Annotated in this window: 217 protein-coding genes, 4 tRNA genes, 2 pseudogenes and 1 riboswitch (1 of these 224 cut by a window edge); of the genes and pseudogenes, 119 read left to right on the forward strand and 104 right to left on the reverse strand. The window is 68.8% G+C overall.

Translation table 11 applies throughout. From position 1 onward, the window contains the following. From ACQ66R_RS22290 to ACQ66R_RS22305, 4 genes are all read right to left on the reverse strand, one after another. Positions 1-20: the 5' end (the start) of a methyltransferase family protein gene (locus tag ACQ66R_RS22290; protein WP_430425669.1), read on the reverse strand. The gene continues 682 nt to the left of window position 1, outside the view; 20 of the gene's 702 nt are visible here — the first part of the coding sequence; the start codon lies at positions 18-20; its stop codon lies beyond the left edge, outside the window. 31 nt (positions 21-51) lie between these two features. Then, positions 52-1686, reverse strand: a complete 1635-nt coding sequence (locus ACQ66R_RS22295) for an AMP-binding protein (RefSeq protein ID WP_430425671.1) — start codon at positions 1684-1686, stop codon at positions 52-54. Between the two features lie 97 nt (positions 1687-1783). Further along, positions 1784-2245 carry an Lrp/AsnC family transcriptional regulator gene (locus ACQ66R_RS22300; RefSeq protein WP_430425672.1) on the reverse strand — a complete coding sequence of 154 codons (462 nt, stop codon included), beginning with the start codon at positions 2243-2245 and terminating at the stop codon, positions 1784-1786. A gap of 57 nt (positions 2246-2302) precedes the next feature. Further along, the gene (locus tag ACQ66R_RS22305) at positions 2303-3139 is read right to left on the reverse strand and encodes an enoyl-CoA hydratase (RefSeq protein ID WP_430425674.1); all 837 of its coding nucleotides are present in this window, start codon (positions 3137-3139) and stop codon (positions 2303-2305) included. A gap of 166 nt (positions 3140-3305) precedes the next feature. Between ACQ66R_RS22305 and ACQ66R_RS22310 the strand changes: the two genes are divergently transcribed. From ACQ66R_RS22310 to ACQ66R_RS22320, 3 genes are all read left to right on the forward strand, one after another. Next, positions 3306-3953, forward strand: coding sequence for a dienelactone hydrolase family protein (locus ACQ66R_RS22310; RefSeq protein WP_430425676.1), 648 nt, complete (start codon positions 3306-3308; stop codon positions 3951-3953). Between the two features lie 113 nt (positions 3954-4066). Next, the gene (locus ACQ66R_RS22315) at positions 4067-4327 is read left to right on the forward strand and encodes an SWIB/MDM2 domain-containing protein (RefSeq protein ID WP_293363592.1); all 261 of its coding nucleotides are present in this window, start codon (positions 4067-4069) and stop codon (positions 4325-4327) included. 243 nt (positions 4328-4570) lie between these two features. Then, positions 4571-5308 (forward strand): sugar phosphate nucleotidyltransferase, encoded by a 738-nt coding sequence (locus tag ACQ66R_RS22320; protein ID WP_430425678.1) that lies wholly within the window; start codon positions 4571-4573, stop codon positions 5306-5308. A gap of 4 nt (positions 5309-5312) precedes the next feature. On the opposite strand, the gene ACQ66R_RS22325 is transcribed toward ACQ66R_RS22320, so the two are convergent. The 9 genes from ACQ66R_RS22325 to ACQ66R_RS22365 form a co-directional block, all read right to left on the reverse strand. Then, a complete protein-coding gene (locus ACQ66R_RS22325) occupies positions 5313-6065 on the reverse strand; it encodes a nucleotidyltransferase family protein (RefSeq protein WP_430425680.1) in 753 nt (250 codons plus the stop codon). After that, entirely contained in the window at positions 6062-7195 is a 1134-nt protein-coding gene (locus ACQ66R_RS22330; RefSeq protein ID WP_430425682.1) for a dATP pyrophosphohydrolase, read from the reverse strand. Before ACQ66R_RS22330 ends, ACQ66R_RS22325 begins: the two co-directional genes overlap by 4 nt. 2 nt (positions 7196-7197) lie before the next feature. Next, the gene (locus ACQ66R_RS22335) at positions 7198-8256 is read right to left on the reverse strand and encodes an LptF/LptG family permease (RefSeq protein ID WP_430425684.1); all 1059 of its coding nucleotides are present in this window, start codon (positions 8254-8256) and stop codon (positions 7198-7200) included. Next, the gene (locus ACQ66R_RS22340) at positions 8253-9440 is read right to left on the reverse strand and encodes an LptF/LptG family permease (RefSeq protein ID WP_430425686.1); all 1188 of its coding nucleotides are present in this window, start codon (positions 9438-9440) and stop codon (positions 8253-8255) included. Before ACQ66R_RS22340 ends, ACQ66R_RS22335 begins: the two co-directional genes overlap by 4 nt. A gap of 37 nt (positions 9441-9477) precedes the next feature. Beyond that, positions 9478-9912: an HIT family protein gene (locus ACQ66R_RS22345; RefSeq protein WP_430425688.1), complete on the reverse strand. Its 435-nt coding sequence runs from the start codon at positions 9910-9912 to the stop codon at positions 9478-9480. Between the two features lie 364 nt (positions 9913-10276). Continuing rightward, entirely contained in the window at positions 10277-10900 is a 624-nt protein-coding gene (locus ACQ66R_RS22350) for a hypothetical protein (protein WP_430425689.1), read from the reverse strand. A gap of 253 nt (positions 10901-11153) precedes the next feature. Beyond that, positions 11154-11582 (reverse strand): BLUF domain-containing protein, encoded by a 429-nt coding sequence (locus ACQ66R_RS22355; RefSeq protein WP_430425691.1) that lies wholly within the window; start codon positions 11580-11582, stop codon positions 11154-11156. Beyond that, positions 11582-12283, reverse strand: a complete 702-nt coding sequence (folE, locus tag ACQ66R_RS22360; protein ID WP_430425694.1) for a GTP cyclohydrolase I — start codon at positions 12281-12283, stop codon at positions 11582-11584. The genes ACQ66R_RS22355 and folE overlap by 1 nt, the downstream gene beginning before the upstream one ends. 228 nt (positions 12284-12511) lie before the next feature. Then, a complete protein-coding gene (locus ACQ66R_RS22365) occupies positions 12512-13393 on the reverse strand; it encodes a metallophosphoesterase family protein (protein WP_430425696.1) in 882 nt (293 codons plus the stop codon). A 92-nt stretch (positions 13394-13485) separates the two neighbouring features. Here ACQ66R_RS22365 and ACQ66R_RS22370 point away from each other — a divergent pair, with 92 nt between their 5' ends. Genes ACQ66R_RS22370 through ACQ66R_RS22380 form a run of 3 tightly spaced genes read left to right on the forward strand, consistent with a single transcriptional unit; the run spans position 13486 to position 16411 of the window. Beyond that, on the forward strand, positions 13486-14580 hold the full coding sequence (locus ACQ66R_RS22370; protein ID WP_430425698.1) for a CDP-alcohol phosphatidyltransferase family protein: 1095 nt from the start codon (positions 13486-13488) through the stop codon (positions 14578-14580). Next, positions 14577-15491, forward strand: a complete 915-nt coding sequence (locus ACQ66R_RS22375; RefSeq protein ID WP_430425700.1) for a diacylglycerol/lipid kinase family protein — start codon at positions 14577-14579, stop codon at positions 15489-15491. The genes ACQ66R_RS22370 and ACQ66R_RS22375 overlap by 4 nt, the downstream gene beginning before the upstream one ends. Next, positions 15488-16411, forward strand: a complete 924-nt coding sequence (locus ACQ66R_RS22380; RefSeq protein ID WP_430425702.1) for a hypothetical protein — start codon at positions 15488-15490, stop codon at positions 16409-16411. Before ACQ66R_RS22375 ends, ACQ66R_RS22380 begins: the two co-directional genes overlap by 4 nt. Before the next feature lie 45 nt (positions 16412-16456). On the opposite strand, the gene ACQ66R_RS22385 is transcribed toward ACQ66R_RS22380, so the two are convergent. The 6 genes from ACQ66R_RS22385 to ACQ66R_RS22410 all read right to left on the reverse strand — a co-directional run bounded on the left by ACQ66R_RS22385 (position 16457) and on the right by ACQ66R_RS22410 (position 22734). Beyond that, on the reverse strand, positions 16457-17062 hold the full coding sequence (locus tag ACQ66R_RS22385; RefSeq protein WP_430425704.1) for a hypothetical protein: 606 nt from the start codon (positions 17060-17062) through the stop codon (positions 16457-16459). A 55-nt stretch (positions 17063-17117) separates the two neighbouring features. Continuing rightward, positions 17118-18332: a serine palmitoyltransferase gene (gene spt / locus ACQ66R_RS22390; RefSeq protein ID WP_430425705.1), complete on the reverse strand. Its 1215-nt coding sequence runs from the start codon at positions 18330-18332 to the stop codon at positions 17118-17120. Between the two features lie 2 nt (positions 18333-18334). Next, complete coding sequence (locus ACQ66R_RS22395; protein ID WP_293363790.1) at positions 18335-18586, reverse strand: acyl carrier protein; 252 nt, start codon at positions 18584-18586, stop codon at positions 18335-18337. A gap of 109 nt (positions 18587-18695) precedes the next feature. Continuing rightward, on the reverse strand, positions 18696-19646 hold the full coding sequence (locus ACQ66R_RS22400) for an NAD-dependent epimerase/dehydratase family protein (RefSeq protein WP_430426387.1): 951 nt from the start codon (positions 19644-19646) through the stop codon (positions 18696-18698). Then, a complete protein-coding gene (locus tag ACQ66R_RS22405) occupies positions 19643-21361 on the reverse strand; it encodes a fatty acyl-AMP ligase (RefSeq protein WP_430425707.1) in 1719 nt (572 codons plus the stop codon). Before ACQ66R_RS22405 ends, ACQ66R_RS22400 begins: the two co-directional genes overlap by 4 nt. Next, entirely contained in the window at positions 21358-22734 is a 1377-nt protein-coding gene (locus tag ACQ66R_RS22410; RefSeq protein ID WP_430425709.1) for a lipopolysaccharide biosynthesis protein, read from the reverse strand. Before ACQ66R_RS22410 ends, ACQ66R_RS22405 begins: the two co-directional genes overlap by 4 nt. Before the next feature lie 264 nt (positions 22735-22998). Between ACQ66R_RS22410 and ACQ66R_RS22415 the strand changes: the two genes are divergently transcribed. Next, positions 22999-24582, forward strand: coding sequence for a caspase family protein (locus ACQ66R_RS22415; RefSeq protein ID WP_430425711.1), 1584 nt, complete (start codon positions 22999-23001; stop codon positions 24580-24582). Positions 24583-24587: 5 nt separating this feature from the next. Here the strand turns inward: ACQ66R_RS22415 and ACQ66R_RS22420 are convergent, their stop codons facing one another. Both ACQ66R_RS22420 and ACQ66R_RS22425 read right to left on the reverse strand, forming a co-directional pair. After that, the gene (locus ACQ66R_RS22420; RefSeq protein WP_430425713.1) at positions 24588-25025 is read right to left on the reverse strand and encodes a hypothetical protein; all 438 of its coding nucleotides are present in this window, start codon (positions 25023-25025) and stop codon (positions 24588-24590) included. Positions 25026-25149: 124 nt separating this feature from the next. Beyond that, positions 25150-25225: transfer RNA gene (locus ACQ66R_RS22425), tRNA-Lys, on the reverse strand. 250 nt (positions 25226-25475) lie between these two features. Here ACQ66R_RS22425 and ACQ66R_RS22430 point away from each other — a divergent pair. After that, positions 25476-25790, forward strand: coding sequence for an Hpt domain-containing protein (locus ACQ66R_RS22430; RefSeq protein WP_430425715.1), 315 nt, complete (start codon positions 25476-25478; stop codon positions 25788-25790). 77 nt (positions 25791-25867) lie between these two features. After that, entirely contained in the window at positions 25868-26632 is a 765-nt protein-coding gene (gene lepB, locus ACQ66R_RS22435) for a signal peptidase I (RefSeq protein WP_430425717.1), read from the forward strand. On the opposite strand, the gene ACQ66R_RS22440 is transcribed toward lepB, so the two are convergent. Next, positions 26629-26964: a hypothetical protein gene (locus tag ACQ66R_RS22440; protein WP_430425719.1), complete on the reverse strand. Its 336-nt coding sequence runs from the start codon at positions 26962-26964 to the stop codon at positions 26629-26631. The genes lepB and ACQ66R_RS22440 overlap by 4 nt on opposite strands. Positions 26965-27035: 71 nt before the next feature. Next, a complete protein-coding gene (locus ACQ66R_RS22445) occupies positions 27036-27653 on the reverse strand; it encodes a hypothetical protein (protein WP_430425721.1) in 618 nt (205 codons plus the stop codon). A gap of 151 nt (positions 27654-27804) precedes the next feature. Between ACQ66R_RS22445 and ACQ66R_RS22450 the strand changes: the two genes are divergently transcribed. Further along, a complete protein-coding gene (locus ACQ66R_RS22450; protein ID WP_430425723.1) occupies positions 27805-28116 on the forward strand; it encodes a type II toxin-antitoxin system Phd/YefM family antitoxin in 312 nt (103 codons plus the stop codon). A 419-nt stretch (positions 28117-28535) separates the two neighbouring features. Here the strand turns inward: ACQ66R_RS22450 and gcvA are convergent, their stop codons facing one another. After that, positions 28536-29495 carry a transcriptional regulator GcvA gene (gene gcvA, locus ACQ66R_RS22455; RefSeq protein ID WP_293363648.1) on the reverse strand — a complete coding sequence of 320 codons (960 nt, stop codon included), beginning with the start codon at positions 29493-29495 and terminating at the stop codon, positions 28536-28538. 188 nt (positions 29496-29683) lie between these two features. On the opposite strand from gcvA, the gene cobA reads away from it, so the two are divergent. Genes cobA through ACQ66R_RS22485 form a run of 6 tightly spaced genes read left to right on the forward strand, consistent with a single transcriptional unit; the run spans position 29684 to position 34623 of the window. Continuing rightward, on the forward strand, positions 29684-30538 hold the full coding sequence (gene cobA / locus ACQ66R_RS22460) for a uroporphyrinogen-III C-methyltransferase (RefSeq protein ID WP_430425725.1): 855 nt from the start codon (positions 29684-29686) through the stop codon (positions 30536-30538). After that, the gene (locus tag ACQ66R_RS22465) at positions 30535-30897 is read left to right on the forward strand and encodes a DUF2849 domain-containing protein (RefSeq protein ID WP_430425727.1); all 363 of its coding nucleotides are present in this window, start codon (positions 30535-30537) and stop codon (positions 30895-30897) included. The genes cobA and ACQ66R_RS22465 overlap by 4 nt, the downstream gene beginning before the upstream one ends. Positions 30898-30903: 6 nt before the next feature. After that, entirely contained in the window at positions 30904-32559 is a 1656-nt protein-coding gene (locus tag ACQ66R_RS22470; protein ID WP_430425729.1) for a nitrite/sulfite reductase, read from the forward strand. Further along, a complete protein-coding gene (locus ACQ66R_RS22475; protein ID WP_430425731.1) occupies positions 32543-33043 on the forward strand; it encodes a DUF934 domain-containing protein in 501 nt (166 codons plus the stop codon). Before ACQ66R_RS22470 ends, ACQ66R_RS22475 begins: the two co-directional genes overlap by 17 nt. Positions 33044-33045: 2 nt before the next feature. Then, positions 33046-33786: a phosphoadenylyl-sulfate reductase gene (locus ACQ66R_RS22480; RefSeq protein ID WP_430426389.1), complete on the forward strand. Its 741-nt coding sequence runs from the start codon at positions 33046-33048 to the stop codon at positions 33784-33786. A 12-nt stretch (positions 33787-33798) separates the two neighbouring features. Continuing rightward, a complete protein-coding gene (locus ACQ66R_RS22485; protein WP_430425733.1) occupies positions 33799-34623 on the forward strand; it encodes a ferredoxin--NADP reductase in 825 nt (274 codons plus the stop codon). Here the strand turns inward: ACQ66R_RS22485 and ACQ66R_RS22490 are convergent. The 4 genes from ACQ66R_RS22490 to ACQ66R_RS22505 all read right to left on the reverse strand — a co-directional run bounded on the left by ACQ66R_RS22490 (position 34620) and on the right by ACQ66R_RS22505 (position 39934). Then, on the reverse strand, positions 34620-36743 hold the full coding sequence (locus ACQ66R_RS22490) for a M48 family metalloprotease (RefSeq protein ID WP_430425734.1): 2124 nt from the start codon (positions 36741-36743) through the stop codon (positions 34620-34622). The two genes, ACQ66R_RS22485 and ACQ66R_RS22490, sit on opposite strands and share 4 nt — an antisense overlap. Continuing rightward, a complete protein-coding gene (locus tag ACQ66R_RS22495) occupies positions 36740-38059 on the reverse strand; it encodes a CHASE2 domain-containing protein (RefSeq protein WP_430425736.1) in 1320 nt (439 codons plus the stop codon). Before ACQ66R_RS22495 ends, ACQ66R_RS22490 begins: the two co-directional genes overlap by 4 nt. Before the next feature lie 719 nt (positions 38060-38778). Beyond that, positions 38779-39309 carry an AAA family ATPase gene (locus ACQ66R_RS22500; protein ID WP_430425738.1) on the reverse strand — a complete coding sequence of 177 codons (531 nt, stop codon included), beginning with the start codon at positions 39307-39309 and terminating at the stop codon, positions 38779-38781. A gap of 145 nt (positions 39310-39454) precedes the next feature. Further along, a complete protein-coding gene (locus tag ACQ66R_RS22505) occupies positions 39455-39934 on the reverse strand; it encodes a 3D domain-containing protein (protein WP_430425740.1) in 480 nt (159 codons plus the stop codon). A gap of 186 nt (positions 39935-40120) precedes the next feature. On the opposite strand from ACQ66R_RS22505, the pseudogene ACQ66R_RS22510 reads away from it, so the two are divergent. The 5 genes and pseudogenes from ACQ66R_RS22510 to folD form a co-directional block, all read left to right on the forward strand. Further along, positions 40121-40285: pseudogene (locus tag ACQ66R_RS22510) on the forward strand (glutathione S-transferase N-terminal domain-containing protein); the annotation flags it as partial. A gap of 145 nt (positions 40286-40430) precedes the next feature. Continuing rightward, positions 40431-40703, forward strand: coding sequence for a glutathione binding-like protein (locus tag ACQ66R_RS22515; RefSeq protein WP_430425742.1), 273 nt, complete (start codon positions 40431-40433; stop codon positions 40701-40703). Positions 40704-40745: 42 nt separating this feature from the next. Continuing rightward, a complete protein-coding gene (locus ACQ66R_RS22520) occupies positions 40746-41771 on the forward strand; it encodes a S1/P1 Nuclease (protein WP_430425744.1) in 1026 nt (341 codons plus the stop codon). Beyond that, complete coding sequence (locus tag ACQ66R_RS22525; RefSeq protein WP_430425746.1) at positions 41771-42229, forward strand: NUDIX domain-containing protein; 459 nt, start codon at positions 41771-41773, stop codon at positions 42227-42229. The genes ACQ66R_RS22520 and ACQ66R_RS22525 overlap by 1 nt, the downstream gene beginning before the upstream one ends. A gap of 19 nt (positions 42230-42248) precedes the next feature. Continuing rightward, positions 42249-43139 (forward strand): bifunctional methylenetetrahydrofolate dehydrogenase/methenyltetrahydrofolate cyclohydrolase FolD, encoded by an 891-nt coding sequence (folD, locus tag ACQ66R_RS22530; protein ID WP_430425748.1) that lies wholly within the window; start codon positions 42249-42251, stop codon positions 43137-43139. Positions 43140-43158: 19 nt separating this feature from the next. Here the strand turns inward: folD and ACQ66R_RS22535 are convergent, their stop codons facing one another. The 4 genes from ACQ66R_RS22535 to ACQ66R_RS22550 are packed head-to-tail and all read right to left on the reverse strand — an operon-like array spanning position 43159 to position 46686. Next, the gene (locus tag ACQ66R_RS22535) at positions 43159-43782 is read right to left on the reverse strand and encodes an ABC-type transport auxiliary lipoprotein family protein (protein WP_430425750.1); all 624 of its coding nucleotides are present in this window, start codon (positions 43780-43782) and stop codon (positions 43159-43161) included. After that, complete coding sequence (locus tag ACQ66R_RS22540) at positions 43782-44735, reverse strand: MlaD family protein (protein WP_430425752.1); 954 nt, start codon at positions 44733-44735, stop codon at positions 43782-43784. Before ACQ66R_RS22540 ends, ACQ66R_RS22535 begins: the two co-directional genes overlap by 1 nt. After that, entirely contained in the window at positions 44735-45562 is an 828-nt protein-coding gene (locus ACQ66R_RS22545) for an ABC transporter ATP-binding protein (protein WP_430425754.1), read from the reverse strand. The genes ACQ66R_RS22540 and ACQ66R_RS22545 overlap by 1 nt, the downstream gene beginning before the upstream one ends. Beyond that, a complete protein-coding gene (locus ACQ66R_RS22550) occupies positions 45559-46686 on the reverse strand; it encodes an ABC transporter permease (protein ID WP_430425756.1) in 1128 nt (375 codons plus the stop codon). The genes ACQ66R_RS22545 and ACQ66R_RS22550 overlap by 4 nt, the downstream gene beginning before the upstream one ends. Positions 46687-46925: 239 nt before the next feature. Here ACQ66R_RS22550 and ACQ66R_RS22555 point away from each other — a divergent pair, with 239 nt between their 5' ends. From ACQ66R_RS22555 to ACQ66R_RS22565, 3 genes are read left to right on the forward strand one after another with little or no spacing between them, the layout of a single operon-like run. Next, positions 46926-47240, forward strand: coding sequence for a hypothetical protein (locus ACQ66R_RS22555; protein WP_430425758.1), 315 nt, complete (start codon positions 46926-46928; stop codon positions 47238-47240). A gap of 42 nt (positions 47241-47282) precedes the next feature. Then, positions 47283-47786: a YdcF family protein gene (locus ACQ66R_RS22560; protein WP_430425760.1), complete on the forward strand. Its 504-nt coding sequence runs from the start codon at positions 47283-47285 to the stop codon at positions 47784-47786. Positions 47787-47817: 31 nt separating this feature from the next. Beyond that, positions 47818-48714: a hypothetical protein gene (locus tag ACQ66R_RS22565; RefSeq protein WP_430425762.1), complete on the forward strand. Its 897-nt coding sequence runs from the start codon at positions 47818-47820 to the stop codon at positions 48712-48714. Between the two features lie 15 nt (positions 48715-48729). On the opposite strand, the gene ACQ66R_RS22570 is transcribed toward ACQ66R_RS22565, so the two are convergent. Next, the gene (locus ACQ66R_RS22570; RefSeq protein ID WP_430425764.1) at positions 48730-49362 is read right to left on the reverse strand and encodes a glutathione S-transferase family protein; all 633 of its coding nucleotides are present in this window, start codon (positions 49360-49362) and stop codon (positions 48730-48732) included. A 126-nt stretch (positions 49363-49488) separates the two neighbouring features. Between ACQ66R_RS22570 and ACQ66R_RS22575 the strand changes: the two genes are divergently transcribed. After that, positions 49489-50823, forward strand: a complete 1335-nt coding sequence (locus ACQ66R_RS22575; protein WP_430425766.1) for a CitMHS family transporter — start codon at positions 49489-49491, stop codon at positions 50821-50823. A gap of 190 nt (positions 50824-51013) precedes the next feature. Then, a protein-coding gene (locus tag ACQ66R_RS22580) for an IS630 family transposase (protein ID WP_430419033.1) occupies positions 51014-51956 on the forward strand; the annotation gives its coding sequence in 2 pieces (ribosomal slippage) (positions 51014-51349 and positions 51351-51956; 942 coding nt in all). 12 nt (positions 51957-51968) lie between these two features. Here ACQ66R_RS22580 and ACQ66R_RS22585 read toward each other — a convergent pair. From ACQ66R_RS22585 to ACQ66R_RS22600, 4 genes are all read right to left on the reverse strand, one after another. After that, positions 51969-52811 (reverse strand): universal stress protein, encoded by an 843-nt coding sequence (locus tag ACQ66R_RS22585; RefSeq protein ID WP_430425768.1) that lies wholly within the window; start codon positions 52809-52811, stop codon positions 51969-51971. A 352-nt stretch (positions 52812-53163) separates the two neighbouring features. After that, positions 53164-53238 (reverse strand) — tRNA-Val (locus ACQ66R_RS22590). Between the two features lie 18 nt (positions 53239-53256). Then, positions 53257-53967 (reverse strand): phosphoglycolate phosphatase, encoded by a 711-nt coding sequence (gene gph, locus ACQ66R_RS22595; protein WP_430425770.1) that lies wholly within the window; start codon positions 53965-53967, stop codon positions 53257-53259. Further along, a complete protein-coding gene (locus ACQ66R_RS22600) occupies positions 53957-56212 on the reverse strand; it encodes a transferrin receptor-like dimerization domain-containing protein (protein ID WP_430425772.1) in 2256 nt (751 codons plus the stop codon). The genes gph and ACQ66R_RS22600 overlap by 11 nt, the downstream gene beginning before the upstream one ends. A 110-nt stretch (positions 56213-56322) precedes the next feature. Here ACQ66R_RS22600 and glmU point away from each other — a divergent pair, with 110 nt between their 5' ends. The 8 genes from glmU to ACQ66R_RS22640 all read left to right on the forward strand — a co-directional run bounded on the left by glmU (position 56323) and on the right by ACQ66R_RS22640 (position 66236). Next, the gene (gene glmU / locus ACQ66R_RS22605; RefSeq protein WP_430425774.1) at positions 56323-57675 is read left to right on the forward strand and encodes a bifunctional UDP-N-acetylglucosamine diphosphorylase/glucosamine-1-phosphate N-acetyltransferase GlmU; all 1353 of its coding nucleotides are present in this window, start codon (positions 56323-56325) and stop codon (positions 57673-57675) included. 160 nt (positions 57676-57835) lie between these two features. Then, positions 57836-58516 (forward strand): ribose-5-phosphate isomerase RpiA, encoded by a 681-nt coding sequence (rpiA, locus tag ACQ66R_RS22610; RefSeq protein ID WP_430425776.1) that lies wholly within the window; start codon positions 57836-57838, stop codon positions 58514-58516. Between the two features lie 11 nt (positions 58517-58527). Continuing rightward, positions 58528-59907 (forward strand): glutathione-disulfide reductase, encoded by a 1380-nt coding sequence (gor, locus tag ACQ66R_RS22615; RefSeq protein ID WP_430425778.1) that lies wholly within the window; start codon positions 58528-58530, stop codon positions 59905-59907. Between the two features lie 28 nt (positions 59908-59935). Continuing rightward, the gene (locus ACQ66R_RS22620) at positions 59936-61123 is read left to right on the forward strand and encodes an O-antigen ligase family protein (RefSeq protein ID WP_430425780.1); all 1188 of its coding nucleotides are present in this window, start codon (positions 59936-59938) and stop codon (positions 61121-61123) included. A 67-nt stretch (positions 61124-61190) separates the two neighbouring features. Further along, positions 61191-62570 (forward strand): class II 3-deoxy-7-phosphoheptulonate synthase, encoded by a 1380-nt coding sequence (locus tag ACQ66R_RS22625; protein WP_430425782.1) that lies wholly within the window; start codon positions 61191-61193, stop codon positions 62568-62570. A 750-nt stretch (positions 62571-63320) separates the two neighbouring features. Further along, on the forward strand, positions 63321-63860 hold the full coding sequence (locus tag ACQ66R_RS22630) for a hypothetical protein (RefSeq protein ID WP_430425784.1): 540 nt from the start codon (positions 63321-63323) through the stop codon (positions 63858-63860). Positions 63861-63997: 137 nt separating this feature from the next. Continuing rightward, entirely contained in the window at positions 63998-64741 is a 744-nt protein-coding gene (locus tag ACQ66R_RS22635; protein ID WP_430425785.1) for a hypothetical protein, read from the forward strand. Between the two features lie 139 nt (positions 64742-64880). After that, a complete protein-coding gene (locus tag ACQ66R_RS22640) occupies positions 64881-66236 on the forward strand; it encodes an MATE family efflux transporter (RefSeq protein WP_430425787.1) in 1356 nt (451 codons plus the stop codon). 26 nt (positions 66237-66262) lie between these two features. On the opposite strand, the gene ACQ66R_RS22645 is transcribed toward ACQ66R_RS22640, so the two are convergent. Next, entirely contained in the window at positions 66263-67165 is a 903-nt protein-coding gene (locus tag ACQ66R_RS22645; RefSeq protein ID WP_430425788.1) for a cobalamin biosynthesis protein CbiG, read from the reverse strand. 99 nt (positions 67166-67264) lie between these two features. Next, complete coding sequence (locus tag ACQ66R_RS22650) at positions 67265-68266, reverse strand: NADP-dependent oxidoreductase (RefSeq protein WP_430425790.1); 1002 nt, start codon at positions 68264-68266, stop codon at positions 67265-67267. A 93-nt stretch (positions 68267-68359) separates the two neighbouring features. Between ACQ66R_RS22650 and ACQ66R_RS22655 the strand changes: the two genes are divergently transcribed. Both ACQ66R_RS22655 and ACQ66R_RS22660 read left to right on the forward strand, forming a co-directional pair. Continuing rightward, positions 68360-69283 carry a Gfo/Idh/MocA family protein gene (locus ACQ66R_RS22655; RefSeq protein WP_430425792.1) on the forward strand — a complete coding sequence of 308 codons (924 nt, stop codon included), beginning with the start codon at positions 68360-68362 and terminating at the stop codon, positions 69281-69283. Between the two features lie 39 nt (positions 69284-69322). Next, positions 69323-69799, forward strand: a complete 477-nt coding sequence (locus ACQ66R_RS22660; RefSeq protein ID WP_430425794.1) for a glutathione peroxidase — start codon at positions 69323-69325, stop codon at positions 69797-69799. Positions 69800-69958: 159 nt separating this feature from the next. On the opposite strand, the gene ACQ66R_RS22665 is transcribed toward ACQ66R_RS22660, so the two are convergent. Both ACQ66R_RS22665 and ACQ66R_RS22670 read right to left on the reverse strand, forming a co-directional pair. Next, positions 69959-70954, reverse strand: coding sequence for an MDR family oxidoreductase (locus tag ACQ66R_RS22665; protein ID WP_430425796.1), 996 nt, complete (start codon positions 70952-70954; stop codon positions 69959-69961). Then, positions 70951-71787, reverse strand: a complete 837-nt coding sequence (locus tag ACQ66R_RS22670) for an enoyl-CoA hydratase-related protein (RefSeq protein ID WP_430425798.1) — start codon at positions 71785-71787, stop codon at positions 70951-70953. Before ACQ66R_RS22670 ends, ACQ66R_RS22665 begins: the two co-directional genes overlap by 4 nt. A gap of 68 nt (positions 71788-71855) precedes the next feature. Between ACQ66R_RS22670 and ACQ66R_RS22675 the strand changes: the two genes are divergently transcribed. Continuing rightward, the gene (locus tag ACQ66R_RS22675) at positions 71856-72248 is read left to right on the forward strand and encodes a globin (protein ID WP_430425800.1); all 393 of its coding nucleotides are present in this window, start codon (positions 71856-71858) and stop codon (positions 72246-72248) included. A gap of 54 nt (positions 72249-72302) precedes the next feature. Here the strand turns inward: ACQ66R_RS22675 and ACQ66R_RS22680 are convergent, their stop codons facing one another. Beyond that, complete coding sequence (locus ACQ66R_RS22680) at positions 72303-75131, reverse strand: TonB-dependent receptor (RefSeq protein WP_430425802.1); 2829 nt, start codon at positions 75129-75131, stop codon at positions 72303-72305. 504 nt (positions 75132-75635) lie between these two features. On the opposite strand from ACQ66R_RS22680, the gene ilvD reads away from it, so the two are divergent. Further along, positions 75636-77366 (forward strand): dihydroxy-acid dehydratase, encoded by a 1731-nt coding sequence (ilvD, locus tag ACQ66R_RS22685; protein WP_430425804.1) that lies wholly within the window; start codon positions 75636-75638, stop codon positions 77364-77366. A gap of 4 nt (positions 77367-77370) precedes the next feature. Further along, on the forward strand, positions 77371-78060 hold the full coding sequence (locus ACQ66R_RS22690; RefSeq protein ID WP_430425806.1) for an aspartate/glutamate racemase family protein: 690 nt from the start codon (positions 77371-77373) through the stop codon (positions 78058-78060). A gap of 3 nt (positions 78061-78063) precedes the next feature. Here the strand turns inward: ACQ66R_RS22690 and ACQ66R_RS22695 are convergent, their stop codons facing one another. The 4 genes from ACQ66R_RS22695 to xth are packed head-to-tail and all read right to left on the reverse strand — an operon-like array spanning position 78064 to position 80875. Continuing rightward, a complete protein-coding gene (locus ACQ66R_RS22695) occupies positions 78064-78753 on the reverse strand; it encodes an NnrU family protein (RefSeq protein ID WP_430425808.1) in 690 nt (229 codons plus the stop codon). A 27-nt stretch (positions 78754-78780) separates the two neighbouring features. Continuing rightward, positions 78781-79461 (reverse strand): hypothetical protein, encoded by a 681-nt coding sequence (locus tag ACQ66R_RS22700; protein WP_430425810.1) that lies wholly within the window; start codon positions 79459-79461, stop codon positions 78781-78783. A 31-nt stretch (positions 79462-79492) separates the two neighbouring features. Then, a complete protein-coding gene (locus ACQ66R_RS22705) occupies positions 79493-80092 on the reverse strand; it encodes a GNAT family N-acetyltransferase (protein WP_430425812.1) in 600 nt (199 codons plus the stop codon). A gap of 3 nt (positions 80093-80095) precedes the next feature. Next, complete coding sequence (xth, locus tag ACQ66R_RS22710) at positions 80096-80875, reverse strand: exodeoxyribonuclease III (RefSeq protein ID WP_430425814.1); 780 nt, start codon at positions 80873-80875, stop codon at positions 80096-80098. Between the two features lie 129 nt (positions 80876-81004). Between xth and ACQ66R_RS22715 the strand changes: the two genes are divergently transcribed. Further along, on the forward strand, positions 81005-81760 hold the full coding sequence (locus tag ACQ66R_RS22715; protein WP_430425816.1) for a hypothetical protein: 756 nt from the start codon (positions 81005-81007) through the stop codon (positions 81758-81760). On the opposite strand, the gene erpA is transcribed toward ACQ66R_RS22715, so the two are convergent. Further along, positions 81757-82089, reverse strand: a complete 333-nt coding sequence (gene erpA, locus ACQ66R_RS22720) for an iron-sulfur cluster insertion protein ErpA (RefSeq protein WP_293363740.1) — start codon at positions 82087-82089, stop codon at positions 81757-81759. The two genes, ACQ66R_RS22715 and erpA, sit on opposite strands and share 4 nt — an antisense overlap. An 84-nt stretch (positions 82090-82173) precedes the next feature. On the opposite strand from erpA, the gene ACQ66R_RS22725 reads away from it, so the two are divergent. The 13 genes from ACQ66R_RS22725 to ACQ66R_RS22785 all read left to right on the forward strand — a co-directional run bounded on the left by ACQ66R_RS22725 (position 82174) and on the right by ACQ66R_RS22785 (position 93774). Then, on the forward strand, positions 82174-83352 hold the full coding sequence (locus ACQ66R_RS22725; protein ID WP_430425818.1) for a deoxyguanosinetriphosphate triphosphohydrolase: 1179 nt from the start codon (positions 82174-82176) through the stop codon (positions 83350-83352). Between the two features lie 11 nt (positions 83353-83363). Then, positions 83364-83591, forward strand: coding sequence for a hypothetical protein (locus ACQ66R_RS22730; RefSeq protein WP_430425820.1), 228 nt, complete (start codon positions 83364-83366; stop codon positions 83589-83591). Positions 83592-83782: 191 nt separating this feature from the next. Continuing rightward, the gene (locus ACQ66R_RS22735) at positions 83783-84622 is read left to right on the forward strand and encodes an SPOR domain-containing protein (protein WP_430425822.1); all 840 of its coding nucleotides are present in this window, start codon (positions 83783-83785) and stop codon (positions 84620-84622) included. Continuing rightward, a complete protein-coding gene (gene nagZ / locus ACQ66R_RS22740; RefSeq protein WP_430425824.1) occupies positions 84619-85644 on the forward strand; it encodes a beta-N-acetylhexosaminidase in 1026 nt (341 codons plus the stop codon). The genes ACQ66R_RS22735 and nagZ overlap by 4 nt, the downstream gene beginning before the upstream one ends. Next, complete coding sequence (locus ACQ66R_RS22745) at positions 85641-86450, forward strand: segregation and condensation protein A (protein WP_430425826.1); 810 nt, start codon at positions 85641-85643, stop codon at positions 86448-86450. The genes nagZ and ACQ66R_RS22745 overlap by 4 nt, the downstream gene beginning before the upstream one ends. Beyond that, entirely contained in the window at positions 86447-87091 is a 645-nt protein-coding gene (gene scpB, locus ACQ66R_RS22750; protein ID WP_430425828.1) for an SMC-Scp complex subunit ScpB, read from the forward strand. Before ACQ66R_RS22745 ends, scpB begins: the two co-directional genes overlap by 4 nt. A 97-nt stretch (positions 87092-87188) precedes the next feature. After that, complete coding sequence (locus tag ACQ66R_RS22755) at positions 87189-87392, forward strand: twin-arginine translocase TatA/TatE family subunit (RefSeq protein ID WP_430425830.1); 204 nt, start codon at positions 87189-87191, stop codon at positions 87390-87392. 70 nt (positions 87393-87462) lie between these two features. Then, on the forward strand, positions 87463-88017 hold the full coding sequence (gene tatB / locus ACQ66R_RS22760) for a Sec-independent protein translocase protein TatB (protein ID WP_430425832.1): 555 nt from the start codon (positions 87463-87465) through the stop codon (positions 88015-88017). Then, complete coding sequence (gene tatC, locus ACQ66R_RS22765; protein WP_430425834.1) at positions 88014-88907, forward strand: twin-arginine translocase subunit TatC; 894 nt, start codon at positions 88014-88016, stop codon at positions 88905-88907. Before tatB ends, tatC begins: the two co-directional genes overlap by 4 nt. A 191-nt stretch (positions 88908-89098) precedes the next feature. Beyond that, positions 89099-90379 (forward strand): serine--tRNA ligase, encoded by a 1281-nt coding sequence (gene serS, locus ACQ66R_RS22770; protein WP_430425836.1) that lies wholly within the window; start codon positions 89099-89101, stop codon positions 90377-90379. Positions 90380-90524: 145 nt separating this feature from the next. Next, a complete protein-coding gene (gene surE, locus ACQ66R_RS22775) occupies positions 90525-91298 on the forward strand; it encodes a 5'/3'-nucleotidase SurE (protein ID WP_430426391.1) in 774 nt (257 codons plus the stop codon). 1 nt (position 91299) lies between these two features. Further along, positions 91300-91956: a protein-L-isoaspartate(D-aspartate) O-methyltransferase gene (locus ACQ66R_RS22780; protein ID WP_430425838.1), complete on the forward strand. Its 657-nt coding sequence runs from the start codon at positions 91300-91302 to the stop codon at positions 91954-91956. A gap of 108 nt (positions 91957-92064) precedes the next feature. Next, positions 92065-93774 (forward strand): LysM peptidoglycan-binding domain-containing protein, encoded by a 1710-nt coding sequence (locus tag ACQ66R_RS22785; RefSeq protein WP_430425840.1) that lies wholly within the window; start codon positions 92065-92067, stop codon positions 93772-93774. On the opposite strand, the gene ACQ66R_RS22790 is transcribed toward ACQ66R_RS22785, so the two are convergent. Then, positions 93771-94028, reverse strand: coding sequence for a hypothetical protein (locus tag ACQ66R_RS22790; protein ID WP_430425842.1), 258 nt, complete (start codon positions 94026-94028; stop codon positions 93771-93773). The genes ACQ66R_RS22785 and ACQ66R_RS22790 overlap by 4 nt on opposite strands. Positions 94029-94032: 4 nt before the next feature. Further along, entirely contained in the window at positions 94033-94242 is a 210-nt protein-coding gene (locus ACQ66R_RS22795) for a hypothetical protein (protein ID WP_430425844.1), read from the reverse strand. 290 nt (positions 94243-94532) lie between these two features. Here ACQ66R_RS22795 and ACQ66R_RS22800 point away from each other — a divergent pair, with 290 nt between their 5' ends. After that, positions 94533-94742 carry a cold-shock protein gene (locus ACQ66R_RS22800; RefSeq protein WP_293363756.1) on the forward strand — a complete coding sequence of 70 codons (210 nt, stop codon included), beginning with the start codon at positions 94533-94535 and terminating at the stop codon, positions 94740-94742. 64 nt (positions 94743-94806) lie between these two features. Here the strand turns inward: ACQ66R_RS22800 and ACQ66R_RS22805 are convergent, their stop codons facing one another. Then, complete coding sequence (locus ACQ66R_RS22805; protein ID WP_430425846.1) at positions 94807-95640, reverse strand: ATP-binding protein; 834 nt, start codon at positions 95638-95640, stop codon at positions 94807-94809. Between the two features lie 121 nt (positions 95641-95761). Here ACQ66R_RS22805 and yajC point away from each other — a divergent pair, with 121 nt between their 5' ends. The 6 genes from yajC (at position 95762) to ACQ66R_RS22835 (ending at position 100488) form a co-directional block, all read left to right on the forward strand. Next, positions 95762-96109 carry a preprotein translocase subunit YajC gene (gene yajC, locus ACQ66R_RS22810; protein ID WP_430425848.1) on the forward strand — a complete coding sequence of 116 codons (348 nt, stop codon included), beginning with the start codon at positions 95762-95764 and terminating at the stop codon, positions 96107-96109. Between the two features lie 12 nt (positions 96110-96121). After that, positions 96122-97738, forward strand: a complete 1617-nt coding sequence (gene secD / locus ACQ66R_RS22815) for a protein translocase subunit SecD (RefSeq protein WP_430425850.1) — start codon at positions 96122-96124, stop codon at positions 97736-97738. Then, entirely contained in the window at positions 97735-98712 is a 978-nt protein-coding gene (gene secF, locus ACQ66R_RS22820) for a protein translocase subunit SecF (protein WP_430425852.1), read from the forward strand. Before secD ends, secF begins: the two co-directional genes overlap by 4 nt. A 3-nt stretch (positions 98713-98715) precedes the next feature. After that, positions 98716-99075 carry an Mth938-like domain-containing protein gene (locus ACQ66R_RS22825; RefSeq protein WP_430425854.1) on the forward strand — a complete coding sequence of 120 codons (360 nt, stop codon included), beginning with the start codon at positions 98716-98718 and terminating at the stop codon, positions 99073-99075. 94 nt (positions 99076-99169) lie between these two features. Next, positions 99170-99775, forward strand: a complete 606-nt coding sequence (locus ACQ66R_RS22830; protein WP_293363762.1) for a urate hydroxylase PuuD — start codon at positions 99170-99172, stop codon at positions 99773-99775. Between the two features lie 65 nt (positions 99776-99840). Next, positions 99841-100488, forward strand: a complete 648-nt coding sequence (locus ACQ66R_RS22835; RefSeq protein WP_430425856.1) for a squalene/phytoene synthase family protein — start codon at positions 99841-99843, stop codon at positions 100486-100488. A 28-nt stretch (positions 100489-100516) separates the two neighbouring features. On the opposite strand, the gene trmFO is transcribed toward ACQ66R_RS22835, so the two are convergent. After that, a complete protein-coding gene (trmFO, locus tag ACQ66R_RS22840) occupies positions 100517-101947 on the reverse strand; it encodes a methylenetetrahydrofolate--tRNA-(uracil(54)-C(5))-methyltransferase (FADH(2)-oxidizing) TrmFO (protein ID WP_430425858.1) in 1431 nt (476 codons plus the stop codon). A gap of 118 nt (positions 101948-102065) precedes the next feature. Between trmFO and ACQ66R_RS22845 the strand changes: the two genes are divergently transcribed. Then, positions 102066-102995 carry a hypothetical protein gene (locus ACQ66R_RS22845; protein WP_430425860.1) on the forward strand — a complete coding sequence of 310 codons (930 nt, stop codon included), beginning with the start codon at positions 102066-102068 and terminating at the stop codon, positions 102993-102995. Here ACQ66R_RS22845 and ACQ66R_RS22850 read toward each other — a convergent pair. From ACQ66R_RS22850 to ACQ66R_RS22895, 10 genes are all read right to left on the reverse strand, one after another. Further along, positions 102992-103603 (reverse strand): glutathione S-transferase family protein, encoded by a 612-nt coding sequence (locus ACQ66R_RS22850; protein WP_430425862.1) that lies wholly within the window; start codon positions 103601-103603, stop codon positions 102992-102994. The genes ACQ66R_RS22845 and ACQ66R_RS22850 overlap by 4 nt on opposite strands. A gap of 61 nt (positions 103604-103664) precedes the next feature. Next, on the reverse strand, positions 103665-104051 hold the full coding sequence (locus tag ACQ66R_RS22855; protein WP_430425864.1) for a DUF3597 domain-containing protein: 387 nt from the start codon (positions 104049-104051) through the stop codon (positions 103665-103667). A 58-nt stretch (positions 104052-104109) separates the two neighbouring features. Next, on the reverse strand, positions 104110-107010 hold the full coding sequence (gene uvrA / locus ACQ66R_RS22860; RefSeq protein WP_430425866.1) for an excinuclease ABC subunit UvrA: 2901 nt from the start codon (positions 107008-107010) through the stop codon (positions 104110-104112). Between the two features lie 175 nt (positions 107011-107185). After that, positions 107186-109162, reverse strand: coding sequence for an OPT family oligopeptide transporter (locus ACQ66R_RS22865; RefSeq protein WP_430425868.1), 1977 nt, complete (start codon positions 109160-109162; stop codon positions 107186-107188). Positions 109163-109218: 56 nt separating this feature from the next. After that, a complete protein-coding gene (locus ACQ66R_RS22870) occupies positions 109219-109809 on the reverse strand; it encodes a DUF4893 domain-containing protein (protein WP_430425870.1) in 591 nt (196 codons plus the stop codon). A gap of 12 nt (positions 109810-109821) precedes the next feature. Further along, a complete protein-coding gene (locus ACQ66R_RS22875) occupies positions 109822-110151 on the reverse strand; it encodes a hypothetical protein (protein WP_430425872.1) in 330 nt (109 codons plus the stop codon). Between the two features lie 78 nt (positions 110152-110229). Beyond that, entirely contained in the window at positions 110230-110697 is a 468-nt protein-coding gene (locus ACQ66R_RS22880) for a DUF1203 domain-containing protein (RefSeq protein WP_430425874.1), read from the reverse strand. A gap of 33 nt (positions 110698-110730) precedes the next feature. Then, entirely contained in the window at positions 110731-111198 is a 468-nt protein-coding gene (locus ACQ66R_RS22885) for a DUF1203 domain-containing protein (protein WP_430425875.1), read from the reverse strand. 80 nt (positions 111199-111278) lie between these two features. Next, the gene (locus ACQ66R_RS22890; RefSeq protein WP_430425877.1) at positions 111279-111965 is read right to left on the reverse strand and encodes a 2OG-Fe(II) oxygenase; all 687 of its coding nucleotides are present in this window, start codon (positions 111963-111965) and stop codon (positions 111279-111281) included. Positions 111966-112031: 66 nt separating this feature from the next. Beyond that, positions 112032-113243: an alpha-hydroxy acid oxidase gene (locus ACQ66R_RS22895; RefSeq protein ID WP_430425879.1), complete on the reverse strand. Its 1212-nt coding sequence runs from the start codon at positions 113241-113243 to the stop codon at positions 112032-112034. A 181-nt stretch (positions 113244-113424) separates the two neighbouring features. On the opposite strand from ACQ66R_RS22895, the gene ACQ66R_RS22900 reads away from it, so the two are divergent. Beyond that, positions 113425-115035 (forward strand): ABC-F family ATP-binding cassette domain-containing protein, encoded by a 1611-nt coding sequence (locus tag ACQ66R_RS22900; protein WP_430425881.1) that lies wholly within the window; start codon positions 113425-113427, stop codon positions 115033-115035. On the opposite strand, the gene ACQ66R_RS22905 is transcribed toward ACQ66R_RS22900, so the two are convergent. From ACQ66R_RS22905 to ACQ66R_RS22920, 4 genes are all read right to left on the reverse strand, one after another. Next, entirely contained in the window at positions 115007-115306 is a 300-nt protein-coding gene (locus tag ACQ66R_RS22905; RefSeq protein ID WP_430425883.1) for a DUF1330 domain-containing protein, read from the reverse strand. The genes ACQ66R_RS22900 and ACQ66R_RS22905 overlap by 29 nt on opposite strands. After that, a complete protein-coding gene (locus ACQ66R_RS22910; protein WP_421935317.1) occupies positions 115303-115728 on the reverse strand; it encodes a PaaI family thioesterase in 426 nt (141 codons plus the stop codon). Before ACQ66R_RS22910 ends, ACQ66R_RS22905 begins: the two co-directional genes overlap by 4 nt. Next, entirely contained in the window at positions 115728-116243 is a 516-nt protein-coding gene (locus tag ACQ66R_RS22915; protein WP_430425886.1) for a 6,7-dimethyl-8-ribityllumazine synthase, read from the reverse strand. Before ACQ66R_RS22915 ends, ACQ66R_RS22910 begins: the two co-directional genes overlap by 1 nt. A gap of 86 nt (positions 116244-116329) precedes the next feature. Next, positions 116330-116486, reverse strand: a riboswitch (FMN riboswitch). A 122-nt stretch (positions 116487-116608) separates the two neighbouring features. Continuing rightward, on the reverse strand, positions 116609-119626 hold the full coding sequence (locus ACQ66R_RS22920; RefSeq protein ID WP_430425888.1) for a LamG-like jellyroll fold domain-containing protein: 3018 nt from the start codon (positions 119624-119626) through the stop codon (positions 116609-116611). Between the two features lie 229 nt (positions 119627-119855). Between ACQ66R_RS22920 and ACQ66R_RS22925 the strand changes: the two genes are divergently transcribed. After that, complete coding sequence (locus ACQ66R_RS22925) at positions 119856-120233, forward strand: VOC family protein (RefSeq protein WP_430425890.1); 378 nt, start codon at positions 119856-119858, stop codon at positions 120231-120233. 15 nt (positions 120234-120248) lie between these two features. Here ACQ66R_RS22925 and ACQ66R_RS22930 read toward each other — a convergent pair whose 3' ends face one another. Genes ACQ66R_RS22930 through ACQ66R_RS22940 form a run of 3 tightly spaced genes read right to left on the reverse strand, consistent with a single transcriptional unit; the run spans position 120249 to position 122160 of the window. Beyond that, a complete protein-coding gene (locus ACQ66R_RS22930; protein WP_430425892.1) occupies positions 120249-120698 on the reverse strand; it encodes a flagellar basal body protein in 450 nt (149 codons plus the stop codon). Beyond that, positions 120698-121048 carry a rod-binding protein gene (locus ACQ66R_RS22935; RefSeq protein WP_430425894.1) on the reverse strand — a complete coding sequence of 117 codons (351 nt, stop codon included), beginning with the start codon at positions 121046-121048 and terminating at the stop codon, positions 120698-120700. Before ACQ66R_RS22935 ends, ACQ66R_RS22930 begins: the two co-directional genes overlap by 1 nt. After that, entirely contained in the window at positions 121048-122160 is a 1113-nt protein-coding gene (locus tag ACQ66R_RS22940) for a flagellar basal body P-ring protein FlgI (protein ID WP_430425896.1), read from the reverse strand. Before ACQ66R_RS22940 ends, ACQ66R_RS22935 begins: the two co-directional genes overlap by 1 nt. Before the next feature lie 190 nt (positions 122161-122350). On the opposite strand from ACQ66R_RS22940, the gene ACQ66R_RS22945 reads away from it, so the two are divergent. The 4 genes from ACQ66R_RS22945 to ACQ66R_RS22960 all read left to right on the forward strand — a co-directional run bounded on the left by ACQ66R_RS22945 (position 122351) and on the right by ACQ66R_RS22960 (position 126445). Next, the gene (locus ACQ66R_RS22945) at positions 122351-122785 is read left to right on the forward strand and encodes a flagellar assembly protein FliX (protein ID WP_430425898.1); all 435 of its coding nucleotides are present in this window, start codon (positions 122351-122353) and stop codon (positions 122783-122785) included. A 93-nt stretch (positions 122786-122878) separates the two neighbouring features. Next, positions 122879-123307 carry an RNA polymerase-binding protein DksA gene (dksA, locus tag ACQ66R_RS22950; RefSeq protein WP_430425900.1) on the forward strand — a complete coding sequence of 143 codons (429 nt, stop codon included), beginning with the start codon at positions 122879-122881 and terminating at the stop codon, positions 123305-123307. 145 nt (positions 123308-123452) lie between these two features. Then, positions 123453-125498, forward strand: coding sequence for an NAD(+) synthase (locus tag ACQ66R_RS22955; protein ID WP_430425902.1), 2046 nt, complete (start codon positions 123453-123455; stop codon positions 125496-125498). A 77-nt stretch (positions 125499-125575) separates the two neighbouring features. Then, positions 125576-126445, forward strand: a complete 870-nt coding sequence (locus ACQ66R_RS22960; protein ID WP_430426393.1) for a carbon-nitrogen hydrolase family protein — start codon at positions 125576-125578, stop codon at positions 126443-126445. Positions 126446-126871: 426 nt separating this feature from the next. Here the strand turns inward: ACQ66R_RS22960 and ACQ66R_RS22965 are convergent, their stop codons facing one another. The 3 genes from ACQ66R_RS22965 to ACQ66R_RS22975 form a co-directional block, all read right to left on the reverse strand. Then, positions 126872-127381: a hypothetical protein gene (locus ACQ66R_RS22965; RefSeq protein ID WP_430425903.1), complete on the reverse strand. Its 510-nt coding sequence runs from the start codon at positions 127379-127381 to the stop codon at positions 126872-126874. 280 nt (positions 127382-127661) lie between these two features. Beyond that, positions 127662-129578, reverse strand: a complete 1917-nt coding sequence (locus ACQ66R_RS22970) for a CocE/NonD family hydrolase (protein ID WP_430425905.1) — start codon at positions 129576-129578, stop codon at positions 127662-127664. A 43-nt stretch (positions 129579-129621) separates the two neighbouring features. Beyond that, a complete protein-coding gene (locus ACQ66R_RS22975) occupies positions 129622-129771 on the reverse strand; it encodes a hypothetical protein (RefSeq protein WP_430425907.1) in 150 nt (49 codons plus the stop codon). A 99-nt stretch (positions 129772-129870) separates the two neighbouring features. On the opposite strand from ACQ66R_RS22975, the gene ACQ66R_RS22980 reads away from it, so the two are divergent. Next, positions 129871-130818: a LysR substrate-binding domain-containing protein gene (locus tag ACQ66R_RS22980; protein WP_430425909.1), complete on the forward strand. Its 948-nt coding sequence runs from the start codon at positions 129871-129873 to the stop codon at positions 130816-130818. Between the two features lie 69 nt (positions 130819-130887). On the opposite strand, the gene ACQ66R_RS22985 is transcribed toward ACQ66R_RS22980, so the two are convergent. Together ACQ66R_RS22985 and ACQ66R_RS22990 are read right to left on the reverse strand one after the other, a co-directional pair. Next, the gene (locus ACQ66R_RS22985) at positions 130888-131718 is read right to left on the reverse strand and encodes an outer membrane protein (protein WP_430425910.1); all 831 of its coding nucleotides are present in this window, start codon (positions 131716-131718) and stop codon (positions 130888-130890) included. 319 nt (positions 131719-132037) lie between these two features. Further along, positions 132038-132640: a TIGR00730 family Rossman fold protein gene (locus ACQ66R_RS22990; RefSeq protein ID WP_430425912.1), complete on the reverse strand. Its 603-nt coding sequence runs from the start codon at positions 132638-132640 to the stop codon at positions 132038-132040. A 118-nt stretch (positions 132641-132758) separates the two neighbouring features. Between ACQ66R_RS22990 and ACQ66R_RS22995 the strand changes: the two are divergent. Beyond that, positions 132759-134601: pseudogene (locus ACQ66R_RS22995) on the forward strand (ABCB family ABC transporter ATP-binding protein/permease). Between the two features lie 119 nt (positions 134602-134720). Here the strand turns inward: ACQ66R_RS22995 and ACQ66R_RS23000 are convergent. The 5 genes from ACQ66R_RS23000 to ACQ66R_RS23020 all read right to left on the reverse strand — a co-directional run bounded on the left by ACQ66R_RS23000 (position 134721) and on the right by ACQ66R_RS23020 (position 140835). Further along, the gene (locus tag ACQ66R_RS23000) at positions 134721-135137 is read right to left on the reverse strand and encodes a group III truncated hemoglobin (RefSeq protein WP_430425914.1); all 417 of its coding nucleotides are present in this window, start codon (positions 135135-135137) and stop codon (positions 134721-134723) included. Further along, positions 135137-135829, reverse strand: a complete 693-nt coding sequence (locus ACQ66R_RS23005) for an alternative oxidase (RefSeq protein ID WP_430425916.1) — start codon at positions 135827-135829, stop codon at positions 135137-135139. The genes ACQ66R_RS23000 and ACQ66R_RS23005 overlap by 1 nt, the downstream gene beginning before the upstream one ends. A gap of 127 nt (positions 135830-135956) precedes the next feature. After that, positions 135957-136430, reverse strand: a complete 474-nt coding sequence (locus ACQ66R_RS23010; protein ID WP_430426395.1) for a GNAT family N-acetyltransferase — start codon at positions 136428-136430, stop codon at positions 135957-135959. A 63-nt stretch (positions 136431-136493) separates the two neighbouring features. Next, positions 136494-139739 carry an efflux RND transporter permease subunit gene (locus tag ACQ66R_RS23015; RefSeq protein ID WP_430425918.1) on the reverse strand — a complete coding sequence of 1082 codons (3246 nt, stop codon included), beginning with the start codon at positions 139737-139739 and terminating at the stop codon, positions 136494-136496. A gap of 25 nt (positions 139740-139764) precedes the next feature. Further along, entirely contained in the window at positions 139765-140835 is a 1071-nt protein-coding gene (locus ACQ66R_RS23020) for an efflux RND transporter periplasmic adaptor subunit (protein WP_430425920.1), read from the reverse strand. Between the two features lie 267 nt (positions 140836-141102). Between ACQ66R_RS23020 and ACQ66R_RS23025 the strand changes: the two genes are divergently transcribed. After that, on the forward strand, positions 141103-141543 hold the full coding sequence (locus tag ACQ66R_RS23025) for a VOC family protein (protein ID WP_430425921.1): 441 nt from the start codon (positions 141103-141105) through the stop codon (positions 141541-141543). A gap of 149 nt (positions 141544-141692) precedes the next feature. Next, complete coding sequence (locus tag ACQ66R_RS23030; RefSeq protein WP_430425923.1) at positions 141693-142352, forward strand: glutathione S-transferase family protein; 660 nt, start codon at positions 141693-141695, stop codon at positions 142350-142352. Positions 142353-142385: 33 nt separating this feature from the next. Here ACQ66R_RS23030 and ACQ66R_RS23035 read toward each other — a convergent pair. After that, positions 142386-142461: transfer RNA gene (locus ACQ66R_RS23035), tRNA-Asn, on the reverse strand. Between the two features lie 346 nt (positions 142462-142807). Between ACQ66R_RS23035 and ACQ66R_RS23040 the strand changes: the two genes are divergently transcribed. Continuing rightward, positions 142808-144223 carry a Mur ligase family protein gene (locus ACQ66R_RS23040; protein ID WP_430425925.1) on the forward strand — a complete coding sequence of 472 codons (1416 nt, stop codon included), beginning with the start codon at positions 142808-142810 and terminating at the stop codon, positions 144221-144223. On the opposite strand, the gene ACQ66R_RS23045 is transcribed toward ACQ66R_RS23040, so the two are convergent. Further along, positions 144220-144597 carry a gamma-glutamylcyclotransferase family protein gene (locus ACQ66R_RS23045; protein ID WP_430425927.1) on the reverse strand — a complete coding sequence of 126 codons (378 nt, stop codon included), beginning with the start codon at positions 144595-144597 and terminating at the stop codon, positions 144220-144222. The two genes, ACQ66R_RS23040 and ACQ66R_RS23045, sit on opposite strands and share 4 nt — an antisense overlap. Then, positions 144557-145924, reverse strand: a complete 1368-nt coding sequence (locus ACQ66R_RS23050) for an acyl-CoA dehydrogenase family protein (protein ID WP_430425929.1) — start codon at positions 145922-145924, stop codon at positions 144557-144559. Before ACQ66R_RS23050 ends, ACQ66R_RS23045 begins: the two co-directional genes overlap by 41 nt. Before the next feature lie 127 nt (positions 145925-146051). Here ACQ66R_RS23050 and ACQ66R_RS23055 point away from each other — a divergent pair, with 127 nt between their 5' ends. From ACQ66R_RS23055 to ACQ66R_RS23070, 4 genes are all read left to right on the forward strand, one after another. Beyond that, complete coding sequence (locus ACQ66R_RS23055; RefSeq protein WP_430425931.1) at positions 146052-147047, forward strand: phosphotransferase family protein; 996 nt, start codon at positions 146052-146054, stop codon at positions 147045-147047. Further along, positions 147044-147415 carry a DUF6285 domain-containing protein gene (locus ACQ66R_RS23060; protein WP_430425933.1) on the forward strand — a complete coding sequence of 124 codons (372 nt, stop codon included), beginning with the start codon at positions 147044-147046 and terminating at the stop codon, positions 147413-147415. The genes ACQ66R_RS23055 and ACQ66R_RS23060 overlap by 4 nt, the downstream gene beginning before the upstream one ends. 108 nt (positions 147416-147523) lie before the next feature. Beyond that, positions 147524-148228, forward strand: a complete 705-nt coding sequence (locus ACQ66R_RS23065; RefSeq protein WP_430425935.1) for a PEPxxWA-CTERM sorting domain-containing protein — start codon at positions 147524-147526, stop codon at positions 148226-148228. A gap of 25 nt (positions 148229-148253) precedes the next feature. Next, positions 148254-148577: a DUF6285 domain-containing protein gene (locus ACQ66R_RS23070; protein ID WP_430425937.1), complete on the forward strand. Its 324-nt coding sequence runs from the start codon at positions 148254-148256 to the stop codon at positions 148575-148577. Here the strand turns inward: ACQ66R_RS23070 and ACQ66R_RS23075 are convergent. Together ACQ66R_RS23075 and ACQ66R_RS23080 are read right to left on the reverse strand one after the other, a co-directional pair. Continuing rightward, positions 148574-149068, reverse strand: coding sequence for an SRPBCC family protein (locus tag ACQ66R_RS23075; RefSeq protein WP_430425939.1), 495 nt, complete (start codon positions 149066-149068; stop codon positions 148574-148576). The two genes, ACQ66R_RS23070 and ACQ66R_RS23075, sit on opposite strands and share 4 nt — an antisense overlap. Continuing rightward, positions 149065-149442: an ArsR/SmtB family transcription factor gene (locus ACQ66R_RS23080; RefSeq protein ID WP_430425941.1), complete on the reverse strand. Its 378-nt coding sequence runs from the start codon at positions 149440-149442 to the stop codon at positions 149065-149067. The genes ACQ66R_RS23075 and ACQ66R_RS23080 overlap by 4 nt, the downstream gene beginning before the upstream one ends. Before the next feature lie 90 nt (positions 149443-149532). On the opposite strand from ACQ66R_RS23080, the gene ACQ66R_RS23085 reads away from it, so the two are divergent. Further along, complete coding sequence (locus ACQ66R_RS23085) at positions 149533-150234, forward strand: hypothetical protein (RefSeq protein WP_430425943.1); 702 nt, start codon at positions 149533-149535, stop codon at positions 150232-150234. Positions 150235-150371: 137 nt separating this feature from the next. Here ACQ66R_RS23085 and ACQ66R_RS23090 read toward each other — a convergent pair whose 3' ends face one another. Then, positions 150372-150650, reverse strand: coding sequence for a hypothetical protein (locus ACQ66R_RS23090; RefSeq protein WP_430425945.1), 279 nt, complete (start codon positions 150648-150650; stop codon positions 150372-150374). Positions 150651-150726: 76 nt separating this feature from the next. On the opposite strand from ACQ66R_RS23090, the gene ACQ66R_RS23095 reads away from it, so the two are divergent. The 4 genes from ACQ66R_RS23095 to ACQ66R_RS23110 all read left to right on the forward strand — a co-directional run bounded on the left by ACQ66R_RS23095 (position 150727) and on the right by ACQ66R_RS23110 (position 154885). Next, positions 150727-151713 (forward strand): helix-turn-helix transcriptional regulator, encoded by a 987-nt coding sequence (locus ACQ66R_RS23095; protein WP_430425947.1) that lies wholly within the window; start codon positions 150727-150729, stop codon positions 151711-151713. A 42-nt stretch (positions 151714-151755) separates the two neighbouring features. After that, the gene (locus ACQ66R_RS23100; RefSeq protein ID WP_430425949.1) at positions 151756-151917 is read left to right on the forward strand and encodes a hypothetical protein; all 162 of its coding nucleotides are present in this window, start codon (positions 151756-151758) and stop codon (positions 151915-151917) included. Positions 151918-152113: 196 nt separating this feature from the next. Next, complete coding sequence (locus tag ACQ66R_RS23105; RefSeq protein WP_430425951.1) at positions 152114-154162, forward strand: prolyl oligopeptidase family serine peptidase; 2049 nt, start codon at positions 152114-152116, stop codon at positions 154160-154162. A 54-nt stretch (positions 154163-154216) separates the two neighbouring features. After that, positions 154217-154885, forward strand: coding sequence for a Fe2+-dependent dioxygenase (locus ACQ66R_RS23110; protein ID WP_430425953.1), 669 nt, complete (start codon positions 154217-154219; stop codon positions 154883-154885). Between the two features lie 20 nt (positions 154886-154905). Here the strand turns inward: ACQ66R_RS23110 and ACQ66R_RS23115 are convergent, their stop codons facing one another. Both ACQ66R_RS23115 and ACQ66R_RS23120 read right to left on the reverse strand, forming a co-directional pair. Next, positions 154906-156741, reverse strand: a complete 1836-nt coding sequence (locus ACQ66R_RS23115; protein WP_430425955.1) for a vWA domain-containing protein — start codon at positions 156739-156741, stop codon at positions 154906-154908. A 290-nt stretch (positions 156742-157031) separates the two neighbouring features. After that, a complete protein-coding gene (locus ACQ66R_RS23120; RefSeq protein ID WP_430425957.1) occupies positions 157032-157763 on the reverse strand; it encodes an SDR family NAD(P)-dependent oxidoreductase in 732 nt (243 codons plus the stop codon). 51 nt (positions 157764-157814) lie between these two features. Here ACQ66R_RS23120 and ACQ66R_RS23125 point away from each other — a divergent pair, with 51 nt between their 5' ends. The 3 genes from ACQ66R_RS23125 (at position 157815) to ACQ66R_RS23135 (ending at position 160154) form a co-directional block, all read left to right on the forward strand. Continuing rightward, positions 157815-158279 carry a DUF4126 domain-containing protein gene (locus ACQ66R_RS23125; protein WP_430425959.1) on the forward strand — a complete coding sequence of 155 codons (465 nt, stop codon included), beginning with the start codon at positions 157815-157817 and terminating at the stop codon, positions 158277-158279. After that, positions 158276-159643 carry an FAD-containing oxidoreductase gene (locus ACQ66R_RS23130; RefSeq protein ID WP_430425961.1) on the forward strand — a complete coding sequence of 456 codons (1368 nt, stop codon included), beginning with the start codon at positions 158276-158278 and terminating at the stop codon, positions 159641-159643. The genes ACQ66R_RS23125 and ACQ66R_RS23130 overlap by 4 nt, the downstream gene beginning before the upstream one ends. 193 nt (positions 159644-159836) lie before the next feature. Next, positions 159837-160154, forward strand: coding sequence for a cupin (locus ACQ66R_RS23135; protein ID WP_430425963.1), 318 nt, complete (start codon positions 159837-159839; stop codon positions 160152-160154). 15 nt (positions 160155-160169) lie between these two features. Here ACQ66R_RS23135 and ACQ66R_RS23140 read toward each other — a convergent pair whose 3' ends face one another. Together ACQ66R_RS23140 and ACQ66R_RS23145 are read right to left on the reverse strand one after the other, a co-directional pair. Continuing rightward, positions 160170-162209 carry a TonB-dependent receptor plug domain-containing protein gene (locus tag ACQ66R_RS23140; protein ID WP_430425965.1) on the reverse strand — a complete coding sequence of 680 codons (2040 nt, stop codon included), beginning with the start codon at positions 162207-162209 and terminating at the stop codon, positions 160170-160172. 181 nt (positions 162210-162390) lie between these two features. Further along, entirely contained in the window at positions 162391-163092 is a 702-nt protein-coding gene (locus ACQ66R_RS23145; protein ID WP_430425967.1) for a PEPxxWA-CTERM sorting domain-containing protein, read from the reverse strand. 252 nt (positions 163093-163344) lie between these two features. On the opposite strand from ACQ66R_RS23145, the gene ACQ66R_RS23150 reads away from it, so the two are divergent. Further along, entirely contained in the window at positions 163345-164352 is a 1008-nt protein-coding gene (locus ACQ66R_RS23150) for a helix-turn-helix transcriptional regulator (protein ID WP_430425969.1), read from the forward strand. Positions 164353-164396: 44 nt separating this feature from the next. Here ACQ66R_RS23150 and ACQ66R_RS23155 read toward each other — a convergent pair. Continuing rightward, positions 164397-164470 (reverse strand) — tRNA-Cys (locus ACQ66R_RS23155). A gap of 172 nt (positions 164471-164642) precedes the next feature. Here ACQ66R_RS23155 and ACQ66R_RS23160 point away from each other — a divergent pair. From ACQ66R_RS23160 to ACQ66R_RS23195, 8 genes are all read left to right on the forward strand, one after another. After that, positions 164643-165206 (forward strand): protein-L-isoaspartate O-methyltransferase family protein, encoded by a 564-nt coding sequence (locus ACQ66R_RS23160; protein WP_430425971.1) that lies wholly within the window; start codon positions 164643-164645, stop codon positions 165204-165206. A 119-nt stretch (positions 165207-165325) separates the two neighbouring features. Further along, the gene (locus tag ACQ66R_RS23165) at positions 165326-166873 is read left to right on the forward strand and encodes a TolC family outer membrane protein (RefSeq protein WP_430425973.1); all 1548 of its coding nucleotides are present in this window, start codon (positions 165326-165328) and stop codon (positions 166871-166873) included. A gap of 112 nt (positions 166874-166985) precedes the next feature. Beyond that, a complete protein-coding gene (locus tag ACQ66R_RS23170; protein WP_430425975.1) occupies positions 166986-167534 on the forward strand; it encodes a DUF2497 domain-containing protein in 549 nt (182 codons plus the stop codon). Positions 167535-167741: 207 nt separating this feature from the next. Continuing rightward, positions 167742-170402, forward strand: a complete 2661-nt coding sequence (locus ACQ66R_RS23175) for a valine--tRNA ligase (RefSeq protein ID WP_430425977.1) — start codon at positions 167742-167744, stop codon at positions 170400-170402. Between the two features lie 184 nt (positions 170403-170586). Beyond that, positions 170587-173289 (forward strand): TonB-dependent receptor, encoded by a 2703-nt coding sequence (locus ACQ66R_RS23180; protein WP_430425979.1) that lies wholly within the window; start codon positions 170587-170589, stop codon positions 173287-173289. Positions 173290-173460: 171 nt separating this feature from the next. Beyond that, entirely contained in the window at positions 173461-173907 is a 447-nt protein-coding gene (locus ACQ66R_RS23185) for a hypothetical protein (protein WP_430425981.1), read from the forward strand. Positions 173908-174215: 308 nt separating this feature from the next. After that, a complete protein-coding gene (locus ACQ66R_RS23190) occupies positions 174216-175973 on the forward strand; it encodes a class I adenylate-forming enzyme family protein (protein ID WP_430425983.1) in 1758 nt (585 codons plus the stop codon). Beyond that, positions 175970-176746 (forward strand): TlyA family RNA methyltransferase, encoded by a 777-nt coding sequence (locus tag ACQ66R_RS23195; protein ID WP_430426397.1) that lies wholly within the window; start codon positions 175970-175972, stop codon positions 176744-176746. The genes ACQ66R_RS23190 and ACQ66R_RS23195 overlap by 4 nt, the downstream gene beginning before the upstream one ends. Positions 176747-176765: 19 nt before the next feature. Here the strand turns inward: ACQ66R_RS23195 and ACQ66R_RS23200 are convergent, their stop codons facing one another. Next, positions 176766-177371: a glycine zipper 2TM domain-containing protein gene (locus tag ACQ66R_RS23200; RefSeq protein ID WP_430425985.1), complete on the reverse strand. Its 606-nt coding sequence runs from the start codon at positions 177369-177371 to the stop codon at positions 176766-176768. A gap of 144 nt (positions 177372-177515) precedes the next feature. Here ACQ66R_RS23200 and ACQ66R_RS23205 point away from each other — a divergent pair, with 144 nt between their 5' ends. Then, positions 177516-178814 (forward strand): class I SAM-dependent RNA methyltransferase, encoded by a 1299-nt coding sequence (locus ACQ66R_RS23205; protein WP_430425987.1) that lies wholly within the window; start codon positions 177516-177518, stop codon positions 178812-178814. Here the strand turns inward: ACQ66R_RS23205 and ACQ66R_RS23210 are convergent. Both ACQ66R_RS23210 and ACQ66R_RS23215 read right to left on the reverse strand, forming a co-directional pair. Further along, on the reverse strand, positions 178804-179220 hold the full coding sequence (locus ACQ66R_RS23210) for an endonuclease domain-containing protein (RefSeq protein ID WP_430425989.1): 417 nt from the start codon (positions 179218-179220) through the stop codon (positions 178804-178806). The two genes, ACQ66R_RS23205 and ACQ66R_RS23210, sit on opposite strands and share 11 nt — an antisense overlap. Before the next feature lie 64 nt (positions 179221-179284). Further along, entirely contained in the window at positions 179285-180379 is a 1095-nt protein-coding gene (locus ACQ66R_RS23215) for a PA0069 family radical SAM protein (protein ID WP_430425991.1), read from the reverse strand. A 76-nt stretch (positions 180380-180455) separates the two neighbouring features. On the opposite strand from ACQ66R_RS23215, the gene ACQ66R_RS23220 reads away from it, so the two are divergent. Then, on the forward strand, positions 180456-180902 hold the full coding sequence (locus tag ACQ66R_RS23220; protein ID WP_430425993.1) for a cell wall biosynthesis glycosyltransferase: 447 nt from the start codon (positions 180456-180458) through the stop codon (positions 180900-180902). On the opposite strand, the gene ACQ66R_RS23225 is transcribed toward ACQ66R_RS23220, so the two are convergent. Both ACQ66R_RS23225 and ACQ66R_RS23230 read right to left on the reverse strand, forming a co-directional pair. Then, complete coding sequence (locus ACQ66R_RS23225) at positions 180810-182411, reverse strand: transglycosylase SLT domain-containing protein (RefSeq protein WP_430425995.1); 1602 nt, start codon at positions 182409-182411, stop codon at positions 180810-180812. The genes ACQ66R_RS23220 and ACQ66R_RS23225 overlap by 93 nt on opposite strands. A gap of 74 nt (positions 182412-182485) precedes the next feature. Continuing rightward, complete coding sequence (locus tag ACQ66R_RS23230; protein ID WP_430425997.1) at positions 182486-183319, reverse strand: uracil-DNA glycosylase; 834 nt, start codon at positions 183317-183319, stop codon at positions 182486-182488. Positions 183320-183404: 85 nt separating this feature from the next. Here ACQ66R_RS23230 and ACQ66R_RS23235 point away from each other — a divergent pair, with 85 nt between their 5' ends. The 4 genes from ACQ66R_RS23235 (at position 183405) to ACQ66R_RS23250 (ending at position 189336) form a co-directional block, all read left to right on the forward strand. Beyond that, on the forward strand, positions 183405-184808 hold the full coding sequence (locus ACQ66R_RS23235; protein ID WP_430425999.1) for a M48 family metalloprotease: 1404 nt from the start codon (positions 183405-183407) through the stop codon (positions 184806-184808). Positions 184809-184936: 128 nt separating this feature from the next. Beyond that, positions 184937-186598: an electron transfer flavoprotein-ubiquinone oxidoreductase gene (locus ACQ66R_RS23240; RefSeq protein ID WP_430426001.1), complete on the forward strand. Its 1662-nt coding sequence runs from the start codon at positions 184937-184939 to the stop codon at positions 186596-186598. Positions 186599-186777: 179 nt separating this feature from the next. Next, on the forward strand, positions 186778-188457 hold the full coding sequence (locus ACQ66R_RS23245) for a tetratricopeptide repeat protein (RefSeq protein WP_430426003.1): 1680 nt from the start codon (positions 186778-186780) through the stop codon (positions 188455-188457). A gap of 3 nt (positions 188458-188460) precedes the next feature. Then, on the forward strand, positions 188461-189336 hold the full coding sequence (locus ACQ66R_RS23250) for a 4-(cytidine 5'-diphospho)-2-C-methyl-D-erythritol kinase (protein WP_430426005.1): 876 nt from the start codon (positions 188461-188463) through the stop codon (positions 189334-189336). Between the two features lie 90 nt (positions 189337-189426). On the opposite strand, the gene ACQ66R_RS23255 is transcribed toward ACQ66R_RS23250, so the two are convergent. After that, positions 189427-190725: an ammonium transporter gene (locus ACQ66R_RS23255; protein ID WP_430426007.1), complete on the reverse strand. Its 1299-nt coding sequence runs from the start codon at positions 190723-190725 to the stop codon at positions 189427-189429. Positions 190726-190997: 272 nt separating this feature from the next. After that, the gene (locus ACQ66R_RS23260; RefSeq protein WP_111273997.1) at positions 190998-191336 is read right to left on the reverse strand and encodes a P-II family nitrogen regulator; all 339 of its coding nucleotides are present in this window, start codon (positions 191334-191336) and stop codon (positions 190998-191000) included. 384 nt (positions 191337-191720) lie between these two features. Here ACQ66R_RS23260 and ACQ66R_RS23265 point away from each other — a divergent pair, with 384 nt between their 5' ends. The 5 genes from ACQ66R_RS23265 to ppdK all read left to right on the forward strand — a co-directional run bounded on the left by ACQ66R_RS23265 (position 191721) and on the right by ppdK (position 198840). Then, complete coding sequence (locus ACQ66R_RS23265) at positions 191721-192311, forward strand: fasciclin domain-containing protein (RefSeq protein ID WP_430426009.1); 591 nt, start codon at positions 191721-191723, stop codon at positions 192309-192311. 93 nt (positions 192312-192404) lie between these two features. Then, positions 192405-192824, forward strand: a complete 420-nt coding sequence (locus tag ACQ66R_RS23270; protein ID WP_430426011.1) for a hypothetical protein — start codon at positions 192405-192407, stop codon at positions 192822-192824. A gap of 109 nt (positions 192825-192933) precedes the next feature. Further along, positions 192934-193854 carry a glycine--tRNA ligase subunit alpha gene (locus tag ACQ66R_RS23275; protein WP_430426013.1) on the forward strand — a complete coding sequence of 307 codons (921 nt, stop codon included), beginning with the start codon at positions 192934-192936 and terminating at the stop codon, positions 193852-193854. A gap of 3 nt (positions 193855-193857) precedes the next feature. Then, positions 193858-196128, forward strand: coding sequence for a glycine--tRNA ligase subunit beta (gene glyS / locus ACQ66R_RS23280; protein ID WP_430426015.1), 2271 nt, complete (start codon positions 193858-193860; stop codon positions 196126-196128). Between the two features lie 18 nt (positions 196129-196146). Beyond that, positions 196147-198840, forward strand: a complete 2694-nt coding sequence (gene ppdK / locus ACQ66R_RS23285; RefSeq protein ID WP_430426017.1) for a pyruvate, phosphate dikinase — start codon at positions 196147-196149, stop codon at positions 198838-198840. A 140-nt stretch (positions 198841-198980) separates the two neighbouring features. On the opposite strand, the gene ACQ66R_RS23290 is transcribed toward ppdK, so the two are convergent. Beyond that, a complete protein-coding gene (locus ACQ66R_RS23290) occupies positions 198981-200705 on the reverse strand; it encodes an N-acyl-D-amino-acid deacylase family protein (RefSeq protein WP_430426019.1) in 1725 nt (574 codons plus the stop codon). Positions 200706-200739: 34 nt separating this feature from the next. Further along, on the reverse strand, positions 200740-201855 hold the full coding sequence (locus ACQ66R_RS23295) for a beta-ketoacyl-ACP synthase III (protein ID WP_430426021.1): 1116 nt from the start codon (positions 201853-201855) through the stop codon (positions 200740-200742). Between the two features lie 194 nt (positions 201856-202049). Here ACQ66R_RS23295 and ACQ66R_RS23300 point away from each other — a divergent pair, with 194 nt between their 5' ends. The 3 genes from ACQ66R_RS23300 (at position 202050) to ACQ66R_RS23310 (ending at position 204086) form a co-directional block, all read left to right on the forward strand. Beyond that, positions 202050-202598: a porin family protein gene (locus ACQ66R_RS23300; protein ID WP_430426023.1), complete on the forward strand. Its 549-nt coding sequence runs from the start codon at positions 202050-202052 to the stop codon at positions 202596-202598. A 145-nt stretch (positions 202599-202743) separates the two neighbouring features. Next, positions 202744-203133 (forward strand): hypothetical protein, encoded by a 390-nt coding sequence (locus ACQ66R_RS23305; protein ID WP_430426025.1) that lies wholly within the window; start codon positions 202744-202746, stop codon positions 203131-203133. Continuing rightward, positions 203130-204086, forward strand: coding sequence for a sterol desaturase family protein (locus tag ACQ66R_RS23310; RefSeq protein WP_430426027.1), 957 nt, complete (start codon positions 203130-203132; stop codon positions 204084-204086). The genes ACQ66R_RS23305 and ACQ66R_RS23310 overlap by 4 nt, the downstream gene beginning before the upstream one ends. Here ACQ66R_RS23310 and ACQ66R_RS23315 read toward each other — a convergent pair. Together ACQ66R_RS23315 and ACQ66R_RS23320 are read right to left on the reverse strand one after the other, a co-directional pair. Further along, complete coding sequence (locus tag ACQ66R_RS23315; RefSeq protein WP_430426029.1) at positions 204022-204996, reverse strand: NUDIX hydrolase; 975 nt, start codon at positions 204994-204996, stop codon at positions 204022-204024. The two genes, ACQ66R_RS23310 and ACQ66R_RS23315, sit on opposite strands and share 65 nt — an antisense overlap. Next, entirely contained in the window at positions 204993-205637 is a 645-nt protein-coding gene (locus ACQ66R_RS23320; protein ID WP_430426031.1) for a YfbR-like 5'-deoxynucleotidase, read from the reverse strand. Before ACQ66R_RS23320 ends, ACQ66R_RS23315 begins: the two co-directional genes overlap by 4 nt. 106 nt (positions 205638-205743) lie before the next feature. Between ACQ66R_RS23320 and ACQ66R_RS23325 the strand changes: the two genes are divergently transcribed. Together ACQ66R_RS23325 and ACQ66R_RS23330 are read left to right on the forward strand one after the other, a co-directional pair. Further along, a complete protein-coding gene (locus tag ACQ66R_RS23325) occupies positions 205744-206553 on the forward strand; it encodes a universal stress protein (RefSeq protein WP_430426033.1) in 810 nt (269 codons plus the stop codon). A 31-nt stretch (positions 206554-206584) separates the two neighbouring features. Beyond that, the gene (locus ACQ66R_RS23330; RefSeq protein ID WP_430426035.1) at positions 206585-206959 is read left to right on the forward strand and encodes a hypothetical protein; all 375 of its coding nucleotides are present in this window, start codon (positions 206585-206587) and stop codon (positions 206957-206959) included. Positions 206960-207029: 70 nt separating this feature from the next. Here ACQ66R_RS23330 and ACQ66R_RS23335 read toward each other — a convergent pair whose 3' ends face one another. The 4 genes from ACQ66R_RS23335 to ACQ66R_RS23350 form a co-directional block, all read right to left on the reverse strand. Next, entirely contained in the window at positions 207030-207890 is an 861-nt protein-coding gene (locus ACQ66R_RS23335; protein WP_430426037.1) for a hypothetical protein, read from the reverse strand. A gap of 86 nt (positions 207891-207976) precedes the next feature. Further along, complete coding sequence (locus tag ACQ66R_RS23340) at positions 207977-208849, reverse strand: AAA family ATPase (RefSeq protein ID WP_293361315.1); 873 nt, start codon at positions 208847-208849, stop codon at positions 207977-207979. 128 nt (positions 208850-208977) lie between these two features. After that, positions 208978-209490, reverse strand: coding sequence for a hypothetical protein (locus ACQ66R_RS23345; RefSeq protein WP_430426039.1), 513 nt, complete (start codon positions 209488-209490; stop codon positions 208978-208980). A 58-nt stretch (positions 209491-209548) separates the two neighbouring features. Then, positions 209549-211351 carry a tetratricopeptide repeat protein gene (locus ACQ66R_RS23350; RefSeq protein WP_430426041.1) on the reverse strand — a complete coding sequence of 601 codons (1803 nt, stop codon included), beginning with the start codon at positions 211349-211351 and terminating at the stop codon, positions 209549-209551. A gap of 221 nt (positions 211352-211572) precedes the next feature. On the opposite strand from ACQ66R_RS23350, the gene flbT reads away from it, so the two are divergent. The 10 genes from flbT to ssb all read left to right on the forward strand — a co-directional run bounded on the left by flbT (position 211573) and on the right by ssb (position 220747). Then, positions 211573-211998, forward strand: a complete 426-nt coding sequence (gene flbT / locus ACQ66R_RS23355; RefSeq protein WP_430426043.1) for a flagellar biosynthesis repressor FlbT — start codon at positions 211573-211575, stop codon at positions 211996-211998. Then, on the forward strand, positions 211958-212329 hold the full coding sequence (gene flaF / locus ACQ66R_RS23360; RefSeq protein WP_430426045.1) for a flagellar biosynthesis regulator FlaF: 372 nt from the start codon (positions 211958-211960) through the stop codon (positions 212327-212329). Before flbT ends, flaF begins: the two co-directional genes overlap by 41 nt. A gap of 299 nt (positions 212330-212628) precedes the next feature. After that, a complete protein-coding gene (locus ACQ66R_RS23365; protein WP_430426047.1) occupies positions 212629-213450 on the forward strand; it encodes a flagellin in 822 nt (273 codons plus the stop codon). A 317-nt stretch (positions 213451-213767) separates the two neighbouring features. Then, complete coding sequence (locus ACQ66R_RS23370; protein WP_430426048.1) at positions 213768-214553, forward strand: flagellin; 786 nt, start codon at positions 213768-213770, stop codon at positions 214551-214553. 122 nt (positions 214554-214675) lie between these two features. Beyond that, positions 214676-215002, forward strand: a complete 327-nt coding sequence (locus tag ACQ66R_RS23375; RefSeq protein WP_430426050.1) for a hypothetical protein — start codon at positions 214676-214678, stop codon at positions 215000-215002. A 185-nt stretch (positions 215003-215187) separates the two neighbouring features. Continuing rightward, on the forward strand, positions 215188-216021 hold the full coding sequence (locus ACQ66R_RS23380) for a flagellin (protein WP_430426052.1): 834 nt from the start codon (positions 215188-215190) through the stop codon (positions 216019-216021). 169 nt (positions 216022-216190) lie between these two features. Then, a complete protein-coding gene (locus ACQ66R_RS23385; RefSeq protein ID WP_430426054.1) occupies positions 216191-218947 on the forward strand; it encodes a hypothetical protein in 2757 nt (918 codons plus the stop codon). Positions 218948-218999: 52 nt separating this feature from the next. Beyond that, a complete protein-coding gene (locus ACQ66R_RS23390) occupies positions 219000-219704 on the forward strand; it encodes a hypothetical protein (RefSeq protein ID WP_430426056.1) in 705 nt (234 codons plus the stop codon). Positions 219705-219722: 18 nt separating this feature from the next. After that, positions 219723-220106: a hypothetical protein gene (locus ACQ66R_RS23395; protein ID WP_430426058.1), complete on the forward strand. Its 384-nt coding sequence runs from the start codon at positions 219723-219725 to the stop codon at positions 220104-220106. 137 nt (positions 220107-220243) lie between these two features. Continuing rightward, positions 220244-220747, forward strand: a complete 504-nt coding sequence (gene ssb / locus ACQ66R_RS23400) for a single-stranded DNA-binding protein (RefSeq protein WP_430426060.1) — start codon at positions 220244-220246, stop codon at positions 220745-220747. Positions 220748-220868: the final 121 nt, after the last annotated feature.

Raw genomic sequence — 220868 nt, forward strand, 5'->3', positions numbered from 1 at the left:
AAGCCTCTCAGAGCACGCATCCGCGACCCCATCGCCACGTCGGCGACGAAACTACGCCGCGACTCCCAGCGCCGCCAGAGCGCGCTCCTTGATGGCCTTGTAGTCCACCTTGCCGTTGGGGGCGCGGCCGATGCTGTCCACCAGCACCAGCTCGCGGGGCGCCTTGTAGCCGGCCAGCTGCGACTGGACGAAGGCCGAGAGCTCGGCCAGCGTCGGTTGGGCGTCGGCTTCGGGCTCCACCACGGCGCAGATGCGCTCGCCGAAGCGGGGATCGGCCACGCCCACGACCACCGCATCGCGGACCGAGGCGTGGCGCTTGAGCGCTTCCTCGACTTCTTCGGGGAAGACCTTCTCGCCGCCGGTGTTGATGCAGACTGAGCCGCGACCCAGCAGCTTCAGCGTGCCGTCGGTGTTCACCTCGGCCCAGTCGCCGGGCACGCTCCAGCGCACGCCTTCCATGACCTTGAAGGTCTTGGCCGACTTCTCCTCGTCCTTGTAGTAGCCCATGGGCAGGAAGCCGCTGACGGCCACCAGCCCGCGCTCGCCCGAGCCGGGTTCGACGCGCTTGCCGTCCTCGGTGAAGACCGCGGTGTTCGGGCCCAGCATGAAGGCCGCGGTCTGCGCCTCGGCGCCCGCCGCCGAGGCCGAGGCGCCCAGTCCCACCGCCTCGGACGAGCCGAAGCTGTCGGCGATCATGGCCTGCGGGATGTGGCGGAGCAGGCCCTTCTTGTTCTCGTAGCTCCACATCGAGCCCGACGAGCTCATCGAGCGGACACTGGAAAGGTCCCAGCCGCCCGGGTTGGCGTCCAACGCTTCCAGCATGGGCGTCGAGAAGGCCAGGCCCACGATGACGATGTTGGTGATCTTCAGCCGCTGGACCTCGTTCCAGAGCTCGATCGCATTGAACTTGCGGGACGGCAGGACGCAGACCGTGCCGCCGCCGTTCAGCGAGATGAAGGACGAGAACTGCCCGGTGCCGTGCATCAGCGGCGCGCACGTCATCATGGTGGCGCGCAGGTGCTCGGGCCCGTGGATCCTCTCGATCAGCTCGGGGATCGAGGTGGCCGGGGGGATGCCCAGCGCCGCGTTGCCGCCGGCGCCCAGCACCTGGAACAGGTCGTCCTGGCGCCACATCACGCCCTTGGGCATGCCGGTAGTGCCGCCGGTATAGAGCAGCAGCAGGTCGTCGCCCGACCGGCCCCATGGCGCGCGCACGGGACGCTGGGCGGGGACCTTCGCCACGACGGCGTCGTAGTCGTCGGCCCAGGCGGGGACCGGGTGGCCCGGCTCGGCGACGGCCACCCAGGCCTTCACCTTGGGCAGCTGGGGCCGGATCTTCTCAAGCAGCTCGGTGAAGCCGGCGTGGAAGACCACCGCCTCGGCATCGGCGTTGTCGAAGAGGTAGCGCACCTCCTCAGGGCCATAGCGATAGTTGGTGTTGACCGGCGCGAACCCGCCTTTGAACGCGGCGAAGTAGCTCTCGAGGTACTCGGGACCGTTGTAGAGATAGCCCGCCACCTTGGCCTGATGGCCCATGCCCCTGGCGATGAAGTGGGCGGCGAGCGCGTCGGAGCGGGCGTCGAACTCGGCCCAGCTGATCACTCGGTCGGCCTGGATCAGGGCCGGCCTCTCGGGCTGACTCGCCGCGATGGCCTCCCACACGTTCGCCAGGGTCCAAGCCATCATCACGCCTCCCACTCAAGTCTTGTCGTTTGGACGAAAGTGGAGGCCTGCCGCGGGGGTAAGTCAAACGGCGGCTGGTTTCAGGCCCGCAATGCGCGGATCAGACGGGCAGGGCGGTGGTATATTTGATCTGCTCCATCGCGAACGCCGACGAGACATCCGACAGCGGCACAGCCGCGATCAGGCGCTTGTAGAAGGCGTCGTAGGCGGCGATGTCCTTCACCAGCACCTTCAGCAGATAGTCGGTGTCGCCCGACAGCCGGTAGAACTCGACCACCTCGGGCATCGACGCGGCCCCCTTGGCGAAGGCGTCCAGCCATTCGGCGTCGTGGCGGCTGGTGCGCACGGAAACGAACACGACCAGGCCCAGGTCCAGCTTCTCTCGCGCCAGCAGGGCGACGCGCCGCGTGATGACCCCGGCGTCGGTCAGCCGCTTCACCCGCTTCCAGCAGGGGGTCTGCGACAGGCCCACGTGCAGAGCCAGGTCGGCGATCGGCACGGTCGCGTCGCGCTGCAGCTCGCGCAGGATGCGGCGATCGATGGGGTCCAGAACGATTTCCATAGGTGAGCCCCTCCGTGGAGAATGGAATTCTACAGAGCGGCAGGGCCGTGACCAGACCTATGTCTTGCGGCGCACCTGCAGGCCACTGGGGTCCACGGGCACGCCGTGCACCACCACGTTGTGGGTGTGGGCCAGTTGATGCAGCGCGAACGCGGTGGTCATGGCGCCCACGCGCCCCTGAGCGTCCTCGGCGGCGTTCACCGCTTCCTTTGCCAGTTTCAGGGCGAACAGGGGCTTGGCGGCGATCCGGATCGCCAGCGCCAGCGTGAACGCAGCCAGCTCATCGGCTGGCACGAGATGGTTCACCATGCCCAGGGCCTTGGCATCCTGCGCGGTCAGCCAGTCGGCGGTGAACAGCAGCTCCTTCGCCTTGCGCGGCCCCAGTTCCCAAGGGTGGGCGAAGTACTCTACGCCGCCCACGCCCATTCCGACGGTGTTGTCGCAGAAGGCGGCGTCATCGCTGGCCACGATCAGGTCGCAGGGCCAGGCCAGCATCAGTCCGCCCGAGATGCACTTGCCCTGCACCTGGGCGATGGTGGGCTTGGGGATGTTGCGCCACCGCTCCGACAGGCCGAGGTAGATCTCCTTCTCCCGCGCCATCCGGCCCTCGGCGCCCGCGCATCCGAACCCGCACCAGGTTCCAACCACGTCAAACGGCGACATCTGCTCGGCGATCGAGCCGCCCTCGCGCAGGTCGTGGCCGGACGAGAAATGCGGCCCGGCGGCGGCCAGGATGATCACCTTCACCTCGTCGTCCCGCGCGGCGCGGTCGAAAGCGTCGTTCAGTGCATAGAGCAGGCTTGTGTCCTGGGCGTTGCGGCTCTCGGGCCGGTTCAGGACGATGCGGACGATGTGGTCGGCGGGCGTCTCGTACAGGATCGGTGTGTCGGACATGGTCGCGGCCCTCCCTTTTGCCCCGACGCTAGGCCCTTGCCTCTAGGGAGCGCTAGTGCCCGGCGACGCGGCCAAGAAGGCGGCTGAGCCGCGGGGCCAGCAAATCTGAAACCGATGCCAGACTTTGCCGTTATTCCTATAAAATAAGTAGGAATAAGATGTGGGCATGCTTGAAGCCCGCATCGAGATCGAGCTGGAAGACGGCGCCGTTGACGCCTTCGTCGCCTGTCCCGCCACCCCTGGCCGCAAGGCGCCGATTCTGCTGCTGCCAGACCGCCGCGGCCTGTCGGCGGACGTGGAGACGACCGCCCGACGGCTATCCGCCCACAGCTATTTTGTGCTCGCGCCCGATTTGTCGCAGCGGCCGGCGGAGGATCGGCGGGACGCCGCATCGGCATGTCTCGACCATCTGGCGGACGAGCGGCGGGTCGATGACGCCCGGGTCGGCCTGCTGGGGTTCGGGTCGGGCGCAAACCTTGCGGTCAGCCTCGCGGCGGCCCGGGCCGAGCGGATCGCCGCTGTCGGCGCCTATGGCGGGCGGGGCCTTGGACCGCGGACGGCCCGCGAAATCGCTAACCGAATCAATGGAGTGGTGCGGATCGGCTATGCCGTGGGACAATCGCCGCCGCGACTGGGCATCCTTGAGGGTGCGCTCTGCGAAGCCGGCGTCGACTTCGACATCGAAGTCTATCGCGAACAGCCGGACTGGCCGGGACTGCTGGACTTCTTCGCCCGAACGCTGGCCGCGCCGACTGCCGCGACGGCGCCCCGGGATGGAGCGAAGCGGCGCGGCTTACAACCCTTAGGCGCCTGAGATGACTTATCTTCAGTAGCGCGAGGCGTGCGCCGCGTTAGGATGCGTCAAGCGACTCAGCCCTGGCGACCCCCGCCAGGAAGTCGCGCCAACATCACTAGCTGGGGGAGCCCATGGCCACTGGTAAGAACACGAACGCCCTGCAGAAGCCGCTGACGCCCTCAGCCGAACTGGCCGCTGTCGTCGGCGCGGGCCAGCTTTCGCGCGGCGAAACCGTGTCGAAGATCTGGGAATACATCAAGAAGAACAACCTGCAGAATCCCGCCAACAAGCGCGAGATCCTGGCCGACGCCAAGCTGAAGCCGGTCTTCGACGGCAAGGACAAGGTCAGCATGTTCGAAATGAACAAGCATCTGGCGAAGCATCTGAAGTAGGACTTAAGCCTTGGCGCCTCGGGCGCCAGGCGCCGGTTCTTGGTTGAGAACGGAAGACCCCGCGGGCCGCTCGCCTCGCGGGGTCTTTTCGTAGTCGGGTCTATCGCAATTCGTCACCGTTCGTGACCCGCGCGCGTCTTCACTTTCGGGTCAGAGCCGGAGATAAGGGCCGACCCGCGCGACCCGGCAAAGAAGCCTTCAGCCCGAACGCCTTCACCCAGAACGCCTTCCACGGACGCCTTCGTGACCCCTCCCACCCGAGCCATCATCCTCGCCGCCGGCCAGGGCAAGCGCCTGCTGCCGCTGACCGAGGCCCGGCCGAAATGCCTGATCGAGCTGTCGGGCCGCTCGCTGCTGGCCTGGCAGCTGCTGCGCTTGCAGGCCGCCGGGGTCGAGGAGGCGGTGATCGTCACCGGCTTCCGGGCCGACGCGGTCGAAGCCGAGGTCGCCGCGCTGCAGCTGACGATGCCCGTGCGGCTCGAGTTCAACCCATTCTACACCGTCTCGGACAACACCGCCTCGTGCTGGATCGTGCGCCGCGAGTTCGACCGCCAGGTGCTGGTGCTGAACGGCGACACCCTGTTCGGCCCCGGCGTGGCCGAAAAGCTGATCGCCGCGCCGCCGGCCGAGATCACCGTCACGATCGACCGCAAGCCCGCCTACGACGCCGACGACATGAAGGTGTTGACCGAGAACGGCCGCCTGGTCGCCATCGGCAAGACCATCGACGCCTACGACGCCGAGAGCATCGGCTTCCTGCGCTTCTCGGCAGAGGGCGCCGCCAAGTTCCGGGACGGCGTCGAGAAGGTGCTGCAGACGCCCGAGGGCCTGCGGCGCTGGTACCTGTCGGTCATCGACGAACTGGCCCGCTCGGGCGTCGATGTGAAGGTCGCCTCGATTGAGGGGCTGGAGTGGGGCGAGATGGACTTCCCCCAGGATGTCGACAACCTGACCCGGCTCTCCTCGGGCTGGAGCCTGTAGCGGACTAGGGCCGCCTGACGATCTCGCGCACCAGGTCCAGGTCGGCGGGCTTGTCGACGTCGACCGAGGCCAGGCCGTAGGGCGTCACCACGATCGCGGCGCGGACGCCGGCCACTTCGCCCAGGCGCTGGGCGGCCGCGCGCAGGGCCAGCTGGCGCGTTATGAACCGCAGCAGCATTCGGGGGCCCAGGATCCAGGCCATCCGCCAGGGCCGCTTGCGCTCGGCCTCGACGCGTTTCCAGAGGTCGAGGATGCCGAGCGCGCGCTCGTTGGCGAGCCAGAACAGGTTGCAGCCCGACCAGTGGCCGTCGGCCAGCTTCAGCCAGGTGCGCTTGGTGTTGGGCGCGGCGGCTTCGACCGTGTTGCGCTTGGCCACCAGCACGGCCACGTCGGCGTCGCCGGGAAGCTCGGAGATGAAGCGCTGGATCCAGACCGATTGGAGCAGGGCGTGGTCGGCGGTGGTGACGAGCAGGGGCGTGCCCAACTGCTGCGCGGCGCGCTCGACGCTGAGGCTGGGGCCGGCGGCCTCGTCCAGGGCCTGGGCGCCCAGGCGGGCGATCTCGGCGCGGACCTCGGGATGGCTGGAGATCACGGCGACCTCGCTCGCGCCGGCGGCCCGGACGGCGGTCACCACACGGGCCAGCAATGTCTCGCCGTCAAGCTGGATCAACGCCTTGTGGGCGACGCCGGCGTACTCCGCGACGGGATCGGCGCCGCCCCGCGATCCCGCGAGGACCAGCGCCTTGAACCCCGTCACAGCGCCTTCTCGTAGACGCGATAGGTCTTGTAGACCTTGGCCCCGCCGGCGTCGCAGATGCGGCGCATGGCCGTGTTGTCCTCGAGGATCCACGACAGCTCGTAGCGTTCGTAGCCCTGCTTGCGGGCGGCCTGGGCCACCGCGTCGATCAGCTGGAAGGGCAGGAGCTGGCCGCGCATCGTTCCGGCGAACTTTCGCTTCACGCCCATGAGCGGCACGCGCCCTGTCTTGGGCCCTTTCACCTTCAGGCGCCAGAGCAGCTTGGCCCAGCCGAACGGGAAGAGCTTGCCGCCCAGGTCGGCGATCGCCTCGTTGATGTTGGGCAACAGGATCATGAAGCCCGCCGCCTCGCCGTCGATCTCGGCGAAGTAGGCCAGCCGCGGATCGAGCAGCAGCTTCATGTTGTTGGCCAGCGCCTGGGTCTCGGCGGCGGTGGTGGGCGTGAACCCCCAGTTGTTGGACCAGGCGTCGTTGAGGATGCCGGTGAGGGTGCGGACCTCCTCGTCCAGCCGCTTCATCTCCAGAGTCCGCAGGACCACGCCGTCGGGCGCAGGCTTGCGCACCCGGCGCAGGATGGGGCCGGGCAGGTCGTCGGCGACGCTGCAGGTGTAGGCGAAGATGTCCTTGGCCTTGGCGTAGCCCTGGCCCTCGATCCGCGCCGGTATGTGGCGCGCGTCGTGGCCCATCATGAACATCGGCGGGGTGTCGTGCCCGTCGACCAGCAGGCCCACTTCCTCATTGGTGGAAAGGTTCACCGGGCCCTGGACGATCTTGCATCCGCGGTCCTTCAGCCACGCCTCGGCCGTGGCGAAGAGGGCGGCGAACACCTCGGGATCGTCCTCGGCGGCGATCATGCCGAAGTGGCCGACGCCGTCGTTAGCGGTGGGGTTCAGGTGATCGATCTGGGCGCTGATGCGGCCCACGTCGCGGCCGTCCTTCACCGCCAGCCAGAACTGGACGTCGGCGTGCTCGAAGAACGGGTTGCCCTTGGCGGTCAGCGCTTCGCCGCGTTCGAACATCAGCGGCGCGACGTAGTTGGGCTCGCGCGCACCGACCCGCATGGCGACGCGGATAAAGCGATCTAGGCCCGCCTTGCCCTCGACCGGCACGATGGAGACGCCCCCCGGCATCGTCAGCCTTCCAGATAGAGCAGGACGGTCACCGCCATGGCGGCGAACATGGCGGGCGCGGCCCAGGCGGCCAGGATCGGCGGCGCGGCCCCGTTCTCGCCCAGGGCGGTGAACGCGCCGTCGAAGACCAGGAACAGCAGTCCGGCGGCCAGGCACTGGACGATCAGAGTGGCGCCTCCGCCCCGGAAGTTGGCCATCGCCGCGGGCGCCGTCAGCAGCAGCATGACGATGCATGCGACGGGCGCGGCCCAGGCCCGTTGCAGCTGGGTGTCGTAGAAGGTGCGGGGCCTGACCGACAGCCCGCCCGCCAGCGCCCGGCTGGCCTCGGCCGGCGTGACCGAGGTCTCGCCCATGGCCAGGGTGCGGATATCGGTGGGCGTCAGCTTCGCGGTCCAGTCCTGGGAACGGGCGGCGCCCTCGGCGATGCTGTCACCGCCCAGGCTTTCAAAGCGGGGCTCGATAAGCCGCCAGCGCTCGTTCTCGAACACGGCCGCCTGGGCCGTGGTGCGCTGGGTCAGGCGGCCGGCCTGGTCGCGGCGATAGATCGTCACCTTCTCCAGGCTGCGGCCGTCAGGGTCGCGGGGCACGGCGACCACGATCTCATCGCCGACGCGGAAGGTGACCGGGTCGACGATCATGGCGGGATCCTTGGGCGTGGACGCCTGCCACCATTCGCCAAGCCGCGCGTCGGTCCTGGGCGCGATGACGATGACGATAGCGAGCTGGGCCAGGGCGATGAGCACGGCGGCCGGGAGCGCCATCAGAGTGAGCCGATAGGCCGAGATGCCGGTCGAACGCATGGCGGTGACCGCGCTTTCGCCGGCCAGCTTGCCGAAGGCGAAGAGGCCGCCGGCCAGCACGGCCAGCGGCGCGGCCTGTTCGATCAGCCGGGGCAGGCGCAGCAGGGCATAGTAACCCACGCCGGCGGCGCCCAGGTCGCGTTCGAGGATGTCGGTGGTGACGTCCAGGAGGTCGAGGATCTGCAGGATGCCGACCAGGACCAGCAGCGCGGTCAGGATCCGAGTCGCCATCAGCTTGAGGAGATAGCTCGAAAGGGTCATGCGGCGGCGCCGGTGGCGGCCTTGCGCGGGCGCATGCGGGCCATGACGGCCGAGATATGCTCCATGGCCAGCCCGATGGGTGTCTCGCCCGGCCGCTTGCGGCTGGTGAAGAAGACCAGGAAGCAGATGGCGGCGAAGCCCAGGAAGGGCGCACCAACCGCCAGGCTCGCGGGCACGCGGCCGGTCTCGGCCAGGCCCTGGCCCAGCTGGACCAGATGGTGGAACGCCAGCAGCAGGATGCCGCCCACTATGGCCCCGGGCGCGCGGCCACTGCGCTTGGCGGCCATCCCCAGCGGCACCGCCAGCAGGGGCAGCAGCATCAGACCGAACGCGCGCGCCAGGCGGCCGTAGAGTTCGCCCTTCAGCGTCTCCTTGGGCAGGGTCGAGCGGTTGGAGCTGGCCTGGTTCCAGAGCTCGAACAGCGTAAGCTCGCGCTCATCGCCGCCGCGGGCCCGCAGGAGCTTGGCGGGGCCGGTCATCGGCAGCTGCATCGTGAACGAGTCGAACCGCAGCACCTGGGGATGACCCTCGGCGTTGAAGCGCAGTTGCTGGCCGTTCTGCAGCTCGAGCCTGACGTTGGCGTTGTCGGCGGTCCGGCGGATCTCGGCCATGCTGGCGGTGGTGACCTCCTCGCGGCCTTTCTCGTCGATCCGGCGGATGAATATACGCTCCAGCCGCTGGCCGGCGGGGTCGGCCGCGTCAGTGGTGACGGTAAGGTCTTTCGAGGGGATCAGGATCGTCTCGGCGGGCACCAGGCCGTTCCAGCCGGCGTTCTGGGCGGTGTGCAGGACGGCGCGGTAGGCGTAGCGGCTGTAGGGCTGCAGGAAGCCGAAGACCAGCAGGCTGACGGCCGTGAGCGCCGCGGCCAGGCATAGGTAGGGCGCGGCCAGCCGGGTCAGCGAGACGCCGGCGGCCAGCAGGGCGTCCACCTCGGACGACTGGTTCATCCGGTTCACCACCACCACAAGCGCCAGGAAGAAGGCGGCGGGCAGGGTGAGGCCGACGTAGTGCGGCACGAGGTTTACGGCCAGCTGGGCCACGAAGCCGAAGCGGTCGGACGAGGCGGCCAGCATGTCGAGCAGACGCAGGGTGCGCTCCAGCAGGAGCGCGATGAGGGTCACCCCGGTCGCGCCCACCATGGGCCAGAAGGCCAGGCGGAGCAGGTAGCGATCGATGAGACTCAAGCGGTCCCCCCAAGGACGCCCGGGATGGACGGGGCGGTCATGCCCGCCAGCGGGCGGCGAATTCGGCGGCCATCGCCTTGGCCTCCTCCTCGCTCAGTGCGACGTGAGACGCAAGCTGCGGCTGGCCCGGCCAGCCCGCATCCGCGAAGGTGTGGCCGCCATGCCGCCGTTCGCCCTCGTAACGGGGCAGCACATGGAAGTGCACGTCGGGGTCGACCATCATCAGCATCAGGTAGTTGATGCGCTCGTAGGCGACAGTGTGGCGGAGCAGGGCCTCGATGCCGTCGACGGCGGTCTTCAGGTCGGCGAAGGCGCCGGCCGACAGGTCGGAGAAGGCCTTCGCGTCCTCCTTGCAGACCAGCACCAGCGATCCGTAAGTCGGCTGCTGGGGCCGCACGAGCACGAGCCAGTGGGGCGTTTCCGCCACCAGGGTGTCAGGGAAGCCAAACTTGCGGGCCGTCGGGTTGGTCACGGGTTGTCCATGGGAATCCGCGGCCGCGCCGCGCTGCCATCATAGGGAGGCGGCCCCCGGCGTGAAAGGGCGAAGGGGCGGCACGCGGTCAGGTCTCTCGCGCCGCAGGCGCCGTTGGATTGAACCACGGCTTTCACGGATTTCACGGATGGGCGGCCGTGCCGGGTGCAGCCGCCGGGCTTGGTCTGACAATCCGTGAAATCGGTGCAATCCGTGGTTTGAAGACGGCTTCGCCAGAACCACGAAATACACGAAATACACGAACGGGCATGGGGCGGCCCGCGGGCGGCGGGAGCCGGCTCGCTTTCGTGTATTTCGTGTATTTCGTGGTTTGAATTGAGGGCGCTTCGCGCAGGCTCGGCCGTCAGCCGGAGTTGGGCCAGGGGGGCGGGGCGCGGGGGCCGGGTCTTGGCGGCGCGGCGGAGCCCAGGAGCTTGTGGCGGGTCGCGGTTTGCGGCGGGCGGGCCAGGACGGCGACGCCGGTTGGTCTTGAGGGGCTTGGTTCGGGCGATAGCGGCTCGCTCTTTGCCTCCGCCAGGAGGCCCTCGAGGGTCGGCAGGAGGCGGGCGGCGTCGGGGGGCAGGCGATCTTCGAGGCGGGCCGCGTCCCGGGCGACGACGCCCAGGGTGCTCAGGAACTTCGGCAGGCTGACGGGCTCGTAGTCGCGGTCGCGCTCCCGCTCCAGTTCCGGGCGCTCGCCGCGTTCGACAGGCTCATGCTCCGCCGGCTCCCGCTCGGGAGTCTCGGCGCGCTCCTGGACGAGGGCAGGCGCCGCCTTCGGCGGGGCGCGCAGGGTCCGGCAGAGGCGGATGCCCATGCGCAGCGCGAACGTGCACTTGGTGAACCCCTCGACAAGCTGGAGGCTGTGTCGGGTATCCGGTTCGGCCTGCCCCGCAGCGGCGAGCGTCTTCGCGAGCCCATAGGCGCAGTCGACCAGCCCCTCCAGCATCTGGAGCTCACGCGCGTTGCGGGCGGCCTCGGTCGACATGAGAACAAAAATAGAACATAAAGATTGGAAGGTCAAGACGTCCCGGCGCATCCCCCTTCGAACGTCATCCCGCGACTTGTTCGCGGGACCCATGGTTCAGCGGCTTCCGCGCCTAGCGGCGGGCAGCCCCACGGCGCCTCCTCCCACCGCCTCGCGGCGGATGGATGGGTCCCGTAAACATGGGCCCGGAACCGACCCCCTCAACCTGACAAACTTGTCGACCGAACCGGCGTCGCAACCCTTGAACCGGACACTACTCCGGCCGGTTGAGGATCGAGGCGGTCGCCACCAGTTCCCCAAGCAGCGCCATGGTCGCCGCGCCCGAGCATTCGAAGGGGTTGAGCTCGACCCGTCTGAAGTACTTCAGCAGCTGGCTGGGGTTGAGCTTGTTGATGCTCACATGGCCCATCGACCAGCTTCCGAAGCGCCGCTCCGTAATCTCCTCGTAGGCAAGCAGTCGAACCTGCTGGTGACGGTCGTCCCGGACGATGGCGTTGAACAGGTCGCAGACTTCGTCGCGACCGCCCTCGATGACCTGGATGAACAGGTTGTCCGAGACGCACAGCAACCCGGTGATGCCCAGCGCCGGGTTGTTCTTACGCGACTGGGCGAGGATCGTGTCGAGGACGGTTCCTTGCAGAACGGCGACAGGACGGCTGGCGTACAGGCAGCGTACCAGCATCATGAACTCCGTTGCTTCAGCAGCGAGAGGAACTCGCTGCGCAGGTGGTGATCCTTGAGGAAGGAGCCGCGCATGACGCTGTTGATCATCATGGTCTCGTTGTCCTTCACCCCGCGCCAGTGCATGCAGAAGTGATCGGCTTCCATGACAACGGCCAAGCCGTCGGGCCGCACCTTCTCCATCAAGAGATCGGCCATCTGGCTGATGGCTTCCTCCTGGATCTGGGGGCGTGACATCACCCATTCTGCGAGACGGGAGTATTTGGACAGGCCGATCAGATTGGAATGCTCGTTGGGCATCAGCCCGACCCAGAGCTTCCCCATGATCGGACAGAAATGATGGCTGCACGCGCTGCGGATCGTGATGGGACCCACGATCATGAGCTCGTTCAACGCGGCGGCGTTCGGAAACTCCGTAACCGGAGGCGGGCTGGTGTAACGGCCCCGGAAAACCTCGGTCAGATACATCTTGGCCACACGCCGGGCCGTTTCCTGCGTGTTGTGATCGCTCTCGGTATCGATCACCAGGCTTTCCAGCACGCTCTTGAACTTGCCCTCCACCTCGGCGAGGAGCGCTTCGAGATCCCCGGGCTCCAGGAAGGCGGAGATGTTGTCGTTGGCATGGAAGCGTTTCCGGGAGGCTTTCAGTCGACCGCGGATCCTGTCGGAGACCGTCTCATTGGGGTTGTCGGGCTTGCTCACCGGGCCTCCATTCGAAAGACGCCAGCCGCCCGTCCCAGGCGGTTGGCGAGACAGTTCAGCGGGGCTGTCTGCAAGCCTTCCTTAGGCTCGAGTTTCGTCGCACGCCATTTCTATCGAGCGCCATCGCCGCTCGGGCATTGACCGCCCGCGGAGCGAGGGGAGCTCAAGTCCGCAATCCATCCCTCGCAGACGTTGATGAAGTCCGATGTGGAGCCGACACGCGCCGCCTCAGCCCAGCACGAAGCTGCCCTTGTGCTCGACAGTCAGCTCCGGGGTGATGCCGCGCGCCGTGACGGTGGTGCGGAAGCCTGCTCCCTCGCGGAGGATCTCGAGTTCGTTCCAGCGGGCGGGTTGGCCGCGGCCGCCGGCGGGGGTGGAGGCGGCGGGGACGGCCAGGACGGGGATGGCGCCTGCGGGCCCTGGAACGGTGGTCAGCAGAGCCTCGTGGGCGTGGCCGTGCAGGATGAGCTCGGCGCCGGCCTCGGCCAGCATGGCGCGCAGGGCCTCGGCGTCGATCAGCTCCTTGCGGCCGGACACCACGTCGGGCGCCACCGGGTGGTGGACCAGCACCACGCGATAGAGGCCGCGATCGGCGGTCTCGCGCAGCAGGGCCCGCGCGGCGGCGATCTGGGGCGCGCCCAACTCGCCCTGGGCCAGGTGCAGCGCCGTGGGCACGGCCGACGACAGGTTGATCAGGGCCACGGGGCCGCGGACGCGCAGGTAGGGGAAATCCGCGCCCTCGTCGCCCAGCCAGGGTCGCCAGGGGGCGAACGCCTCGGGCGCGCCGCGCGCCGACAGGGCGTCGTGATTGCCGGGACTGACCGTGACCCCGGCCGGGTCGCCCAAGGTGGCCAGCCAGGCGCGGGCGGCCGCGAACTCCTCCGGCGTGGAGAAATTGATGATGTCGCCCGTGATCGCTACGTGGTCGGGCCGACGCGCGGCGATATCGGCGGCGATTGCGTCCAGGACGACCTGGTCGTGGCGATGCTGCTTGCGCCGCCACGCAAACCGGCTCAGCGAGCGTTTGGAGGCCACGTCGCGCCAGCGGAAGGGCAGGGGCGGCGGCGGCAGCTGCAGGTCTGACAGATGGGCGAGGCGGAAGGCGGTCACGAGCTTTCCTAACGGAACGGCCCCCGGTATCAGGTTCCACCGATTTGCGTGAGGCGTAAGGCTAGCTTTTGCAGACGTTGGATGACGCGGCGGTGACGCCGGCAGGAATGATCCTCGGCGCGGGCGACGTCCGCATATGGGGCATGACCGCGCGCGAGCGGTTGCGCCGGACCTTTGCGCGCGCCAAGCTGGCGGTGGTCGAGGCCGCGCCGGCCTCGGGCGGCGTGGTGCTGGCGCTGGGCGGCTGGGTCTATGCCGAAAGCCTGCTGGCGACTCTGGCCAAGCGCCCGGGCGCGGTGCTGGTCACCGACGACGGCGAGGCGGTGGCGGCCCATGTGCCCGCCGCGCAGGTCGCCGAGGCGTCGGCGGCGCTGGAGGCCGGGCGCGAGCCGGCGGGCCTGCAGCGCCTGTCGCTGGCCGAGCTGTCGTACAACGAGGCCCTGCGCAAGCGCGAGACGCCGGTGCTGGTGCGCCTGACGCCCGAGAACGTCCGCGCCGTCGAGGCCCGCACCTTCGCCGGCTCGTACAAGGGCGTCACCGATGTGGTGACCAAGTACTGGTGGCCCGTGCCGGCGCGCATCGTCACCCGCTGGTGCGCCGTCGCGGGATTGCGACCCAATCATGTGACCTTCATCGGGTTTCTGCTGGTGCTGGCGGCCTTCTACCTGTTCTGGCAGGGCCAGTTCGGGTGGGGTCTGGTCTGCGCCTGGATCATGACCTTCCTCGACACTGTCGACGGCAAGCTGGCCCGGGTGACGCTGACCTCGTCGGCGATCGGCAACGTCTTCGACCACGGCATCGACCTGATCCACCCGCCGTTCTGGTGGTGGGCCTGGTACGCGGGCTGCTTCGGGATCTGGGCGATCGGAACCGACGCGGCGGGGATCGCGCTGTGGGTGATCCTGGTCGGCTATGTGGTCCAGCGGGTCATCGAAGGCGTCTTCATGCGCCGCTTCGGCTTCCACGTGCACTCGTGGCGATCGTTCGACAGCTTTTTCCGGCTGATTACGGCGCGGCGGAACCCCAATCTGTTGATCCTGACGCCGGCCTGGCTGATCGGCCAGCCGGTGGCGGGTTTCTATCTCGTGGCGATCTGGACGGGCCTGTCGCTGATCGTCCACGCCGTCCAGCTGGTCCAGGCCATGGCTATGCCGCGCGAGCGGGTGGTCTCCTGGCTGTCGCGTTGATCCGCGCCGGCCTCATCTGGAACCAGCACAGCCACCGCAATCGCGGCTCGGGCGGCCCTGCGCCGCTGCCCGAGGACGTCATCGACATCGTCCCCGAACAGCCCAGCCACCTGATGGCCGGGCTCAAGCGCCTGGCCGGCGACGGCGTGGAGCTGGTGGTCATCGACGGCGGAGACGGCACGATCCGCGAGGTGCTGACGCGCCTGCCCGAGGCCTATGGCGGCGGCAAACTGCCCCGGTTGGCCGTCCTGCCCAACGGCAAGACCAACGCGCTGGCGCTCGACATCGAGACGCCGCTGGGGACCACGCTCGAAGACATCCTGGCCTCGGTCGAGACGGGCAAGCCTACCAAGCGGCGCCAGTGCCTCGAGGTGCTGCGGGCGGGCGAGACGACGCCCGAGCGGCGGGGCTTCCTGTTCGGGGTCGGCGCCTTCGTGCGCGCCACCAAGCTGGCGCAGAAGAACCACGGCCGGGGATTTTTCGACAACGCGGCGGTGGGCGTCACCATCGCCGGCGGGCTGTTCCGGACGCTGCTGGGCGGGGCGGGCGATCGCTGGCGGCGCGGCGAGCCGATGGCGCTGTCGTATGACGGTCCCGAAGCCGCGCGGCGGTTCATCGTCATGGCCTCGACGTTCAAGCGCTTCCCGATGGGCTTCAAGCCGTACGGCGAGCCGCGCGAGGGCCTGAAAGTGCTGACCGTCGACGCGCCGCCGCGCAACCTGCTGCAGGCGCTGCCGCGCATCATCCGGGGCGACGAGACGTCGTGGCTGGCGGACCACGGCTATCGGCGCGACGACCTGACGAGCTTCGGGATCCGCTGGGAGGGCGACTTTGTGCTGGACGGCGAGCCATACCCGGGCGGGGACCTGACCGTGCGCCAGGGGCCGTCGCTGGAGTTCGTGATCCCGTGAGCGACCTTGCGGCCGTGATCGAGGCCGAGCTGGCCTCGCCGGCGCCGGCGGCGGTGGTCGAACTGGCGGCGGCGCTGGCCGATCCGGCCCGGGACGCGGCGATCCTCTACTATGGCTCGACCCTGCGCACGGGCGACCTGACCGGGATTCTGGACTTTTACCGCCTGACCCGCGGGCCCCACCGCCGGGGCTTCCACGGTCTGGTGGAGCGGCTGCTATGGCCCGAGGTGAGCTACCACGAGGTCGAGACCTCGGCGGGGCGGCTGCGGGCCAAGGTGGCGACGCTGCCGATGGCGACCTTCCGGCGGGCCGCGGCGGGCCAGACCCTGGACACCACCATCTGGGCGCGGTTCGTCCAGCCGGTGCAGCGGGTGTGGAGCGCGGACGCTGCGGAGGCCCAGGACGCCGCCCAAGCGGTTTCGGCGGCTGTGATGACCGCCTCCCGCTTCGCCGCCGCCCTGGGGCCGGAGAGCGGGCCTGTCGAGGCCTACTGGCTGGCGCTGTTCCGTCAGACCTACGCCGCCGAGTTCCGGATGGAGACCACCAGCCGGGCCGACACGGTCGTCGCGCCCTTCGCTCAGCGCTATGCGGCTATCCTGCCGCTGGCCTGGCAGGCGGGCGGGGTGGTCTTCGAAGCCGTCGGGGAGGGCCTGCGGCCGGTGAAGGCGGGCCTGCCGGGCTGGACCCTGCCGAACCTCATGGGCAAGCCGCTGAACGTCGCGCGCATCCTGAAGGCCGCCTTCACCTTCGACGGCGCAGCCCGCTACGCGGCCTACAAGGTGGAACGCCACACGGGCATCGAGATCGCGGTGACGCCGTGGCGCGAGCGCCATCCGTTCCTGGCCGCGCCGGGCGCATGGCTGGAGCTGCAGAGGCGCCGGCGCGAGGTGGCCTTGAAGCCGAAGCAGGAGAAGAGCTGACCCCCAGGTCCCAGCATGGGCGCGCTGGCCTACGTCCCGCTTCCGTTACTCGAAAGGCGCGAGGCGCGCCGCAGAAAGGACGTAGGCGGCGAGGAGCGCGCTCGCCTTCTGGTCCCTCAGGCCGAGCTTCGCAGCGACCTGCGGCAACACATCTGCAAGCCGTTCCTTCTGCGTGTCCGACATGCGTGGGCCGTCGAGGGCTCCGATCGTCGCGACGTCTCTCTGGGGGATCTCTTTCATGGCGGCGGAGAGCTGATCCGGTGAGACGGAGAACTCCGTCCTCAGCCGTCCCTCCGACCATTCCTTGAGGGCTAGGTTCGTCACGATGCTGCCGAGCTGTTCACCGCCCTGCTCGGTGGCGGCGAACCCGCACTTGTCCGCAGCGCTGTCGATCGAGCGCACGTGGCGCTCAAACGAGGCAAGCGTCGCGCCGGGGTCGGGCGCCACCGCGACGGCGTCGCGCAGGACCTGTGGGTTCAAGTGTTTCCGGATGCAACTCGCGGCATGGGGAGGAAAGGTCCCCAGGTGGGACGACGGCGCGGACGCCGAAGCCGCCGGACCGGATGCTTGCAGGGCCACAGCCGCAAGGGAGCTTTGCGCCGCGGTCAAGGTGCCGACAACGAAGGTTCCGAACAGGACCCGGCTGCGCAATCGAGACCTCAATTGTGCTCCAGCCCTCTCCCGGCGCGACGCGGGGATGCAGCGCTTACGCCGAGGCGCGACGCGGACGCTGCAGCAGGCCGTACTCGAGACCCAGACGCTCGAAGATATCCAGCACCGCGTCGATCTGCTCGGCGGTGTGGGCGGCGCTAACGCTGGAGCGCAGCAGCGACTTGTTCTCGGGCGTGGCCGGCGGGATCGCCAGATTCAGGTAGACGCCGTTCTGGAGCAGGGCGTTCCACATGGTGACCGCCATGGCCTGGTCCGGCATCACCACGGCGGTGATCGGGCTGGCGTGGGGGCCCACGGCGTAGCCCATGTCGCGCAGGCCGTCGTAGAGGCGGTCGGCGTTGGCGGCCAGGCGGACGCGCAGGCTGGAGTCCTCTTCCAGGCGCTTCAGGGCCGTCAGGGTCGAGGCGATCACGGCCGGCGGCAGCGAGGCGGTGAACATGTAGGGCCGGCTGACGATGCGCAGCAGGTCGAAGTTGTCCTCGTTCGAGACCAGGAAGCCGCCGACGGCGCCCAGGCTCTTGGAGAAGGTGCCGACGATGAAATCGACGTCGTCCTCGACGCCGGCGGCCTCGGCCAGGCCGCGGCCCTTCTCGCCCAGGACGCCCATCGAGTGGGCTTCGTCCACCAGCAGGTAGGCGCCCATCTCCTTCTTGACCGCGACCATCTCCTTGAGCGGCGCGACGTCGCCGATCATCGAGTAGATGCCCTCGACCACGATCAGGCTGCCCTTGGCGGCGTCGCCCATGCGGCGCAGGCGCTTGGCCAGGTCTTCGGGATCGTTGTGGCGGAAGCGGATGACCTCGGCGCCCGACAGCTTGGCCGCGTCATAGATCGAGGCGTGGCTGTCGGCGTCCAGGATCAGGTGGTCGCCCCGGCCGACGAGGCCCGAGATGCCGCCCAGGTTGGCCTGGTAGCCGGTCGTGAAGACCATGGCGTGCTTGCGGCCGTAGAACTTGGCCAGCGCCGTCTCGAGCGCCGTGTGGCCCGCGAAGGTGCCGTTGGCGAAGCGCGAACCGGTGGTCCCCGTGCCCCACTGGCGCACCGCATTGGCCGAAGCCTCGATGCACTCCGGGTCGAAGGTCAGGCCCAGGTAGTTGTTCGTGCCGAGCAGGATGACCTGCTTGCCATCCAGCATGCCCTCGGTGGGCGAGAGGATTTCGTCGAATCGAACGGCGGACGGATCGGCGCCAGCAGCGCGGATACCGTCCAACGGGGCGCGATAGCCCAGGTGCTTGTCGAGCAGCCCCATCCTTAAGCCTTTATCCGCAGCTTGTTGATCAGGTCGGAGAGGTCGCCCACCGTCTGCACGGTAGCCAGGCGATCGAGAGGAATCGATAGGTCGAACCGATCCTCAAGCTCCATCACGATGTTCATGAGCGCAAGCGAGTCGACCGCGAGGTCGCGGGCGATGTCGGTATCCGGGGTCACCTGCACGCTACGGCCGAGGACCGTTTCGGCGGCCCGCGCGACTTCGCGGACGGTCAGGTCCGTCGCCAGTTCCACCATAAGTGAGCCCCCCATCGGCTCTTAACAGCTTACGCAAGCCGCGTACCTAACCATGTCCGACCTCTTTTTCTACCGTGGCGATCAAGGGTCGGTCACAAATCAGCTACTAATGTTTCATCCATGCCGCAGTGCGGTACCACGCCACGGTGTGTTCGAATCCCGCCCGAAGATCAAACTTGGCCATTGGCGTTCCTTCTGCCCGCTCCTCCGGCGCGACCGCCCAGTTTGGATGCAGCAGTTCCCGCACCTTCGCCGAGGTGAGCATGGGGGTCACGCCGGCGAGCACAGTGAAATCATTTGTGATTCCGACGGCGCGGATCAGGGCCTTCGGCGCGGGGGCAAAGCGCGGCGAACGGCCGCAGGCGCGCGCCGCCTCGGCCATCAGCTCGCGCCACCCGTAGCCCTCGGGCCGGTCGTCGCAGAGCGCGAACGTGCGGCCTGATGGCTGCGCTGCAGCAAGGGCCGCGGTTTGCGCCGCGGCGTCCTCGACGTGGATCATCGCCACCTTGGCCGACTCGCTGATCACCGGGAGCAGGGGGCTGAGCGCGGCGGCCTGGAACACCGGCAGCAGCTCGCGGTCGGAGGGGCCGTAGATCGCGCAGGGCCGCACGATCGTCAGGCGCTCGCCCAGCATCTCGGACATGGCGCGCTCGCCGGCGTGCTTGCTGGCGCTGTAGTGGGACAGCGCGGGCTCGCGCGCCGTCAGGCTGGAGACCAGCACCGTGTGCGGGACCGACTCGGCCGCGCGGGCCACGCGGCGCGCCCCCTCGACATTGACGGCGTCGAACGCCGCGCGGCTGGGGGCTTTCACCAGGCCGGCGGCGTGGATCACCACGTCTGCGCCCCGGCAAAGCCGGCCGAGGGCGTCGTCATCGCGAAGATCGCCGGCGACCACTTCGGGCGTGAGATGGCGCCAGAGGCTGTCGACAGGATCGCGGCGCGAGAGGATCCGCACACGCCAGCCGGCCTCGCCCAGGGCCCGGACGACCTGGCGGCCCAGGAAGCCCGTGGCCCCCGTGACCGCCGCGAGCGGGGCGGTCGAAGAAGGGGCGGTCAGGCCGGCACCTCCTGCTTGAAGGCGCCGGCCAGGAACAGGGCGCGGGCCTTCGAACGCGACAGCTTGCCTGACGAGGTCTGGGGTAGGGTGTTGTGGCCCACCAGTTCGACCCGGGCCTCGACGCCGTGGCGGGCGCGCAGCAGGGCGGCCACGTCGTCGGTCAGCGCCTGGCGCACCTCGGGGTCGCCGGACCGGGTCTGCACCAGCACCACCAGCTGTTCGCCGGCGTCGGCGTCGACCGAGAACGCGGCCACATCGCCGCTGCGCAGGCGCTCGATCTCGGATTCCGCCGTCCATTCCAGGTCTTGCGGCCACACGTTTCGGCCGTTCAGCAGGATCAGGTCCTTGGCGCGGCCCGTGGGCACGATCTGGCCGTCGGCGAGGTAGCCGAGGTCGCCGGTGTCGAGCCAGCCGTCGGCCGACATCGCCGCCGCCGTGGCCTGCGGATCGCCGAAGTACTCGCGCATCAGGCTGGGCCCGCGCACGAAGACGCGGCCCACGGTGCGCTCGCCCAGCACGCGGCCGTCCTCGTCGCGCACCTCGAGCTCGTGGCCCGGGAAGATCGCCCCGCAGCGGACGAAGGCGCGCGAGCGCGGGCCCGAGCCCGCCTGGACCACGCCGTCCTTTTCCATGCGCTCGACGTCGACCGTGTCGAAGATCAGGCCCTTGTGCAGGGGCGCCATGGTCAGGCCCAGGGTGGCCTCGGCCATGCCGTAGCTGGGGACGAAGGCGGTGGCGGCGAAGCCTGCGGCGGCATAGCGCTCGGCGAACGCCAGCAGCGGCCCGGGGCGCACCATGTCGCCGCCGCAGCCGGCCACCCGCCAGGACGACAGGTCGAGGCCCTCGCGCGTGCCGTCGCCCCGCTTGGCGCAGAGCTCGTAGCCGAACGAGGGGCTGTAGCTGATCGTGCCGCGGTTCTTCGAGATGAGGTCCAGCCACAGCAGCGGCCGGCGCACGAAGGCGCCCGTGGGCATCAGGTCGATAGACATCTGCGCCGAAAGCGGCATCAGCAGGAACCCGACCAGGCCCATGTCGTGATAGAGCGGCAGCCACGAGACGGCGCGGTCGGCCGCCGTCACCTGCAGGCCGTCGCGGGTCGAGGCCAGGGCGTTGGCCATCAGGGCGCGATGGGTGCACAGCACCCCGGTCGGGTTGCGCGTGCTGCCCGACGAGAACTGGACGTAGCTGGGATCGTCCGCCGTGGGCGCCGGCAGGTCCGCAGGCGGCGCGTCCGGCAGCTCGGAAACGGTCATCGCCAGCTCGGTCCCGGCGGTCGCGGCGGCGTCCTTCAGCCAGGGCAGCAGGGTTTCGGGTCCGAACACGGCCGCGGCGCGGGCCGAGGACAGCATGCGGCCGATCTGCTCGACATAGGCGTCCTTGCCGCCCAGAGGGGCGGGCAGGGGCAGCGGCGCGGGTGTGATCCGCGCGTACTGGCAGGCGAAGAAGGCGGTGATGAAGTCGGCGTCGGTCTCGGCGACGAGGCCCACGCGGTCATGCGGCTTCAGGCCCGCGGCCAGCAGGCGCGCAGACATCGCGCGGGCGCGGTCGCGCAGGGTGGCGTAGGGCAGGGCTTCGACAAGCTCGCCCCGCAGCCCGTAGAGCGTCAGGCCGGTCGGCCCCCGGGCGGCGAAATCCAGCGCCGCGGTCAGGGTCTCGAAGCCGCCCTCCTGGAAGCGCCTGTCCGGCGCCGTCGGAATAGGGGTCGTCGTAGTCAATCGTCGCCTTTCAGTCGTTCAACGGGGTCGGCGTCGGCGGGCGTGGTCGCCGTTTGTCGATTCCCGTTCTCTCTGAGGATGAACCACAGCATGCCCAGGGCAAGCGCGGCGGCGGCCGCAGCCAGCCCGGCGCCCGCGCCTATAAGGCCGAACTGCGTCACGAGGAAGGGCATGGCCGCCAGGAAGGCGATCCCCACCGCCAGGCGCACGCGCACCGCTGCCCCCGGCTTGCCCAGCGAAATCAGCATCGGCTCCAGCGGCAGCGCGAAGATGCCGATCACCGCGGCGCCCACCTGCCAGGTCATGACATCGGCCGCGGGCGCGAAGTCCTTGCTCATCACAAGGGTCAGCAGCTGCGGGCCGGCGAGCGCGCTGATCGTCAGCATGACGAGGCCGATGCCGCCGGCCAGCAGGCCCACGTTGCGGGCCAGCCGCCACATGGCGTGCGGCTGGTCGTCGGCGCGCAGGCGGGCCAGTTCGGGATAGAGCGCGGGTGTCAGCAGCTTGGCGGGCTTGGCCAGCGCATCGGCCACCTGGCGGCCCACCCGCCAGAACGCCGCCTGCGCGGGTCCCACCATGGCGCCTACGATCAGGGTCGCCACGTGCGTGAAAGCCACGTCCAGCGCCGCGGCCATGTTGGTGTTCCAGGCGAAACGCCAGGCGCCGGGCATCCCCTCGGTCAGCGGGCCGCGCCACGAGAAGTCCTGCGTGAGCCCGCGCTTGCGCAGCTCGGCGTAGGCAGAGCCCGCGAGGTAGAACCAGCTGCCGACCGTGCCGATGGCCCAGGCCAGCAGGAAGCCTTCCATGCCGGCGCCCAGAAGCAGGGCTGCGATGCTGCCCACGGCGCGGAACAGCGAGATCAGGCCGGACTGCCAGGCCAGCACGTCGAACCGGTCGAACAGGCGCAGCAGGCCCAGCGGCGTGGCCGAGACCATGAAGGCGATCGAGAGCATGTAGAGCGCGGCGGCCGGTGCATCGTCGCCGCCCCAGCCCAGGGGGCCTGCGAACACGAACGCGCCCGCGATGCCGACCACGATCCCGAAGGCGGTGCTGACCAGATCCAGCGCCAGGCTGAAGCGCAGCACGCGCTGGAAGTCGGCGACCCGATCCTCGGCCAGCGGTCGGGCGCCGAAATGCAGGATGGTCTGCCACGACTGGAACTTGGCCACCTCGCCCAGGAACTGGCCGAACGCCATGATCAGCACCAGCACGCCCATCTCGGCGGCGCCCAGCGCCCGGGCTGCGATCGCCACCGCGACCAGCCCCAGCACGGCGTTGACCGTGCGGCCGCCCAGCAGCAGGCCGGCGTTGGCCACCACCCGCCGCAGGATCGGCCGGACGCCGGCGATCTGTTCCGCCTGGGACGCGCTCATGCGCTCTTCAACGACTCCATCACGCCATCCCCGAACCGGCGGCGCGCCCTCAAGTACCCCCTAGCGCGGGTCGGCGCAAAGCCGGGCGCGACCGGCGGGCGCACGGCGTCTCCTCTCCCAGTCGCGGCAGCGCCGTGCGAGAGGGGAGATCCACCCCATCACGCGCCTCCGCCGGGTCGTGGCGTCCGTAGTATTCCAGAGGGCGGCTTCTCGGCCGCGGGCAGCGGCGCCATTGTGGGCGCCCCGGCGGAGTTGGAAGCGTCCATGCGAAGTGTGCTCGCAGCCATTTTGGTCTTCATCCTGGCGGCGGCGGGCAGTCCGGCCTCGGCCGAGATCCGGGCGCTGATCGTGGCGATCTCGAAGTACAGCGACCCGATTCCCTCGCTGGAGGGGCCGCCCAACGACGCCGCGGCGCTGAAGACCTTGCTGGAGCAGCAGGGCGCCAAGGACATCACCTCGCTGGCCGACGGTCAGGCCACGCGCAGCAACATCCGCGCGGCGCTGGAGGGGCTGGGCAAGCGCTCGAAGCCCGGCGACTGGGTGATCTTCTTCTATGCCGGCCACGGGGCCCAGGCGAAGTCCAACGATCCCACCGAGACCGACGGCATGGACGAGTTCATGGCGCTGGGCGGGTTCAAGGTGAGCAAGCCCGACACGAACACCTACATCCTCGACGACGACCTGCGCGGCTGGCTGGTGAACTTCTTCCCGACCAGCGTGAACGTGCTGCAGATCGCCGACGCCTGCCATTCGGGCACGCTGAACCGCTCGGCGGTCGCCAGGTCGGTGTTCAAGAAGCGCTCGGCCCTCGACAACCCCATGGCCATCAGCCTGCCGCCGCCGCCGGCCGACCCGGCGCGGCTGCCGCCCTCGGCGATCGATCCGCCCAACCTGGTCTATGTGGGCGCCGCCCAGGACAACCAGTTCGCGCTGGAGGGCCCGCTGCCGCGCGGCGACAGCCCCTCGCGCGGCCTGCTGACCTATGCGCTGGAGGGGGCGCTGAAGGAGCGGCGGCCGAACGGCAACCTGGTCTCCGACCTGGACAACAACGGCCAGCTTTCGCTCGCCGAACTGGCCTCGACGCTGGAGAGCCGCACGCGCGAGCTGTCGTCGACCCAGCAGTGGTCAAGCGCCGCGGTGCCGCCGCGCAACGAGCGCAGCGTGATCTTCCAGCCGCTGAAGGCGCCGCCCGCCGACGAGCGCCCCATCGAGGTGAAGCCGGCCGACGACGCGGCCGCCGACCTGTTGGGCGGGAAGGGGCCCTGGGCCTCGATCCCGCGCGGCACGCCCGACCTGACCTGGAACGCCCAGGAGGGCTGGGTCACCGACAACCGCGGCGACCGCGTGGCCGAGGGGTTGAAGACGCCTGAACAGCTGAGCGGCGTGATCATGAAGCGCCGGGCGATCAGCCAGCTGGCCGGGTCGGCCAATGAGCGGCAGATCAAGGTTGATATCGGGCCGCGGCCCAAGGGCCAGCTCTACAAGAAGGGCGAGGCCGTCGACCTGGCCGTCACCCACCGCGGCGGCGCGGGCTTCCTCACCGCCTTCAACCTCGCCAGCGACGGCACGGTGCAGATGCTCTACCCGCTGGACGGAGACGGGAACGGGCAGATGGTGGCCGGCCAGACCCGCGTGGTCATGGCGCGGACCAAGGTGGTCCCCCCGTTCGGCGTCGACAACGTGGTGGCGGTGGTCACCCCGGGCGAACCTACCGTGCTGCGCGCCGCGCTGAAGCGCATCGACGGCAAGCGCGATTCGATGGTGGCCGCGGGCCTGGTGCGCGACGAGCTGGACCAGGCCAAGGGCCAGGCCGCGATGGCCCTGGGCGAGCTCTACACCGGTCCCTGAGGCGGCTAGCGGGCCGCGAGGTAGGCCTCAAGGGCCTCCCGGGCCTGCGGGGCGCAGCCGGCGGCCTGTACGGCCAGGATCTGGTCCAGGCTGGTCAGCGTCGCCGGGTCGGGACAGACACCCGAGCGGCGGCCCCCGAACGTGCGGCCCTGGGGCGGCGGGTCGATGAGGACGCGCAGCTGGGCCATGCGCGTCGCGTCGATCGGCGCGCCCGGCTTCGGCGCGACCACACCGGCCGCGCTGCCACGCAAGGTGCTGACCTCGCCCGTGGCGTTCATGAGGCGCAGCGTCTGGCCGGGCTCCAGCGAAAGGCGTTGGCCCCCGTCGACTTCGGTTCCGGGTTTGAGGGCGGGATTCGTCGAGGCGACGATCACGTAGTCGCCGGCGCTGGCGGCGCCCGCGGCGCCCAACGCCAGAAGAATGCCCAGGACCACGGTCCGCATGGCGCTACCCCTCGCAACTGTCGGAAGAGTGATCTCGCCTTGCGGAGGCGGGGTCAAGGCATTGCGCTTGCCGGGGGAAAGCCTGACCCACCGGCGCTTCGGACGACACCAACTTTTGGAAAGATGGTGGGTGCTGGGGGATTCGAACCCACGACCCGCTGATTAAGAGTCAGCTGCTCTACCAACTGAGCTAAGCACCCGCTCTAGTCCGCACCTCGTGGAGGCCCGGCGGCGAGGGCGCGGAAAATACGCAAATGCGCGCCTTTGGCAAGGCAGGTCAGCAAACTATTTGCTTCGACCGATCGCCGCGCCCTCGGCCAGCGGCAAATCTCGTCATAATAGCGTAAGCCAGCAAAGCAACCTTTGCGGGTAGCGCGGCCGTTGCGCTCTGTGCCAACAACGGCGCTACGCCAGGGGTGATTCTCTCTGCGCGGTCCGGGAGGGGTGAGCATGAGCGGCGGCGCGGTCGACTTCGACTATCTGGAGGGCTTCGCGGCCGGCGACATGACGGTCGTCACCGAGGTGCTGGCGCTGTTCCAGGGCCAGGCCGAGGGGTGGCTGGCCCGCATCGACCACCCGCCCGAGGGCTGGCGCGACTTCGCCCACACCATCAAGGGCGCGGCGCGCGGCATCGGCGCCAACAAGCTGGGCGAGGTGGCCGATCGCGCCGAGCGGGGCGACGAGAGCCTGAAGCCGGAACTCAGCGGCGCGCTGCGCGACACCCTCGCCGACATCGCGGATTATCTGGCCCGCAAGGGCGGCTGACGCGTCCGGACACGTTTCGCAGGCGTCCGGACGGGACGCCGATTGCGGGGTGAGCGGGCCGCCGGCCTCTTGGGGCCATGAACACCGCACAAGACACCGCCGCCGCGTCGCCGTCCTTCGGCGCCCAGGCCCTCGACCTGATCGTCACCCTGGCCACGGCGATGGCCATCGCGCTGGTCCTGCGGGTCGCCCTGTTCGAGCCCTTCACCATCCCCTCCGAGTCCATGGAGCCCGGCCTGCAGACCGGCGACTACATCGTGGTCTCCAAGTGGGACTACGGCTGGAGCCGCTATTCCATCCCGCTGGGCCTGCCGCTGTTCTCGGGGCGGGTGCTGCAGTCCAAGGGGCCACAGCGGGGCGACGTCGTCGTCTTCAAGCTGCCCCGCGACCCCAAGGAGACCTGGATCAAGCGGGTGATCGGCCTGCCGGGCGACCGGGTGCAGGTGCGGGACGGGACGGTGTTCGTGAACGACCGGCCCATCGTCCAGAGCGACGACGGCCTGACACAGGACCCCGGGGCGCCCGACGTCACGGTCCAGCGCAAGTTCGAGCATCGCCCGGACGGCCGCGCCTACGTGACCTTCGACCGAGGCCCGTTCCACGACGGCGACGACACCGGCGTCTATCGCGTGCCCGAGGGGAACTACCTGATGATGGGCGACAACCGCGACAACTCGCTGGACGGCCGCTGGCCTGGTTCGGTGGGCGTGGGCTTCGTGCCGGCCGAGAACATCGTGGGCCAGGCGCGGATCGTGCTGCTGTCCTGGCACGGGGCTTCGATCCTGAAGCCCTGGACGTGGCTGCACGTCGATCTCGGCCGCTTCTGCCAACTGGTCCGCTAGCGGCGGAACTCGTCGAAGCTCAGCACGCCGTCATGGTTGGCGTCCTGCTGGACGAACGAGGCGCGGCGCAGGGCGTCGGCGGCCGCAGGCTGGCGGGCCAGCGAGGGCAGCGCGACGGCGCCCACGGCCGCGGCGATCAGGGCGCCCACCACCAGGCGGCTGCGGCGGGTCGTGGCGCGCGGCGGTGCGATCTGCTGGTCGATGAAGCCGCGCAGCGCTTCGCTGGCCGAGCGGCCGTCGCGCTGGCAGCGCTCCATGAACGCCAGCTTGGCGTCATAGGGGAGGCGGATCTCGAGCGACTCGCTCTTTTTGGGCGGCCGGGGCGTCTTCATGGGCGGAGCGAAACCGATTTGCGGGATCTGCGACAGGAAAATCGTGTCCGGACAGCCGTTCGGCAAGGGCGTCAGGGGACGAGAACGGCGTCCGTGTAGGTCTCGACCAGCAGGCTGAATGGCCGGCCGTCGGGGGTCTGCAGCAGAGCGCGGTGTTGCAGCACGTGAGGGGGCGGCGTGGCGGGGGCGTCGAACGCCAGCTCGCCACGAGCCTCCCAGCCGGCCGGCAGCGGGTTGAACAGCAGGCGCGACGATAGGGTCCGGCGCTGGAAGCGCAGGGGGGCGACCACCACCCCGAACGGCGCCTCGGTGGTGTTGAGCGCGGTGTTCATCTCGGTGGTCAGGCGGCCGGGCAGGTACCAGTTGTCGGCCTTCGACAGCACCACGTCGCCGCACATCAGCTCGACCCGGCGCAGGCGGATGGGCTCGTTGGCGGCGGCCCCCAGCTCGCGACGGGCGGCGGCGGCGGCCTGCGGGCTGTCGGGGGTCTCGATGCGGCGGGCGCGCACGCGGGGCGCTTCGGGATCGTGGCGGTCGCACAGCGCCTGCAGGACGGCGGTGGCGCTGTCGCGGCTGAGCAGCTCGGCGTTCAGCGTCTGCAGCTGCGCCAGTTGGCGCAGGCGTTGGACATAGGGACTTTGCGGCTCCTGCGCCGATACCGGGCGGACCGCATCAACGAAGGTCGCCACCAGGACTCCTACGAACTTCACAATTGGGCGCGGCCTCGAGAGCCTGATCGCAGATGTGTCGCTACTTATAGGGGACGTCGAAACTTGACAAAGGTCGTAAAGGACGTATTTTACGTCCAATCCATGCGGTCAGGCGCTTCGGCTAGGCGAGATGGAGGGTAACTCATTGACGACGGTAACAGAGCCAACCTCAGTTCGGACTGTCACGTCCAAGGAAGCCCTACGGAACTGGAAGTCGGTAACAGACAAGGCTTTGCGAGAACCCGTCGTCATCACGGCCCACGGGCGCCCGCGCCACGTCCTGTTGGCTTACGAAGACTATGAGCGTCTTCGCGACCAAGAGCGGCAAGTCTATCGGAGCGACAGTCTTCCAGCTGATCTCGCCGGCGCCATCCTTGCGGACCTAGACAAACTCCGGGCTCCTCGCGGAACCACGGAAGATGGCGACACTATCATCGACTGACGCACGTGCCCCTGAGCCGGGCGATGTGATCGAGTTTTCATTTCTCTGGAAGCATGAGCGTGACGCCGGTCGCCTCGAAGGCGTGAAGGACCGACGTTGCGTTGTTGTAGCTGTGCTGGCCGAAGGCCGGCGCGTCGTGGTCGCTCCAATCACGGGGACCGAACCTAAGCACAGCGATAGAATTCCGCTCCGGGGCGGGCGCCTTGGACTCGAGCGTCCGAGCTGGATCGTGGTCTCGGAGTTGAACGTCACCCTGTGGCCGGGGCATGATCTCCGGGCCGCTCGTACACCGAACGGCGCCTGGTGGCGGTATGGCCGTCTGTCAGATGCGCTGCGGCTACAGCTAGCTGATAAGATTCAGGCTCTAATTCAGGCCGGATTGGTCAATGTGGTGACGCGCAGCTGAGATTGCGCCGCCCCTAAATCCCCGCGCCGTTGTCGATGGCTCGCAGCGCCTCTTCGTGCGCCTGCGCTTCCGCCTCGATCCAGCCGATGAAGGCTTTGACCTGCGGGAGCCGTCCCTTGGCCTTGGGATGGACGAGGTAATAGGCGAAGTCGACGGCCGTGGCGATCTGCAATGGCGCCACCAGGCGTCCGGAATCGAGGTCGGCCTGCGCCAGGGTGCGCTTGGCGAGGGCCACGCCGCGGCCGTTGGCGGCGGCCTCGATCACCAGGCTGGACTGGTTGAAGCGCGGACCCCGGTGGCCGTCGATGCCGCGCAGGCCGCGGGCGGCCAGCCACATCGGCCAGTCGGGGCAGCTGTCGTCGATCTCGGGCGAGCCGTCGTGCAGCAGCACATGACCGGCCAAGTCCTCGGGCGTCGAGAGCGGCGTCTGGGCCAGCAGATCGGGGCTGATCACCGGGATCACGGCCTCGCTCACCAGGCGCTTCACTTCCAGCCCGGGATAGCGCCCGGCGCCGTAGCGCAGCGCCAGGTCGACCTCGCCGGCGCTCAGATCGACCAGCTCCATTCCGGCGTTGAGCCAGACGTCGACATTCGGGTGCGCCCGCTCGAACGCCCCCAGGCGCGGCGCCAGCCACTTGGCCGCGAACGAGGGCGGGGCGGTGATGGTCAGGCGGCGGCCGTCCACGGCGGCGGTCAGCAGGCTGGCGGCCTCGGCCAGACGGTCGAACGCCTCGCGCAGGGCGGGCAGGGCGGTCTGGGCCGCGTCGGTCAGCAGCAGGCCCTTGGGCGTGCGCTTGAACAAGGCCGCGCCGACATAGTCTTCCAGGTTCTGGATCTGCTGGCTCACAGCCCCCGGCGTCACCGACAGCTCGTCGGCGGCCCGACTGAAATTGAGGTGGCGCGCGGCCGCCTCGAACGCCCGGAGCGCGTTCAGTGGCGGCAGTCGGCGACGCTGTTGGGCGCCCCTATCCATGATCGCTCCGTTCGAGAATCTCTGAACGCCCCGGCAGAAGTCCTTGGGTTGCGAATTGGCCCCTCGCCGCCCTTATTGCAAGCGTCCGCTGGTGTATCGGCCCTTTTCGCCGGCGGACGACAGACGGGGCGGGCGCAAGTCCGCCCCGTCATGATTTCAGGGCGCGTACGTCGATAGAGAAGCTAATCATGGCCCCGAGGAACGACCTAGGAGGACGCAGCCAGCGCCTGGTGGTGCTGAGCGGACGCGGCGCTGCGCCGGGTGTCGGCCGGGTGTGGCTGGTGGGCGCCGGACCGGGCGACCCAGAGCTCCTGACGATGAAGGCGCTGAAGGTCCTGCAGACCGCCGACGTGGTCGTCCACGACGGCCTGGTGTCGGACGAAATCCTCGATCTGGCGCCGGCCTCGGCGCGGCGGATCAGCGTCGCCAAGCGCAAGTCACGCCACAGCTACAGCCAGGACGAGATCAACCGGATGCTCGCGGCCTTCGCCCTCGAAGGCCTGAACGTCGTGCGCCTGAAGGGCGGCGACCCCTTCATCTTCGGCCGCGGCGGCGAGGAGCTGGAAGCCTGCCGCGAGGCGGGCGTCGACTGCCAGATCATCCCCGGCGTGACGGCGGCCCTGGCGGCTGCGGCCTCCGCCGGCGCGCCGCTGACCCACCGCGACTCGGCTCAGGCGGTGACCTTCGTCACCGGTCATGCAAAGGCCGGCGCCGAGCCCGACCTGGACTGGGACAGCCTGGCCCGGGCCAACCAGACGGTCGTCATCTACATGGGCCTGTCGATGGCTGCGCCGATCGCCGCGCGCCTGATGGCCGCCGGCCGCGCCGGCGCCACGCCGGCCCTGATCGTCGAGAACGCCAGCCGCGCCGACGAGCGCCGCATCGTCACCACATTGAGCGGCCTGGCCGAGGCGGCCGCCTCGCTCGGCGGCCCGGCCCTATTGATCGTGGGCGAGGCGATGGCGCTGGCCCGCGCCGGTGAAGAGCCGGCCGGCAACGGCCGCGCCCAAGTCGAAACGCTTATCCGAGGGGCCCGCGCATGAAGGCGCTGACCGCCAACCGCCTGACCGATGGCGAGGTCGTGTTCTGGAAGTCCGGGCAGTGGGTCACCCGCTTCGCCGACGCCGAGCTGTGGGCCGATGACGACCCCGCCGCCGCCGAGGCCGAAGGGCAGGGCAAGACGCAACCCACGACCGTGGTCGACGCCTACCTGATCGATCTCGTGGAATCCGAAGGGCTGTGGGCCCCGCTGAGCTACCGGGAGCGCATCCGCGCCCTGGGCCCGACGAACCACCTCCACCACGGCAAGCAGGCCGAGGGCGGGGCGGTGATCGAGGCGCTGCAGCACGCCCACGGCGCGGCCCGTTCGACCGGCCGCGTCAACCTGATCAAGCGGAAGTAAGGGCCGATGTACCAGTACGACGTCATCGACAAGGAGATGCTGGCCGACCGTTCCGCGGAGTTCCGCGGGCAGGTGGCCCGGCGTCTCTCGGGCGAACTCACGGAAGACCAGTTCAAGCCGCTGCGGCTGATGAACGGCCTCTACCTGCAGCTCCACGCCTACATGCTGCGGGTGGCCATCCCGTACGGCTCGCTGAACCCCACCCAGCTGCGCAAACTGGCCTGGATCGGCCGCACCTACGACAAGGGCTACGGCCACTTCACGACGCGGACCAACCTCCAGTTCCACTGGATCAAGCTGGCCGACACGCCCGATATCCTGGACCACCTGGCCCAGGTGGACATGCACGTCATCCAGACGTCTGGGAACTGCATCCGCAACACCACGACCGATCCCTACGCCGGGGCGACGGCCGAGGAAGTGGACGATCCGCGGGTGTGGGCCGAGGCGATCCGCCAGTGGTCGACCTTCCACCCCGAGTTCTCGTTCCTGCCCCGCAAGTTCAAGATCGCCATCACCGCGGCGCCCAAGGACCGCACGGCCGCCAAGGTCCACGACATCGGGCTGGTGCTGAAGCGGGCCCGCGACGGCTCGCTGGGCTTCGAGGTCATCGTGGGCGGCGGCATGGGGCGCACGCCCTACGTCGGCCCGACGATCAAGGAGTTCCTGCCGGTCAACCGGCTGCTGAGCTACCTGGAAGCGATCCTGCGCGTCTACAACCGCCACGGCCGGCGCGACAACATCTACAAGGCCCGGATCAAGATCCTGGTCGCGGCCCTGGGGAAGGAAGAGTTCGCGAAGCAGGTCGAGGCCGAGTGGGCCAAGATCGGCGACAGCGCGGACCTGCCCGACACCGAGCTCGCTCGCATCCGCGGCGCGTTCGCGGCGGCCAACTTCGAGGTTCTGCCGGCCCAGTCGGAGGCGTTCGAGGCGGCCAAGGCCTCGAACCCGGCCTTCGCCCGCTTCGTGCGCAACAACCTGAAGCCCCACAAGAAGGCCGGCTACGGCATCGTCGAGATCAGCCTCAAGGGCATCGGCGACACGCCCGGCGACGCCAGTTCCGAGCAGATGGACGTCGTGGCCGACCTGGCCGAGCGCTACGGCCAGAACGACATCCGCGTCACCCACGAGCAGAACCTGGTGCTGCCCCACGTGAAGCTGGACGATGTGCCGGCCGTCTGGGCGGCGCTGCATGAGGCCGGCATCGCGACGCCCAACATCAACCTGGTCAGCGACATCATCGCCTGCCCGGGGCTGGACTACTGCGCGCTGGCCAACGCCCGGGCGATCCCGGTCGCCCAGAACATCGCGGCCAAGTTCAAGGATCAGGACCGCGCCGAAAAGATCGGCGAGCTGAAGATCAAGATCTCGGGCTGCATCAATGCCTGCGGCCACCACCACGTGGGCCACATCGGCATCCTGGGCGTCGATAAGAAGGGCGAGGAGTTCTACCAGCTGACGCTGGGCGGCTCGGGCGCCGAGGACGCGGCCGTGGGCTCGATGCTGGGCCCGGCGCTGCCCTACGACAAGGTGGCCGACGCGGTCGACACGCTGGTCGAGGTCTACCTGCGTGAACGCCACGACGGCGAACGCTTCCTCGACACCTTCCGCCGCACCGGCGTCACCCCCTTCAAGGAGGCTGTATATGCCGACGCTCATTGAGCTGAAGGACGGGGTCTGCAAGGCCGCCGAGGACGCGTTCACCCATGTGGCGGACGACCAGGACATCCCGGCCGGCGACGTGATCGTCTCGCTGTCGCGGTTCCAGGCCGACGGCGAGGGGCTGCTGGCCGAGGGGCGGCGTGTGGGCGTTCGCCTGCAGAGCCATGAGGAGGCCGAGGCGCTGGCCTATGACCTGCCGCGGCTGGCGGTGGTGGCGCTGGAGTTCCCGAAGTACCGCGACGGCCGCGCCTATACGAACGCCTACGTCCTCAGCGGACGTCTGAAGTTCAAGGGCCAGGTCCGCGCCGTCGGCGACGTCCTGCGCGAGCAGGCGGGCTTCATGGTCCGGGTCGGCTTCGACGCCTTCGAACCCGCCGACGACGCCAGCGCCAACGAGTGGCAGGCCGCGATCGGGCGCTATCGTCATGTCTATCAGCGGTCGGCCGACGGCCGCGCCCCGGCGTTTGCAGAGCGGCAGTCATGAGCGTGGCCTACGACAGCATCGACCCCGGAACCGCGGCGGCCCTGCGCCTCGACGCCGAGTTGCGCCGCGCGCACCCACGCACCATCCTGGAAGCCGCCGTGGAGAGCTTCGGCGACAAGCTGGCGCTGGTCTCGTCCTTCGGGGCGGAATCGGCGGTGCTCCTGCACCTCGCGGCCCAGGTGAAGGCCGACATTCCGGTGCTGTTCCTCGACACGGGCATGCTGTTCGGCCAGACCCTCGACTTCCGAAAGACCCTGGCCGAGCGCCTGGGCCTGACCGACGTGCGCGACCTGCGTCCCGCCTACCAGGACCTCGCCGTGAGCGACCCCCAGGCCAAGCTCTGGCAGACCGACACGGACGCGTGCTGCAACATCCGCAAGGTGATCCCGCTGGACCGCGCGCTCGGCGAGTTCGACGCGTGGATCACGGGCCGCAAGCGCTTCCACGGCGGCGACCGCCTGAACCTGCCGGTCGTCGAGCACGCTGACGGCCATGTGAAGTTCAATCCGCTCGCCAACTGGGGCAAGGCCGACCTCGACGCCTATGCGGCCGAGCACGACCTGCCCGCCCACCCCCTGGTCGCCCAGGGCTTTCCCTCGATCGGCTGCTGGCCCTGCACCCAACCCGCGGACGAGGGCGAGGACGCCCGCGCCGGCCGCTGGAAGGGGATGGACAAGACCGAGTGCGGCATCCATGTGGCGCGTGCGCCGGGGACGCCCAACAACGTCGGCGGCGACATCTAAGGCTTTTACGGAATGAACGACGTGTCCCTGGTCCAGCCGGCCGCCGCGGCCCCCAAGGCCTCCAACGCCTTCTTCGTCGAGACGGTGACGTGGGTCCATCACTGGACCGACACCCTGTTCTCGTTCCGCTGCACCCGCGACCCTGCCTTGCGCTTCTCCAGCGGCCAGTTCCTGATGGTCGGGCTGCAGAAGGAGGACGGCAAGCCGCTGGTGCGCGCCTATTCCGTCGCCTCGCCGTCTTGGCACGAGGAGCTCGAGTTCTATTCGATCAAGGTGCCGGACGGCCCGCTGACATCGCGCCTGCAGCACCTCAAGGTGGGCGACCAGGTGCTGATCGGCCGCAAGCCCACCGGCACGCTGGTGCTGGACGGCCTGAAGCCCGGCAAGCGCCTCTACATGCTGGGCACCGGCACGGGCCTCGCGCCCTGGCTGTCGCTGGCCCGCGACCCCGAGGTCTACGACCGTTTCGAGACGGTCGTGGTCACCCACACGGTGCGCGAGGTCCAGGACCTGAACTACGCCGACCTGTTCGAGAAGGACCTCAAGGAAGATGAGATCCTTGCCGAGATCATCGGCGACAAGCTGCGCTACTACCCCACGGTCACCCGCGAAGCGTTCCGCACCCAGGGCCGCATCACCGACCTGATCGCCTCGGGCCAGCTCTTCCGCGACCTGGACCTGCCGCCGTTCGACCCGGCCGAGGATCGCGTCATGCTGTGCGGCGGCCCCTCGGTGCTGGCCGACCTGAAGCAGCAGCTGCTCGACCTGGGCTATGTGGAAGGCTCGCTGGCCCAGCCGGGCGACTTCGTCCTGGAGCGGGCGTTCGTCGAGACCTAGCGATGGCCGGCAGACTCTCGGAACGCTGATGGGAGCATCGGGCCATTGTACTTGAACGGCGCGGCCATCAGGAGCGCTGAGATCGACGAACTAGAGAGCGCCCGTTCTCTTGTAACCTCTGGCGGCGCGGCGGGAGCGGCGTCCGGCCGCCGGGTAAGCACTACTTTTGCCGGGTTTGCCAGCGACGTGGGCGAGGCCGACGTGTCGCGAAGGGGGGTGCTGGGCTTTGGCGACGCTGCCCCAGGCAGGACGAAGCAGCCAGGGTGCGGATTCGTCCAAAGGCTGGCGGCGGAGAGTTCGGCCGTGGCCAGAACGATACGACGCAGCTTGAGGCATGTCGGTTGGGGCGGCTTCGCATCGCCGGGCTGCCCAGCGTTGTCGAGCAGCCAAGCCGCAATCTCGGACGCCGGCCCGAGCTCGAGACCTTCGGTGGCCGCCAAATGCGCATCGAGACGCTCAAGCATGAGTTTGCGAGTTCGACGGGTCGGGCCGAAGCCGTAGCGGATGGATGTCTGCTCGCGCTCCGCAGGATCGGCGCTGACCATCTCCGTACAGAACTCACCCCTATCGGCGAGGGCAATCGTCATGGTGACGGTAACGCAACGCTCCATCGCGCGTTCGGCCAGATCGAAGAAGCCTATGCCGCGCGCCCAAGTGGTGAAATCGATGTACGCTACGGCGCTCTCGCCCGCCAAGTCGGCGGCCAGGGTTGCCATCTCATACGCTTCCCCTGGCTGACCTCGAAGCCAGAGCACGGTCGCGAGCTGGCGAAGATAGCGGTAGCCGCCGTACCCAGTTGACCTAAGGGGGGCCATGGCGGCAGCGTTCCAGGTGTCGCCTGGGCAATAGAGCGCGAGGTAGCTTGCGAGGACTGCGGCTTTGCGGTCAGGACCCAGTGCCTTGACGATCAAGCTCAGGGAAGTTTCCGCGTCGTGGCATGCTGCAGTCCGTAGTTCGATCTGTTTCGCCGCCGTCGACCGGGCTACTATCGCTGCCAACTCTTGTAGTCGCTTCAGCTCCTCAAGCGCGTCGATCCAGCTGCTGCAGTCCGTCTGGCCCGGCGATCCGTAGCAAGGCGCGAACGCCTGCGGCCCAATCTTCCTCGCGCCGCCCGTCATTTCGGCAAGCTTCTGGATGCGATTGGACGATGCCGGGTGGGGAAAGGCGAAGCCGAGGAGGTCCCAGTCCTTGACCGGTGCTTCGTACGCGTCCGGTGACCCCGCATCTGGCACTTTGGACAGCGCGTAAGCGCCAGCTCCCGGGTCATACCCTGCCGTGTCGAGAAGGTCGAAGGCGAACGTGTCCGCCGCCATCTCGTCGGAGGGGGCACGGTACTTGGTCCTCGCGGCCTCGGCGATCCTGTCGTCACGCTGTCGCTGATTCGCGAATTCGGTAGCCCGCTTGTAGGCGGCCTGGCCTGCCCGGATCGTAGTCGCGAGGAGAGCTTCGACGAGATTGTCCGACAGCTCGGACGGCTCGTCGCCAGCGTCGTAGCCATACTCGAAGTCGTCACCATCGCCCTGGCGGCTGAGCCACAGAATCGGCAACAGTATCGTCGTGCCGAAGAGGAGCGCCCCGGTCGCTGCCGCGGAGCCCGCACCGATTGCGCCAGTTGTCCGATCGCGCCGCTTTTGACGCTCGCCGTGCTTCGCTTCAAGCTGTGCCAGAAGACTGGCGTGACCGAGCTTCCAGTGGCCGACCTCATGAGCGATAACGAAAGCTAGTTCATCGTCGTAATCCGTTTCTTCGAGCAGTCCCCGGCATATCCCGACTTCGCCGGCGCTGTTGACGAAGGCGGTGGGGGCGTCGCAGTCCCAGATCACAAAATCGACGTCTTCACCGAGAGTTTGCTCGATAGGCGCGGCGATGGCGGCAATGTTGTTCGACAGCGGGGTCGGAACTGGCGGTGGCGCGCCATAGACCCGTGCCTCGTCCGCGCTGAAGAACGTATGGTTCATCGCCTCTGCGGACCTTTCCGTCTCAGACGGAATCGGCGGACCGGAGTAGAGATTGGTGACCGATGGAGGGAGCAGCGCGCAGCCAGAAAGGGTGAGCCCGCCCAGACCGAGCATCAGGCGATGGCCGACGTTCCGCGTCGCGCGCAGACCTTGCCAGCTCATTCCCCCACGTCTCGCGTGTAGAATTCCCCGGAGTCCTGCAGCCGCCCAACGTGGGGTAGAAACGCGGCCACGGCGCGGGTCGCGACGAGAGCGCCGAACCAGAGGCCAGGGCTGACGTGGAGCACTTTCCACTCCAGAAGCGCGAGGATCGCGCCGCCGACCAACACCCAGCCTTCGATCTGCAGCGCCCTCCGCATGGCGGTGTGCGGAGTGAAGCCGAGGACGAGCGGGGTCATCGCCAAGCAGCTGAGCGTCAGCGCGAGTGTAACGATCGTGAGCGCCTGAATTAGACGGTAGGATTGCCGGTCACCTCCGAGCGGGGAGTCGCTGCGAACAGCCGAGTCCCGCAGAGTCAGAATGTTGTCGAGTGCCATCGCGTGCGCGAAAACGCCCGGCAGAGGCCCGTAGGGCGCCGCCTCGATGGTGTCTTGGCCGGTGAACTTGAATGCGCCCCCGTAGAACACTACAGCTCCGCGTAGAGCTTCCGCCTGTTCCGGTTCGAGCGCCGTGAGGTCAGCGGCCTCGATCGTCGGCAGCGGCGTGTTGGCGATGCGGAATGGCTCGGGGTAGTTGAGCGACGGAATGGGAGCGCGGAGAATTCCCCCGAGCAAGAGACGCGTCCCCCGTAGCCAGCTCTCGGCCGAGATGTTCTCGCAGGAGCGCGCCTCCTGCTCCACGTGGGCGCGGCAGTTCACGGGGGGCGGTGCAGACCACTGGATGTCTAAGCTACGTATCCCTCGCCGCCTCAGTTCTTGCGTGCTCCCCGGCTCGATGTACTCGGCGATAGCGATCGCGGCTGTCGGGTACTGCGCGTCGACCGGGCCATCGGTTGGATAAGTGCCCGGCTCGGCATCGGCGGCCACCGCGATGGAAACGAGCTGCACGGAGGGATTGAGGTTGGCGAGTGACACTAGCTCTGGCCAAGTGGCACTCGCGCCTTGATCGGGATTGCCCGGTGTGCCGATGAAGATCATTGCATGCTGCGACGCCCTCTCAAGGGAAGCCACGAGCGCGTCCGCGTCGGCGGGGTCTGCTGGGCTGCCGATGAACGCGAAGTCCATGAAGATCGCCTTCGGTCTGGTGGCGATGATCTGATCTATGACCTCGGCGTGGTCCCGGCCGCCGAGTGGCCAACGCTTATCCCAGAGGGTGAGATAGTCGTCGTTAGCTGTAACCATTGCGATCCGAGGGCGGGCGCGGTCGGCGTAGTCAACAGCGACTGTCGCGCCGATGAGGTTGCGCAGACCGCCATCGAAGGCGGTGAAGAGATTGAAGGGGTTCAAGGCCAGCAGGCCTACGGTGCCGCCGGCCAGCACTAGCGCTGCAAGCAAGTTCCTCCGGAACTGGAGAACCCAAACTTGCAGTCGCGCGCGCAGCGATCGCTCAACCTCAAGCTTTTGAGGAGACCCCCGAACCTCCATGCGTGCATGTTTGCATGAACATCGGTACTGTACCAGCGCGAATAGTTAAGCTGGCTTCTGCGCAGGCGACCCGAGGCCCAATGATGAACGTGTTCCTACGGAAATGGCGTGCGGCCGCGGCTGCGGCTGCGGCGGCTGCTCTGGTGCCCACATCACCCTTCGCGGACCCGCCGGAGCCTGCTCCGATTGGGGTAGTGTGCGCCTTCCGGCATGCGACCATTCCCGCTTACGCCTCTCCTGAGGCGACCGACAGTCGCCGTGTTCAGGCGAACAACGTCCAACTGCCGCTTCTGGTTAACCAGAGTGCGAACTTCCGCCTCCGTGTGGCGCCGCCACAGGGGCCCTACTGGGTCGCCGCCGCTGACGTCGAGTGGCGGAGGGTGCGGCGGTCGGTGGGTTCCGCGAAGGGGGAGAAGATCCTGGGACAGCGCGCTTGGCAGGACAGCCGAACGCGCGCGGCGTGCGCTGTGACGCCGGCGTCGCGACGCTAGTCGCAGCTGTAGCAACCCGCGGCCCCTGCTACGGACGCCGCGCTCCGAACTTCCAAGTAGCCCTCGTCGTCGTAGATCCATAACGCGAGTGAATCAGGACGTTTTCCAGTGGCGTTAAAGGCCTCAGCCTCCGTGCGAGAGCACGAAAGCCGCACGGTCCTCCAGGCTGCCTTTCGGCACGATCACCGGCTCGTAGCCCAGCTCGGGCAGCGTCCGCAGGATCTGCGCGAACACGGCTTCCATCTGCGACCAGTCCTGCCGGCGCTCGGCGTCGGTCGCATAGATCTCGCGCCACGGCGGGAAGACGAAGACCTGCCGGTTGTACCGCCGCGTCCGGATCGCCTCGACGAGGGCCGGGGAGGGCGGCACGCCGTTGGTCCCGTACATGTCCATCAGACCGCGGTCGAAGAACACGCGGCCCGGCTCGGCCTCAAGTCGGTCGAAGTCGGCGATGTCGCGGGCGGTGGTGAGATCGCAACAGGCCTTCGGATCGATCCAGGGCACCGCCGAGCCGCCGGCCTCGACCTGCTCGCGGATCACGGCGCGGATGTTCTCGTCGACGGTGAGTTCGCCCGCCGCCCGCAGGTGTTCGATCAGCGCAGTCTTGCCCGTGCCGCCGCCGCCGGTGAAGACGAAGAAGTTGGGTTTGTGCATGTTTCCCTCCTCCGGGGAGGGACAGGCGCGCGCAGCGCGCCAGGGTGGGGAAGTGTGGGTCGGAGTGTTGAGCCCGGGAAGGATCGTGACATCCCCACCCTGATCGCTTCGCGATCTGTCCCTCCTCGGAGGGGAGGGAAGGCGCTTAGTTCGGCGGGCAGCCTTTGAACTGGCCAACCTTCACGGCGGTGAGGGTCGATTGGTTGAGCTGGCGCAGGGTCTTCATCGAGGCGGCGTTGTGGCCCGTGTAGAGGTCCACGCGCTGGCCCTTGATCGCGCCGCCGATGTCGGAGGCGTACCAGTAGCCGTCGTGCGCTTGGCCGTCGGGCATCTTCAGGCCCACGGTCTCCTTGATGAAGACCACGGTGCGGCGCGGAATGATGGACTTGTCGACCGCCAGCGTGCGCATCGGCACGACCTTGCAGCCAAGGCTGTCCAGCACGCCGACACCCTTGGCGCCGGCATGATACAGGGTCGCCTTCACATTGAAGACGCCGGTCCCGGGAAGCGCCCCGGAAATCACCGAAGTGATGAGGTCGCCCACAGGGTCGTTTGGCGCGGCAGACGCGCTGGACCCGAATCCGAGGGCCGAGATTACTGCCAGGGCGGCGAGGCGGCGTCGCATTGACGGCGTCTCCTTCGTCGTTGAACTGGGTGGCCGGAGTCCTACCGGCTGAGGTCTTCGGGGGCAACCCCGGAACGGCGGTTTGTCGCAAGCTGTGAGCTTACCTAACAGCGCGCGTGAGCCAGGATCGCTTGCGCCGCAGGGGAAAACGCCGCACAGCCACGCTTCAATCCTGGAGTCCGGCGCATGAAAATCTATGGGGACAGCAAGTCCGGCAACTGCCTGAAGGTCAGCTGGACCGCCGATTTCCTGGGCCGACCCTACGACTGGATCGACGTCGACATCCTGCAGGGCGAGTCGCGCACGGCCGACTTTCTGGCGATGAATCCGGCCGGCCAGGTGCCGGTAGTCCTGCTCGAAGACGGCCGCGCGCTGGCCCAGTCGAACGCCATCATCCTGCACCTGGCCGAGGGCTCGCCGTTGATCCCTGCCGACGCCTACGACCGGGCCCGGATGCTGGAGTGGATGTTCTGGGAGCAGTACAGCCACGAGCCCTATGTGGCCGTCGCGCGCTTCCAGGTGCGCCTACCAGGGCAAGCCGGTCGAGGATCTCGAGCCCCGGCTGGTGGAGCGTGGGAACGCGGCGCTGGCGCGGCTCGAGCAGGGCCTGCAGAGCTCGCCCTTTCTGGTGGGGGACCGCGTCACGCTCGCCGACGTGGCGCTGGTGGCCTACACGCGCCTCGCGCACGAGGGCGGATTCAGCCTGGATGGCTATCCTGCAGTGAAGGCCTGGGTGACGCGGGTGGAGCAGGCGCTCAACATCCGCTGAGCCGGCTTGCCATCCGGCGGCCGGCAAGCGACACCCAGAAGCATGAAACGCCGCCCCTTTTCCTCCAGAATGGCTGTCGCCGCGCTGGCCGCCCTGGCCATCGCCACCCCCACTTCGCTGCTGGCCTGGGGTAACACCGGTCACCGGATCGTTGGCGACCTTGCGATGCGGGCGCTGCCGGCCGAGGTCCCACAGTTCCTGCGGACGCAACAGGCGGCGGCGGACGTGAGCGAGCTGTCGCGCGAGCCGGACCGTTCGAAGGGTTCGGGCAAGCTGCACGGCCACGACCGCGACGCGGGCCACTTCGTCGACCTGGACGAAGAGGGGAAGATCCTGGGCGGGCCGCCGATGCTGCCGTTGGCCGCCACCCGGGCAGACTACGAGACGGCCCTGCGCGCCGCCGGGCTCGACCAGTGGAAGGGCGGCTACCTCCCGTATACGATCATCGACCGCTATCAGCAGCTGACCACCGACCTGGCCTATTGGCGCGTGCTGAATGCCGCCGAGAAGAACCCGGCCTGGAAGAAGAACCGGGCGTGGTTCCGGCAGGATCGGATCCGCCGAGAGGCGCTGATCCTGAAGTCGATCGGCGAGCTGTCGCACTTCGTGGGCGACGGCAGCCAGCCGCTGCACGTGACCACCCACTACAACGGCTGGGGCGACTATCCGAACCCCAAGGGCTATTCGACGGCGCGCCTGCATGGCCCGTTCGAGAGCGAACTGGTGCAACAAACCGTGAAGGCCGATGCCGTGGCGGCGAAGATGATGCCGTTCAAGTCGTGCAACTGCCCCATCGAGCAGCGGGTCGGCGCCTACCTCACCGAGACCGGCACGTTCGTGATCCCGTTCTACGAAATGGAAAAGGCCGGCGGCCTCGCGCCCGGCGACCCGCGCGGCACGGCCATGGCCACCGAGCGCCTCGCCGTCGGCGCCTCCGAACTGCGCGACCTGGTCGTCGAGGCGTGGCGGGCCAGCGCCAACGTCAGGATCGGCTGGCGGCCGGTGGCGGTGCAGGACGTGCTCTCCGGCAAGGTCGATCCGTATCCGGCGCTCTACGGCGTCGACTGATGCCGCCCCAGTTCGGCGCGCCGCCGCCCGGCCAGGTCCCGCCCGATCGGCCGGCGGCGTTCTGCGTCATCGAGCGGGACGGCCTGGTCGCCCTCGTCGAGGTGCCTTGGGAGGGGCGCGGCCTGTTGCTGCACCTGCCCGGCGGCGGCCTGGACCCAGGCGAGACCGAGGCCGAAGCGGCCGTACGGGAATGCGGCGAGGAGGCCGGGCTGGTCGTCACGCTGGACGCCGAGCCGTTCATCCGCGCCGACCACTATTTCCTGCATCACGACGGGATGATCCGGAACACGCGCGGCGCCTTCTTCGCGGGCCGCGTCCTGGCGGAGGATCCGGCGCGGGTCACCGAGCCGGACCACCGGTTGGTGTGGATATCGCCGTCGGAGGCGGTCGTTCAGCTCGAGCGCGAGTCCCACGCCTGGGCGGTCGCCGCATGGCTGAGATTGCGTGCGCGCGCCTGACCGGCTAGCAGCGCTGCCCATGACGGCGCAAATCATCGAAGGACTGCCGGTCGCCGACCGCCTGCGGGCGGACGTGACCGCGGAGGTGGCGCGGCTGCGCGCCCAGCATGGGCTCCAGCCGGGGCTGGCGGTGGTGCTGGTGGGGGACGATCCCGCCAGCCAGGCCTATGTGAAGTCGAAGGGCGAGCAGTCCAAGGCGGCCGGGATGCACTCGGTGACCCACCTGTTGCCCGGGAACACGACGCAGGAGACCCTGGAGGCGCTGGTCCGCGATCTGGCGGCCGACCCTGCCATCCATGGCGTCCTGGTGCAGCTGCCGCTGCCCAAGCACCTGGACGAGAAGCCCGTCATCGAGCTCATCGGACCCGACAAGGACGTCGACGGCCTGCACGTCGTCAACGCCGGGCGTCTCGTCGCCGGGCTGCCCGCCCTGGTGGCCTGCACGCCCACGGGCTGTCTGATCCTGCTGAAGGCCACGCTGGGCGACCTGACCGGCAAGCACGCGGTCGTGGTGGGCCGCTCGCTGCTGGTGGGCAAGCCGATCGCCCAACTGCTGCTGGCCGAGAACTGCACCGTGACCATGGCTCATTCGCGCACCGTCGACCTGCCGGGGATCTGCCGCCAGGCCGACATCCTGGTGGCCGCGGTCGGCCAGCCGCGGATGATCCGCGGCGACTGGATCAAGCCCGGGGCCTGCGTGATCGACGTGGGCATCAACCGCGTGCCGTTCGACAATCCGGAACAGGCGGCGGCCGGCAAGACCAAGATCGTCGGCGACGTGAACTACAAGGAAGCCTTGCAGGTCGCGGGTTCGATCACCCCGGTGCCCAAGGGCGTCGGCCCGATGACCGTGGCGGTCCTGCTGCACAACACCGTGTTGGCGGCGAAGCGGCTGGCCGGGGTCGCCTGAGTCCCTCGGCGCGACCGCGCTAGCTGGCCTTCGCGTTCTCGCTGGTCCAGGCCACGACCTCGGCCAGCACGTCGGCCACGGCCTTGTCGTAGGCCGGGACGATCGCGCTGACGCGATTGTCGGCGGCCCGGACGCGCTTCTCGAAGATCCGCTCGGAGATGACGCCCGCGCTCGTGCCGGACGTCAGGGCGCCACGCACGCGGACCACCACCACCGGCGCCGCCTTGGGCCCGCGGTCGTACTGGGTCTCGAAGTTGCGCACGTCCAGCCGCAGGATGTAGGCGGCCGTGGCCGGTTCGCCGCGCGAGATGATCCGCACGTGGCCGGGGTCGGTATCGAAGGCGGCGAGGACGGCCGCGTCCCAAAGCGCGGCCGCCGGCGCAACCCAGCGCGTCTCGGCGATGTAGGCGGCCTTGCCCTGGCTGATCGTCAGCAGGCGATCGCCCGAAGACTCCCGCTGGAACAGGGCGTTGGCGCGAAGCACGCCCACCGTGCCCGCAGGCGCGGCGACAGCCTCGGCGGCCACCGGCTGACCGAAGCGGTAGAGGTCGGCGGGCTTGCTCTTGGGCAGCAGCGAGACGCAGCCCGAGAGCGCCAGGGCGGCGGCGCCGACAGCGGCGAGACGGAGGAGGGGGGAGCGCATCACTTGGGCACCTTCATTTCCTCGGCGGCGGGTTTGCCCAGGGCGCCGGTCGGGCTGGACTGGACGTCGTTGACCAGCCGCTCCAGCGACTCGGCGGCGGTCTGCAGCTGAACCACGGCCGCTGTGATCTGCGGCAGGCCGTTGGTGGCGAAGTCCGTGGTGGGACCCTGCAGCCGCCCGATCATGGCCCGGGCGTCTCGGGAAGCGACGCGCGCCTCTTCGGCGGCGTCGGCCAGGTTGGCGATGGCGCGCTTGCCGTCGCCGTCCACCACGTTGCGCGTCGAGGCCGACAGCTTGGCGATCCCGTCGGCGGCCGCATCGATCCGCTGCAGGGCGCTCTGGGCGTCGGCGATGATCGCCTTGCGTTCGCGCAGTTCGGCGGTGACCGCCTGGGCGTCGGAAATCGCCGCCGAGAAGGTCTTGATGTTCTCGTCCGACAGCACGCGGTTCACGCGGTCCAGCGCCTCGATGCTGCGGGTCAGCACCGTGCCGCCGCCCTCCAGCAGGTCGGACAGCGCGCTGCGCTGGCTGCGCAGGATCGGGATGCATTCGCGCAGGCCCTGGCGTTCGCATGCCGACTGCTTCAGCAGCGGCCGGGTGCCGGTGCCCGAGGTGATCTGGACGTAGTTCAGGCCGGTGATGCCCTGGGGCTCCAGCGTCGCGTAGCTGTCGATGCGGATCGGAACTTCCTCGGTCACCCGGACGCGCGCGATGACGTTGCGCGGGTTGGTCTGGTCCAGCGCGATCTTCTGCACCTCGCCCACCTTGATGCCGTTGAAGTGGACTTCGCCGCCTTCGCTCAGGCCCCGCACAGGGCCCTGGAAGACGATGTCGTACATGTCGTAGTCCCGGGCGATGCTGAGCCGGGCGAGCCAGACGACGAACACCACGAGCGCCGCCATGAGGATCAGCGTCGAGAGGCCCACCAGCGTGTAATTGGCGTTCTTTTCCATCAGTACTCCGTCGTCTCGCGGGCGGCGCGCGCGGCGCGGCCGCGGGGACCCAGGAAGTATTCTCGGATCCACGGATGTTGGGACGTCTCGAGCTCGCGCACCGGGGCGGTCGCAACCACATGCCGGTCGGCCAGGACGGCCACGCGGTCGGTGATCTCGTAGAGAGAGTCGAGGTCGTGGGTGATCATGAACACGGTCAGGCCCAGGCTGTCGGCCAGGTCGCGGGTCAGTTCGTCGAAGGCGGCTGCGCCAATGGGATCCAGGCCCGAGGTGGGCTCGTCCAGGAACAGCAGCTCGGGGTCCAGCGCCAGCGCCCGGGCCAGGCCCGCACGCTTCTTCATCCCGCCAGACAGCTCCGCCGGCTTCAGCGATCCCGCCTCGGGGCGCAGGCCCACCATGGCGATCTTCAGATCGGCCAGTTCGTCGGCCTCTTTGCGGCTCAGGTCGGTGTGTTCGTACATCGGGGCCGTAATGTTCTCGCGCACCGTCAGGTTCGAAAACAGCGCGCCGCCCTGGAACAGCACGCCCCACCGGCGCTCGATCTCGCTCCAGCGCCGCCGCGACGCGCGCTTCAGCTCCTGGCCGAAGACTTTGACGGTCCCTGACGTGGGCGAGCGCAGGCCGATGATGGTGTTGAGCAGCACCGACTTGCCGGTGCCGGAGCCGCCCACAATGCCCATCACCTCGCCACGTTGGACGGTGAGGTCGAGATCCTCGTGCACCACATGGTCGCCGAACTGGTTGCCCAGGCCGCGCACCTCGATCGCAGGCCCGCTGCCGTCCAGGCCGGACGCGTCGTCGTCGAGGGTGTCCGAGGCCACGGTCATAGGTCGAGCTGCATGTAGAGGAGAGCGAAGGCCGCATCGATCATGATGATGGCGAAGATGGCGTGGACCACCGCGGCCGTCACGCGCTGGCCCAGCGACTGGACGTCACCGCCCACCAGCAGGCCCTGACGGCAGCCTATCCCGGCGACCACGGCGGCCATCACCGGGGCCTTCGACAGCGCGATGTAGAAGTGGTTCGGCCCCACGTTGTCGATGATCCGCTGCAGGAAGAACGTCGGGCCCAGGTCGAGCACGGTCCAGGTCACCAGCAGACCCCCGGCCAGACCCGCCAGAGTGGCGACGAAGGTCAGCAGCGGGATGGTCAGCAGTAGGGCCAGGAAGCGCGGCAGCACCAGCGCGTCGTAGGGGTCCACCCCCATGACCTGCATGGCGTCGACCTCCTGCTGCATCTTCATCGAGCCGAGTTCGGCGGCGAAGGCCGAGGCCGATCGGCCGGCCAGCAGCACGGCCGTGATGACGATGTTGAACTCGCGCAGCACCGCCACGCCGATCAGCTCGACCACGAACACCTCGGCGCCGAACTGCCGCAGCATGTTGACGCCCAGCAGGGCCACGACCGCGCCGATGAAGAAGGTGGTGATGGCCACGATGGGGATGGCGTCGAGGCCGGCCCGCTCCATCTGGGTGAAGATCGGAGCCCAGCGCACGCGGCGCGGCGCGCGGACCAGGTTCCCGAACATCCGGCCGGTCACGACCAGCAGGTGGCCGAAGAAGGCCATGGTGTCGAGGAACTCGGCCAGCAGGTCGGTCATGCCGCGCCCGATGCGGATGACCATGTTGTGGAAGCCCACGGGTTCGCGGCGGACGACCCGCTCCACCTGCGTGGCGTCGCTCACCAGCTCCAGCAGACGGCGCGATTCGGGGCGGCCCGCCACGCGGTCGAGGCTGAGATCCGAACCGACCGCGCGCACGATCGCGAAGGCGCCGGCCGTGTCCATGCGGCGCACGCCGCTCAGATCCAGGCCGATCCCATTGATTCCCTTGACCGCCGCGGCCAGGCGATCGGCCGCGTCGCCGAGCTGCGCCGTCGTCCAGTCGCCGCTGAGCGCGACGGTGGGGCGATCGGTCGCGGGCTGCAACTGAAGGGCGGCCGGCTTCTCCATGCAAAAGGTTGTCCCGGTGTACGCGGCGACTGTCCAGCCTCGTCGTCCGGGACGGATGCTCCTTCGAAAGTTCGCGCCCCCGTCCGGGCGACCTGCCGCCAACGCGCGTATGGCGAAGGCTGTTCCCGTTCGAAGCGCGGTTCGTGCACAGCTACGGCCACGCTCAGCCAAGATTTAGTCCAAGTCGGGCGGGTAAGCATCCCGGCCTATACGACCCGAGTAAGAGTGGAGAGAGCCCCGTGAACCGCCAGATCGATCTCGCCGGGGCCTCCGGCGCCCGCTACCGGTACTCGCCGCTGGAGGAGAACCGCTTTCTGCCGCCTGCCGGGGCGAATTATGTGATCGCCGAGATCACCGACGACGGCGGCGCGAACGTCGTCTACGCGGGCGAGACCGACAATCTGGCCAGCCAGACTTGGCGCGCCGACCTGGAGAAGGCCCGGCGCAAGTACGCGGCCGTCACGGTGCTGACCCGCCTGAACGTGACGCGCGCGGTGCGCGAGGCCGAGCGGCGCGACCTGATCGACCACTACCATCCGCCGCTGAACGGCTGAGACCGCTTTGGCGGACGGCGCGGCGTGCGCCATGCTGGCCGCGTGGACGGGCCGCCTCTCATCGTGATCTTCGGCGCCGCGGTGCGCGCGGACGGGTCGCCGTCGGCGGCGTTGCTGCGCCGGATCGGCTATGGCCTGCAGGCCTCGCGCGCCTGGCCCGAGGCCCCGATTCTCTGCTCCGGCGGGGTGGGGCGGGTCGGACCCTCCGAGGCCTCGGTGATGCTGGACGTGCTGTCGCGTGAGGGCGTGGCGGCCCGGCGGCTCATCCCCGACGAGGCCAGCCTGGACACCCTGCAGAGCGTGGCCGTCGCGGCCCGCCTGGCGCTGGGCGGCGGCAGCCCGTTCGTCGTCGCCTGCAGCGATGGGTACCACCTGCCCAGGATCCGGCTGATGCTGACGGTGCTGGGCGTGCGCAGCGTCGCCGGCCCCCAGCGCGGGCCGCGAGGCGCGCTCAAGCATCGGCTGGGCATGGCGCTGCGCGAGATCCCGGCCATTCCGTACGACGTGGTCCTGGTCGCCGCACAGCGACGCCGGCTTCTGTCATAGTGCTGACCCACTCGCCCTGGAGGTTCGGGCCATGGCTTCCGATCCGCAGAATCCCTTCCGCAACAGCGCCTGGCCGCAGATGCCGCAGGCGCCTTTCCGCGTCGGGCCGCTGTCGCGCAGCGCGGGCCCGACCCAGACCGACGCCGAAACGCAGCCCACGCCCGAGCCGCCCGCGCCTGAGCCGCCGCCGACCCGGGTGACGCCGCTGTATGTCCGCCCCGTGGGCGCGGCGCCGTCTCAGGGCCTGGGGAGCGGCGGCGCCATCCCGACCGCGATGCCGCCCGTGACGCCGCCGCCCCGGCCGATCCGCGCCGATCCGCCGCCGATCATCGCGCGGGCTCCGCCGGCCGAACCCCCGCCACCGCCGCAGATCGTCGACCCCGAGCCCGAGGGCTTCGAGGTCGAGCCGGTGATCGTCGAGGCGCCGCGCCGTCCCGGATCGCCGGCGCCGGTCAAACCCAGGCCGAAACGTCGCCCGATCTCGCCGTCGGCATGGGCTGCGGGCGCGGTGGGTGTCGCCGGCGTCGCGGGGCTGGCCTATCTGCTGACCCGCAGCCCGCCGCCCGCGGCTCCGGCGCCAGCGCCCGCCGTGGCGGTCGCGCCCACGGTGGCCCCCGTGGTCGTCGCGGCGCCCCCGATCACGCCCCCTGCGCCGTCTCAGGTCGCGACGCCGGCCGCCACCTCATCGGCGGTCACCTCGACGCCGACGCCGGCCCGCAGGGTCGCCGCCGTGACGCCCGTGCGAACGCCCTCACGGGCGCCCGCCGCGCCCACCGCCGCCGCTGTCGAAGAGGCGGCCGCAGCGCCGGTGCTGGCCCTCCCGCCCGCGCCGCCTGTCGCCCAGCCAGGCGCTGCGCCGCAGCCGGCCTACGTGCCGCGCACGACCCCTGACCCGAACGCGCCGATCACGACTCAGCGGCCGTATTAGGGGGCCCGCACGACGTCACGACGCGGGGGGCGTGACGTGGAACGGCTGCACCACGGCCTCGAACTCCGGCCGCGCCTCGCAGGCGGCGGCGTGGGCCGCCAGCGCCGGCCAGTCCGCGGCCGCATAGACCTCGGGCAGGGCCTCGCTCACAAACCGCAGGACGCACGCCACCGCCACGTCGGCATGGCCGATGCGCTCGCCGAACCACCAGGGCCCACGCGTCGCGCGGTCGGCCTCCAGGGCCTGCAGGACGCCCGCGATCTGCGCCCGACAGCGTTCGACCCACATCGCCGTCCCGCGCTCGTGGATCACCCGCTCGTAGACGAGGCTCACGGCCTTGTCGGCGAGGCCGGTGGCCAGCGCGATCGTCTTCAGCGCATGCCGGCGCTCCGGGCCTGAGGCGGCGATCAGGGCGCGCTCGCGGCCGGCCAGTTCGTCCAGCCCGTCCAGGATCGCGCCGCTCTCGAACAGAGCCTCGCCGTCGTCGGCGATCAGGGTGGGCACGCGCCTTAGCGGGTTGTGGGCGGCGATCCGTTCGGCGTCGCCGAATACCGACCAGGGCCGGTGCTCGTAGTCGAAGCCATAGAGCCGCAGCGCCACCGCCACGCGGCGCACGAACGGGCTGTCGTACTGTCCGATCAGGATCATCGCGGCTCCCCCAGGCTGTCGCGTCCAGGGATATGGGGGCGGGCAGGGCCGGGAAAGGGCCACATGTGTGGAATCCGGCTATGGATGTTTCACCGCGTAGCCATTTCGGGGACGGAGCCCGCGCGCATGAGCCTCGCCCTCCTGGGCTTCGCGATGGTGGCTGCGTTCATGACGTTGATCATGACCGGGCGGCTCGCCCCCGTGGTCGCGCTGATTGTCACGCCCATCGTCTTCGGCCTCCTGGCCGGCTACGGCCTCGACCTCGGCCCGATGATGCTGGAGGGCGTGAAGAAGATCGCGCCCACCGGCGTGATGATCATGTTCGCCATCCTCTATTTCGGCGTGATGATCGACGCCGGCCTGTTCGACCCGGCCGTGCGCCGCTTGATCGCCATCGTCCACGGCGACCCGGTGCGGGTGGTGATCGGCACGGTGGTGCTGGCGGTGCTGGTGTCGCTGGATGGCGACGGCTCCACGACCTACATGGTGACCGTCGCCGCCATGCTGCCGCTCTATCGGCGCATGGGCCTCAATCCGCTGATCATGGCCTGCCTGATCATGCTCTCCAGCGGGGTGATGAACCTGACGCCCTGGGGCGGGCCGACGGCGCGGGCGGCCACGGCGCTGCAGCTGGACGCCGGGGCGCTGTTCCTGCCGATGGTCCCGGCCATGGCGACGGCGGTGGGCTTCCTCTTGCTGCTGGCCTGGCTCTACGGGCGCGCCGAACGCAAGCGACTGGGCAGCCTGCGGATCGTGGGCGACAATCCGCCCGGCGGCTTCGACGACCTGACCCTGACCGCGGACGGCGGCGTCACCGTCTCGTCCGACCCCGCGGCGCTGCGGCCCCGGCTGCTGATCGTCAACGCCGTGCTCACGGTGGGCCTGCTGGCGGCGCTGGTGTCGGGGCTTGTGCCGCTGCCGATCCTGTTCATGGCCGGCTTCGCGGTGGCCACCCTGATCAACTACCCCAAGCCGGCCGACCTGCGGGCCCGCATCGCCGCCCACGCCCCGAACGTCATCGCCATGACCGCGCTGATCTTCGCGGCCGGGGTGTTCACCGGCGTGCTCTCGGGAACCGGCATGGCCCAGGCGATGCCCCAGAGCCTGATCGCGATGATCCCGCCGGCCATGGGCCCCTACATGGCTCCGATCACCGCGGCCCTCAGCCTGCCGATGACCTTCTTCGTCTCCAACGACGCGTTCTACTTCGGCGTCCTGCCGGTGCTGGCCGAGGCGGGGGCGCAGTACGGCGTCTCGAAGGCCGCCATCGGCGCCGCCTCGCTGGTCGGCCAGCCCTTCCACCTGCTGAGCCCCCTGGTGCCGTCCACCTACCTGCTGGTCAGCCTCGCCGGCGTCGAGTTCGCCGCCCACCAGCGCTTCACGTTCATCTGGGCCATCGCGACCTGCGCCGTCATGGCGCTCGCGGCGATGCTGCTGGGCGTGTTTCCGTTCCGGGCGTGAGGGGAGAGCCAGGGGCAATTCGCAGCGAGGGGCGGTCGGCCTTCGACCGGGAGGCCGAAGGCCGACGCGCGGAAGGCGCCTGGAACGCAGGTGCGCCGGGCCTAGAGCGTGACCGCGCTTAGCTGAATCGGGATTCCGGGTTTGGGCGGATCATGATTCAAGATGTGGGCTGGATGGGAGGCCAGCTCGCATGGGTCGACCCTACTCGCTTGATCTGCGGGATCGAGTGGCGCGCTTCGTGGTGGCGGGCGGGACGTGCCGTGAGGCGGCGGAGCGGTTCGGGGTCGGGGTGGCGACGGCGGTGCGCTGGTCGCAGCGTCTGCGGAGCGAAGGCAGCGCCGCAGCGCGGCGGATGGGCGGTCATCGGCCGCTGGTGCTGGCGGGCGAGCGGGACTGGCTGCTGGCGCGGATCGCGGAGCAGCCGGACCTGACGCTCCGGGCGATCCAGGCCGAGCTCGCCGACCGCGGCGTGGTTGTGAGCTACGACGCGGTGTGGCGTTTCTACCTGCGCCAGGGCGTGACCTTCAAAAAAAAGCCTGCACGCCATCGAGCAGGACCGACCGGACGTGGCCAGGAAGCGGGACCGCTGGCGACGCCATCAGGGCCGGCTTGATCCGCGCCGCCTGGTCTTCATCGACGAGACTTGGGCGAAGACCAACATGACCCGCACCCACGGCCGCTGCGCGCGTGGCCAGCGGCTGGTCGGCAAGGTTCCTCACGGCCACTGGAAGACCCTGACCTTCCTGGCCGCACTGCGATGCGATCGGATCGACGCGCCCTTCGTCCTGGATGGGCCGATCAACGGCGAGTGGTTCCGGGCCTACGTCGAACAGGTCCTCGTCCCGACGCTCGCCCCCGGCGATGTGGTGATCATGGACAACCTCGGCAGCCACAAGGGCAAGGCCGTCCGCCAGGCCATCCGGCGCGCCGGCGCGCACCTGATTTTCCTGCCGCCCTACAGCCCCGACCTGAACCCCATCGAACAGGTCTTCGCCAAGCTGAAGACCCTCCTGCGCAAAGCCGCCGAGCGCACCGTCGAAGCCACCTGGCGACGCATCGGCCTCCTCCTCGACCACTTCTCAGCCGCCGAGTGTGCCAACTACCTCGTCAACTCCGGATACGCTCCATGCTGAAGCGGTCACGCTCTAGTGGGCCAGCAGAAGCGGCATTCTGGGGTTCGCCAACAAAGACTCCGTGGCGCCGCCCAGAATGAACTCCTGGATCCGCGAGCGACCGTAGGCGCCCATGACCAGAAGATCAGACCCATGCTCGGCCACGTAGTCGGACAGGACCTGGCCCACCTTTCTGTTACCCGCGTCAACTTCGTCTGCGACGGCTTCGACGCCATGGACACCCAGGTGGCGCACCACCTCGGCGCCAAGGCCCGCCCGCGCCTCGGCCTTTTCGTTGAGCACGGTCAGGACCCTGACCTGCTTGGCCTTGGGCAGAAGCGGAAGCGCCGCGGCCAGGGCGCGTGCGGCGGTCGGGCTGCCGTCCCAGGCGACCACGACAGTACTGAGGCCGCCGCCGAGCAACTCGGCCTTTCCGGGCCGGAATAGAAGAACCGGACGCCCCGAGCCGAAGACGACGGCTTCGGTGACGGCGCGCTGGCCGTCTCGTCCATCGACCATTGGAACGAGGCACAGATCTCGCGTTTGGGCATGGAGCGCCACATGGCTGCCGACCGCGTAAAGGTCTGCCTGGGTCAGAAGGCTGCCGCCGGTGACCTTGTAGGTGGCGAGCTTCTCTTCGAAGACCGCGACCGCGCTCTTGCAAGCGGCCAGACTTTTCGCTTCCTGCTCAGCACACACGGCGGTGAGATTGATGAGCCGGCTCGCGAGGTAGTTGCTGGACGCTTGCAGGTTGACCTGGACAGCTAGCGCGGTGAGGTGGCCGCCCACCGCCGCGGCAAATCGCACGGCCTGGTCGATAGCCTCGGGCGGCGTGGGGTCGGGGTAACTGTAGATGTGGAGCAGCAGGTCCTTCATGAGCGGACCTCCCGCCCGACGTCGGCGCTCTGAACAGATGCGGCCTGCGATGGCTCCGCGGGAAAGTGACGATGTTCCATGTGCTCCTCCGAGATGGAGGGTGCGCTTGGGAGCCGCCTGGACTCGTTCTGGGGAACAATCGAAACGGACCCCCGGCGCACCGGTGAGGTCCGACATCACGATCACCATTGACCGTCAGAGGGGCCCGGATCCCACAGCCGAAAAGTAGGTCTGGAGCTCCACCATTGCAAGCCAGCGGTAGGACCTCGGCCTGTCGCGGGGCTCGTCTGCGCCTGAGTAACCGTCGTCGCGGCCCCACACTCGGGGCTGACTGACTTGAGAGGGAGAAGAATGGTGGATGCGACAGGGATTGAACCTGTGACCCCCTCGGTGTGAACGAGGTGCTCTCCCGCTGAGCTACGCATCCGCCGCAGGAAGGGGCGCGCTATAGCGGACCCGATTGTTCGCCGCAAGCGCCCAACAGACGCAGGCACGCATCGGGCAGCGCATCGAAGTGGTGGATGAGCTCGTCGGCGCCCAGGTCCGCCGCCGGGATGTCGGTGTAGCCGAAGCTGACGATGATCAGGCCGGCCTTTGCGGCGCGGGCGGCGCCGGCGTCGGTGTTCGCGTCTCCCACCAGGATCGTGCGCGACATCGACCCGCCGGCGACATCGACGGCGGCTTGCAGGTGGCGCGGGTCGGGCTTGGCGAAGCCGGCTGCGTCAGGTCCGACGATGGCGGCGAAGCGCGGGGCCAGGCCCAGGGCCTTCAGCAGCGCGACCGACAGGTCGGTGGGCTTGTTGGTGCAGACCGCCAGCGTGGCGCCCTCGGCGGCCAGCACGTCCAGCGCGGCCTCGCAGCCGGGGAAAGGCCGGCTCTCCTGCGCGATCCGCCCCAGGTAGTGCGGGATGAATCGCTCGAAGAGCTGTTGCAGCTGCTCAGGCGCGATGTCCTGCCCTGCGGCGCGAAAGCCACGCTGGATCAGGTGGCGCGCGCCGTGGCCGATGAACGGACGCGCCTGGTCGAGCGGCAGGGGCGGGAGCCCCTCGGCCATCAGCAGGTGGTTCAGCGTGCCGATCAGGTCGGGGGCGGTGTCGACCAGCGTGCCGTCGAGGTCGAAGGCGATCGTGGCCCCGTCCAGTCGCTTAGCCGCCATTCATCACCGCGGTCGCCGCGTCCAGCCCGGCGGCATAGTCGATGAGCGCCTCGGCGGTCAGGCCGATGTAGGTCACCGCGTCGTCGAAGCGGCGCTCCTCGATGGCCTCGCGCACGCCCGGCAGGGTCTTGGCGCCATAGCCGGTGAAGCGGCCGGGCGCGTAGAGCATGTTCTTGTACCAGGGCCGGAACGGCAGACCCTGGTCGCGCAGCAGGCGCTGTTCCAGGGGCAGGATCGCGGCATCCAGCTTGGCCTTCTGGGACTTGGTCAGCCTCGGCCCCTTCGCAGCCAGCGTCTGGTCGAACGTGGTCGCGCTGGTCCTCAGTCGGGCCACGGCGGCCTCCAGCTTGCCGAAGTCGATCTTGGGCGACGCGGCCAGCGGCGAGGGGTCGGCGCGGCTGACCCGCGGATCGTCGGCGATCTTGTAGGCGCCCGCGGCCAGCAGCCTGGCCCGCGTCTGGGCCTCGTCGCGCCGGGAATCGGCCAGCCGCTTCACCTCGTCGACATAGCCGCCCACGACGTCGGCCAGATCGCCGTACCGCTGCACCGGCGTGTCGGCGTCGGCCAGGCGCATGACCATCCGGCCCGTCGTCTTGGCCAGCGCGCCGGCATAGGCGTGGCCGGGGTCCACGAAGCGGCTGTGGTGCTCATAGGTGTCGTAGGCGGAGTGATAGACGCCGCCCGAGTCGCCTTCGCCGCCGAAGCCGACGTTGAGGCTGGCCAGGCCCAGGTTCTGCAAGAAGGCCGAATAGTCCGATCCCGATCCCAGGGGCTCGATCGGCAGGTCGCGGCCGTGGTCGGCGGCCATCTTGCCTAGCCCGATCTGCCGTGGCGTGGCCGTTGGGGAGGCCGCGTCCACCTCCAGCCCGGCGCGCAGACGGTCGCGCACTGAGACGCCCGTCTGCGGGTCGATCACGTCGGCCGACACCTCGTTGACGAAGTGCTGCAGCGAATGGCTGCCGCCCACGCCCAGGAAGCCGCGGCTGTTGGAGTCGGAGTTGATGTAGACGAGCGCCTTCTTCTTCAGCTCGGCGGCGTGCTCCTCGGCCCACTCGGTCGAGCCCAGCAGCATCGGCTCCTCGGCGTCCCAGCTGGTGTAGATGATGGTGCGCTTGGGCTTCCAGCCGGCCTTCACCAGCGCGCCCAGGGCCTTGGCCTCGCCCATCATGGCTACGTGACCCGACAGCGGGTCAGAGGCGCCGAACACCCAGCCGTCGCGGTGGTTGCCGCGGACGATCCACTCGTCGGGCCGTTCCTTGCCCTTCAGCGTGGCGATCACGTTGTAGGCCGGTTTCAGCGACCAGTCGGACTCGACCTTGATGTGGACCTTGGCCGTATCGCCGCCCCCTACGTGATAGGTGATCGGCAGCGAGCCGCGCCAGGCGGCGGGCGCCACCGGGCCGTCGAGGGCCGACAGCAGCACCTGGGCGTCGCCGTACGACAGGGGCAGGGTGGGGATTTTCAGGATGGTCTGGGCGTCGGCGCGGTCCACGCGCTTGGCGTCCTTGGTCGAACCGTAGCCGGGGGTCGTCGGGTCGCCCGGGAAAACGGTCATGTCGGCCACCGAGCCGCGCTGGAAGCCCTGCGGCGGCCGGGCCGCGCCCTTGGGATAGACGTCGTCCACCGAATAGCCGTCGTCGCGCGGGTCGGAGTAGATGATCGCGCCCACTGCGCCGTGCTCCTGCGCCAGCTTGGGCTTCAGGCCGCGCCAGCCTGCGCCGTAGCGGGCGATGACGATCTTGCCCTTCACCGAGACGCCCAGGCGCTCCAGGGCGTCGTAGTCGGCGGGCATGCCGTAGTTCACGTAGACCAGCGGGGCGGTGACATCGCCGTCGCCCTGGAACGCCACATAGGCCGGCAGCTGGTCCCTGGTCCGGCTGGAGCTCTCGTCGCCGGGGATCGGCCGCTCGTTCAGCGTGGCCTTGAACGGCGCGCCGGCGCCGGCAGTGAGTTCGAGGGCGACCTCCTTCGGCGTCGGATAGAGCACCCAGAAGGTCTCGATCTTGGCGTCCCAGCCCCAGCTCTTGAACTGGGCCAGGGTCATCTCGGCGTTCTTCTTGTTGTGCGGCGCGCCCACGTGGATCGGCTCGGCCGACATGGTCTTCAGCCAGCCGCCCATCTCGGCGTTGTCGATCATCCCGTCGAACTTCGCCTCCAGCGCCTTGTCGGGGGCGGCCAGGCCGGCGGCGGGAAGCAGCGCCGCGACAGCGACGGCGGCGAAGAGCAGGCGCGAGCGAGATGACATGGAGATTCCCCGACTGGACGGCGCGGACGCTAGCCCGCAGTCGCATCGGCTCACAAGGCTTGCTAAGCCGAGGGACCACTTAAGACTCGCCTTGCCGCCGGAGAGCCCGAATGACCGCCAGAGCCGCCGTGATCATGGCCGCCGGCCACGGCACGCGGATGAAGTCCAAGACGCCCAAGGTGCTGCACAAGGTGGGCGGGCGCACGCTGCTGGACCGCATCATCGACACCGTCCAGGCGGCCGGCTGCGAGCGGATCCACGTGGTGGTGGGCACGATCCCCGCGGTGCGCAAGCTGGTGGTCGACCGCCTGGGCGAGGCCGCGGTGGTAGTCCAGGACCCGCCGAGGGGGACTGGCCACGCGGTGATGTGCGCCGAGGCGGCTCTGGCCGACTTCGACGGCGACGTCCTGGTCGTCAACGCCGACCCGCCGCTCCTGACCGCCCAGGACCTGGAGCCGCTTTTCACGCTGCGGCGCGGCGGCGCGGCCCTGGCGCTGCTCGGGTTCGAGCCGGTCGACCCGTTGCTCTACGGCCGCATCCTGCGCGGCGCCGACCACCACGTGATCCGCATCGTCGAGCCCAGCGTGGCCAGCGACGAGGTCAAGGCGGTCAAGCTGTGCAACGCCGGCATGTACCTGGCGGGCCGGGAAGACCTGTTCCGCTGGCTGTCGCGGCTGACCGACGACAACCCCAAGAACGAGTACTTCCTCACCGGCATCGTCGCCGAGGCGGTGGCCGAGGAGAAGCTGGTCCGCGCCCACGTCGCGCCCGAGACCGCGGTGATGGGCGCCGACACGCCCATGCAGCTGGCCGACGCCGAGGCCGAGTTCCAGAAGCGCCGCCGCGCCCACTTCCTGGCCGAGGGCGTGGCGATGACCGATCCGAAGACGGTCTACTTTTCCTGGGACACCGAGATCGCGCCCGGCGCGACCGTGGAGCCGTACGTGGTCTTCGCGCCGGGCGTGAAAGTGGCGACCGGGGCCGTGATCCGCGCGTTCAGCCACCTGGAGGGCTGCGTGGTGCGCGAGGATGCGCTGATCGGCCCTTACGCCCGCCTGCGTCCCGGCGCCGACATCGGCGAGGACGCCCACATCGGCAACTTCGTGGAGGTGAAGAAGGTCACGGTGGGCAAGGGCGCCAAGGCCAACCACCTGAGCTACCTCGGCGACGGCACGGTGGGGGCGGGCGCCAACATCGGCGCCGGCACGATCTTCTGCAACTACGACGGCTTCTTCAAATACGACACCCATGTGGGCGAGGGCGCCTTCATCGGCTCGAACTCGGCCCTGGTGGCGCCGGTGACGGTGGGGGCCGGGGCCTTCACCGGCTCGGGCTCGGTGATCACCAAGGACGTGACGCCCGACGCCCTGGCCCTCTCGCGGCCGGCCCAGGTGGAGAAGCCGGGCTGGGCGGCGCGCTTCCGGGAGGTGATGGGCGCGCGGAAGAAGGCGGCGCGGAAATGAGCGGGCGCGTTCCTTTTCCCTCCCTTAATGGGGAGGGACCGGCGGCGAAGCCGCCAGGGTGGGGAAGTGTGGGCCGGAGCGCTGAAGTCGGAGAGGATCGCGACTTCCCCACCCTGACCGCCTACGGCGGTCTGTCCCTCCCCATTAAGGGAGGGAGGATATGAGCGAGGACCAAAAGCGCGCCGCCGGCGAAGCCGCCGCGGCCCTGGTCAAGCCCGGTATGGTCGTAGGCCTGGGCACCGGCTCGACGGCGGCGTGGTTCGTGCGCGCCCTGGCGGCGCGCAGGCTGGACATCGTGGGCGTGCCCACCTCCCAGGCCACGGCCGAGCTGGCGGCGGGCCTGGGCATCCGGCTGGGCGAACTGGGCGAGACCAAGGGCATCGACCTCACCGTCGACGGCGCCGACGAGATCGGACCAGGCCTGTCGCTGATCAAGGGCGGCGGCGCGGCGCTCCTGCGCGAGAAGCTGGTCTGGGAAGCGTCCAGATCGTGCGTCGTGATCGCAGACGCTGCCAAGAACCTAAAATTCCTGGGAAAATTCCCGCTGCCGATCGAGGTCGTGGCGTTCGGCCACAAGACCACGGCGAACCGGATCTGCGACGCGCTGGCCGAATGCGAACTCGACATCGTTCCGATGCTCAGGCGCAAGGACGGCGAACCTGTCAAAACCGACGGCGGCAACCTTATCTATGACGCTCACTGCGGCCGGATCGAGGAACCGGCGGCCCTGGCGGCGGCGCTGAAGAGCGTCACCGGCGTGGTCGACCACGGCCTTTTCCTCGACCTGGCCGACCGCGCGCTGGTCGGCACGCCCGACGGCGTGATCGAACTCGAACCCTAGGAGGGCCACCTTTGGCCTACGACTACGACCTTTTCGTCATCGGCGCCGGCTCCGGCGGCGTTCGGGCCTCGCGGCTGGCCGCCATGACCGGGGCCAAGGTCCTGGTGGCGGAGGAGCACCGCGTGGGCGGCACCTGCGTGATCCGCGGCTGCGTGCCCAAGAAGTTCATGGTCTATGCCTCTGAATATTCGAAGGCTTTCGAGACGGCGCGCGGTTACGGCTGGACCGTCCCCGAGACCACCTTCGACTGGCCGCGCTTCCTGATGGCCAAGGACAACGAGATCGCCCGCCTTTCCGGCATCTATGTCCGCAACCTCCAGAACGCCGGCGCCGAGCTGGTGCACGGCAAGGCCCGGTTGGTCGACGCCCACACCGTCGAGGTCGAGGGCCGGGGGCGCGTCACCGCCGACAAGATCCTGGTCGCCACCGGCGGCCGCCCCTGGATGCCTGCCGACCTGCCGGGCGTCGAGCACGCCATCACCTCGAACGAGGCGTTCCATCTGGAACAGCTGCCCAAGCGGGTGGTGGTGGTAGGCGGCGGCTATATCGCGCTGGAGTTCGCCTGCATCTTCAACGGCCTGGGCGTCGATACGACGGTGGTCCACCGCGGCCCCAACGTCCTGCGCGGCTTCGACGACGACATCCGCAGCCATGTGGCCGAGGAGATGGAGGCCGCCGGCGTGAAGGTCCGCCTGGGAACCCAGATCGGCCGCATCGAGAAGTCGGCCACGGGCCTCGTCGCCCACTGCATCGACGGCCATGCGCTGGAGGCCGACGTCGTCATGTTCGCGGTCGGCCGCGTGCCCTATACCGACGACCTGGGCCTGCAGAACGCGGGCGTGGCGCTCACCGAGACCGGCGCCGTGAAGGTGGACGATTACTCCCGCTCCAGCGTCGACAACATCTGGGCCGTGGGCGACGTCACCGACCGCATCAACCTGACCCCCGTCGCGATCCGCGAGGGCGCGGCCTTCGCCCAGACCGTCTTCTACGACAACCCGACCACCTTCGATCACGACATGGTCGCCTCGGCGGTGTTCACCCAGCCGCAGGTGGGCTCGGTGGGGCTGTCCGAAGCCGACGCGCGCCACAAGCACGGCAAGGTCGATATCTACCTCTCCAAGTTCCGGCCGATGAAGGAGACCTTCTACGGCGGCCACCAGCGGGCGCTGATCAAGCTGGTGGTGGAGCAGGGGACCGAGAAGATCCTCGGCTGCCACGTCGTGGGCCCCGACGCCGGTGAGATCATCCAGATGGCGGCCATCGCGCTGAAGATGGGCGTGACCAAGACCCAGTGGGACTCGACCTGCGCCGTCCACCCGACCCTGGCCGAGGAACTGGTGACGATGCGCGAGAAGTACACCCCGCCGGCCCTGGGCGCGGTGGCCTAACCGAGCGAAGCCCCGTATCACGCGGGCCATGAGCGACACGGCGCCGGCGGCGCGGGACGGGTTGGGGATCTGGTGCGGCTGGGTGCTGACGGGCGCCGCCGTGCTGACTCCGCTGATGGCCTGGCTGGGGCCCCTGGGCTTTGCGCTGTTGCTGAGCCTGGCCGGCCTGCTCTGCCTCCCGGCGTTCCGGGTCAGCCTGCGCGAGGCGCCGCTGCTGGTGGTGCTGGCTCTGGCGGCGGCCTGGGCGGCGGTGTCGGGCCTCTGGAGCCCGCACAAGCCGGGCGAACTCGAGGACTCGACGGCGCTGAAGATCGCCCTGCAGGTCCCGCTCTACTGGGCCGCCTGGAGCGCCGCGCGCCGGGTGTCCCCACCTTACCGCCAGCGGATTCTGCGGATCTTCGCCTGGGGGTTGGCGATCTACGGGGTGATCCTGCTGGTCGAGGCCGTCACGGGCGGGGCCATCTATCAGGCGGTGCGCAACGCCATCGGCGACCCCATCCGCCCCGATCTCGCCCGCAAGAATGTCGCCCAGGGCAGCTTCGTACTGGCGCTCCTCTGGCCGGTGGCGCTGGCGGCGGGGATTCGCGCCGGGGCGCCGGTATGGCTGGCCCTGCCGATGGCGGCGGGCACGGCGCTGCTGGCCAACCGCTTCCTGTCGGACGCGCCCACCCTGGCGGTCGGGTTCGCCATCCTGATCGCGGGCCTGACGATGGTGTGGCCAAAGACCGCGCCCAAGGTGTTCGGCGTCGGCGTCGCCCTGCTGATCGTGGCCATGCCGCTGTTGATCCTGGCCGTGGAGGCGCTGGGCGCGGGCCAGCATCTGCCGGTCTCCTGGGCCCAGCGCGTCGGCTACTGGACCTATGCGCTGGAGCGGATCGCCGAGCGGCCGTGGACCGGCTGGGGCCTCGACGCCAGCCGCGCCTTCAGCCCCTACATCCAGCTCCACCCCCACAACGGCGCGCTGCAGCTGTGGCTGGAACTGGGCCTGCCGGGCGTGCTGGCGGCGGCGCTGGTGTGGGTGTTCATCTTCCGCCGCCTGGCCCGCGACACGCGCAGCTACGTCGCCGTCGGGGCCGCCGCCTCGGCCGCGGTCTACGTCTTCTTCGGCGCCATCAGCTTCGGCGTCTGGCAGGAGTGGTGGCTGGCGCGGGGCGCCCTGGTCGCCGTCATCGCCGCCCTGGGCGACGGCGAAGAGGCTGCGTCGCAGGGGAGGTGACGCCCCGGGCCGCGTCGAGTAAAACGCCCGGCCCGCCGAACGCCCGGCGGTTCCTGAGTACAGACCTATGACCGACGCCTGGACACCCGCCTCCTGGAGAAGCAAGCCCGCCAAGCACATCCCGGCCGACTATCCCGACCTGGCCGAGCTGTCGCGCGTGGAGACCCAACTGCGCAAGATGCCCCCGCTGGTGTTCGCCGGCGAGGCGCGCCGCCTGAAGAGCCTGTTGGGCGACGTGGCCGCGGGCAAGGCGTTCCTGCTGCAGGGCGGCGACTGCGCCGAGAGCTTCAAGGAGTTCGCGGCCGACAACATCCGCGACATGTTCCGCCTGATCCTGCAGATGGCCGTGGTGATGACCTTCGCCGGCGGCAAGCCGATCGTGAAGGTGGGCCGCATGGCCGGCCAGTTCGGCAAGCCGCGCTCATCGCCGGTCGAGACCATCGACGGCGTCGAGCTGCCCAGCTACCGCGGCGACAACATCAACGGCATGGAGTTCACGGCCGAAAGCCGCATCCCCGATCCGCAGCGGCTGATCCAGGCCTACAGCCAGTCGGCGGCGACGCTGAACCTGCTGCGCGCCTTCGCCGGCGGCGGCTATGCCGACCTCTACAACATCCACCGCTGGACGCTGGGCTTCGTCGACGCCAGCCCCCTGGGCGCCCGCTACCGCGAGCTGTCGGAGAAGATCTCGGATTCGCTGAGCTTCATGGAGGCCCTGGGGATCAACTCCCAGACCCACCCGACCATCCACCAGGTGGAGTTCTTCACCAGCCACGAGGGCCTGCTGCTCGGCTACGAAGAGGCCATGACCCGGGTCGATAGCACCTCGGGCGAATGGTACGACACTTCGGCCCACCTGCTGTGGATCGGCGAGCGCACGCGCCAACTGGACCACGCCCACATCGAGTTCTTCCGCGGCATCAGGAACCCGATCGGCATGAAGGTGGGGCCGACCCTGGACGGCGACGAGCTCAACCGCCTGATCGACGTGCTGAACCCCGCCGAGGAGGCCGGCCGCCTCACGCTGTACGGCCGCTTCGGCTCCGACAAGATCGCCGGGCGCCTGCCCGACCTCCTGAAGGCCACCAAGGGTCGCAACGTGGTCTGGGCCATCGACCCGATGCACGGCAACACGCTGACCGCCACCAACGGCTACAAGACCCGGCCCTTCGACCGCATCCTGTCGGAGGTGAAGGCCTTCGTGGACATCTGTATGGCCGAGGGCACCCATCCCGGCGGCGTGCACCTGGAAATGACCGGCCAGAACGTCACCGAATGCCTGGGCGGCGCCCGCGCGCTCAGCGAAGGCGACCTCGCCGACCGCTACCACACCCACTGCGACCCCCGCCTCAACGGCGAACAGGCCCTGGAACTCGCCTTCCTCCTGGCCGAACGCCTCAAGGACGACCGCGTCGACCTGAACCAACGCCTCGCGCAGGCGATCTGACAGACCCACCGTTCACCTCTCCCAGGCGCGGCAGCGCCGTGGGAGAGGGCGGGAGAGGGCGGCGCCCGCGTTAGCCGCCCGCGCGACGTTGGACCCGGTCGCACCCCGAGCCTGTCGGAGAAGAAGCCGCTGTCCGCGTTCGACCCTTAGCGGGCCCTCAACCCTCGTCCGACAAGCTGCGGGAATGTCGCCCTACAGGTCACGCGTCGCGACCGGCATCAGCTTCATCGTGTTCGCTGCCGTGATCGCGGCGGGCTGGGTGGCATGCGCCGCTTGGTCTGCCCCTCGCGCATCAGGCCTTGAGATCAGGACGGCGCGGTTCTCTCCGTCATTCCTCTGGGCCTGGCTCTCATCGCGTCGATTTGGGGACTAGTCCTGATCTACACCGGAAGGCGGCACAGGAACCGCTAGGTCCGAGCGTCAACAGCCTACCCTTCGCGGACGCCTATCCCGAGGTCGCAATTTCCTCGTAATAGCCACGCCACTCCGGTGGCTCGGGATTGTCAGCCGCGTATTGAACCTGCTCGTCATGGTCTTGCGCACGGAACCAGGCATAGAACTTCCGCGCGTAGTCCTCCCCCGCGCCCATGCGCCATCCAATTGAGCCTAAGGGGATTTGCGGGAACTCTTGCCAGGGAGGCTGCATGTTGCGGATCCGAGCGTGGCGGGGGGCGTCCTGTCAACGTGTGCAGTGCACCCCGCGGCGCCGACCCGTTGCGGTCATCGGACCGGGGAGCCTAACCTTCCAGCATGTGTCACTTCATCACCCTAATCGCACCAACTGAAGATGCGGACGCCGTTCGCGTGGTGATGAAGCGCCATGGGCGCGCTGCCGATCCCATTGACAACCCCTCGGTGCGCAAGGTGCTGCGCGACGGTGAGCGTCAGTACCTAACCACGCCCGGCCATTGTGACTGTGGCACCGTCCTTGCCCCACGACATGACACACCAGAAGCCTTCGAGCGGAAGCTCGCCAATGAGGCGACGCGCCTGAGGCGCAAGGGTTGGTCCGAGGGCAAGATCGCCCGAGCGATGGACGATATGCGCGAGGCGGATGCGCGACCGAGCGGGGGTGGCTCAGACAGCCTGGAACTTTGGAACGCGGCGCTCCGCGACCTCAACAAGGAACTGAAGCTTCCCTACGCGGGTCTGTTGGTCAGGCTCTATTCGGGCGTCGTCGCGACCGAAGCCTTCAAAGCATCCCGCCGAGAGGTCGCAACGCGGAGCCAATGGCAGGATGCTCTCAGCTCAATCGAGCACGACGAAGTGACCGTCTTCCCCCTGAACTGAGCGCCCCATTTCTACCCTTCTGGGACATGCGATCTTCGCGGGTGGCGCGCACGCGAACTCGCCGCTAGGCCGCATCTCGCGCTTCAGCGACCGCGATTCCTTGACTTTTGCGCCACAATGTTCTATATTTGTTCCCTATGGACGCTCCCCCGGTCCTCACCCCCGAACGCATCGACGCGATGCTGTCGATCATGGCGGAGGTGTGCCTGGGGTCGGTGGTCGAGGCGGGGCAGCGCCAGAAGGCCGCCCCTGACGACGAGGCCTTCGAGCGTTCCGGCCGGGCCCTCAACCAGGCCTGCCGCAACCTGCTCCAGACCATCGCCCTGAAGCAGCGCTTCGACCGCGAGGAGACCGCCAAGGCCCGCGAGGCGTATGCCGCCGCCGAGGCCGACCGCAAGGCCGCCGAGCGCGATCGTCACGCCAGGATCGAGTTCAAGCGCAAGCGCGTTCGCAGCCACCTCGAGAACCTCGTCTGGGACGAATACGACGCCGATGACGCCGACGCCTTCTGTCACGAGGTCGATCAGCGCCTGTCCGACCTCGTCTACGAAGACGATTTCCTCGACACGCCCCTCGAGGACCTGATCACCCGGCTTGCCGACGACATCGGCCTGAACGACGAACCCGAGCCGGAGACGGAGCTCCTATCGGCCGAGGCTGTTCCGGAGCCGGAGGTCTCTGACGCCGAGCCCCAAAAGCCCTCTCCCCCTTGCGGGGTTGGGAGTGGGGGTGTCAGCTCTGAGCCCGAAGGTTCGCACCCCCACCCCCGACCCCTCCCCGCAAGGGGGAGGGGAGAGCCCGATCCCCCGCCCGAGCCCTACATACCACCCTGGGAACGGCTCCGACCCGGTCAGCGCATGCCCGGCGGCTCCGGCTGGTGAAGCCAGCCGGCGCCCGCGCGCGCCTGTGACCCCGGGGCCACGCCACAGCACAGTCCGCTGACGACGGCCAAGCCGCCCTTGCCAGGTTTTGACGCGTCCGCCAGTCTCCGCGCCTCTTTGAAACGCCCGGAACTCCGTCATGGACCGCCCAGCGGCCCACGCGCCTTCGCCTGTCCGACAAGACCTCGCGACCCTGCTCAAGCTGTCGGGGCCGGTGGTGATGTCGCGCCTGGGCATCATGGCGATGGGCCTGACCGACGCGGTGGTGGTGGGGCGCTATTCGGCGACCGAGCTGGGCTATCACGCCCTGGGCTGGGCCCCGACCAGCGTGGTGCTGACCATGGTGGTGGGCCTGCTGACCGGCGTGCAGGTGATGACCGCCCGCGCGATCGGGGAGGGGCGGCGCGACAAGGCCGGCGCGGTCCTGCGGCGGGGTCTGGCCTACGCCATCTGGATCGGACTGGCCTCGACCGTCTTCCTGGCCGTGGTCGGCCCGCCCTTCATGCACGTGATCGGGCTGGAGAAGGACCTGGCCGACGGGGCTACCCGCGCGCTGCTGGTCTTCTCGCTGTCGCTGACCGGCTACGCCATGAGCGTCACCGCCAGCTTCTGGCTGGAGGGCCTGTCGCGGCCGGGCCCGGCGGCGTGGGCCATGTGGATCGCCAACGTCGTGAACCTGGGCCTCGTCTTGCTGCTGGTGCCGGGCACGTTCGGCTTGCCCGCCCTGGGCGCGGTGGGCGCCGCCTGGGCCACCACGGGCGCGCGCACGTTCCTGGCCGTGGCCATGCTGGGCTACATCGCCCTGATGCCCGAGGCCCGCGCCCTGGGGGTGTTCGCCAAGCCCGAGCGCGACCGCGCCGCCGAGGCCGAGCAGCGGCGCATCGGCTACGGCGCGGGGGCCTCCAACTTCCTCGAGGTCTCGGCCTTCGCCAGCATGAACATCTTCGCCGGCTGGATCTCGGGCCTGGCCGTGGCCGCCTGGGCCATCGTGCTGAACGTGGCCGCCATCGTCTTCATGGTGCCGCTGGGCCTGGCCACAGGGGCGGCGGTGCTGGTGGGCAGCGCCTACGGCGCGCGCGACGCCGCCGGGGTGAACCGCGCCGGCGCCGTGTCGTTCGCGGTGGCCGCGGCGTTCGGTCTGGTGGTCTCGTTGGCCATCTGGCCCACCGCTCAGCTCATCGTCAGCGGCTACACGACCGACGCGGCGACCATCGCCCTGGCGGCGCCGGCCCTGGTGCTGTCGTGCCTGTTCTTCTTCCCGGACTGCCTGCAGGTGGTGGCGGCCCAGGCCCTGCGCGCCCGCGGCGACATCTGGCTGCCCACCTACACCCACCTCACCAGCTACGTCCTGGTGATGATGCCCCTGGCCTGGTGGCTGGCCATCCCGCTGAAGATGGGCGTCAACGGCATCGTCTGGGCGGTGATCATCGCCAGCTTCCTGTCGGGCGGCCTGCTGCTGGCGCGCTTCTGGATGCTGAGCCGGCGGGATCGCTGAGCCGTTTCCCTCCCGGAGGGGGGAAGCTACGCCCCGGCCCCCAGGATCCAGCCTTCCTCGCGCTCGGCGTCCAGCACGACGTCGGCGGCCGTGCCCTTGGGCGGACCGAAGAGCGCCCCCAGCTTGTTCGCCTCGTCCAGCCGGGCGAAGTGCTCAGCGGTCGAACGCACCTGGACCAGGTCCTTGACCTCGCCCGGCGCGACGGTGGGCTTCAGCAGCGACGGATAGACCTCAGCCACCACGGCCTCGACGCCGTCCAGGTCGGCCTCGGTCAGCGCCTTGAAGCCGGTCTCGAAGGGCCAGGCCTTCACGCCGTCGCCGCGGGTCGCCTTCAGCCGGCGCACGAACGGGATGCCCAGGATCGCCTGACCGCCCACCGAGCCGTTGTAGTAGAGCTTCCAGATCGACGAGGCGCCCTTGGCGGCCAGGTCGGCGTGGCGGAACTCGGGCAGGTCGTCCGGCCCGTGCTCCCGGCTGCGCTTAGGCTGCAGCGTGGTCAGCGTGTCCTTGGGCGGGCAGCCCCAGAACGGGAACGGGCCGCCCGTGATCCGCCGGTTGATCTCGGAGCCGACGCCGAAGCGGTTGTTGGTGTTGTCGGCCTTGTCCTTGACCATCTTGTTCAGCTGGTCCCACGTCGCACGCCACGGCTCGTCGCCCGGCAGGTTCAGCGCCGCGGCCAGCCCGCGCGGGAATCCCAGCGGGAAGTCGAAGCCCACCAGCGCGCGTTCGCCCCGCTTCTTCAGGTCGTCGAGGATCGCGTTCAGCCGCACCTCGGCCTCGGCGCGGGTGGCCGGGTTGAAGCTCTCGAAGGCCATGCGGAAGCGGATGTCGCGCTTGAGCACGCCGATCCAGATGGAATCCGCTCCGGTCGTCGGCTTCGCCGCCGCGCTCCAGTCGACGATCACGTAGGCGCTGAACAGGCGCGGCAAGGCCGGGCTCCAGGTACTGAGAAAACGGGAATGGCAGGCTTGTACGACATCCCTTCGCCGAAGGGCAGGGCTATTGGAGAGGCGGCGAGCGCCGCCGCGTCAGCCCAGCTTGACCAGCATCTTGCCCAGGTTCTCGCCCTTGAACAGGCCGAGGAAGGCGTCGGGCGCCTTCTCGATGCCCTCGAAGACGGTCTCCTTCCAGGTGACCTTGCCCTCCTTCACCCACTGGGACAGGTCGCGCAGGTAGGCCGGCATCATGTCCCACGAGCTGGAGACGATGAAGCCTTCCATCCGCAGCTGCTTGCCGACCATGAGGACCAGGTTCCGGGGGCCGGCCGGCATCTCGGTGGCGTTGTACATCGAGATCGCGCCGCACAGGGCGAAGCGGGCGAAGGGGCGGGCGGCGGTCAGGGCGGCCTCTAGGTGCTCGCCGCCGACGTTGTCGAAGTAGACTTCGATGCCGTTCGGCGCGGCTTTGAGCAGCGCCGCCGTCAGATCCTTTTCGGCCTTGTAGTCGATGGCGTGGTCGACGCCGATCGACTTCAGGAAGGCGATCTTGTCGGGTCCGCCCGCCGAGCCGATGACGGTGTGGCCCTTGGCCTTGGCGATCTGGGCGACCATCGAGCCCACCGCGCCGGCCGCGCCCGAGACGAACACCACGTCGCCGTCCTTCAGCGCCGCGATCTTCAGTAGCCCCGCATAGGCGGTGAGGCCGGGCATGCCGGCGGCGCCCAGGAACGCCTGGATCGGCAGGCCCATGGGGTCGAGTTTCTGCACCTGGGCGGCGGGCGCATTGAAGCCCTCGCGCCAGCCGAAGCCCGATTGCACCAGGTCGCCGGGCTTGAAGGCCGGATCGCCCGAGGCGGTCACTTCGCCCACCGCGCCGCCGTCCATGGCTTTGCCCAGGGCGAAGGGCGGGGTGTAGCTCTGCACGTCATTCATGCGGCCGCGCATGTAGGGGTCGACCGTCATCCAGAGGTTCTTCACCTGCACCTCGCCCGCGGCGGGGGCGGGCAGCTCGACGGTGGCGAGCTCGAAGTTGTCGGCCGTCGGCATGCCGTTGGGCCGGCTCTTGAGGCGGATCTCACGGACGGCGGTCATGGCAGGCTTCCTTCCCAGGTCTCATTGTTCAAACAGCTGTATGGCCTTGGGCGGGTGGCGTCGAGGCCGCGGCGCGTGCTAGCAGCCCGGCCCATGAGCGAGACCTTGCGCGCGGGCGTGATCGGAGCGGGCGTCTTCGGCGGATACCACGCCCGCCAGTATGCGCGTCTGCCCGGGGTGACCTTCCAGGGCGTCCATGACATCGACCCCGGGCGCGCGGCCGCGGTGGCGGAGCCGCTGGGCGGGCGGGCCTTTGCCGAGCTGGAGGCCTTCCTGGAGTCGGTGGACGTGGTGACCGTGGCCTCGCCGGCGACCTGCCATGCCGAACAGGCGCTGGCGGCGGTGGCGGCGGGCAAGCACGTGTACATCGAGAAGCCCATCGCGATCAGCATCGCCGACGCCGAGCGGGTGCGCGTCGCCGCGGCGAAGGCCGGCGTGGTCGTCGCCTGCGGCCACCAGGAGCGCGTGGTGTTTCAGGCCATGGGTCTGCTGGACGTGCCCGAACAGCCGCTGTTGCTGGAGGCGCTGCGCCATGGCCCGCCGTCGGACCGCAGCCGCGACGTCTCGGCCGTGCTGGATCTGATGGTGCACGACATCGACCTGGCTCTGGCGATCGCCGCCTCGAACCCCGTGACCGCCGAGGCGGAAGGCGCGCGGGGGCCGGACGGCGTCTGGGACGTCGTGCGGGCCGAGGCCAGCTTCGAAAGCGGCTTCACGGCGATCCTGGACGTCTCGCGTCAGGCGCCCGCGCGCCGGCGCACCATGCGGATCGTCTATCCCTCGGGCGAGGTCGAGATCGACTTCGTGGCCCGGACCTTCCGCAACAGCACGCCGTTCGAACTGAACGCCGATTTCGCCGACACCCCGGCCGCGTCGGATCCGTTGGGCGCCAGCGTCGAGGGCTTCCTGCAGGCGGTGCGCGGCGAGGCGCCGCGTCCGGTGGTGACGGCCGAGGAGGCCATGGCCGCGCTCGATCTGGCGATCGCCGTGGAACAGGCGTTGGAAGACGCCACGTAACAGCGCTAGCGTCCGGCCCGACCCATTCCGGAGGCCTAAATGTCCAGCGCTCACGACTACAGCTTCGACGCCATCGCCGGCGGCCCGCTGCCGATGACCACCTTCAAGGACAAGGTGGTGCTGCTGGTGAACGTGGCCTCCAAGTGCGGACTGACGCCCCAGTACGACGGGCTGGAGAAGCTCTACACCGACTACAAGGACAAGGGCCTGGTGGTGCTGGGCGTGCCCTGTAACCAGTTCATGGGCCAGGAGCCGGGCTCCGAGGAGGAGATCCAGACGTTCTGCCGGACCACCTATGGGATCGACTTCCCGATGACCGCCAAGGTGGACGTCAAGGAGGCGGGCGCGCACCCGCTCTACAAGTGGGCCGAGCAGCAGCTGGGCGAGCCGGCCGTGCCGGTGTGGAACTTCCACAAGATCCTGCTGGGCAAGAACGGCGAGGCCCTGCAGGCGTTCGGCCCCCGCACCGACCCGCAGGACCCGGCCCTCGTCGCCGCCATCGAGGCGGCGCTTTAAGCCCTACGCCTTCAGAACGTCATGGCCGGGCTTGTACCGGCCACCCAGAAACGCAGGCCTACAAGGGCTAGCGGTGGCGCTGCCGTATCCGTCCGGCGCCGGTTGCGCATCTGGGTCGCCGGGACAAGTCCGGCGATGACGAGCGGGGAGGGGAGTCGCCTAGCCGTTCACGTCGACCACCACCCGGCCGCGCACCTTGCCCTCAAGGATCTCGGAGGCCAGGCGGGGCAGGTCGCTCAGCGTGGCCGTCGACGTCATGGCCTCCAGCTTCGCAAGGTCGAGGTCACGGGCCAGACGGCCCCAGGCTTCGACGCGGTCCGGGGCGGGGCGCATGACGCTGTCGATGCCGACAAGGGTGACGCCGCGCAGGATGAAGGGCGCCACCGAGCCCGGCAGGTCCAGCCCCTGGGCCAGACCGCAGGCCGTGACCGCCCCGCCATAGCGGGTCTGGGAGAGTACATTGGCCAGGGTGTGGCTGCCCACGGAGTCGACGGCGCCGGCCCAGCGCTCCTTGCCGATGGGCCGCGCCGGGCCCTGGAACTCGGCGGCGTCGATCACCTCGGCCGCGCCCAGGCCGGTGAGGTAGTCGCCCTCGCTGTCCTTGCGGCGCGACGAGGCCACCACGCGGTAGCCCAGCCGGGCCAGCAGCGCGATGGCCACGCTGCCCACGCCCCCGGCCGCGCCGGTCACCAGGATATCGCCCGCGTCAGGCTTCACACCCTGACGCTCCAGCCCGATCACGCAGAGCATGGCGGTGTAGCCCGCGGTGCCGATGGCCATCGCCTGGGTCGAAGTCAGGCCCTGCGGCAGCTTCACCAGCCAGTCGCCCTTCACCCGTGCGCGCTGGGCATAGCCGCCGTGGTGGGTCTCGCCCACGCCCCAGCCGTTCAGCACCACGCGGTCGCCGGCCTTAAAGCCTGAATGGCTCGACGTCTCGACGACGCCGGCGAAGTCGATCCCCGGGATCAGCGGCCAGACCCGCACCACCGGCGAGCGGCCGGTCAGCGCCAGGCCGTCCTTGAAGTTGATGGTGGAGTGTTCGACCCGGACGGTGACGTCGCCCTCCATCAGGTCGGCGTCGGTCAGGTCCTCGAAGCGGGCTTCGGGCGCGCCGTCGGTCTTGTGCAGGCGCAGGGCGCGGAACGTGTTGGTCATTTGTCGCTCGCTGAAACAGGGGTGAGGCCGTGGCGGTCGCCCTTGCGACCCTTCACGGCGAGATCGACGGTGAGCAGGCGGCGTTCGCCGTCCATGCGCATCTGGTTGCCGGGCATCCACATCATCGCGACGTAGTCGCCCAGGGAGTCCTCGACGGCCTGGCTGAAGCCCTGCGCGTCCTGGGCCTTGTTCATTTGCAGCTTGGCGAAGCGCAGATAGCCGGGGTCGTTCTCGGCCACGCGCCGCGCCCAGGCGAACGTCTCGCGCTCGAGATCAGCGGGGGCCAGCACGCGGTTCACGAAGCCGTCGTCGGCCGCCTCCTGCGCCGTGATGAAGCGGCTCTCGAAGCACAGCTCCTTGGCGCGGCGGATGCCGATGTCCCACGGGATCGACATGTACTCGACAAAGCCTGGCAGGAACTGGGCGTCCTCGGCGGCGAAGACCACGTCCATCGCCGCGGCCAGCATCCAACCGGCGTAGATGCAGTAGCCCTCGACCATGGCGATCGTCGGCTTCTCGAAATTGCGCCACTTGAGCAGCAGGTCGAGGTTGTACTTCTTGAAGGCGTCGTAGTGCTGGATGCCGCCCGCGCCGATCTTGGCCTGGCGGTAGGCGGCGCCCTCGGGCGTGCCCAGGTCGTGGCCCGTGGAGAAGACGCCGCCCGCGCCTCGCACCAGCACGATCCGCACGTCGGGATCGTCGCGCGCCAGGTCGAAGGCGGCGTCGATCTCGTCCAGCATCTTCCAGCTCTGGGCGTTGCGATAGCGCGGGCGATTGAGCGTGATCACGCCAACCCCGGCCTCGACGCTGTAGAGGATCTCCTCGAACGTCATCACGCCCCTCCCTTTGTGCATTTCGGCGACTATAGGCAGGGTGACGTGAAGGCGCGAAGGGAGCACGCATGGGCGACGCGACAACCGACATTGTGACCCAGAGCCTGGAGCGGCTGGCCGAGCGGGTGGGGGACCCCACGCCCCAGGTCTACCAGCGCCTGTTCGCGCGGCTGCCGCAGGCCGAGGCGCGCTTCGCCCGCGACGTCACGGGCGACATCAAGGGCGAGATGCTGAGCATGGTGTTCGGGTGCCTGATGGACCCGGCCGGGCCCTACCAGGTGAACCTGGTGAAGTCCGAGCGTGTGAACCACGACGGCTACGGCACGCCCAACGACGAGTTCGACAGCTTCTTCCAGATCGTGAAGGAGACCTGCCGCGACCTGCTGGGGTCCGACTGGACCGCGGCCGAGGAAGCGGCCTGGAACGCCCAGATCGCGCGGGTGACCGCGATCACCCAATGAGAAGGGCGCCCGGCCTTTCGGCCGGACGCCCCATCCCGTAGCGGGCTCTCCAGATCAGAAGAATTTGTAGCGGAGCTCGATCCCGTAGGTCCTCGGCGGCGTGACGTAGAACGTCTTGCGGATGCCCTGGACGCAGTTGATCGTGCCGGCCGCGCCCGCGACCGGAGAACACGTCAGGCCGGCGACCGGCTGGGCGCCGTACACGCTTGAATAGCCGCCGTGCAGTCGCTCGGCCGTAGCGCCCTGATCGTAGCCGATCGTGTCGAAGATGTTCTTCACGTAGCCGATGAACTCGTACTTGTCGTCGGCCGACTTCCAGAGCAGGCGGGCGTCCACCTGATCCCAGGACGGAGCCTCGTAGTACCAGCGCTTGAAAAGGCCGCCGTAGGCCTTGTCGCGCCAGGCGTATGAGATGTTGGCGGTGAGCGAGCCGGGTTCAAACTCCCAGGTGTAGTTGGCGGCGATCGCGAACTTGTGCCGCGGCGCATTGGGAAGGTCTCCGCCCTTCAGGCTCTGCTCGCGGATGAACCCGTTGTTCGGCAGGCCCGCGGTGAAGTCATCCACTGCGCACGCCGAGTTGTTGACACACTGGGCGAAGGTCAGAAGCGGCTGCGCGCCCGGCTGGATCGCCGTCCGGTCCACGCCGTCGACCGCAGCGCCTTCGCGGATCTTGGCGTCGATGTAGGCGTAGGTGCCGATGATCTGCAGGTTCTCGATCGGCTGCCACAGGACCTCGGCCTCGAACCCGCGTGAGCGCGCCTTCGGCACATTGTAGAAGGACGTGGTCGTCGAGCCGATCGCCGTGCCCGCGATCCGGGTGATCGGGATTTGGAGGTTCTGGTAGTCGTAGTTGTAGATCGCGAAGTTGGTCTGCAGCGAGCTGCCCCACGTGCGCTTCATGCCCAGCTCGAAGGAGTCGACCGACTCCTTGTCGGAGTAGGGCAGCTGGCTGATCACCGTGAAGATGCCGATGTTGAAGCCGCCCGAGCGGTAGCCGCGCGCGTAGCTGGCGTAGACCAGCGTGTCGTCGTCCGGCGTCCATTCGGCCTTGGCGGTGCCCGTCACGGCCGACCAACTCGCATCATACTCGCGGCTGGCGAAGCCGGTGGCGGGATCGTACGTCGTGCGACCCTCGACCCCTCTGTCGATCCGGTTGATGCCGGCGCCGCCCTGTCCGGTGGCGACGACGCCCGCGCCTGGGCCGGTCAGGTCGATCAGGAGCGGGAAGACTTCCGGCGGCAGGCCGACGCAGGCTGGCAGGCCGAAGCAGAGGATGCGCGTCGACTCGGTGCCGTACTTGCGGTCATGCGAGTACCGAATGCCACCAGTCAGCGTGAGCTTCGACGAGAGCTCGTAGCTGACCTGACCGTAGAAGGCGTAGGAGGTGTTCTTCACGTCCGGGCGGTTGTCGAAGCGCCGCCCATTGCCGGGCACGCAAGGCGCCGTCACCGGCAGCGAGGTCTGGCCGCCTGAAGCGCAGACGGCGGGCGGCGTGGAACGCCACTGCACCTGACGCGGATCTTCGGTCGTCGAGACCGGTTGCTTATAGGCCTGGTGGTAGAAGTAGGCGCCCCCGATCCACTGGAAGGGGCCATCCTTCGTCGAGACGAAGTTCAGCTCGTTGGAGATGAAGCCGTTGCGCTCCTGATAGTCGAACCGCTCCTGCGGATAGACCACCAGCGGCGCGCCGCCGACCGCCGAGTTCAGGCTGTACTGGAGGATCGAGGGGTCACGCGTGCCGTTCGGGGTCGACCCGTTCAGATGGTACCAATACCGCGTGCCCCCGACGATGTACCGGATGTCGAAGGTGTCGGCGTGGTAGGTCCAATGGCTGGCCACCGTGTAGGCGTTGGGCACACGGACCGTGTAGCTCTGGGGCCGGTTGAACAGCCACGGGCTTTCGTTCGAGGCGTTGACGCAAGGATTGGGCCCGGCGCCGACCACGTTGACGGCCAGTCCGCTGCAGCCGAAACCGGGATTGAAGTGGCTCGCCGCATCATAGAACTGGCTGATGTCCCAGCCGTTGCCGCCGTTGCGATTGGTGGCGCTGACATCCGGGCGGATCGTGCCGTTCAGGTCGTAAATGTAGGGCGACCAGCCGCCAGAGGCCGCGCCCGGACCGCCCGCGCCGTTGCGCCAGTTGGTGTAGCCCAGCTTGGTCCACATCTCGACGCGCTCGGAGAACTTCACGTCGAGCTGCACCTCGCCGTAGAAGGTGTCCAGGACGTTGCCTTCAGACGGCATGCCCGGGACGATGTTCTTGGCCCACCCCTTGCTCTGGCGCTCCCAGTTGGCGGCGACCCGGAACTTGACCTGGTCATTGATCGGGCCCGAAGCCGCCGCTTCCAGCACCGAACGATTGTAGTTGCCGTAGGTGGCGCGCGCCTCGGCGTATGGGGTTTCCGTCGGACGGCGCGACAGGATGTTGATCGCGCCGGCGATGGAGTTGCGCCCGTACAGCGTGCCCTGCGGTCCGCGCAGCACCTCGACCCGGTCCAGGAAGAGCGTCGATGACCCGGCGCGCACCGCGAAGGTCTCGTAGACCCCGTCTGCATAGTTCGCGACCGAGGCATCCGCCGACAGAACGTTGGTCAGGCGACCCAGGCCGCGCAACGACACCCGGTCGGTCGAGGTCGAATACTGCAGACCCGGCGTGAAGTTGGTCATGTCCTGAATGGACTGGATGCCGACGATGTCGCGCTGTTCGGACGTGAATGCCGAAATGGCGACCGGCACGTCCTGAAGACTTTGCTCGCGCTTTTCGGCCGTAACGACCAGCTCGGCGATGGTGTTGGTGTTTGCGCTGCTCTGAGCATGAGCGGATGCGCCGACGAAGGCGGCCAGCATAGCACTGGACGCCAACAGATATGGCCTGAACCCCATCTGAACTGCCTCCCCGCAGCTTTGATGTCAGCGCTATTTTCTGCGCTTGCGAGCCAAGCTGAAGCAGGTCCGTGAAGCCGTCAACGTACATTCGGAATTGTGGGCGGCCAGAATTTGATAAGTGTCGTATACAAACTCGGATGGTGGGAAGTTATCGGGCGATATCGTCTTGTAAGCGTCGCAGTTATGGGTGATCCTCATCAGGCTTCTGACTTTGTTCATCCCAATGACAACCTAAGGGCGCGCGAAAGCGCGCCCGTTTTGTTTTGATGCGCCGCGCTATGGCCATGTTGGGCGGCCATTTCGCAGATGCGAAACAATTCGAAACCTTACGTAACAACGGAACGCGTCGACCGGCGTACCGACGTTATGCGCGGTGCAACATGTTACGTCCGGAGGATGTTCGTGCAGCCTCAGGTTGATCAGGCCACCTGGAGTCGGTGGGCTCTTTCGCCGGAGGCGGGGCGCCCTTAGAGAGGGCGGCTCAAGTCGGAGGCCCAGCCCATGCATCGCAACCCGGACGGATCCTGGGACAAATCCAAGCTGCCCAGCCGCCACACGACCATCGGCCCGTCGAAGGCCCCGCACCGGTCGTACTACTACGCCATGGGCCTCGGCAGCCGCGACATCGCCCAGCCGTTCGTCGGCGTGGCGCATTGCGGGAACCAGTCCGCGCCCTGCAACACCGCGCTCGAGCGCCAGGCTCACGCTGCGGCCGAGGGCGTGAAGGCCGCGGGCGCGACGCCGCGCGAGTTTTCGACCATCACGGTCACTGACGGCATCGCCATGGGCCACGAGGGCATGCGCTCGTCGCTGGTCAGCCGCGAGGTGATCGCCGACTCGGTCGAGCTCAGCGTTCGGGGCCATGCCTATGACGCCCTGGTGGGCATCGCCGGCTGCGACAAGAGCCTGCCGGGCATGATGATGGCCATGCTGCGCCTGAACGTGCCCAGCGTGTTCCTGTACGGCGGCTCGATCCTGCCTGGCCGGCTGGACGACAAGGACCTCACCGTCCAGGACGTGTTCGAGGCGGTCGGTCAATTCTCGGCAGGGACCATCAGCGAGGAGCGGCTTTGCCAGGTGGAGCAGCACGCTTGTCCGGGCGACGGCGCCTGCGGCGGCCAGTTCACGGCCAACACCATGGCCATGGTTTCCGAGGCCATCGGCCTGGCCCTGCCGCTGTCGTCCTCGCTGCCGGCGGCCTATCTCGACCGCGACGAGTACGCTCGCGCCTCGGGCGCCGCGGTGGTGCGGCTGATCGAGCAGAACATCCGCCCGCGCGACATCTGCACCCGCAAGGCGTTCGAGAACGCGGCGGTGGTGATCGCCGCCAGCGGCGGCTCGACCAACGGCGGCCTGCACCTGCCGGCTATGGCCCATGAGTGCGGGATCGAGTTCACCCTGCGCGACTTTGCCGAGATCTGCGCGCGCACGCCGTACATCGCCGACCTGAAGCCCGGCGGTCGCTTTGTGGCCAAGGATATGGGCGAGGCCGGTGGCACGCCCATGCTGCTGAAGACCCTGCTGGAGGGCGGCTATCTCCACGGCGACTGCATGACCGTGACCGGAAAGACGCTGGCTGAGAACGTGGCCGACGTGAAATGGCGCGACGATCAGGTGGTGATCCGCCCGGTCTCGAACCCGCTGTCGCCGACCGGCGGCGTCGTGGGTCTCTGGGGCAACCTGGCCCCCGACGGCTGCATCACCAAGGTGGCCGGCCTGAAGCACATCAAGCACCGCGGCCCGGCCCGGGTGTTCGACGGCGAGGAGGCCTGTTTCGCCGCCGTCGAGGCGCGCGACTACAAGGAGGGCGACGTCCTGGTCATCCGCTACGAGGGCGCCAAGGGCGGGCCCGGCATGCGCGAGATGCTGTCGACCACCGCGGCCCTCTACGGCCAGGGCGTGGAGAACATCGCCCTGATCACCGACGGCCGTTTCTCGGGCGCGACCCGGGGCCTGTGCGTTGGCCACGTGGGCCCAGAAGCGCAGGCGGGCGGCCCAATCGGTCTGGTGAAGGATGGCGACATCATCACCATCGACGCCGAGACCGGCTCCATCGAGCTGGAGGTCGATGCGGCCGAGCTGGAGCGCCGCAAGGCCGACTGGAAGCCGCGCAAGACCAACTATCAGACCGGCGCGATCTGGAAGTTCGCCCAGATGGTGGGCCCGGTGCACCTGGGCGCCACGACCCACCCCGGAGCCGCGGCCGAGACCCACGTCTTCGCCGACATCTGACGCTGTGAAGACGCTCGGCGTCCTGGGCGGGATGAGCGCGGAGTCCACCGCGCTCTACTACCGCGAACTGAACCGGCTGGTGCGCGAGCGCCTGGGCGGGCTGCACTCGGCCGAGCTGCTGATCCGCTCGGTGGACTTCGCGCCCATCGCCGCGTTGCAGGCGCGGGACGACTGGGCGGTCACCGGGGCGCTGCTGGCCGAGGCTGCGCGGCGGCTGGAAGGGGCGGGGGCCGAGGCGATTATCCTGGCCACCAACACCATGCACCTGAACGCCGACGCGATCCGCGCGGCGGTCGGCGTACCGTTCCTGCATATCGGCGACGCCACGGCGGCGGCGCTGAAAGCAAAGGGCGTGAAGCGGCCGCTGCTGCTGGCCACGCGCTTCACGATGGAAAAGGCGTTCTACACGGATCGGCTGATCGCCGCCGGCCTCGATCCCCTGGTCCCCGAGCAGGCCGACCGCGACCGCCTGCAGACGATCATCTACGACGAGCTGTGCCAGGGCGTCGTGAAGCCCACCTCGACGGCGGCAGGCATGATGATGGTCGAGCGCGGCCTGGCCGCCGGCGCCGACGGAGTCATCTTCGGCTGCACCGAGGTGGGCCTGCTGCTGAAGCCCGAGGATATCGGCGTGCCGGTGGTCGACACCGCGCTGGTCCACTGCGAGGCCGCCGTGGACTTTGCGCTGGCCTGACCGTCAGGGCAGGGCGGCCACCCCGAACAGGTAGGGATGGGCGAGCGCCAGAGCCGCCCAGACCGCCACCGCGGCCAGGATCCGCCAGGCCCCGATCTCGGCCAGGTTCAGCGTCTGGCGGCCCGCGAGGATCGCGGCGAACGGCACGTTTGAGGTCTGGTTGGTGAAGGTGTCGTAGACGGGGCCCAGGGCGCGGCGACGCTTGGCGTCGATGCTGACGGTCCCGAACAGCGCCAGCGCCAGCATCGCGCCGAACATCACCAGGGCCGCGGGCTCGCCGTTCACCACCAGATGGCCGAACGCCCAGACGGCGACGCCCCACAGGAACGGGTGTCGCGTGATCCGCACCATGCCCTTCACCGCATCGGGCCGCTCCAGCACGCCCTCCTGGCGCACGCTGGTGGGGTTGGGGGTGGTGAGTCCCGGCACGATCAGCAGCATGGCGAGCAACTGCAGGACCACCTGCACGTGGCGCGAGGCGTCGCCCACGGTCCAGAAGGCGGTCGCTTGCTCACCGCGCGCCTGGGCGAAGGCGAAGCCCAGCCATGTCAGGCCGGCCACCGAAGCCAGCGAGAAAAGGCCCATGTAGGCGCCCTGGCCGATCCGGCCGGTGAGTGCGTCGCGGAGGCGGGTGCCCGAGACCAGCAGATGCAGGAGGACGAAGAAGGCGGCGGCGGCGATCAGGTTCGACATGGGGCCTTCAATTTATGATTTACGTCGTCAATTTATAGCATCTTCGGGATCGTCTTCAATCGCGTCATCGTCGAGGTCGTCGAAGAGGGGGCCGACCGGCGCGGCGATCGGAGCCGCCGGCGCGGCACGGGGCGGCATCGGGGCGGGAGCCTGAACGGGCGCCGCGGCGGTGACACGCGGCGTGACCGGCCGCCGCAGAACCGACTCCATGCGCGCCATCCAGCGGTTGGCCTCCGTCAGGGCCTCGTCAGGCTCGAAACGGCCGCGGCGCCCGGCGTCCTCCGGCCGCCAGAGGTCGAGTTCGAAATCCGGGAGGTTGGGGTCATCGAACACGAACCGCAGCCGCACGCGCTCCTGCGGCTGGGCCAGCTGGTCTAGGGCGCGGCGCGGCTCGCCGCGGAACGCCCGGGCCGCCACCTGTCGATCGACGATCAGCTCCACGCCCAGCAGTTCCTGCAGGCCGTAGTCCAGCCGCCAGGCGCCGCGATCCCAGGTGATGCAGACCTTGGATTGGGCCAGGTCGAAGCCAATGCCCGCGCCACGCCCGCGGGCGATCAGCAGCGGCTGGGGCAGGGCGCCCAGGGCTTGGGTCAGGGTGCGCCGGATGCGCCGGCCTTCCTCCATGAACCAGACCACCGCCGCGCCCAGCAGCGAGATCGCGCCGCCGGCCAGCGCGAGCAAGGTCAGCAGCCTCGCGATCTCGTCCATGGACCGACGTTACGCTCGATCTGTGAGTCGCCTAAGCCGGGCGGATGACCGGGATGTGCGGCGCCGAATCCATAGGCGTGAGGCCGGCCAGCCGCGGGTCCTCGATGATCTCCACCTCGCGCCGGAACGGCTTGAAGCCCGAGCGCATGTAGAACTGTGGCGCGTTGGGGTGGTCGAAGGTGCAGGTGTGCACCCAGAACCGCTTGATGGGGCGCGACCAGGCCATCTCGATCGCCCGGTTCATCAGCCAGCGCGCCGCCCCACCGCCCACCAGCCCCTTGGTGACCCCGAAGAAGGCCAGCTCGCAGGTCTCCGGCTCCAGGAAGTCGAGCTCCAGGATGCCGAGCTCTCCGCCAGGCGCCTCCAGCCGGTAGACCTCGACCGCCGGGTCGGCCAGCAGCGCCGCCAACTCGGCGTCGGGCATCCGCAGGCGCATGAACCACAGCCAGTCGCGGCCCACCGCCGTATAGAGCGCGCGGTAGTCCTCGATCGTGGGGCTGGGCATCCGCTTAAGGGTCCAACCCGGGTTCTCCACCTCGGGTCGGGGCGTCGGGCGCTCGAACATCTCCAGCGAGGTCACGATCGCGGCGGCCGCGCCCGCGGGCACGTCGTGAAAGCCTTCGGACAGCATGGGCTAGAGATCCAGTTCGACCATGAGGGGCACGTGGTCGGACGGCTTGTCCCAACCGCGTACGTGTTTGTGGATCGCCACCCCCGTGAGCTTGTCGGCCGCCTGGGGCGAGAGAAGGGCGTGGTCGATCCGGATTCCGTTGTTCCGCTGCCAGGCGCCGGCCTGGTAGTCCCAGAAGGTGAAGGCGCCGGGGGCGCCGTCGGCCTGCAGATAGGCCTCGGTCAGGCCCAGGTTCTTCAGCGCCCGGAACGCGCCGCGGGTCTGCGGCTGGAAGAGGGCGTCGTCGGTCCAGTTCTCAGGGTGGGCCGCGTCGCGCGGCTCGGGAATGACGTTGTAGTCGCCCATCAGGCAGAAGGGCTCTTCGAGGACCAGCAGGTCGCGGGCATGGGCGCTGAGCCGCTCCATCCAGGCCAGCTTGTAGCCGAACTTCACGGTGCTCACCGGATTGCCGTTGGGCAAGTAGATCGAGGCCACCCGAACCGGCTCGGGGCCCGAGACGACAGCCTCGACGTAGCGGGCCTGTTCGTCGCCGTCGTCGCCGGGCAGGCCGCGACGGACGTCCTCCAGCGGCGACTTGGAGAGCAGGGCCACGCCGTTGTAGGTTTTCTGGCCATGCACCGCGACATTATAGCCAAGTCGTTCAAAGGCTTCGGTCGGGAACTTCTCGTCGATGCACTTGATCTCCTGCAGACAGGCGACGTCGGGATTGGCCTCCTCGAACCACCGCACGACGGTCTCCAGCCGCGCGTTCACAGAGTTGACGTTCCAGGTGGCGATACGCATCCAGGGCTCCCGTTTCGGGCGTGAAGCTAGTGGCGAGGGCTGCGTTGCTCAATGCCGGGTTTGCCGACGCACGGCGCCCTGGCTTGACCTTGCTGCCCTGCCGTGGCCGCCTGTGCGCCAGGAGGAGCCATGCGTACAGCCGGCGTCATCGCATTTGCAGCGCTGCTGGCCGTCCCGGCCTGGGCCCAGCCTGTTCCGCCGCCGCAGCTGGATCTGCCTCAACTGGCTCCGCCTTCGACCACGCCGTCAGGAGAGCCGCTCTGCGCGCCTGAAAAGCTGACCCGCATGGTCGTGCGCAACATCTCGCCAGGACTGGCTGCGGCCGCGCCGGCCGCGCAGCCGCGAACGCTGTATCGCCAAGGCGCTCTGTACATGCGCAGCGAGGAGAGCCCCGATCCCACGCGTGGCCAGCCGGTGGTGATCGTCGCCGAACCCGACATCTGGATGGTCAATCTCGCGACTCGGACGGGTCAGCATCAGGTCGATCCGGGGCCGGAGTTCGTCGTCCGCGCGCCGGTGCTTCCGATGACGGCCGAGACGCCGCCACAGTTCCGCTCACTGGAGTTCGGCTGCGAGCTCGACTTCCTGCGGCGCAACGGCGCCGACACGCCGCGTCAGGTGGTTCCCTGGGGCGAGGGGAAGGCCACGGTCCATCAGCTGACGGTGGGCGAGCACATGCTGAGCATGCTGTTGACCGAGCGGCGGCAAGCGCCCTTGCTGGTGGCGTACTCCCGGGCGGGCAAGGGCGTGTTCATGATGCGCTACGACGAGTTCCGTAGCGATCTGCCTGACCGGCCGGCACTGTTCGCGCCGCCCAAGGATATGAAGATCACGGAAGCAGCGCCGCTCAAGGCGCCCGGACCGGCCGCGCCGCCGAAACCCTAGATCGAGAAGCTGACGCCGCAGCCGCAGCTGGACTTGGCGTTGGGATTGCGGATCCGGAACTCGGCGCCGGCGAGTTCGTCCACGAAGTCGATCTCCGACCCCTTCAGCAGGGCCAGCGAGATGACGTCCACCAAGGCGGCCGCGCCGTCGCGCTCGACCTTGAGGTCATCCGGTTGCGCTTCGTCCACCAGGTCGAACTGGTACTGGAAGCCAGAGCAGCCGCCGCCCTCCACCGCCACGCGCAGCATGACGGGCCGACCCTCGGTGGCGCCGATGGCCTGGATGCGCTTCGCCGCGGCCGGCGAGAGGGTGACGTCGATGGTGTTCATGCTTCCGTTAGACGAACGACTGCCCTGGACTATATGAGGGCGCAAGCGGCTTCGACCAAGAGGCCATGCGCTCAGAACGGTTTGATGACCTCAACGCTCCCTCCTCGTGTCGTCTACGCTGAACAGCCCGGGCAGTCGCGGGGCCGCAAGGTCCCGGAAGCGGCGAGCCGGACCCGAACCGACTTCGCCCGCGACCGCGACCGCATCATCCATTCGACGGCTTTCCGGAGGCTGAAGGAAAAGACCCAGGTCTTCGTGGCGCACGAGGGCGACCACTTCCGTACGCGCCTGACCCACAGCCTGGAGGTGGCGCAGATCGCACGTTCGCTGGCCACCGCCTTGGGCCTTGACGCCGACCTCGCCGAGACCATCGCCCTGGCGCACGACCTGGGCCATCCGCCCTTCGGCCACGCCGGCGAGGACGAGCTGCAGGTCCAGATGCAGGGCTATGGCGGCTTCGACCACAACGTGCAGACGTTCCGGGTCGTGACCAAGCTGGAGCGGCGCTATCCCCGGTTCGACGGCCTGAACCTGACCTGGGAGACCCTGGAAGGTGTGATCAAGCACAACGGGCCGGTGATCGACCAGCTGAGCAAGCCGTCCTGGAGCGCGATCTCGGAGTTCGATGGGCAGTATGGCCTCCGCCTCGACACCTGGGCGTCGGCCGAGGCTCAGGTCGCGGCTCTGTCGGACGACATCGCCTACAACAATCACGACGTCGACGACGGCGTCTTGGCCGGCCTGTTCAACCTGGATGAGCTGGCCGAGGTGCCGCTGATCGGGCCGCACATTCGCAGCACCTGGGCCGACTATCCCGCCTGTGAACCCGGCATCGTGCGGCTGGAGGCCGTGCGCCGGATGATCGGGGCCATGGTCGACGACGTGATGGCCGAAACCCGTCGCCGCGCCGAGGCCGGCCAGGTGGGCACGGCCGAGGACGTCCGCATGCTGGGCCACGCCCTGGTGTCGTTCTCGCGCGACATGGTCGAGGACCTGGCGGTCCTGCGCCGCTTCCTGATGGAGCGGATGTACCGGCACTGGAAGGTCAACCGCACCCGCAGCCAGGCGCGCCGCATCCTGGCCGAGATGTTCCAGTTGTTCATGGCCGAGCCCGACGTGCTGCCGGCCGAATGGTTCGCCCGCGCCCAGCATCGCGACGAGGCCGGGCGGGCGCGGGTGGTCTGCGACTACATCGCCGGCATGACCGACCGCTTCGCCATCGAGGAACACAAGAAGCTGTTCCACCTCGACGTCTGGAACTGACCGCCTTGGACATGCTGATCGTCAGGGCGCCGATGTACCACTCGCCGGGCGACGAGGCGGCGTTCGCCGGCTGGCTGAAGCGTATCCGGGCGGTGAACGGCGTGCAGACCCGCGGCCAGAACCTGCATATCCAGCTGCGGCCGGGGAAGGTCTCGACGGACGAGCAGCGCGAGTTCCGGGCCCTTTTTCATCGCTACGGCATGGACACCAGCGAGATCGAGGAATTGGGGCGGCGATAATCCCTTCCCTCCCTTGATGGGCAGGGACTGCTCGCTGGAAGGGAGCAGGGTGATGGCGTGGGGGCCATACTCCTGCCCCATCGCCTTATCCACACTTCCTCACCCTGGCCGCTTCGCGGCCTGTCCCTCCCCATCAAGGGAGGGAATAAGCTCACCACTCTGCGCACTTGATTCGCCTCGGAGCCTTCGCGATGTCCGACCATGAGCGCGGCGCCTATACGCCGCCGCACGCCGACGCTCCGCTGAGCTTCGATCCGCGCCAGCCCGTGCGCGGCGCCCGGCCGATCCCGCTGACGTTGATCCTGTCGGTTCTGGTGCTTGCGGCGCTGGTGGCGGCGATCCTGTGGTTCTACCAGTCGGGCGTGCGTCAGGCGGGCGAGGCGCCGCAGACGGTGGGCGCCCCGGTGGCCGGCATCAAGGAAGCCGCCAAGGCCGACGCCCAGCCGCAAGACCCCGCCGCGGGCCTCCAGATCTACCGCTCGGACGAGACCGCGGGCCAGCTGCAGACCCTGCCGGCCGAACCCAAGTTCACCCCGCCGCCCGAAACGCCGCAGGCGCGTCCGACGACGCCGATCGTGGTGACCCAGGCTCCGCCCGTGCAGGCCGCGCCCGCCAAGGTCGCGCCGCCGCCGGCCGCGACCCAGGCGGCGCTGAAACCCGCCATCCCGGCCGCGGCGCCGGCGAAGGCCGCCGCGCCGCCGGCGCCGAAGGTCGCTGTCGCGCCTGCGCCACCCCCGAAGGCCGCGCCGCCGCCGCCGGAGAAGAAGGCGCCTGAACCCAAGGCCGTCGCGTCTGCCGGCGGTGCGCGCGTGCAGGTGGGGGCCGTCTCGTCCACCGCGCTGGCCGACAAGGCCTGGAGCGACGCCGTGGCCGCCGCGCCCGGCCTCGGCGCGGGCAAGGGCAAGGCCGTAGAGAAGATCGAGGGCGGCACGCTGTACCGCACGTTCGTCACCGGCTTCGCCTCTCGCGGCGACGCGCAGGCGTTCTGCGCCAGGCTCCAGGCCGCCGGGAAGAGCTGCTTCGTCCGGTGAGCGCCGGCGCCTGCATCCTGGGCTGTTCGGGACCTGTCCTGACCGCGCCGGAGCGGGCGTTCTTCGCCGAGGCGCGGCCGTGGGGCTTCATCCTCTTCGCGCGCAACGTCGAGACCCCTGAACAGGTGCGGGCGTTGACTGCGTCGCTGCGCGAGACGGTGGGGCGGGCTGACGCCCCCATCCTGATCGACCAGGAGGGCGGCCGCGTGCAGCGCCTGGGGCCGCCGCATTGGGGGCGCTATCCGTCCGGCCGCGCCTACGGCACGCTGAAGGCCGCCGATCCCCTGTTCCGCCGAGAGATCGCACGCCTGGGTGGGCGGCTTCTGGCGCACGACCTGGCCGCCGTTGGGATCAACGTCGACTGCCTTCCCGTCCTGGACGTCCCGGCGCCCGGCGCGCACCAGGTGATCGGCGATCGGGCCTATGGCGACACCCCCGACGAGGTGGCGCTCCTGGGCCGCGCCATCGCAGAGGGCCTGCTGGCCGGCGGCGTGCTGCCGGTGATCAAGCATATCCCCGGGCATGGCCGCGCACAGGCCGACAGCCACCTCGAGCTGCCAGTGGTCGCGGCCGGGTGGGACGAGTTGGACGGGCGCGACTTCGCGCCGTTCCGGGCCCTGTCGGACATGCCGATGGCGATGACCGCCCACGTCGTCTACGCAGCCATCGACCGCAAGCGCCCGGCCACGACCTCGCGCAGTGTCATCCGGACCGCAGTGCGTGGCGCGATCGGCTTCAACGGACTGGTGATGACCGACGACCTGTCGATGAAGGCGCTGCAGGGCGGCTTGCGCGAACGCGCGGCCGATGCGCGGGCCGCTGGCTGCGACGTGGTCCTGCACTGCAACGGTAATCTGGCCGAGATGTCTGCCGTGGCCGACGGGGCAGGGCGGTTGCGCGGCCGAGCGGCCCGGCGGGCGGAGGCGGCGCTGGCGCGGCGGCCGAAAGCTGTGGAGCCCTTCGATGCGGCGGCAGGCCGCGCTCGCTTCGACTCCGCGTTTGAGGGAAGGTTCGCGGCATGAGCGGCGGATTCCAGCCATCCCTCGACTTCGCGGCCGCGGCCACCGCCGCCGAGGACGGCGAGGCGCTGATCATCGACGTCGAGGGCTACGAAGGCCCTCTGCACGTGTTGCTGGCGCTGGCCCGCACCCAGAAGGTCGACCTGCTGAAGCTGTCGATCACCAGGCTGGCCGAGCAGTACCTGGTCTTCGTGCAGGAGGCGCGGCGTCGCCGCTTCAGCTTGGCGGCCGACTACCTCGTGATGGCGGCGTGGTTGGCCTACCTGAAGTCGCGCCTGCTGCTACCCAAGCCCGAGCAGCCCAAGGCCGAGGAGGCGCCCGCCGAGGAGATGGCCGCACGGCTGGCCTTCCGCCTCGCCAAGCTGGAGGCCATGCGCGACGCCGCCGAACGCCTGCGCACGGCGCCGCAGCTGGGCCGCGACGTATTCGGGCGGGGCGACCCCGAGGCCATCCGCATCGTCCCGTCGGGGCGGATCGAGGGCGACCTCTACGGCCTGATGAGCGCCTACATCGGCCAGCGCCAGAAGGAGGCGCAGCGCAGCTACAAGCCCGCCGTCCCGCAAGCTTACCCGCTGGAAGACGCGCGCGACCGCCTGCGCCGCCTGCTGCCCGACCTGGACCGCTGGACGCCGTTGACGGGCGTCGCCCCGATGGGCACGCCGACGGCCGGGCCGACCCGCGCGTCGTATGTGGCCTCGACGTTGTCGGCCAGCCTGGAGCTGGTGAAGGAGGGCGCGCTCGAGGCCCGGCAGATCGAGGCCTTCGCCGACATCTACCTGCGCGCCAAGAAGGGGGAGGCGACGGCTTGAGCGACGCCCTGGAGACTGCCCGCGAGATCGAGGCGTTGCTGTTCGCGGCCGCCGGGCCGCTGACCGAGGCCGACCTAGCCAAGCGTCTGACAGAGGGCGCGGACGTCGTGGGCGCGCTGGCCCTGCTGGCGCGACGGTATGAGGGCCACGGAGTCGTGCTGGCCAACGTGGCGGGCGGCTGGCGCTTCCAGACCGCCGAGGATCTGGCCTGGCTGATGACCGAGGAGCGCGAGGAGCCACGCCGGCTCTCGAAGGCTGCCCAGGAAACCCTGGCAATCATCGCCTACCATCAGCCCGTGACCCGCGCCGAGATCGAAGCGGTGCGCGGGGTCCAGGCCAGCAAGGGCACGCTGGATGTCCTGCTGGAGCTGGGTCTGGTGCGGATGCGGGGCCGCCGCCGCACGCCGGGCCGTCCCGTCACCTACGGCACGACGGACGCCTTCCTTGAGCATTACGGGCTCGCGACGCTGGGCGACTTGCCCGGAATGGCGGAGATGAAGGCGGCGGGCCTCCTGTCGCTGGACCTGCCACCCGACTTCGTGGTGCCCAATCCCGACGCCCCGATCACCGACGAGGACCCGCTGGACGCCGACGCGCCGGAATTCCATGTCGATTTTCTGAGCGAGGATTCCGTTCCCTGATGGGAGGGACGTTGGCTTGCCGGCCACGGAACGACTATATAGCCCCTGAGATTACGGACCCGCGCCGTTGGGGTGGGGTCCAAGGAGAGTTCAGCGCATGGGCGCCCTCAGCATTTGGCATATCGCTCTCATCGTCGTCGTCGCCGCGGTCTTGTTCGGCGGCCGGGGCAAGATCTCCAGCCTGATGGGCGACACGGCCAAGGGCATTCGCGCGTTCCGCGACGGCCTGAAGGGCGACGAAGGCACGGAAGAGGCCAAGAAGACTCTTCCGGCCGACGAGAAGGACAGCACGCGCGCCTGATCGGCCGTGCGGCAAAGGTAATTGCGCCGGCTGCCTTGCCGCGGCCGGCGCTTCTCATTAGGCGTCCCTGATGCTTCCCGAAATCGGCGGACTGGAATGGCTCGTCATCGCGATCGTCGCGCTGGTCGTGATCGGCCCGAAGGACCTGCCGGTGATGATGCGGCGGATGGGCCAGTACATGGCCAAGCTGCGCGGCATGGCCAACGAGTTCCGCGCCAGCTTTGACGAAATGGCCCGGCAGTCCGAACTGGACGACCTGCGCAAGGAAGTCGAAGCCATGCGGCGCGGCCAGTTCGGCAGCACCGACTTCGGCGCCGACATGAGTTCCACCGTCAGCGAGATCGAGCAGTCGATGGCCGACGTGGGCGTCCAGTTGCACCCGCCCATGAGCTACCAGTACGACACCTCGACCGCGCCGCCGCTGGAGATCTCCGAGGCGCCGGCGCCTGAGCCGAAGCCGAAGACGCCGCGGGCGAAGAAGGCGGCCACCGTCGCCGAGGCCGGAGTGGCCGAGACCCCGCCCGCCCCGAAGCCCAAGCGCGTCGCCAAGGCCAAGGTCGCACCGCCGACCGTTGAAGCCCCCCGGCGCAAGCGGGCGCCCAAGACCGTCGAGGGCGGCGCGTGAGCGACTACGACGACTCCGAAATCGAGGCCTCGCGCGCCCCGCTGCTGGACCACCTGATCGAGCTGCGGAAGCGGCTGATCATCTGCGTGGCCGCGATCATCCTGGGCTTCGCGATCTGCTTCACATTCTCGCAGCAGATCTACACGGTGCTGTTGCACCCCTTCAAAATGGCCGCGCAGATGTATGCGGCGACCGGAAAGGGCCATGGCGGCGCGGGTCCCTTCGATCTGCTGTTCGTCCTCATCGGGCTCAAGGCGGCCCCGGCGGCTACGGGCACGCTGGAACTGATGTTCACCGCGCCGCTGGAGTTCTTCTTCACCAAGCTGAAGCTCGCCGGCTTCGGCGCCGTGATCCTCACCTTCCCGGTGCTGGCCTGGCAGGTCTACGCCTTCGTGGCGCCGGGCCTCTACAAGCGCGAACGCCACGCGTTCCTGCCGTTCCTGGTGGCGGCGCCCGTGCTGTTCTCGATGGGCGCTGCGCTGGTCTACTACATCATCCTTCCGTTCGTGCTGTGGTTCTCGCTGAGCCAGCAGATCATGACCGAGGGCATTGCGGTGCAGCTGCTGCCGAAGGTGTCGGACTACCTGACGCTGGTCACCACGCTGCTGCTCGCCTTCGGTCTCTGCTTCCAGCTGCCGGTCGTGCTGACCCTGCTGGGCCTGGCCGGCATCGTGAACTCAGCGATGCTCTGGAAGGGCTGGCGCTACGCCGTGTTCGCCGTCGTGGTGGTGGCCGCCATTGTGACGCCGCCCGACCCGATCAGCCAGCTGCTGCTCGCGACCCCCATCATCCTGCTTTACTTCATCTCAATCGGCTGCGTGAAGCTCATCGAGATGCGCCGAAAGAAGGAAGACGAAGCCGCCGGGACGGACGTCGCTTCCCTCCCTTGATGGGGAGGGACAGGCGGCGAGAGCCGCCAGGGTGAGGGAGCGTCGATCCTCCCCACCCGCTGAGTTCTGGCCCCAACTGCCTCACCCTGGTCGCTGGCGCGGCCTGTCCCTCCCCATCAAGGGAGGGAAGGGCTTGGCCGGTCCTTCGACGCGCTCTAGAGAAACCGCTTCCCTCATCCCCAGCGGCGCCCATGCACGACATCCGAGCCATTCGCGAAACCCCCGAGCTTTACGAGAAAGCCTGGGCGGTGAAGGGCTCGTCCGGGAAGGTGGCCGAGATCCTGGCGCTGGACGCCACGCTGCGCGCCGCCCAGACGGCGGGGCAGGCGGCCCAGGCCGAGCGCAACGAGGCCTCGAAGAAGATCGGCCAGGCCAAGGCCCAGAAGAACGAGGCCGAGGCTCAGGCCCTCATGGCTCAGGTCGAGGCGCTGAAGGCCGGCCAGGCCGAGCACGCCGAGACCGAGCGCGTTACGGCTGAGGAACTGCGCGGCATCCTCGCCTCGCTGCCCAATATCCCGTTCCCCGACGTGCCGGTCGGCGCCGACGAGCACGACAACGTCGAGGTCCGCCGCTGGGGCGAACCCTTCGCGATCTCGAACCCCAAGGACCACGTGGATCTGGGCGAAAGCCTGGGCCTGCTGGACTTTGAGGCCGCCACCCGGATGTCGGGCGCGCGCTTCACGGTCCTGAAGGGCCAGCTGGCGCGGCTGGAACGCGCCATTGGCCAGTTCATGCTGGACCTGCAGACGCAGGAGCACGGCTACCTGGAGGTGGCGCCGCCGCTGCTGGTCAACGACGCGGCCGCTTACGGCACCGACAAGCTGCCCAAGTTCGCCGAGGACCTGTTCCAGACCACGGACGGCCGCTGGCTGATCCCGACCGCCGAGGTGCCGCTGACCAGCCTGGTCATGGACCAGATCGTGGCCGAGGAGGAACTGCCGCTGCGCTTCACCGCGCTGACGCCCTGCTTCCGCTCCGAGGCCGGCGCCTCGGGCCGCGATACGCGCGGGATGATCCGCCAGCACCAGTTCAACAAGGTGGAGCTGGTCTCGATCGTGGCCCCGGAGAAATCCGAGGAAGAACATGAGCGGATGGTGGGCTGCGCCGAGGCGGTGCTGAAGCGCCTGGAGCTGCCGTTCCGCACCATGCTGCTCTGCACGGGCGACATGGGCTTCGGCGCGCGTAAGACCTACGACCTCGAGGTCTGGCTGCCCAGCCAGGGCAAGTACCGCGAGATCAGTTCGTGCTCGAACTGTGGTGATTTCCAGGCCCGACGTATGGATGCGCGCGCGAAGAAGGCCGGCGAGAAGGGCACCCGCTTCGTCCACACGCTGAACGGCTCGGGTCTGGCCGTCGGGCGCACCCTGGTGGCGATCATGGAGAACTACCAGGACGAGGGCGGTCGGATCGCCATTCCGCAGGCGCTGCACCGGTATCTGCCGGGGCTGATGCACATCGGGGGTGAGTCATGAGTATCCCTCCCCTTCATGGGGAGGGTGGCGAGCGAAGCGAGACGGGTGGGGAAGTCACGATCCTCCCGGTCTTCAGCACTCGGGCCCACACTTCCCCACCCTGGCCGCTTCCGCGGCCTATCCCTTCCAATAAAGGGGAGGGATGATGCGCATCCTCCTCACCAACGACGACGGCATCCACGCTGACGGCCTGGAGGCGCTGGAGCGGATCGCAGCGCAGCTGTCGGACGACGTCTGGGTGGTCGCGCCGGAGTACGAGCAGTCGGGCGCCAGTCGGGCGCTGACGCTGGCTGACCCGATCCGCGTGCGGCAACTTTCCGAGCGCCGTTTCGCCACCACCGGCACCCCCACCGATTGTGTGATGCTGGGCGTCAACGATCTGATCCCGGGACCGAGGCCGGACCTGGTGTTGTCGGGTGTGAACCGCGGCGCCAACCTTGCCGAGGACGTGACCATGTCGGGCACGGTGGCCGGCGCGATCGAGGGCATGGCCCTGGGCGTGCCGTCGATCGCGCTGTCGCAGATGGGCTTCTATGAGGAGGGGACCAGCTTCGAGGCGTCGGAGACGTTCGGCCCCGGCATCATCAAGAAGCTGTTCGAGCTGGGCTGGCCCAAGGACGTGGTCCTGAACGTCAACTTCCCGAACGGGCCCATCGAGAACATCAAGGAAGTCGAGGTCACCCGGCAGGGCTTCCGTGACTTCCAGATCCGCCACAACGAGAAGCGGACCGACCTGCGCGGCCGCGAGTACTACTGGGTGGGCTTCCAGCCGTTGCGCTCCAACCCGGCCGAGGGCACAGACCTGCGCGCGCTGTACGAAGGCCGCATCTCGGTGACTCCGCTCCACATCGACCTCACCCATGCCGCCACGGTCCACGACCTGAAGGGCAAGCTGGGTGGCGTCCCGCCGAAAGTCTGAGATGGCGGATCCTGACGACAATCCCGAAACCCAGATGGCGCGCCTGATCCTGGCGCTCCGCAGCCAGGGCGTGACCGAGCCCAAGGTGCTGACGGCCATTGAGACGACGCCTCGGCCGCTGTTCACCCAGGACCTGTTCAAGGACCGCGCGTTCGAGGATTCGGCCCTGCCCATCGCCTGTGGCCAGACCATCAGCCAGCCGTTCGTGGTGGGCCTGATGACCCAGGCGCTGAAGATCGACCGGCGCGACCGGGTGCTCGAGATCGGCACCGGCAGCGGCTACCAGACGACGATCCTCTCGAAGTTGGCCCGGCTGGTCTACACGGTCGAGCGGTACCGGACGCTGATGAAGGAGGCCGAGAGCCGCTTCAAGACGCTGGCCCTGACCAACATCATCACCCGGTTCGGCGATGGCGGCGAGGGTTGGCCCGAGCAGGCGCCTTTTGACCGCATTATGGTCACGGCGGCGGCGCCAGGAGAGCCCAAGGCTCTGCTCTCGCAGCTGAAGCCGACAGGGGTTCTTGTGGCGCCGATCGGGAAGGGGCCGGTTCAGGTTCTGCGCCGCTACACCGGCGACGGGCAGGGCGGGTTCACCGTGGAGGACCTGATCGACGTGCGTTTCGTGCCGCTGCTGGACGGCGTGGCGAAGGAACTCTGACCTTTTCGTGTTCGCGTTGCGACGGGTTGCGGGTTGGCGGGGGCGTCGGCACGCGGCCACTATTCACCCTTACGCCCCGCTTGATTCTGTGAGCTACCCGGAGCGGCGATGCCTCAACTGTTCGAACGCACGGCCCTGATCCTCCTGGCCACAACGGCGCTGACGACCGCGTCGGCCCATGCCCAGGCGCCCGCGGCCGACGCCGCGCTGGCGCCGCTGCTGCTCATTGCGCCGGCCGCCGATGGCGCGGTCGCTGCGACGGGCGAGGACGTGGCCGCCCGCGCGAAAGGCCGCGCGTCGTCGTCGACCTATACGGTGCGCAAGGGCGACACCCTGGCCGAGATCGCCGACCGGATGAACGTCACGATCGAGGCGGTGGCCAAGGCCAACGGACTGAAGAAGCCCTACCGGCTCCAGCCCGGCCAGAAACTGAAGAACCCCAAGGCCGCCCAGGCGGCTCCCGCCCGCAAGCCGCGGTCCGAGTCCGGCGCGTCAGGCGGGACCTATACGGTGAAGTCCGGCGACACCCTGTTCGCCATCGCGCAACGCAACGGCACAACGGTGGAAGCCCTGCGCGCCGCCAACGGCATGGGCCGCAGCACATCGCTGGTCCCCGGTCGCAAGTTGAAGCTGCCCGGCGGGGCGAATGAACCCGAGGTCGCTGACGCCCCGGAAGAAGACGCCGAACTGGCCGAACGCATGGCCAACGCCGCCTCGCCCCGCAACGAGCCGCGCGCGCCATCGGCGTCCGAGGCCACCGGCGAGCGGGTTTCGACCGAGCGCCAGGTGACCGGCCGGGTGGTCTCGATCGACGTCCCGGGCAAGGCCTACAAGGTCAAGAAGGGGGACACGTTGGAGCGGGTGGCCAACCGGCTGGACAGCGATGTGGCCGAACTCGCGCGCCTCAACAAGCTGAAGAAGCCCTATCGGCTGCAGCCCGGCCAGACGATCCGGGGCCCGGGAACCTCGGCCAAGGGCTATGTCGTGGGCCGCGGCGACACGGTCGCCGAGATCGCCCAACGCTTCAGCGTGACCGAGGCCCAGCTGCGCAGCGCCAATGGCCTGCGCCGCGGCGCCAGCGTCGCGCCGGGCCGCCGCCTGCGGCTGCCGGCTGGCTATCGCGATCGCGGCCCGATCACGACCACCGTACGCACGCCGGAGGCGGCTCCGCGCACCGCGCCGCCCACGACCGTCGAGACGCCGACGCCGCGCCAGCCTCCGTCACGACCGACGCAAAACGCGCTGCCCGACCAGCCGCAGCCTTATCGCCCGTCGCCGGGAGTCACGCCCGGATCGGCCCAACCCTATCGGCCGTCGCCCGGCGTCGCCCCGGGGCAGACCCCGTTCCCGCGCACCGGGCCTGTCGCCGGTGCGCCCGTGGCCTCGCCGCCCGTGTCCGACGCCCAGATCAGCGAAATGGGCCGTGGCCTCTTCGTCTGGCCGATCCAGGGGCAGGTGATCTCGGGCTTCGGCGGGCGAGGGCAGGGGCCGCGCAACGACGGCCTCAATATCCGCGCCAACCTCGGCGACGCCGTCCGTTCGGCGGCCTCGGGCGAGGTGGTCTATGCGGGCGACCAGGTGCCGGGCTTCGGCAATCTCGTGCTGATCAAGCACGCCGACGGCTGGGTGACGGCCTACGGCCACCTGAGCCGCATCGAAGTGCGGATGCAGCAGAAGGTGACCCAGGGCCAGTCGATCGGCCAGGCCGGGACCACCGGCGGGGTGTCCGAGCCGCAGCTGCACTTCGAGGTCCGCTACGCGCCGACCCCGCAGGAACGCGCCCGGCCCGTGGACCCGGCGCTGGTGCTCCCCCGCTAAGCCTTGGACGTCAGGTCGAGGGCGCTGTCGGTGACGCCGCCCTGTTCGACGCGCACACCCAGGTAGCGCATCACGCCGTCCTTGAAGCTGATGTCGGTGACCGCCAGGTCACGATCGCGCTTGAGATGGCTGACGTCGCTGAGCGTCAGGCGTAGCAGCATGTCGTCGCGCTTCACGCCGTCAGCCTCGGCCGCCTCGATCTGCTTGCGGAAGTGGGCGGACGCCGGGCCGCGGCGGGCGGGTTCGCGAGCCATGACCTTACGCCGCGTTGAAGAAGCCGTGCTCGCCGACGACGCGCACGAGGCAGGGCTGGCCGGCGTCCTGCGCGACGCGGGCTTTGCGGTTGGCGGCGGCCTTGGCCACTTCCTTGTCCGGGCTGGCGTCGGTGATTTCGCCCAGATACTCGACCGCCCAGCCGCCCGGGTGGCGCACCACGGTGAAGACGGCGCGTTCGGGTGCGTTTCTCATGCGGTCAGGCTCCAGGTTGCCGCGGAGCGCCTGGCAGGCGTTCGACGCGGCGCGCCAATCTATAGTCAAAGCGTCACAGAGTCCCTCTCGTTGAGCCGTATTCCGCATGTTCTTGCGAGGGATGCCAAAATCTCGTAAGTTGGAGAGATCGAATATCGCACTGGCTCGCGAAATTTCTCCACGGAACTTCCAGAAGTTTCCTAGGCAGATATGCCCACGACCCTCTCCGAGATTTTGATGCGAACGCCGCTCTGCGGCGGAAATTATTTGCACCCGGAAAGGGAACAAAAATGGCTACCGGTACTGTGAAGTGGTTCAACGGAACCAAGGGCTTCGGCTTTATTCAACCCGACGACGGCGGCGCGGACGTGTTCGTGCACATCTCGGCGGTTGAGCGCGCGGGCATGAACGGCCTGAACGAAGGCCAGAAGGTCTCCTTCGAGCTCGAGCGCGACAAGCGCAGCGGCAAGATGTCGGCGGGCCAGCTGCAAAGCGCCTGAGCCACGACGGCTGACGCAAGGACGAGGCCGGCGCGTGCGCCGGCCTTTTTCTTTGCGCGCTCGGCTAGAGCGGCAGGCCCTTGCCCAGTCCCCCCGCCAGGTCGCGGATGAACTGCCAGGCGACGCGGCCTGACCGGGCGCCGCGCAACTGCGACCACTGCAGGGCCCGGCGATCCAGGTCCGGGACCTGCAGGTCGAACTGGGCGGCATAGGCGTTCACGGCCGCCAGGTAGTTGGCCTGGTCCATCGGCGGGAAGCCGATCCAGAGGCCGAAGCGATCCGAAACGCTGACTTCCTCCTCGGCGTCCTCGGCGGCGGCGACGAGGCCGCGATCCTCCTGATGGGCGCGCGGCATCAAATGGCGGCGGTTCGACGTGGCGACGAACAGCACATTGGCGGGCGGTCCTGAGACGCCGCCCTCCAGGGCGGATTTCAGCGCCTTGGCCGCAGCCGCCCCCTCCTCGAACGACAGGTCGTCGCAAAGCACCACGAAGCGCTCGGGTCGGGCCCGCAGTTCATCGAACAGCGCGGGCAGGGCGGTGACCTGGTCGCGGTCGACCTCCACCAGCTTCAGGGCGTCACCGGCGACCGCCATGAACGCCGCCTTGGCCAGCGAACTCTTTCCCGTGCCACGAACACCCCACAGCAAGGCGTGGTTGCTGGGCAGGCCCCGGGCGAAGCGGTCCAGGTTCTCGACGAACCGCGCCTTCTGCCGTTCGACGCCCACTAGGCTGTCCAGCTCCAACGGGTAGTCGGGCGCCGGGTGGAAGGCGCCGGTCGCGGGATCGTGCCGAAAAAGGCGCGCGCCGGTGAAGTCGGCGGCCGCTTGCGGAGGCGGCGCGAGCCGTTCCAACGCCTCGGCGATGCGGGTCAGCAGGGGTGTGACGTCTCGCTCCATACCGTGGCGCCTATCACACGCCCTGGTTCCATTGCAAAAGCAGGGCTCTGCGCATAGCTTCCGCCGACTTTCGCGGGCGCCCATATGCGAGCGGCGCCCGTCGCGCATTTTCGGAGAGGCCATGTTCGCCACCCCTGCCTACGCCCAAGCCGCCGGCGCCGCCGCCGCAGGCCCCGAGGCGCTGCTCATGCAGTTCCTTCCGCTCGTCGCCCTGGTGATCCTGTTCTACTTCCTGATGATCCGGCCGCAGCAGCGCCGGATGAAGCAGCATCAGGCCATGCTGGCGGCCCTGAAGCGCGGCGACACGGTCACGCTCTCGTCCGGCGTAAGGGGCAAGATCGTCCGGGTGGAAGACGCCGAGGTCGGCCTTGAAATCGCCACGGGGGTCACGGTCAAGGTGGTCAAGTCGATGATCGCCAACGTCGACGCCAAGGGCGCGCCCGCGCCCGCCAACGACTCCAAGGCCTAAAGAACTCCGACGATGGTCAGCATCTCCCGCTGGAGGATCATCCTCGTCGTTCTGTCGCTGGTGTTCGGGGTGCTCTTCGCCCTGCCGAACGCCCTGCCGCAGGACGTCCGGGAGAGTCTGCCGGGCTTCATGCCCAAGAAAGTGATGAACCTGGGTCTCGACCTGCAGGGGGGCTCGTACCTCCTGCTTGAGGTCGACACCGAGGCGCTGCGCGTCGAGCGCCTGACCAACATGGTCGAGGATGTCCGGACCAGCCTCCGCGAAGAACAGATCCTGTTCAGCGACCTGGGCGTGGTGAACGGCGGCGTGAACGTCCGCATCACCGATCCGACCAAGACCGAGGCCGCGACCAAGCTGCTGCGGGACTCGATCGGGGCGCCGATGGCTGGCACGACCGGAGGCCGGGACATCACCGTCCAGAGCCAGCCGGGAGGGCAGCTGCGGCTGACCTTCGTGCCGGACGCGCTCCGGGCGGAAGCCGCGCGCGCGGTGGAGCAATCGCAGGAGATCATCCGCCGCCGGATCGACGAACTCGGCACCCGCGAGCCCACGATCCAGCGCCAGGGCACGAACCGCATCGTGGTGGCCGCGGCGGGCGAGAGCGATCCTGAGCGGCTGAAGGCCGTCCTGGGCCAGACCGCGAAGCTGACCTTCCACCTGGTCGACGAGGGCGTCTCGCCCGAGGAGATCATGGCCGGGCGCATCCCGCCGGGCCGCATGCTGATCCAGGGCGGGTCCGCAGGCGATCCGCCGATCGTCGTCGAGCGGCGCTCGCTCGTCACCGGCGAGATGCTCACCGACGCGCAGGCCGGCTTCGACCAGCTGAACGGCCAGCCGAACGTGAACTTCCGCTTCAACGGCCTGGGCACTCGCCGCTTCGGCGAGGCCACCACGGCCAACGTGAAGAAGCGTTTCGCGATCGTCCTCGACAACAAGTACATCTCGGCGCCCGTCATCAACGAGCCGATCACCGGCGGCAGCGGACAGATCAGCGGCAACTTCACCACGGAGTCGGCCAACGACCTGGCGCTAGTGCTGCGCGCCGGCGCCCTGCCGACCCGGCTGAACGTGGAAGAGCAGCGCACCGTCGGCGCCGAGCTGGGGGCCGACGCTATCGCCGCCGGCCAGATCTCGGCCATCGGCGCGTTCGTGCTGGTGCTGATCTTCATGGTCGTCGCCTACGGGTGGCTGTTCGGCGGCGTCTCGATCATCGCGCTGATCGTCAACGGTCTCCTGATCGTGGGCGCCATGTCCATGACCCAGGCCACGCTCACGCTGCCCGGCATCGCCGGCCTGATCCTGACCCTCGCGGTGGCGGTCGACGCCAACGTGCTGATTTACGAGCGCATGCGCGAAGAGTACCGCAATGGCCGCTCGCTGATCACCGCCATGGACGCCGGCTTCAACCGCGCCATGCTGACCATCTTCGACGCCAACATCACCCACCTGGGCGCGGCGACGATCATGTTCAGCCTGGGGGCGGGTCCGGTGAAGGGCTTCGCCTGGACCCTGGCCATCGGGGTGTTCACCTCGGTGTTCACCGCCGTGCTGGTGACTCAGGTGCTGCTGGCCTTCTGGCTGAAGGTCGCGCGGCCCAAGACCCTGCCTATCGAACGAGCGCCCGCATGAGCAAATCCGAATCTCGCTGGTGGCCGCTCATCAAGCTGCTGCCGTCCAAGACCAACTTCCGCTTCATGCGGTTCGCCAAGGTCTACGGGGCGGTCTCGCTGATCGCGACGATCGCGGCCGTGATCCTGACGCTCTATCCCCTGACCCCGCCCTGCGGCGGGCTGAACTGCGGCGTCGACTTCCGGGGCGGCACGCTGCTCGAGTTGACGACCAAGACCCCCGCCGACCTGTCTAAGATCCGCGAGACGCTGAGCGCCCGCCAGTTGGGCGACGTGCAGGTGCAGGCCTTCGGCAGTCCGATGGACGTGATGGTCCGCTTCGAGACCCCGGAGGGCCAGAACCCAGCTCTGGTGGTCGGAGGCGCAAAGCAGGCGCTGGTCGCCGTTCTGGGCGACGTCCAGTTCAAGCGCACCGAGGTGGTCGGACCCAAGGTGTCGGGCGAGCTGTTCCGTAACGGCGTGCTCGCGCTGGCGCTGGGCATCGGCATGATGATGACCTACATCTGGTTCCGGTTCGGGCTGACGTTCGGCGTCGGCGCGGCCGCGGCCCTGTTGCACGACGTGCTGCTGACCTTCGGTCTGTTCGCCGTGACCGGCATGGAGTTCTCCCTGAACACCGTGGCGGCCATCCTGACCATCATCGGCTACTCGGTGAACGACACCGTGGTCGTGCTGGACCGGGTTCGCGAGAACCTGCGCAAGTACAAGCGCATGCCGCTGGCCGACGTGATCGACCTGTCGATCAACGAGACCCTGTCGCGAACGGCGATCACGGGCGTCACCGGACTGATGGCCCTGGGCGTGCTGGCTGCGTTCGGCGGCGAGTCGCTGTTCGGCTTCTCGATCGCGATGATCTTCGGGATCGTGGTCGGCACCTACTCGTCGTTCTTCGTCGCCGCCGTGGTCCTGCTGTGGCTGGGCGTCAAGCGCGGCGACGAGGCCGAGGTCCTGAAGCCGGTCGACGCCCGGCCCTAGGCCATGGCCCGCAACGCGCCGACGATCGACGCCTATGGCGATGGCGGCTTCCGCCTCGCCGGGGCCAGGCATGACGGCTCGGTGCTGATCGTGAGGGATGAACCCCACAGCTGGGGCGTGAAGGCCATGGCCGATCTTACCCTGGCCGATTTCGCGACCGTCATCGAAGCCGGCGCGGCGGATGTCGAGTTCGTCCTGCTGGGCACCGGGGCCCGCAATGCGCTCCCCTCGCGAGAGATCCGCGACGGCCTGCGCGCGGCGGGCATGGGGCTCGAGTTCATGGACACCGCCGCGGCGGCCAAGCTCTACAACCTGCTGACCTCCGAGGGCCGCCGGCTGGCCGCCGCCCTGATCGCCGTCTGATCCTGCCGCGGGGGCATCTGCGGCGTCGCTTCCAGCCCGTCACGAAACGCCCTATACCTCGGGGCCAGGGCAGGATTAACGAGGGCAAAGTTACATGGCCGGACTACTCGCCAACTTCCGCAACACGATGATCGTCAGCTTCCTGCTGGCCCTGGTCATCGTCGCGGGCTACCAGGTCCACCACGGCTCGATGGACGCCACCTTCTGGCAGGCCGTCTTCCGCTGGCTGCACACCTTCTTCGGCATCCTGTGGATCGGGCTGCTCTACTACTTCAACTTCGTCCAGATCCGGAAAATGCCGGAAATTCCCGCCGAGCTGAAGCCGGCCGTCTCCAAGTACATCGCCCCCGAGGCGCTGTTCTGGTTCCGCTATGCGGCGCTGGCCACCTGGATCATGGGCGTCATCCTGGCCTTCTCGCGCGGTTATCTGGTCGACGCCTTCACGCTGGGCGCGCTGCAGGGCTTCGCCAATCCCCAGGTCACCTTCATCGGTCTGGGCATGTGGCTGGCCACGATCATGTTCTTCAACGTCTGGGTGTTCATCTGGCCCGCCCAGAAGATCGCCCTGGGCATCGTCGAAGGCGACGCCGACGCCAAGGCGGCCGCCGGCAAGAAGGCGATGCTGTTCTCGCGCACCAACACGCTGCTGTCGGTGCCGATGCTGGTCACCATGACCATGAGCCAGACGATCTTCGCCTAACCCACGAAGACAGGATACGGAGAGGCCCGCCGTATTGGCGGGCCTTTTTCGTTAGACGCTTGGGCATGAGCGACGACCTCGACGACCTGATCCGCCGCATGGACCCCGACCGTTGGCTCTCCAGCCGGTTCATCGGGGATGCGGGTCGCCGCGCCGACGTCATTGCGATCTACGCCTACGATCACGAACTGGCCCGTGCGCCCAAGGTGGCCAGCAATCCGCTGCTGGGCGAGATCCGGCTCACCTGGTGGCGCGAGATGCTGGACGAGGCCTACGAAGGCCGTCACGTCCGTCACCACCCGACCGCTCAGGCGCTGGCCGATGTGATCAAGCGCCATGACCTCCCGCGAGAGGCGCTGGAGGCGATGATCGACGCGCGCTACCGCGAGTTGGATGCGACGCCGATGACGGCGGACGAGGCGCTGGAATGGGCGCGTGGGACCGGAGGGGAGGCGGCTCGGCTCTCGGCGCAGATCCTCGATCCGGGGCCACGCTCCGACAAGGCGGTGTCTGGCGGCGTGATCTGGGCGTTGGGCCGCCGCGAGCCGGAGCTGGTCGCGGGACAGGCAGGGGTGGCGCGAGCCGACGCCCGCACTCTGAGTCCCGCCGCGTTTCCGGCCGTGGCGCACGCGGCGCTGGCCCTGCGTCCGGGCGGGTCGGAAGTCCGCAGGCGCCTGCGCCTGACCTGGGCCGTGGCGCGCGGGAAGCTCTGATCCCTCCCTCCCCATCAAGGAAGGAAGGTCAGGCCGGCTCGAGCGCCTTGGCGTTCTCGACCCAGCTCTTCAGATCGGCCAGCGCCCGCTCGCCCATGGCCCGCTTCTTGAGCCGCGTCTTCTCCTTGGAGCCCAGGCGGTTTCCCTCGGCGTCGCGCTTCGGCGGCGCGATCGGCGGCAGCAAGCCGTAGTTGATGTTCATCGGCTGGAAGCTGCCCCTCCCACCGTCTCGGGGGCCGCCTTCCAGGTGCCCGCCGGTGATGTGGCCCACCAGGCCGCCTAGCGCCGTCGTCTCGGGCGGCGCCTCGATCGGCTTGCCCAGGCGTTCGGCTGCGGCGAAGCGGCCGGCCAGCAGACCCACCGCGGCGCTCTCCACATAGCCCTCGACCCCCGTCACCTGGCCGGCGAACCGCAGTCGCGGATCGGCCTTGAGGCGCAGGTTCGTATCCAGCAGGCGCGGCGAGTTGATGAAGGTGTTGCGGTGAAGGCCGCCCAGCCGGGCGAACACGGCCTTTTCCAGGCCCGGGATCATCCGGAAGATGTCGGTCTGGGCGCCGTGCTTCAGCTTGGTCTGGAAGCCGACCATGTTCCACAGCGTGCCCAGCGCGTTATCCTGGCGCAGCTGGACAATGGCGTGGGCCTTGACCAGCGGGTCGCGCGGATTGGTCAGCCCCACCGGCTTCATCGGTCCGTGACGCAGCGTCTCGCGGCCGCGCTCGGCCATCACTTCGATCGGCAGGCAACCGTCGAAGTAGGGCACGTTCTCCCAGTCCTTGAACTCTGACTTCGGCCCTTCGAGGATCGCGTCGATGAAGGCCTCGTACTGCTCCTTGGTCATCGGGCAGTTGATGTAGGCGGCCGCGTCGCCGCCGGGGCCTGCCTTGTCGTAGCGCGACTGCCGCCACGCGATGTCCATGTTGATCGAGTCGAAGTTCACGATCGGCGCGATGGCGTCGAAGAAGGCCAGCTGGCCTTCGCCGGTCAGGTCCAGGATCGCCTGCGCCAGGGCGGGCGAGGTGAGGGGACCGGTGGCCACGATCACGCTGTCCCACTCGGCCGGCGGCAGGCCCGCGATCTCCTCCCGGGCGATGGTGACCAGTGGATGCGCCTCCAGCCTGGCCGTCACCGCCTGGGCGAAACCATCGCGGTCGACCGCGAGCGCGCCGCCGGCCGGCACCTGATGGGCGTCCCCGCACGCCATGATGATCGAGTTCAGCGCGCGCATCTCGGCGTGCAGCAGGCCTACGGCGTTGCTGGTCCAGTCGTCGGCGCGGAACGAGTTCGAGCAGACCAGCTCGGCCAGGTGGTCGGTCTGGTGGGCGTCGGTGCCGCGGACGGGTCGCATCTCGTGCAGGACGACGGGGACGCCGGCGCTCGCGATCTGCCAGGCGGCCTCGGAGCCGGCCAGGCCGCCGCCGACGACGTGGATCGGGGTTGTTGTCGTAGGGGTGGGAGACATGCGTGACGTCCTAGCAACGATCCGCCGGGATCGCGAGCGAGGCCTTGCGAGCGCTTGCACGGTCAAGGCGGCGCGCGGCAATAAGGGTCCCCCGGCATGCGGGGGCGAAGGGACGAGGATGACTGGGTTTTCGGCGACGGACGCCGCGCTCGAAGGGTTTCGAATCACCCGCGAACGGCCGAAGGCCCTGTTGGCGTGGACAGTGTTCTGCTTCCTCGTGAACGTCGCCAGCATCCTGATCTCGGTCAACATGCCCAAGGAAGCCCGTGACGCCATGGCGTCGCTACAGACCGATCCAAGCCAGGCGCCGGATATGGATGCCCTGACTTCGGCGCTGCTGGTGCTTTCGCCCATCCTGGCGTTCGGGCTGGCGGTCCAGTGCGTGATGGCAGCGGCCGTGTATCGGATCATCCTGAAGCCGGCGGACGAGAAGTTCAGCTACCTGCGCCTCGGCAAGGATGAGCTGCGGCTGATGGCGCTGACCCTGATCTACGTCGTCCTGGGCGTGATGCTGCTGGCGGTTGCGCAGCTCTGCATCGGCATCGTGGTCTTCATCGCCTCGTTCCTGGGTCAGGCGGTGATGGCGTTCGTATTCTCGGCCGCCGAACTCTTCGCCATCGGCATGTTCTTCTATGTCGCGATCCGGATGTCGCTGGCGCCGGTGATCACCTTCGACCGCGGCAGGCTCGCGATCCTCGATTCGTGGGCGCTCACGAAGGGGCAGTTCTGGCGGCTGCTGGGCGCGTACGTCCTTGCGATCTGCTGCGTCGTGGTGGTCTCGCTGTTGGCGATCATGCTGTTCAGCATGCTGGCCGGACTAGCGGTCCTCGCGACGGGCGGCACGCTCGCCGACCTGTCGGGGATCTTCCAGCCGGACGAGACCAAGCTCTCCAGCTATCTGAACCCGTTCATGATCGCCTACATGATGGTCGGCAGTGTGTTCACGGCCATCTACTACGCCGTCATCGCCGCGCCGGGCGCGTGGGCCTATCGGGGCCTGACGGGGGGCGAGGGCCTCCAGAACGACGCCCCCGCCGCCGCCATCTAGGCGCTCGCGCTGGGGCGCGCCGTGACCCGGTCGTGCCAGGCCTTGAGGTTGGCGAACTCGGCCTCCATCGGCAGGCCGATCCAGGTGGCGAAGTCGACCGTCGAGAGCAGGCAGATGTCGGCCATGGTGTAGGTCTCGCCGGCCACGAACGGCTTTTCGGCCAGTTCGCGATCCAGCCACGTCTGGGCGCCCACGTAGAGCGCCTTGTTGGACTCGCCGAAGTCCTTGAACTGGGTCAGCAGCCGCGCCGTGAAGGGGTGGGCGTGGCGCCAGTACATGCCGACCGGGCTCATCACCTGGAACTCGACCCGGCGGATCCACATGTCGACGTTGGCCTTCTCAACCGGCGTCCGGCCGAACAGGGGCGGATCGGGCTGGACCTCATCGAAGTAGCGGCAGATGGCGACGGTCTCCGAGATGCAGGTCCCGTCGTCCAGCTCCAGCGTCGGCACCTGACCCAGCGAGTTGCGCGCCTTGTGCTCGTCGCTCTTATGCTCGCGCTTCATCATGTCGACCGGCGTTTCGGGCAGGTCGATGCCCTTCTCGGCCAGGAAAATCCGCACGCGTCGCGGATTTGGCGCCGGCATCGGCGCGCCGTAGAGCTTCATTTTAGGCCTCCCCTTCGAACTGGAAGGGGAGGCTATTTCGAACGGCCGTTCAAAGCCAACGCTAGTCGCGGAGGGACGCCGGAACCTTGCCCCCGTTCTTGGCCAGCGCGGCCCAGACCGCCTTCGAGAGCGCGATGTTCTGCTCGGCGCTGCCATGGGCGCCGGCGTTGACGCCAAGGTCGGCCGCCAGCTCCTTGCGGGCCTCCAGGCTGGAGTCGAGGTCCAGCATCTTCAGCAGGTCGACGATCGACGTGCGCCAGTTGCCGCCGCCACCCTTTTCGGCGGCGATCTCGGTCAGGATAGCCTCGACGTCGACGGGCGCGGGGGCGGGGGCCGCAGCCGGCGCGGCCTGGGTCGTGGCCGGCGTGCTGGCCGGAGCGGCGGCGGCCGCAGCGACCTTCGGCTTGCGGTGGAAGATCTTGTCCATGATCGAGCTGAAGATGCCCATCGGTGTGCCTCCTGTTTGGGAGACGGGACAACTCCGACGTGGGGGCTAGGTTGCGCGGTTACGCCCCGACCAGCTTCTTCTTCCGCTCGCCCTTACGCTGGCGGTGCCGCTCCAACAGGTCGTGGAGGTAACGGCCGGTCCAGCTCTTCGGGTTGGCCGCCACATCTTCGGGACTGCCCTGGGCCACGATCTCGCCGCCGCCGTCCCCGCCCTCGGGGCCGAAGTCGACGATCCAGTCGGCGGTCTTCACCACGTCGAGGTTGTGCTCGATGACCACTACCGTATTGCCCTGGTCCGCCAGCTCATGGAGCACTTCCAGGAGCTTCTTCGTATCCTCGAAATGCAGGCCGGTGGTGGGCTCGTCCAGGATGTAGAGGGTCTTGCCCGTGGCCCGCCGCGACAGCTCCTTGGACAGCTTGACGCGCTGCGCCTCGCCGCCCGAGAGGGTGGTGGAGGATTGGCCCACCTTCACGTAGCCCAGGCCCACGCGCTTCAAGGTCAGCATTTTCTCGCGAAGCACCGGCACCGCCTTGAAGAACTCGGCCGCCTCCTCGACCGTCATGTCCAGGACGTCCGAGATGCTCTTGCCCTTGAACAGGACCTCCAGCGTCTCGCGGTTGTAACGCTTGCCGTGACAGACATCGCAGGTGACGTAGACGTCCGGCAGGAAGTGCATCTCGATCTTGATCAGGCCATCGCCCTGGCAGGCCTCGCAGCGGCCGCCCTTCACGTTGAACGAGAACCGGCCCGGCCCGTAGCCGCGCGCCTTCGCCTCGGGCAGGCCGGCAAACCAGTCGCGGATAGGCTGGAAGGCGCCGGTGTAGGTGGCCGGGTTGGACCGGGGCGTGCGGCCGATCGGCGACTGGTCGATGTCGATGACCTTATCGAAGTGCTCCAGCCCCTCGATCCGCTCGTGGGCGGCCGGCGCGTCCGAGGCGTTGTGCAGCCGCCGAGCGGCGGCCTTGTAGAGTGTCTCGATCGTGAAGGTGGACTTGCCGCCGCCGCTGACGCCGGTGATGCAGGTGAACGTGCCCACCGGAATCTCGGCGGTGACGTTCTTCAGGTTGTTGCCGCTCGCGCCGACGACACGGATCACCTTCTTCTTCGAGATCGGGCGACGATCCTCGGGCACCGCGATCTCGCGCGTGCCCACCAGGTACTGGCCCGTGATGCTGTCGGGGTTGGCCATGATGTCGGCCGGCTTGCCCTCGGCGATGACGTGGCCGCCGTGGACGCCCGCGGCCGGACCCATGTCGATGACGTGGTCGGCGGTCATGATCGCCTCCTCGTCATGCTCGACCACCAGCACCGAATTGCCCAGGTCGCGCAGGCCGCGCAGCGACTCCAGCAGGCGGGTGTTGTCGCGCTGATGCAGGCCGATGGAGGGCTCATCCAGGACATAGAGCACGCCGGTCAGGCCCGAGCCGATCTGGCTGGCGAGGCGGATGCGCTGGCTCTCGCCGCCCGACAGGGTGCCCGAGGCGCGCGAGAGGTTGAGGTAGTCCAGACCGACGTTCACCAAGAACCGGAGACGATCGTTGATCTCCTTCAGGATCCGGCGGCCGATCTCCATTTGCTTGGGGGTGAGCTGGCTTTCCAGCGCCTCGAACCACTGCTGGGCGTTGCGGATCGCCAGCCGGGAGACTTCGCCGATGTGCTGGCCGGCGATCTTTACCGCCAGGCTCTCCGGCTTCAGGCGATAGCCCTCGCAAGCCAGGCACGGCGTCTCGGACTGGTAGCGGCCCAGTTCCTCGCGGACCCACGAACTGTCGGTCTCCCGCCAGCGGCGCTCGAGGTTCGGCAGCACGCCCTCGAAGGTCTTGTTGACCTCGTACTTGCGGGCGTTGTCGTCGTAGATGAAGCGGATCTTCTCCGCGCCCGAGCCATAGAGGATCACGTTCTTGGCCGGCTCGGGCAGCTTCCAGAACGGCTCGTCCATCGAGAAGTCGTAGTGGCGGCTCAGCGCCTGCAGGGTTTGGGTGTAGAGCGGCGAGGGGCCCTTCGCCCAGGGCGCGATGGCGCCCTTGTGCAGGCTCTTGTCCTTGTCGGGTACGACCATGTCGGCGTCGAAGGCCAGCTTGGCTCCCAGGCCGTCGCACACTGGGCAGGCGCCGTAAGGGTTGTTGAACGAGAACAGCCGGGGCTCGATCTCGCTGATCGTGAAGCCTGAGACCGGACAGGCGAACTTCTCGGAGAACAGCAGCTGCTTCGGCGTCGTCTCGCCCTCGGCGAGGTCGGCCCATTCGGCCACGGCGATGCCCTCGGCCAGCTTCAGCGCGGTGGCGAGGCTGTCGGCGTAGCGCTGCTCCTGGCCCGGCTTGGTGACGATGCGGTCCACGACGATGTCGATGTCGTGCTTGAACTTCTTGTCGAGGACGGGGGCGTCCTCGATCAGCATCAGCTCGCCGTTGACCTTGACCCGCTGGAAGCCCGCCTTCTGCCACTCGGCGAACTCCTTGCGGTACTCGCCCTTGCGGCCGCGCACGACGGGCGCCAGCAGGTTGAGCCGCGTGCCGTCCGGCAGGGCGACCAGCTTGTCGACCATCATCGAGATGGTCTGGCTCTCGATCGGGAGGCCGGTGGCCGGCGAATAGGGCACGCCCACTCGCGCCCAGAGCAGGCGCATGTAGTCGTGGATCTCGGTGACTGTGCCGACCGTCGAGCGCGGATTGCGGCTGGTGGTCTTCTGCTCGATGGAGATCGCTGGCGAGAGGCCCTCGATGAGGTCCACGTCGGGCTTGCTCATCAGCTCCAGGAACTGGCGCGCATAGGCGCTCAGGCTCTCGACGTAGCGGCGCTGACCCTCGGCATAGATGGTGTCGAACGCCAGGGAGCTCTTGCCCGAGCCCGACAGCCCCGTGATCACGACGAGCTCGCCGCGCGGGATGTCGACGTTGACGTCCTTGAGATTGTGTTCGCGAGCGCCGCGAACGCGGATCAGATTGTGCTGGTCAGCCATAAGGTCCCGGAAACACGGAGAGCCCACGGAAAGGTCCATCCGCGAGACCGCCTAATGTAGGTGACGGGACTCACGCATAACACAGGAACGCAAAGCGAACATAGATCCTGCGGCATCGCGCACGCGAGGCTTGCTGACACCACGGTGGCAGCAGGAAGAACAGGCCGGGAATCCCTTAGGCCCGCCGTTGTCCCGCCCAGCCGTAGAGGAACGCCATCACGCCGACGTAGCCTGCCAGCGCCAGCACCGGCGCGGGTCCGAACCCTTCGGGAGCCAGGGCGAGTGGCGAACCGGAGTTGGTCACGACGATCAGGCCGGCCAGCGCCACATTGAACAGGCTCTCGCCCACAATCAGGCCCGAGACCACCAGCACCCCCAGGCGCTTGGCGGACTCGCTATCGGGCCTGCCGGCGAGCCGGCGATCGTACAGCCAGCCGGCCACCGCGCCGATGACCACGGGCAAGGTGAGCGTCGCCGGCAGGTAAATGGCCATGCCCACGCCGAGGGGCGGCAGGCTGTAGCGCCGGGTCCGCCGCAGCAGCTCGTCGATGACGATCAGCGCCACGCCCACCAGCACGCCCACGCCGATCAGGCCCCAGTCCAGGTCGTGGCTGATGACGCCCTTGGCGATGGTGGAGATCAGGGTCGCCTGCGGAGCCGGCAGGGGCTGGTCCGAGATGCCGGCCATCGGCGATCCGGCGAAGCCGTTCGACCGGTTCAGCAGCTCGAGCACTGGCGGGATCACCGCCGATCCGGCGATCACGCCGATGACCAGCACCGCCTGTTGCCGCCAGGGCGTGGCGTCGACCAGCTGGCCGGTCTTGAGGTCCTGCAGGTTGTCGTTGGCCGCAACCGCCACGGCCAGCAGTACGCCGGTCACCAGCAGGGCGAAGGCGACCAGCGGCATCGGATCGCGCAGCATGGCGCTGGCCCCGATGGTGGCCACGATCAGCGAGGCGCCCAGCACCGCCAGGATGGCCAGGCCCGACACGGGACTGTTGGACGATCCGATCAGGCCAGCCATGTAGCCGCACACCCCGGCGACCAGGAACCCGGCGATGGCGATGTAGGCCAGGGTCGCCAGGGTCAGCGGGATCGCCAGGCCCGCCAGCGGTCCGCCTTGGAGGAAGTTGAAGATCAGCACGCCCATGGGGATCAGGCAGAGGCCCGAGACCACGGCGACCATGCCGATGGGGATGTCCTGTTCCGCCCGGGCCATGGCGCCCGCGCCCGGCGCGCCGCGGCGGGCCTGCGCGGCCAGCGCCCCGACCAGACCGTTCCACACCGGCGCGGCCAGCTTGGCCAGGGTCCAGATCGCGGAAATGGCGATGGCGCCCGCGCCGATGAAGCGCACCTTGGTGGTCCAGACCGCTCCGGCCGCATCGGCCGCTGAGGCCGCGGCGTCGGGATAGAGCGTGCTGAGGATCGGCACCGCCACGACCCAGGCGATCAGCAGGCCGGCCAGCATCGCCATGCCGACGGCGATCCCCATCAGGTGGCCGGCGCCCAGCAGCGCCAGCGACATCGACGCGCCGACCCCGGTCGCGCCGGCGCCCACCCGGAAGAAGCCCGCGACCTCGCCCGCGAACACCCTCATGCCGACGAGCAAGGCGTAGATCGCCGAGGCGGCGCTGCCCAGGATGATGGCCGTCAGACCCCGCTTGCCGTCCGCCGCCTGCTCGGCGCTGCCGCCGCGCACGCCGGAGCCCACCTTCAGCACCTCGGCCGCGGCGACGCCCTCGGGGTAGGGGAGCGGCGAGTTGGTCACCAGGGCGCGGCGCAGGGGCACCGTGTACATCACGCCCAGCACGCCCCCGATCGCGCAGAGGCCGAACGTCGTCCAGAAGGGAAAGCCCGTCCACGCGCCCACGATCACCAGACCCGGCAGTACGAAGATCACCGACGCCATCGCCCCCGCCGCCGACGCGACGGTCTGGACGATGTTGTTCTCCCAGATGGTGGAGTCCTTGAAGGCGCTCAGCAGCGCCATCGAGATGATCGCCGCCGGGATCGACGTGGCGACCGTGAGGCCGACCCGAAGGCCCAGGTAGACGTTCGCCGCTGTGAACACGAGGCAGATCAGAATGCCCAGGATCACGCCCCGGACCGTAAGCTCTACCCGCCGGGCCTCGGCCCCCGTCGCTGTCGTCACGCGCTGTCCCCCGAACTGGCTTCCGGGTTAGACCCCGCGAAGTGCATGGGCTCAAGTCATCGCACGCGGCGCATTTCCAACAGATCCAGTTTGGACTCGTAGGCTGGCCATGGAAACGCGACGCGCCAGCGCTCGTCGCCCACGCGGCGCACCTCGCCGATCATGTTGCGATCGGCCTCCGACCCGTAGCGCGGCGTGCGGACCTCGTTTCCGAGTTCAAGAACGCCGACGAATCTCGCCGCGCGCCGGCTGTCCGGGCAGATCAGCCCGACGGGACGCTGGGATCCGGTGGTCTTCTTCAGGATCAGGTCTCCGCCCGGCGTCAGCGTCACCATGCAGCGGAACCAGCCGTAGGCGATGTAGGGCAGCATGCCGTCGCCCGCCGAGCCCAGCTTGATCGTTCGGCACTGGTAGCGGCCGGGTGTCGGCTGAGGACGCTTCAGGTCTATGCGCGGGTCGGCGACGGGCCCCAGTCTGCGAAGGTCATCTCCGTGACCGGCGGCAACGACGTCGTGGCGGGCGGCCTTCCAGGCCTCGTCCAGGCGCGCGTACCGCTGGACGTCGGCCTGAGTGGGCTGGCAGGTCATCTCCTCCGCGGCGGCGCCTGTCGCCAGGGCGCAGATCGCGAGTGCAAGGCAAAGCTTCATCTGCCTATGGGATCAGAAGCGCCGTTTGAAGGCGACCCGCGTCGGGCTGACCCGCAGGCCCTGGTCGTCCGACCATTCGCCTTTGGGGCGGATATCGACCTCTGGAATATCTTCGGCCGCGGACAGGCGTAGCACCATGCTTGCGCTTGGCCGCGCCAGGTTCACCCGGCGCAGGGATTTGGGCGTCCGCTCGGCGCGAGCCGGAGCGCGCGGCTGTGCCGTGGTCGCCGCCATCGTCGGTGCGGCGGCCACGACGCTGGCGGGCCAGGTCTGGGCAAGCGCGGAAGCCGGCGCTGCGGCGAGGCAGGTCACGGCCAGGATGAACTTGAGCGGGCGGTGCACGATGGGCCTCCAGTATGGAACCGCCCCCCTGAACCCCCTCAGATCACTTTGGTTTCCTCCTCACGGCTTCGTCAGGGCTCAGGCTCGATCAATGCGCGCCACAAAGCAGCCGTGGGCCGCGTTGTGGGCGTGGATGTAGGCTGTCGCAGGACTCTCGAACGCGTTGCGGATCGCGGCGTCCAGAGGCTCGTCGCGGGAAAGGTCGGCCCCGATCAGCATCCCCTGATCGTTGAAGATCCGAAGCGCGATCGGGCGCCCCTTCAGCACAGGCGGCAGGCCGTCCTGGACCTTCAGGGTGGCGTCCGCCGCCTCGCGCACGAAGATCGCGTAGGCCGAGCGGTAGGGCGTCGGGGCGCTGTGGCTCTCGTGGTTGAGCAGCAGGACGCTTTCGCCGGGTTGGGCGTCCTGCAGTGTGATGCGGCAGGGATAGCTGGGGCTGTAGTCGGCGGTCCTGCGGATAACGCCGCGGGCGGCCAGGGCCTCATCGGAGAGGGCGAACAGGGGGCGGAAGTCGTCGAGCGGCAGTCCAGTCACGGCGTAGGTCATGTGCGGTCTCCTTCAGGCGACGCGTTTGGATGTTCAGGCGCGGTCGATGCGCGCGGCGTAGCAGCCGGCGCCGGCGTAGTGGGCGTGCAGGTAGGCGGCGTCCGGATTGGCCAACAGGCGGTCTATGGCCTCGGTCAGTACGGTGGTCGCCACGATGTCGGCGTCGACCATCATGCCGGCCGTGTCGAACGCCCGCAGCGATAGGAACTCTCGCGCCGAGAAGGCAGGCGGGATCTCGCCGGGCGCGAAGCGGCGCTCGGACGCGCCCTCGCGGACGAAGATCGCGTGGCGCGACCGGAACGGCGTGTCGGCCGGCTGGTGCTCATAGTTCATCAGCAGGACGGTCTCGCCGGGCTGAGCGTCTTCCAGCGTGAGGCGGCAGGGCGAGCCCGGGCCGTCGATCGTGCGGCGCTGGATTCTCTGCGCCGCCAGGACGTCGTCGGGCAATCCGAACAGCGGCTGGAAAGGGGCGGCGGGCAGGGCGGAAACGATGAATGTCATAGGTGATCTCCTTTGCCCGGAAGATCGTTCGCGGCGCCGCCCGGGCCAATGTGGCGATGCCAACACATGTCCGAAAGCCGCTACAGCGCGTCGTGGAAGATGATCCCCAGGGTGTGACGTCGGCCCGCGCGCAGGCGGCTGACGCCGTGGCGCATATTCACGCGATAGATGCCCTTGCCCCCGCGGACCGGGCGGTGGTGCACCGGAAAGATGACGGCGTCGCCCTGGCGCAGCGGCACGACCTCGACGCGCGACTGCATGCGCGGTCGCTGCTCCGTCAGCACGAACTCGCCGCCTTCGAAGTCGCGGCCGGGCTCGCTCAGCAGGATCGCCGCCTGCAGCGGAAAGACATGCTCGCCATAGAGGTCCTGGTGCAGGCAGTTGTAGTCGCCCGGCCCATAGCGCAGCACCAACGGCGTCGGCCGCACCTGACCGGCGGCGTGGCAGCGCGCCAGATACTCGGCGTGTTCGGCGGGATAGCGGGCGGCTTCGCTCAGCGTGGTGTTCCAGCGGTTCGCGATCTGGGCCAACGGCGGCCACAGCGCGGTGCGCAGGGCCTGGACCGGCTCGGGCAGGGGATAGGCGTAGTATCGGTACTCGCCGCGCCCGAACCCGTGCCGCGCCATCACCACCGTTGAGCGATAGCCGTCGCCGTCGTAGCGCGCCGTGATCGCCTCGCAGGCGGCGGGGTCCAGAAGGCCGGCGATGCGAGCGCAGCCGTGAGCGTCCAGGTCGGCCGCGACGGCGGTCCAGTCGATGTCGGTCATGGCCGGGACATCGCGCCGGCGTACGGCGCGTTCAACCCGCCATGCGGACGCCAGGTCCGTAAGCCGCTAGATCAGCCGCTGGATGTTGGCCTTCCCCAGGTCGGCCAGGCGCGTGACGCCGCACTGGCGCATGGCCTCGAGCAGCTCGTCGTCGATCAGGCGCATCGCGGCGGCGACGCCGTCCTCGCCGAACGCGCCCAGGCCCCAGATGTAGGGCCGCCCGATCGCGACGGCGTCGGCGCCCAGGGCCATGGCTTTGAACACGTCGGTCCCCCGCCGGATGCCGCCGTCGACGATGATCGGGGCCTTGCCGCCGACCGCGGCGACCACCTCGGGCAGCGCCTCGACCGTCGCGATGAGACTGTCTTCCGAGCGGCCGCCGTGGTTGGAGACGATGATGCCGTCGGCGCCGCGGCGCAGCGCCAGCTTCGCATCCTCGCCGGTCATGATCCCCTTCACGAGCAGCGGCGACTTCGTGACTGCCCGCAGGGTCGAGACATAGTCCCAGGTGAAGGCCGGCGCAGAGAAGGTGCGGACCCGGCTTGTGTCGATGCCCTGGTAGTTGGGTCGCCGCAGGTTCTGGGTGGCGCGCTCGGCGGGCGTGCCGTGGCAGGCCTCGCATGGGCGGTCGTCCAGACGCGCGAGGCGCTGCATGGTCTCGCGCCGCATCCCGCCGCCCAGCAGGTCGAGGGTCAGTACGATGGCGCCGGCGCCTGCCGCATCGGCGCGTCGGACCAGCGCCTTGGCGACGTCGATGTCGCTTGTGGGATAGACCTGGAACCAGACGGGCGCGCCGCGGGCCCTGGTGACCTCCTCGATGCTGGTGGACGAGACCGTCGACAGCATCTGCAATGCGCCGCGCGCCTTGGCCGCCCGGGCGGACGCGAGTTCGCCGTCGGGGTGGAAGGCGCGCTGCGCCGACAGGGGGCACAGCGCCACCGGCGAGGCGAACCTCTGCCCGAACAGCGTCACCCCGATGTCGATCCGGCTGACATCGACCAGCCGTCGCGCCCGCAGGCCCCAGCGGGAATAGCCGGCGGCGTTGGCGGCGACGGTCTTGTCGTCGTGGACGCCGGTCATCAGGTAGCCATAGTGGGCCGGCGGGATGTTCCTGGCGGCCACCTCCTGCAGCTCGAACACATTGAGCGCCTGGGCGGCGCTGGTGATCGGCGGGGCGGTCGCGCCGTCGGCCAGCGCGGGTGCGGCCCAAAGGGGGCTGGCGCCCACGAACTGCAGAAAGCGCCTGCGCGCGAGCGCGCCGCCGTGACCAGACATCATCTGACTCCCCCAACCCCGGCGGCGATCCGAACACGTTCGCCGCGTCGGCGCCAGCGTCCCGCGATTGCGCGCCGCAGGGTGCTTGCCTAGATTTCACGCCCTGAACCGAGGAGCAGGCCGATGCGGCGCGCGCTGGACAATCCGACCACCCGATCCGTCCACGTCGCGATGACCCTCCGCCATGCCCGCTCTGATCACGCTCGACGGCCTCAGCTACTCCACGCCTGACGGCCGCTGCCTCTTCGAAGACCTGACCCTCTCCTTTGGGGCCGAACGCACCGGCCTCGTGGGGCGCAACGGCGTGGGCAAGTCCACGCTGTTGCGGCTGTTGCTCGGCGAACTGCCGCCGACCGCGGGCGCGTTCAGCGTGCGCGGGCGCCTGGGCGTGCTACGCCAGGCGCTGATCCCGCCCGCTGGCGCCACCGTGGCGGCGCTGATGGGCGTGGACACCGCGCTTTCTCGCCTGCGCAGGCTGGACGCGGGGGAGGGGACCGAGGACGACGTCGCCGAGGCCGACTGGACGCTCGAGACCCGACTTGAGCAGGCGCTGGCCGATGTCGATCTCGCCGGTCTCGACCTCGAACGTCCTGCGGCCTCGCTCAGCGGCGGTCAGGTGACGCGGGCCTCGCTGGCCGGGCTGCTCGCCGCCGAGCCCGACCTGCTGATCCTGGATGAGCCGACCAACAACCTCGACGCCGCCGCCCGCGACCTGGTGGCCGAGGTGCTGGGCCGCTGGCGGGGCGGGGCGATCGTGGTCAGCCACGATCGGACCCTGCTCCGGCAGATGGACCGCATCGTCGAACTCTCCAGTCTGGGGGCCCAGGTGTTCGGCGGCGACTACGACCTCTACGTCCGGCGCAAGGCCGAGGCCGAGGCGGCCGCCGCCCGCGAGCTGGCCGACGCCGAGAAACAGGTGGCCCGCGTCGCCCGCGAGGTCCAGGTCGCCGCCGAGCGCAAGCAGCGCAAGGACGCCGCCGGCAAGCGCGCCCGGAGCAAGAACGATGCGCCCAAGATCCTGCTCGACGCCCGCCAGCAGCGGGCCGAGACGTCGGGCGCCCGGGCTCTCCACGTCGCCGACCGCTTGCGCGCCGAGGCGTCCGAGGCCTTGGCCGATGCTGATGCAAAGGTTGAGCGTGTGCGCCGCCTGGCCTTCGACCTGCCGCCGTCAGGACTGGCGGCCGGCAAGATGGTCGCCGAAGTCGACGATGTGGCCTTCGGCTGGCCGGGCGGCCTGCCCGTGCTGAAGGGCGTTTCGCTGAAGATCGTGGGTCCGGAGCGCGTGGCGGTGTCCGGCCCCAACGGGTCGGGCAAGACCACGCTGATCCGACTGATCGCCGGAGACCTCACGCCGACCACGGGCAGGATCACCCGCGGGGCGAAGGCGGCGTTCCTTGACCAGCAGACTGCGCTGCTGGGCGACGACGCCACTCTGGTCGCGGCGTTTCGCCGGCTCAATCCACGCGCCAGCGAGAACGCGGCCCGCGCCGCACTCGCGCGCTTCCTGTTCCGCAACACCGCCGCGGAGAAGCCGGTGGCGGCGCTATCGGGCGGCGAGCGGCTGCGCGCGGCCCTGGCGGCGGTCCTGCTGGGCGACGAGCCGCCCCAGCTCCTGATCCTGGACGAGCCGAGCAACCACCTGGACCTCGACAGCATCGGCGCCGTCGAAGCCGCCCTGGCGGGCTACGACGGCGCCTTGCTCGTGGTCAGCCACGACCGGGACTTCCTGGCCGCGATCGGGATCGAGCGAGAGATTTCCCTTCCCATCAAGGGAGGGAAGGGAACCCCGGCGTGATCACGATCTCGCCTTCGGACGCGGCCAGCCGGTGCTTGGCGATCTCCCGGTATTCCGCGGACCCGGCCCAGGCGAGGGCGGCGTCGCGGTCCGGGAAGGCCAGGATGACCAGCCGGCGCGTGTCGGGCGGGCCCTCCAGCACCTCGGGCGCATCGTTCACGGCCAGGATCTGGCCGCCGTACTTGCCGAAGATCGGCATGAAGCCGGCCTCGTACTGGCCGTAGCGCTCGCGGTCGTGAATCGCGATGCGGGCGACGATGTAGTGGGTCATGCGGCAGCCTTCCTGACGACGCGGAACACCGCATTGGCCCGGGCGCACGGCTGGCCGTCGGCGGTGACGAAGGCCTGGGTGAAGCATAGCGTGCCGCCCGGCTTCACGAACACCGTGTCGAACTCCAGCCATTGGCCCGTGTGGGCCGACGCCAGGAAGTCGACGGTCAGGTTCACGGTCACCAGGCTGGAGACCTCGCCCAGCTTGCGCACGCACGACAGGCCCATGGCGTTGTCGGCCAGCGCCGAGATCAGCCCGCCGTGGACGAAGCCGCGACCGTTGCAGTGTGGCGTGCCGACCCGCAGGCCCAGGACCACCGTGTCGCCCGACACCCGCCTCCACAGCGGCTCCCAGGGATCGGTGACGGGGCTCTTGCGATCGTGACGCTCGAAGCCCGCCGGGACGTCGAGGAGGGCCTCCATCACACCGCCCCCGCCAACTGCGCCAGGCTGGTCAGCGTGCCGTGGCAGGCGCGCGCGGCCTCGGCGCCCTTCTGGCGGAAGTGGGCGTGGAAGAAGCCCTGGTGCGTCTCGTGCTCATGGAAGTGATGCGGGGTCAGCACCACTGAGAACACCGGCGTTTCGGTCGCCAACTGCACCTGCATCAGCGCCTGGATCACCGTCTGAGCGACGAAGTCGTGGCGATAGATGCCGCCGTCCACCACGAAGCCCGCCGCCACGATCGCGGCGTAGCGACCCGTGCGGGCCAGCGTCTGGGCATGCAGCGGGATCTCGAAGGATCCGGGAGTCTCGAACTTCTCGATCGCCTCGGGCGGGATTCCCAGGCTCGCCATCTCGTCGACGAAGCCCGTGTGGGCCTCGCGGACGATGTCGGCGTGCCAGAGCGCGTGAACGAACGCGATGCGGCCGGCGCGGTAGGCGCCGTTGGCGGTGGGGAATTCCAGGGTCTTCAGTTCGGAGGTCTTCAGTTGGGTCATGGTTCGTCTCCCTTGGGAGTTTCGAGGACCACGACTCAGGGGGCAGGCCACGCATGCGCAAGGCGGAGCTCCGCCTGACGCAGCTTGGCCGTTCTCATAACCGGACTATGACCGTCGGCTCCGGGATCGCACCGGCTCTGCTCGTCCTTCGCCGAAGCGAAGCGCCCGCGGGCTCGTCCCTCTCTCTTGCGAGGGGAGGGCATTACCGCCGGTGGGGAGTTACACCCCGCCCTGAGAACGTAGGCCGCCGGACGATCCGGCAGCGAAAACCAGCATAGGCCGAAGTTGCGACATCAAACAAGTGTTTGAACGCGTCGAGCGCCGAGCTCCCGGATGTTCGTGCCATCCGGGAGCCGGATCTGCGCTTACACGAATATGTAGTCGGAAGGATCGAGGCTGGTGACGCCCACGAGCGTGAACGTCTCTGACCCGCCGGTATAGGTGACGGTCCACTGGTCGCCGACGTTGCTCAGAGATGCGCCGACCCCGAAGCCCACGAGCCGCGGGACATCACCCGCCGAAGAGCCGTTGCCGGTAAAGTCGACGATACGGTCGCCGCCTGTATGGCCAAGGCCCAGGATGAAGACGTCGTCGCCGGAAAGTCCCTCGAAGGTGTCGGCGCCGTTGTCGCCGGACAGCGTGTCCGACCCGCCGCCGCCGTGCAGGTAGTCGGACCCGTCGCCGCCGAACACGACATCGTTGCCGCCGCCGCCGAACAGTCCGTCATTGCCGCCGCGCCCGTCGAGCGTATCCGCACCGTCCTGGGCCAGGAACGTGTTGGCGTTCGCGTCGCCGGCCAGGGAGTCGTTGTAGTTGGTGCTGTAGATGCGCTCGACCCCGGAATAGACGTCGCCCGCGGCATCGCCCTGGCCGGCCGCGGGGTTGATGAGGTCCAGGACGATGGCGGATGTCGAGGCGAGATAGCTGCCCGTGTCCAGGTTGGCCCCGCCGGAGAAGGTGTCGGCCCCGGCGTCGGCGTTGAACTGATCGTTGCCGGCGCCGCCATAGATCAGATCGCTACCCGACGTGCCCGAAAGCGTGCCGCCTGCCGCGTCGAATTCGATCGCGTCCTTGACGGTGACGGTGATCGTCTCCTGGCGGACGTTGCCGCCGCTGTCGGTCGCCCGGACGGTCACCTGATGACTCGACGCGGTCTCGTAGTCGAGGCTGGCCCCACTCGCCACCACGAGATTGGAGCCGCTGATCGCGAAGTAGGGGCTGGAACCAGGAGCCAGAGTGTAGGTCGCCGTGTCACCGCCGTCGGCCGTGGAGAGCGCCCCGACGATCGTCCCCGACGTCGCCCGCTCAAAGACTCCGTCACCGCCGAGCGCGATGTCGGTGGGCGCGGTGTTGTCCAGGTAGGTCTGTAGCGTCGCCAGCTGGGAGGGGCTGTAGGCGCCCGAGTACATTCGAACGTTGTCGATGGCTCCGTCGAGGAAGCCGTCGCCGTTCCCCGAGCCGATCTTCACAGTGTGGTTCTGTGTATCGAGCCGCGTGGCGATATTGGTCTTGCTGCCGGCGAGCGTTCCGTCAACGTAGATGTAGAGCGCGCCCTTTCCGTTTACAGGATCGGCATTGCCGTCGAAGACCACCACCACAGAGTGCCAGGCGTCGGCCGACACGGCGCTGGCCGTGGTCAGTTCCTGGTACGTCGCGGTGCCGTCGTTAAGCCAGACGTAGGCCTTGAGCTTGCCATCCGACTGGACATCGAGACCGATGAAGCCGTGCTTCTTCAGGATGCGGTCGGTAGCGATGGTGTCGATGTTGACGTCGAGCGCCAGGGTGAACTGGCGTTGGGCGTTGAACTCCGGCGCGTTTGGGACCTCGATGTAGGTGTTCGTGCCGCCGAAGTCGGCCGCGGAGCCTCCGCCGGACCCGGTCACGTAGACGTCGGCGCTCGAGTCGGGCTTCCAGTTCACCGTTCGCGCATAGACCGAGGAATCCAGGACGCCGGTCGAGGACGAGTTGCTCGCTGCCGGGTCGTTCTCGAACTGAAGCTTCAGCAACTCAGGGTGGGTCACGACGATCTTCTTGTCGACGGTGACCGTCCCGACCCCGGGCGTCGTGATCGTGAGCGCGACGTTGTGCTCGCCTGCCGCGGCAAAGCGGTGGGAGACGTTGGCGCCCTCGGCCGTCACGCCGTCGCCGAAGTTCCACGAGTACGTCGTCCCCGGCGCAACCGAGCCGTCCCAATCGACGGCGGAGAACGAAGGCGTCAGCGGCTGCGTACCACTACCTGCGGCGTGGGAGATGAAGGCCACGGGCGGAGCGGCGGCCGTGTAGGGGTCAGAGGCTCCGACGCCTGAGGGCCGGGACCAGCCGGGGATCGGCCGCATATCGTCGAGGCTGGCGCCGTTCAGCGGGTCGACGAACAGGTTGCCCACGTAGTTGGCCCCGTAGGGGTTCGTGTATTGAACGACCACGTTGCCCGAGATCGTGTGCGTGCCCGTCGAAGTGTTGGAGACGGCGGTGGTGATGTTGTCGGTGACTGTGACGTTCTGCGAGACGTTCACGACCGTTCCACCCATCGTACCGTCTGTGATGACGATCCGCCCGGCCGAGCCGACTCCCTGTGTGCCGATGACCGTGTTGTTGGAGACCTCGGAATCGTACCCGCCGTCCATCACGATGCCATTCGGCGCCTGCGTGTAGATGACGTTCTGGGTGATGAGGAAGTTGTCATAGGTGCTGGTGTTGTCGGTATCGACGAACACGCCCTGGACGACCGCGTCTGGCGAAAGCAGGACGTTTCCGCTGATCACCGCATTGCTGGACCCGGCCATAGCGCCGGATGAAACGAACTGGATGAAGTCGTTGTGGCTGCCGCCATAGGGGTGGAAGCCGTAGGCGAGGTTGTTCGTAATTTCGACAGTGTCGACCTGCGCGAAGACGAAGGCGTCGCCGCTCAGCGTATGGACTGTATTCCCGTCCACCACCACGTTCTCGCTGAGCTGAACCACCAGCCCTGTCTTGACGTCATGGAACGTGTTGCCCAGCACATTGACGTTGTCGCAGCTGACGAACTCAAGGCCACTCCTGTTGTTGGTGTTGTCTGCGTCTTCCGTCGAGGCAAACTCGCAGCCTGTGACGGTGATGTTCGTGCAGTTCGTGAATTTGGCGGCGTCGGCCGAGCTGTCACCTGACGTGCGCACGAACTTGAGATTCTCGAACGTCATGCCGTTGCTGTTGCCGATGAGGATCACGTCGATCACCGCGTCGTAGCCCGAGGCCGACGTGATGGTGATCCCGGCGCCGAAGTTCTTGCTGCCGATGTTGAGATTGCTGAGCGCGGTGTTCGTCGCGATCTCGATGCGGTCGCCGGCGACGGCGGCGCCGATGGCGGTGTTGAACTGGGCGACTGTGGTGACGGTATGAACGGTCAAGAGCTTCCCCCGGGAACGCGGTGAGCCACAACTCATGAGTTATAGAAGTCGCAGATGCGACCCGGGGTAATGCTCAGGCAAAGGTCCGGTGGGATGCAAGCTAAGATTGTACATCGGGCGTGTGACCGCAAGGCGACGCTTCGAGCGGTCTGTTCGACGGCGTCGGATTGGCGCTTGCGGCCGCGCCATCGCCCTCGCACATCAAGGCTCAGTTTGGCAGAGGCTTCTCATGTTCGATCACCTGTCTCTTGGCGTCCGTGACCTGGGCGCCGCGCGCCGATTCTACGACGCCTTCTTCGCCCCGCTGGGCGCCAGCATCGCCTCCGAGAAGCCCGGCGAGATCGGCTATGGGCCCGGTGGGGCGGCGGGGTTGTTCTACCTGTATCCGGTCGAGGGCGAGCGGGTGGCGGGTCTGGGGGCGCACCTGGCGTTCACGGCGGAGACGCGCTCTGCGGTCGATGCGGCCTACGCCTCGGCGATGACCCACGGCGCCACCGCGATCCGCGCCGCCGGGCCGCATCCCGATATCGCCCCAGGCTACTACGGCTGTGTGATCCTGGATCCGGACGGCAACAAGCTGGAGATCGTCGCGGGGACGATGCACTGACGCGTCCGTGGGCGGCTAGGCGCGCCGGTTGAGCGTGATCGCCGTGGCCACGGCCGCGGGCGACGGGTTCTGCGTGCCGGTGGCGCCGTAGGAGACAGCCTTGGTGCGCTGGCTGGCGACCTCGTCGGCAATGCACTTGACCAGGCCTTCGGTGACCGTCCGGGCGGCCTCGATGGCGCGGCCCTGGCGGGCGAGCACGGCGTCGAAGGCCTCGGTGGCGCGGATCAGGCGGGTGCGCGACGCCAGCGGCGCGCCCTCGACCAGGCGGGTGTCGGCCCGGACCCTGGCGCTCTCGTGGCGATAGAGGTTGGCCAGGCGCGAGGTCTCTTCCATCAGGCCGGCGGCGTCCTGGGGCCGGCGCTCCTCGAAGGCCTGGGCCTGTGCGGCGATCAGTTCGGTCAGGCGCTCGGTCAGGATGACGAGCTGTTCGACGCGGTCGTCGGCGCCGTTCGCGGCGATGGCCATCAGGTGAGCCCCTGCATCTTGAGCATTTCGCGCTGAATGGTGTCGGCCAGGCCGATGCCGCCCTTCTTGGCCATCTGCTTGCCCATGGCGTCGGTCATCAGAGAGCGGAACATCTCCTCGCCATGTCCGCCGCCGAATGGGCCGTCGGTCTTCACGCCCTCGAACATCTGCTGGAACATGAACGACAGGAACTGGCCCTCGAACTTCTCGGCCGTCTCCTTGGCGCGCGTGCGGATACGCTCCACGGCGTCCGGATCGGTGACGGGCGCCTGGGTCTTCGACAGGTCGGTGGTCGGGATGGGCCGCAGCAGGGTCGGCGAGAGGGTCGTCGGCGAGATCAGGTCGGCCATCACATCACCTCGATCTCGGCCTGCAGCGCGCCCGCGGCCTTGATGGTCTGGAGGATCGAGATCATGTCGCGCGGGGTGACGCCCAGGGCGTTGAGGCCGGCGACCAGGTTCGACAGCGAGGTCCCGCTCTTTACCGTCAGGAACTGCTTGCCCTTCTCCTCTTCGACCGAGACGTCGGACTGCGGGATCACCGCGGTCTCGCCGCCGCGCGAGAAGGGGTTGGGTTGGCTGACGGCGGGCTGCTCGCGGACCGTGATGGTCAGGTTGCCCTGCTGGATCGCCACGGTGGAGACGCGCACCGCATCCCCCATCACGATCACGCCGGCGACCTCGTCGATCACCACCTTGGCCGGCGAGTCCGGTTCGACCGACAGGTTCTCGATCTGGGCCATGAACTGCACGAGGTTCTGATCGCCGGCGGGGCGGACGGCGACGATCGTCGGGCTTTCGGCGCGGGCTGAACCGGGGAAGGCCTCGTTGATCGCCTCGGCGACGCGGCGGGCGGTCGTGAAGTCGGGATTACGAAGCGTCAGGCGCATCTGGCCCATCGCGGCCAGCTGGAAGCGGACTTCGCGCTCGACGATCGCGCCGCCGGCGATGCGGCCCGCGGTGGGCACGCCCTTCAGCACGGTCGAGCCCGAGGCGCCGCCGGCGCTGATCGAACCGGTCTGCACGGTGCCTTGCGCCGCAGCATAGGCCTCGCCGTCGGCGCCCAGCAGCGGGGTGACCAGCAGCGTGCCGCCCAGCAGGCTCTTGGCGTCGCCCATGGCCGAGACCGTCGCGTCGATCTGCGAGCCCGGCGCGGCGAAGGCCGGCAGCTTGGCGGTGACCATCACTGCGGCCACGTTCTTGGTGTTGAGGTTGGCGTCGCGGACGTTGACGCCCAGCCGCTCCAGCATCGCCTCGAGGCTCTGCTTGGTGAAGGGGGCGTTGCGCAGCGCGTCGCCCGTGCCGTTCAGGCCCACCACGATGCCGTAGCCGATCAGCTGGTTCTCGCGGACGCCTTCGAACTCGACGATGTCCTTGATCCGCGACTTGGCGAACGCAGGGCCGGCCCCAAGGGAGAAGAGGGCCAGGCTGGCGGCGAGGAAGAGGGCGGAGAGCAGACGCATCGGCGACCTTCGGGCACAGAGTTCGCCGCCACCTCGCGAGAACTGTGCCAATCGAAAAGTCGTGGAAAAACAGCTGCCCGTCGCTGCGGGCGGCAAAGATCGACTAGGCAGATTCCTCCCTCCGTTAACCATGCTGCAAGTTTGGCCGGTCAATCTCGGTCGTGAGTTTGTGAGGCCGAGCGCGTCCAACATGAAGGTCACCGGAACAGGCGGTCTGTCGCAGACGTCGGGCGCCAAGCCGGCGCGCGGGGCGGCGAGCGGCGGCGGTTTCCAGGTCAGCAGCGTCAGCACGCCCGCGGCGCCTTCCCAGGTCTCCAGCGTCTCGAACGTGTCGGGCGTCATGGGCGTGGAAGCCCTGCTGGCCCTGCAGGACATCGAATCGCCCACCGAGCGGCGGCGGCGTTCGGTGGGGCGGGCCGGCCGCATGCTCGACGAGCTCGACAAGCTCAAGGTGGCGCTGCTCGGCGGCGAGCTCTCGCAAGCCCAGCTCGACCGGTTGGCCCGCGCCGTTCGCGAGCAGCGCGCGGCCACCGACGATCCCAAGCTGGAGGCGGTGCTCGACGAGATCGAGACCCGCGCCGCGGTCGAACTGGCCAAGTTCGAAATGGCGGGCCGCGGCGCCTAAGTTCGCCCGCCTCATCGGCGACGTTGAATCCGGCGGGCGATATGCCTATACAGCCCGCGCGTGTCTCAGGGTGTCCAGGGGCGTGAGGTTTTCATGAAGACAGCCGCTGTACTGGCTGATGATGCGAGCTACCGTCCTTCCGAGGACGAGGAGTTCATGAACGAGCGTCAGCTTGAGTATTTCAAGCAGAAGCTCAACGCGTGGAAAGAGGACATCCTCCGCGAATCTCGCGAGACGCTGTCGCACCTCCAGAAGGAAACCGAGAACCACCCGGACCTGGCGGACCGGGCGTCCTCGGAGACTGACCGCGCTCTTGAGCTCCGCACGCGGGATCGTCAGCGCAAGCTGATCTCCAAGATCGACGAGGCGCTGCGGCGCATCGAGGACGGCAGCTACGGCTACTGCGAGGAGACCGGCGAGCCGATCGGCCTGGGCCGCCTGGAGGCCCGGCCGATCGCGACGCTGAGCCTTGAAGCCCAGGAGCGGCACGAGCGCCGCGAGCGCGTCCACCGCGACGACTGAGGCCGCACCGGCCACCGGAAACCCGTAGCGTGGCCCGCCGGGCTTCGCCAACCTGCGGCGGGCCTGAGTCGCGGCGGCTTTGCCGTTCACACTCAGTCAGCCTATATATGCTCAAAGTGAGCATTACCCGGGACGGGAGCGATCGGTGACCCAGGCGTTCCATTCGATCCACACGCACGGCTTCGTCCGCGCGGCGGTGTGCACGCCGTCGGTGCTGCCGGGCGACCCCGGCTTCAACGCCGCCGAGACCCTGCGCATGGCGCAGGAGGCCGATGTCGAGGCCTGCGACCTGGTGCTGTTCCCCGAGCTGGGGATCTCGGCCTACGCCATCGACGACCTGTTCCTGCAGGACGCCCTGCAGAAGCGGGTGGAGGCCGAGATCGCGGGTCTGGTCGCCGCCAGCGAACGGCTGAAGCCGGTGCTGATCGTGGGCGCGCCGCTGGTCCACAACGGGCGGCTCTACAACTGCGCCGTCGCCATCTCGCGCGGCCGCATCCTGGGCGTGGTTCCGAAGAGCTTCCTGCCCAACTACCGGGAGTACTACGAGAAGCGCTGGTTCGCGCCGGGCGCGGGCGTCACCGGCCTTTCGATGCGCCTGGCGGGGCAGGACGTCCCGTTCGGCACGGACCTGGTGTTCGAGGCTGAAGACCTGGCCGACTTCGTGTTCCACCTGGAGATCTGCGAGGACTTCTGGGCGCCGCAGCCGCCCTCGACGGCGGGGGCGATGGCGGGCGCGCTGATCCTCTGCAACCTGTCGGCGTCCAACATCGTGGTGGGCAAGGCCGACGACCGCGAGACGCTGTGCGCCAGCCAGTCGATGCGATGCCAGGCGGCCTACCTCTATTCGGCCGCGGGGCCGGGCGAGAGCACCACCGACCTGGCCTGGGACGGCCAGGCCTCGATCCACGAACTGGGCCGACGGCTGGCGCAGACCGACCGCTTCCCGGCGAAGTCCGAGATGGCGATCGCCGACATCGACGTGGGCCGCCTGCGCCTGGAGCGCCTGCGCACGCCCACGTTCAACGACGCAGCGGCCGCGGCCGGCCATCCGGAGAAGGCGTTCCGCCGCGTCCGCTTCGAGCATCAGCCGCATTTCGACGACGTGGGGCTGGTGCGGCCGCTGGACCGCTTCCCGTTCGTGCCCGACGACCCGGCGCGCCTCGACAAGGACTGCTACGAGGCCTTCAACATCCAGGTCCACGGGCTGGTGAAGCGCATCCAGTCGACGAAGTCGAAACACCTGGTGATCGGCGTCTCCGGCGGCCTGGACTCGACCCACGCGCTGCTGGTCGCCGTGCGCGCGTTCGACGCCGTGGGCCTGCCGCGCGAGAACATCCTGGCCTTCACGATGCCGGGCTTCGCCACCAGCGACGGCACGAAGTCCAACGCCTGGGCGCTGATGAACAGCCTGGGGGTGACCGGCCAGGAGATCGACATCAAGCCGACGGCGCGGCTGATGCTGGAGGAGATGGGGCACCCGTTCGCGAACGGCGAGCCGGTCTACGACATCGCGTTCGAGAACGTGCAGGCGGGGCTGCGCACCGACTACCTGTTCCGGCTGGCCAACCAGCGGGCGGCCTTCGTGCTGGGCACGGGCGACCTGTCGGAGCTTGCGCTGGGCTGGTGCACCTATGGCGTCGGCGACCACATGAGCCACTACAACGTCAACGGCGGGGTGGCGAAGACGCTGATCCAGCACCTGATCCGCTGGGTGGTGAAGACCCAGCCGCTGGACGAGCAGGCCAAGGCGACTCTGCTCTCAATCCTGGGCACCGAGATCTCGCCCGAGCTGGTGCCGGCCGGCGCCGACGGGGCGATCCAGTCGACCCAGGCCAAGGTCGGGCCCTATGAGCTGCAGGACTTCAACCTGTTCCACATCACGCGCTTCGGGCTGGCCCCGTCCAAGGTGGCGTTCCTGGCGTGGCATGCGTGGCGCGACGTGAAGACCGGCCAGTGGCCGCAGAACTTCCCCGACGAGGCGCGCAACGCCTACGATCTGGCGACCATCAAGAAGTGGCTGTCGCTGTTCCTGTTCCGCTTCTTCGAGATCAGCCAGTTCAAGCGCTCGGCCGTGCCCAACGGCCCAAAGGTGATCTCGGGTGGCGCGCTGTCGCCGCGGGGGGACTGGCGCGCGCCGAGCGATGGGAACGCGCGGGTGTGGCTGGATGAGCTGGAGGCGAACGTGCCGTAGGGGGCGCGGGGCCTCGGGGGCGTTGAGAGGGTCCGAGAAGGGTGGGAAACGGACAATGGCATGGGTATCGATTGGCCGTGTCTGAACGCTCCAACTCACCGGCAGAGCGCCTCCGTGTCGCGATCGCGCAGACGGACGTTGGGTTTGATCCGCGGGCGAATGGCGCCCTCATCCGGGCTCAGATGCGCGAGGCCGCGCGCGCCGGCGCCAGGCTGATCCAGTTTACCGAAGGCGCGATGTCCGGATATCCCTCTGGCTCGGGAAAGGACGCGCTGGCCGGCTGGAAAGTAGATTGGTCGCTGCTGCGCGCTGAACTCGAAGCCACAGCCGCGTTAGCGGGCGAGCTTCGGCTTTGGACGGTCATCGGATCGAACCACCCGCTCACACCGCCCAATCGCCCGCACAACAGCCTGTACGTCATCTCCGACGCCGGGGAGTTGGTCGGCCGCTATGACAAGCGGCTCCTCTCTTACTCCGAAGTCTCGGAATGGTACGCGCCCGGCGCCCATCCGCTGATCTTCGAGGTGGACGGATTTCGCTTCGGTTGTGCGCTGTGCATTGAAATCCAGTTCCCCGAACTCTTCGTCGAGTACGCCGAGCTGTCCGTAGACGCCGTCCTGCTTTCGAGCTTCTCGCGGGATCCAATGTTCGCCATCCAAGCGCAAGGACACGCCGCTTGCGGGGCCTTCTGGCTCGGGTTCGCTGCCCCCGCACAGTGCAGTGACGCAGTCCCAAGCGGCCTGATTGGTCCGCACGGACGATGGCTCGCGTCGGCGCCATCGGACGGCGCTAGCGCTATCGTCATCGCGGACCTCGATCGCGGATCAGAAGCGCTGCAGATGGCTCTGCAGTTTGCGCGACCTTGGCGCGCCCGCGCGCGGCAGGGCGAACTGCACCGTCGGGCTCAAGTCGTCGACCCGCGCAGCTTGGATGTTTGGCGCTTCTGAGGCGGCCATGAGCCTCGTCCCGGGGATTCATGGTTTCGCCGCGAGGCTTTGGCCGGCAGGCCGCCCCGGCGGCCTGCGCTCACGGCGTTGCCGCCGACGGATGGATCCCCGGGACAAGCCCGGGGAAACGTTCAACCTTTTTTGGGGGTTGGAGTCTGACGTCCGGCTCGGTCGACTGTCGACCTCCAACCCTTGCCATCGTTCCGCTCGCGCAACGCCTTTCGGCGGGCCGCTCGGGGCGGCCCGCTTCCACGGCCACGCGGCCGAGGGATGGGTCCCGCGAACACGTCGCGGGATGACGGAGGTGTGGGGTGTGCGCGGTGGGATCGGGTTCAACGGCGGGGCAGGGCCGATGTCGGCGCCGCCTTCTCCCGGCCTCCCCCACGGCGCTGCCGCGCCTGGGAGAGGGGCTTAGGATAGAGCGGCCTAGGACGTGTTGACGACCCGCAGGGACGCGCCGCCGAGGAGGGCGGTGCGGGCGGCCAGGGTGGCCGCGGGGGCCTGGAGGGCCGGGATGGCGGCCAGGGACGGGGTGCGGGAGACGATGGTCAGGTTGCGGCGGATTCGCGCGCGGTTGACGTCGTCGTCGGCGTGGAGGCGTTCGGCCTCGGGCTTTTCGAGGCGCACGTGCCAGTCGAGGCGTTCGTAGGCGTCGTCGCGCTCGGGGCGTTCCGGGCGCTCAGCGTCGGGTCGGCTGCGTTCGGCCGGCTGGGCGCGTTGGACGGCGACGGTTCCGGCGGCGAAGCGGGCGCGGAGCGCCAGGGACTGGCGGACGCCTCGGCTCATGTGGTGGTAGGCGCCGGCGAGGGCCACGAGTTCGCGGGTGTCGTCGGTGGCCAGCGCGGCGTCATGCACCTTGCGGGCCATGCCCATGCCGAGCTGGGCGAGCTCCATCAGGAGGGCCTGTTCGGCCTGCGTGTCGGCGATGTGCGACATGAACAAAAGAAGAACATAAGTGAGGTGAGGTGTCAAGCTTCGGACCCGGTGCGGCCGTACCCGTTCGATTTTTTTGACCACGAACCACACGAACCACACGAACGCGCTCCGCCTCCCGGGCGCTACGATCAGGGCTCTGTTTGTGTGGTTCGTGTGGTTCGTGGTCGAACAACACAGCGCCTGCGGCGCGCACGACGCCGAGAGGCCAGCGCGACCTCTCATCCGTCAGCTTCGCTGACACCTTCTCCCGCAGGGGGAGAAGGACGGTGAACCCGGAAGGCTAGACCGCGCTTCTCGGCACGATGGCTTCGTCGGTGCGGTCGAAGACCGGGGCGCCGTTCTCGGTGGCGCGGACGGTCCAGGCGATGTTGAAGGCCTTGGGGTCGGAGCGGACGACGAGGCGGGTGTCGATGCGGATCGACCAGCCGGGGCGCTCCATCGCCACGCGGTAGACCTTGGCCGCGGCGGCTTGCCGGCCCGCGTCGGCGAGCGCGACCTCGAAGCGTGAGGCCAGGCGGTAGTCCGTGCCGGTGGCGGGCAGGTGGTAGGCGTAGGCGGGCGGGGCGTGGGCGGCGGCGCCGGTGAGGCCCGTGGGCAGGAAGGCCTCCTTGGCGGGGTCGAGCCATTTGGCGGGCGCCATGGCCGGGCCGGGCAGGGTGATGGCGGGCGGGAAGGCCGGCGTCGGCCCGCCCGGAGGCTGCCACGGCAGGCGGACCTCGACGTTCTCGACCGTGAGGTCGGCGGCCGCGCGGCCGGGCCAGAGGGTGGGCCAGCCGTGCGCCGAGAGTTCGAGCACGAGGCGATGGCCGGCCTTCAAGCGCCACGCCGTCGCCTGCAGCGGCAGGACGAGGTCGATCGGCTCTCCGGCGCGAGGCGGATCGATCCGCCCGGATCCGTCCGGGAAGGCGAGGTTGCGGGCGCCCGTGGTCATGCGTACGGCCCGGCCGTCGGGGGCGATGTCCAGCAGGCGCGCCACGATGAGGCCGCCGGCACGGTTCGAGGTCACGCGGCAGGCGACGACCGGCGCGGACACGATGTCCATGTCGTCCTGGATCGGCAGGTCGCCGAACAGGTTCGTGGCAGGCCAGGGACCGGACGCCTCCTCGTAGAGATCGCCCGCCAGCCCGGCGGGCGTCGCCGGGGCGGCCCGCAGCACGACCGGATCGCGCACGAAGCGGAAGACGGCGGTGGGGGCGCGTTCGAGCGGCCAGGCGACGCCCCGCCACGCGCCGCGCTCCAGCCCGCCCTGGCGATCGGGCTCGCCGACCCAGTAGCGCAGCGGGGGCTCGTCCATCACGCCCGTCTCGCGCCCCTTCAGCCATTTGTCCCACCAGCGCAGCGCCTCCTGCAGGAAGCCGATGCGGGGGCCGCGCGTGGCGGTGGCGGGGGTGACGTGCTCCCAGGGGCCGATGATGGTGCGGACCGGGCCCTTCCAGGCCGCGGCGATGCGAAGGACCGAGGTGGCGTACTTGTCGGCCCAGCCGGAGTAGAGCAGCAGCGGCAGGTCGCCCATGGGCGCGGCCTTGCCCTGCCAATAGCCGTCGCGCTCGGGGTGGCTGAGCCAGGGGATGATCCAGGGGCGGTCGGCGTCGAGCCGCTTCAGCCACTCGGCCCGCCAGCCGTCGCCGAACACCTGGGGGTCGGGCGGCAGGGCGTTGAACATCAGCATGACGCCGGCCCAGTCGACGCGGGCCGTGTAGGCCTGGCCGCCCAGGTTCTGGATGTCGGTGGTCCAGCCGTCCTCGGAGACGCCGCCCAGGACCATGGCCTTGAGTGCGGGCGGGCGGCGGGCGGCGGCGCGGAGGGCGGTGAAGGCGGCCCAGGAGAGGCCGGAGAGGCCGACCGCGCCGTCGCACCAGGGCTGGGCGGCGGCCCAGGCGACGGCGGCCGCGGCGTCGTCGATCTCGGTCGGGAGATACTCGTCCCGCAGCAGACCGGTCGAGTTGCCCGAGCCCGCGGTGTCGACCGCCAGCACGGCGTAGCCCTGCTGCGCCCACCAGGGCAGCAGCGGGTCGATGACCGGCCGGAAGATGTCGTAGGGGCGGTAGGGGGAAAGATCGAGGATCGCGGGGACGGGGTCTGCGCCCCTGGGCCGCCACAGCCGCGCCGCCAGGACGCGGCCGCTGGGCAGGGGGATGCGGATCAGCTCCTCGATCAGCGCGCCTTCGCCGGGCGCCTTTGGCGTCTCCGCGTCCATCGTCCCTCCAGGCCCCCAGTAGAGGCTCGGACGGCCGGCGGGTCTAGCGCAGGCCGATCAGGCGGATCTCGGCCGGGAGCGTCGTCGCCTTGCGGCCGCGCAGGCGTCGCATGATCGCGCGATAGGCGGGGACCACCAGCTCGGTCCAGTAGCCGAAGGGAACGTCCTTATGGATACGATGCAGGTCTTCCATGACCCTCTCCCGTCTCGGGGTTGAACTCGTGGAGGGAAAATGGTCTTCCGAAGGCCAGACCTCAAACCGGTTCTCCTGCTATATCCATAAGTCAAGCTTATGTCCGATCCTCTCGCCACCGTGCCGCTCAGCGCCGTCCGCGTCTTCGAGGCGGCCGCCCGCCTGGGCAGCTTCACGCGCGCCGCGGGCGAGCTGGGCATGACCCAGGCGGCGGTGAGCTGGCAGGTGAAGGCGCTGGAGCGGCGGCTGGATCAGGCGCTGTTCCGCCGGCTGCCGCGGGAGGTGACGCTGACCGCGGCGGGCGAGCGGCTGTACCGCGCGGCCAGCGAGGCGATCACCGCGCTGCGGACCGCCATCGCCGACATCACCGACCAGGGCGCGGGCGTGCTGACCATCAGCGCCCTGCAGACCTTCGCCACCCAGTGGCTCGCGGCGCGGCTGGGGGCGTTCCAGGTGGCCAACCCGGACGTGGCCGTGCGGCTGTCCAGCGAGAGCCGGATGATCGACCTGATGCGCGGCGACGCGGACGTGGGCATCCGGTCCAGCCGCCACGGACAGTGGCCGGGGCTGGAGGCGATCTACCTGTTCCCGACGGCCCAGACGGTGCTGGCGACGCCGCAGGCGCTGGCGGGGCTGGGCCCGTCGCCGGAGCCGGGCGACCTGATGGGCCTGGAACGGGTGGGATCGGAGGAAGAGTGGGCGCTGTGGTTCGCCGCCGCCGGCGTCGCCGATTGTCCCGACAGCATCGCCACGGGCATCCGGATCACGGGCGATTCACAGGTGCTGGAGGTGGCCGCGGCCATGGCGAACGGCACGATGGCCATCGGCTCGCCAGTGATGTTCGCCGCCGACATCGCGGCGGGGCGGCTGGTGCAGCCGTTTCCGATCGTGTTCGGGGAAGGGGCCTATTGGCTGGCCTATCCGGCCGACCGGCGGCGCAACCGCAAGATCGCCGCGTTCCGGACCTGGCTGTTGGACCAGGTGCGGGCAGACCCCGCGGCGCGCCTCGAACTGGCGCGCCGCGAAGTCGTGTCCGACGTCTCCTGACCTACGCCCCGGAGGCCGAGGCTTCAGTTGCACCCGCGATCGGGAGACGCCAGCGCGCCAGGTCCCGGTTTAGAACCGGTAGCTGGCGGTCACCTTGAAACTGTTGAACTCGAAGTCCTCATCGGTGCGGCGGAAGTCCGTGCCCGCCGTATTGACGAGCAGGAACGGGTTCGTGGCCGCCGTCGTGCCCGAATTGGCCGCGCGCACGCCGAAGTCGTCGTCTTCCAGGCTGGTGCGCAGGAATTCGGCGCCGATGCTGACATTTTGGGTCAGCTTGTGTTCGAAGCCCACGCCCAGCTGATAACCCTTGGCGTCGCCGCCGCCGACCTGCGGGAAGGCGTTGACCGTGTTGGTGGTCCGGAAGCTGTGCTTCATGTTGCCGACCGCATAGCCGCCAGTCGCGTAGACGAGGCTGTCGCCGAAAGCGTAGCCGCCGCGGGCGCGGAAGGCCCACACATCGGTCAGCTTGCGGGTGAAGTTGTAGGCCGCGGGCGTGATCGAGAACGCGGTCACCGCGTCCTGCAGCTCGAGGCGGCTGTACTCGATGACGCCGCCGACCACGAACTGGCCGATCTGGTAGTCGTAGCCGCCGCGAACCGAGAGCTCGACGTCGGTCTTGTCGTCACCCCGGCAACCGCCGGGCGCCGCGTTGGTGTTGAACGAACCGGGGCAGAAGCCGGTGGAGAAGGCGTCGGCGCCGGCGGCCGTGCGCACGACGTCGCCGAAATTGCCGTCGAGGTTGGTGTCGAAGCCGATCGACTCGCCCTTGCTTTCCGAACGATCGGCGTAGCCGGCGGTCACGCCGATGTACGCGCCGGTCCAGTCGGAGGACTGCGCGCTGGCGGCGGAGGCGAACGAGAGAGCCGACAGGGCGGCCGCGGTGAGGAGAATGGTTTTCATGAGAGGGCCCGTCCAGGTTGTAACCGGGCCGGCAGAATAGCGACCCGTTGACGCCTCTACGTTGATCTTCGTCACTTGGATGCGGCAGGCTGTCGCAGATTTTCGCCTGTGTGGCGAGTTTGTCACAATCCTGGCGTGGGCGGGTCGCGCGCGAGACTTCCAGCCGCGATGGCGCGTCAGCGCCGCCCGTAGGGAACCACGAAAGACACGAAATACACGAAACCGCCTGGAGCGCTTGGACGCATCAGCCGTCCGGAACCTTTCGTGTATTTCGTGTCTTTCGTGGTTCCGAATGACGGCGCCTGCGGCGCGCGGTGAGCTAGCCCCGGCGGCCGACGGCGGCTTCGGAGGGGTAGGGCTCGGCGCCCTGGGCCAGCAGGGTTGGGACGATCTCGTCGACGGTGGGCACCGCGACCCAGGCCTGCATGAACTGGGGCGGGGTCAGGCGCTCGTCGACCGTGTGCTGGAACAGCTTGAAGAGCGGCTCCCAGAAGCCCCGAGGGTTGTAGAAGACCACCGGCTTGGCGTGCAGGTCGAGGCGGCGCCACGACAGCAGCTCGACCACCTCTTCCAGGGTGCCGATGCCGCCGGGCAGGATGATGAAGCTGTCCGAGCGCTGGAACATGAGCATTTTTCGCTCATGCATGTTGTCGACGATGATGTGCTCGACCGTCTCCAGCGCCCGCTCGGCGCCCACCAGGAAGGTCGGGATGATGCCCAGAACGTCGCCGCCGGCCTCGTGCGCCGCCCGCGCGGTGGCGCCCATCAGGCCCACGCCGCCGCCGCCGTAGACCAGCTTGATGCCCGCGTCGGCCAGCGCCTTGCCCACGCCCCGCGCCGCGCTGAGGAACTCCGGATCCGCCTCGTCGGAGGAGCCGCAGAACACACAGGCCGATTCCAGGCGTTGGCGGTGACGCCTCATGACGCATACTCCAAGGGGAAACTGACGAACCGCTTGTGTCGGCCGCGAACAGGCCCGAGTAGCTAGGTTCAGCGTTAAGTCGCGCCAAGTAAACCCCGCCCAGGAGCCTGAGCCCGCTTTGGTCCACGCCCATGTCGCCACCGGCCGCTTCAGCGGCCCCGGATCCGTCGAGGCCAAGGACGCCAAGTTCAACTTCTGGGGCTCGATGGGCGACCTCATGGCGCTGGTCATGCGCTCGGGCGCGCCGCAGCTGCGCCTAAGGATCGGCGCCGCCCTGGTGCTGGTGGTCGTGGGCAAGCTTTGCGGCGTGCTGGCCCCCGTCATGCTGGGCGACGCGATCAACACGCTGAGCCCGGTCCAGCAGGGCGGGCTGGTGGTAGGGGCCAGCTTCGTGGGCCTGGCGGTGGCGTTCGCGGCGCTGCGCCTGCTGGCCGCCTGCGCGCCCTATGCCCGCGACGCGATCTTCACCCGGGTCTCGCAGTCGACCATGGCGCGGGCCGCGGTGGAGAGCTTCGGGCACGCGCTGTCGCTGTCGCTGGACTTCCACCAGACCAAGCAGACGGGGGCGCTCTCGCGGGTGATCGACCGGGGGGCGCGATCCACCGACTTCCTGATCCGCAGCCTGATCTTCAACCTGGGCGCGAAGGCCGCGAGCTGATCCTGGCCATGGCGGTGGCCGGCTTCCGCCAGGATGACGGTTCGCCCTGACCGCCTTCGCCACCCTGGTCGTCTATGCGGTGGTGACGTTCAAGATCACCGACTGGCGGCTGTCGCACCGGCGCGAGCTGAACGAGGCCGAGACGCGCGCGGCGGGGCTCTCGTCGGACGCGCTGATGAACTACGAAACCCTGAAGGCCTTCGGCGCCGAGGACCGGCTGGTCGACAGCTATGGCCGGGCCATGGCCACGTACGTCGACGCCAGCGCCCGGGCCAACGGCTCGCTGAACGCGCTGAACGGGGCCCAGTCGCTGATCCTCAACGTGGGCCTGGCGGCGCTGACCGTGATGGCCGGCTACGAGGTGGCGGGCGGGCGGCTGCAGCTGGGCGACATCACCATGGCGGTGCTGCTGCTCTCTAGCCTCTATGCGCCGCTGGGCATGCTGGGCTTCCAGTACCGCGAGATCCGCCAGGGCCTGATCGACATGGAGCAGATGGTGGCGCTCCAGAAGATCACCCCCGACATCGTCGACGCAGCGACCGCCCGGCCCCTGCCGCCGGCCAGCGGGCAGGGCGCAGCGCTGGCCTTCGACCACGTGAGCTACCGCCACGATGCGCGGGCGTCGGGCCTGCTGGACGTGACCTTCGAGGCCCGGCCCGGCCAGACGATCGCCCTGGTCGGCCCCTCGGGATCGGGCAAGACCACCGCGGTGCGGCTGGCGATGCGCCTGCTGGACCCGCAGGAGGGGCGGGTGACCCTGGACGGCGTCGATCTGCGCGAGGTGCGGCAGACAGACCTGCGCCGCGCCGTGGCGCTGGTGCCGCAGGACGTGGCGCTCTTCAACGACACCCTCTACGCCAACGTCGCCTTCGCCCGGCCGGGCGCGACGCCGGACGAGGTGCGCGCCGCCGCCGACGCCGCCGAGCTGGGGCCATTCATCGACGGCCTGCCGAACGGCATGCAGACCCGGGTGGGCGAGCGGGGGCTGAAGCTGTCGGGCGGCGAGCGGCAGCGGGTGGGGATCGCGCGTGCGCTGCTGGCCAATCCGCGCCTCTTGATCCTGGACGAGGCCACCAGCGCGCTGGACGGCCCCACCGAGGCGGCGATCCAGGAGACGCTGCGCAAGGTGAAAGCCGGGCGCACGACGCTGGTGATCGCCCACCGCCTGTCGACCATCGTCGACGCCGACCAGATCCTGGTCCTGCGCCGGGGCCGGATCGCCGAGCAGGGGACGCATGCGGAACTGCTGGCGAAGACCGGGGAGTACGCCGCGCTGTGGCGTCGGCAAACCCGCGAGGCCTGACCGGCTAGAGCGCATCCCGCCGAGGATGAGGCGCCGCAGGCGATAAGGATGCGCTCCAGCAGGAAGACGACGAGCCCGTTTCTCCCGGTTGGCTTGATTCAAGCCAACCGGGACGGGCGCTAGGCGTCCAGCGGCGGGATGACCCCGCGGCTCACCGACAGGCCCAGCGCAAGGCTCCGGCCGATCATCCGCGATCGCTCGACGAACAGGTCGGCGGCGGCCGGAGGACAGACCTCGCGGGCGGTGCGCTCGAAGAGGTCGAGCCACAAGGCGAAGTGTTCGTCCCGGATATCGGGCCGGCGCGCGTGGGCGGCCATGGGCGAGCCCTTGAAGCGGCCGGTCATCAGCAGCACCGACGACCAGAAATCGCAGAGCTTGGCGAGGTGCTCGTCCCAGTCGGTGATCGCGTCGTTGAAGATCGGCCCCAGGACGGGGTCCTGGCGCACGCGGCCGTAGAAGGTGTGGACCTGGCGCCGGATCAGCGCCTCATCGACCCCGGCGGGAGCGCCGGGGCCGATGCGCGGCTTGGCGTCCATCAGGCGGCGTCGCGCCAGTGCGGCTGGAGCTGCTCGTGCGGCCAGGCGGCGGGGATCACCCGCGGCTGGGCCAGTCCGCCTAGTTCGTTGGCGAAGCTGTGGTTGACGTCGCGGTGGTGAGCCTCGTCGGCGCGGACCACCTCGACCACATCGCGCAGGGTGGCGTCGGCCGGCAGGTTCCAGTAGCGGATCGCCAGCGCCGGAGCCGCGACGTTGGGCGAGCGGCCCTCGTCGATCTCGGCGAGGTAGTGGGTGTAGCTGACCACCGCCTCCTCCTCGAAGTAGCCCACGACCCGGTGCGCGGTCTTGGGCGACACGAGATAGAGCCCGAAGAAGAACATGTAGAAGACCCACTGGGCGGCCACGACCACGAACCGCTCGAAGGCGGTGGGCTTGGCGACCTCGATGAAGGTCATCAGGTGCATGCGCTCGTTCTCGGCCTCGTCCATGAGCGTCTTGATCCACCCGCGGTCGTCGCACATCCGGCGCAGGCACTTCAGGTGATTGAGCGTGGCGCCGACCATGCCGGGCACCGCCGCCACGGTTTCGAGCACCACGGCGCGGTGGCCGTAGCGCTTGGCGAAGAAGGTGTCGGCGCAGAACCGCAGCGCCTTGACGAAGCCGAACGCGATGCGGTCGGACGCGCCGCGCGGCCGGTGGCGGACAGCGAGGTCTACGAGGGGAGCGTTCATCGGGATAACCCTTGGGCGATCGGCCAATCATGCTGGCCGCTACTGACCCTGAGATAGGTCTGCGCGCCCCCCGCCGCCATTGCGGTGCGCTCCCTAAGTACCGGTACGGAGAACTTGGCCTTGGGCCCTAGCCAAGCGCTTTGCCCATCCGCACCAGGGGCACGGGCGCGCCCCCACGGGCGTCCTCGATGGCCTCGATATCCTCGTAGCCGCACTGGCTGTAGAGCGCGCGGCCCGACAGGGTGGCCATCAGCTCCACGCGCCTGAACCCCTCGGCGCCGGCCGCGGCCTCGCACAGCTGCAGGATCAGCCGGCCCACGCCGCGACGGGCGAAGTCGGGGTGGGTGTACATGGCCCGCACGCGCGCCGCCTCGGTCGCGGGGTCGAGGAGGGCGGCGTCGCGGCCCGGGGTGTGATCGCCGCCGTAGAGGGTGGCGCGCCGGCTCCAGCCGCCGCAGCCGGCGATGGCCTCGCCGTCCAGCACCATGAAGTAGGTTCCGTCCGCCAGCAGCTGCCGGTCCAGGCCCATGATCATCCGGCTGGACGCGATCTGCGCGGGGTCCAGGAACCCCTTCTGCAGCTCGGCGATCGCGGCCTCCATCACCTCGGCCAGCGCAGGCGCGTCGGCAGGCGTGGCGATCCGGTGCGTCAGTCCGCCCAACGGCTACTCCGCCGCGCGCGGTATGTCGGCGGCGCCGTGCGGGGTCTCGACGGTCTGCCGCGGGGGCGCGGACTTGCGGCCCGGCATGTGGTCGCGCACCCAGCCGAACCGGCGGGAATAGACCTTGGGCGCGGCCAGCATCACCGGGGTCAGCACCAGCGTCAGCAGCGTCGCGAACGACAGCCCCCAGACCACCGAGGCCGACAGCTGCACCCACCATGTCGAACCCGGCGCCTTGTACTCGATGTGGCCGGTGTGGAAGTTCGGGTGGATCTGGAACATCAGCGGCAGGAGGCCCACCACCGTCACCAGGGTGGTCAGCACCACCGGCCGGAACCGCTGGGCCGCCGCCCGGATCGCCGCCTCGTCGGCCGCGTAGCCCTCGTGGCGGAGATGGTAGAAGGTGTCGACCAGCACGATGTTGTGGCCCACGACCACCCCGAACAGCGCCACGACCCCTGTCCCCAGCATGATCACCGAGATGTAGGGGAAGGTGTTCCCCAGATTGACCTGCACGCCCAGGAACACGCCCACCGTCGACAGCACGACCGCGAACAGGGTCACCAGCACCCCATAGAAGCTGTTGAACTGCCACAGCAGGATCACGAACATCATGAAGAGCGTCGCGGCGATCGCGGCGACGAAGAAGCCGACGGCTTCCTGCCCTTCCTCGTCGGCCCCGGTGAACTTCCAGGTCACGGCGGGGTAGGCATCGAGCGCCTTGGTCAGCGGCTCGCGGAGCTCGCCGATCTTGAGGTTCGACGCCACCTGATCCGAGATGGTGTTGGCCTGGACGATGACCAGGCGCTGACCATCCCGCCGCTGGATCTGGGTGACCTGCTGGCTGGGCACGCGCTTGACGAAGTAGCTGGCGGGCACCGGGCCCGAAGGGGTGGTGATCTTCAGCTGTTCCAGCGCCGCCACGTTGCGGTCGACGGCGGGGAAGCGGACGCGGATGTCCAGCTCGTCCTCGGCGTCATCCGGCCGGAAACGGCCCATCAGCACGCCGCCGGTCAGGAACTGGATCGTCTGGCCCACCGACAGGACGTCGACGCCGTAGCGGCCCGCGGCCTCGCGGTCGATGGCGAGGTTCCACTCGATGCCGGGCGAGGTGCGGTTGTCCTCGAGCTCGATCAGCTGGGGATCCTGCGCCAGGCGGGCCTTCACGATCTCGGCCGCGGCGTTGAGTTGCGCCGGATCATGACTGGAGAGCTGGACCTGAATGTCCTTGCCCACCGGCGGGCCGTTCTGCTGCTGGCGGACCTCGAGCTGAAGGCCGGGGATCTCGCCCAGCCGTGCCTTCACCTCGCGCTCGATGTCGTAGCCGCTCAGGCCCTGGGCGATGCGATCCTCGTACTCGGCAAAGTCCACGCGGATCCGGCCCACCGTGTCGTTCGGCGCGGAATTCGGCCCGCCATTCGACGAGAAGCCGCCCGATCGCACGTAGAACGACTCCACGCCCTTCACGCCCACCAACTTGCGCTCGACCTGCTGGACCAGGGCGTCCTGCGCCTCGGGCGACAGGTTGCCCCGCGCCTTGACGTAGACCTGAACGTCCTCGGGTTCGTCCGAGAAGAAGAACTCGGTGCGGTGGGGCGTCATGATGAACCACGCCATGATCACCACGATGAGCGCGCCCCCGGCGGCGAACGTCCGGGTGGGGTGATGCGTCATCGCCGTCAGCTGGCGGGCGTACCAGCCCATGAAGCCCTTCATCTCGCGCGGGTCGCCGTGCTCGGACTTGGCGATCTCGGCCAGGTGTTCCTCGTCGACGGCGGCCTTGCGGGCGAAGATCGAGCCCAGCGCCGGGGTGAAGATCAGCGCCACGAAGATCGACGCGCCCAGCACGAAGAACAGGGTCAGCGGGAGGTAGCTCATGAACTTCCCGGCGATCGAGTTCCAGAACATGAAGGGCACGAAGGCGCACAGCGTGGTCAGGGTCCCGTTCGCCACCGGCCAGAACATGCGCTTGCCGGCCGCGGTGAAGGCTTCGGTCTTGGGCAGGCCCTCGGCCATCCGGCGGTCGGCGTACTCGACCACCACGATGCCCCCGTCGACCAGGATGCCGACGGCGAGAACCAGACCGAACATGACCATCATGTTCAGCGTGACGCCCATGCCGGTCATCAGCAGGAAGGCGAGCAGGAAGCAGATCGGGATCGACACGCCCACCATCAGGCCCTGGCGGATGCCGAGGCTGGCGATGATGATCATCATCACCAGCAGGCTGGCCATGATCAGGCCGCTCTCCAGCACCACCAGCGTGCGGCCGATGAAGTCGCTCTCGTCATAGAGGTAGTCGAGCTTGACCGTGGAAGGCCACTTCTTCGCTTCGGTCTCGGTCACCTTGCGGACGGTCTTGACCGTTTCCAGGATGTTGGCGCCGCCGCGCTTCGAGACTTCCAGGATGAACGCGGGCTGGCCGTTGAAGCGGCTGATCGAGCTGGCTTCCTTGAAGGTGCGCCGAACCTCGCCGATGTCGCCCATGGTCACCAGGCGGTCGCCCGACTTCTTGATGGGCAGGGCCAGGATGTCGTCCGGCTTCTCGACGACGCCGGGCACCTTCACCGCGAACTGACCGGGGCCCGAGCGCAGGTTGCCCGCCGGCACCAGCTGGTTGTTGCGGCCGATGACCTGGGCGATCTCGCTGGTGGTGACGTTGTAGGCCTCCATGCGGAGGGGGTCGATCAGCACCTCGAGCACTTCCTCGCGGCTGCCGGCCATGTCGACTTCCAGCACGCCCTCGGTGCCTTCCAGGCGCTCCTTCAGCGCGGTCGTGATGCGGTGCAGCTCGCGCTCGGGCGCCGAGCCCGAGACGACGATGCCGATGATCGGCTCGCCCGAGAAGTTGGCCTCCTGAATGATTGGCTCTTCGGCGTCGGGCGGGAACTTGCCGCGCGCCAGATCGACCTTGGCGCGGACGTCCTCCAGCGCCTTGTCCTTGTCGAAGTCGGCCTCGAACTCGAGGGTGACGATCGCCGCGCCCTGGCGGGCCACGCCGTTCATCGACTCGATGCCCTCCATCGTCTGGAGCTCGAGCTCCAGCGGCTTGACCAGCAGGCGCTCGGAGTCCTCGGGCGACACGCCGGGGTAGGGCACGATCACCGAGATGTAGGGCAGGTCGATGTCGGGCTCGGACTCCCGCGGCATGTTCAGATAGGCGAACAGGCCGAACAGCGCCGCGATCAGGGTGACGCCGAGCACCACCTTGCGCCGCTTGATGGCTCCGTCGATCAGGGGGCCGATCATGATTTCCTCCAGGATCCTCCGGACGCTAGCGCGTCTGGACGACCCGAACCTTCTGGCCGTCGGCCACGAACGACTGGCCCACCGTGATCACGTTGACCGTGCCGGAGAGGCCGCTCACCCACATGCCCTGCGCGGTCTCTTCCTGGACCGTCACAGGCGCGAACGCGACGCGGCCGTCGGGCAGCACATGGCGCACCCCCTGACGACCCGCCGAGTCCAGCACCAGCGTCGACACCGGCACCAGGTGCGAAGACCCGGCGCCCGAGGCGACGCGCAACTCGGCCGAAAGGCCCGCGCGGACGATCATCTGGCCGTTCGGGACCGCTACCTCGACGCGGTAGGTCCGCGTCTGGGGGTCGGCGTCGCGCGAAACATAGCGCACCTTGCCGCTCAGCATCTGGCCCGACACCAGCTTGGCGGTCGCGGGGGCGCCCACGCGCAGGTTCGCGGCCTGCGTCTCGGGCACGTCGCCCACCACCAGCAACGGGTTCAGCTCGATCAGTGTGCCGCAGGGCTGGCCGGGCGAAAGATAGGTCCCGACCTCGGCGTCACGCTTGTCCAACACGCCGGCGAACGGCGCACGGATCTCCACCTGGCGCAGGGCGATCTCGGCGGCCCGCACCTGGGCGGTGGCGGCGTCGAGGTTGGCCTGGGCTTCCAGCACCTGGGTCTCGGAACGGTAGCCCTTTTCCGCGAGGTCGGCGGCAGCCTTGCGCTGGAGTTGCCGCGACTTCAGCACGGCGCGCGCCTGATCCAGGCTGGCCTGGCGGGCGTCGACGGCGAGGCGGCACAGCACCTGGCCCTGCCGTACGAAGCTGCCTTCGGCGGCGGGAACCGCGGCCACCACGCCGGCGGTTTCGGAGCGCACCACGACGCTGCGCGCCGCCTCGGTGCGGCCCCGCATCACCACCTGCACGTCGCGCAACGTGGGCGGAGTCAGCTTGACCTGCACGCTGGGGGGACCGGCCGCGGCGGCCGACGGCGGCGCCTTGGCGTTGGCCGCCTTGTTGCGACCGAACAGCGAGTTGATCCCGAAGAACAGGAGCAGCACGCCGGCGATGGCCAGGATCACGACGTACTGTGACTTCAAACGCATAGAGCCGTATCCCCAGTCTCAGCAGAGTGCGCCGTGGCCCCCACCACACGCAGGCGCCGTCTGATCGCGGCCTGTCCTGCTTTTGATGCCGCCGTTATGTCAGCGCAAATGAAATTGCGGTCACACGACGACCCGGGTCTAATACGCCATCGCGAGCCTGGATTGCACTGTGACGCGGGAACGCGTTGCGCGCGAACCCATCCTCGCAGCCGTCTTACGCGGCAAACGAACCGTCCGCCAGTGGACCCGAGAACGGACCCGACAGCCTTGCGATACCTGCACACCATGGTCCGCGTGACCGACCTCGACGCTTCCCTCGCGTTCTACTGTGACAAGCTGGGGCTTAAGGAAGTCTCCCGCGTGGAGAACGAGGCCGGCCGCTTCACCCTGGTCTTCCTCTGCGCGCCGGGCGATGAACCGGCGGCCCGCGAGAACAGGGCCCCCACGGTGGAGCTCACCTACAACTGGGATCCCGAGGTCTATTCCGGCGGCCGCAACTTCGGCCATCTGGCCTACGCGGTGGACGATATCTACGCCGTCTGCCAGCGCCTGAAGGACGGCGGCGTGATCATCAACCGTCCGCCCCGCGACGGCCGCATGGCCTTCATCCGCTCGCCCGACAACATCTCGGTCGAGTTGCTCCAGGCCGGCCAGGCGTTGCCGCCAGCGGAACCCTGGGCCTCGATGCCGAACGTGGGGAGCTGGTAGCCGGGCTTGTGAGTCGGCCTTGCGCCGGGAGGCTCGCCGCCGTCGCCGAGTAGCCAGGGGCGGCTCTCCAAGGGCGAAGCGCAGCTTGCGTCCGGCAGACGCACTGATACTGCTTGCACGGTGCAATCAGTAAGCGGGACGGCCGGCCGATGCTCCAGCTCTATGGACACCCCTTCGCAGCCTTCACCTGGAAGGCGCTGATCGCGCTCTACGAGCGCCAGGTTCCGTTCGAGTTCCGGATGCTGGACCCCGACCATCCCGAGAACGGCGCCTTTGTCGCCCAGGCCTCGCCGACAGGGCAGTTCCCGGTCCTGGTCGATGGGAACCGCACGGTCATCGAATCGGCGGCGATCATCGAGTACCTCGACCTGCACCATGGCGCGGCGCCGCCGATGGTCCCCGCCGATCCTCGCACCGCCATCGAGGCGCGACAGATGGACGGGGTGTTCGACGACTATGTGATGATCCTGCTGCAGCGGGCCGTCTCGTCGGTCCTGCGCGAGGAGGCGCGGCGCGACCCCTACATCGAGGACGAGGTAAAGGCGGGGCTGGACCGGAGCTACGCCTGGCTCGAGCGGTGGATGACCGGGCGAACCTGGGCGGCGAACGAGACCTTCGGCATCGCCGACTGCGCCGCGGCGCCGGCGCTGTTCTACGCCCACTGGGCGTTTCCGATCCCCGAATCGCATGTGGCGCTGCGGGCCTATCGCGCCCGGCTGCTCGCCCGGCCCTCGATCGCCCGCGTCATCGACGAGGCGCGGCCCTGGCGCGAGAACTTCCCGCTCCAGGGGCGGGGATCCCCCGACTGAGGGGACAGGGCTGTGATGTGAGGGAAATCTCGGTGGCTCCCCGAGCAGGACTCGAACCTGCGACAAGCCGGTTAACAGCCGGCTGCTCTACCAACTGAGCTATCGGGGATCACACCGAGGGCGGGCGTATACGCCGGGTCGCTGGGTCGTGCAAGCGTCGTAGAAAAGGTGTCGCAGGAACGGCCCCGCGCCCCTCGGCAGAGGGCTGAAAAAAGAGCCCGGCGCGGACGCCGGGCTGATCAAAGTCGGTGATGGTGGGGTGTCTTCAAAGAAGACGCCTTCAGACTCGGCTGTGGTGGTTAAGTCGGGGTTAACCGCGAAGCTCTGCAGGGAACTTCTGGGAAAGGTCACGGTGAAGCTTGCGCCGGCGGCGTCGCGGCCGCTTTGCCGCGAGGGCCTTTACGACGGTCGCCAATCGGTCGAAACCGGGGCGCAAGTCTTTGAGAAGAGGGACGATGCGCATCCATTTCACCGGCATCGCGGGCGCGGGCATGGCCGCGGCGGCGCTGATGATGCGCGAGGCCGGACACGCGATCACCGGGTCGGACGAGGGCGCGTTCCCGCCGATGTCGACCTACGTCGAGGGGCTGGGGTTTCCGGTCACCTGGCGGTTCGACGCCGCGAATCTGCCCATCGAGCTCGACCTGCTGGTGCTGGGCGCCAGCGCCAAGCTGGGCGGCGATCAGAACGTCGAGGTCCAGGCCGCCCGCGCGCGCGGCGTGCGGGTGACCACCTTCCCGGAGCTGGTGGGGGAGGCGACCGGCCTTCGCCGCAACACCGTGGTGGCGGGCTCGTTCGGCAAGTCGACCTGCACCGCGCTGATGTCCCACGTCCTGCGCGCCAACGGCGTCGACGCGGGCTGGATGATCGGCGCCATCTCGCCGTCACTGCCCGACACCGGCCATTGGGGTTCGGCGGCCGAGGTGGTGCTGGAGGGCGACGAGTACATCGTGGGCCCGAACGACCGGCGCTCGAAGTTCGTGCTGTACCATCCGCGCGACGTGCTGCTGACCTCGCTGATCCACGACCACGTCAACGTCTTCCCGACCTTCGAGGACTATGTGAAGCCGTTCGGCGAGCTCATGCGCCTCTTGCCGGCCGAGGGCCTGCTGGTGGCGCGCGAGCACCCGGCCATCCGCGCCATCGCGGGCGAGGCCGCCGCGCGCATCGTCTGGTACGACACCGCCCCCTGCGACGGCTGGTATCCCGAGGGGATCGTCTACGGCGAGACCACGCGGTTCACCCTGGCGGGGCCGGCCGGACGGCGGGTGGCCCTGGCGACCACGCTGCTGGGCGAGCACAACGTCGAGAACATCGTGGGCGTCGGCGCCTACCTGCTCGAGCGCGGCCTGGTGGACGAGGCGGGGCTGGCCCGCGCGGTCGAGAGCTTCGCCGGCATCCGGCGGCGCCTGGACCGGCTGACCAAGGTCTCGGCCGTGCCGGTGATCGAGGGCTTCGGCTCATCGTACGAGAAGGCCCGCTCGGCCATCGAGGCCATGCTGCTGCACTATCCGCACCGGCCGCTGACGGTGGTGTTCGAGCCGCACACCTTCTCCTGGCGCAACCGCGACGCGCTGCCCTGGTACGACACCGTGTTCGAAGGGGTGGCCCGTGTGCTGATCATCCCGCCGCCGCACCACGGCGAGCAGAGCCATCAGCAGTCGGGCTTCGACGAGATCCTGGACCGGGTGGCGAAGGCGGGCGTTCCTGTCGAAGGCGTCGAGACCGCCGAGGCCGCCACCGCCGCCCTCAGCCGGCTGACGGGCGACGAGGTGGTCCTGCTGCTGTCCTCCGGCCCCTTGCTGGGCCTGCCCGACAGCCTGCCGCCGGTGTTCGACGCGCTTTACGGACGGCGGGAAGCGGCGGCCTAGGGCTCGGGGCGCAGCGCGTAGATCTGGGCTGTGATGCTCGTTGTGCCCATGTCCACCTCGATCGCGACGCGCTCGTACTCGTCGCCCTCGAAGGCATCCAGCCGCGCCCACTGCGCTGGAAGGTCGTCGGAGATGAAGACCTGGACGCGAACCTCGGGTCCGAGTGGGTCAGGGGTTAGGCCGGGATAGCCCTGCGCCGCACCCCAGCCGCTCTCGACCAGCCGGCCGCGCACGACGCCCGGCTGCCATTCGCCCGACAAGCCGGCGAGCTGGTCCGCATTGGACTGGCCCGGCGCCAGCGATCCGTAGACCGCCAGGCGCCGGAGGTGGTCGTCAGCGCGAGGCGTTGTGGTGGGCGGGGACGGGTTGGACATACTCGGTCTTGGACGCCTTCTCGGCTTCGTTCATCGCCTTGAAGACCGGGTCGGCGCGCTTGGGGCCCAGGTAGCCGAACAGATAGGCGCCCACCTTGCGCATCTGGATCTCCTCCGAGCCCTCGGTGATCCGGTAGCGGCGGTGGTGGCGGAAGATGTGCTCGAAGGGCTTGTGGCGCGAATAGCCGATGCCGCCGTGCACCTGCATGGCCCGGTCGGCGGCCTCGCAGACCAGCCGGTTGGCCCAGTAGTTACACATCGAGACCTTGTCCGAGATCGTCTTCTCGATCTCCTTGTGCTCCATCCGGTCCATCTGCCAGGCCGTCTTGCGGATCAGGAGGCGCAGCATCTCGCACTGGGTCTGCAGCTCGATCAGCGGCCACTGGATCGCCTGGTTCTCGGCCAGGGGCTTGCCGAACGGCTTGCGGGTGCGGGCGTACATGACGCTCTCGTTGATGCAGAACTGCGCCGCGCCCAGGCTCGAGGCCGCTTGCCGGATGCGGTTCTGGTGCACGAACGACTGGCCGATGCCCAGGCCGCGGTCGATCTGGCCCCAGTAGCTGTCCTCGGGGATCCACACGTTGGTGAAGCTCACCCGCGGGTGGTCGGTCGGCATGTTGAAGGTCCACATGTACTCTTCGACCTTCACCCCGGGCGTGTCGGCCGGGACGATGAAGCAGGTGATGCCCGTGGCGTCCCCGTCCTTGCCGGAAGTCCGAGCAAAAACCATGACATGCGTGGCGACGTGCATACCCGTCGTCCACATTTTTTCACCGTTGATCAGCCAGCCGGGCTGACCGTCCTTTTCGTGCGGGACGGCGCGGGTCTCCATCCAGGTGGCGTCCGAACCATGGTTGGGTTCGGTGAGGCCGAAGCCCGTGCGCATGCCGCCGTTCAGCAGCTTGTCGGCGTCGCGCTCGTACTGGGCGTTGGTGGCGAACTCCTTGAACATCAGCACGAAGGGGTTGTTGCCGACGATCGAGTGCTCGGTCTGCAGATCGTTGAAGAGGCCCAGGCCCTTGGCCGCCAGGTGTTCGCGGATGATGGCCATGGCCAGCTGGCTGCCGCCCTTGCCGCCCATCTCCTTGGGCCAGGCGAAGCGCAGGTGCCCGGCCTCGTCGGCCAGCTTGCGCGCCTTGGCCAGCAGCTGCTCCCACTCGGGGCGGGGCAGGCCGTCGTTGTCCCAGTCGGTGCGGGCGTGCTCGCGGCGATGGTCGAAGAACCGGTCGTTATCGTCCGCGTGCTGCAGCGGCATGATCACGTCGTCGATGAACCGGTCCAGCTCGTCCAGGTAGTCCTGGATGTCCTGCGGAATGTCGAAATCCATGGCCGTTCTCCCAAGCGTCGTCGCACATTCTCTTGGGCGGCCTTGACGTAGGGGACCGGTTTACAACGGCCCGGCAAGCCCGCCAGATCGGACCCAGTCTAGACCAGCCGAGAGGTTCCGCCGGGTCATGGAAGTTGATGTTCGAGCGGGCCTCCAGAAGCTCGCCGCGAGACTGGGAGGCCAGGGCGCCACGCTGACCGAGGCCCAGCGCCTGTCGGGCGGCGCCAGCATGGAGACCTGGGCGTTCGGGTTCGAGGGCAAGGACGGACCCGAGCGCCTGATCCTGCGCCGCCGCGCGACGGCGTTCGACGAGGAGACCGCGCGGTCGGTCAGCCTGGCCACCGAGGCGGCTCTGATCCGCGCGACGGGGGCCAACGGCGCCCGCGTGCCGACCGTGCGCCACCTGTGCGACGCCGAGGACGGGCTGGGCGAGGCCTATGTCATGGTCCGCGTGGATGGCGAGACGCTGGGTCGCAAGATCACCTCGGACGCCCGCTTCGACGGCGTGCGCCCGGCGCTGGCGCGGCAGTGCGGCGAGTCGCTGGTCGCCATCCACAAGACCACGCCGCCGGCGGGGCTGAAGCTGAAGGCCGTCAACGGCAGCGAGGAACTGGACCGCTACGAGGAGGTCTATCGCGCGACCGGCGCCGAGCGACCCATCCTGGAGCTGGCGTTCCAGTACCTGCGCCGCCACGTGCCCGACCCGGTCGAGCCGGTGCTGCTGCACGGCGACTTCCGGAACGGCAACATCATGTTCGATCCCGAGAAGGGCGTCGCCGCGATCCTGGACTGGGAGCTGGCGCACCTGGGCGACCCGGCCGAGGACATGGGCTGGATCTGCACCAATTCGTGGCGCTTCGGGCGGCCCGACCGGCCGGTGGGCGGGTTCGGCGAGTATGCCGACCTGCTGGCCGGCTACGCGTCGGCGGGCGGGCAGGCGATCGACCTGCCGCGGGTGCGGTTCTGGCAGATGCTGGGGTCGCTGCGCTGGGGCGTGATGTGCCTGACCATGTACCTGTCGTGGCGCGACGGCGTGACCAAGTCGGTCGAGCGCCCGATGATCGGCCGCCGCGTTTCGGAAACCGAGGCCGACCTGGTCGTCTTGCTGGAGGAAGGCCTGTGATCTCGCACCCGAGAACCGAGGAACTCGCCGAGTCCGTCCGCCTGTGGATCGACGAGATCCGCCCGACCCTGGACCCGCGCAACGCGTTCCTGGCCCGTGTGGCCGCCAACGCCATGGCCACGATCGCCCGCGAACTGACGCTGGGCCCCGCCGCCGACGCCGAGGCCGTGGCGCGGATGAGCGAGGTGCTGGGGCATGGCGGGACCTACGACGAGCTCAACACGGAGCTCTGCGCGCGCATCCACTCGGGCGAGCTCACGACCGAGAGCCCGGGGCTGATGCTGGCCCTGCAGGTGATGGCCAAGAACCAACTCGCCATCGACCAGCCGAGCTACAAGCCGGAGGGGACGGCGCCGTCCCAGAAGTGATCGTCACGGCCGGACTTGTCCCGGCCAGATGTCCGATTTTTACAAGCCGGGACCCGCCCAGTCCCCGTATTCCCAGGCCCTGGAGTAGCTTCAGGACTGGAACACGACATGCACATCCTGCCTCTTTCGCTGCGTCCGCTGGCGAACATCGCGTCCGCTGCCGCTGCGATGAGCGTCATCGCTCTCGCATCTCCGGCGCTCGCCGCCGTGTCCATGACCACGGGCGCAGGCTCGGCCGTCTCGCAGGTCGACGCCTCGGCGGCCTTCGAGTCGGTCGCCGCGCTCAACGGCAATCCGTATCTGGAAGGCGGCCTCTCGTTCACGCGGACGGGCCTGAGCTTCGACAACAATGGCTGCAGCTACGCCGGATGCGGCGGCAGCGCGGGGTTCACCGGGTTCTCCGGAAACTACATGTACGGCGCGGGCAGCGGCTACTTCGAGATTCGAAGGGCTGATGGCGGCGTCCTGAGCGGGCTTGAGTTCATTCTCGGAAGCGGGCTCCCGCAGGCCCTGGCCAGCGTGTCCTGGACGGCCTTCCTGCAAGGCGCTGTCGTTGGGAGCGGCTCGGCCTACCTGCCCGCCGGCACAGTGCTGGGCTTCAGCGGCGGCGGCTTCGACACCTTCCGCTACACCGACATCGCCACCAACAACGGGTTGCCCAACGTGCCGGCGTTCGACTCGGTGAACGCTCAGTTCCAGAGCGCCGCGGCGGTTCCCGAACCTGGGACCTGGGCGGTGATGATCCTGGGCCTTGGCCTGACCGGAGTCGCGATGCGCCGCCGGAGTCGCCCGACGCTGGCCCTTATGGGGTGATCGCGCCTGTCGAGGCGCGACGGGGGTGACCCAGTCGGTCGAGCGCCCGACGCTCGACCCTAGGAACGCGTTCCTTGCCGGCGTCGCCGCCAACGCCGTGGCCACCATCGCCCGCGAGCTGACCCTGGGCCCCGCCGCCGACGCCGAGGCCGTGGCGCGGATGAGCGACGTGCTGGGGCATGGCGGGACCTACGAGGCGCTCAACACGGAGCTCTGCGCGCGCATCCGCTCGGGCGAGCTCACGACCGAGAGCCCGGGGCTGATGCTGGCCCTGCAGGTGATGGCCAAGAACCAACTCGCCATCGACCAGCCGAGCTACAAGCCGGAGGGCTCGATGAGCGGGACCTAGACCGCCCCGAACAGGCGCGTGAAACGGTCGACGGTCTCCTGCCAGCCGGCCTGCACCAGGGTCAGGAGCCGCTCCCGTGCGAACTCTTCGGACATGCCGGGGGGAATGACGACGTCGAGAATGATCAGCGTTCCGTCGTCGATCGGCTCGAACGTCACCGTCACTTGCGGCGCCTCGTCCAGGCGATCCGGCGCGATGAGCGGCCAACCGTCCACGGCGCCCCACGCGAAGACCAGCTTCCGGTCTGTGACGATCTCCCGGTAGATGCCGCCAGTGACGTAACGGGTCTCGGCGTCGTGAACCATCATCTGGCGCCACGCTCCGCCGACGCGCAGGTCGACCACGATCGGCTCGTCCGGGCGCGGCATCCGCTCGTTGAAGAACCAGCCCAGTTCGGCCGGCCGGGTCCAGGCGGCGAAAGCCTTGGCGGGCGTCGTGCGGATCCGCCACTCGAGGCGGAAGCGGGTGGGACCGGTCGCTGCGTCGCTCACGCGCCGTCGCCTTCCAGCTGTCGTTGCAGGTTGCCCAGGCGCGAGGCGAAGAAGTTGCGGTAGGGAGCCATCCATTCATCGGCGGCCGCGAGCGCCTCGGCGTTCAGATGGCAAGTGCGCCACTGCGCCGAGCGCGACTTCCGCACGAGGTTCGCACGCTCCAGCACCTGTAGGTGCCGCGAGATGGTGGTCAGGGCAAGATCGTGCGGTGCGGCGAGTTCGGACACGGTCGCATCGCCATCCGCAAGCCGAGCCAGAATGGCGCGACGGGTGGGGTCGGCCAGGGCGGCGAATGTCCGACTGAGATCGTCGGCGGAGTCACTTATTTGCATAGTTGCGCAAATATGTCGGCAACCTCGCATCGTCAAGCGCATTCGTGTAGTTGCGCAATCACGCAAATACGCTAATGGAGTCGCGTCGGGCGTCGGGCCCGGGATGACGAGGCGACGCGAATGAGAAGGCGAGTGGCCCTGAGCGGCATGGTGTTGGCGACGCTGTGGGTGGGGCAGGCTGCCGCCCAGCCCTATCCCGGGAGGGCGGCGATCACTCAGTATCGGATGACGACGGAGCTAGAGGTCGCAATGGCCCGTAGCGCGGCGCCGCCCTCCGTGGCCGACAAGGCGAGCGTGATGGTGCTGGGCGAGCGCGGCTACGAGACAGCCGTCGCAGGCGCCAACGGCTTCGTCTGCATGGTGCAGCGGGCCTGGGCGAACGACCTCGACAACAGCGACTTCTGGAACCCCAAGGTCCGCGGGCCGATCTGTTTCAACGCCGCGGCAGCGGAAACAGTGCTGCCGGCTTACCTGAGGCGCACGGAGTGGGTGCTGGCGGGTCTCACGCGGGACGAGATCGCCCGTCGCATCGAAGCAGGACCGGCAGCATCGGCGCCCGCGGTGGGGGCTATGTGCTTCATGATGTCGAAACTGGGCTACCTGGGCGACGACTCCGGCGGACCGTGGCGCCCGCACCTCATGTACTTCCTCCCCCCGACCGAGGCGGAGACTTGGGGCGCGAACCTGCCGGGATCGCCGGTCTTCGGCGGAGTGGGTGGTCCACTCCGGGAACGGCTGACGGTTTTCATCACGCCTGTCGCGCGGTGGTCCGACGGCTCGATCGACGAGACGTTAGGCAGCGCGGGGCATCGCCACGACGGCTTGGCGTCGTGATCATCGGCCAACCTTCGTCACGTGGCGGCCCTCTCTGTGCCAAGGGGCGGGACGCTGCGACGGCGCGACGGTGGGCTCCGTTGCTCCGGAGCGCAGCGACCTGACGACGCTGCGATAGAGGTGGGTCGGGAAGTCGCTCATGCCGCCTCCAGCACCCGGATGATCTCGCTCTCGCGCTCGTTCCAGAGGATGGCGACGCGGGCGGCGCGGTCGGCCTGGGCGCCGAGGGCGGCTTCCACTTCCGGTTCGTGGCGGCGGCGGTCCGACAGGCGCAGCAGGGTGCATTCGCCGCCCTGGTCGACCGTGACGTCGTGGAACCGGAGCACGGCGTCGACGACGGCGCTGGACAGCGGGGCCGGGCGCGGATCCTCGATCGGGCGGACGATGCGGGGCTTGAAGCGACGGTAGGAAGCCATCTGATTAACTCCTTGCGGGGTTTCGATGGTTCTGGTTTTGTCTGTCCCATACGACAAAATCGGACGTAGGTTTTCCATGCGACACGAAAAAGGCGCCCGGCTTCTCGAGCTGGCGCGGCTGATGGCGGCCAGCGCCGAGGGCGTGACGCTGGACGAGATCACCGAGCGCATGAGCGTGGGACGACGCACGGCCGAACGCATGCGCGATGCGGTGCGCGATCTCTTCCCCGCGATGGAGGAGGTGGAGGAGGGGATCAGCAAGCGCTTCCGGATCCCCGGCGGCCTGGACGGACTGTTCCAGGTTCCGACGGCCGAGGAGATGACGGCGCTGTCGGCCGCAGCCGAGATGATGGACCGCCAGGGCTCGGGCGCGCGGGCGGCGGCCCTGCGCTCGCTGGAGCAGAAGGTGTTGTCCGCGACGCGGGCGGCGGCGCGGCGCAGGCTGGCGCCCGACCTGGAGGCGCTACTGCAGGCCGAGGCGGTGGCGGTGCAGGCCGGTCCGCGGCCGTTCGAGGACGACCGCGTGCTGGCGGCCGTGCGTGAGGCGCTGAAGTCGCTGTCGACGATCCGGTTCCGCTACGAGGGCGGATCGCAGCCGGGCCGAACCCGGGAAGTCACGCCCTACGGCATCCTGTTCGGCCGCTCGAACTATCTGGTGGCCGAGGAGTGGGGCGCCGGGACGGGCCCCCGCAACTGGCGCCTCGACCGCATCCAGGACGTGGAGATCACCGGCCGCGCGGGCGGCAAGCCCGAGTCGTTCTCGCTGCAGGCCTATGCCGACGAGAGCTTCGGCATCTATCAGGACGACACGCACGACGTCGTGCTGCGCATCCTGCCGCATGGGGCGGACGATGCGCGCCGGTGGCGTTTCCATGCGCGGCAGAAGCTGGAGGAGCAGGCCGACGGCGGCGTGATCGTGCGCTTCCGATCCAGCGGCATGCGCGAACTGGCCTGGCACCTGTTCACTTGGCAGGACAAGGCCCAGGTGATCGAGCCGCAGGCGCTGAAGGACATGATGGCCGCGGAACTGGAGATCGCCACGCGCACCCACGTCCGATTCTGACGTATCCCCCCGCAAAGGTCTCCTCACCAACGGAGACACGCCATGACCACGCTCGACTACGCCGCCCTGTACGAAGCCAACTACCGCCCCTCGCGCCGGCTGAAGCGCCTGGTCGCCCGCGTCCTGTGGGTGGGCCTGCTGATCGTGCGTCCGACTCTGGCGCTCGACGTGCTCGCGGAACGCCGGTCCGCCATGGGAGGGTGACGCGGTGGCGTCTTGCGGGGCCCGAGCAGGATCCTGAGGATCTTGCTCAGTCTTGTTTTACCTGGAGCATTTTCTACGCCGAACCGGCCTCCACTTCGGCGGAAAATGCTCTAGCGTCCCGGCCAATGACGCCATCGAGAGTTCCCAGCCCATGCGCCTTGCCGCCCTCGCGACCGCTGTCGCCGGAGTCCTGTTGATGGGAGCCGCCGCTCCCGACGACGATCCCTACACCTGGATGGAGGAGATCGAGGGCGCCCGGGCGCTCGACTGGGCCAAGGCCGAGAATGCGCGGTCGCTGCCGCAGCTGCAGAACGATCCGCGCTATGCCGGCCTCTATGCCGACGCCCTGAAGATCGCCACCGCCAAGGACCGCATCCCGGGCGTGATGTTCGCCGGCGACGGCAGTCTCTGGGACTACTGGCAGGACGCCGAGCATGTGCGCGGCGTCTGGCGCAAGACCAGCGTGGAGAGCTACCGGTCGGGCAATCCCGATTGGAAGACCGTCCTCGACATGGACGCCCTGGCGAAGGCCGAGAGCGCCAACTGGGTCTGGAAGGGCGGCGACTGCCTGCGGCCGGACGACCGGCTCTGCCTGGTCAGTCTGTCGAACGGCGGCAAGGACGCCGTCGAGGTCCGCGAGTTCGACACGACCACGGGCAAGTTTGTCGACGGCGGCTTCCGGCTGCCGGAGAACAAGCATCGGTTCGACTGGATCGACAAGGACACGATCCTGCTGGTCACCGAGTGGAACAAGGGCGACCTCACCACCTCGGGCTATCCGTTCATCGCCAAGCTCTTGAAGCGCGGCCAGCCGCTTTCGCAGGCCAAGCAGGTCTTCGCGGGCCAGAAGACCGACGGCGGCTATGGCGTGCAGTCGATCGTGCTGCGCGACGCCGCCGGCGAGGTGCAGGCGGTGGTGATCCAGCGGCCGTTGGATACCTTCAACGCCGAATACTACCTGCTGGTCGGCGACCGGCCCCTGAAGCTCGACCTGCCCAAGAAGTCCTCGGTGCAGGGCTACCTCGACGGCCGCGTGATCGTGAGCCTGGAAGAGGACTGGGCCGCCAAGGGCATGAAGGAGGGCGACCTCGTCGATTTCGACCTGGCCGCGCTGAAGGCCAGGCCCGGCGACTTGAAGCCCAGCCTGGTGCTGCGCCCGACCCTGAGCCAGAGCGTGGAGCAGGTGGCGACCACCAAGGGCCGGCTGGTCATCGCGCTGCTGGACAATGTGAAGGGCCAGGTCCTGAGCTATCGCCGCAACGGCGACGCCTGGACGTCCGAAACCCTGGATCTGCCGAAGGATTCCACGATCACGATCGCCTCGGCGTCCGACGCCGACGACCGGCTGATCCTCAGCGTCTCGAGCTACCTGACGCCCAGCAGCCAGTGGCTGGCCGACGCGAGCGGCGGCAAGCCTGCGCAGCTGCGCACGCTGCCGGCGAGGTTCGACGCCTCGAAGTTCGTGACCGAGCAGCACTGGGCCACGTCGAAGGACGGCACCAAGGTCCCGTACTTCGTGGTCCGCGGTAAGGACGTGAAGTTCGACGGGAGCAATCCGACGCTGCTCTACGCCTACGGCGGCTTCCTGGTGAGCCAGACGCCGGCCTATGCGGCGACCGTCGGCAAGCTGTGGCTGGAGAAGGGCGGCGTCTATGTCGTCGCCAACATCCGCGGCGGCGGCGAGTTTGGTCCGCGCTGGCACAACGCCGGCCTTAAGCTGAAGCGCATGGCCGTCTACGAGGACTTCTTCGCCGTCTCGGAAGATCTGATTGCGCGCAAGATCACAAACCCGAAGAAGCTGGGGATCATGGGCGGCTCGAACGGCGGCCTGCTGATGGGCGTGGCCCTGACCAAGCGGCCCGAGCTGTACAACGCGGTGGTCATCCAGGTGCCGCTGTTCGACATGATCGGCTACGACCACATCGGCGCGGGCTCGTCCTGGATCGGCGAATACGGCGACCCGAAGGCGCCGGAAGAGCGCGCCATGCTGATGAGCTATTCGCCCTATCAGAACCTGGCTCGGGGCAAGCCGTATCCGCGCGTGTTCATCGAGACGTCCACCAAGGACGACCGGGTGCACCCGGCCCATGCGCGCAAGGCAGCCGCGCGCCTGAAGGAGTACGGCTACGATTACCTCTACTATGAGAACATCGACGGCGGTCACGCGGCCGCCGCGAACCTCAACGAGCGGGCTGTGCGCCAGGCGCTGGAGTACACCTACCTGATGCAGCAGCTGATGGACTGACGGACAGGGCGCGCGGCGATTGAGCCGCGCGCCCGCCAACGCTAAGCCTAGGCGATGTTCTGCGAGATCCCCGACCTGCTGACGCCCGCCGAGGTGGCCGAGCTGCGGGGGCTGGCGGCCCGGCTGCGGTTCGTCGACGGCCGCGTCACCAACCCCGACAGCCAGGTGAAGAACAACCTGCAGGGCGACCTGGGCGACCCGTTCCACGACCAGGCCTCGAAAATCCTGCGCGGCGCGCTGAGCCGGCATCCGACGTTCGTGGCGTTCGCGTTCCCGAAGCTGATGGCGCCTCCCGCGCTGTCGCTCTACCGACCGGGCATGAACTATGGCGCCCACGCCGACGCCGCGTTCCTGCCGATCAGCGCGCGGCCGATCCGGGCGGACCTGTCGTGCACCGTCTTCCTGACCGAACCCGATCACTATGACGGCGGCGAGCTTTCGGTGCGGCTGGGCACCCGCGAAGTCGACTTCAAGCCCGCGCCGGGCGCCGCGGTGGTCTATCCCTCGACGACGATCCACCAGGTGCGGCCCGTGACCCGCGGCGAGCGGCTGTGCGGCATCACCTTCATCGAGAGCAGCATCGTCGACCGCACGGGCCGCGAGCTGCTGTTCGAGCTGAACGAGGTCCTCGCTGAGGAGGGCGACAAGCTGAGCTGGGACGCCCGCACCCGCCTGTCGCACGTGGCCACCTCGCTGCATCGGCAGTGGGGCGACGCCGGATAGCGCGCACCCTGCATAGCGACCTAGTTCTCTCCGGTGGCCTTTGCCTCACCGGCCAGCCGGACCAGCTGCACGAACTCGGCGCGCTCGCCGTAGGGATCGGCGCCGCGGCTGGACTGGGCGAGCGAGAGGATGTCGTTCCAGGCGAAGGCGTCCGAAACCCGCGGGTCGCGCTTCAACTTCTGGCCGAAGCCCGCCACCGCCACGGCCCATTGGGTCGGCTCGGGCGCGGCGCGCAGGGTGGGCGACAGCTGGGCCTGGGTGATCGGGCGTTGGATCAGATGGGATTTCGCCTGGCCCGGCAGCTTGTAGCGGATCTTGAGGAAGGCGAGTTCGCCACCGCCGCTCGTCGCCGGCGTGGCGCGGTCATAGCGGAGCGGATCGGACGAGCCCGTCGCGCCGGCCGGCGTGATCTCGTACAGGGCCGTGACCGAGGCGCCCGCGCCGACCTCGCCCGCATCGACCTGGTCGTTGTTGAAGTCCTCGCGGTTCAGGAGGCGCGTCTCGTAGCCGATCAGCCGGTACTCGCTGACCTGGGCGGGATTGAACTCGATCTGGATTTTCACGTCGTCGGCGATGGGGAACAGCGACTTGGTGAAGTCGGTCCGGAACAGCTTGCGCGCCTCCTGCAGGCTGTCGACGTAGGCGGCGGTCCCGTTCCCGTTCTGCGCCAGGGCCTGCATCATCGTGTCGTTGTAGTTGCCGCGGCCGTAGCCGTAGACCGACAGGTAGACGCCGCTCTTGCGCTGGTCGGAGACGAAGTCCTTCAGTTTCGCGGGATCGGCGACGCCCACATTGAAGTCGCCATCGGTGACCAGGATCACGCGGTTCACCGCCTTCGGGTCGTAGTTCTGCTTGGCCAGCGCATAGGCTAGGCCCAGGCCCTGGCCGCCGGCGGTGGAGCCGCCCGCGTGCAGGGCGCCCAGCGCGCAGCGCATCTTCAGCTTTTGGCGGCCATCGGTCGGCGCCAGCACGGCGCCGGCCGATCCGGCATAGGCGACCATCGCGACGCGATCCTGCGGCCGCAGCTGTTCGATCAGCAGCGACAGCGACTTCTGCGCCAGGGGCAGGCGGTCTGGGCCCATCATCGAGCCCGAGGTGTCGATCAGGAACACCAGGTTCAGCGGCGGCGCCTCGGCGCGGGGCACGTCGAAGCCCTGGATGCCGACGTGGAGGATCTGGCGCCCGCCGGACCAGGGCGACGGAGCCAGCGCCACGTACGAACTGAACGGGGTCGTGCGGTCCTCGGGGCGCGCGTAGCCGTAGTCGAAGTAGTTGACCAGCTCCTCGACCCGCACGGCGTCGCTGGGCGGCCGCTGGCCGTCCTGCAGGAAGCGCCGGACGTTCGAATAGGCGGCGGTGTCCACGTCGACCGAGAACGTCGAGACGGGGTCTTCGGCGACGCGCTTGATGGGGTTCGCCTGCGCGTTCGGATAGCGCTCGGTGTCCATCGGCTGCGACGGGTAGGCCTGATAGGCCTGGGTGGCGACGCGCCGGGGTTCGGCGCGGACTTTGCGGTCGATGCGGGCCCCCGTGACCACCATTTCCGAGATCTCGGCTTTGGAGCGATCGGCAGACCTGCGCTCGATCGATGGCGCGGGCAGAGGTGGGACTGACGGCAGGGGCGTCACCATCGCGGGCGGGGGCGGCGCGGGGTAGGGCGCTTGGACCGCCGCAACGCCGCCGAAGTGGCGCGGCGCGATGTAACTGTCGGCCGTGGGTTGGACCTGGAAACCCAGGGCGGCGCACGCCTCGGGGCTGGGGCCGCCGCTCATGGCGAGCTCGGTCTGAGCGCCGACGGGCGCTCCGGCCTGAGCCGTCAGCAGGGTCAGCAAAGCAACACGCAGGCGATGGGCCATTGGAACCTCCGATTTCGGCGCCTCTGACCACCACTACGCAGCCGGCGGGAAATCGGGGTTAGAGCGCCGGAGCCTGCCGACGTTCACGAACGCGCCCCTGCTTCACCCATAGTCTGAACGTCATGGCCGGCCTTGTGCCGGCCACCCAGACACGCAGGCGTTTCAAGGCTGTTTGCGGCAGCGCCCCTGCGAACCTGGAGTCCTCGGTGCTTCTGGGTGGCCGGCACAAGGCCGGCCATGACGTTCAGGATGGAGGGGCGCCGGCCCTTTGGCCGCGAATGACGACCGGTCTATCGCACGAAGCTGGCGCCGTTGATGTCGAGGACCGCGCCGGTCATCGAGGCCGGCGCCTCGAGCGCCAGGTAAGCCGCCGCGTTGGCCACCTCGGACGGATCGGCCACCCGGCCCAGCGGGATGTCGGCCAGCAGCTTGTCGCCCCCGCGGCTGGCCAGATAGTCCTCGGCCATGCCGGTCATCGTGAAGCCGGGGCAGACGGCGAAGGCGAGGATGCCCTCGGCCGCGTAGCCGCGGGCGATCGACTTGGTCATGCCCACCATGCCGGCCTTGGAGGCCGCGTAGTGCCAGTGGGCCGGGCTATCGCCGCGATAGGCCGCGCGGCTGGCGATGTTGACGATGCGGCCGCCGGCCCCCTGTCCAGCCTTGGCGCGCTCGCGCCAGTGCAGGATGGCCGCGCGGCAGAGGTCGGCGCTGGCCTGCAGGTTGATCTGCATCGTGCGGCCCCAGCCGGCCTGCCAGTCCTCGAGCGAGGCGTCGACGGCGACGGGCTCGAAGACGCCTGCGTTGTTGATCAGCACGTCGATGCGGCCGTCCAGTCGGTCCAGCGCCGCCGCCCAGAGGCGCGCCGCGGCGGCGGGATCGGAGAGGTCGGCGCCGATGACGTCGGCCGCGTCGGCGCGGCCGTGCCCCACGACGCGCGCGCGTCCCTGCAGGCTGTCGAGGATCGCGGCGCCGATGCCGCGCGTGGAGCCGGTGACCAGAACATGAGGGAGAGCGTTCGCCATGGCTTGCGTTAAGGTGCGGGCCCAAGCGGTTCAAGTCCGAGGAGCTTCCGGATGACCTTGTACCTCGCAGCCCTGCTCATCGGCGTGATCGCGGGTCTTCGGGCGGTGACCGCGCCCGCGGCCGTCTGCTGGGCGGCCTCCATGGGCATTCTGCGCCTGACCGGTACGCCGCTGGCGGTGCTGGGCACGGCGATCCCGCTCTGGATCGCCACGATCGCGGCCGTATTCGAGCTGATCTCGGACAAGCTGCCCATGACCCCCAGCCGCAAGGTTCCGGTCCAGTTCGGCGCGCGCCTTCTGATGGGTGGACTGTCGGGCGCGGCCATCGGCGCGTCGGGCGGCGCGCTGGCGATCGGCGCGGCGCTGGGCGTACTGGGCGCGGTCGGCGGGACCTTCGGCGGCGCGGCGGCCCGTGGTCGGCTGGCGGCGATGTTCGGCCGTGACCTGCCGGCGGCCCTGATCGAGGACCTGACGGCCGTAGGCGGCGCGGCCCTCATCGTCTTCGTGCTGCTGTGAAGACCTTCGATGCCATCGTGATCGGCGCGGGGCAGGCGGGCCCGGCTCTGGCCGGACGGCTGAGCGCGGCGGGGCAGACTGTCGCCATCATCGAGCGCAAGCACCTGGGCGGGACCTGCGTGAACACCGGCTGCATGCCCACCAAGGCGCTGGTGGCCAGCGCCAGGGCCGCCCAGGTGGCGCGTCGCGCGGCGGACTACGGCGTTGTCCTGCCGGGGCCGGTCGGCGTGGACATGGCCAGGGTCCGCGCCCGCGCCCACAAAGTGACGATGGACGCGCGCCACGGCCTGGAGGCCTGGGTGGGCGGCATGAAGGGCTGCGAGCTGATCCGCGGCCAGGCCCGTTTCGTGGGCCCGCACGAGATCGAGGTGAACGGCCAGCGCCTGACCGCGCCGCAGATCTTCATCAACGTCGGCGGCCGCGCCGTGGTCCCCGACATGCCGGGCGTCCACGACGTCACGACCCTGAACAACACCACGATCCTTGAGCTGGAGACCGTCCCGCGCCACCTGGTGGTCGTGGGCGGCAGCTACATCGGCCTGGAGTTCGCCCAGATGCACCGCCGCTTCGGCGCGCAGGTGACGGTGGTGGAGAAGGGCCCGAGACTGGTGTCCCGCGAGGACCCCGAGGTCTCGGACGCCATCCGCGCGATCTTGGAAGGCGAGGGGATCACAGTGCGCACCGACGCGGCCTGCATCAGCTTCAAGCCGCATGCGGACGGCGTGGAAGTGGGCGTCGACTGCACGTCCGGCGAGCCGTCGGTGGCGGGCAGCCATGTCCTGCTGGCCGTGGGCCGGCGGCCCAACACCGACGACCTGGGCCTGGAGGCGGCGGGCCTCGCCGCCGATGCGCGCGGCTACATCCAGGTGGACGACGAGCTGCGCACAAGCGTCGAGGGCGTCTGGGCCCTGGGCGACTGCAACGGCAAGGGGGCCTTCACCCACACCTCGTGGAACGACTTCGAGATCGTGGCCGCCAACCTGCTGGACGGCGATCCGCGCCGGGTGTCGGACCGCATCGACACCTACGCCCTCTACATCGACCCGCCGCTGGGCCGCTGCGGCATGACCGAGACCGCCGCCCGCGCCGCCGGCCACAACATCCGCATCGGCAAGCGCCCGATGACCCGCGTCGGCCGCGCCGTGGAGAAGGGCGAGACGCAGGGCTTCATGAAGGTGGTCGTCGACGCCGACACCGACGCGATCCTGGGCGCCGCGATCCTGGGCGTCGAAGGCGACGAGGCGATCCACGCGATCCTCGACACCATGGCGGCCAAGCAGCCCTACACCACCCTGCAGCGCACGATGCACATCCACCCGACGGTCTCGGAGCTGATCCCGACGGTGCTGGGGGACCTGGCCTGACGGGCGACGCAGGCGGTCCTTTTCGATTTCCACGAATGCAGACGAGTGAACATGAATGGGCTCGGGCTATTCGTGCCTGTTCGTGTTCATTCGTGGTTCCATTCCTACGGCGCTGCCGCGCCATCGCGGCTGAGGGGATCACGCGTGGCTGTCGCGATTGCTCTCCCCGTCCAGCGGCCCCATATCGCCGCCCATGCCACGCATCGTCACCGACGCCCGCCAGTTCACCGCCGACCGCGCCTGGGGCGCGCGCGACCTGGCCGAGATCGAGGGCGCCAGCGTGCGGCTGCACTGGACGGACCAGCCCTACAGGTGGCACGTCAACAACGGCGCAGAGGTGTTCCTGGTGCTGGACGGGCAGGTCGACATGCACTGGCGCAAGGACGGGCAGGAGCATGTCCAGCGCCTGGGCCCGAGCGACATGTTCCTGGCCGACGTCGGCGACGAGCACGTGGCGCGCCCGCTCGGCGAGGCCCGGATCCTCGTGATCGAGAAGAAGGGGTCTGTCTGAGGGCGGCCCGGCCGGTCAGAACAGCAGGCGCGCGCGCGCGGTGACGATCACCGGCAGGCGCGTGGTGCGCTGCTCGCGGAAGGCCACTACTCCGGCCGAGCGCGGGCCGCTGAAGACGGTGCGGTCACGGGTGCGCTTTCGGGCGGTGAAGTTTTCGAACTGGAAGCGCATGAGAACGTCGGGCCGAGGGACCCAGTCCCAATAGAACTTGTAGAGCGGGTCTTCCTCGATCCGGCGGATCTCGTTGATCCGGTAGACGGTGCTCTCGAAGCCGTAGCCGGCCTCAAGGCCAACGGTAGAGCGCCACTCCGGCAGGCTGCGGCTGATCTCCAACTGCGCTTCGAAGGGCTTTTCGCCGGATATGCGGCGGCTCTCGCCGGTGACCGGATCGGACACCTCGGACTGTCGCCAGGTCCCGGTCACCCGCACCACGGCGGCCGGCAGCCCCAGCCGCTCCGTCGGGAAGGATACATTCAGCGTGGCCACGTCGCGGGAGCCTGAGCCGATGTTGCCCGGCGCGTCGAAGCGCCCGGCGATCGGGATCAGGTCGACGACGTCGTCGACCTCGGCATGGCTGACCGTCAGGACCGCGGCGCCCGTGCCCCAGAAGCGCCGCTCGACGGCGCCCTCGAAGAGCCAGGACGTTTCGGGCTCCAGGTCGGCATTGCCGGCGTTGACGGCGTCGTCCTCGAAAGCCGAGTTGGCGGCGAAGTCCTCGAAGTTGAGCTGGCCCACCTCGCGTTCCACCCGGGCCCGGATCTGAGTGGCGCCTACGGTCCAGGCGGCCGACGCGCGCGGCTTTGCGAAGCTGAGGGTCTTGGACTGGCTGACGCCGCCGGTCTGGCGGATGGTCGAACTTTCGTAGCGCAGACCGGCTTCCAGGCTGAGGCCGGGCGCCGGACGCAGGCTGGCGGTGGTGAAGAGTTCGCCGCGGTCCTCCTTCACCTCGACGTTGGCCGACGGCAGCGCGACCGGGACGCCGTCGACGGAGAGCGCCGAGCGGGCGTCCAGGGTGTTGAGAGCGCCTTCGCCGCCGGCTTCGAGCTCGCCCCAGGCAAAGGACCGGCGCAGCGAGGCGCGGGCGATGCTCTCCTCGGCGACCGACCGCTCGGTCGAGGCTTGACGGCGCGTGCGGCCGGCCGAGCTGGCCTGGATCGTCGTGCGCTCGGTGCGGGCGAGCGCCAGCAGGCGAAGGGACAGCGTGTCGCTCAGCTTGCGTTCGTAGTCGCCGCCGATTTCGTACTCATGGTCGCGCTCGCCGACGCGCGTGGTCTCCGAAAACGCGGCGCCCGCCGATGTCGTCAGGGCGCCGATCTCGCGCCGCTTGATGCTCTGGCGCTCGGCCGAGGCGTTCATCCGCAGAAGCGAGCCGTCGCGCTTGTACTCGCCCGCGGCATTGGCCGTGACCGACTGATCGCGGATGCGCGCGTCGAAGTCGCCCCCCTCGATAAGGGCGCCCGTCGGCCCAACCCGCCGCAGCGCGCCGTCGCCTGAGTCGGTGCCCAGATCCCGACGGCCGCTCACCTGGGCTTCGGCGCTGAAGCCCGGCCCGCGCCAGCTGAGCTCGCCCCGCACGAAGCCGCCGGCGAACCCGCTCGCATAGGTCTTGCTGAAGAGGTGGAGGGCCTGATCGGACGAGGTTCCACCCTTGCGCACCACATTGGCCACGACGCCCTGGCCCTGCATGTCGATGCCCGGCGCGCCGCCGCGGATCACCTCGATCCGCTCCACCGATCCCGACGGAATGCGGGAGAGAACCGAGTCGATGGACTGGGACTTGGAGGCCGGCCGTTCGCCGTCGATCAGCACGTTGCCGCCGCCGCCCGTGCCGCGCGAGCTGTCGCCCTTGTCCAGCACGAAGCCCGGCGTCCGCTCGATCATCTCCCGGGCCGAGGTGATGCGCATCTCCTCGTAGTAGCTGGCGGGATAGGCGACGACGCCGGACGACGCCGACGCGGGCTCGGGGGTCTGTGACCGCGCCGGCGTTGCGCCGACCAGGATCGCGGCGCCCGCCAGAGCTGTTGCCGCGCGACTGCAGGGGAGGGGAAACGCCATGTCGCTCGCGGCTATGCCGGGCGTCGGCGACCGGGTCCAGACCGAGGCTGTGCCGTAGCCCCAAAAGTTGGAAAGCCGACCGAGAATCGAACTCGGGCGCCCGGATTTGGAGTCCGTCAGCGGGTTGAGGGTTCGGCGGGTCGCGGGAGACGCGGGACCCGCCGCCGTTTACGATCCGCGGTCAGGCCAGCGCCGCGCGTCGCCGACGCAGCGCGGATCCCGCGAGGCCGAAACCGCCGATCATCAGCGCCCATGTGGCGGGTTCTGGAATGCCGCCAGCGGCGACCGTGCGGCTGAAGTCACAGCTGTCGTCGCCATGCGTGCACGTCGCGCCGAAGGGACTGAAGGTGCGGAACACGAAGTCTCCGTTGGCGTTCTGGCCGTAAGCGTCGATGGTGATGGCTGTCTCGTAGAAATTGTAGACGCCCGCCGCCGCAGGGCCTCCGGACGGCGTTGCGACCAGCCACAGGAAGTCGAGGGACTCGCCGCCGTTGAGCGTGAAGTTCAAGGGGGCGGGCTGGAAGTCGAACGCGTACTCGCCGCCGCTGCAGCCCGTGGGGAAGAAGGACCCGCCGCAGCCGTAGTACCCGCCGATGCCAACACCGTAGGCTTGGTTCAAATCGATCCCGGCGTCGGCGATCTCCGCCAGGCTGGGCCCGCCGGATGTGACCTGGCCGAACTCGTCGACGCTCAGCGCCACCGACGTCTCGTCTAGGGTCAGCCGCAGGTAGACTTGGATGATGTCGTTGGGACCCGCTGTTCCGTTGGGTTGGACGAACGAAAGACGGCCGGTGGCCAGTGAAGATTGCGCCGAGACCGCACCAGCGGCGAACAGCATGGCGGCGCCCGCCAGAGCCCCCAGCGTGAGACCTTTGAGAGACATCCTGTTACTCCCTGAATGGACCGGAGCGGTGACCTCTGCGATCAGCTCCCCAAGCTGTAGACGACAAGGCTAGGTCGCGGTTCAGGTCTCCGCCATGGAGCGAATGCTTCATTTGATCTGTAGAATCGTCACGATTTCAGTAGAATGTTCAATCTGTTGGGGAGTATTTCCCCAGGCAGGGGAAATGTTCCGGCGAATAGAGCAAATGCTCTATGTCGCGCCCCTCGAACATTGGGCAGTCTGTTGGACGGCATGGGCGAGCGAGCCGAGCGGGACAGTCCGGACAGTTTCAATGAGACCATTCTGGGTCTCTATGAGGACGTATTCCGGCTCGCCGTGGACCGGTTCAAGGAAGACTCCCTCGCGCGGCTGAGGGACGTCATCCCCTTCGACTCCGCGATCTGGGGCTCCGGCGCGGAGGATCCCCAGCTGATCTTCGGCATCGCGGCCTGCGATTTCCCGTTCGAGCGGCTGGTCGCCTATTCGGTCCACTGGCAACGGCACGACGTCCTGAGGTCGGCCGTGTCGCGCCGGCCGGGCGCGTGCCTGCGCAACGAGGACCTGGGCCCGGTCGAGGACCACTATGCGTCCGAGATCTACCGTGAGTTCTGCGGCCCGTCAGGGATCGAGCACGCCATGGGCGTCACCCTGATCGACCCTGTGACCAACGTGGGCGAACTGGTGTTCCTGTTCCGCGCCGACCGCTGCGCGCCCTTCAGCGATCTCGAGCGGGACCGGCTGGCCCAGATCATGCCGCACCTCGTCGCCGCTTGGCGGCACCGCTTGCTCTGGCATGTGGCCGGCCATGCGCGGACGGCGGATCTTTCGCCCGGGGGGCTGCCGGGCGGGCATGCCGTGGTGGACGGCGCCGGACAGGTGCACGCCTCGGACGCCGCCTTCGGGCTGCGCATGCGCGCCCTGTTTCCAGACTGGCTGGGCCCGCGACTTCCGCCGGACCTGCTGGCCGCCACCACGGGCGCCGCGACCAGCGTGCGGGTCTGCGGACAGACCTTCCGCCTGCACCGGGGCGGGGACCGGCATATCCTCAGCCTGGCGGCGGAACCCGCTCTGCCCCTCTCGCCGGCGGAGGCGCGCGTGGCCGAGCGGTTCGCCAGCGGCATGACCGCCCCCCGCGTGGCGCTCGACCTGGGGATCAGCCGGGCCACCGTCCGCAACCATCTCACCGCGATCTACGAGAAGCTGGGCGTCCACTCGAAGGTGGAACTGGTCCGCAAGCTGGCCGAACTGCCTCCGGGCTGACCGACGCGGCGGTTTTCGGTGCGTCTAGAGGTAGATCGAAGTTTTGGAGGCCCGACCGAGAATCGAACTCGGGTGCACGGATTTGCAGTCCGCTGCGTCACCACTCCGCCATCGGGCCGCCTGAGGCCCGTCAGGGCCGCCAACCGACTTGGAGCGCGACGGCGGGCCGTCATGCTCCAGAGGTGAGGGGCGGGTTGCTAACAGAACGGCCCTTAGGCCGCAATTGCCTTCCCGTCGCGCGGGCCTATAACCCGCCGCAAGACGTACGCCGTATCGTGCAAGGATTCCCGATGGCCGACTTCGCCGCCGCCCGCCTGAACATGGTGGAAAGCCAGGTGCGCACCCAGGACGTGACCGACGTGCGCATCCACGACGCCATGCGCGGGCTGCCCCGCGAGCGGTTCGTGCCCGAAACCAAGTCGCACCTCGCCTATACGGACATCGAGGTGGAGTACGCCCCCGGCCGCTGGCTGCTGAAGCCGCGCGACGTGGCCAAGCTGCTGCAGGCGCTGCGGCCGATGCCGGGCGAGAAGGTGCTGGCGATCAGCGCGCCCTATGCGGCGGCGGTGATCGAGGAACTGGGCGGCCAGGTGACCCGCGCCGAGGCCGGCGAGGCGCTTCCCGGGGACGGCTACGACATCATCGTCTGCGAAGGCGCCGTGACGCGCGCGCCCGACGGGTGGACTTCCGCGCTGGCGATCAACGGCCGCCTCGGCGTGGTCGAGCGGGACGGTCCCGTCGGCAAGGCCGTGCTGATCGTCCGCGCCGCCGAAGGCGTGGGCCGCCGCGACCTGTTCGATTCCTTCCCGCCCGTGCTGGCCGGTTTCGAGGCGCAACACGGTTTCGCCTTCTAGTTGGGCTTTGAAACACCCCCGAAACGGCGGCGTGAAAAAAGCTTAAGATGACGGAGCTTGGTCCAATCGGCAGACGGAAGCATATAAGGCTGCGTCTCTCGCGAGATCGGGGATAACGAATGTCGATGAACTTCCGTGGCCGCCTGTTGGCCGCGACTGTGTGTGCCGGCGCTCTTGGCGCCACTGTCCCGGCCTCAGCTGAGACCTTGGCTGACGCTCTGGCGCTGGCCTACCAGAACAACCCGACTCTCCAGGCCCAGCGCGCGACGCAGCGGGCGCTGGACGAAAGCTATGTGCAGGCCCGCACGGGCTGGCGACCGACCCTGGGCGCCCAGTTCACAGCCCAGTGGGCCGAGACCCAGACGCCGATCGCCGGCCGTGGCGTCGACCTTACCGGCGACGGCGTGCCCGACAGCTTCGGCGCCGGCGGCGTTCGTCGCTCGAACCGCGGCACGGCCGGCCTCAGTTTCACCCAGCCGCTGTGGACCGGCGGGCGTACGGCCGCTTCGGTGAATGCGGCGAACGCCGACGTTCTCGCCGGGCGTGAGAACCTGCGTCGGATCGAGGCTCAGGTGATGGCCTCGGTGATCACCGCCTATTCCGACACCCGTCGCGACCAGGAAGCCCTTCGGATCCGCCAGGAGAACGTCAACGTCCTGACGCGCCAACTCCAGGAATCGCAGGCCCGGTTCGACGTGGGCGAAGTGACCCGCACCGACGTGGCCCAGTCGCAGTCGCGCCTTTCGCAGGCCCAGGCGCTGTACCAGCAGGCGGTCGCCCAGCTGGCGATCACGCGGGCCCAGTACGCGACGCTGGTCGGTCAGAACCCCGGCGAGCTCGCGCCCGAGCCGTCGCTGGCCTACCTGCTGCCCACGGATCCCGACGAGGCTTACAAGGTCGCCGAGGCCCAGAACCCGCAGCTGCGCGCCCAGCAGTACCTGGAACAGGCCAGCCGCGCCCGTGTGGCCGGCGCGCGCGCCGAGCGCATGCCCACCGTGTCGGCCAACCTCGCCGTGCAGCACAACGGCCTGATCGACCCCTACGACCCCCGCGACAACTTCGGCCGTACGGTCAGCGCTCAGATTACTGCGACGGTGCCGCTGTTCACCGGCGGTCTCGCCTCGTCGCGCATCCGCCAGGCGGTAGAGCGCAACAACGCCGACCGGATCACGGTCGAGGGCGTGCGTCGCAACGTGATGCAGGGCGTGACCCAGTTCTGGAGCCAGCTGATCGCCTCGCGCGCCAACATCGCGTCGGCCGAGGAGCAGGTCCGCGCGGCGCGAATCGCCGCCGAGGGCACGCGCCAGGAACAACAGGTGGGCCTGCGCACCACCATCGACGTGCTGAACGCCGAACAGGAGCTGCGCCAGGCCGAGCTGAACCAGGTGACGTCGCGGCGCGACGAGTACGTGGCCGCGGCCAATGTGCTGGCCACCATGGGCCGCCTCGAGGGGCGCAATCTGGTGCCGAGCTCGCCGCAGTACGACGCCGGCAAGAACTTCCGGAAACTGCGACTCACCTGGGGCTGGGTGCCCTGGGAAGAGCCGGTCAGCATCGTCGATGGCCTGGCGACGCCCTGGCCGTCGGCGAAACCGAGCGAAAAGCCGCTGGAAACCCCGATCGCGCCGGGGTTGCAGCCCGGTCCGGCGGCGCCTGCGCCCCGTTGACGCTCCGTTATCCGCGGAAATTGCAAGGACGGCCCTCCGCGCATAGGCTCTAGAGTCAGATTCACACCGCGGCGGCAGGGCGATGTCCGAGACGAGTTCACAAGAACCGACGATGGAGGAAATCCTCGCCTCCATCCGCCGCATCATCTCCGAGGATGAGGCGCCGGCCGAGGCTCCGCCGCCCGTGCCCGAGCCTGAGCCGATCGCCGCGGCCCCGCCCGCGCCCGAGATCGAGATTCCCGTCGACGATCAGATCGCCGCGATCCGCGAGGCGGCCGGCGTCGCGCCGGAAGAGGATGACGACGACGGCGATCTGGAACTGACCCAGGTCGTCGAGACCCACGGCGATCTCGACTTCGTCGCCACCGAGCCGGCGCCCGCGCCGCCGCCGCCGCCGCCGCTGCCCGAACCGATCGCCGAAGCGCCGGCGCCCGTGGGCGAGGGCCTGGTCAGCGCGTCGGTCGCCGCGGCCACCGCGGCCACCTTCGGTCGCCTGTCGTCGGGCATCCTGATGCCGGCCGAGGGCCGCACGCTGGAGGATGTGGTCCGCGAGATGCTGCGGCCGATGCTTCAGCAGTGGCTGGATGAGAACCTGCCGGCCATTGTCCAGCAGGCCGTCGACGCCGAAGTCGATCGCATCTCGCGCGGCCGAGTACGCTGACCCGAGTTTCCCTCCCTTGAGGGGGAGGGACAGCTCGCCGGAGGCGAGCAGGGTGGGGGAGTGTGATCCTCCCCGACCTCAGCACTCCGGCCCACGCCTCCCCACCCTGGCCGCTGACGCGGCCTGTCTCTCCCCATTAAGGGAGGGAGAGCTTCCGATCATGACGGCGCGTGTGTATTCACGCCCCCTCAGACTGACTGGCCCAAAATGCTCGACAAGACCTTCGATCCCAAGACCGCCGAACCGCGCCTCTACCAAGCCTGGGAGGCTTCCGGGGGCTTTGCGCCGACCGACGACCCGAACGCCGAACCGTTCTCGATCGTGATTCCGCCGCCGAACGTGACCGGCTCGCTGCATATCGGGCACGCGCTGAACAACACGCTGCAGGATGTGCTGATCCGCTTCGAGCGGATGCGCGGGAAGGCGGCCCTGTGGCTGCCCGGCACCGATCACGCGGGGATCGCCACGCAGATGGTGGTCGAGCGCCAGCTGGCCCAGGCCGGCAACCAGAGCCGGCGCGACATGGGCCGCGACGAGTTCGTCGCCAAGGTCTGGGAGTGGAAGGCGCAATCGGGCGGGACCATCGTCAACCAGCTGCGCCGGCTGGGCGCGAGCTGCGACTGGAGCCGTGAACGCTTCACCCTGGACGAGGGCCTGTCGGCCGCTGTCCGCAAGGTGTTCGTCCAGCTCCACAAGGAGAAGCTGATCTACCGCGACAAGCGGCTGGTGAACTGGGACCCGCACTTCCAGACTGCGATCTCGGACCTCGAGGTCGAGGCGCGCGAGGTCGACGGCCACTACTGGCACTTCGCGTATCCGCTGGAGGACGGCTCGGGCGAGATCGTCGTGGCCACCACGCGGCCGGAGACCATGCTGGGCGACACCGCCGTGGCGGTGCATCCCGATGACGAGCGCTACAAGGCCGTCGTCGGCAAGGCCGTGCGGCTGCCGATCGTGAACCGTCCGATCCCGATCATCGCCGACGAGTATCCCGACCCGGAAAAGGGCTCGGGCGCGGTGAAGATCACGCCGGCGCACGACTTCAACGACTTCGCGGTCGGCAAGCGCCACAACCTGCCGATGATCAACATCTTCGACGACTTCGCGCGGATCAACGACAACGCCCCGCCCGAGTACCGCGGCCTGGACCGCTTCGAGGCGCGCAAGAAGGTGATCGCGGCGTTCGAGGAGCTAGGTCTGCTGCGCGAGGTGGAGAAGACCCGCCACACCGTGCCCCATGGGGACCGTTCGGGTGTGGTGGTCGAGCCCTACCTGACCGACCAGTGGTACGTCGCCGCCGACGTCCTGGCCAAGCCCGCCATCAAAGCGGTGGAGGCGGGCGACACCGTCTTCGTGCCCAAGAACTGGGAGAAGACCTACTTCGAGTGGATGCGGAACATCCAGCCGTGGTGCGTCTCGCGCCAGCTGTGGTGGGGCCATCGGATCCCGGCCTGGTACGGCCCGGACGGCAAGGCGTTCGTCGAAGAGACCGAGGCCGAGGCCCAGAGGAAGGCCGACGAGCACTACGGCCGCCCGACACCGCTGAAGCAGGACGAGGACGTTCTCGACACCTGGTTCTCGTCGGGCCTCTGGCCGTTCTCGACCATGGGCTGGCCCGAGAAGACGTCGGACCTGGCGCGCTTCTATCCGACCCACACCCTGATCACCGGCTTCGACATCATCTTCTTCTGGGTCGCCCGGATGATGATGCAGGGCCTCCACTTCACGGGCGAAGTCCCGTTCAAGCGGGTGTTCATCAACGCCCTGGTCCGCGATGCCTCGGGCGCCAAGATGTCGAAGTCCAAGGGCAACGTCCTGGACCCGCTGGAACTGGTGGACGAGTTCGGCGCCGACGCGCTGCGGTTCACGCTCACCGCCATGTCGGGCCAGGCGCGCGACATCAAGCTCAGCCGCCAACGGATCGAGGGCTACCGCAACTTCGGCACCAAGCTGTGGAACGCCAGCCGGTTCTGCCAGGTGAACGGCTGCGCACGTGCCGAGGGCTTCGACCCGGCTTCGATCAAGGCGCCGCTGAACCGCTGGATCGTGGGCGAGACCCAGCGCACGGCCGCCGCGGTCACCGCGGCGCTGGACGGCTGCGGCTTCGATGAGACCGCGAACGGCCTCTACCGCTTCATCTGGAACCAGTTCTGCGATTGGTACGTCGAGCTGGCCAAGCCGCTCCTGACCGGCGCCGACGAGGCCGCCAAGGCCGAGACCCAGGCCACCGCCGCCTGGGTGCTGGACGTGATCCTGAAGCTGCTCCACCCGGTGATGCCGTTCATCACCGAGGAGCTGTGGCAGCAGACCGCCGACCTGGGCGCCGCCCGGGCCGAGAGCCAGCTGATGACCGCCCGCTGGCCCGACCTGCCGGCCAGCCTGGTCGATGCGGCCGCCGACGCCGAGATCGGCCTGATCATCGATACGATCACTGAGGGCCGCTCGGTGCGTCAGGGGCTGAACGTGCCGCTGTCGGCCCAGCCGCCGCTGCTGGTCATCGAGGCCCGTCCCGAACAGCGCGCGGTGCTGGGCGCCAGCGCGGCCCTGGTCGCGAGGTTGCTCCGCGTGTCGGGCGTCGAGTTCGTCGACGCCGCGCCCGCCGGATCGATCCCCTTCGTCGTCGACGGCGCCACCCTGGCGCTGCCGGTCGCCGAGTTCATCGACATCGCCGCCGAACGCGCCCGCCTCACCAAGGAGGTGGCGAGCCTGGCCGGCGAGATCGAGAAGACGGCGAAGAAGCTCGGCAACGCCGATTTCGTCGCCCGCGCGCCGGAAGAGGTGGTCGAGGAGAACCGCGAGCGTCTGGCCGATGCGGATGCGGCGAAGGCGAAGCTGGAGGCGGCCCTGGCGCGGCTGCAAAGCGTCTGAGACGTGACTCCGAGAACGCCGGTATAATTCCAATATTCAGTATACTGGGTATGTGAATTGCATAACCGGTAGGGCCTTTACTAAGTACGGCATTGACGACGGGCCTTGGATCGGTCCAGCCTCCCCCAGAGAAGCGCAGAAAAAACTAAACGCGCTCAATCCGCTGCTGGGGAGGCAGTCAGAAATGAAACTCAGGAATACGCTACTCGCGTCCAGCGTTCTGCTGGGCGTCTCGCTCGCCAGCGCTGCGGCGCAGGCGCAAGAAGCCAACATGATCGAAGAGCTGGTCGTGACCGCCGAAAAGCGGGAACAGAGCCTGCAGGACGTGCCGGTCGCCATCTCGGCCTTCACCAGCAAGCAGCGCGACCTGGTCGGCATCTCGACGGTGCAGGACCTGACGAACTTCACGCCGGGCTTCGTCTACCAGTCGTCCAACGACCGGGCCAGCATGCGCGGCATCGGCCGCCTGACCAACGTCCACGCGGTGGACGGCGCGGTCTCGATCTACATCGACGGCCTCTTCACCACCTCGACCGTGCTGGCCGGCGGACCTCCGCTGGACGTCGACCGGGTCGAAATCCTGCGCGGCCCCCAGGGCACGCTCTACGGCCGCAACGCCATCGGCGGCACGGTGAATGTGATCTCGGTCCGTCCCACAGACGAGCTCTACGCCGAAGTCCGCGCCATCGCTGAGAACTACGACTTCACGAACTTCCAGTTCGCGGTGTCGGGTCCGATCGCCGAGAACCTGCGGATGCGCGTCTCGGGCTACAAGCTGGACCAGCGCAAGGGCTACTTCACCAACGTCAGCGGCGGCCCGTCGGAAGGCAGCAAGCGCGACGAGTACCAGGTCCAGGCGCAGGTCGAGGCCGACCTGGGCGAGAACGCCGAGCTGTGGGTCTCGTACAAGACCCTCGTCTGGCACAACCGCGGCGGCCCCGGCGCCCGCGCCGGCTATCTGGCCGACCCCTACGAGACGGGCCGCACCGACCCGAACTTCTCGATCGTCTACAACTCGGCGCACGGCTACTCGAACGCGATCGTCCCGGGCAGCCTGCGTCAGTTCAACGGCTCGACCGTCACGTCCAACCCGGCGCAGCTCGACGAACACGACTTCAGCACCAACATCCCGCAGCGCGTGCGCCTGCGCGACGTCAACTCTCTGACGGCGAACTTCGTCTACCACCTGCCGTCGATCGACGTGAAATACGTCGGTGGCTACCAGGAGTATAAGTACGACCTCTACGGCGACACCGACGCCACGACGGTCCAGTCGTTCCAGATCCCGCTCGCGGCCAACTCGATCTGCGGCACCGTCGGCGCGCTCTTCGCGGCCGGCCGGTCCAGCGTCAACTGTTCGCCGCTGACCGTGAACGCGAACAACGGCTACCACTACTTCGAGTACCCGAAGTGGTTCAGCCACGAGATCAACTTCTCGTCCAACGGCGACGGGCCGGTCCAGTGGATCGTGGGCGGCTTCTACTACAACGAGAAGTACACCGGCACGGGCAGCACGGCCGACTTCTTCCTGGTGGGGCCGTCCAGCCTGCAGACGCCCATCCTCGGCGCCGCGCCGAACCCGCAGAACTTCTGGTCGACCGGCAACTACGCGCTGACGACCCGCAGCACAGCGGCGTTCGGTCAGGTCGACTGGCAGGCCACAGAGACCGTCAAGTTCACGGCGGGCCTGCGCTACACCAAGGACAAGAAGTTCGGCACCGAGTTCCGCCGCATCGTCTGTAACTCCGACGCCTGCTATCCGGGCCTCTATCCGGCTCTGGGTCTGGCCGGCTTCGGACCCGGTACGGCGGCCAACTGGGGCAGCCTGCTCGGCAACCTGGCGGCGCTGCCGGCGGTGGGCCAGGCGCTGGGTCTGGGCAACGCCCTGGCTCCGCTGGGCGGTCTGGGCAACGGCGCCATGGACCTCACCGACACCCTGGCCCCCAAGAGCACCGCGGGCCTGATCGAAGGCGTGAAGACGCCGTCGGTCTGCACGGGCACGCCGCAGGTCTGCCGGCAGTACACGATCAACCCGGCGACGGGCGTGGCCAGCCGTGACCTGTCCGACACCTCCGACGCCTGGACCGGCACGGTGGGCGTGCAGTGGGAGCCGGATGACGACACCATGGCCTATGCCCGCTACAGCCGCGGCTACAAGGCGTTCGGCTTCTCGGCCGGCGGCTTCCTCGCGGTCCCCAAGGCCGACGAAGAGACGGTCAACTCGTACGAAGTGGGCCTGAAGAAGAACTTCTCGCGGGTTCAGTTGAACCTGGCGGCGTTCTACCTCGACTACCGCGACCTGCAGGCCCCCGTGGCCGTGCGCGTCGGGGCCACCAACGTCACCCAGTTCGTGAACATCGCGAAGTCGGTGTCGAAGGGCCTCGAGGCCAGCGTGATCTGGCAGCCGATCCAGCCCCTGCGTCTGACCCTCGACTACGGCTGGAACCCGACCAAGATCAAGAAGAGCCTCCTTCTGGTCGACGTGAACGACAACATCAACACCGCGGCCGTCAGCGTGGTGGGCAACAGCCTGCCGCAGGCGCCGGAGCACAAGCTGGCGCTGAACGCCGGCTACACCTTCGAAACGGATCCGGGGAGCCTGACCCTCGGCGCCACCTACCTCTACCGGTCCAAGTCGTACGCCAACGTCTTCGAGCGTCAGTACAACTCGGCCCCCAGCTGGGATCAGGTCGACCTGCGCGCCCTGTTCGCGCCCACCGGCAACAAGTACACGGTGATCGCGTACGTGAAGAACGTGTTCAACGAAGACGGATACGCCGCCGCGGTGGCGGCCTCTCAGCGCAACGTCGGCCTCCCCAACGGCGCCCGGGTGTTCGAGCTGACCCCGCCGCGTCTCTACGGCGTCGAGCTGCAGTACCGCTTCTAGGGATCGCTCGCCCCGAAGGCTTCCTCTTCGGGGCGATGCGAAGATGTCTGACCCCTCGGTCCGCAAGGGCCGGGGGGTTTTTCTTTCCGCGTCGGCTTGGGCTCAGCGCGACCTGTGGGCGCTGGTAGGCTAGAGCTTCGATTCGAGCTGCCAGCGCAGGACGCCCTTCACGTGAACGATCCGGACCACCTCAGGATCATCTCCCGAGCGTCCATGGACTACGTGGTCTCGATGTACAGCGCGATCCTGCGCGCCAGCCGCCACGACCCGGTCGACACCTTGCTCCTCAGCACCGTGGCGGTCGCCAATGTGGCGCATCTCAACACCGACAAGGCCCAGTCTCAGGCCTACGCCGGGCTCGACTCGCCGGAACCCTTGGACATCAAGCGGCCGATCAGCCGCAACGCCGTGGCGCTGTCGCTGGGCCTGTCCTACGAGACCACGCGTCGCCGGATCCAGAAGCTGCTGGACGAAGGCGCGCTCATCGAAGTCGACGGCGGGCTGATCGGCGCGAACGAGCAGGTCAGCCCCGAGGTTGTCCGGGCGATGGCGGAACAGAACGCCATCCTCCTGAGGCGTCTTTTTCGCCTGTTGCGCGAACAAGGCGTTGAAATTTAACCCTAATCCGAAGTTCCTGTACTCAGAATGGGCTATGTCGTCCGCCGCGGCGCAGGTTCGCGCACTAGTGTTCGGATGAGCGTCGGGACCGTCGCCTGGAGTCGCCCAGGTCCGAGACGTCCCGCTCAAGCTCGGCAGGCGTCCGGCCCTTGGTGCAGGCCGGACGCCTAATGTCGAAGCGGCGGCGCGGTTCACACACGCCGCACCAGTTCCGGCGGTCCACGACGTTTGCCTCTTCCCCTAGGTTATGCTTGTTCACCTAGACGACGCCCAGGCGTGGATTCTGGGCGCGAGTTAGGGAGACGACTATGCCTGAGGCCGAGCTGCCGCCTGGTTGGCCTGCGATGACCATCCAGCAGGCCCATGCCCTCATCGGCCAGCCTGGCCTGCCGTCCGAGGTCGGCGAGGAGACTATCAACGGCGTCCGCATGAAGGTCTGGAAGAACCAGCCGTCGACCCTGCGGGCCGTCGCCGAGATGGCCAAGGACCACGGCGACAAGGTGTTCCTGGTCTACGAGGACGAGCGCGCCACCTACGACGCCTTCCACCGCGCGGTGGCGGCCTTCGCCATCGAACTGCAGGCCCAGGGCGTGGCCAAGGGCGACCGCGTCGCCGTCATCATGCGCAACGTGCCCGAGTGGGTGGTGGCCTTCTATGCCGCCGCCTCGATCGGGGCGATCGTCACCCCGCTGAACGCCTGGTGGACTGGACCTGAGCTGGAGTACGGCCTCACCGATTCCGGGACCAAGGTCGCGGTCATGGACGCCGAGCGCTACCAGCGCATGAGCGAGCACTTCGCCAACTGCCCCGACCTCAAGCGGGTCTACGTCAGCCGCGAGGCCGACGAGATCGCCCACCCGTACGTCACCAAGCTGGAGAGCGTGCTGGGCGGGACCGACGACTGGGCGAAGCTGCCGGACCAGCCCATCCCGCCGGTCGACATCGCCACCGACGACGACGCGACCATCTTCTACACCTCGGGCACGACCGGCCGGCCGAAGGGCGCGCTGGCCACGCATCGGGCGATCAACACCAACATCATCACCGCCGGCGCGGCCGCCGCGAGAGGCTTCCTGCGCAAGGGCGAGATGCCGCCGGCCCCCGACCCGAATGCGCCCCAGCGCTCGGCGCTGTTGTCGGTGCCGTTCTTCCACGTGACCGGCTGTTTCGCGGTGCTGAACCCCACGCTGTTCGTGGGCGGCAAGCTGGTGCTGATGTTCAAGTGGGAGCCGATCCGCGCGTTCGAGCTGATCCAGCGCGAGAAGGTGACTTCGGCCGGTGGCGTGCCGACCATCGCCTGGCAGCTGCTGGAGCATCCGGCCCGCGCCAACTTCGACCTGTCGTCGCTCGAGTCGGTGAGCTATGGCGGCGCGCCCTCGGCGCCGGAACTGGTGCGGCGGCTGAAGGAAGTCTTCCCCAAGTCGTCCAGCGGCCAGGGCTGGGGCATGACCGAGACCTGCGCCACCGTCACCTCGAACGTGGCCGAGGACTATCAGAACCGCCCCGACAGCTGCGGACCGCCCGCCGCGGTCGCCGAGCTGCAGATCCGCGACCCCGCCGACGGCAAGACCGTGCTGCCCGCCGGCCAGATGGGCGAGCTGTGGTCCAAGGGGCCGATGAACGCCAAGCTCTATTGGAACAAGCCGGAAGCCACGGCCCAGACCTTCGTCGACGGCTGGGTCCGCACCGGCGACCTGGCGAAGCTCGACGAGGACGGCTTCTGCTTCATCCTCGACCGGGCCAAGGACATGCTGATCCGCGGCGGCGAGAATATCTACTGCGTCGAGGTCGAGAACGTCCTCTACGACCACCCGGCGGTGATGGACGCCGCAGTGGTGGGCAAGCCGCATCGGATCCTTGGCGAGGAGCCCGCCGCGGTCGTCACCCTGAAGCCGGGGGCCCAGGCCACGGAAGAGGAGCTGCGCGCCCACGTGGCCGAGCGCCTGGCCGCCTTCAAGGTGCCGGTGGCGGTGAAGTTCTGGCACGAGACCCTGCCGCGCAACGCCAACGGCAAGATCCTGAAGAGCGAGCTGAAGAAGGTCTTCGCCGAAGAGCCGGCGACCTGAAGACGCGGGCTGACCAGCTGCTGGTCGCCCGCGGGCTTTTCGAGAGCCGCGCCAAGGCCCGCGCGGCGATCGAGGCCGGCGGGGTGGTCGCGGGCGGCCGGCCGGTCGCCAAGGCTGCGGAGCTGATCGACGACGACGCGGTGCTGGAGGCGGCCCCCGCCCACCCGTGGGTAGGACGCGGCGCGCTCAAGCTGGCGCATGCGCTGGATCTGTGGCCGGTCGCGGTCGAGGGTCGGGTGGTGCTGGACGTGGGCGCTTCGACCGGCGGTTTCACCGAGGTCTGCCTGAGCCGAGGGGCGTCGCGAGTCTACGCCGTCGATGTCGGCCGGGGCCAGCTACATGCGAAGGTCGCGGCCGATCCGCGGGTTGTGAGCCTCGAGGCCACCGACGCCCGCGATCTGACGGCCCAGATCATCCCCGAGCCGCCCGGCCTGATCGTCACCGACGTCAGCTTCATCTCGCTCGCCAAGGCGCTGCCCGCGGCGCTGGCCCTGGCGCAGGCCGGCGCCGACCTCGTGGCCCTGGTGAAGCCGCAGTTCGAAGTGGGTCGCGAGCGGGTGGGGAAGGGCGGGGTGGTCACCGATCCGGTCGCCCGGCAGGGCGCGCTGGACGACGTCGCGGCGTTCCTGGCGACCTCCGGCTGGACGGTCCGCGAGACGACCGACAGTCCGATCTCAGGCGGCGACGGGAACCGGGAGTTCCTGCTCTGGGCGACCCGAAAGGCCCAAAAGAAAATGGCCCGCCCCAATACGCAGGGCGGGCCAGGTTACTAGCCTGGAGTTTCGGATGCCGTCAGTCGACGACGGCGTACTTGCCGCTGGCGTCGCGGCAGACGCGCACGAAGCGGGTCTGGGTGCGGCCGTCGGGCATGTAGATCGGGCTTTCGGCCAGGGTGCAGTCCTCGCCGCCGCGCGGGCCCTCGGCCACGCGGCGCTCGGGCGGCAGCTCGCGGTCGCGCCAGCCCGCGTCGTCACGGGCGTCGGCGGCGGCCCGGTCGGCGTAGGCGTCGCGCTCGTAGTAGGGCGCATCGGCCCGCGGCGGCAGCGGCGGGGGCGGCAGCGCGGCGGTGCGCTCGTAGGAATTGGTGCAGGCGGCGGTCTTGTTGCCGATCACGCCGCCGGCGATGGCGCCAAGCAGGCCGCCCAGCAGGGCGCCTTCGGTGCGGGCGTTGCGGGCCGCCGCGTTCGAGCCGATCACTGCGCCCATGCCGCCGCCGATCAGGGCGCCGGCCGTGCCGCGCTGGTTGGCGTCGCGGCGGCAGGGATCGTAGTTGTATCCTGGGCTTCCAGGGCCCTGGCCCGCCGACGGATAGCTCGACTGGGCCTGGGCCGCACCGGCCACCAGCAGGGCCGCGCCGGCGAGGGCGGCTGCGGCCGCATTGGCTATGGCGTTCGACATCCGGTATTCCCTCTTTCGAAGCTCTCAGGTCGCTTTACGGCGACGCTTGTCGCGAAGATGCGGCGGCGAACCTGAACGGCCGTTGAGAATCTCGTTCATGTTCGTTCATCTTTTCCTAATCGCACCCGTGACGGCGGCCTCCGAATGAGGGGCCCCAAGCGTCGATTCCAAGGCGGCGGGCGTCCCAGTCCGAAGCCGCCGCCGGGGCCGCCCGTCGAGCTGACGATTCAGTCCGTCGGCGGCGAGGGCGACGGCGTGGCCGCCGGGCCGGTGTTCGTACCGTTCACCCTGCCGGGCGAGCGGGTGAGGGCGCAGGGCTCGGGCGAGCGCCGCGAGCTGATGGCGGTGCTGGAGCCCAGCGCCGATCGCATCACGCCCGTCTGCCCGCATTTCGGCAGTTGCGGCGGCTGCGCGCTGCAGCACTGGGGTCATGAGCCCTACTTGGCCTGGAAGGTCTCCCGACTGGCCGGCACCCTGGCGCGCGAGCGCATCGAGACCGAAATTCTGGCGCCCTATGCCGCGGGTCCGGCGACCCGGCGGCGGGTGACGCTTCACGCCCGGCGCGGCGACCGCGACATGGCCCGCCTGGGGTACAAGGCGCGCAAATCGTGGGACCTCGTGGACATCGCCGTCTGCCCGATCGCTCACCCGACCATCCAGGCCGCGATCCCGGCCCTGAAGCGGTTGGCGGCGCGCCTGTTCGAGCATCCAAAGTCGGCCCCGTCGCTGCACGTGACGCTGACCGACGCCGGGCTCGACATCGACATCACCGGCGTCGAGGCCAAGAGCGGCGGTCTGTCGGCCGACGCGCGGATGCAGTTGGCCGAGCGGGCGGCGGAGGCCGGGTTCGTGCGCGTCACCTTGGGGGGAGAGGTGGCCTACATGGCCCACGCCCCGCACGTACAGCTGGGCCCGGCGCGGGTGATCCTCCCGGCCGGCGGGTTCCTGCAGGCGACCAAGGACGCCGAGACGGCGATGGCCGACTTCGTGGCGGCCCAGGCGGCCGGCGCGACCCGGATCGCCGACCTGTTCTGCGGCGTCGGCACCTTCACCTTCCGCCTGGCCGAGATCGCGCCCACGCATGCGGCCGACTCGGCGCCCGAAGCCGTCGCGGCGCTGATGTCGGCGCTCTCGACCGCGCCGGGGCTGAAGGGTGTCACCGCCGAGGCCCGCGACCTCGCCCGCCGCCCGCTGCTGGTCCACGATCTGCGCCACATAGACGTCGCCGTCTTCGATCCGCCGCGCGCGGGCGCAGCCGAACAGACCGCCGAGCTGGCCCGTTCGGGCGTGTCGCGCGTCATCGGCGTCTCGTGCAACCCCGCCACCTTCGCCAGAGACGCCCGCACTCTCATCGACGCCGGTTTCACGCTGGAGCGCCTGCTGCCAGTAGACCAGTTCCTGTGGTCCCCGCATGTGGAGCTGGTGGGGGTGTTCACGCGATAAGTTCCTCACCCGCGTCAGCGGGGGAGGGGGACCACGAAGTGGTGGAGGGGGCGCTGCGACGTCTCGCGACTTCGATCAGGGAACTCGCGATCATGCTGGCCTCGTCCAGAATATCCGACGCGGCAACACGTACCGTCATCACGCCCTGATGGCGCAGGAACGCGTCGCGCCGTGCGTCCTTTCGCGGCTGGTCGCCGAACGAGTGCCCATCACCATCCACCTCCACGCACAGTCGAGCCCGTGAACAGTAGAAGTCGAGCACGTACGGGCCGAAGGGATGCTGCCTTCGGAAGGCCGGCCTGTCTGGACCCCGGCCCCGTAGCGCAGTCCAAAGGATCACCTCCGGTAGGGTCATCCGACGCCTTAGCTGGCGGGCTCGTTTCACGTCGTTGCTTGTGACTCTCATGGCGTCTCCAGCGCCCCCTCCACCACTTCGTGGTCCCCCTCCCCCGCAAGCGGGGGAGGAACTTTCATTCCCCGAACAAGTCCAACTGTCCGCCGGGCTGGGCGGGGACGCGGAAGCGGGTGAGGTCGAGGGCGTTCCAGCTCTGGTTCAGGCCGAAGCGTCTGCGCGCGGCGTTGAAGCGGGCCGCCATCAGATCGGCCACCGGGCCTTCGCCGCGCATGCGCGAGCGCCACTGCATGTCGTAGTCCTTGCCGCCGCGCATCTGGCGGACCAGCGACATGACCCGGCGGGCGCGGTCCGGATGGTCGGTTTCGAGCCACTCGCGGAACAGGTCCTTGATCTCCCACGGAAGGCGCAGCGCCACATAGCCGGCGCCGTTCGCCCCGGCCTCGGCCGCGCGTTCGAGCACCGCCTCCATCTCATGGTCGTTCAGGCCCGGGATGGCCGGCGCGAACATCACCGAGACCGGCACGCCCGCCGTCGACAGCCGGCGCACGGCGTCGATCCGCTTCTCCGGCGTCGCGGCCCGCGGCTCCATCGACCGCGCCAGCTTACGGTCCAACGTCGTGATCGACATGGCCACCCGCGTCAGCCCCTGGGCGGCGGCCTCGGCCAGGAGGTCGATATCGCGCACCACCAGCGCCGACTTGGTGATCACCGTGAAGGGATGCCGGAACCGCAGCAGCACCTCGATGACCCCGCGGGTGATCCGCAGCTTGCGCTCTTGCGGCTGGTACGGGTCGGTGTTGCCGCCGATGTGGATGAACTCGGGGATGTACGAGGCCTTCGACAGCTCCTTCTCCAGGAGCTTCGCCGCCTCGGGCTTGAAGAAGAGCTTGGATTCAAAGTCCAGGCCGGGCGACAGGCCCATGTAGGCGTGGGCGGGACGGGCGTAGCAGTAGATGCAGCCGTGCTCGCAGCCGCGGTAGGGGTTGATCGAGGCCGAGAAGCCCACGTCCGGGCTGTCGTTGCGACTGATGATCACCCGGGCCTTCTCGGCCGTCAGCGTGGTCTCCAGCTTCGCCGGCGCCTCATCCTCCAGCGTCCAGCCGTCGTCGAACGCCTCGCGCCCCAGGCTCTCGTAGCGCCCGCTGGCGTTCGAGCGCGCGCCGCGGCCGTGCTGGGCGTTGGGGATCTGGGAGGTGAAGCCGCTGGACACCCCGCGAACCTACTCGGATGAGGCGAACAAAACTAGAACTCTTGACGCCCTCGGGGGAACCACGGTCTGAGAGGACATGCTCACCGTGATCATCGACGCCCGTGACGACGCCCAGCGCCTGCCGGCGCTGCTCGCGCAGCTGACGGCGGGCGCCGTGGACGGGCTGGTCCGGCAGGTGCTGATCGTGGCGGCCGGCGGTCAGGCGGGGATCGCCGATCTCTGCGAGGAGATGGGGGCCGAGGCGCACGCAAGCCTGGAGGCGGCGGCCAAGGCCGCGCGGGCCGACCAGCTGCTGGTGCTGCCGGCCGACTTCCGGCTGCGCGACGGCTGGATCGGGTCACTGGAAGGCCACCTGAAGCGCAGCAGCGATGGCGCCGTGGTTAGCGGGCTGGCGGAAGGCGGCCTGTTCGGCCGCCGGCCCTTCGGGGTGCTAGTTGAACGAGGCCGTCTGGAGGGTCGCCGCGGCGCCGATCTCCAGCGTCTGCGTCGGGATCTCGGTCTGCGCGCCCGGCGGATCGGTTAGGTCGAGGCGGGCGTCCACCCGCCGCGCGCCGCCGGCGATCGCGTCAAGGGTCCTGGTCTCCTCGCCGAACATCCGCTTGTAGGTCCAGTAGGACGTCATGACCTTCTCGACGTAGTTGCGGGTCTCAAGCGCCGGCAGGCTTTCGATCATCAGCAGCGGATCGTCGTCGCCCACCTTGGCCACGGTGTTCAGCACCGCGCCGGGGCCGGCGTTGTAGGCGGCCACCATCTTCAGCAGGTCGGCGCCCACGCCGCGGTCCATGAGGTAGGCGAGGTAGTCCTGGCCAACCCGCAGGTTCACCGCGGGATTGAACAGGGTGCGCGGCTTGCGGACATAGGTCTTGTCGCCGGTGGCCAGCGCCGCCGACGTCGGCATCAGCTGCATCAGGCCCATGGCGCCCACGGGCGACACCGCCATCGGATTGAAGGCGCTTTCCTGGCGCACGATCGCGTAGACCAGGGCCTTGTCCATCGTGAAGCCGTCCTTCGGCTCCAGCGGCGGGGTCTGGTACTCGCCCAGCGTCAGATAGGTGGGCTTCTGCGCGCCATAGCCGGCCGAAGGGCCGAGGTCGGAGATGAGCGCCATCCAGGCCTTGCGCTCTTCGGAATTGCGGGCCAGCGCCAGGCCGGCGCGCAGCTCCTGGCGGGCTTCCTCCAGCCGGCCGATCTGGGCCAGGGCCGAGGCGCGGTGTGTGCGCGGATCGGACAGCACCTTGCGCGGCGTATTCACCTGGGGCGCGCGGTAGGACGCCAGCGTGATCTGCCCCGTCGGGGCCTGGGCGAGGCGGTTCAGCGTCACCTGACGCTCGGCGATCATGCCGTAGAACGTGTGCGGGGTCTGGGCGGCGAGGCGCAGGAAGCCGTGAGCGGTCGAGGCGTCGCCCATCGCCATGGCCGAGCGGGAGGCCCAGTAGGCGCCGGCCGAGCGGACCCACGCGTCCTCGTCCTCATCGCGGGCGACCTGGGCGAAATAGTCCTGGGCCTGGCTGTAGTCGCGCAGGCGCCAGGCCGCGAGGCCGGCGATCCAGCGCTCGCCCACCTCGACGGCCAGCTTGAAGGCGGTCTGGGCGTCGCCCGAATAGAAGGCGTCGCGGGCCGGGAAGGTGACTTCGCTGCGCGCGGTATCGACCAGCGCCACCTCCGGCTTGGGCAGCGGGGCGGCGTCGGCGGGCTTGCGCTTATTGGCGAGCGAGAACACGCGGTCGGCCAGGGGCAGGTCGCGGAACTTGCCCAGCCACGACGCCAGCTCTTCGAACGTCGCCTTGTGGGCGGTCGGGTGCATCAGGGCGCGGAACGACAGGTAGCCGTCGAGGGAACGGTCCTTGGCCTCGGCCGCCTGAATCTGCGCGCCCAGGAAGTCGCCCTGATCCACGGACTGGAAAGCCGCCGCATAGGCGCGCGCGTCGTCGTCGGAGAGGGCCTTCGGCGACTCGGCGACCGCTACGCTGGCGACCGAGACGGCGGCGACGAGGGAACATACCCCGACGCGCAGGCGCTGTTTTAGCGTCATGCGGCCCATATCCGCGCACCAAGACTAACGCAAGGTTGAGCGCGGTCCCTTTTCTCGAGTCCCAAACCGGGACGCTAGTTGGGCCCGTCCGGTCGATCAAGCCTTTCCGTAAGGGTCAGGAGATCCTGCCACGCGCGCTTCTTCGCCCCGGGCTGCCGCAGCAGAAAGGCGGGGTGCAGGGTGGGCATCGCGGGCAGTTCCATCTGGCCGTCCGCCGAGCGCCAATCCAGCCAGCGGCCGCGCAGCGACAGGATGCCTTCCTCGCGCTTGAGCAGGGATTTCGCTGAGGCGCCGCCCGCCAGCAGGAGCATCCGGGGCCGCACCAGCGCGATGATCCTTTCAAGGAAAGGCGCGCAGATCGCCTGTTCGGCGGGTGTGGGCGTGCGGTTGCCCGGCGGCCGCCAGAAGACGGTGTTGGTGATGAACACCCGGTCCTGCAGGCCGGCGGCGAGCAGCATCCGGTCCAAGAGCTTGCCGGCGCGGCCCACGAAGGGCTGGCCCACCGCGTCCTCGTCGGCGCCGGGGCCTTCGCCGATGACCATCAACGCCGCCTTCGGATCGCCCCGATAGACAACGGCCTGAGTTGCGGCGCCTTCGTAGCGTAGCGGGCAGCCTTCGAAGGCCGCGATGGCGGCGACCAGAGCCTCCAGGTCCTGCGCTGCGGCCGCGGCGGCCTCGGCCTGGGCCAGGGCGGTCGAGATGTCGGGCTGCGGCGGCCCGCTCTTTCGCATGGCCGGAACGGCGGCCAGCGGCGCCGCCGGGGCAGGCCGCGGTGGGGGAATCACCTTGCCGGCCTCGATCCGGTCGAACGGCTCGTCCAGCAGCATGGCGTCGACGCCCGCATCGGCCCAGAAGGCGAGCAGGCTTTCGGCCACGGCGGCGTTGGACGGTTCGGCGGCGGCCGACATTGCGGTGTTCACTCGCGGTTCAGGCTGGTTCACTCTTGGCTGGAAGCGGCGGGCTTGTCAGCCCGCAACCTCTGCGGGGAGGGTGATGAGGGCGGTCATCGGATTTGCAGTCGCGTTGGTGTTGGCGCTGGCGTCGCCCGCCGCCGCGCAGCCGGCGCGCGAGCATATGGGGCTGGTCACCAGCCTGGGCGGCCAGTTCCTGGGGCCCCAGGCCGACTATGTGCAGCAGGTGGGCGACCGGATGGCGCAGGCGGCCGGCATGCGCCGACGCTGTATCTTCACGGTGCTGAACTCCGAGGTGGTGAACGCCTTCACCGCGCCGCCGGGCTGTTACGTCTACATCACCCGCGGCCTGCTCTCGATCATGAACTCCGAGGCCGAGCTGGCCGCCGTCCTTGGCCACGAACTGGGCCACGTCTCGGCCCAGCATGCGCAGCGCCAGGAACAGGCCGAGGCCCTGTCGGGCATCGCCGCGGCCCTGGTGGGCGCCGCGACCAAATCGGACACGGCCGGCAAGATCGCCAGCCGGGTCGCCAAGCTGGGCACGCTCAGCTACTCGCGCAGCCAGGAGTACGAGGCCGACCAGCTGGCCATCGGCTACCTGCCGCAGGCCGGCTACGATCCGGAGGGTCTCACCCGCGTGCTCGCCGATCTGCAGCGCGAGGACGAGTTCAATGCGCGGACGACCGGCCAGTCCGATTCCCGCGCGGCGCCCGCCTGGGCCCGCACCCATCCGCTGACCACCGACCGCATCCAGCGCGCCCAGGCCCAGGTGGCCAAGACGCCGGTGGCCGAGGGCATGGCGCTGGACGAGGCGGCGTACCTCGCGGCGATCGACGGCATGCCCTACGCCGACGACCCGGCCCAGGGCTTCGTGCGCGGCGGCAGCTATGTGCATCCGGCCATCGGCATCCGCTTCGACGCGCCGCGCGGCTTTGCGCTCTCCAACGAACCCGAGGCTGTGCGGATCGTGGGGCCCGCCGGAACCCTGGCCGAGTTCACCGGCGGCCGTGCGACGGTCCGCCAGCTGGACCGCTTCGCCCAGGACTCGCTGATGCGGGTGATCCAGCGGGGGCGTCACGAGATGGGCGCCCCGCGCCGGACCACGATCAACGGCGTCGAAGCGGTGGTGCTGCCGGCCCGCGCATCGTCGGGCGGGCGGGTCGTCGACCTGGTGGCGGTGGCGTACGCGCTGGGCGGCGACGAGGCGTATTCCTTCGTGGCGATGGCGCCGGCGGGCCAGGCGTCGACGTTCGACCCGATGTTCAACTCGTTCCGGCGCCTCAGCGAGCGCGAGCAGCGCGCCCTGGGCGGCCGGCGCATCATGGTGACCACGGTGAAGTCCGGCGACACCGCCGAGTCGCTGTCCCAGCTGATGCCGCCTGAGCGCGATCGGCTGGCGCGGTTCGAGATGCTGAACGGCCTGCGTCCCGGAGAGCAGCCGCGGGTCGGGGCCCGGGTCAAGGTTGTGGTCGAAGGGCGACGCTGAGCGGCGCTTCGTCTCTTAGAGCGCCTTCGCGCTTGACCGCCGCACTGTGACCTTCCGATAAGTCCCTCGAAGACAGAGGCGTAACGGCCGGGGGGCCGGCCGCAGCGAGCAGAGGCGAGGGGACGACGATGAGCGAAGCCATCCAACGGGAAGCGATGGAGTACGACGTCGTCATCGTCGGCGCCGGTCCGTCGGGCCTCGCCGCCGCCATCCGCCTGAAGCAGCTGTCGGCCGACCTGACCGTGGCGGTCCTGGAAAAGGGCTCCGAGGTCGGCGCCCACATCCTGTCGGGCGCGGTGATCGACCCCAAGGGCATTTCCGAGCTGCTGCCCAACTGGAAGGAACTGGGCGTGCCGCTGGAGACCGCGGTGACCGAGGACCGTTTCCTGATGCTGGGCCCGCAGGGCGACCTCAACATCAGCTGGCTGCCGTTCCCCAAGTGGATGTTGAACCACGGCAACTACATCGCCAGCCTGGGCAACGTCTGCCGCTGGCTGGCGACCCACGCCGAGGGCCTGGGCGTCGAGATCTATCCCGGCATGGCCGCCAGCGAGCTGGTCTACGACGAGAGCGGCGCCGTAAAGGGCGTGGTGGCCGGTGTCGCCGGTCTCGAAAAGGATGGCACCCTCGGCCCCAATTCCGAGCCGGGGATGGAGCTGCACGGCAAGTACGTGCTGATCGGCGAGGGCGTCCGCGGCTCGCTGGCCAAGCAGCTGCTGGCGAAGTTCGACCTTCAGAAGGGCAAGGAGCCCCAGAAGTTCGGCATCGGCATCAAGGAGCTGTGGCAGGTGCCCGACGCGGCGTTCAAGCCGGGCCTGACCCAGCACACCTTCGGCTGGCCGCTGGACAACAAGACCGGCGGCGGCAGCTTCATGTACCACTTCGGGGACAACTACGTGGCCATCGGCTTCGTGGTGCACCTCAACTACGCCAACCCCTGGATCTCGCCCTTCGACGAGTTCCAGCGCTTCAAGACCCACCCGTCGATCAAGCCCTTCCTCGAGGGCGGCAAGCGCATCGCCTACGGCGCGCGCGCCATCACCGAGGGCGGCTACCAGTCGGTGCCGAAGCTGGCGTTCCCGGGCGGCGCGCTGCTGGGCTGTTCGGCCGGCATGGTCAACGTCCCGCGGATCAAGGGCAGCCACAACGCGGTCAAGAGCGGGATCATGGCCGCCGAGGCCGCCTTCGAGGCCATCCAGGCCGGTCGCGGTGGTGATGAGCTATCCGCCTACCAGGACGCCTACGATCACTCGTGGGTGGCCAAGGAGCTGAAGGCCGTCCGCAACTTCAAGCCGATGTGGTCGAAGCTGGGCACGATCCCGGGTGTGCCGCTGGGTGGCGCGGACGCCATGATCGCCAACCTGCTGGGCGGCTTCTCGTTCCTGGGCACCCTGAAGCACGGCAAGACCGACGCCCAGTCCACGGGCCTGGCCAAGGACTTCAAGCCGATCGTCTATCCGAAGCCGGACGGCGTCTTCAGCTTCGACAAGCTCTCGAGCGTGTTCCTGTCGTCGACGAACCACGAAGAGAGCCAGCCGGCGCACCTGAAGCTGACGGACCCGACCATCCCGATCGGCACGAACCTGCCGAAGTACGGCGAGCCGGCGCGTCTCTACTGCCCGGCCGGCGTCTACGAGGTGCTGTACGACGAGGCGGGCCAGAACCCGAGGTTCCAGATCAACTTCCAGAACTGCGTCCACTGCAAAACCTGCGACATCAAGGATCCGTCGCAGAACATCACCTGGACCACGCCGCAGGGCGGGGACGGGCCCAACTATCCGAACATGTAGGGGGCGCCGCGCGGCCCCGTGGCCCACCTCTCGGGTGGGCCTGTCTGGGCGAGCCCGTTCCTCCCGGTGGGTGGCAGCCAATCCATCGGGACGGGCTCTAACGCCATATTAGCGGCGGGATTTCAGGTTGTGACGACGCAGCGCTTGCGGCCGCGGCGCGTCACGCCCAGAGTTTGAACATGCGTCTTGCCCTGCTCGCCTTTGCCGCCCCGCTTGTTCTCCTGGGCGGCTGCGCCACCACAGACAGGGCCGCGAAGGACGAAGCGTCCAGCGTGCCCGCTGCCGCGGACACGGCCTACGGGATGTTCCTGGCGGGGAACGCCGCGCTCAGCGAGGGACGCAACAGCGACGCCTCCAAGTTCCTCGAGGTGGCCCGCGCCCAGGCCGGCGACGATCCGGCGGTGTCCGAGCGGGCCTTCACGGCTGCGCTGATGGCCGGCGAGATCGAGAAGGCCGCGCTGCTCGCGCCCACCGGCCCCAACGCCTCCGAACCCGGGAAGCGCCTCGGTCGGCTGACCAAGGTGGTCGCCGCGCTGAGCGAGGGGAAGCCCAAGATCGCCAAGGCCGAGCTGGGCAACGACGGCATCGGCTTCCCACACCGCAGCGCCGCGGCGCTGCTGGGGCCCTGGGTGGCCGCCGCGGCCGGCGACGCCGAGGGGGCGGTGGTGCGCCCGCAACTGCGCGGCGACGCCGGGGTCGACTACTTCGGCCAGCTGGGTCAGGCGCACCTGTTCGAACGCGCCCGGCGCTACGACGAGGCCGAGACCGATTTCAAGGCCATCACCTCGGGCGACAATCCCAGCGAGATCGCCGTACTGGCCTATGGCGGCTTCCTGGAGCGGCGTGGCCGCCGGGCCGAGGCGATCGCGCTCTACGACGCCGCGCTGGCCCGCAATCCCTCGAACGCCGCGCTGAAAACGGCCCGCGCCCGCAAGAGCGCGCCGCCGGCGCCCACCATCAAGGAAGGCGCGGCCTTTGCCCTGCTGGCGCCGGCCGCCACCATGATCAGCGCCAAGCAGGAGCCGACGGGCATGGCCTATCTGCGCCTGTCGCTGCGTCTGGACCCCAACCGCAACGACGCCTGGCTGATGCTGGGCGACCTGCTGCAGAGCCGTGGCGACATCGAGGGCGCGCGCGCCGCCTACAGCCGCCCGAAGCCCAACAGCGCCGAGTTTGCCGCCGCCCAGGCCAAGCTGGCCTGGAGCTACCAGAGCGCCGGTGAAAAGGACGTCGCGCTGAAGATGGCCCGCGCGGCGGCCGCCACGGGCGATCCCGAGGGGCGTCTGACCCTGTCGGACCTCTTGCGCGCCAACGATCAGTACGACGAGGCGGTCAAGATCCTCAGCAGCCTGATCTCGGAGTCGACGTCGCCGGAATGGGCGCTCTATTTCGCCCGTGGCCAGGCCTATGAGCGCAGCGGTCGCTGGAAGGAGGCCGAAGCCGATCTGGTCCAGGCCCTGAAGATGCGGCCCGACGAGGCCGAGATCCTGAACTACCTGGGCTACGCCTGGATCGACCGCGGCGAGCGGCTGCAGGAGGCCCTGGGCATGGTCGAGAAGGCGGTGGCCGCCAACCCGCGCTCGGGCGCCATCGTCGACAGCCTGGGTTGGGCCCACTATCGCCTGGGCGACTACAAGAAGGCGGTCGAGATCCTGGAGCAGGCCGTCGAGCTGGAAGCCGGCGATCCCGAGATCAACAACCACCTGGGCGACGCCTACTGGATGGTGGGCCGCAAGGACGAGGCCGGCTTCCAGTGGCGCCGCGTGCTGACGTTGAAGCCCGACGACAAGATCAAGGCCGACGCCGAAGCCAAGCTCGCCAAGGGTCTGGGACCGACGCCCAAGCTCGCCGGGCAGTAGGCCGTGGCCGAGGCTCTGGCGCCCGCCAAGGTCAACCTGTTCCTGCACGTGGGCGCGCCTGCGCCGGACGGGTACCACCCGGTCTGCAGCTTGATGGCCTTCGCGGACTTCGGCGATGTGGTGAGCGCGCGGCCGGGGCAGGGCGGCCTCATCGTGCGGGGACCGTTCGGCCAGGGGCTGGGACCTGAACAGGACAACCTGATCTTCCGCGCCGTCCGCGCCTTCGTGGCCGAGCTGGGCCGCGAGATGGGCGAGCTCACCTTCACGCTGGAGAAGAACCTGCCGGTGGCCAGCGGCCTGGGCGGCGGTTCGTCCGACGCCGGCGCGGCGCTGCGCCTGCTGCGCGATGTCTACACACCGGGGTTCGACGACGCCCGGCTCGAGCGGGTGGCCGCCAGCCTCGGCGCCGACGGCGCGGCCTGCCTGTGGGCGCGGCCGGTGCTGGCGGAGGGGCGAGGAGAGCGCCTGAGCCCCGCGCCGGGCCTGCCGGTGGTGGACGCCGTGCTGGTGAACCCCCGTGTCCCGGTCTCCACGCCCGCAGTCTATCGCGCCCTGGACGCCTCGGGCGCGTTCGGCGACGTGGTCCCGCCGCCGATGCCGGAGACCTTCGAGAGCGCCGAGGAACTGGCCGCCTGGCTCACCACCCAACGCAATGACCTGGAAGCCCCGGCCGTGGCCGTGGCTCCCCAGGTGGGCGCGGTGCTCGACACCCTGCGCGACGAGCCTGAGGCGCTGCTGGCCCGTGTCTCCGGCTCGGGCGGCACCTGCTTCGCCCTCTGCGCCGACGACATCGCCGCCGAGACGCTGGCGGAGCGGATCGAAGCGATTGCGCCGAACTGGTGGGTCCAGCGCTGCCGCCTGGGCGGGCCCTGGAGCTAAGGCCCAAACGAAAACGGGGGCCCCGAAGGACCCCCGTTCACTCCGGGCCGCCGCTGCACGACCGGCGACCCTCTCTCCCCCGAGAGATGCTTACGCGTGGTAGGCGCGCTCACCGTGCTCCACGATGTCGAGGCCTTCTTCCTCGGCTTCCGGCGAGGACCGCAGGCCGATGGTGAACTTGATGATGAAGAAGACGATCGCGCTGGCGACTGCCGACCAGCCGACCGCCAGCAGCACGGCCTTGACCTGGGCCATGATCTGGAAGCCGGCGTCGTAGCCGGTGGTGCCGTTGGTGAAGTCCACGACGCCCGCGCCGCCCAGGGCCGGGTTGACCAGCACGCCGGTGGCCAGCGCGCCGACAATGCCGCCGATGGCGTGGATGCCGAAGGCGTCCAGGCTGTCGTCGTACTTGATGGCGTTCTTCACCAGCGAGCAGAAGATCACGCAGATCGGCGAGACGATCAGGCCCAGCACGATCGAACCGACCGGGCCGGCGAAGCCCGCCGCGGGCGTGACCGCCACGAGGCCGGCGACCAGACCCGAGGCCAGGCCCAGCATCGAGGCCTTCTTGCGGGTCACCCACTCGGTCATGGCCCACGAGAAGCCGGCGGCCGCCGTGGCGAGCAGGGTGTTGATCATCGCCAGACCGGCGTAACCGTTGGCTTCCAGGTTCGAGCCGGCGTTGAAGCCGAACCAGCCCACCCACAGGAGGCCGGCGCCGACCAGGGTCAGCGTCAGGCTGTGCGGGGGCATCGGCTCGGAGCGGTAGCCCTTGCGCGGCCCGAGGATGATGGCGCCCACCAGGGCGGCGATGCCGGCGTTGATGTGCACCACGGTGCCGCCCGCGAAGTCGAGCGCGCCGAAGGCCCAGATCTGGCCCGCGCCGGCCGAAAGAGCGTCAGCCGTCTGGCCGAACGCCGAGGTCGCGCCGGCCCACCACCAGGTCATGTGCGCCATCGGATAGTACGACAGCAGCGGCCACAGGACCGCGAACACGACCACGGCGGCGAACTTCATCCGCTCGGCCACGCCGCCCAGCACGAGGGCGGCGGTGATGCAGGCGAAGGTCATCTGGAAGCAGACGAATACTACTTCCGGGATCACCACGTCCTTCGAGAAGGTCTCGACGTTCGTGAAGGCGCCGTCGGCGTTGAAGACCGCCCCGTTCAGCCAGAGCTTGCTGACGCCGCCCACGAACTTGTTGAGGCCGCCGCCGTCGGTGAAGGCCAGGCTGTAGCCCCAGAAGGCCCAGGCCATCATGCCGATGACGGTGACGATCGACACCTGCATCAGCATCGACAGCATGTTCTTCTGCCGCACCAGGCCGCCGTAGAAGAGCGCCAGGCCGGGCAGGATCATCAGCAGGACCAGAACCGTCGAGGTCAGCATCCAGGTGGTGTCGCCCTTGTCGACCGATGCCGGGCCAGCTGCCTCGGCCGCCGGCTCGGCCGGGGCGGGCGTCGCCGCCGCGGCCGGGGCCGCGGCGTCGGCCGCAGTGTCGACATGCCGCGGGTGCCGCTGCAGCCGCGGCAGGCGCTGCGGCCGGAGCCGGCGCCTCCTGGGCGAAGGCCGTGGACGCCAGCGGCGCTCCGACCACTGCAGCGGCGAGCATCAGCCCCGCCAGCCGCGATTTTCCGAAGAATTTCATGAACATATCCCCTTTAGAGCGCCGCTGCGCCGGTCTCGCCGGTCCGGATGCGCACGGCCTCCGACACGTCGAGCACGAAGATCTTCCCGTCACCGATCTTGCCGGTGGCGGCGGCGGCTTTGATCGCCTCGACCGCCTTGCCCGCAGCCGCGTCGTCGACGACGGCCTCCAGCTTCACCTTGGGCAGGAAATTGATCTGGTACTCCGCCCCCCGATAGATCTCGGTCTGACCCTTCTGCCGGCCATATCCCTTGACCTCCGAGACCGTCAGCCCCTCCACGCCGGCCGACACGAGCGCTTCGCGCACGTCGTCCAGCTTGAAGGGTTTGACGATCGCCATGATGAGTTTCATCCGCTCGCTCTCCCGCGTCCGGCCCTGTGGGTGGGCCAACCCCTCTCGTTCGTCGAAGACAGCCGCCTTGTTGTTTGCATCCCCGCGGCGGCGGTCAGTTCGAACGCTATGTCGGGGGATCGCGGGGCACGGCTTGGCAGCATGACGCATTGGTGAAGTCGCGCCTGTCCGCCCATTTCGTGGGCGCCGGATTGTGCGGGCGCCTGCAAATGCGGCAGAAACAGGCGTCGAGCGCCTGTGAACTGTCCTTGACGCGCCGGGTGGTCGTCGTAAATCCGGCGCTTTCGGCGCCTAGTCTCAGCATCGCGTGAGATGGGAACCGACTGCTGTCTCTCGCGTCGTTACCTGCGGCGCCTTTGCCGTGCGAACTGACAAGGAACCTGAATGTCGCCGACCCGCCTTTTCCTCGCCGCCGTCGCCGTGGCCGCCCTCGGCGCAGCGCCGCTTGCCGCTTCGGCCCAGGCCCCAGCCGCTGCGAAGCCGGTCGCCGTCCAGGGCACCCTGCTCGACACCCTGAAGCTCTCGGGCCAGTTCAACACCTTCGTGGCGGGCGTCGACGCGACGAACCTCGCCGCCGTGTTCAAGACCTACCCGCAGATCACGGTCTTTGCGCCCACTGACGCGGCCTTCGCCTCCATGCCGGCCGCCGACCTGGACAAGCTGAAGGCCGACAAGGCCGCGATGCAGAAGTTCATCCTGCACCACCTGGTCAACGCGCCGGTCGACTCCACCAAGATCAAGGGCGCCAAGGGGCCCATCCCCTCCGGCGCCGGCGACACGATCCTGCTCGACGGCTCGGACGAGGGCGGCAAGCTGATGGTCGATGGCGCCACCATCGTTCAGGCCGACCTGAAGACCGCCAGCGGCCTGCTGCATGTGGTCGACAAGCCGCTGATCGCCGGGCAGGGCAATGTCGACCCGCCGGCCGCCGCCGCCCCGCCGCCGGCGGACGCAGCCGCTACCGCCCCGAAATAAGGGCTTCGCGCGGAACCAACGCGAGCCTGAGCCGTACAGCGTCGGCACATCGAGTTGAGGCGCATCCCAGCGCACAATTCAGGAGTTCCGACGATGAAGCTTTCCTATCTCGCGACCGCAACGGCCGCCGTCGCCCTTCTGGGCGGCGCGGCTTCCGCGCAGCAACCGCAACCGCCGCAGGGTCCGACCGCCGGTTCGGTGACGGGCGACTGGAACGGCGCGCATGCGCCCTCCGACGAGAAGCAGTACCAGGAGAAGGTGGTCGTCCCGGTGGGCCCGATGCCCGCCGCGACCTCGGCCGCGCCGATGCCGGCCGCTGACCCCGCTTCGGCGGACACCAGCGCCTCGGTGACGACGACGACGGCCGCCGCCGACACGGGCGCCGCCGCCAACGCCAGCTACACGACGATGACGGTGACGAACGGCCCGGTGCCGGACACCGCCGAGAACCGCGCCAAGTACGGCCAGCCCATGTCGAACGCCGGCAAGCGCACCGCGGCGCGCGGCAACTAGAACCCCTTCAAGCGCCGCCAGAAAACAGGCGCTTCCTTGGGTTGAAGCAAAGGTCGGCGGGCCCTATGGTCCGCCGACTTTTTTTGCGCCTGCGAACAAGCCCCATTCAATGCCCGACAAACCGCTTTCATTTCAGGGCCTGATCCTGAAATTGCACGACTATTGGAGCCGTCAGGGCTGCGCGATTCTGCAGCCCTACGACGTCGAGGTCGGCGCGGGCACGCTGTCGCCCATGACGGTGCTGCGCACCCTGGGCCCCAAGCCCTGGAAGGTGGCCTATGTTCAGCCGTCGCGGCGCCCCGCCGACGGCCGCTATGGCGAGAACCCCAACCGGCTGCATCAGCACCACCAGTACCAGGTCATCCTGAAGCCCAACCCCGAGAACCTGCAGGAGCTGTACCTCGGCTGCCTGGAAGCCATCGGCATCGACCCCAAGGTCCACGACATCCGTTTCGTCGAGGATGACTGGGAAAACCCGACCGTCGGCGCCTGGGGGCTGGGCTGGGAAGTCTGGTGCGACGGGATGGAAATCACCCAGTACACCTACTTCCAGCAGGTGGGCGGCCTGGACGTGTTCCCGGTGGCCGGCGAACTGACCATCGGCCTGGAGCGCCTGAGCCTCTATCTGCAGGACAAGGACAACGTCTACGACCTGCAGTTCAACGACGAGTTCACCTACGGCGACATCTATCTCGCCAACGAGCAGCAGTTCTCGGCCTTCGAGCTGGAAGTCGCCGACGTCGCGACCCTGAAGCGCCAGTTCGAGGACATGGAGCGCGAGGTCCCGCGCATCCTGACCCAGCGCGGTCGCCAGGGTCAGCCGCTGGCGCTGCCGGCCTACGACCACGTGCTGAAGGCCAGCCACCTCTTCAACATCATGGACGCCCGCGGCGCGATCGCCGTCGCCGAGCGCCAGAGCTACATCGGCCGCATCCGCGACCTCTGTAAGATGTGCGCCGAGGCCTGGGTCGAGAGCCAGGGCGGTAACGCGCCCCACTCGGCGGCCAGCAAAGTCGCGGAAGACGCCTGATCCATGCCCCAGCTTCTGCTTGAACTGCTCTCCGAAGAGATCCCCGCGCGCATGCAGGCGAACGCCGCGCGCGACCTGGAACGCATGGCGCGCGAGCGCCTGGCCGCCGAAGGCCTGCTGCCCGAGGCGCTGAAGACCTTCGCCGGCTCGCGCCGCCTGACCCTGGTGGCCGAGGGGCTGCCCGAGGCGCAGAAGGAGCGGCACGAGGAACTGAAGGGCCCGCGCACCAACGCGCCTGAACAGGCGCTGGACGGCTTCCTGCGCAAGACTGGCCTGACCAAGGACCAGTTGATCGAACGCGACGGCGTCTGGTTCGCCCACCTGCACAAGCCCGGCCGGCCCACGCCCGAGATCGTCGCCGAGGTCGTGCAGGACATCGTCCGCAACTTCCCGTGGCCCAAGTCGATGGTGTCGGGTGTCTCGAAGCTGCGCTGGGTGCGCCCGCTGCGCCGCATCCTCTGCGTCTTCGACGGTGAGGTCGTGCCGTTCCAGATCGACGGCATCCCCAGCGGCGACACCACCCAGGGCCACCGGTTCATGGGTTCGGGCCAGTCGTTCGAGACCAAGGACTTCGACGCCTACGCCGAGAAGCTGGAGAAGCACTTCGTCGTCCTGGATCCGCAGGAGCGCAAGGACCGCATCGTCGAGGCGGCCAAGACGCTCTGCTTCGCCCGCAACCTGGAACTGGTCGAGGACCAGGGCCTGCTGGACGAGGTGGCCGGCCTGGTCGAATGGCCCATCCCGGTGCTGGGCGACATGGACCCCGCGTTCCTGGACCTGCCGCCCGAGGTGATCCGCACCTCGATGCGCGTGCACCAGCGCTACTTCGCCGTGCGCGACCCCAAGACCGGCAAGCTGGCCCCACATTTCATTACGGTCGCCAACATCGACGCCACCGACGGCGGCAAGACCATCGCCAAGGGCAACGCCAAGGTGCTGACCGCGCGCCTGGCCGACGCGCGATTCTTCTGGAACGAGGACCGCAAGACCCGGCTGGAAGACCGCCTCGAGAAGCTGAAGGGCGTCACCTTCCACGCCAGGCTGGGCGCCATGTACGAGCGCGTCGAGCGGCTGGAGATGCTGGCCGGCGCCCTGGCGCCGCGCGTCGGCGCCGACGTCGCCAAGGCCGTGCAGGCCGCGCGCCTGGCCAAGGCCGACCTGGGCAGCGGCGTCGTGGGCGAGTTCCCCGAGCTGCAGGGCGTCATGGGGGGCTACTACGCGGCGGGCGAGGGGCTCTCGCCCCTGGTCGCCGAGGCCATCCGCGATCACTACAAGCCCGCCGGCGCCGCCGACGAGGTTCCGGACCGCCCCGTGACCATGGCCGTCTCGCTGGCCGACAAGCTGGACACGCTGGTCGCCTTCTTCGCCATCAACGAGAAGCCCACCGGCAGCCGCGATCCGTTCGCGCTGCGCCGTGCGGCCCTGGGCGTGATCCGCGTCCTCTTGACGTCCGAACTGCGCGTGCCGCTGCGCGAGGCCGTCGCCGACTGGTACCGGGCGCTGCGCTGCTACGTCGATCCGGGTCGGGCGCTGTGGGTCTCGACGCCGAAGCTGGTCGCCCACCTGGGCGCCGCCGGCCGCGCCAAGAGCCGCGAGTTCGACACCTACCTCCGCGAGTTCGACGAGGCGCTGCTCGACGGCAAGCCTCAGGTGATCGCGATGGAGCGCGAGGTCGATCTGGTCTTCGACCGCATGCAGCGCGAGAAGCCCGACGGCGAAGTGCTGTTCGAGTTCCGTCCCTATGACGAGGTGGCCGCCGACATCGTGGCGTTCTTCGCCGACCGCCTGGAAGTGTGGCTGCGCGACCGCGGACAGCGTCACGACCTGGTGGCCGCGGTCTTCGCCCTGGGCGACGACGACCTGGTCCGCGTGGTGGCCCGGGTCAACGCCCTGGACGCCTTCCTCAAGACCGAGGACGGCGCGAACCTGCTGGCGGGCTACAAGCGCGCCGTGAACATTCTCAAAGCCGAGGAGAAGAAGGGCGTCCTGCCCGCCGGCGCGCCGGTCCACATGCCCACGTCATCGCCCCAGGAACTGGCGCTGATCGCGGCCGTGGAAGAGCTGGACGCGAAGGTGGACCCGGCCCTCGACGCCGAAGATTTCGCCGGCGCCATGCGCGAATTGGCCAAGCTTCGTGGGCCCGTCGACGCTTTCTTCGACAAGGTGTTAGTAAATTCCGACGTACCAGAGGAACGGGACAACCGCCTCCGCCTTTTGGCGAAGGTCAAGGACGCCATGGGACAAGTGGCCGACTTCTCACAGGTTACGGGCTAGCTAGGGGACGATTACGAGATGGCCGACACGATGGTGAAGACGCGTTGGGTCTATGCCTTCGGCGGCGGATCGGCCGACGGCGATGCGTCGATGAAGAACCTGCTGGGCGGCAAAGGCGCCAACCTGGCCGAGATGTCGTCGCTGGGCCTGCCGGTGCCGCCGGGCTTCACCATCACGACCGAGGCCTGCAACCACTACTACGACAATGGGCAGACCTACCCGCCGAACCTGAAAGACCAGGTGGCCGAGGGTCTGAAGACCGTCGAGAAGATCACCGGCAAGGCGTTCGGCGACGCCTCCAACCCGCTGCTGGTCTCGGTGCGCTCGGGCGCGCGGGCCTCGATGCCGGGGATGATGGACACCGTCCTCAACCTGGGCCTCAACGACGAGACGGTCGAAGGCCTGGCCAAGCTGTCGGGCGACCGCCGCTTCGCCTTCGACAGCTACCGCCGCTTCATCCAGATGTACTCGAACGTGGTCCTCCACCTGGACCACCACATGTTCGAGGAAATCCTGGACGATCATAAGGATCGCCTGGACATCCACGTGGACACCGGCCTCTCGGCCGAGCACTGGGAAGCCGTCGTCGCCGACTACAAGCGCGCCGTCGAGGACGAGCGCGGCGCGCCGTTCCCGCAGGACCCGAACGAGCAGCTGTGGGGCGCCGTGGGCGCCGTCTTCGCCAGCTGGATGAACGACCGGGCGAAGTTCTACCGTCGTATGCATGACATCCCCGAGAGCTGGGGCACGGCCGTCAACATCCAGTCGATGGTGTTCGGCAACATGGGCGACGGCAGCGCCACGGGCGTGGCGTTCACCCGCAATCCGTCGACCGGCGACAACCGGCTCTACGGCGAGTTCCTGATCAACGCCCAGGGCGAGGACGTGGTCGCCGGCATCCGCACGCCGCAGCCGTTGACCAAGATCGCCCGCGAGGAGATGGGCGACAAAAACCCCTCGATGGAAGAGGCGCTTCCCGAGGTCTTCGCCCAGTTCAAGGACGTCGTGGGCAAGCTCGAGCGCCACTACCGCGATATGCAGGACATCGAGTTCACCGTCGAACAGGGCCGGCTCTACATGCTGCAGACCCGTAATGGGAAGCGCACCGCCAAGGCCGCGCTGAAGGTGGCGGTGGACCTGGCGTCCGAAGGCCTGATCACCAAGGAAGAGGCCGTGATGCGGGTCGAGCCCGCCAGCCTCGACCAGCTGCTGCACCCGACGATCGACCCTTCCAGCCCCCGCGACGTGATCGCCACGGGCCTGCCGGCGTCGCCGGGCGCGGCCACCGGCAAGGTGGTGTTCACCGCCGAGGAAGCCGAGAAGCTGGGCGGCTCCGGCGAGGCCGTTATCCTGGTCCGTGAAGAGACCTCGCCGGAGGATATTCGCGGCATGGATGCCGCGAGGGGCATCGTCACCGCCCGCGGCGGCATGACCAGCCACGCGGCCGTGGTGGCCCGCGGCATGGGCCGTCCCTGCGTCTCCGGCGCCGGCGAGATCCACATCGACGGCCGCGCCGGCGAATTCCGCGCCCGCGGCGAGGTCATCCGCGCCTACGACGTCATCACCATCGACGGCTCGACGGGCCAGGTGATGAAGGGCTCGGTGAAGATGATCGAGCCCGAGCTGTCGGGCGACTTCGGCGCCTTGATGGGCTGGGCCGACCAGGTGCGCCGCCTCAAGGTGCGCGCCAACGCCGAGACGGCGCTGGACGCCGAGACCGCCCGCGGCTTCGGCGCCGAGGGCATCGGCCTCTGCCGCACCGAGCACATGTTCTTCGACCCCGCGCGGATCGCGGCGGTGCGCGAGATGATCCTGGCTGACGACGTCGCCGGCCGGAAGGCGGCGCTGTCCAAGATTCTGCCGATGCAGCGCAAGGACTTCGTCGAGCTCTTCAAGATCATGGAGGGCGTGCCGGTCACCATCCGGCTGCTCGACCCGCCGCTGCACGAGTTCCTGCCGCACACCGAGGAGGATGTGCAGGCCGTGGCCCAGGCCACGGGCCTCGACGCCGCCAAGCTGATGCGTCGCGCCGCCGAGATGCACGAGGTGAACCCGATGCTGGGACACCGTGGCTGCCGTCTGGGCGTGTCGTATCCCGAGATCTACGAGATGCAGGTCCGCGCCATCATCGAGGCCGCCTGCGAGGTGGCCGCCGAGGGCCGCCCGGCGCCGATCCCCGAGATCATGCACCCCCTCGTCGCCAAGGGCGAGGAGATGAAGTTCCTGCGCCAACTCACGGATCGCACGGCGAAAGAGGTCCTGGCCGAGAAGGGCGTCACGATCGAGTACATGGTGGGCACCATGGTCGAGCTGCCCCGCGCCGCACTCCGCGCGGGCGACCTGGCCGAGCATGCCGAGTTCTTCTCGTTCGGCACAAACGACCTGACCCAGACCACGTTCGGCATCAGCCGCGACGACAGCGGCCGCTTCCTGAACGCCTACATCGAGAAGGGCATCTTCGAGAAAGACCCCTTCGTCAGCCTCGATCAGGAAGGTGTCGGCGACCTGATCAAGATCGCCGCCGAGCGGGGCCGCGCGGCGCGTCCGGGCGTGAAGCTGGGCATCTGCGGCGAACACGGCGGCGATCCGGCCTCGATCGACTTCTGCGAGAAGGTCGGCCTCGACTACGTCAGCTGCTCGCCCTACCGCGTGCCCATCGCCCGCCTGGCCGCCGCCCAGTCGGCCATCGGCGAGCGCGAAAAGGACCGGTAGCAAAGTTCCTCCCCCGCAGCGCGGGGGAGGGGGACCACGACGTGGTGGAGGGGGCGCTGGTCCATCCGCCGGGCGCGTCGCAGCGCCCTCTCCGTCAGCTTCGCTGACACCTCCCCCGTCTCATCGGGGGAGGAACCTGATCACCAGGTCCAGTCCTTCGCCGACTTGCGGCATCCGCCGCCGGCCCAGCCCGTCCAGCCGCGGCCGCGAACCACCTTTCCCGGCCGCGCCGCGGTGGCCTCGCCCTTCTCCAGGGCCAGCTGGCCGTTCACGACCACCTCGCTCACGCCTGTCGCCAACTGCTGCGGCTTTTCGAACGTCGCGTGGTCCTGGATCGTCGCCGGGTCGAACACCACGACGTCGGCGAAATAACCCGCCTTCAGCATTCCACGATCTCGGAGGCCCAGGTTGTGGGCGGGCTGGGCGCTCAGCTTGCGCACCGCCTCGCTCAGCGTCAGCCGCTTCTCGTCGCGCACGTATTTTGCCAGCAGCCGGGCGAAGTTGCCGTAGGCGCGCGGATGGATGGACGACAGCGTGAAGGGCGGCTCGGGCGCCTGGGCCTCGGCGTCGGAGCCGAAACTCATGTAGGGCAGGGCGACCTGGCGGGCGACGTTGGCCTCCAGCATCGAGAAATAGACGACCTGCACGCGGCTGCCGTCCTCGATCACCAGGTCGATCGCGGCGTCCTCGGGACTGACCCCGCGGTCCTGGGCGACCTGGGCCAGGGTCTTGCCGGTGAGGGGCTTCAGCTTCGGGTTCTTGAAGCCCACCAGCAGCGTGCCCTCGGCGCCGGCGCCCTTCTGCAGGTTCTCGAAGCTGGGCGTGCCCGAGCGCATCTCGGCGATGACCTTGGCGCGTGTGGCCGGGTCTTTCAGGCGCGCGACCCACTGCTCGAAGCCGCCGGCCTGCACCCAGGTGGGCATGGCCGCGTCCAGGCCGGTGGAGCTGGCGGGATAGGTGTACATGTCGGTGGTGATGCGCAGGCCCGAGGCGCGGGCCGCCTCGATCTTCCTGATCGCCGCGTCCAGCTTGTCCCAGTTGACCCGGCCCGAGGCCTTCAGGTGGTAGATTTCGGCGGGCGTCCCTGAGCGGCGGGAGATCTCGACCAGCTCGTCGATGGCCTCCAACAGCCGGGCGCCCTCCGAGCGCATGTGGCTGATGTACATGCCGCCGCAGCGCCCGGCCTCGGTGACCAGCGCCACCAACTCGTCAGTCTCGGCGAAGGTGCCCGGCGCATAGATCAACGACGAGCCCACCCCCAGCGCGCCATCCTCCATCGCCCTGACCACCAGCGCCCGCATCTCGGCCAGTTGCGCGGGGGTCGGATCGACATCGCCTTCGCCCAGCACGTGGATGCGCGCGGTGGCCGAGCCAATGAACGAGGCCACGTTCATCGAGACGCCCTTGGTCTCCAGGACGCGCAGGTACTCGTCCAGCGTGGTCCAGGTGATCGGATACTTGATGTCGCCCAGGCGCTGGACGGCCAGGCGCTTCATCTCGGGGTTCAGCGGGCCCATCGAGTCGCCTTCGCCCATCACCTGCAGGGTCACGCCCTGCTTCAGCTCCGACAGGCCCCGGCCGTCCTGGATCAGGCTCTCGGTGGACCAGCTCAGCATGTTGATGAAGCCGGGCGACACCGCCTTGCCCCTGGCGTCCACGGTCTTCGCCGCCGCGCCGGGACACGAGCCCACGCAGACGATGCGGTCGCCCTTCACGCCCACGTCGCCTTTCAGCGCCGGACCCCCTGAACCGTCGTAGATCTCGCCGCCGCGGATGACGAGGTCATAGGCGGGGGCCGCGGACCCTGCCGGCTGAGCGCAGGCAAGAGCGAGGCCGGCAGTCGCGGCGAACAGGACGCGCTTCATTCAGGAACTCCCCACGAATGCGGGGAGCCTAGCCCTACCGCTTCCGGACGAACACCGTCCCGGCCGAGTAGCCGGCGCCGAACGAGCAGATCAGGCCCGTTTCGCCTGCGGAGAAGTCGTCGTTGGCTTTGTGGAAGGCGATGATCGAGCCGGCCGACGAGGTGTTGGCGTACTCGTCCAGGATGATCACGTTCTCTTCCGAGGTGGGCTCGCGACCCAGGACGCGCTTCCCGATCATGACGTTCATGTTGATGTTGGCCTGGTGCAGCCACATCCGCTTCAGGGCGTGCGGGTCCAGGCCCAGGTCGCCGGCGTGCTCGACGATCATCTCCGAGACCATCGGCACCACCTCGCGGAACACCTTGCGGCCTTCCTGCACGAACAGCTTGTCGGTCGCGCCCACGCTCTCGGGCGCCCCGCGGTTCAGGAAGCCGAAGTTGTTGCGGATGTTGTTCGAGAACTGGGTCTTCAGCCGCGTGCCGACGATGTCCCAGCCGCCGGTGGCGTCCTCGGCGCGTTCGACGATCACCGCGGTGGCCACGTCGCCGAAGATGAAGTGGCTGTCGCGGTCGCGGAAGTTCAGGTGGCCCGAGCAGATCTCGGGGTTGACCATCAGCACGGCGCGCGCCGAGCCCGAGGTCACGAAGTCGGCCGCGGTCTTGATGCCGAACGTGGCTGACGAGCAGGCCACGTTCATGTCGAAGGCAAAGCCCTCGATGCCCAGCGCCTGCTGCACCTCGATGGCCATGGCCGGATAGGCGCGCTGCATGTTCGAGGCCGCGCAGATGACGGCGTCGATCTGGCTGACGTCCTTGCCCCAGCGGGCGATCGCGTCCTTGGCCGCCTCGACCGCGATCTCGGCCAGGATCGAGATCTCCTCGTTCGGCCGCTCGGGGATGTTGGGGGTCATGCGTTCGGGATCGACGAGGCCCGTCTTGTCGACGACGAAGCGCGACTTGATGCCCGAGGCCTTCTCGATGAACTCGGACGAGGAGGGGGTCAGCGCCTGGACCTCGCCCGAGGCGATGGCGTCGGCGTTGGCGGCGTTGAAGCGCTCGACATAGGTGTTGAACGTCTCGACCAACTCGGCATTCGAGAGGCTGTTGGGCGGGGTGTAGAGCCCCGTGGCGGCGATCACCGCGTCGGTCATGGTCACGCTCCGAACTCGAAGGGGCGACTGATACCACGCCCTGCCGCCCCGTCACGACCCATGTGGCCGAAGGGACACAGCCGGGGGCGAACACAGCGCCGCCATAGAACCGGCCGAGGCTCGCCGCGTTTGGAGATGATCCCCAATGGGACTGGGCGGGCTGTCCAGAACGAGTACGGAGTTCCTCCCCCAAAATGAAAAAAGCTCTCATCGCCGCGGCCTCGCTGGCCGCGATCGCCACCGTCGTCCCTGCCGCCGCCCTGGCGCAGGACGCCGCCGCCACCAAGGCCGGCGCCTATGTCGGGATCAACGCCGGCATCGTCGACGGCAGCGGCGGCGTCGACCTGAAGGCGATCCAGGGTCGCCTCGGCTACCGCTTCAACAACTGGATCGGCGTCGAGGGCGACCTCGCCACCGGTCTCAAGAGCGACACCGACAACGTCGCGGGCATCGACGTGAACACCAAGCTGAAGCACTCGGCCGACGCCTACGTCGTGGGCTTCGCCCCGATCGGCGCGAACACCGACCTGATCGCCCGCGTCGGCTATGGCACGACCAAGCTGCGCGCCAAGGCGGCCGGCGTCTCGGCCTCCGATTCGGAAGAGTCGTTCAACTTCGGCGTGGGCGCTCAGCACCACTTCGACGGCCTGAACGGCGTCCGCGTCGACTTCACCCGCAAGGAGTTCCGCAACGGCCCCGCCGACGCGAACATCTGGAGCCTGGGCTACACGCGCAAGTTCTAGGGACTGCCGGCAGCTTCGAACGCCCCCGCGTTTCGAAGGATTCCGCCACCTGAAGGGAAGGCCGCTCCGTCGCAGGAGCGGCCTTTTCCTTGACCCTCACTCCGCGCGCGCCCACGCTTTGGCAAACTCGGGGGAGTGAGACGCGTTGAACGATGAGTTCTTCATCCAGCTGGCCGCTTCGGCCGCCGCGGTCGGGGCGCTGATCGCGCTCGCGGCCTGGGCCAAGATCGCCAAGCCGGTAGCTCCGCTGGACGAGTACAAGGCCCGCGCCATGCTGGCCGAGGAGTTTCCCGGCCGCACCGTCGAAGCCGTCTGGATCGCCTCGGACGGTTGCGGCGCCCTGGCCAAGTCGGGCGCCCTGGCGCTGGTCATCTGCCGCGTCGGCGACGGCTTCGCGGCCCGCCAGATCCCCTGGGGCCAGGCCGTGTCGGCCACCTTCAAGAACGGCCGCCTTTCGGTGAACCTGGGCGACATCGCCGCGCCGACGGCCGTGATCTCGCTGCCGTCCTGGCCACCGAAGGACCTCGCCGCGTGACCAAGCCCGAGTTCGATCCGGTCGCGCTGGCCACGCCGTTCTTCATCCTCACCATCATCCTCGAGATCCTGCTGGCCCGTTTCCGCAAGGCTGACGCCCGCTATGAGGCCAAGGACACCGCCGTCTCGCTGGCCATGGGCCTGGGTTCGTCGGTCGCCGGGACCATCACCGCGGGCCTCGTGTTCGCGGCCACGATCTGGGTCTACGAGCACCGGCTGTTCACGATCCCCATGACGGCGATCTGGGCGTGGGTGCTGATCTTCCTGCTGGAGGACGTGACCTACTATTGGTTCCACCGCATCAGCCACGAGCGGCGGTTCTGGTGGGTGGCGCATGTGAACCACCACTCGAGCCAGCACTACAACCTCTCCACTGCGCTGCGGCAGACCTGGACAGGCGGCGTGGCGGGTACGTGGGCGCTTTGGCTGCCTTTGGCCTTCTTCGGCTTTCCGCCGGCGATGATCGCCATCCAGAAAGGGATCAGCCTCGTCTACCAGTACTGGATCCACACCGAGGCGATCCGGCGGATGCCGCGATGGTTCGAAGCCATCTTCAACACGCCCTCGCACCACCGGGTGCATCACGCCCGCAACCCGCTCTACCTGGACAAGAACTACGCCGGCATTCTGATCGTCTGGGACCGGATGTTCGGCACCTTCCAGCCCGAGCTGGACGAGGAGCCGTGCCGCTATGGTCTTGTGAAGAACCTGGGCACCTTCAACATCCTGCGTGTGGCCTTCCACGAGTGGATCGCCACGTTCCAGGACGTCGTGCGACATCCGCGCCATGCGCTGGGCTACATCTTCGGCCCGCCGGGCTGGAGCCACGATGGGAGCCGGGAGACCAGCGCCATGATCAAGGCGCGGGCGCTGGCGAATGACGGGGCGCTCAGTCCCGCAGCAACGGCAGGCTCAGACCGCTCACCGGCCGGGCCCCGAGAATCTCACGCCTGAACCGGAACAGCTCGGCCGGGCGACCGCCGGTCTCGGCGTCGAGGCGGCCCAGGCCCTCGACCAGCTCGGCGCGCTCGAGGGCGCGGCGGAAGTTCTGCTTGTGCAGGGGCACGCCGGCGATGGCTTCCACGGTCCGCTGCAGGGCCGAGAGGGTGAACGCGTCGGGCATCAGCTCGAAGACCACCGGGCGGTACTTCAGCTTGCCACGCAGGCGGCCCAGTGCGGTGGCGAGGATGCGGCGATGGTCCGAGATCATCGGCTCGCCGAGGGCCACCATCAGGGCGTCCGGACGTGTGGGCGCGGCCTCGCCACGGTCGCGAGCGGCCTCGGGCGCCAGGCCCGCTTCGTAGAGCAGCTCGTAGCGCTCCAGCACCCGCTCCTCGTTCCACGGCGCGCCGTCCAGGGCGAACAGGAGGCGGGCGCGGGCCAGCTTCTGGGCGTCGTTCCCGGCCCAGCCGCGTAGGGCCCCCTCGATGGCGTCGAAGGCGCCGGGCCGGCCGGCGCGCCAGTCTTCCCAAGGAAAGATCCGCGACCAGGGCCGCCACTCGCTGCCGGCGAAGTGGGTGTCGACCGCCGCCGGCGCCAGCGCCAGGTAGCCCACCGAAATGACCCGGGCCGCCCCGTCGCCGCCCCCCTTGACGCCGCCCAGGTCGGCCAGCGGCGCGTCGCGACCCTTGTCGCCGAAGGTGTAGAGCTGTTCGACGAAGCCCAGATCGAAGCGGGTCTGCTCGGTCACGAAGGCCCGGAGCGCCAGCTCGAAGGTGCGATGGCCGTCCGGATCGAACGGACCGAAGGGCAGGCCGCTGAGGTCGCCGCCGTCGCCCTTGTGCCGGACCGTCAGCGCCACGGCCTCGCCGTCGCGGATGGCGACGACCACCGCTGACAGGCCGATGACGAGGGAGGCGCTCATTCGGTGTCGAACGCCTGGGCGTGGGTCACGTAGCCCGCGGCCTCGGACAGAACCTCAAAGCGGCGCAGATAGTGGGCCTGGGCGTCGAAGGGCGCCTGGGGCTCGATCGTCAGGGTGTAGCCGGCCGGCGGCGCGCCGAAGAAGTCCAGGCTCTCGGCGTGGCTGAACCCCGCCAACTGGGTAGCCTCGAAGAATGCGCAGGCCCGGTCGGCCTGCTTGATCAGCTTCTTGATCGCCACCGGGGTCTTGGCGGGCAGGCCGAAGCGGACGTGAATCGCGTTCTCCAGCCGTTCTTCGAACAGCTTGTAGTCATAGCCCAGCGCAGCCTTGAAGGGGCTGATCATGTCGCCGATCACGTACTCCGAGGCGTCGTGCAGCAGGGCGGCCAATCGCCAGCGGGGCTCCACATCGGGCTGGATGTGGGCGACGATCTCCTCAACCACCACCGAATGCTGGGCGACCGAGAAGGCGTGTTCGCCCACCGTCTGGCCATTCCAGCGGGCCACGCGGGCCAGGCCGTGGGCGATATCCTCGATCTCGATATCCATCGGAGAGGGGTCGAGCAGGTCCAGGCGGCGCCCCGAAAGCATCCGCTGCCAAGCCCGGGGCGCCTCTTTCGTGCGACGCAGCCCTTTTCTCACCCGTGCATTCCTTCCACTGTCGAGGTCGTGAACTGGCCCAGAGACTGACAAAGATCAATCCGGGTCGGTTGGCCACCCGATACACGGGCGACAAGAGGAGACAGGTATGAGCTGGGCCCGCATCATGGCGCCACTGTCCGGGGGACAGGGCGACGCCGCCGCCGTCGCGGCCGCGGCGATGATCGCCGAGCCGTTCGGCGCAGAGCTGGCGGCGGTCTACACCCCGGCTGACGTCGCCGACGTCATGCCCTGGATGGGGGAGGGCTTCCTGGGCGGCGTTCAGACAACGGCGCTGGAGTCCCTGAAGGAGGCCACCGCGGCCGGTGAAGCGAACGCCCGGAAGGCGGCGGCCTGCGGTTATGCCAAGGCTCAGTTCGTGGCCTTGCAGACGCCCGTCTGGGCCGGCCTGTCCGCAGAGAGCCGACTCTCGGACGTCGTCGTGTTCATCAGCGATCCGGCCCGCGGCCGCGGGCCGCTCGCCGAAGCCTTCCAGCAGATGGTGGCCGATGAGCAGCGCCCGGTTCTGGTGGCGCGGCCGGGCCTGAAGGTCGGCGGCACGGTGGTCGTCGCCTGGGATGGCGGCAAGGAGGCCAGCCGAGCCGCACGCCTGGCCACCCCGCTGCTGGAAAAGGCCGCGCGGGTGGTGATCGTGGCCGCCCCCAAAGCCAGCTCCCGCAGCTTCGATCCGGCGCGCCTGCAGGCCTACTACGCGGCCCGAGGCGTAGAGTCCGAGGTGCAGCTCCTGACCGACACCGGCGACGCCGCGCCGGCCCTTCTGCGCGCGGCGTCCAGTGCGGGCGCCGAGATCTTGGTGGCCGGCGCCTTCGGGCACCCGCGCCTGCAGGAATTCATTTTCGGAGGGACGACCCGCACCTTGCTCAGCTCGGACGGTCCGTCCCTGTTCCTCTCTCACTAGTTTGCTTATCGGAATTGCCAGGAGGTACGTCATGTCCCTGTCGCGCATCGTGATGCGGCTCGCCCGCAATCCCGGGACGGAATTCGCCGGAGGTGATGACCACCGCGGCTATTCCCTGACTGCGCCCTTGACCCCAGACGGGATGCTGGACGAGGCGGCCTATGCCAAGGCGCGCAGCGCCTGCACAGTGCGCCGGTTCGCCCCCGACGAGGACCCGGTCGACGGCCGCCTCGCGCGCAAGGGCCAGCGGTGGTTCTTCGACTACGACGAGGACAACTCCGCCGACGACGAGCCGGTCCACCGCCTGGGCCAGCATCGCTTCGCGGTCGGCGAGTATGTGACCGTCACGGACGAGGACGGTCGGCCGTTGACCTACAAGGTGGTGGAGGTTCAACCCGCAGGCTGATGACTTTCGGGATGCGCCGGGGCATGCCGCTGGCAGGCCTCCGGGCCTTCTGGCGTTGGGCGCGCCTGGATCAGACGCCGCCGTTCTTGCGGACCAGCCGCTTTACGTCGCGGTGCAGCTCGTCTTCGTCCATGTTCTCGGCCTTGGACTTAACAACGGCGACGGTGATAGGGCCGCGCTTCGGGCCGCCGGCCTCGTAGCCCACAAAGCGGTAGCCGCCCGCCAGGTCCTCGCCGGTGTAGATGAAGGTGGCGCGCAGACCGCGGCGCTCCGGGTTCAGCGCCTCGCCGCGCAGACGCACGTCGCGACGGATGCGGATCGTGGCGGCGTCGCCACCCGCGTCGATCTTGATCGGCCCGACCTGAACCTTCGCCGTGTCGTCGTTGTCGTTGGCCACGATGTGGATGCCGGGCAGATCGACCCGGGTCACCGCGCTCTCCGAGTCGCTGACGACGGGCTTTCCGGCCTTCATCTCCACGGTCACGGCATCGACGTCCTTGCCGTTGACCTTGAGGTTCAGACTGGGGGTATTCGTGTCGGCGGCGGCCTCGCGCGCGGCCTGTTCGGCAGCGCTGGCAGCGGACTTGGTCTCAGCGGCGCTGCCGGGCGCGGCCTCACCGGCCAGCTTGGCCTTGGCGGCGTCGGCGGCCGCCTTCTCCTCGGGCTTCATGCGGCCGGCCAGCAGAACGGTCTCGATGTTGGACAGGGTGGCGTCGACGCCGCTCTGCACCGACACCAGCTGCAGCGTCACCTCGGCGCCGTCGCCAGACGCATAAGTGCACGTCTTGCCATCGGGGGCGGTGGAGGTGCGGGTGAGGTCGCCCTGCTTGGCCGGACACTCCAGCGCAGCGCGCGCCTTCGGGACCTGGGGTCCGCAGGCGGCGGTGGTCAGCGCGAGCGTCGAGGCGGCCAGCACGTACAGGGTCTTCATGAGAAAGGGCTCCGTCCTATGCCGCGAAGGCTGGCCGGAGCCCTTCCAAAAGGCGAGTGAATTCGCGGTAAGTTACAACCCGGATGTTACTGCTGGCCGGGCCGCGCCGCGCCTTCGCGCCGGGCCAGGAAGGCCAGGCGTTCGAAGAGGTGCACGTCCTGCTCGTTCTTCAACAGGGCGCCATGCAGGGGCGGGATCAGCTTGGTGGGATCCTTCTCGGCCAGCATGTCGCCGTCGATGTCTTCCACCATCAGAAGCTTCAGCCAGTCCAGCAGCTCGGAGGTCGACGGCTTCTTCTTGAGGCCCGGCACCTTGCGCATGTCGTAGAAGATGCGCAGCGCCTCGGCGACCAGCTTGTTCTTGATCCCCGGATAGTGGACGTCGACGATCTCCTGCATCGTCTCGCTGTCGGGGAAGCGGATATAGTGGAAGAAGCAGCGGCGCAGGAACGCGTCGGGCAGCTCCTTCTCGTTGTTGGACGTGATGATCACGATCGGGCGGACCTCGGCCTTGATCGTCTCGTTGGTCTCGTAGACGTAGAATTCCATGCGATCGAGCTCCTGCAGGAGGTCGTTCGGGAACTCGATGTCGGCCTTGTCGATCTCGTCGATCAGCAGGACAGGGCGGCCCTTGTGCTCGAAAGCCTCCCAGAGCTTGCCCTTCTTGATGTAGTTCTTGACGTCCTTGACCCGCTCGTCGCCCAGCTGGCTGTCGCGCAGACGGGTGACGGCGTCATACTCGTAGAGACCCATCGTCGCCTTGGTGGTCGACTTGATGTGCCAGGTGATCAGCTCGGAGCCGAGCGCCTTGGCGATCTCTTCCGCCAGCACGGTCTTGCCGGTGCCGGGCTCACCCTTGATGAGGAGCGGACGCTCCAGGGCAATCGCGGCGTTGACCGCAACCTTGAGGTCTTCGGTCGCGACGTAATTGTCGGTCCCTTCGAAACGCTGACGGCTCATCGAGGCTCCCCGCGCGGGCCCAAGCCCGCATTCGAACAGTTGTTTGTCTGGGGCCAGCCTATAGGGCCGCGCGCGAGGATCAAGCGAGTTCCATCGTCGCGCCTTCCGGGAGTTCGAGGCGCCTGACCCTAGGTCGCCCGGCCCTCGGCGTCGGAATAGCCCATCGCCTGGAGGTCGGCGTCGCTGACGTCGGGGCGTTGGAAGTCGGTGACGTCGTCCTCGCCGCCCTGGACGTCCGACGCGTCGCGCACCTCGCCCAGGCCGTCGATGTCGCGCTCGGCGAGGCGGGCTTCGTCGAAATCGTCCTCGGGCCCCTGGCCATCCAGGTCGTCCTGCCGTTCTTCAGTCGCCGCGCGATAGTTGAGCTCATCGTCCTCGTCGAAGTCGTCTTCCTCGATGACGTCTGGATCGAATTCATCGGCGTCGAGCGCCAGCGGTTCGTCCTCGTCGGCGTCGCCGTCGGCGCGGGTCAGGTCCTCGACATCGGGGAGATCCTCGAACACCCGCATCTCGTCAGCTTCGGCAAAGCTGCGGACTTCGCCGACGTCGCCGCCGTCCGTGGAGTTGGTTTCGTCGAAGGCCTCGGCCTGATCCTGGGGATCATAGCCGTCGCTGTCGTTCTCGAAGTCCGTCCCGGGCATATTTGTCTCCTTCCGAAAAGCTTCGGAAGAACCCGCCCGCGCGCCGCCTGTTCCGGCGCTATCGGTCCTGAGCGTACTCGGCCAGCGCGTCGGCCATTGGGTTCATGACGCTCTCCCAGTCGCCGAAGCTGTCTGGCAGGAACACTCGGGTCTGCGGATACCACGGGTAGCTGTCGCTGCCGAGGCGCGGCCATGACCCCGGGGTCGAGATCAACCAGGTTTTCGCGCCCGACGAGGACGCGATGTTGAACGTGGCGTTCGCAAAGCCGAGGATCAGGTCCATCGCCCGACAGAGAGCGGCCAAATCGTCGAGGTCCGCCTTCAGGTCGATGCCCGGCGGCTGCCAGATCTTCACCCCGAATTCGCGCTCTGCCTGCTCGATCTCGGCCGAGCAGTCGCCGTACTGCAGGTTGATGAAACTCACGCCCGGTGTGGCCAGCACGGGCCGCCACTGCTCGAACGGCGAGAAGTAGCGATGGCGGTGGTTCGTCACGACGGCGCTTTTCCACAGCAGGCCCACCTTCGGTCCGGGCGGAGCCTGTTCCAGCTGCTGGCGCCAATAGGCGACGCGCTCGGGGTCCGGCTTCATGTAGCCGTCGGTGGCGGTCGGGAAATGTTCCAGGGACGGCCGGAACTGCCGCATCAGGCTGGCCATCGGCGTCCAGAGGTCTATGGCGTTCTGGTCGACGCCGGGGACGCGGCGGAGCGGCCGCGTCTGCCACACATTGGTAACGTGCGCGGTGACAGTGGCGGTCGGAAAGCTGCGTTCGAACAGCGGGACGAGTCGGCGTTCCACCGTCAGGTGCAACTCGCCCTTGGGCCCCAGCGCCTCAAGGACGTCGGGGATAACGTTGGCGAATAGCAGCTCGTCGCCAAGACCTTGTTCGGCCACCACCAGGAAGCGCTTCCCGGCGATGTCCTGGCCGGGCTTCCAGCGCGGCCGGTCGATCGCGAAAAGCGTTACGTCGGCGAACTGCGGCGACAGGCGCGCCTCGTAGTCTTCCCAGCCCTCGGCGATGCGGCCCAGGCCAAGCTGATAGGACGAACGCGCCAGACGCATCATCTCGCGGTCGTCGGCCGTCACGGTCTTGCCGATCGCCTGGTTGCAGTCGGCCAGTGCGCCTTCCAGGTCTCCCAGGTGCATCTTGATCTGGCTGAGATTGTAGCGGCCCTTGTGGAATTTCGCGTCGAGGCGGACGGCCTCGCCGATGAAGGTGGCGGCCAGCTGCATGTCGCCGACCTCGAGCATGGCGGTGCCGATTGTGTTCCACAGCATGGCCGAACCGGGATGCTGGGCGATGGCGGCCTTCAGGATGTCGATCGCCTCTTCGCGACGACCCTGGTCTTTCACCGCAGAGGCGAGGTTGTTGTACCCTTGGGGCTCATGCGGGGCGTGGTTCACGTAGTGCGTGAACAGCTTCTCAGCCTGTTCCAGCATCCCCATGCGATAGGCGAGGCGGCCCAGGTCGTTCGACACATCGGCATGGTCGGGCAGGAGCTGCAACGCCGCCTCGTAAGCGCGCACGGAGTTCGCATAGTCGCCGGCGCGCTCGAGGGCCATAGCCAGCAGGTACCAAGCGACGCCATTGCGATCGTCCTTGTCGAGCGCCTTTAGCGCCCACTTGCTACCCGCGACGAAGTTCTCTCTGTTCAGCGCATCGATGGCTCGCTTGAGCAGTGGAGCAACGGCCAGCGCCTTGAGCTCCCGCATCGCCTCGTTGAGGCGATCGAGCGCTTCCTTGCCGCCGGATTCGCCCATCTCGGCCATGGAATCGCGCGCCAGCGTCGGCTTGGCAGCGTCTTCCAGTACGATGCTGGACGTGGCGTTGCGAAGGGACTTTGGCAGGGCGGCGGAGGCCATGCGGATGCTCCGAACAGGCAGTGGAACCCCTTGGTCGCCCGTTATGCTTAATCGCGGATTAAGCTGTGCCAAAGGGTCGCAGGCAGGCCGGATCGGGGCCCGGAAAGCGAGCGTTAACGCCTGCGCCGGTAAGCGTGAGGTGCGTTCGTTGGTGGCTCGCGCAAGTATGGACTCGTTTCGATTCGCATGAAGTCGACCGCTTACGCAAAGAGGGACTGGACTTGCCGTTAAAGCTGTCTCTGAAGCCGGGAGAGAAGTTCGTTCTGAACGGCGCCGTCGTTCAGAATGGCGACCGGCGCGCCGTCCTGGTGCTGCAGAACAAGGCCTCTGTCCTACGTGAGAAGGACATCATGCAACAGGAAGACGTCCAGACGCCTGCGCGTCGGATCTACTTCCCAGTCATGATGATGTACCTGGACGAAGGCAACGCCGAGAAGTCCTACGGCGAATTCGTTACGCGGCTGACCGAGTTCATGGGGGTAATTTCGAACCCCAGTATCCTGGCCGACTGCGTGGATATCTCTAAGCACTGCATGGAGCGCGAATACTATAAAGCGCTGATGGGGTGCCGGAAGCTGATCGAGTACGAAGACGAAAGGTTGGGGAATGTCCCTACAGGCCTATCAGCAGGCGGCAACGCGGGCTGAGAACCCGCGTGACATGGAGTACCGTCTGTTCGCGCAGGTCACGCGCGCGCTGATGGATGCTGCCAAGCTCGACCCCCTCGATTTCGCGGGGCGGATGGATGCGCTCGACTGGAACCGCCGGCTCTGGTCGACGCTGGCCGCCGACTGCGGGCAGTCGGGCAACGCCATGGCGCCGGCGCTGCGCGCCTCGATCATCTCGCTCAGCCTGTGGGTAAGCAAGCACACCGCCCTGGTGATCCGAAACCAGGAGGAGTTCGAACCTCTGATCGAGATCAACCGCATGATCATGCAGGGCCTGGCGGCCGGAGCTTCGACCTCCGCCGCGGCCTGATCCAAAAACCTCCGACAATTTCCCAGGCCGCGGCCCCGTCCGCGGCCTTTTTCGTGTCCGCAACCTGCGCGCGACACCCCGGTTGGGATTGATAGGCAGGTCCTGCCGGGCGGCAGAAAAGAGTCAACGTGGGCTCTGCTTTCGTGGACCTTGCTGGGCGAAAAGCTCAACAAAATCAGTGAAAAACTCGTGGCGCGTCGTGGTTAATCCTGGCCCGCCGTTTGCGAGGCCTGTTTCGAGCGAAAAATCGCTCACCCGGCAAAACGCCGGACAACCCCTCCAGAATGGAGACTACGACCATGCCGATGAACTCGGTCAACACCAACGTGGGCGCGATGGTCGCCCTGCAAAACCTCAACTCGACCAACGCGGAGCTCGGAACCACCCAGACGAGGATCAACACTGGTAAGAAGGTTGCTTCGGCCAAGGACAACGGCGCCGTCTGGGCTATCGCTCAGAACCAGCGTGCGACGTCCAATGCCCTGAACTCTGTTCGTGAATCGCTGCAGCGCGGTCAGTCGACCGTGGAAGTCGCGATCTCGGCCGGCGAGTCGGTTTCCGATCTGCTCCTGCAGATGAAGGAAAAGGCGCTGGCCGCGGCTGACGCCGGCCTCGACACGACGAGCCGCAAGGCTCTGGCTGACGAGTTCGCTTCGCTGAAGGGTCAGATCACCAAGGCGGTCGCGAACGCCGAGTTCAACGGCAGCAACATGCTGAAGCAGGCTGGCAACACCGTGCAGTCGCTGGCGAACGCCGATGCGACCTCGCGGATCACGGTTGCGGCGCAGACGCTGACCCTGTCGGCGCTCTCGATCGCCGCTTCGACGATCGGCACCAAGACGCTGGCCTCCACGGCCATCGGCGCGGTGAACGCGGCGATCACCGAAGTGTCCAGCAAGCTTTCTTCACTCGGCACCGGGGCCAAGGCCCTGAACGGCCACCTGAACTTCATCAACAAGCTTCAGGACACGGTCGACGCCGGCGTGGGCAACCTCGTCGATGCCGACCTGGCGAAGGAAAGCGCGAAACTCCAGGCCCTGCAGACGAAGCAGCAGCTCGGGGTCCAGGCGCTCTCGATCGCCAACCAGTCCTCGGGGATCCTGCTGGGTCTCTTCCGTTAAGTCGAGAAACGCCGGGCGGGCTAGTCCCGCCCGGCGATCCTTTGCCCGCCCGGCAGTTTCTGCCGTCTGGTGGTCGGCATTTTTTGCCCCAAGGGGGTTCACGCTAGGCAATTCTTGCCGGGCGCCAGCAACCCTAACAGCCCTATAACGCAGTAATTTCAGTATCTTGTAGGTCGCCCTGACCCCGGAGGTCATGGCCCGCGACTTGCTGCCTTCTCTACCGGGCAAAACGCCCTCGGCTGCCAGAACGGCGGTCGATCCTTAAGAAGAAGGACTCTTCTCCGATGTCTAATTCGGTGAACACCAACGTTGGGGCAATGGTCGCCCTGCAAAACCTCAACTCGACCAACAGCGAACTGACGACCACTCAGTCCCGCATCAACACCGGCAAGAAGATTGCGTCGGCCAAGGACAACGGCGCCGTCTGGGCTATCGCTCAGAACCAGCGTGCTTCGTCCAATGCTCTGAACTCCGTCCGTGAATCGCTGCAACGCGGTCAATCGACCGTGGAAGTCGCGATCTCGGCCGGCGAGTCGGTTTCCGACCTGCTCCTGCAGATGAAGGAAAAGGCGCTGGCCGCGGCTGACGCCGGCCTCGACACGACGAGCCGCAAGGCTCTGGCTGACGAGTTCGCTTCGCTGAAGGGCCAGATCACCAAGGCCGTCAGCAACGCCGAGTTCAACGGCAGCAACATGCTGAAGCAGGCGGGCAACACCGTGCAGTCGCTGGCGAACGCCGATGCGACCTCGCGGATCACGGTTGCGGCGCAGACGCTGACCCTGTCGGCGCTCTCGATCGCCGCTTCGACGATCGGCACCAAGACGCTGGCCTCCACGGCCATCGGCGCGGTGAACGCGGCGATCACCGAAGTGTCCAGCAAGCTGTCGGCGCTCGGCACCGGGGCCAAGGCCCTGAACGGCCACCTCAACTTCGTCGGCAAGCTCCAGGACACGATCGACGCCGGCGTGGGCAACCTCGTCGATGCCGACCTGGCGAAGGAAAGCGCGAAACTCCAGGCCCTGCAGACAAAGCAGCAGCTTGGCGTTCAGGCGCTGTCGATCGCCAACCAGTCCTCGTCGATCCTGCTGGGCCTCTTCCGATAAGCCCTGCACGTCGCGGAGCCGTTCGCGGCTCCGTGGCGGATCTCAATGCGTCGGCGGGCGGGGCCTTCCCCGTCCGCCGTTCGCCTTAGCCAGGAGCGCTGCACCGAACAGCGAAAGGAGCGATGGAACCCAAAGCCGCCATCGTCGCAGTCACGCCGGACCCCAAGTCTCTCGTACCGGTCGTCCCCGTCGCCAAGACTCCCGCGTCCGCGCGGATCGAAGCCCGGGCCGCCGAGAAGAAGGCCGAGGTCGCCGCCCCCAAAAAGGGGCCGGACGAAGCCGAGATGCGACTGGTCATCGAACTGGACAAGGCCAGTGGGTCGTACGTCTACAAGACTATCAACCGCTTGACCGGTGAGGTTCTGAGCCAACTGCCCAGAGCCGAAGTCCTGAAGCTCAGGAATGAAGCTCAGTACGCCGCCGGAGACGTGATCTCGACCGAAGCCTGAGTCGACTGGGCGCGCCCTGCGTGCGCGACCCATAGGACATATTGTCCCAACCGCCCCGGGAGCGCCCGGCGGCGGCGCTTGTCGTTAATCCTATTAACCATCTGCTCACCACGTCTTTCTACGGTCTGTTCACGGCACGGTTGCGAGTCGCACCCGGGAACTGCCGCCGCCGCTAGGAGAGCGTGATGACGATCAGCGTCCACACGAACAAGTCCGCGCTGACCGCGCTTCAGAATCTGAATCGGACCAACGACGAGCTGGCCGACGTTCAGAACCGTGTGAACACCGGTCTGAAGATCGGGAACGCCAAGGACAACGCCGCGATCTGGGCGATCGCACAGGGACAGCGGGCCGACATCGGCGCTCTGGGCGCGGTGCGGCTAAGTCTGGAGCGCGCCAACTCGATCAGCCAGGTCTCACTGTCGGCCGGCGAGTCGATCTCGGACCTGCTCGTCGAATTGAAGGAGAAGGTGGTCGCGGCGATGGACACGTCGCTCGACACCAGTTCGCGGACGGCGCTGAACTCGGACTACCGCTCGATCCTCAACCAGATCACCAAGGTGGTGCAGAACGCCGAGTTCGATGGGGCCAACCTGTTCAGCGGCACCGGCGGCAATATCCAGTTCCTGGCCAACGCCGACGCGACGTCCAGTCTCACGCTGTCGACCCGCAGCCTCGGGCTTGGCAGCAGCAACATCACCATCCCGGCGACGTCGTCGATCAGTACCAGGACGCTGGCGTCCGTGGCGCTCGGTCAGCTCACCACCTCGATCAGTCGGGTCAACCAGGCGCTGGGCAATCTCGGTTCGCAGGCAAAGCAGGTCGACGCCCACCTGGAGTTCGTCTCGAAACTCACCGACGTGCTGGAGGCGGGGGTAGGGAACCTGGTCGATGCGGACCTCGCCAAGGAAAGCGCACGATTGCAGGCCTTGCAGGTTCAGCAGCAGTTGGGCGCCCAGGCGCTGTCGATCGCCAACTCCGCGCCGCAGATCATCCTCCAGCTCTTCCGCGGCGGCTAAGCCTTTGAATTCAGGAGCGTATCGGCGCAGCGCCGCGCTTCCGTAGGGAGCGTACAGATGGGGCTCGGTCGCCACGCGATCGAGCCCTTTTCTTCGGCCGCTTAACGACCCGTTACGGTTGTGCGGCCTAGTTTGGGGCGCGGGAGTCTGAGTCCCGCTTGGACGGGTCATGGTCACACCGCTCGACACCAGTGCGCTCCTGGGATTTTACCAATCCCGCGCCGGGCTTACGTCCGGTGGCGCATCCCTGTCTGCGAGTCTGACCAAGAAAGTCGCCCCGACCGCCCCGTGGAACGGCACGACCTCGGCCGCAGAGGCCAGCGCGGCTGTGAAGTCGGCGTTGCAGGGGCGGAAGTTCGTCAACGAGAGCGCCGCCAAGCTGGACCTTCCGGGCGCCAGTTCGGACTACCGCAAGATGTTCGCACTGTACTCGGGCCTGTCGACCCTGATGGGCGTGGCCGAACAGTCGGGCGCCAAGCTCATCAGCGACACCGACCGGGCCAAGATCAACAAGGCCTTCGAGCGCGGCGTCGCCGAGATCAACGACTATGTCGCCGGCCTCGACCTCGAGAAGTCGCGGATCATCCAGGGGACCGCCAGCACGTCGGCCAAGACCAAGCTGGGCGTGCCTCGGAACAAGACTGAGTATGTGACGCCGCCGCTGGTCAGCGGGTCGAGCGCGAACGAGGTTCCCGCCTTCGTCGGGAACGTCCAATTCACGATGTCGATCAAGCGCTCCGGCGCGACTGTTAATGTGCCGATCGACCTTGCCGGAATGGGGGGGCAGACCCGCTCGCTGGTCAATGTGATCGGCTATATGAACGACCAGCTGCAAGCGGCGGGCGTCGATGCCCGGGTGTCCTCCCAGCGCACAGCCGGCGGCCCGAAAACCACCAAGATCAACGGCAAGGACGTAACCATCGGGACCAATCCCGACCAGTTCTCGCTGAAGTTCAACGTCCCCACCGGCGAGGTCATCAGCTTCTCGGCCCCGGCCACCGCCGGCGCCGTCTATGTGGCGCAGGACACGGGCAACCCGGATCCTGACGGCAAGGCGTCGACCAAGGACTCGACGGCGGCCAGCCAGTTTCTGAAGTTCCAGACCGACACCACGTCGGTCCCGGCTCCGCTGCAGCCGCCGGCCGAGGCGAACTGGGTCGACGGCCGACTGTTCGCCCGGACGATGGGCCCCGAGGTCAAGACAGTCCGCGACACCAAGGTCGCTGCCGATGGTTCGGTCTACATGCTGGCCGACGTGACCAACAAGACGGCGGGCCAGGAGATCAAGGGCGACCAGGACGTCGCGCTGCTGAAGTATGACGCCGCCGGCAAGCTGATCTTTGCCCGCACCCTCGGCGCCTCGGACGAGGCCAGCGGCCTGGGCCTCGCGTTGTCGGCCGACGGCAAGATCGCCGTGGCGGGCTCGGTGAAGGGCGAACTGGGCGGCGCGGTCAACGGTCCGCTCAATTCCACCGGATCCTTCGAAGGGCAGGCCGACAGCTTCGTCACGGTCTACGACGCCGACGGGCAGGAATTGTGGACCCAGCGCCGCGGCGCCCGCGCCGCCGACGAGGCCAGCGAAGTCGCGTTCGGCGCCGATGGCACGGTCTACGTCCAGGGGCGCACCAGCTCGGGCATGCCCGGCGCGCCGGGGGCAGGGGGCTCCGACACCTATCTGCAGGCCTTCAAGGCCGATGCCCAGGGCAAGATCCAGAGCCTCTTCACCTCGACCATTGGAACGGCGGGCGTCGACAAGCCGGCCGGCATGGTCGTCGACGGAACCAACATCGTCGTGGCCAGCATGGAAGACGGTCGCGGCGTCCTGCGCCGGTATGATGTCTCGGGCGCTGCGCCGGTGCTCACCTCGACCCGCGACCTGGGCGACCTGCAGGGCGGCACGATCACCGGCCTGGCCCTGGATGGCGGGAACATTGTCGTGGCGGGCTCCACGGGCAATCCCGGCCTCAACGGCCTCAGTGTCACGCGCGCCCACGCCGGCGGCAGCGACGCCTTCGCCGCGCGGATAAGCGCCGACCTCTCGGGCGGCGGCCAGATCGCCTACTACGGCGGCGCCGGCGACGACCGGGCGACATCGCTCGCGGTATCGGGCGGTCAGGTCTGGATCGGCGGCGCTGCGGGCACGGATCTGCCCGGGAACCCCACGGCGCTGGGCGTCAAGGACGGTTTCCTCGCCAAGCTGGATATTGCGGCCGGCTCGATCGACTGGTCGCGGCGCTTCACAGGCAAGGACGGGCGCGCCGCGCCCACCTCGATCGCCGTCGACACGTCGGGCGCCAGCGTTCTGGACCGCATCGGCCTGCCCAAGGGCGAAATGGACCTGACCGACTCGCCGCGCCTGACGGCCCAGTCCAGCCTGCGGACGGGCGATACCTTCACGATGAAGGTCGGCAGTCGGACCCAGACCATCACCATCGATGCGGCCGAGACGCTGGACACCCTGGCCGTCAAGATCCGCCGCGCGTCGGGCTTCCAGGCCAAGGTCACGATCTCGACCTCCGAGGGCATGCGCAGCCTGCGCGTGGAGCCCACGACCGACCGCAACATCATCGAGTTTGGGGCCGGCAAGGCCGACCGCGATGCCCTGGCCATGCTGGGCATCTCCGAGGGCGTCGTCCGCAAGACCAGGATCGTCGATGGCAAGACGCTCCCGGCCGACGGCAAGGCCATGCTCTACGGCTTGGGCCTCGAGGACGGGCTGAACCTGACCGGGGACATGGATCGGAACCACGCCCTGGCCGTGGTCGGCAAGGCGATGGGCATCGTGCGTCAGGTCTACAAGGACCTCGTCGCCGCGTCGCAGCCGCAGTCGGCCATAGCCGCCAAGGCCGCTTCGGGACCCGTGCCGGCCTACCTGAACAACCAGATCGCCAACTATCAGGCCGCGCTCTCGCGTCTGGGCGGCTAGGCAGCCCGTGCGGCGCCTTGAAAGCGCCGGGCGCGGGGTCTAGCCAGGGCGGATGGAGACGCCGCCAGAATCCCCACAGTCGCCGCGGAAACGCGGGTTCCCGGTCGTCGTGGTCGGCGGGCTGGCCGCGCTGGTCGCCGGGTTGGGCGCCGCCTGGATGCTGATCGGCGACGGCGGCGGCTCCGAGCGCGCCCCTCCGGCGTCAGAAGGCGGGCTGGTGATCGACGCCATGGGACCGGACGACGGGCCGGCCCAACCGGGCAAGCTGCTGCGCTGCTTCGTGCAAGGCCAGTTCGTGGGCGAACTCAGCCTCACCGCCTGCGCACAGAGAAACGGCGTCGCGACCGACGCGCTGGACGTGGGCCTGGACGAGACCGGGGCCCTGGCGGCGGCCGAGCAGGCCGGCCAGGTGCTGACCCCGTTGCCGCCGGTCGAGGCGGATCCGCCGGTGGAGGTCGAGTCCGCCTTGCCGCCCGCTGACGCGGACGCCGAGGAGCCCGCGCCGCCGCCGGCCAACATATGCTGGCGTCACGGGGGCGGGCGTTGGCGCAAGGTGGCCTCGGAGGGCGACCTGAACGCCTGTCTGCAGACCCTGTTCGCGGGGCGCTGCGAGAAGGGCGCCGGCGCCAGCTACGGCCGCTTCGGCGGCCAGACGCTGCGGCTGGTGGCCGGCCGCGTCGAGGTCTCGGACGACAATCGCACGTTCCGCACCCTGACGGCGCAATCGCCCGACTGCGCCATTCCGCCGGTCGGGTAGGGCTGCTAGGCTCGGATCATGCCCGTAAAATCGACGCTCGCCGCCCTCATCGTCTGCGCCGCCGCCCTGGGTGTCAGCGCCTGCGCCAAGAAGACCACGCCGCCGGGTGACGCGCGGGTTTGCTACCACGTGGTTCCGCAGAAAGATCAGTCCCTTAAGTACAACAAGCTCGTAGAGACTGACAGCCTCGAGAAATGCGCCGCGAACCTCGAGGCGATGCGCATCAAGTTCCTGACCCTGGGCGGCAACCGCCAGGAGATCTACGGGGCCTACCAGGCCAACTTCCTGTTCCTGCAGAAGGAAGGGGTTCTGACCTCCACCTCCCTGGAGGGCCCGCGCTACGTCGCCCTGGTCCGCACCGGCGACGGCCGCTTGGCCACCCCGGGGGCCATGCCTCAGTAATCCCCAGCTATCTGCTGTGGACGGTTCCGAAAAGTCGGAACAAATATGGAACATTTGCTTGTTAACGGCGGATCGGCGCGCTAGCGTGCCCGCTTGGGCAGAGAGCCCGCTTCCTACGGAAACCAAGGACCAGATCGATGGCGGGCAGCGTCAACAAAGTCATTCTCATCGGCAACCTCGGCGCGGATCCCGAAATCCGGTCGCTGGGCTCGGGCGATCGGGTCGCCAACCTGCGCATCGCCACGTCCGAGTCCTGGCGCGACCGCAACACCGGTGAGCGCAAGGAAAAGACCGAGTGGCACCGCGTGGTGGTGTTCAACGAGAACATTGTGAAGGTCTGCGAGAACTACTTGAAGAAGGGCTCGACGGTTTACATCGAGGGGTCGATCCAGACCCGCAAGTGGACCGATCAGTCGGGCCAGGAGAAGTATTCCACCGAGATCGTGCTGCAGAAGTTCCGCGGCGAACTCACCATGCTGGGCGGCCGCGGTGAGGGGGCCTCCCAGGGTGAGGGCGGCTACGACGGCGGCTACTCCGGCGGTGGCGGCGGCGGCTTCTCGTCGGGGCCACGCCAGGGTGGCGGCGGCTCGCGCCCCAGCGAAGACTTCTCCGCCAACCTGGATGACGAAATCCCGTTCTAGAGCCGGACACGGCTGAGGCGAAGGCAGGCGGCCGGCTGCGAAAGAGTCGGCCGTCTTATCCGCGGGCACGCGCCACGGTCCGATGGCCCAAGACCCATCTTCACGCCTTGCCGGGTTCTTC

Source organism: Phenylobacterium sp., from assembly GCF_965284355.1.
GTDB lineage: Bacteria > Pseudomonadota > Alphaproteobacteria > Caulobacterales > Caulobacteraceae > Phenylobacterium.

Excerpts from the sequence above, each read along its gene's own strand:
- ACQ66R_RS22295 (WP_430425671.1), bottom strand. The coding sequence starts at position 1,686 with ATGATGGCTTGGACCCTGGCGAACGTGTGGGAGGCCATCGCGGCGAGT.
- ACQ66R_RS22300 (WP_430425672.1), bottom strand. The coding sequence starts at position 2,245 with ATGGAAATCGTTCTGGACCCCATCGATCGCCGCATCCTGCGCGAGCTG.
- ACQ66R_RS22305 (WP_430425674.1), bottom strand. The coding sequence starts at position 3,139 with ATGTCCGACACACCGATCCTGTACGAGACGCCCGCCGACCACATCGTC.
- ACQ66R_RS22310 (WP_430425676.1), top strand. The coding sequence starts at position 3,306 with ATGCTTGAAGCCCGCATCGAGATCGAGCTGGAAGACGGCGCCGTTGAC.
- ACQ66R_RS22315 (WP_293363592.1), top strand. The coding sequence starts at position 4,067 with ATGGCCACTGGTAAGAACACGAACGCCCTGCAGAAGCCGCTGACGCCC.
- ACQ66R_RS22330 (WP_430425682.1), bottom strand. The coding sequence starts at position 7,195 with ATGCCGGGGGGCGTCTCCATCGTGCCGGTCGAGGGCAAGGCGGGCCTA.
- ACQ66R_RS22335 (WP_430425684.1), bottom strand. The coding sequence starts at position 8,256 with ATGACCCTTTCGAGCTATCTCCTCAAGCTGATGGCGACTCGGATCCTG.
- ACQ66R_RS22350 (WP_430425689.1), bottom strand. The coding sequence starts at position 10,900 with ATGTCGACCGAGGCCGCCCGCAACGCGCGTGAGCTCCAGATGCTGGAG.
- ACQ66R_RS22355 (WP_430425691.1), bottom strand. The coding sequence starts at position 11,582 with ATGCTGGTACGCTGCCTGTACGCCAGCCGTCCTGTCGCCGTTCTGCAA.
- spt (WP_430425705.1), bottom strand. The coding sequence starts at position 18,332 with ATGGGGCTGCTCGACAAGCACCTGGGCTATCGCGCCCCGTTGGACGGT.
- ACQ66R_RS22410 (WP_430425709.1), bottom strand. The coding sequence starts at position 22,734 with ATGAGCGCGTCCCAGGCGGAACAGATCGCCGGCGTCCGGCCGATCCTG.
- ACQ66R_RS22415 (WP_430425711.1), top strand. The coding sequence starts at position 22,999 with ATGCGAAGTGTGCTCGCAGCCATTTTGGTCTTCATCCTGGCGGCGGCG.
- ACQ66R_RS22420 (WP_430425713.1), bottom strand. The coding sequence starts at position 25,025 with ATGCGGACCGTGGTCCTGGGCATTCTTCTGGCGTTGGGCGCCGCGGGC.
- ACQ66R_RS22430 (WP_430425715.1), top strand. The coding sequence starts at position 25,476 with ATGAGCGGCGGCGCGGTCGACTTCGACTATCTGGAGGGCTTCGCGGCC.
- lepB (WP_430425717.1), top strand. The coding sequence starts at position 25,868 with ATGAACACCGCACAAGACACCGCCGCCGCGTCGCCGTCCTTCGGCGCC.
- ACQ66R_RS22440 (WP_430425719.1), bottom strand. The coding sequence starts at position 26,964 with ATGAAGACGCCCCGGCCGCCCAAAAAGAGCGAGTCGCTCGAGATCCGC.
- ACQ66R_RS22450 (WP_430425723.1), top strand. The coding sequence starts at position 27,805 with ATGGAGGGTAACTCATTGACGACGGTAACAGAGCCAACCTCAGTTCGG.
- gcvA (WP_293363648.1), bottom strand. The coding sequence starts at position 29,495 with ATGGATAGGGGCGCCCAACAGCGTCGCCGACTGCCGCCACTGAACGCG.
- cobA (WP_430425725.1), top strand. The coding sequence starts at position 29,684 with ATGGCCCCGAGGAACGACCTAGGAGGACGCAGCCAGCGCCTGGTGGTG.
- ACQ66R_RS22465 (WP_430425727.1), top strand. The coding sequence starts at position 30,535 with ATGAAGGCGCTGACCGCCAACCGCCTGACCGATGGCGAGGTCGTGTTC.
- ACQ66R_RS22470 (WP_430425729.1), top strand. The coding sequence starts at position 30,904 with ATGTACCAGTACGACGTCATCGACAAGGAGATGCTGGCCGACCGTTCC.
- ACQ66R_RS22475 (WP_430425731.1), top strand. The coding sequence starts at position 32,543 with ATGCCGACGCTCATTGAGCTGAAGGACGGGGTCTGCAAGGCCGCCGAG.
- ACQ66R_RS22485 (WP_430425733.1), top strand. The coding sequence starts at position 33,799 with ATGAACGACGTGTCCCTGGTCCAGCCGGCCGCCGCGGCCCCCAAGGCC.
- ACQ66R_RS22490 (WP_430425734.1), bottom strand. The coding sequence starts at position 36,743 with ATGAGCTGGCAAGGTCTGCGCGCGACGCGGAACGTCGGCCATCGCCTG.
- ACQ66R_RS22500 (WP_430425738.1), bottom strand. The coding sequence starts at position 39,309 with ATGCACAAACCCAACTTCTTCGTCTTCACCGGCGGCGGCGGCACGGGC.
- ACQ66R_RS22505 (WP_430425740.1), bottom strand. The coding sequence starts at position 39,934 with ATGCGACGCCGCCTCGCCGCCCTGGCAGTAATCTCGGCCCTCGGATTC.
- ACQ66R_RS22515 (WP_430425742.1), top strand. The coding sequence starts at position 40,431 with ATGTGGCCGTCGCGCGCTTCCAGGTGCGCCTACCAGGGCAAGCCGGTC.
- ACQ66R_RS22520 (WP_430425744.1), top strand. The coding sequence starts at position 40,746 with ATGAAACGCCGCCCCTTTTCCTCCAGAATGGCTGTCGCCGCGCTGGCC.
- ACQ66R_RS22525 (WP_430425746.1), top strand. The coding sequence starts at position 41,771 with ATGCCGCCCCAGTTCGGCGCGCCGCCGCCCGGCCAGGTCCCGCCCGAT.
- folD (WP_430425748.1), top strand. The coding sequence starts at position 42,249 with ATGACGGCGCAAATCATCGAAGGACTGCCGGTCGCCGACCGCCTGCGG.
- ACQ66R_RS22535 (WP_430425750.1), bottom strand. The coding sequence starts at position 43,782 with ATGCGCTCCCCCCTCCTCCGTCTCGCCGCTGTCGGCGCCGCCGCCCTG.
- ACQ66R_RS22540 (WP_430425752.1), bottom strand. The coding sequence starts at position 44,735 with ATGGAAAAGAACGCCAATTACACGCTGGTGGGCCTCTCGACGCTGATC.
- ACQ66R_RS22545 (WP_430425754.1), bottom strand. The coding sequence starts at position 45,562 with ATGACCGTGGCCTCGGACACCCTCGACGACGACGCGTCCGGCCTGGAC.
- ACQ66R_RS22550 (WP_430425756.1), bottom strand. The coding sequence starts at position 46,686 with ATGGAGAAGCCGGCCGCCCTTCAGTTGCAGCCCGCGACCGATCGCCCC.
- ACQ66R_RS22565 (WP_430425762.1), top strand. The coding sequence starts at position 47,818 with ATGGCTTCCGATCCGCAGAATCCCTTCCGCAACAGCGCCTGGCCGCAG.
- ACQ66R_RS22570 (WP_430425764.1), bottom strand. The coding sequence starts at position 49,362 with ATGATCCTGATCGGACAGTACGACAGCCCGTTCGTGCGCCGCGTGGCG.
- ACQ66R_RS22575 (WP_430425766.1), top strand. The coding sequence starts at position 49,489 with ATGAGCCTCGCCCTCCTGGGCTTCGCGATGGTGGCTGCGTTCATGACG.
- ACQ66R_RS22585 (WP_430425768.1), bottom strand. The coding sequence starts at position 52,811 with ATGAAGGACCTGCTGCTCCACATCTACAGTTACCCCGACCCCACGCCG.
- gph (WP_430425770.1), bottom strand. The coding sequence starts at position 53,967 with ATGGCGGCTAAGCGACTGGACGGGGCCACGATCGCCTTCGACCTCGAC.
- ACQ66R_RS22600 (WP_430425772.1), bottom strand. The coding sequence starts at position 56,212 with ATGTCATCTCGCTCGCGCCTGCTCTTCGCCGCCGTCGCTGTCGCGGCG.
- glmU (WP_430425774.1), top strand. The coding sequence starts at position 56,323 with ATGACCGCCAGAGCCGCCGTGATCATGGCCGCCGGCCACGGCACGCGG.
- rpiA (WP_430425776.1), top strand. The coding sequence starts at position 57,836 with ATGAGCGAGGACCAAAAGCGCGCCGCCGGCGAAGCCGCCGCGGCCCTG.
- ACQ66R_RS22620 (WP_430425780.1), top strand. The coding sequence starts at position 59,936 with ATGAGCGACACGGCGCCGGCGGCGCGGGACGGGTTGGGGATCTGGTGC.
- ACQ66R_RS22625 (WP_430425782.1), top strand. The coding sequence starts at position 61,191 with ATGACCGACGCCTGGACACCCGCCTCCTGGAGAAGCAAGCCCGCCAAG.
- ACQ66R_RS22630 (WP_430425784.1), top strand. The coding sequence starts at position 63,321 with ATGTGTCACTTCATCACCCTAATCGCACCAACTGAAGATGCGGACGCC.
- ACQ66R_RS22635 (WP_430425785.1), top strand. The coding sequence starts at position 63,998 with ATGGACGCTCCCCCGGTCCTCACCCCCGAACGCATCGACGCGATGCTG.
- ACQ66R_RS22640 (WP_430425787.1), top strand. The coding sequence starts at position 64,881 with ATGGACCGCCCAGCGGCCCACGCGCCTTCGCCTGTCCGACAAGACCTC.
- ACQ66R_RS22650 (WP_430425790.1), bottom strand. The coding sequence starts at position 68,266 with ATGACCGCCGTCCGTGAGATCCGCCTCAAGAGCCGGCCCAACGGCATG.
- ACQ66R_RS22655 (WP_430425792.1), top strand. The coding sequence starts at position 68,360 with ATGAGCGAGACCTTGCGCGCGGGCGTGATCGGAGCGGGCGTCTTCGGC.
- ACQ66R_RS22660 (WP_430425794.1), top strand. The coding sequence starts at position 69,323 with ATGTCCAGCGCTCACGACTACAGCTTCGACGCCATCGCCGGCGGCCCG.
- ACQ66R_RS22665 (WP_430425796.1), bottom strand. The coding sequence starts at position 70,954 with ATGACCAACACGTTCCGCGCCCTGCGCCTGCACAAGACCGACGGCGCG.
- ACQ66R_RS22670 (WP_430425798.1), bottom strand. The coding sequence starts at position 71,787 with ATGACGTTCGAGGAGATCCTCTACAGCGTCGAGGCCGGGGTTGGCGTG.
- ACQ66R_RS22675 (WP_430425800.1), top strand. The coding sequence starts at position 71,856 with ATGGGCGACGCGACAACCGACATTGTGACCCAGAGCCTGGAGCGGCTG.
- ACQ66R_RS22680 (WP_430425802.1), bottom strand. The coding sequence starts at position 75,131 with ATGGGGTTCAGGCCATATCTGTTGGCGTCCAGTGCTATGCTGGCCGCC.
- ilvD (WP_430425804.1), top strand. The coding sequence starts at position 75,636 with ATGCATCGCAACCCGGACGGATCCTGGGACAAATCCAAGCTGCCCAGC.
- ACQ66R_RS22695 (WP_430425808.1), bottom strand. The coding sequence starts at position 78,753 with ATGTCGAACCTGATCGCCGCCGCCGCCTTCTTCGTCCTCCTGCATCTG.
- ACQ66R_RS22700 (WP_430425810.1), bottom strand. The coding sequence starts at position 79,461 with ATGGACGAGATCGCGAGGCTGCTGACCTTGCTCGCGCTGGCCGGCGGC.
- ACQ66R_RS22705 (WP_430425812.1), bottom strand. The coding sequence starts at position 80,092 with ATGCTGTCCGAAGGCTTTCACGACGTGCCCGCGGGCGCGGCCGCCGCG.
- xth (WP_430425814.1), bottom strand. The coding sequence starts at position 80,875 with ATGCGTATCGCCACCTGGAACGTCAACTCTGTGAACGCGCGGCTGGAG.
- ACQ66R_RS22715 (WP_430425816.1), top strand. The coding sequence starts at position 81,005 with ATGCGTACAGCCGGCGTCATCGCATTTGCAGCGCTGCTGGCCGTCCCG.
- erpA (WP_293363740.1), bottom strand. The coding sequence starts at position 82,089 with ATGAACACCATCGACGTCACCCTCTCGCCGGCCGCGGCGAAGCGCATC.
- ACQ66R_RS22725 (WP_430425818.1), top strand. The coding sequence starts at position 82,174 with ATGACCTCAACGCTCCCTCCTCGTGTCGTCTACGCTGAACAGCCCGGG.
- ACQ66R_RS22730 (WP_430425820.1), top strand. The coding sequence starts at position 83,364 with ATGCTGATCGTCAGGGCGCCGATGTACCACTCGCCGGGCGACGAGGCG.
- ACQ66R_RS22735 (WP_430425822.1), top strand. The coding sequence starts at position 83,783 with ATGTCCGACCATGAGCGCGGCGCCTATACGCCGCCGCACGCCGACGCT.
- ACQ66R_RS22745 (WP_430425826.1), top strand. The coding sequence starts at position 85,641 with ATGAGCGGCGGATTCCAGCCATCCCTCGACTTCGCGGCCGCGGCCACC.
- ACQ66R_RS22755 (WP_430425830.1), top strand. The coding sequence starts at position 87,189 with ATGGGCGCCCTCAGCATTTGGCATATCGCTCTCATCGTCGTCGTCGCC.
- tatB (WP_430425832.1), top strand. The coding sequence starts at position 87,463 with ATGCTTCCCGAAATCGGCGGACTGGAATGGCTCGTCATCGCGATCGTC.
- serS (WP_430425836.1), top strand. The coding sequence starts at position 89,099 with ATGCACGACATCCGAGCCATTCGCGAAACCCCCGAGCTTTACGAGAAA.
- surE (WP_430426391.1), top strand. The coding sequence starts at position 90,525 with ATGCGCATCCTCCTCACCAACGACGACGGCATCCACGCTGACGGCCTG.
- ACQ66R_RS22780 (WP_430425838.1), top strand. The coding sequence starts at position 91,300 with ATGGCGGATCCTGACGACAATCCCGAAACCCAGATGGCGCGCCTGATC.
- ACQ66R_RS22785 (WP_430425840.1), top strand. The coding sequence starts at position 92,065 with ATGCCTCAACTGTTCGAACGCACGGCCCTGATCCTCCTGGCCACAACG.
- ACQ66R_RS22790 (WP_430425842.1), bottom strand. The coding sequence starts at position 94,028 with ATGGCTCGCGAACCCGCCCGCCGCGGCCCGGCGTCCGCCCACTTCCGC.
- ACQ66R_RS22795 (WP_430425844.1), bottom strand. The coding sequence starts at position 94,242 with ATGAGAAACGCACCCGAACGCGCCGTCTTCACCGTGGTGCGCCACCCG.
- ACQ66R_RS22800 (WP_293363756.1), top strand. The coding sequence starts at position 94,533 with ATGGCTACCGGTACTGTGAAGTGGTTCAACGGAACCAAGGGCTTCGGC.
- ACQ66R_RS22805 (WP_430425846.1), bottom strand. The coding sequence starts at position 95,640 with ATGGAGCGAGACGTCACACCCCTGCTGACCCGCATCGCCGAGGCGTTG.
- yajC (WP_430425848.1), top strand. The coding sequence starts at position 95,762 with ATGTTCGCCACCCCTGCCTACGCCCAAGCCGCCGGCGCCGCCGCCGCA.
- secD (WP_430425850.1), top strand. The coding sequence starts at position 96,122 with ATGGTCAGCATCTCCCGCTGGAGGATCATCCTCGTCGTTCTGTCGCTG.
- secF (WP_430425852.1), top strand. The coding sequence starts at position 97,735 with ATGAGCAAATCCGAATCTCGCTGGTGGCCGCTCATCAAGCTGCTGCCG.
- ACQ66R_RS22825 (WP_430425854.1), top strand. The coding sequence starts at position 98,716 with ATGGCCCGCAACGCGCCGACGATCGACGCCTATGGCGATGGCGGCTTC.
- ACQ66R_RS22830 (WP_293363762.1), top strand. The coding sequence starts at position 99,170 with ATGGCCGGACTACTCGCCAACTTCCGCAACACGATGATCGTCAGCTTC.
- ACQ66R_RS22835 (WP_430425856.1), top strand. The coding sequence starts at position 99,841 with ATGAGCGACGACCTCGACGACCTGATCCGCCGCATGGACCCCGACCGT.
- trmFO (WP_430425858.1), bottom strand. The coding sequence starts at position 101,947 with ATGTCTCCCACCCCTACGACAACAACCCCGATCCACGTCGTCGGCGGC.
- ACQ66R_RS22845 (WP_430425860.1), top strand. The coding sequence starts at position 102,066 with ATGACTGGGTTTTCGGCGACGGACGCCGCGCTCGAAGGGTTTCGAATC.
- ACQ66R_RS22850 (WP_430425862.1), bottom strand. The coding sequence starts at position 103,603 with ATGAAGCTCTACGGCGCGCCGATGCCGGCGCCAAATCCGCGACGCGTG.
- ACQ66R_RS22855 (WP_430425864.1), bottom strand. The coding sequence starts at position 104,051 with ATGGGCATCTTCAGCTCGATCATGGACAAGATCTTCCACCGCAAGCCG.
- uvrA (WP_430425866.1), bottom strand. The coding sequence starts at position 107,010 with ATGGCTGACCAGCACAATCTGATCCGCGTTCGCGGCGCTCGCGAACAC.
- ACQ66R_RS22870 (WP_430425870.1), bottom strand. The coding sequence starts at position 109,809 with ATGAAGCTTTGCCTTGCACTCGCGATCTGCGCCCTGGCGACAGGCGCC.
- ACQ66R_RS22880 (WP_430425874.1), bottom strand. The coding sequence starts at position 110,697 with ATGACCTACGCCGTGACTGGACTGCCGCTCGACGACTTCCGCCCCCTG.
- ACQ66R_RS22885 (WP_430425875.1), bottom strand. The coding sequence starts at position 111,198 with ATGACATTCATCGTTTCCGCCCTGCCCGCCGCCCCTTTCCAGCCGCTG.
- ACQ66R_RS22890 (WP_430425877.1), bottom strand. The coding sequence starts at position 111,965 with ATGACCGACATCGACTGGACCGCCGTCGCGGCCGACCTGGACGCTCAC.
- ACQ66R_RS22895 (WP_430425879.1), bottom strand. The coding sequence starts at position 113,243 with ATGATGTCTGGTCACGGCGGCGCGCTCGCGCGCAGGCGCTTTCTGCAG.
- ACQ66R_RS22900 (WP_430425881.1), top strand. The coding sequence starts at position 113,425 with ATGCCCGCTCTGATCACGCTCGACGGCCTCAGCTACTCCACGCCTGAC.
- ACQ66R_RS22905 (WP_430425883.1), bottom strand. The coding sequence starts at position 115,306 with ATGACCCACTACATCGTCGCCCGCATCGCGATTCACGACCGCGAGCGC.
- ACQ66R_RS22910 (WP_421935317.1), bottom strand. The coding sequence starts at position 115,728 with ATGGAGGCCCTCCTCGACGTCCCGGCGGGCTTCGAGCGTCACGATCGC.
- ACQ66R_RS22915 (WP_430425886.1), bottom strand. The coding sequence starts at position 116,243 with ATGACCCAACTGAAGACCTCCGAACTGAAGACCCTGGAATTCCCCACC.
- ACQ66R_RS22925 (WP_430425890.1), top strand. The coding sequence starts at position 119,856 with ATGTTCGATCACCTGTCTCTTGGCGTCCGTGACCTGGGCGCCGCGCGC.
- ACQ66R_RS22930 (WP_430425892.1), bottom strand. The coding sequence starts at position 120,698 with ATGGCCATCGCCGCGAACGGCGCCGACGACCGCGTCGAACAGCTCGTC.
- ACQ66R_RS22935 (WP_430425894.1), bottom strand. The coding sequence starts at position 121,048 with ATGGCCGACCTGATCTCGCCGACGACCCTCTCGCCGACCCTGCTGCGG.
- ACQ66R_RS22940 (WP_430425896.1), bottom strand. The coding sequence starts at position 122,160 with ATGCGTCTGCTCTCCGCCCTCTTCCTCGCCGCCAGCCTGGCCCTCTTC.
- ACQ66R_RS22945 (WP_430425898.1), top strand. The coding sequence starts at position 122,351 with ATGAAGGTCACCGGAACAGGCGGTCTGTCGCAGACGTCGGGCGCCAAG.
- dksA (WP_430425900.1), top strand. The coding sequence starts at position 122,879 with ATGAAGACAGCCGCTGTACTGGCTGATGATGCGAGCTACCGTCCTTCC.
- ACQ66R_RS22965 (WP_430425903.1), bottom strand. The coding sequence starts at position 127,381 with ATGTCGCACATCGCCGACACGCAGGCCGAACAGGCCCTCCTGATGGAG.
- ACQ66R_RS22970 (WP_430425905.1), bottom strand. The coding sequence starts at position 129,578 with ATGGACGCGGAGACGCCAAAGGCGCCCGGCGAAGGCGCGCTGATCGAG.
- ACQ66R_RS22975 (WP_430425907.1), bottom strand. The coding sequence starts at position 129,771 with ATGGAAGACCTGCATCGTATCCATAAGGACGTTCCCTTCGGCTACTGG.
- ACQ66R_RS22980 (WP_430425909.1), top strand. The coding sequence starts at position 129,871 with ATGTCCGATCCTCTCGCCACCGTGCCGCTCAGCGCCGTCCGCGTCTTC.
- ACQ66R_RS22985 (WP_430425910.1), bottom strand. The coding sequence starts at position 131,718 with ATGAAAACCATTCTCCTCACCGCGGCCGCCCTGTCGGCTCTCTCGTTC.
- ACQ66R_RS22990 (WP_430425912.1), bottom strand. The coding sequence starts at position 132,640 with ATGAGGCGTCACCGCCAACGCCTGGAATCGGCCTGTGTGTTCTGCGGC.
- ACQ66R_RS23000 (WP_430425914.1), bottom strand. The coding sequence starts at position 135,137 with ATGGACGCCAAGCCGCGCATCGGCCCCGGCGCTCCCGCCGGGGTCGAT.
- ACQ66R_RS23005 (WP_430425916.1), bottom strand. The coding sequence starts at position 135,829 with ATGAACGCTCCCCTCGTAGACCTCGCTGTCCGCCACCGGCCGCGCGGC.
- ACQ66R_RS23010 (WP_430426395.1), bottom strand. The coding sequence starts at position 136,430 with ATGGAGGCCGCGATCGCCGAGCTGCAGAAGGGGTTCCTGGACCCCGCG.
- ACQ66R_RS23015 (WP_430425918.1), bottom strand. The coding sequence starts at position 139,739 with ATGATCGGCCCCCTGATCGACGGAGCCATCAAGCGGCGCAAGGTGGTG.
- ACQ66R_RS23020 (WP_430425920.1), bottom strand. The coding sequence starts at position 140,835 with ATGCGTTTGAAGTCACAGTACGTCGTGATCCTGGCCATCGCCGGCGTG.
- ACQ66R_RS23030 (WP_430425923.1), top strand. The coding sequence starts at position 141,693 with ATGCTCCAGCTCTATGGACACCCCTTCGCAGCCTTCACCTGGAAGGCG.
- ACQ66R_RS23040 (WP_430425925.1), top strand. The coding sequence starts at position 142,808 with ATGCGCATCCATTTCACCGGCATCGCGGGCGCGGGCATGGCCGCGGCG.
- ACQ66R_RS23045 (WP_430425927.1), bottom strand. The coding sequence starts at position 144,597 with ATGTCCAACCCGTCCCCGCCCACCACAACGCCTCGCGCTGACGACCAC.
- ACQ66R_RS23050 (WP_430425929.1), bottom strand. The coding sequence starts at position 145,924 with ATGGATTTCGACATTCCGCAGGACATCCAGGACTACCTGGACGAGCTG.
- ACQ66R_RS23055 (WP_430425931.1), top strand. The coding sequence starts at position 146,052 with ATGGAAGTTGATGTTCGAGCGGGCCTCCAGAAGCTCGCCGCGAGACTG.
- ACQ66R_RS23065 (WP_430425935.1), top strand. The coding sequence starts at position 147,524 with ATGCACATCCTGCCTCTTTCGCTGCGTCCGCTGGCGAACATCGCGTCC.
- ACQ66R_RS23080 (WP_430425941.1), bottom strand. The coding sequence starts at position 149,442 with ATGCGCTTGACGATGCGAGGTTGCCGACATATTTGCGCAACTATGCAA.
- ACQ66R_RS23090 (WP_430425945.1), bottom strand. The coding sequence starts at position 150,650 with ATGGCTTCCTACCGTCGCTTCAAGCCCCGCATCGTCCGCCCGATCGAG.
- ACQ66R_RS23095 (WP_430425947.1), top strand. The coding sequence starts at position 150,727 with ATGCGACACGAAAAAGGCGCCCGGCTTCTCGAGCTGGCGCGGCTGATG.
- ACQ66R_RS23100 (WP_430425949.1), top strand. The coding sequence starts at position 151,756 with ATGACCACGCTCGACTACGCCGCCCTGTACGAAGCCAACTACCGCCCC.
- ACQ66R_RS23105 (WP_430425951.1), top strand. The coding sequence starts at position 152,114 with ATGGGAGCCGCCGCTCCCGACGACGATCCCTACACCTGGATGGAGGAG.
- ACQ66R_RS23110 (WP_430425953.1), top strand. The coding sequence starts at position 154,217 with ATGTTCTGCGAGATCCCCGACCTGCTGACGCCCGCCGAGGTGGCCGAG.
- ACQ66R_RS23115 (WP_430425955.1), bottom strand. The coding sequence starts at position 156,741 with ATGGCCCATCGCCTGCGTGTTGCTTTGCTGACCCTGCTGACGGCTCAG.
- ACQ66R_RS23120 (WP_430425957.1), bottom strand. The coding sequence starts at position 157,763 with ATGGCGAACGCTCTCCCTCATGTTCTGGTCACCGGCTCCACGCGCGGC.
- ACQ66R_RS23125 (WP_430425959.1), top strand. The coding sequence starts at position 157,815 with ATGACCTTGTACCTCGCAGCCCTGCTCATCGGCGTGATCGCGGGTCTT.
- ACQ66R_RS23135 (WP_430425963.1), top strand. The coding sequence starts at position 159,837 with ATGCCACGCATCGTCACCGACGCCCGCCAGTTCACCGCCGACCGCGCC.
- ACQ66R_RS23140 (WP_430425965.1), bottom strand. The coding sequence starts at position 162,209 with ATGGCGTTTCCCCTCCCCTGCAGTCGCGCGGCAACAGCTCTGGCGGGC.
- ACQ66R_RS23145 (WP_430425967.1), bottom strand. The coding sequence starts at position 163,092 with ATGTCTCTCAAAGGTCTCACGCTGGGGGCTCTGGCGGGCGCCGCCATG.
- ACQ66R_RS23150 (WP_430425969.1), top strand. The coding sequence starts at position 163,345 with ATGGGCGAGCGAGCCGAGCGGGACAGTCCGGACAGTTTCAATGAGACC.
- ACQ66R_RS23160 (WP_430425971.1), top strand. The coding sequence starts at position 164,643 with ATGGCCGACTTCGCCGCCGCCCGCCTGAACATGGTGGAAAGCCAGGTG.
- ACQ66R_RS23165 (WP_430425973.1), top strand. The coding sequence starts at position 165,326 with ATGTCGATGAACTTCCGTGGCCGCCTGTTGGCCGCGACTGTGTGTGCC.
- ACQ66R_RS23170 (WP_430425975.1), top strand. The coding sequence starts at position 166,986 with ATGGAGGAAATCCTCGCCTCCATCCGCCGCATCATCTCCGAGGATGAG.
- ACQ66R_RS23175 (WP_430425977.1), top strand. The coding sequence starts at position 167,742 with ATGCTCGACAAGACCTTCGATCCCAAGACCGCCGAACCGCGCCTCTAC.
- ACQ66R_RS23180 (WP_430425979.1), top strand. The coding sequence starts at position 170,587 with ATGAAACTCAGGAATACGCTACTCGCGTCCAGCGTTCTGCTGGGCGTC.
- ACQ66R_RS23190 (WP_430425983.1), top strand. The coding sequence starts at position 174,216 with ATGCCTGAGGCCGAGCTGCCGCCTGGTTGGCCTGCGATGACCATCCAG.
- ACQ66R_RS23200 (WP_430425985.1), bottom strand. The coding sequence starts at position 177,371 with ATGTCGAACGCCATAGCCAATGCGGCCGCAGCCGCCCTCGCCGGCGCG.
- ACQ66R_RS23205 (WP_430425987.1), top strand. The coding sequence starts at position 177,516 with ATGAGGGGCCCCAAGCGTCGATTCCAAGGCGGCGGGCGTCCCAGTCCG.
- ACQ66R_RS23210 (WP_430425989.1), bottom strand. The coding sequence starts at position 179,220 with ATGAGAGTCACAAGCAACGACGTGAAACGAGCCCGCCAGCTAAGGCGT.
- ACQ66R_RS23220 (WP_430425993.1), top strand. The coding sequence starts at position 180,456 with ATGCTCACCGTGATCATCGACGCCCGTGACGACGCCCAGCGCCTGCCG.
- ACQ66R_RS23225 (WP_430425995.1), bottom strand. The coding sequence starts at position 182,411 with ATGACGCTAAAACAGCGCCTGCGCGTCGGGGTATGTTCCCTCGTCGCC.
- ACQ66R_RS23230 (WP_430425997.1), bottom strand. The coding sequence starts at position 183,319 with ATGTCGGCCGCCGCCGAACCGTCCAACGCCGCCGTGGCCGAAAGCCTG.
- ACQ66R_RS23235 (WP_430425999.1), top strand. The coding sequence starts at position 183,405 with ATGAGGGCGGTCATCGGATTTGCAGTCGCGTTGGTGTTGGCGCTGGCG.
- ACQ66R_RS23240 (WP_430426001.1), top strand. The coding sequence starts at position 184,937 with ATGAGCGAAGCCATCCAACGGGAAGCGATGGAGTACGACGTCGTCATC.
- ACQ66R_RS23245 (WP_430426003.1), top strand. The coding sequence starts at position 186,778 with ATGCGTCTTGCCCTGCTCGCCTTTGCCGCCCCGCTTGTTCTCCTGGGC.
- ACQ66R_RS23255 (WP_430426007.1), bottom strand. The coding sequence starts at position 190,725 with ATGCTGACCTCGACGGTTCTGGTCCTGCTGATGATCCTGCCCGGCCTG.
- ACQ66R_RS23260 (WP_111273997.1), bottom strand. The coding sequence starts at position 191,336 with ATGAAACTCATCATGGCGATCGTCAAACCCTTCAAGCTGGACGACGTG.
- ACQ66R_RS23265 (WP_430426009.1), top strand. The coding sequence starts at position 191,721 with ATGTCGCCGACCCGCCTTTTCCTCGCCGCCGTCGCCGTGGCCGCCCTC.
- ACQ66R_RS23270 (WP_430426011.1), top strand. The coding sequence starts at position 192,405 with ATGAAGCTTTCCTATCTCGCGACCGCAACGGCCGCCGTCGCCCTTCTG.
- ACQ66R_RS23275 (WP_430426013.1), top strand. The coding sequence starts at position 192,934 with ATGCCCGACAAACCGCTTTCATTTCAGGGCCTGATCCTGAAATTGCAC.
- glyS (WP_430426015.1), top strand. The coding sequence starts at position 193,858 with ATGCCCCAGCTTCTGCTTGAACTGCTCTCCGAAGAGATCCCCGCGCGC.
- ppdK (WP_430426017.1), top strand. The coding sequence starts at position 196,147 with ATGGCCGACACGATGGTGAAGACGCGTTGGGTCTATGCCTTCGGCGGC.
- ACQ66R_RS23290 (WP_430426019.1), bottom strand. The coding sequence starts at position 200,705 with ATGAAGCGCGTCCTGTTCGCCGCGACTGCCGGCCTCGCTCTTGCCTGC.
- ACQ66R_RS23295 (WP_430426021.1), bottom strand. The coding sequence starts at position 201,855 with ATGACCGACGCGGTGATCGCCGCCACGGGGCTCTACACCCCGCCCAAC.
- ACQ66R_RS23300 (WP_430426023.1), top strand. The coding sequence starts at position 202,050 with ATGAAAAAAGCTCTCATCGCCGCGGCCTCGCTGGCCGCGATCGCCACC.
- ACQ66R_RS23315 (WP_430426029.1), bottom strand. The coding sequence starts at position 204,996 with ATGAGCGCCTCCCTCGTCATCGGCCTGTCAGCGGTGGTCGTCGCCATC.
- ACQ66R_RS23325 (WP_430426033.1), top strand. The coding sequence starts at position 205,744 with ATGAGCTGGGCCCGCATCATGGCGCCACTGTCCGGGGGACAGGGCGAC.
- ACQ66R_RS23330 (WP_430426035.1), top strand. The coding sequence starts at position 206,585 with ATGTCCCTGTCGCGCATCGTGATGCGGCTCGCCCGCAATCCCGGGACG.
- ACQ66R_RS23335 (WP_430426037.1), bottom strand. The coding sequence starts at position 207,890 with ATGAAGACCCTGTACGTGCTGGCCGCCTCGACGCTCGCGCTGACCACC.
- ACQ66R_RS23340 (WP_293361315.1), bottom strand. The coding sequence starts at position 208,849 with ATGAGCCGTCAGCGTTTCGAAGGGACCGACAATTACGTCGCGACCGAA.
- ACQ66R_RS23345 (WP_430426039.1), bottom strand. The coding sequence starts at position 209,490 with ATGCCCGGGACGGACTTCGAGAACGACAGCGACGGCTATGATCCCCAG.
- ACQ66R_RS23350 (WP_430426041.1), bottom strand. The coding sequence starts at position 211,351 with ATGGCCTCCGCCGCCCTGCCAAAGTCCCTTCGCAACGCCACGTCCAGC.
- flaF (WP_430426045.1), top strand. The coding sequence starts at position 211,958 with ATGTCCCTACAGGCCTATCAGCAGGCGGCAACGCGGGCTGAGAACCCG.
- ACQ66R_RS23365 (WP_430426047.1), top strand. The coding sequence starts at position 212,629 with ATGCCGATGAACTCGGTCAACACCAACGTGGGCGCGATGGTCGCCCTG.
- ACQ66R_RS23370 (WP_430426048.1), top strand. The coding sequence starts at position 213,768 with ATGGTCGCCCTGCAAAACCTCAACTCGACCAACAGCGAACTGACGACC.
- ACQ66R_RS23375 (WP_430426050.1), top strand. The coding sequence starts at position 214,676 with ATGGAACCCAAAGCCGCCATCGTCGCAGTCACGCCGGACCCCAAGTCT.
- ACQ66R_RS23380 (WP_430426052.1), top strand. The coding sequence starts at position 215,188 with ATGACGATCAGCGTCCACACGAACAAGTCCGCGCTGACCGCGCTTCAG.
- ACQ66R_RS23385 (WP_430426054.1), top strand. The coding sequence starts at position 216,191 with ATGGTCACACCGCTCGACACCAGTGCGCTCCTGGGATTTTACCAATCC.
- ACQ66R_RS23390 (WP_430426056.1), top strand. The coding sequence starts at position 219,000 with ATGGAGACGCCGCCAGAATCCCCACAGTCGCCGCGGAAACGCGGGTTC.
- ACQ66R_RS23395 (WP_430426058.1), top strand. The coding sequence starts at position 219,723 with ATGCCCGTAAAATCGACGCTCGCCGCCCTCATCGTCTGCGCCGCCGCC.
- ssb (WP_430426060.1), top strand. The coding sequence starts at position 220,244 with ATGGCGGGCAGCGTCAACAAAGTCATTCTCATCGGCAACCTCGGCGCG.